The organism is Nonomuraea sp. NPDC052129, assembly GCF_040680095.1.
GTDB lineage: Bacteria > Actinomycetota > Actinomycetes > Streptosporangiales > Streptosporangiaceae > Nonomuraea.
On record NZ_JBFAVX010000022.1, the window covers coordinates 1 to 191,880 of the forward strand.

A 191,880-nucleotide genomic window follows, 5' to 3' on the forward strand; every position below is an offset into this window, starting at 1 on the left:
GGACCTTCGACAAGCCCTATTCTCCCAGTTCAAAGGCACTTTTCTCATTTAAACGATCAGCTCTGGCCAAATTCGTCGTGAAAGCCCGAGGCTAGGGAGTAACAAGGCGGAAGGTCAGGCAGACGATCGTCGACGAGTCGGTCACCTCGCGTCCGAGGCCAGCCCAGTACCGCCCGTGAACCTCACGCCAGTGCTCGACAGAGCGGAACCCCTCCCCCTCTGCCTGCGCGAACTCCCAGCTCACCGCCCCGAACGGCACCTGCTCCACCCCCACCACCTCAAGCAGAGCCGCCCGTGAGCCCGCATCGTCCACGAGCACCAGGCGCTCGCCGACGTATTCCAGTGGCTCGTCCTCGGCCTCGTAGTCGAGTTCCAGCAGGCCCGCCGTGGCCGTCTTGGCGCCGGACAGGACCAGATCGGTCAGCCAGGTGCGTTGCTCGCCGGGCATACCGAGTTGGACCACACGGAACCCATCGATGCGACCCCACATGGAACGGATCGTAACGGTCGCCGCAACCCGCGCCGATGATCCGGTCGACGTCGGCTGCGGTGGCGTCGTCTCCTCAGAAGACCGGGATGATCTCCTCGGGATCGATGAAGTCGACCTGTACGCCTTCCAGGTCGAGTTCGGGGATGGCGGGGAAGGCGATGCCCCAGCGTTCGACGATGGCGCGGATGCGGGCCATGGCGAGCCGCCAGTTCTCCGCCTGCTCCTCGAAGGAGAGGACGCCCAGCCCGGCCTGCCTGGCGTGGTCCATCAGGACGCGGTGATTGGCCAGGAAGTACGGCGGCAGCTCCCAGAAGCCCTCCGGCGGCTCCCAGAGGATCATGGACAGGAAGACGAAGCCGGCTCGGAGTTGGCGGGTGATGAGAGAGCGGGTCTCGTCGGTCAGGCCGGGCCACTCGTTCTCCAGAATGACCATGCAAATCTGGAGATGTCGGGACTCGTCGCGGCCGATGCGCTGGAACATCTCGCCGAAGACGGGATGCTCGGTGCCCGAGGCCATGCCCCTGAACAGGGTCGAGGCGGCCATCTCGCCCATCATGAAGCTGGTGAAGAGCACGGGCAGCGTGTACTTGCCCACGGCCACGTTGTAGCCGGTCCAGTAGCGACCGCCGTTGTGATAGAGCCAGCCGATGTTGTTGTGGGCGGCCTTCTCCAGGTCGTCGGACGGGGTCCAGTCGAGGGGGCCGCCGGGCCAGAGCTTGGCGATGGTCCGCTGGCAGCACTCCTCGTGGTTCATCTCGTCGCGGGTGATCGAGAAGAAGCACTTCCGGACCGGATCCTCCTCGTGCTTCTCGAACGCCTGGATGGTGGCGCGGGCGAACACCGCCGGCCCCGAGGCATCGAAGTTGGCCAGCACGGCGAACCAGTACATGATCCCGAGACGCTGCTCACGGGTGAAGTCATCCGGGTTCAGCCCGTCCCAGGGCAGGTCGGCCGGGTTCCAGACTGTCCGTTTGGATTTCTCGTAGATCGCCGCGAGCTTGGCCGTCTCGACCCGCCACTCCATCGGGTAGATATTCGGCTGCGGGATCTCCGGGGCCGGCCAGAAGCCGCCTTCGGGAATGGTGAGGTCTGCCATGTGTGACACCTCCGCCTCCTATCCTGCGGGGCGGCGTCACGTCTTTCAAGTACGCCTCCCGCCTCCTGTCCCGCGGGGCGGCGTCATGTCTTTCAAGCCTCCCGCCTCCTGCTCTCGGAGCCGCGTCATGTCTTTCAAGCCTCCCGCCTCCTGCCCCGCGGGTGGCACCATGCCTCTCAAGTACGGGCGCATCGCGCCGACGGTGCCCGCGCGCGCCCGGCCATACGCACGTCACCCGCCGTCAACTATTGGCGCGTCATGGCGACGGCCGGACACACAGCACCGCTCTCAAGTACGCGTGCGTTGAGTAACAGCCACACACACGAGTACGGCCACCGCGGCCGCCACAGTCGCCGGACCGTACCTCTCCCCCAGCAGCACCCAAGCCCAGGTGAGCGTCAACAGTGGCTGCGTGAGCTGCGTCTGCCCCGTCCTGGCGATGCCGCCCCTGGCCAGACCGGCGTACCAAGGGACGAACCCGAGGAACATCGAGATCACCCCCACATACGCGAACCCGGCGAGCGCCTGGGGCGAGGGGTGGACGGGGGTGGTGAGGGAGAGTACGGCCGTCACCGGGACCGTGAGCGGCAGGGAGAGGACGAGGGCGTAGGAGATGACCTGCCAGCCGGGCGTCTCACGGGAGAGCCGGGCACCTTCGGTGTAGCCGACGGCCGCCGAGACCAGGGCGCCGAGCAGGAGGACGTCGGGCCAGGCGGCCGTGCCCTGCCCACGGGTGAGGGTGAAGGCGGTGATAGCGATGGCGCCTGCCGTACAGGCCGCCCAGAAGAGGGGGCGCGGGCGCTCGCCGGCGCGCACGACCGCGCAGACGGCGGTGGCGGCCGGGAGCAGGCCGATGACCACGGCGGAGTGGGCGGTGGTGGCGCCGAGGTCCAGCGCCAGGCTGCTGAAGATGGGAAACCCGAAGACCACACCGAGCGAGATCGCCGCGTAGGAGCGCCACTGGTGGCGGGGCGGGAGCAGGGGAAGACGGGCGGCTTTGAGGCAGATGAGCGCTATGACACCGGCGATCACGGCGCGGCCGATGGCGACCAGCCACGGGTCGAAGCCGCGCATCGCGTAGGCGGTGGCGGGAAAGGAGCCGGAAAAGGCGAGTACGCCGAGGAAGGCGAGGAGAGTGCCCTGGCCTCGTGGAGACCCCGGGGAAGCGACCACCGCTACTCTGTCGCCAACGATAGCGCTATTCTTATCCTTCATGGAACAGGATAGCAGTATCGCCCAAATCACCGCGATCCTGCGCCAAGAGCTCAGCCGTCTGCGGCCGGGAGACCGCCTCCCCTCCTCCAGAGAGCTCATGCGCCGCCACAACGTCAGCCCCGTGACGGTCTCGCGGGCCATCGGGCAGCTGGCGGCCGAGGGCCGGGTGGTCACCAAGCCGGGCATCGGGGCGTTCATCGCACAGCTGCCCGCGAGGCCCAACGAGCCGCCGGACTTCTCCTGGCAGACCGTCGCCCTGGGCGATCGGGTGGTCGATGAGAGCCCGGTGACCGCGCTGCTGACCCCGCCGCCCGAAGGCGTCATCCCGCTCACCGGCGGCTATCTCAACCCCGACCTCAGGCCCGACAAGCAGCTGGCCGCCGCGGCGGGGCGGGCGGTGCGCAGGCCGGGGGCGTGGGCGATGCCGCCGCTGAGCGGGCTGGCCGAGCTGCGCAGGTGGTTCGCGACGCAGGCCGGAGGCGACGTGACCGCGGCCGACGCGCTGATCGTCAGCGGCGGGCAGGCCGCGCTCACGCACGCCTTCAGGGCGCTGGCCGCCCCTGGGACGCCGGTCCTGGTCGAGACGCCGACCTACCCGGGCGCCCTGGCCGCGGCCAGGGCGGCGGGCCTGCGGGCGACGGCCGTGCCGATGGACCGGGACGGCGTACGGCCCGATCTGCTGGCCGAGGCGTTCGCCGTCACCGGCGCGCGGGTGTTCCTCTGCCAGCCCACCCTGCAGAATCCGACCGGCGCCACCCTCACCCACGAGCGCCGGGAACAGGTGCTCCAGGTGGCCAGAGCGGCGGGCGCGTTCGTGATCGAGGACGACTACGCCCGCTACCTCAGCGACCGGACGCCGCCGCCGATGGTGTCGATGGACGCGCACGGCACGGTCGTCTACATCTGCTCGCTCACCAAGATCCTCTCCCCGAGCGCGCGGGTCGCGGCCGTCATCGCGCGCGGTCCGGCCTCTCATCGGCTGCGGGCCAGTCAGCTGGTGGAGTCGTTCTTCGTGGCGCGTCCGCTGCAGGAGACCGTGCTGGAGTTCGTCGAGTCCCCCGGCTGGCGCCGGCACCTGGCGAACGTACGGAGCGAGATCCTGGTCCGCCGCGACACGCTCGCCGCCGAGCTGGCCGCGCGGCTGCCCGAGGCCGAGCTGCATCTGCTGCCGAAGGGCGGCATGCACCTGTGGGTCCGACTGCCAGCGGAAACCGATGAGAACGCCCTGGTCGAGGCCGCGAAACGCAACGGCGTGCTGGTGAGCCCCGGCAGGATCCACTACCCGTCGGAGCCGCCGGGACCCCGCCTGCGCGTCACGCACATCGCGGCCGCCCATCTGGCGGAGCTGGCCGAAGGGGTGCGGCGGCTGGCGCAGGCGCTGGCGAACACCTCGTAGTGCTCCATTGGCTCAGGCGCTGGCGAACACCTCGTAGTGCTCCACGGTCCGCTCCCTGTCGACCAGGAACGCGTCGTCCTCCGGATAGAAGACCGCCGCGCCCAGATCCTCGCCGGCGAACGCCCTGATCGCCTCCCACGACTCCCACATCGAGATCAGGAAGAACTCGGTCATGTCCCCGCTGGCGCGCCTGGTGAAGTAGGCGCCGCGGTTGCCCGGCGTCTCGGTGTAGCCGGGAAATCCGGTGCGCAGGAGGTAGTCCTCGTAGGCCGCGGCATCGGACTCCCGGGTCCAGCCCCGCCAGGTGCGAACGATCATGCGACCCATGATGGCGCAACCTGCTATTGCCGTACAGTGGTGACATGCTGGCGCCCGCGGAGCTCGTGCGCGACTTCGTGAACACCTACGCTCTCGATTCCGATGCCGACGAGCTGGCCTCACCCGCCGAGCTGGCCATCTGGCTCCGGGAGCGGGGTCTGATCGGCACGCGCGACCGCGCGACCGACGAGGACCTCACCGCCGCGCTCACCCTGCGGGAAGTCCTGCGGATGGGGTTAAGACGCGAAACTCCGGAGATGCCCGGACTGCTGGCCTTTCCGCTGCTGGTACGCGTCGGCGCCACCCCGGATCTGATCCCCGTCGAGGACGGTGTTCGGGGCGGTCTGGCCAGGATCGCCGCCGCCGTGACGGATCAGTCGTGGCACCGGCTGAAGGTCTGCGCCGAGAGCATGTGCCAGTGGGCGTTCATCGACTCCTCGAAGAACCGATCACGCTCGTGGTGTTCCATGCGGGTATGCGGCAACCGCACCAAAACGCGCGCCTACCGGGCGAGGAAGCAGGGTTCGCGTCATCTCCAAGGCTCAAACACCGATACGGTGTAACTCGTGCCTTGTGGCACGGACGGCAGGCGAAGGAGCGGGCCGAGATGGCAGACGTAGGCGTCCGGGCGGCCCGGCGCGAGGATGTGCTCCAGGTTGCGAACACTCAGATCCGCGCCTGGCGCTACGGCTATCGGGAGTTCCTCCCCGAGGGGCCGCTCGAGCAGATGACGGGGGCCGCGGCGGAGAAGATGTGGCTGCGGCAGTGGGACGAGGCGATCGTCGCCCCGCCCACACCCATGCACCGGGTGCTGGTGGCGGTGGAAACCATCCTCGACACCGAGGGCTTCCCGGCTCTAGGCGTGGGCGGCAGCGCCGCCCTGGCCACGCCGCGCGGCGGTGAGCGGGTGGTCGGCCTGGCCTCACACGCCCCCGCCGAAGACCCCGACCTCGATCCGACCATCGTCGCCGAGATGCTGACCCTGCTGGTCGATCCCGACTTCGTCCGGCGCGGGCATGGCAGCCGGCTGCTCAACGCCACCGTCGACCACCTGCGGGAGGACGGTTTCCGGCAGATCGTCACCTGGGTGTTCGCCGACAACTACGCGGTGCTGGGCTTCCTGGAGTCGGCCGGCTGGGGCGAGGACATGGCCGAGCGCGTGCTCGACATGGGGCGTCCCATCCGCATGGTCAGGCTCACCACCGACATCAGCTAGAGGATTCGTCGATATGGCAACCCCCGGCCAGTGGATCGCCGGCGCACGTCCCCGCACCCTGCCCAACGCCATCGTGCCCGTCATGGTCGGCACCGGCGTGGCGATCGGCGAGGACGGCTTCGTCTGGTGGCGCGCGATCGTCGCGCTGCTCGTGGCCCTGTCGCTGCAGATCGGCGTCAACTATGCCAACGACTACAGCGATGGCATCCGCGGCACCGATGACCAGCGGGTCGGCCCGATGCGCCTGGTCGGCTCGCGGGTGGCGACGCCGCCGCAGGTGCTCGCGGCCGCGCTCGGCTGCTTCGGCGTCGCCGCGGTGCTCGGGCTGATCCTGGTCCTGGCCACCCGCGCGTGGTGGGTCCTGCTCGTGGGCGCCGCCGCGATCGCCGCCGCCTGGTTCTACACCGGCGGCAAGTCTCCGTACGGCTACCGCGCGCTCGGCGAGGTGGCGGTGTTCACCTTCTTCGGCATCGTGCCCGTGGTCGGCACCGCGTACGTGCAGACCGAGCACCTGTCCTGGGCCGCTCTGGTGGCCTCGATCCCCGTCGGGCTCCTGTCGTGCTCCATGCTCGTCGTGAACAACCTGCGCGACGTGGCGACCGACGGCGAGTCCGGCAAGCGGACGCTGGCGGTCGTCTTGGGCGCGGCGCGCACTCGTACGCTGTACGCGACGTGCTTGATCGTGCCGTTCGTGATCGCCCTGGCCATGATCCTGGTCGCCCCCCTGGCCGCGGCGGCCGTACTCGCCGCGCCGCTGGCGATCGCGCCGGTCAAGACGGTCCTGAACGGCGCCGTCGGCCCGGCGCTGATCGGCGTCCTGCAGCAGACCGGCAAGCTGCAGCTGGCGTACGGCCTGCTGTTCACCCTCGGCCTCGCGATCACCCTGTAGCTCTGTAGTCGGTCACCGCGGTAAGCGGTCACCCTGTAGGCGGTTACCCGACGTGCGGGGGCCAGCGAGGGCCCCCGCACGCGCCATCAGCCTCAGCTCGCGGTGAGTCTCAGCCGCCGGTTGTCATGGTCGACCTCGGCGATCCGTACCGAAACACTCGACCCGACCTGTCGCTGCTCCGGCCCGACGAGCAGCCCGTGGATGCCGTCGGCGACCTCTATGAAGGCGCCGAACGGAAAGACACTGGCCACTCGCCCGTCGAGCACGTCACCGACGGCGTGCTGCGCGGTGAAGCCTTCCCAAGCACTGGACATGCGATCACCTCCTTCCTCTGCGATCTCCGCTTGGGGTACGCGAGAGGCGGCGGGCCACGGGCCCGCTCGGTGATCAAGGCGTGACCGGGCGCCCCGTCTCGTCATGGCACTTGGCCGACCCGGCAGTCACGGCTGCCACCCTACTCCGCTAGGGGACGGCCGTGAACAGCTCGTAGCTGTGACCGTTGGGATCACGAACGTAGACGCCACGGCCGCCGCCGAGGTGGTTGATCCTGCTGTCCCAGCCGTGGCCCGGGCCGGAGCCGTACGAGATCGACGGAGACTCCTGGAGGCGGCACAGCACCGCGTCGAAGGTGTCGTCGTCGATCAGGAACGCGTAGTGGCCCGGCTGGACCTGGTGCCGGTCGTCGAAGTCGAACGCCAGGTCGTCGTTGACCCTGACGGGCACGAACGGACCGGACGGCTCGGAGACCGGCAGCCCAAGCAGGTCGGCGAGGAACGTGGCGGCGGCCGTCTTGTCGGCCGCCGGAACGATCAGGTGGTTCAGAACGATGGACATGTCGCCTTCCCTCACGAGAGACAATATATGCGATTCGCACACACTATATGTGCATATCGCATCCATCCGGGGGTACAGTGTGGACATGAACGCGCACGGCGTTACCCCCGCTGACGGCGACGGCGGTCCCGCGCTCTTCCGGCTGGTGCGCTTCTGGTCGCGCCGGTGGATCAACAGCGCCTCGGAGGAGCAGACCGGGGAGACTCGCCACGTGCAGCACATCCTGGCCGTGGAGGCCGTCGACACCGGCAACGACGCCACCGAGGAGGCCACCGTCGGCACCGTGGCCCATCAGCTCGGTCTCGACCACTCCGGGGCCAGCCGCATCGTCAAGGACGCCACCAAGGCGGGCTACCTGGCCCGCGCGTCGTCGGAATACGACCGCCGGCGCGCGTCACTGCAGCTCACCGCGCATGGTGAGAATCTCCTGGCGGGCTCGCGCCAGTGGCAGCGCCGCGCCTTCGACGAGCTCACCGTGGGGTGGGACGACTACGACCGCCGGCAGTTCGCCTCATACCTGAAGCGACTGGCCGACGAGCTCGGGGTCTGACCCGCCATCATTCGACCTGCCACGACCGTCCGCATGACCACGCGCGGCGCCACCTCGATACCCAGCTCGCGTTCGTGCTCGACCAGCGCCCGCAGCTCCGGCCCCCACTCCGCCTCGGGCAGCACGGAGAAGCCGTGCCGCGCGTACCAGGGCGCGTTCCACGGCACGTCCCGGTAGGTCGTCAGTGTCACCGCGGCCGCGCCGCTCGCGGTCGCGTGGTCGCGCACCGCCGCGACGAGCCGCCCGCCGATCCCCTGCCGCATCCGCGACGGGTGTACGGCCAGCTGGTCCAGGTGCAGGTTGCCGTCGACCCAGCCGACCAGCGCGAACCCGGCAGGTGGCTCCCCTTCGACCAGCACGGCGGACGGATCCGTAACCTCTTCGATCATGGTCGTCCCCGGCGGGAAGACGATCCCCACCTGCTCGAACAGCCCGTCGGCCGCCAGCTCCACATCGACCAGTCCGGGCAGCTCCCCCGGCTCGACCCATCGCGCCATGCCGACACGGTCTCATGTTCGGCCTGCTCGCGCCCCTGGATATTAATGTGGTGAGCACAGGCTCGGCTGTGCGGAGCCGGGATCCCCTCCTCACGTCGTGCCCATGACCCGGGTCAGGTCGTGGGCATGACGTGTGTTCAGAGGTCGAGCAGCGGCTCCAGGCCGACGGTCAGACCGGGCAGCTCACGCACCCGGCGCACACCGAGCAGCACGCCCGGGGTGAACGACGAGCGGCTCATGGTGTCGTGCCTGATCGTGAGGATCTCCCCGTCACCGCCCAGCAGGACCTCCTGGTGGGCGATCAGCCCGCTCAGGCGTACGGCGTGGACATGGACTCCGCCGACGTCGGCGCCGCGCGCTCCGTCGAGCTCGGCGGAGGTGGCGTCGGGCATCGAGCCCATCCCGGCCTTGGCGCGCGCCTCCGCGACCAGCTCGGCCGTGCGGCGGGCGGTGCCGGACGGCGCGTCGGCCTTGTTGGGGTGGTGCAGCTCGACGATCTCAACGGAGTCGAAGTGCTTGGCCGCCATCTGGGCGAAGTGCATCATGAGCACGGCGGCGATGCCGAAGTTGGGGGCGATCAGGCAGTTGGTGCCGGGGAACTTGGCCAGCCACCCACGCACGGTGTCGAGCCGCTCGGCGCCGAAGCCGGTGGTGCCGACCACCGGGTGGATCCCGTGGGCAATCGCCCATTCGAGGTTGCCCATGACGACGTCGGGATGGGTGAAGTCGACGACCACCTCGGCGCCTTGGAGCCCTTCGATGGCGTCGTCCTTGTCGAGCGCCGCCACCAGCTCCAGGTCGGGGGCCGCCTCTACCGCCTTGCACACCTCGACGCCCACGCGACCGCGCGCGCCCAGCACACCTACCTTAATCACAGGTCAACCCTATACCTGCCGAAGCGCGCGGACCCTCCGGGAGGAAGGCCCCGCGCGCCTCGACAAGACGGTGGGGCAACATCAGGCGATGGCGCTGGAGAAGTCCTTGTCGCCGTACGGACCGATCACGGCGAGCGTGAGCGGCCGGTTGAGGACGTCGGCCGCGACCTCGGCGATCTCGTCCGGAGTGACGGCCTCGATTCTGGCCAGCACCTCGTCCACGGACAGCAGCTCGTCGTAGACCAGCTCGTTCTTCCCGATCCGCGACATGCGTGAGCCGGTGTCCTCCAGGCCGAGCACCAGCCCGCCCCGCATCTGCCCCTTGCCGCGCATGATCTCGTCGGCGTCGAGGCCGTCGTCGACCACCCTGACGACCTCGTCACGGCAGATCTTGAGCACGTCGTCGATCTTCGACGGCAGGCAGCCCACGTAGATACCGAACTGGCCGGTGTCGGCGTAGGCCGAGGTGTAGCTGTAGGCGGAGTAGGCCAGCCCGCGCTTCTCCCTGATCTCCTGGAAGAGGCGGGACGACATGCCGCCACCGAGCGCCGCGTTGAGCACGCCGAGGGCGAAGCGCCGGTCGTCCGTACGGGACATGCCGGTCGTACCGAGCACCAGGTTGGCCTGTTCGGTAGGACGGTCGAGCACCTTGACCCCCGACCGAGTCCGGGCGCCCGGCCCGCTCGTGCGGGGCGGGTCGGCCTCCAGCGGTCCGCCGAGCGCGCCCGCCCGCTCGTAGGCGCGCACGACCAGCTCGACGACGTCCTCGTGCCGGATGTTGCCGGCGACGGAGACGACCGTGCGGCGCGGCTCGTAGTGGTGCTGGTAGTAGTCGGCGATCCGGTCGCGGGGGAGCTCGTTGATCGACTCGACCGTGCCGAGGATGGGCCGCCCGATCGGCGAGTCTCCGTAGAGCGCCGCCGCGAACTGCTCGTGCACGACATCGGACGGGTCGTCGTCGTGCATGGCGATCTCTTCGAGGATCACCCCGCGTTCGGACTCGACGTCGTCGGGGGTGATCAGCGAGCTGGTCACCACGTCGGCGAGCACGTCCACCGCGACCGGCAGGTCCTCGTCGAGCACCCGGGCGTAGTAGCAGGTGTATTCCTTGGCGGTGAAGGCGTTGATCTCCCCGCCGATGCCCTCGATGGACGCCGAGATCTCCATGGTGTCGCGCGTGGGCGTGCCCTTGAAGAGCAGGTGTTCGAGGAAGTGGGTGGCCCCCATGTGCTGGGAGTCCTCATCACGCGAGCCGATGCCGACCCACATGCCGACCGCGACACTACGCACGGTCGGCATGGTCTCGGTCACCACGCGCAGCCCACCGGGAAGGACGGTGCGCCTTACCACCCCGGCCCCGTCACGGCCGGGGTGCAGCGTGGTGGTTCTCACGAGTTGCGGTCGTCTCCATCGGAACCGTCGGCGCGGGGCGCGCGCACCCGGGTGCGGGTACGGCGGGGACGGTCGTCGCGCGGCTTGTCGTCCGAGGCGGCGGCCGGCGCCTCGGCACCTTCGGAGGAGTCGGCCTCGCCCTTGGCCTCCTTCTCGGCGGCCTCCTTCTCGATGACCTCGACCGGGACCAGGGACAGCTTGCCCCGGCCGTCGATCTCGGCGATCTCGACCTGGACCTTCTCGCCGACGCTCATGACGTCTTCCACGTTCTCGATGCGCTTGCCGCCGTGCAGCTTGCGGATCTGGGAGACGTGGAGCAGGCCGTCCTTGCCGGGCATCAGCGAGACGAACGCGCCGAAGGCGGCGATCTTCACGACCGTGCCCAGGTAGCGCTCGCCGACCTCCGGCATGTGCGGGTTGGCGATGCCGTTGATCACCGTGCGAGCGGCCTCGGCCGACGGGCCGTCGGTGGCACCGATGTAGATGGTGCCGTCGTCCTCGATCGTGATCTCGGCGCCCGTGTCGTCCTGGATCTGGTTGATCATCTTGCCCTTCGGGCCGATGACTTCGCCGATCTTGTCCACGGGGACCTTGATGGTGATGATGCGCGGCGCGGTCGGGTTCATCTCCGCCGGAGAGTCGATCGCCTCCTGCATCACGTCGAGGATGGCCAGGCGGGCGCCCTTGGCCTGCTTCAGCGCGGCGGCCAGCACGGAGGCGGGGATGCCGTCGAGCTTGGTGTCGAGCTGGAGCGCGGTGATGACGTCCTTGGTGCCGGCGACCTTGAAGTCCATGTCGCCCATGGCGTCCTCGGCGCCGAGGATGTCGGTCAGCGTGACGTACTGGTCACCCTCGCCGATCAGGCCCATCGCGATGCCCGCGACCATCTCGCGCAGCGGCACACCGGCGTCGAGCAGCGCCATCGTGGAGGCGCAGACCGAGCCCATCGAGGTGGAGCCGTTGGAGCTCAGCGCCTCGGAGACCTGGCGGATGGCGTACGGGAACTCCTCGCGCGAGGGCAGGACCGGGATCAGCGCCCGCTCGGCCAGCGCGCCGTGACCGATCTCCCGGCGCTTGGGCGAGCCCACGCGGCCGGTCTCACCGGTGGAGTAGGGCGGGAAGTTGTAGTTGTGCATGTAGCGCTTGGTCCGCTCGGGGTTGAGCGTGTCGATGACCTGCTCCATGCGCAGCATGTTGAGGGTCGTGATGCCCAGGATCTGGGTCTCACCACGCTCGAACAGCGCCGAACCGTGCACCCGCGGCACCACGTGGACCTCGGCGGACAGCGCGCGGATGTCCTTGGTGCCGCGGCCGTCGATGCGCAGGCCCTCCTTGATGACCCGCTCGCGCATGAGCTTCTTCATCACCGAGCGGAAGGCGGCCGAGATCTCCTTCTCGCGGCCCTCGAACTCGGGGAGCAGCTTCTCGACGGCCAGCGCCTTGACCTTGTCGAGCTCGGTCTCGCGCTCCTTCTTGCCGGCGATGGTCAGCGCGGCGGCGAGCTCGGTCTTGACCGCGCTCTCCAGGGCGGCGTAGACGTCCTCCTGGTAGTCGAGGAAGACGGCGTATTCGGCGGTCTCCTTCGCCGCGACCTGCGCGACCCGCGACTGCGCCTCGCACAGCACCTTGATGAACGGCTTGGCGGCCTCAAGGCCCTGCGCGATCGTCTCCTCGTTGGGCGCGACGGCGCCCTCGGCGATCAGCTTCAGCGTGTCCTTGGTGGACTCGGCCTCGACCATCATGATCGCGACGTCGCCGTCGGCGAGCACCCGCCCGGCCACGACCATGTCGAACGTGGCGCGCTCGAGCTCGTGGTGCGTCGGGAAGGCGACCCACTGGCCGTCGATCAGCGCGACGCGGACGCCGCCGATCGGGCCGGAGAACGGCAGCCCGGCGAGCTGCGTCGACAGCGAGGCCGCGTTGATGGCGACCACGTCGTAGAGGTGGTCGGGGTTGAGGGACATGACCGTGGCGACGACCTGGACCTCGTTGCGCAGCCCCTTGACGAACGACGGGCGCAGCGGCCGGTCGATCAGGCGGCAGGTGAGGATGGCGTCCTCGGAGGGACGGCCCTCACGGCGGAAGAACGAGCCGGGGATGCGGCCTGCGGCGTACATGCGCTCCTCGACGTCCACCGTCAGCGGGAAGAAGTCGAGGTTTTCCTTGGGCGACTTCGAGGCGGTGGTCGCGGACAGGACCATCGTGTCGTTGTCGAGATAGGCGACGGCGGAACCCGCCGCCTGGCGCGCCAGACGACCGGTCTCGAACCGGATCGTGCGTGTGCCGAATGAGCCGTTGTCTATGACGGCTTCAGCGGTGTGGACACCCTCCACGGGGGACCTCCTTGGTCAGTCGGTCTCCCGCGCCCTCTTTCTCACCGGCACCCTCGTTAGGTGCAGCGCCGGTCTTCGATCGAAGCGCCCGGTCAGAACTGTCACTGTTACCGGAAGCCACTACCGAGGACCGGCCCGCATGCGTCGCGGGTCGCTTGGTGCTTGTGCGGACGCGGGGGCTCTTAAGTGTGTCTCGGATATTCAGTTGTACGGCGCTCGACGCGCCGGTCTTGCATTGAGACCGCTGGTCTCAATGAGAAGGGAGCGACGCGTACGCCGCTCCCTCTCACTCTATCGGCGCAGGCCGAGGCGCTCGATGAGCGCACGGTAACGCGCGATGTCGACCTTCTGCAGGTACTTCAGCAGGCGGCGCCGGCGCCCGACGAGCAGGAGCAGGCCACGACGGCTGTGGTGGTCGTGCTTGTGCGTCTTCAGGTGCTCGGTCAGCTCGCTGATGCGCTTGCTGAGCAGCGCGATCTGCACCTCGGGCGACCCGGTGTCGCCGTCGGCCGTCGCGTATTCAGCGATGATGGTCTTCTTGGCAGCGGTGTCGAGGGACACGGCTCTCCTTTGAGCTACAGGCACGCGCGAATAGATAAATGATGCGAGCGACCGTGCGTGCCTACAGTCGCCGCGGCGAAGGCCGTCAGAGCAGCGCGCAGCGCCGCCGTCACTGGACCGACATGCAAGGTTACCATCGCGGTCAAGCGCCGCGTCATCAATCCTCAGCCCGAGGTCAGCCGCCGGGCCTGGTCGACGTCGGTGTGGATCTGGGCGATGAGCTCCTCGATCGAGTCGAACCGGGTGTTTCCCCGCAGTCTCGCGGCGAAGTCTACCGCCACGTGCACGCCGTACAGCTCCAGGTCATCGCGGTCCAGCGCGTACGCCTCGACCGTGCGCGGGACCCCTTCGAAGGTGGGGTTGGTGCCGACGGAGATGGCGGCGGGCCAGCGCTCGCCCGCGTAGAGGGCGGGCAGGTTGGCGACGGGCACGCACTCCAGCCAGCCCGCGTAGACCCCGTCGGCGGGGATGGCCGTGTGAGGCGGCGTCTCGACGTTGGCGGTGGGGAAGCCGAGCTGGCGACCGCGCTGGTAGCCGCGCACGACCACGCCCTCCACCCGGTGCGGGCGGCCCAGGCCGGCCGTGGCGCCCTCGACGTCACCGGCCGTCAGCCGGCCGCGGATCTCGGTTGAGGAGACCCCGTCGAGCAGCGGGACCACCTCGACGGCGAAGTCGTACTTCTCGCCGAGCGCGACCAGGGTCTCGGTGGTGCCGGCCGCACGGTGGCCGAAGGTGAAGTTCGCCCCCACCACGACCACGGCGGCCCGCAGCCGGTCGGCCAGGATCGACTGGGCGAACTCGCCGGGGCTCATCCTGGACAGCTCCAGCGTGAACTCCTCGACGCACACCTCGCCCACGCCGAGCCCGGTCAGCAGCTCCGACCTGCGCCTCGGAGTGGTCAGGCGGGCCGGGTGGGACCCGGGCCGGACGACCTCGGCGGGGTGCGGCTCGAAGACGACCGCGACGCCGCGCAGACCGCGCTCCCGGGCGGCGGCCACGGCCCGCTCGACCACCTGTTGGTGCCCGCGGTGCACGCCGTCGAACACGCCGATCGTGACGGCGGACCTTTCCGAACCCTGCACGCCCGGCCCCATTCGCTTGTGGCGGATCAATCCTCCACCAGCCTGCCATGCGGCGCCGCGTCACCTCCAATCGAGGGGGTACGATCGGCCGCACCATGCCTCGATACGCACTTCTCATCCTGCCTGCCTTCAACCGTGTCTACGGTGAGAGCTCGGTCCGCCTGACCCTCGCCGAGCTGGCCTTCTTCGGCCGGCGGGCCCTGGAGACCGAGGTGTCGGACCTCGGGGAGAGCGTGATCGGCGGCCTGCCGTACGTGAGCTTCGAGACGGCCGCGCCGCTCGGCGCCGGTGACGTCGCGCTGCTGTCCAACCTCTCCTCGGTCTACGCGCTCTACGGGATCGAGGGCGAGCTGCTGCGGCCGCTCACCGTGGCGCCGCTCGACCGGCTCAGCAGCGATCTGATCACGATCCAGAAATACGCCGGCAAGACGAACGAGCACTTCACCAAGCTGCTGCTGAACGTCACGGTGCTGGCGAGCGACCGGCGGCTGGACGAGCGGTTGTCGGTGTTCGACCCGCTGTGCGGGCGTGGCACCACGCTCAACCAGGCCCTCATGTACGGATATGACGCCTATGGGGCTGATGTCGACAGCAAGGACTTCGAGGCGTACACCGGCTTCCTCAAGACCTGGCTGAAGAACAAGCGGTTCAAGCACACCGCCGAGACCGTGCCCGTACGCCGCGAGCGGGCGCTGGTCGGCCGGCGACTGAACATCTCCTTCAGCCGGTCGAAGGAGGAGTTCAAGTCCGGCGACACGCAGCGCGTCTCCGTGGTCAACGCCGACACCCTGCGCAGCCGTGAGTTCTTCAAGCCGCGTTCCTTCGACGTCGTGGTGACCGACGCCCCCTATGGCGTGCAGCACGGCAGCAGGGGCGGCGGCGGTGGGCTGTCGCGCAGCCCCCTGGAGCTCATCAGGAAGGCCGCGCCCGTCTGGGCGGAGCTGCTGCGGCCCGGCGGCGCCCTCGGCATCTCGTGGAACACCTATGGCGGCACTCGCGACGACCTGGCCGAGATTCTCGCCAAGGCGGGGCTCGACGTGGTCGATCTGCCCGACTTCGAGCACTGGGTCGACCAGGCGATCGTCCGCGACATCATGGTGGCCCGCAAGCCATAAGAGGTCGGACCTCTCCCCCGCTTCCGACAGCTCACATCACAACTCTTGACGAGAAGTGTGACAAGTGATCCTATGAATCCTGATAGGAAAGTTTCCTAATCGGGAGGAACGATGCGATTAGTCACCACGGGCGCGCTAGCGATCGGATTACTCGTCCCAGCCCTGCCCGCCGCGGCCGACCCTGTGGAGTCGGGACCTTGGACCTCATACGAGCCGACGTTCACCGTCCAGGAGCGGGGTTGCGGTGACGTCAACGACCTGACCTTCAAGCTGAGCTGCTCCACCGGCAGCGGCGACCAGCGGGCCGAGCGGCGCTACGCCACCTACTCCAGCGGCACCCGCCAGTTCGAGGGCTACTTCAAGATCACCAGTCTGGAAGGCACCCGCATCAGCCTGAAGCAGACCTTCAAGACGACCGGCCCGTTCTTCATGCTCGCCGTCGAACGCGGCGGCCGGCTCTACTCCGTGCACGGCGGCGACACCATCGCCACCGGCGCCACGATCGGCACGACGGTCCGCGTCAACACCGTTCACGTGGTCGGCAGCACCCATCGGACCTACATCAACGGGTCGCTGAAGCACACCGTGTCGAGTGAGAGCGGCAGCTTCTACGACAAGTTCGGCGCCTACCGGACGGGCAGCGGCAAGGGGCCCGCCACGGTCGAGTGGAGCGGCGTCCAGTTCTGGCGCAAGTAGCGGCGATGAGAGCAGCGGCGATAGGAGCAGCTCTGGTGGTCTTGCTCCTGCTGACGGCCGCCTGCTCGGCGCCCCGGCAGACGCCGGTCCGCCTGACGGCCACCCTCGTGTCGCCGACCGACATCACGCTGAACTGGGAGGGCCGCGAGCCGGACGCCTCCGGGCACGTCCTGGAGTTCGCCACCGAGCCACAGGGGCCGTACACGATCCTGGGGTTCCTGCCGCCGGAGCAGAGCACGTACACGCATCCCGATCTGATCCCGCGCACGTCGTTCTACTACCGGTTGCGGCCCTACTACGGCCAGGCCTCCGCGCCGGTGGACGTGGCGCTGGGCGGCGGCCCGTACGCCAAGCCGCAGCCCGGCTGGTCGGCGCCACGGACGATCCCCGGCGGCCCGAAAGGGGCGCGGCCGGTCAGGAGCGAGGGGGCGGCGCCGTCGGATCTGCGGGCCATCGTGACGCAGGCCGACGGCGTGGCGTTCCGGTGGACCGACCGGACCTCCGACGAGGAGGGCTTCCTGCTGGAGGACCGCCCGTCGGGCCGGCCGGACTTCCGGGTCGTCGCCGCCCTCGATCCGGACGTCAACGCCTTCGGCCTGGTCACGCTGCCCGAGGAGAGCCGCGCGTCCTACCGGGTGCGCGCCTTCCGCTACGGGCCGCCGTCGAACCTCGCCCATCAGACCACTGGTGGGTCCTAGGAAATGAAGACGGCCAGGGGCTTGGCGATGCGGCCCTGCTCCTCCACCAGCGCGAGCAGCTCGCCCTCCGGCCCGAACACGCCGATCGGACCCTTGCCGTGCCCCGCGGCGGGCAACCGTCCGCCGTGGCTGACGACCCTGGCCTCCTCGGCGGTGAGGTCCCAGCGCGGGAATGCCGCCGACACCGCCTCCCCGATGGGCAGGACCACGCATTCCTCGGCCAGCCGGTCGATGGTCCTGGCCCGCGACAGGTCGTACGGGCCGACCCGGGTGCGGCGCAGCGCCGTCAGGTGCCCGCCGACGCCGAGCCCGGCCCCCAGGTCACGGGCCAGGGCCCGGATGTAGGTGCCGCTGGAGCAGGTCACCACCGCGTCGATGTCCATCACGTCGTCGTGCGCCCTGATGTCCAGCACGGAGAACTCCCGCACGGTCACCGGCCGCGCGGCCAGCTCGACCTCCTCGCCCGCCCGAGCCAGCTTGTACGCCCGCTGCCCCCCGACCTTGATGGCGCTGACCTGCGGCGGGGTCTGCATGATCTCGCCGGTGAGCGCCGCGATGCCCTTCTCGACCTCGGCGGGGCGCACCTCGGTCGCCGGGGCCGTCGAAATGACCTCGCCCTCGGCGTCATCGGTGTTGGTGGTCACGCCGAGCCGGATCGTGGCCTCGTAGACCTTCTCCGTCAGCGCCAGGTGCCCGAGCAGCCGGGTCGCCTTCTCCACGCCGACCACGAGCACGCCCGTCGCCATGGGGTCGAGAGTGCCCGCGTGGCCCACCCGCCGGGTGCCGGCCAGCCGCCGCATCTTGGCCACCACGTCGTGGGACGTCCACTCGGCCGGCTTGTCCACGATGATCAAGCCGCTCTCGGCCATCAAGTCTCTCCGTCTCGACTCGGCAGCAGCGCGCGGAACGCCGCGATGGTGTCCTCGACGCTGAGGTGCGAGGTGAATCCGGCCGCGTTGTGATGACCGCCGCCGCCCAGCACGGCGCAGATCGCGCCGACGTCGACCGTGCCCTTGGACCGGCTCGACACCTGCCAGGCTCCCTGGTCGTCCTCCTTGAGCACCACCGCCACCTCGGCCTCGTCCGTGCGCCGCACGATGTCGATGAGGCCCTCCAGCTCGGTGTACGGCAGGCCGTACGCGGCCCGGTCGACCCGGGGCACGTACGTCCAGACCAGGCCGTCCTCCAGTGACACCCGCTCAAGCGCGGCGGCCAGCACCTTGAGGTAGCCGAACGGAGACCGGTCCCACAGCTCGCGGGCGATCTCGTCGGTACGCAGCCCGGTGGCGACCAGCCGGGCGGCCATCTGGTGCACCTCTGGCGTGGTCGAAGCGTGGCGGAACGAACCGGTGTCGGTCACCAGCCCGGCGTACAGGCAGGTGGCGATGTCACGGTCCAGGCTGCCGCCGAGCCGGTAGATCAGCTGCTCGGCCAGCACGGCCGTCGCGGCGACGTGCGGGTCGATGAGGCTGAGCGTGCCGAACCCGGTGTTGGACAGGTGATGATCGACCACGATGACCTCGTGGGCCTTGGCCGTGTTGGGGCCCAGCAGGCCCAGCCGGTCGGGGGTCGAGGAGTCGAAGGTGATCATCAGCTCCGGCTCCGCCGGAAAGTCCGCCGGCGGCACGAGCAGGTCCTGGCCGGGCAGGAAGCGCAGCAGGCGCGGCACGTCGAACTGCCGGTCGCCGAAGGAGGCGACGACCCGCTTGCCCTGGGCCCGCAGGACGGAGCCGGTGGCCAGCATCGAGCCGAGCGCGTCGCCGTCGGGTGACACGTGGCAGGCCAGCGCGATCTCGTCGGCCTTGCCGATCAGGTCGAGCGCGCGCCGCCAGGCGGGCTCGGGGATCACCGAGCCGGACGGCGGCAGCGCGCCGTCCGCGCCGGTGAGCGGCGGAGCCTGAAGACGACCCTGCCCCCCAGCGCCCGAACCTGAGGCGTCGGGATTCGACGAGCCCGGATCTGCAGCGTCGGAACCCGACGCGCCCGCACCCATTCGGGGCGGGCGATCGGTTCTGTCGCGCACGTCGGGCGTCACGTCGCCGGCTGCCCGTCCTCGTCAGGCTTGCCGAGGAGGTCCGGCTCGTCGTCCTCCTCCGGCTTGCGGTAGGGGTCGGGGTCGCCGGCGTAGGTCGCGCCCTCGGCCTTGCGCGCCACCTCGGCGTCCCTGGCCTTGGCGGCGTTGATCAGATCGTCGAGTTGGCGCGCGCTGTCGGGCAGCGGGTCGTGCTTGAACTCCAGCGTCGGAGTGAAGCGGACACCGGTCTGGCGGCCCACCTCGGAGCGGATGATGCCTCTCGCGCTGTCGAGGGCGGCCGCAGTGTCGGCCCGCTCGGCATCGGAGCCGAACACCGTGTAGAAGACCGTGGCCTCACGCAGGTCGGCGGTGATGCGCGTGTCGGTCACGGTGACGAAGCCCAGGCGCGGGTCCTTGATCCGGCGCTCCAGCATCTCGGCGACGATCTGCTGGATGCGGTCGGCGAGCTTGCGCGCTCGTGCTGCATCCACCATGTTCGCTCCCCCTCACGCACGACCCGGAGGCCGTGCAGTCGTTCAGTCTTCGTCGTTGTAGAGCCGATGTCTCGCCGACAGCAGCTCGATCTCAGGGCGGAAAGCCACCATGCGCTCGCAGGCGTCCAATACCTCTTGGCAGTTGCCCGCCGAGCCCGAGACTACGGCGATGCCGACCTCCGCCCGGCGGTGCAGGTCGAGGTGACCGGTCTCGGCCACCGCGACACCGGGAAAACGCCTGTGCAGCTCGGCGACCAGCGGTCGCACGACGGAACGCTTCTGCTTCAGCGAATGTACGTCGCCGAGCAGGATGTCCAGGGTCAGAGCACCCACATACATCGTTGGCAACCACCGCTTGTCCTGGTGTGTGAAGCGCACCCCGGCCCCGCTGCGGTGGAAAGCGGGCCCGGGCGTGCGAGAGGCGCCCGGCGGATGGTCCGCCGGGCGCCCGGCCGCGTGTTACGCGCGCGGCTTCTCCCGCATCTCGAACGTCTCGATGACGTCGTCGATCCGGATGTCGTTGTAGCCGACCCCGATGCCACACTCGAAGCCCTCGCGGACCTCGGTCGCGTCGTCCTTGAAGCGACGCAGCGACGAAACGGTCAGGTTGTCGGCGATGACGACGCCATCGCGGATGATCCGGGCCTTGCTGTTGCGCACGATCGTGCCGGAGCGGACCAGCGAACCGGCGACGTTGCCGATCCTCGGCACCTTGAAGACCTCGCGGACTTCGGCGGTGCCCATCTGGACCTCTTCGAACTCGGGCTTGAGCATGCCCTTGAGCGCCGCTTCGATCTCCTCGATCGCCTGGTAGATGACCGAGTAGTAGCGGATGTCGACGCCCTCGCGCTCGGCCAGGTCGCGCGCCCGGGGCTCAGGCCGGACGTTGAAGCCGATGATGACCGCGTTGTCGTCGGCGACGGCCAGGTTGACGTCGTACTCGGTGATCGCACCGACGGCGCGGTGCAGGACACGGAGCCTGACCTCGTCGCCGACATCGATCTTGAGCAGAGCGTCTTCCAGGGCCTCCACCGAACCGGACACGTCACCCTTGATGATGAGCTTGAGCTCGTCGACGCGACCCTTCTCGAGGTTGCTGAACAGCTCCTCAAGGGTCAGGCGGCGGCTCGACCTCGCCATGTCGGCGCTGCGCTTGCGCGCCGCGCGCTGCTGGGCGATCTGACGGGCCATCCGGTCGTCGGTGACGACGATGAAGTTGTCACCCGCGCCCGGCACCGCCGTCAGACCCATGACCAGGACCGGACGGGACGGCGTGGCCTCTTCGACCAGGTCGCCGTTGTCGTCGAGCATCGCCCGGACGCGGCCGTAGGCCTCGCCACAGACGATGGAGTCGCCGACGCGCAGCGTGCCGCGCTGGACCAGGACGGTCGCGGTCGGGCCGCGGCCCTTGTCGAGGTGAGCCTCGATCGCGATGCCCTGAGCGTCCATCGCCGGGTTGGCGCGCAGGTCGAGCTCGGCGTCCGCGGTGAGCAGGATGGCCTCGAGCAGCTGCTCGATGCCGGTCCCGTTCTTGGCGGAGATGTCGACGAACAGCGTCGAGCCACCGAACTCCTCCGCCACCAGGCCGTACTCGGTGAGCTGGGCACGGACCTTGTTGGGGTCGGCGCCCTCCTTGTCGACCTTGTTGACCGCGACCACGATCGGCACGTCGGCCGCCTGGGCGTGGTTGAGCGCCTCGATCGTCTGCGGCTTCACGCCGTCGTCGGCCGCGACCACCAGCACCGCGATGTCGGTCGCCTTGGCACCACGGGCACGCATGGCGGTGAACGCCTCGTGACCCGGGGTGTCGATGAAGGTGACCTTGCGCTCTTCGCCCTCGTGCTCGGTGGCGACCTGGTAAGCGCCGATGTGCTGGGTGATGCCACCCGCCTCGCGCGCCACCACGTTGGTCTTGCGGATGGCGTCGAGCAGCTTGGTCTTACCGTGGTCGACGTGACCCATGACGGTCACGACCGGCGGACGCGCGGCCAGGTCGGCCTCGTCGCCCTCGTCCTCGCCGAACTCGATGTCGAAGGCCTCGAGAAGCTCGCGGTCCTCCTCCTCCGGGCTGACGACCTGGATGTTGTAGTCGAGCTCGGAGCCGAGCAGCTGCAGCGTCTCCTCGTTGACCGACTGGGTGGCGGTCACCATCTCGCCGAGGTGCAGCATGATCTGCACCAGCGAGGCGGGATTGGCACCGATCCGGTCGGCGAAGTCGGACAGCGACGCACCGCGCGGAAGGCGGATCGTCGCACCGTTGCCGCGAGCGACCTGCACGCCGCCGATCGCCGGGGCCGACATGTTGTCGAACTCCTGGCGTCTCTGGCGCTTGGACTTGCGGCCACGCGTAGGACGGCCACCGGGACGCCCGAACGCGCCCGCCGTGCCACCACCGCGGCCACGGCCGCCGCCACCGGGACGACCGGCGAAACCGCCGCCACCACCGGGACCACCGGTGCTCGTGCCCGGACGACCGGCGCCACCGCCGCCACCGGGGCGACCGGCGAAACCGCCGCCACCACCGGGACGACCGCCGCCGCCACCGCCGCCAGGACGGCCACCGCCGCCACCGCCGCCGGGACGACCGCCGCCACCACCGGGACGGCCACCTCCGCCGCCACCGCCGGGACCGGCGGGACGACCCTGAGGCATCATCATCGGGTTGGGACGCGGACCGCCGGGACGGGGACCGCCCGCACCGGGACCGGGACGCGGGCCGGCCGCACCGGGCGGACCAGGACGCGGACCGGCCGCACCGGGCCTGCCGTCGCCGCCACGACCCTGCGGGGGACGCGGGGCCGCGCCGTCGCGCGGCGGACCGTCACGACGCTCGCGCTGGCCGGGACCGGTGCCGCCACCATCGCGGTTGGCACCGGGACGCGGCGGCCGGGACTGGCCCATGCCGCTGGCGTTGGACGAGAACGGGTTGTTGCCCGGACGCGGGCCGCGCGGACCCGGCTTGGGACCGGGACCCGGACGAGGACCGCCACCGGAGGGGGAACGGTCGGACGGGCCACGATCGGACGGACCACGGTCGGAACGCGGAGCCGCCGGGCCACCGCCACCGGAGGGCGCGCCGGAACGCGCCGCGGGGCCGGGCTTGGGACCCGGACGGGCGGCGGGACCGGGACGCGGACCCGGCGTGGGGGCGCCCGGAGCGGGCGCGGGACGGGTGCCGCTGTCGAAACGCGCCTGCGGAGCGCCGGAGGTGTCGGCACGCTCGGGCTCAGGCTGCGGCTGGTGCGGCATCGGCACCGGCGGGCGCGGCTGACCGCCGCCCGCGGGACCTGCCGGACCCGGACGCGGACCAGGCCTGGGACCCGGACCCGGACGCGGAGCTGATGTTGGGGTCGGCGCCTCCGCGACGCCGTTACCGGCCAGGCTGTCCGCCGGCCGGGGAGCAGCCCTTGGCGGCTGCGGCTTGGACGACGAACCGCCGCCCCTCGAGGACCCACCCTTGGATGCGCCCAATGCTTCGGTGAGCCTGCGGACCACCGGCGCCTCGATGGTGGAGGACGCCGAACGGACGAACTCCCCCATCTCCTGGAGCTTGGCCATGACGACCTTGCTCTCTACGCCGAACTCCTTAGCGAGCTCGTATACCCGGACCTTCGCCACTGCACTCCCTTACTCGGCCCGGGAGGCTGGCTGTGCCGTCCGGACCGTCGCTACCTTGACATCTTCATCGCCGCGTGCTCATCAGGCGCTCATAGCAATCTGACTCCGCCCATCAACTCGGCGTCCTACATGACATTTCTTGGTTCCCCTTCTCCAGGTGCACCCGCACGCGCGAGACGTCAAGCGGCCCCGGCACGCGGAACGCGCGCGGAAACGCTCGGCGACGCTCGGCAAGCTCCAGACACTTCTCGGACGGATGCAGTGACGCACCTCGACCAGGAAGCCGTCCTCGCAGGTCAGGGATCACGTGATCCTCGACCCGCACCAAGCGGAGCAGGTCGGACTTAGCCGTACGGACCCTGCAGCCCACACAGGTGCGCTGTGGAGCCGCGTAGCCACCATATTCCAGCTTACCGTGTTGACGCATCTACGGAACCGGCAGCATCCTCGGCCTGGGTGTCAGGCCTGATGTCAATCCGCCATCCAGTGAGCCTCGCGGCAAGCCGGGCGTTCTGTCCCTCTTTGCCGATGGCCAGGGAGAGCTGGTAGTCGGGCACGGTCACCCGCGCGACCCGGCCTTCGAGATCGAGGACCTCAACGTGAGAAACGCGGGCCGGCGACAGGGCATTCCCCACGAACTCGCCGGGGTCCTCGGACCAGTCGATGATGTCGATCTTCTCGCCGTGCAGCTCGGTCATCACGTTGCGCACGCGCGAGCCCATCGGGCCGATGCACGCGCCCTTGGCGTTGACGCCCTGCCTGCGCGACCTGACCGCGATCTTCGTGCGGTGACCGGCCTCGCGGGCCACGGCGGCGATCTCCACCGTGCCGTCGGCGATCTCCGGCACCTCCAGCGCGAAGAGCTTCTTGACCAGGCCCGGATGGGTACGCGACAGCGTGACCGAGGGGCCCTTGTGGCCCTTCTTCACCTGCACCACGTAGGCGCGGATGCGCTCGCCGTGCACGTAGTCCTCGCCGGGCACCTGCTCGTTGTGCGGCAGGACGGCCTCGATCTTGCCGAGGTCGACCAGCACCACGCGCGGGTCCTTGCCCTGCTGGATCACACCGGAGACCAGCTCGCCCTCGCGGCTGGCGAACTCGCCGAAGTTGATCTCGTCCTCGGCGTCGCGCAGCTGCTGCAGGATGACCTGCTTGGCGGTGGTCGCCGCGATTCTGCTGAAGTTGCCCGGCGTATCGTCGAACTCCCTGACGATCTCGCCCTCGTCGTCGATCTCGGCGGCGAAGATGGTCACGTGCCCGCTCGTCCTGTCGAGCTCCGCGCGCGCCTTGGGCGCGGCACCCTCGGTGCGGAAGTAGGCGATCAGCAACGCGTCTTCGATCGCCTTGACGACCAGGTCGAAGGAGATGTCCTTCTCCCGCTCCAGGCTGCGCAGGACGCTCATGTCGATGTCCACGAGGCTTTCCCCTTAGCCTTCGTCGCCGTCGACGTCTTCGTCGTCGAACCGGCGGAACTCCACCTGCACCCGTCCGCGGGCCAGGTCCTGATAGTCGAATCGGCGCCCGGCGCCGTCGACGTCGAGCTCGACGCCGCTCTCGTCCGCGGAGCGCACGCGGCCCTCCACCACGGAACCATCTCTCATCTCGGCCTTCACCAGCCGCTTGGCCGCGCGCCGCCAGTGACGCGGCTCGGTCAGCGGGCGGTCGACGCCCGGCGAGGAGACCTCCAGCGTGTAGGCCGACTGGCCCATCGCGTCGGCGTCGTCGAGCGCCGCGGAGACGGCCTGGCTGACGTCGGCCACGTCGTCGAGGCTCACGCCGCCGTCGCGGTCGACGATCACACGCAGCAGCCGGCGCTTGCCGGCCTGGGTGACCGTGACGTCCTCCAGATCGAGGCCCTCCGCGCCGACGACGGGCTCAAGGAGCTTCATCAGGTGGTCGCGGGGTGATGCGCTGCCCATATCGACCTCCCTATTGTCATGTCTCAGCCGGGCGGACCTCGCCTCTGGCTCTCAAGTCGCCTGGCCGCTCAGCCAGCTACGACAGTTGACACCCTATCTGTACGAGGGCACGAAGAGAGCGCCACTCGGCACGTGCGAATGGCGAGCGTCGCCTGACACGGGGAGCGAGCGCAAGACCGTACGATGCTATCTGCGTTCCGTTTACAGGAGGTCCCTGCCCGTGCGCCCGCGTTCTCTGTCACGGCGAGCCGTGCTGGCGGGCGGAGCGGCCGCCGCGGCCCTGTCGGGATGCGACGCGTCCGACACCCCCCAGCCGTCGCCCACCCCGTCGGATGATCCTGAGCGAGTGCTGCTGCGGCAGCTGATCGCCGACAAGGAACACACGATCGCCCTCTACTCCGCGCTGATCACGGGCGGCGCGACCAAGCTGACGCCGTTCCGTGACCGCCATCAAGCTCACCTCGACGAGTTGCGCAAACGCCTGCCCGGCGGGCCCGCCCCATCCTCTTCCGCCCCCGCGCCCAAGACGCCCGCTCCCGTGCCCAAGACGTCGGTGTCGCGGCTGCGCGAGGCCGAGCGCCGGTCGGCGGCGCTGCGCGTCCGCCAGCTCGCCGGCGTCTCGCCGCAGCTGGCCCAGCTCATCGCCGCCATCGGCGCCTGCGAGGCCGCCCACGCCCTGGCCCTGCCGAGGTCGACGTGACACCGGCCGATGTGGAGAAGCTGCGCAAGGCGCTGTCGGCCGAGCATGCCGCCGTCTTCGCGTACGGGCTGATCGGCGCGCGCACCACGGGCTCGCTGCGGTCACGGGTCACGACCGCCTTCGACGCCCATCGAGCCAGACGCGACCAGTTGCGCACCGCCATCACCACCCGGGGCGGCACGCCGACCGAGCCGGAGGGCGGCTACGCCCTGCCGATCGTGCCGTCCACGGCGGCGCAGGCGGTCCAGCTCGCGGTCCAGGTGGAGGCCGGCATCACGGCCGCCTACCTGGAGCTGGTGGCGTCGGACGACGCGTCGCTGCGCCGGTACGCGGCGCTGGCCATGCAGGAGTCGGTGGCCCGCTCCTACTCCTTCCGTCCTGCGATCACCACGGCCTTTCCCGGCATGTCGGGGCCTACCGGCTGAGAGCGCCCACCGTCCACACGACCGTCTCGATCCCTGTGACGGTCCGTGGTGACTGAGGTCCTTTGGGAGGAGCCCCCTGCGGGGGCGAGGAAGCGGATGCGAGCGGTTCAGCGGTAGAGCACCGTCAGTAGGTCGCTGCCCAGGCGTTCGATCGCCTCGGCGTCGAGTTGGTAGTAGACGACCGAGCCCCTCCGGTGCACGTGCACCAGCGCCGCCTCCCTCAGGTGGCGTAGGTGTCTTGAGACCTGGGGGGCGGTCATGCCCAGTTGGTTGGCGAGTTCCGAGGTGGCCACCGGGTTGCGCAGGATGGCGTAGCAGAGCTTGAGGCGGGTCGGGTGCTGGAGGACGGCCAGTCGTTGCCGGGCGGTCTCCAGGGAGACCCCGGCGGAGGTGCCCACGCCGTACTGGATGACCACGGGGTAGCCCGGGTAGTGCTTGACCACGAAGTGCGGGCGGCCGTACAGGCTGGGTACGAGCAGGCAGGGCCGGTCGGCGCCGATGCGGGCGGTGGCGTTGTAGAGCTTGTCCAGGACGATTCGACGCCCGCCCTCGACGGCCGTGGCGGTGGGGAAGTCGGCCAGCGCCATGGGGCCGTGCACCGCGATCGCCCGCTCGCGCACCGCGGCCTCGGCGGCCAGCGCCGTACGCAGGCCCGGCCAGTCCGCCTCGAAGGCCGCGGCGGCGAAGTCGGCCAGGAAGCCGGTCAGTTCGCGCCTGAAGCCCCAGGGGTCGTTCTGCACTCGGGTGCCCAGCTCCACCCGGCTGGAGGAGATCAGTCTGAGGCGCTGGAGCACGTCGCCGCCGACGCCGGCGCTGTTCTTGCCGATGAGCGCCTGGAGGGTCATGGAGGTGAAGTCGCCGATCGGCAGCGCCTCGATCTCGGCCAGCTCGTCTTCGAGCGTCCTGGACCGGCCGGCGGACAGTGGCAGCAGGTAGCGGGCCCGGAAGGCGCTCCACAGGGGCGCCCACGCCGTCGCCCTGGCCAGCAGGTCCTCGTCGGCCTCCGTATGGACCCTGGCCACCCAGCGGGCCGCCGCGGGGTGGTGTCCGGGCTCGTCGAGCGCGTGCAGGCAGGCGCAGAGCTCGGCCAGCGGGGAGACGCCCATGGTGATCGAGGCCGGGTCGGTGGAGGACAGGAGGAGCGTGACGGGCACGTTGCACATTACCGCGTTGGCGGCAATCTCCTTGTCCGAAACTGGATATATGTCCAGGCTGTGGCGCCATGGCCAAGGCACCACTACACGAAAACGGCGGCGCGGTTAAGCACCCTCGGGAGTACTACTTCAGCGGGTCCACCACCATCTTCGCCTCCCGATACGACCAGCGCTTCTCCTACTGCCTCTACGTGCCGACGGCCCACTCGCCCGACGGCCCGCCGGTGCCGATCGCCGTCATGCAGCACGGGACGGGACGGCGCGGGCCGCAGTACCGCGACAACCTCGCCGAATGGGGTGAGCAGCAGGGCTGCCTGGTCCTGGCGCCGCTGTTCCCCGCGGGCATCGAGGACGCGGACGACCTGCACGGCTTCAAGTTCATCAACTACCGCGGCATCCGCTTCGACCACGTGCTGCTGGCGATGGTCGAGGAGGTCGGCGAGCGCTTCAACGTCGACACCGAGCGGTTCCTCCTGCACGGCTTCTCCGGCGGCGGCCAGTTCGCCCATCGGTTCGCCTACCTGCATCCGGACCGTCTGGCCGGAGTGTCAATTGGTGCACCAGGGCGGATATCGTACATCGACTGGGACAGCCCGTGGTGGATCGGGCTCAAGGGGTTCGAGGAGGAGTTCGGCCAGCCGCCCAGGATCGAGGAGCTCGGGGCGGTGCCGGTGCAGATGGTCGTGGGTGCCGAGGACGTCGAGACCTGGGAGATCAACAACCAGGGCGACGCCAACTGGATGGACGGCGCCGACGCCTACGGGACCACCCGTGTCGAGCGGCTGGCGGCGCTGCGTGACAACTTCGCCGCGCACGGCATCAACGTCAGGTTCGACGTCGTGCCCGGCGTGGCGCACCAGCCGATGAGCGTGCTGGAGCCGGTCAAGGACTTCTTCACCTCGATTCTCACCCCCCGGGAGACCTCATGAAGATCATTTTTGCCGCCGCCGCCCTGACGGTCCTGGCCACCGGTTGCGCGGTCGGCGAGAGCGCCGAGGCGGGCGCCGAATACCCGAGCAAGCCTCTGACGATCATGGCGCCGGGCAGCCCCGGCGGCGGCTGGGACACCCGTGCCCGCGGCATCGCCGGCGCGCTCAGCCAGTGCAAGATCACCACCGCTAAGGCCACGGTCGTCAACGTCCCCGGCGCGGGCGGCACGATCGGGCTGGCCCAGTTCGCCAAGAGCAAGGGCGACCCCTACCAGCTCATGGTCATGGACAGCGCGACCATGCTCGGTGGCATCGTCAACAACCACTCCCCCGTCGACCTGACCACGCTCACCCCGATCGCCGGGCTGAGCAGGGGCCCGAGCGCGATCGTGGTGCCGAAGAACGCGCCGTACGCGGACCTGAAGTCGCTGCTGGCCGCGATGAAGAAGAACCCGCACGGCGTCAAGTGGACCGGCGGCTCGCTCGGCGGCCCCGGGCAGATGACGGTCGCGGGACTGGCCAAGGGCCAGGGCATCGACGCCAAGCAGGTCAACTACGTGCCCACGGCGGGCGGCGGCGAGTCGATGAACCTGCTGCTCAGCGGGGCCGCCACCGCCGGCATCGACACCGTCGCCGAGCTTCGCGCGCAACTGCAGGCCGGAGAGCTCAAGGCGCTCGCGGTGGACGGCGACAAGCGGATCGAGGGCATCGACGCCCCGACGCTGAAGGAACTGGGGCTGTCGGACCAGGCCATCTCCACGATGGCCGGCGTGCTCGCCCCGGCGGGGCTGTCGGCCGAGCAGCAGCAGGACGTCGTCAAGATGATCGACAAGATGCGGCAGACGTCATGCTGGCAGCAGGTCCTCAAGCAGAACAACTGGGTCGACGCCTGGACCCCGGGCGACTCCTTCAAGCAGGTGCTCACCGAGCAGCGCGGGCAGATCACCACAATCCTCGGCGAGTTGGGACTGGGCAAGTGAGCACCCGGCTCGTCTCGGCGGGGTTCCTGGCGGTCGCGCTGGTCGTACTGGCGCAGGCGTTCATGATCCCTGACAGCGGCGGCTACCAGGCCGTCGGGCCACGGGCCTTCCCGCTCCTGGTCGGCATCGGCATGGCGGTGGTGGCCGTGATCGGGGTGGTGCAGGCGTTCCGCGCTCCGGTGACCCGCGAGGGCGGCGAGGACGAGGGCGTGCACTGGCGTCCCGTGCTGCTCCTCATCGGCGCGCTCGCTCTGTACGCGGTCCTGCTCGCGCCCGTGGGCTACTGGCAGGCGACCACGCTGTTCTTCGTCGCGGTCGCCCGCGTGCTCGGCAGCCGCAAGCTGGTGCGCGACCTGGTCGTGGGCCTGCTGCTGGCGCTGGCCACGTATTTGCTGTTCGACCGGGTGCTGGGCATCACGCTGCCTCCGGGCCTGATCAGATTGGCGATCTGAGATGAGCGTACTGGGCCACCTGCTCGACGGCTTCGCGCACGCGCTCACCCTGCAGAACCTGCTGCTCGGCCTGCTCGGCGTCACCGTCGGCACGCTCGTCGGCGTGCTGCCGGGCCTCGGCCCGGCCACGACGATCGCGCTGCTGCTGCCCCTGACGATGGTGTTCGACCCGGTGGGCGCGTTCGTGATGTTCGCCGGGATCTACTACGGCGGCATGTACGGCGGCAGCACCACCGCGATCCTGCTCAACATCCCCGGTGAGACGGCGTCGATCCCCACCACGCTCGAGGGTTACCCGATGGCGCGGAAGGGCCGGGCCGGGGCCGCGCTGGCCACGGCGGCCATTGGCTCGTTCGTGGCGGGCACGATCTCCACCGTGGTGATCACGTTCCTGGCGCCCGGGATGTCGGCCATAGCCAAGTCGATCCAGCCCGCCGAGTACTTCTCGATCATGGTGCTCGCCTTCGTCACCGTCACCTCGCTCATGGGCGACTCGATCGTGCGCGGCCTGTCCAGCCTCTTCCTCGGGCTGGCGATCGGCATGGTGGGCATCGACCAGATGACCGGTCAGCCGCGCCTGGCCTTCGGCGTACCCGACCTGTACGAGGGGCTGCCGGTCGTGGCGCTGGCCGTCGGCCTGTTCGCCGTGGCCGAGGCGGTCGCCACGGCCGCCCAGCGGAACCGGCAGGAGCAGCCGCCGGTGAAGGTGACCGGGCGCATCGGCATGACCCGCGACGACTGGCGCAGGTCCTGGCGGCCGTGGCTGCGGGGCACCGCGTTCGGTCTGCCGATCGGCTCGCTGCCCGCGGGCGGCGCCGAGCTGCCCACCTTCCTCAGCTACAACGTCGAGAAGCGGCTGGCCAAGGACCCCGAGGAGTTCGGCCACGGCGCCATCGAGGGCGTGGCGGGGCCCGAGGCGGCCAACAACGCGGCCTTCTCCGGCGTGCTGGTGCCGCTGCTCACGCTCGGCATCCCCACCTCGGCCACGGCCAGCATGCTGCTGATCGCCTTCCAGATCTACAACGTGCAGCCGGGACCGCAGCTCTTCGACCAGCAGCCGGTGCTCGTGTGGACGCTGATCGCCAGCCTCTACATCGGCAACGTGATGCTGCTGGTGCTGAACCTGCCGCTGATCCGGCTGTGGGTGAAGCTGCTGAGCGTGCCGGCCGCGCTGCTGACGGCGGCGATCCTGACGTTCGCGACGCTGGGTGTCTACGCCACCTCGCAGAGCGTGTTCGAGATCCTGGTGGCGTACGGGTTCGGGCTGGTGGGGTTCGTCCTGCGGCGGGCCGGTTATCCGGTGGCGCCGCTGATCCTCGGGGCGGTGCTCGGGCCGCTGATGGAGGTGCAGTTCAGGCGGGCCCTGGCGTTCAGCGAGGGGGACCCGGCGGTGTTCTTCACCCGGCCCGTGTCGCTGGCCATCCTGGTGATCGCCGCCGCCTGCCTGATCGGGCCCGTGGTGCTCCGCCGCCGCGGCAAGATCTCCATACCCGCGGCCATGGACTGACGACTCCCCCTGGCAGAGCAGCACGGCTCCCCCTTGCACGAAGGGGGAGCCGTGCTTCGCGTTAGGAGCAGGCGGCCAGCACGCGATCGGCGGCCGTGTCGAGCGGGATCTCCTCCTTGACGCCCGTGACCCGGTCGCGGAGCTCGACCACACCCTGAGCCAGCCCGCGGCCCACGACCACGATCGTGGGCAGGCCGAGCAGCTCGGCGTCCTTGAACTTGACGCCGGGCGAGACCCCGGACCGGTCGTCGACGAGCACCCGCAGCCCGCGGGACTCCAGCTCGGCGGCCAGCTGGAGGGCCACCTCGATCTGGTTGTCCTTGCCCGTGCCCACGATGTGCACGTCGGCGGGCGCGATCTCGCGCGGCCACACCAGCCCGAGCTCGTCGTGGGCCTGCTCGGCGATGACCGCCACGGCGCGCGAGACGCCGATGCCGTAGGAACCCATCGTGATGCGGATCGGCTTGCCGTCGGGGCCCAGGGCCTCGAGCCCGGCCGCGTCGGCGTATTTACGGCCGAGCTGGAAGATGTGCCCGATCTCGATGCCGCGGTCGATGGACAGCGGCGAGCCGCAGCGGGGGCACGGGTCTCCGGCGCGCACCTCGGCGGCCTCGATCGTGCCGTCGGGGACGAAGTCACGGCCCGCGACCACGTGGGCGGCATGCTTGCCGCGCTCGTTGGCGCCGGTCACCCAGGAGGTGCCGGTGACCACGCGGGGGTCGACGAGGTAGCGGATGCCGAGGTCGCGCAGGACCTGCGGGCCGATGTAGCCGCGGATCAGACCGGGGTGCTTGGCGAAGTCCTCGGCCTCGAAGATGGCGGGCTCGCCGGGGGCCAGCGCGGCTTCCAGGCGCTTGAAGTCGACCTCGCGGTCGCCGGGCACGCCGACGATCAGCGTCTCGACCTTGTCGGAGCCGGGCGTGGTGACCTTGACGACGACGTTCTTCAGGGTCTCGGCGGCGGTGATCGACAGGCCGTGGTGCTCGTTGACGTAGGACACCAGCGACTCGATGGTCGGGGTGTCGGGAGTGTCGAGGACGCGCTGCGGCTCCAGCCCGTCGAGGGCGCGGGCCGGGGGCGCGGTCGTGGTGACGGCTTCGGCGTTGGCCGCGTAGCCACAGGAGCGGCAGGCCACGAAGGTGTCCTCGCCGGTGGGCGTGGGCGCCAGGAACTCCTCGGAGGCCGAGCCGCCCATCGCGCCCGACGTGGCGAACACGATCTTGTAATCGATGCCGAGCCGGTCGAACGTCCGGATGTAGGTCTCGCGGTGCTGCTCGTAGGAGTGCTTGAGTCCTTCGTCGTCGAGGTCGAAGGAGTAGGCGTCCTTCATCAGGAACTCGCGGCCGCGCAGGATGCCCGCGCGGGGCCGGGCCTCGTCGCGGTACTTCGTCTGGATCTGGTAGAGCGTGACCGGATAGTCCTTGTACGAGGAGTATTCGCCCTTGACCATGTCGGCGAAGAGCTCCTCGTGCGTGGGACCGAGCAGGTAGTCGACGCCCTTGCGGTCCTTGAGCCGGAAGAGCGTGTCACCGTATTCGGTCCAGCGACCGGTGGCCTCGTAATATTCGCGCGGCAGCAGGGCGGGGAAGAGCACCTCCTGGCCGCCCATCCGGTTCATCTCCTCGCGGACGACCTTGGCGACGTTTTCCAGCACCATCTTGCCGAGGGGCAGCCACGAGTAGATGCCGGGCGCCACCCGCCGGACGTAACCGGCGCGGACCAGGAGCTTGTGGCTCGGCACTTCCGCGTCTGCCGGGTCGTCCCGCAGGGTGCGAAGAAACAACGACGACATGCGCAGCGACACGACTACTCCTTGTTCGGCCTGGATATGAGGACTACAGGCTATCGACTCGGAGCGACTTGCCGCGCGGCCTTATCCCGCGATGGGGACCCAACCGCCCAGCGAACCGGCCACTCCGACCGCGAACAGGCCGACAAGGACCGCCGCCAGCGCCAGCGCGCGCACCCGGCCCGCCTTGCCGCGGCGCAGCACCAGCACCAGCACGACGGACAGGGCGCCGACCACGGGCGCGGGGCCGGGCCAGAACGCGGGGTCGCTGTGGATGAAACCGGGCGTCGCGCGGTCGATCACGTCGGCGAGCAGCAGGGCGCCGATGAGGCCCGCGGCCAGGTCGCCCCAGCCATCCGACCTCCTCGTCACGTAGGCGAGCAGGCCCAGCCCGACCAGCAGGCAGAGCGTCCAGTTCAGCCCGGCCGCGGAGCCGCCGACACCCACACCGCCGATGTCGGGGTCGCCGCGCAGCATGCTGCCGCCCAGGGTCACGACGATCATGGACAGGGAGGCCAGGAACGTGGTGAGCAACGCCCACCCGAAGCCCGCCGCGCTCGCCCCGACGAGCAGGGCCAGCCCCAGATACATGTACGGGTCATAGACCTGGCCGAGCCATTGGGGGCCGCGACCGTCGGCGAGTATGCCCACGAGCCCGACGACCAGCCCGCCGAGGAAGGCCCCCAGCACATGGCGTTCGATGCAGCGCTGGTCACGGTCGTACGCGGCGAACTCCGCGTAGTCGATCGTGCTCTCTTTTACGTCCATTGCCTGGTCAACCCTCCCTTCGAAGCTGGTCGCAATACCACAACCAGATTATGTGGCCGTCCAGAAAAGGCAAATTTCGGCCAACCAAATGCAACGAAGCAATCGCTTGGTTAAACTGACCCGGTGACCGTCACAGACGAGCTGCGCTCCGTCGTCCGCGCCTATCTCGCCGACCGCCCCGCCGCGCCCTGGGCGGCGTTCGCGCGCGAGCTGGGCACCGCAGGGCTCGCCGTCCCGGAGGAGTACGGCGGAGCGGGCTGCGGCCCGGCCGAGACCGCGGTCGTGGCGGGAGAGCTGGGCAGAACCCTGTCTCCGTACCCCTTCCTGCAGAGCGCCGTCCTGGCCGTCGAGGCGCTCAAGGCGGGCGGCGACGAGGCGGCGATGGGCCGGCTGCTGCCCGCGCTGGCCGACGGCTCGGTGACCGCGACCGTCGTCCTGCCGGGCGACGGCGACCTGACCCTCCGGGACGGCCTGCTCACGGGCGTCGTCCCGTACGCGCTGGAGGGCGACGTGGTGCTCGCCTACGCCGACGGGCTCCTGGTCGAGGCGGTGCCCACGCGGCGCGTGGCGTACGCGACGATGGACGAGAGCCGGCCGCTGACCGAGCTGTCCTTCGACCACGCCCCGGCGCGGCCGGCGGGCGACGGCGCGGCGTGGAGCCGGGTGCGCGACCTCGGCATCGCGGTGCTGGCGGCCGAGCAGGTGGGCGGGGCCGAGCGCTGCCTGGAGATGGCCACGGAGCACGCCAAGCTGCGCCACCAGTTCGGCAGGCCAATCGGCTCCTTCCAGGCGATCAAGCACAAGCTGGCCGACCTGCTGCTGCTCGTGGAGTCGGCCAGATCGGCGGCGCTGGCGGCGGCCGGGTCGGAGTCCCTCGCGGCGATCGCCGGGTCCTACTGCACCGAGGCGTATCTCACGGCGGCGGGCGAGAACATCCAGGTCCACGGCGGGATCGGTGTGACCTGGGAGCATCCGGCCCACCGCTACCTCAAGCGGGCCACCTCCGACGCCCAGCTCTTCGGCCCGCCGCAATCGCACCGCGAGCGGCTGAGCGCGCAGGTCTTCCAGGCCGAGCTAGCCGCCCAGTAGCGTTTCCCAGGGGCGCGGGGCGTTCGTGGCGCGGGTGGTGTCGAGCGCCTCGGCCAGCCGCCAGAAGCCCGGCTTGTCGCGTACGCGCTCGCGGCCCAGCGGATCGATGGCCCGCAGCTCGAAGCGGACACCCATCACGTCGAGCACCGCCGACCGGCTGTCGCCCGGACCGGCGGGCGCGCCGAGCTCGTCCTCGTACGCGGGAGCGCGCACCTGCTCGGCCAGCAGCGCCGCCACCTCGGAGGCATACGGGCCGTCGCGCCACTCGATGTGCCAGCTGTGGTCGGCGCCCCGCCACCAGGTCAGATCCCGGCAGGACTCGATGAACTCGGCCTCGCTGGCGAGGGCGGCCATCACCCGGCCGAACGCCTCGTAACCGCGCCCGCTCGTGAGCGAGAAGTCATCGGCCCCCATATCGGGGAGCGTGCCATCTTTCGGCCGCCTTAGCGCGTGCTTTCGCCTCACGTGCATCACTCTGATCGCGAACGCGCCCTTCCCGCAAGTCTTTGGTGCTGATAGTCTCTACCAAGCGAGCGCTTGGTTTACTACTTTCGCCGGAGGCGCGATGACGTCCCTACGGATCAGCCTGGGCTACGAGCTGGAGGTGCGCGGGCGCTCCCGCGAGGTCGAGCAACAGGCGTTCCAGAACGTGATCGACCAGGTCGTGCTCGGTGACCGGCTCGGCTTCGACACCGCCTGGTTCGTCGAACACCACTTCACGCGGGGGTTCTCCCACTCCTCCGCGCCCGATCTCGTGCTGGCCGCGATCTCCCAGCGGACCGAGCGCATCCATCTCGGACTGGGAGTGGTGCTGCTGCCGTTCCAGTCGCCGATCCGCACCGCGGAGCGCGTGGCCACCCTCGACGTGCTGAGCGGCGGCCGGGTGGAGTTCGGCACCGGGCGGGGAGCCTCGCCCCTGGAGTACCAGGCCTTCCAGCGGCCCTTCGAGAAGTCCCGGCAGATCTGGGAGGACTCGCTGGACGCGACGCTGGCCATCTGGCGGGCCGACGGGGAGCCGGTCAGCCGATCGAACGAGTTCTTCGAGATCCCGGACGTGGCGGTCTACCCGCGTCCCGTGCAACAACCGCATCCGCCGGTCTGGGTGGCCTCGACGTCGCTGGAGGGCTATCTGGCGGCGGCCGACCACGGCTACAACCTGCTCGGCATGACCATGGTCAAGGGCATCGACGACGTGGCGGACGACATCGCCCAATACCGCGAGCGTCTGGCCGCCGCCGGGTTCGACCCCGCCTCCCGCCGGGTCGCGCTGATGATCCCCTGGTTCGTCGCGCCCACCCGTGACCAGGCCAACGAGACGGCCGCCGACGCCGTCCTCTGGTACATCCGCCGCCAGGTCAACCTCGTCACCCCGCCGGACTACTACGACGCCCGGCACGCCACCCATCGCGTCCTCGGCCAGCTCGCCGCCGGGATGCCGCCGGAGGAGGCGATGGCGACGCTGCGGGAGCACCTGATGGTCGTGGTGGACGACGTGGCGGGTTCGCGCAAGGCCCTGGCCAGGATCGCGGAGGCCGGGGCGACGGATCTCATCATCCAGGCGCAGGTGGGTGGGCTGGCGCACGAACGGGTCTGCGAGGCGATGAAGCTGTTCATGACCGAGGTGACCAAGTGACCAGCCCGAACCCTCGCCCCTTGGGCGGCTCCGGGGCCGGGTCCGCCTCCGCGAGCGGTCGGGACGCGTCGGCGGAGGCCGCCGGCGCGCGCTGGCTGACTCGGGACGACCTCCGTACGGGCGCGCGGTCCGCGACAGGGCTGCTGCAGGTCGCCCCCGACGCCTCCAGCGCCTTCCCGCTGGCGCCCGGCGACCGCGCGGCGGCGCAGGAGCTGACCGGGGCGGCGCTGCGGCCGGCCGGAGTGGGTGACCGCGACCGGGTCGTGGTCGCGCTGGCCGAACCGGCGGGCGCGCTCTGGGCCGCCGCCGCGGCGGACGTGGCGTCGGCGGCGGCCTCGGTGGGCCCGCGAGGCCGCATGCGGTTGATCCACACGCTGTCCACCCTGGGCGCCACCACGTTGGTCGCCACTCCTACGGGCGCGATGGACCTGCTGGCCAGGCTGCACCTGGAGTTCCTGCTGGACCCCCTTGACCTGGGACTGCGGCACATCGTCCTGACCGGGGAGATCGCCTCGAAGCGGACACTCAGCTACCTGGCGGGCGAGTTCGACGCCCACGTGACCGAGGTGTACGCCGACCCGTTCAGCGGTGGCGCCCTGGCCTGGCGGGCGGCGGAAAGCGACCCGCTCACCCCGCTGACGGACGGCCTGCTGCACCTGGCCTCGCTGACCAAGGATGTGCTGCGGCCGTCGGAGCCGTCAGGGGTGGCCGAGCTGGTGATCACGCCCCACGGCCACTCGGCGCTCGGCGACGCCGTCCTGCGTACGGGCCAGGTGGTACGCACCGACTCGCCCGCGACCGACCCCCAATTGCCCGCTCCCGTCCACACGGTCGGCGAGCACGTGCTGGTGCGGGGCGTGTGGCTGTCGCTGCCGCGCGTCGAGAAGGCCCTGGCCAAGATCGACGGCGTGTCCAGGTGGGAGCTGGTCGTCAGCAGGCAGGGCACGCTCGACGCGGCGGTGCTCACCGTCACGTTCGGGAGGGAGAGCCTCGTGCGCAACCCGATGTGGCGCAATCGGATCCAGCAGGCGATCCAGGGGCTCACCCCGATCTCGCTCGGCGTGGAGATCGCGCCGGAGATCGCCGAGACGCCGAGCCCCGGCGTGCTGACCGACCTGCGTGGCCATCACCTGGGCCGCGACCGGGCGCTCATCGTGTAGCCGCCCGGCCCGCCCACCCGTCCAGAGTCCGTACGGAGCCAAGGTCCGTACGAGAGCCGAGGTCCATCCGGGAGCCGGGCGCTCGGCCTGTGGAGCGCTCATCGTGGAGCAGGAGGCGCGAACCGATGGGACCGATGCCGGACTGGGGAACGCTCCCCCGCATGCTCCGTGACCAGGCGGACCGCCATCCGGACGCGGTGGTGATCGTCGACGGCGACACGCGCGTCACCATGGCGGAGCTCCGCGCCGGAGCCGCCCGCGTGGCGTACGAGCTGATCGAGCTCGGCGTCCGGCCGGGCGACCGGGTGGCCCTGTGGGGCGTGAACGACCCGTACTGGGTGAGGCACGCCTTCGGCGTCTGGGACGCCGGCGCGGTGATCGTGCCGCTCTCCTCGCGCGCCAAGGGCCTGGAGGCGGCGGCGATGATCGAGAAGACCGGCGCCGAGGTGCTGATCACGGGCGAGGGCCCGCCCGGTGTGGTGCTCGCCGACCTCCTGCCGTCCGGCGCCGCCCCGCGCCACGTCCTGAGCCCCGGGCGGAGTCTCCGTATGGAGCCGTCTGACGTAGAGATGGAGCCGTCGGACGTCGAGGAGCGGGCGCTGGCCGTACGGCCCGGCGATCTGTGCGAGATCATGTCCACCTCCGGCACCACCGGCACCCCCAAGGGCGTGATGCTGGACCACGCCCAGGTCCTGCGCGGCTACTGGGACTGGTCCGAGATCGTCACCCTGGACGAGCACGACCGCTATCCGGTGATCGCCCCGTTCAGCCACGGCTTCGGCCTCAACGCCGGGTTGATCGCCTGCGTGCTCCGCCGGGCGACCATGATGCCGATCAGGGTCTTCACCCCCGACGCCCTGATGTCCCTGATCTCGGCCGGCCGGGTGAGCATCCTGGCGGGCCCGCCCACGCTGTTCCACCGGCTGCTCGACGAGCTGGACCGCGCCGACTGGGACGTCTCGTCGCTGCGCGTGGCCATCTGCGGGGCCGCCGCCGTGCCCGCCGCGCTGATCACCCGTCTGGTCGAACGGGTGGGGCTGGAGCGGATGATCAACGCTTACGGCCTGATGGAGGGCACGGTCGTCTCCATGACCAGGGCCGGCGACCCGATCGAGGTCATCGCCGCGACGACCGGCCGGGCGGTGCCGGGCATCGAGGTGCGGATCGTCGACGACGACGGCAAGGAGGTGGCCGCCGGGGAGCGCGGGGAGATTCTGCAGCGCGGGTACGGGGTCATGCGCGGCTACTGGGACGAACCCGGCAAGACCGCCGAGGTGGTCGATCGGGACGGCTGGCTGCACACGGGAGACATCGGTGTCCTCGACCCGGCGGGCAATCTGGCCATCGTGGACCGCAAGAAGGAGCTCTACATCGTCAACGGCTTCAACGTCTCGCCCGCCGAGGTGGAGTCGCTGCTGTTACGTGAGGGCTCGCTGGCGCAGGCGGCCGTGATCGGCGTGCCCGATCCGGTCTCCGGCGAGGCCGGCTGGGCGTACGTGGTGCCCAGAGCGGGGATGACGGTCGATCCGGGCACGCTGCTCACCTGGGCGAAGGACAATATGTCCAACTACAAGGTGCCGAAGCGGGTCATCGTGGTCGAAGCTCTGCCGGCCAACGCCAACGGCAAGATCGACAAGATGGCCCTCCGCGCCCGCGCGTCCGCCTCCTGACTGCCCCGCACTGACCCCATTCGCGAAAGATGGGTTCATTCGTACCGGCGATCGGGGATACATCGATCACAGTGCCGAGTTGTACTGGTGGGACGCATGCCCCGTGTAACAGAATCGCCCACATAGAGGAGGCAGCGTGACGTTGCGCGTGGCGGTCATCGGGTCGGGCCCTGCCGGTATCTACACGGCCGAGGCCCTGGTCAAACAGGCGCAGGAGGACGTCCAGGTCGACGTCATCGAGCGGTTGCCCACGCCCTACGGGCTCGTCCGATACGGCGTCGCGCCCGACCACACGTCGATCAAGTCGATCGCCAACTACCTGCGCCGGGTGCTCGAACTCCCCGAGGTCCGCTTCCTCGGCGGCGTCACGCTCGGCGAGCACCTGTCGGTCGAGGATCTGCTGGGCAGCTATGACGCGGTCGTCTACGCCACGGGCGCGATGGTCGACAGGAAGCTCGGCATCCCGGGCGAGGACCTGCCGGGCAGCGTGGCCGCCACCGACTTCGTCAACTGGTACTGCGGCCATCCCGACGTCTCCGCCTCCATGTTCACCCTCGACAGCCCCGAGGTCGCGGTCATCGGCGTCGGGAACGTGGCCGTCGACGTGGTCCGCGTCCTGGCCAAGACCGCCGAGGAGCTCAGCTCCACGGACGTACCGCACGACGTGCTCGAACGGCTCGGCGAAAGCCAGGTCAAGGCGATCCACATGATCGGCCGCCGGGGTCCCGAGCACGCCAAGTTCACGCTGAAGGAGCTGCGGGAGCTCGGCGAGCTGGCGAACGCCGACGTCTGCGTACGCGAGGACGAGGCCGTGGTGCTGGGCGGCGACTTCCCCCGGCAGATCCGCGGCAACATCGACGTCCTTCAGTCGTGGGCGGGCCGCAACCCCGTCGGCCGCCCGCGCCGCCTCGATGTGCGCTTCTGGCTGCGCCCGGTGGAGATCCTCGGCACCGACCGGGTGGAGGGACTCAGGCTCGAACGCACCCGGCTGTCCGAGGAGGGCCGGGTGGTCGGGACGGGTGAGTTCGAGACAATTCCGGTCGGCATGGTGCTGCGCTCGGTCGGATACCAGAGCGTCCCCCTGCCGGGGGTGCCGTTCGACGAGCGGTCGATGACCGTGCCCAACGAAGCCGGCCGGATCCGCGAGCGCGAGTACGTGGCGGGCTGGCTCAAGCGCGGTCCCACCGGCGTGATCGGCACCAACAAGTCGGACGCGGCGGAGACGGTCCGCACCCTGCTGTCCGACCTGGCCGGCCACGATCGACTACGGTCGGCGCCCATCGACGCGGTGCTGCGCGAAAGAGGCGTAAGGCCGGTGACGTACGACGAGTGGCTGGCCATCGAGGCGGCCGAAGGCGCTCTGGCCAAGTCCCTGGGCCGCGGCGAACGGGTCAAGCTCGCCGGCCTGGAGGCCATGCTGCGGGCCTGCCGGCCCTGACGGCATGCGTGTCACCGTGACGGACCAGTCCCTGCCAGGGTTCGCCGAGGCCCACCGGGTCCAACGGGCCCGCTACCCGGCCGCCGAGCCCGGTTGGCAGCCCGTGCACACCGTCTACGTCCCGGCCGACCGGGTGTCGCCGAGCACGGTCGCGGGGTGGGGCGCGCAGGCGCTCGACCTGGTCAAGGAGCATCTGAGCGGCCCGGCTGAGCTGGCCGACGTCTTCGGGCTGCCTGACGCGCCGGCACGGGACGTACACGAAAGGGTGCTGCGCAAGCTCACCCGCGAGCCGGTAGAGGACCTGCGGATCGATTTCGAGGACGGCTACGGCGGGCGGCCCGGCGACGAGGACGGCCACGTCGAGCAGGCCGTCGTGGCCGTGGCCGTGATGCACGCGGCCGGAGCACTGCCGCGCCGGTGGGGGCTGCGGGTCAAGTCGTTCGCCGACGGGGATCCCGGGCGGTCGGTGCGGACGCTGGACGGGTTCGTCACCGGGGTCGTCGAACGGGTGGGCGAGTTGCCGCCGGGATTCGTGGTCACCTTCCCGAAGGTGCTGATGGAGTCGTATCTGGGCCAGTTCTGCGGCTTCCTGGAGCGGCTCGAACGGGAGCTGGACGTCCGGCTGCGGTTCGAGATCCAGGTCGAGGCGCCGCAGACCGTGCTGTTCCTGCGCGGTGAGCTGGCCGAGTCGTTCGGGGGGCGGCTGGCGGCCGCGCACTTCGGGGTGTTCGACTACACGGCCGCTCTCGGGCTGCCGCCGCACGAGCAGCGGCTCGACCATCCGGCCTGTGACCACGCCCGGCACGTGATGCAGACGGCGTTCGCGGGCACGGGGGTCGAGCTCTCCGACGGCTCGCTGGCCGCCTCTCCCGCCTCAGGGTCGGCCGCGGACGTGCACGCGCTGTGGCGGCGGCACGCCGAGCTCGTCAGGCACTCGCTGGGACACGGCTTCTACCAGGGCTGGGACATGCACCCTTCACACCTGGTGAGCCGGTTCGCCACGGTCTATGCCTTCCACCTGGCGCGCTACGACTCCTACCGGGATCGGGTGCGGGCCTGGGAGGAGCGGCGCGCGGCCGGGGGCGGCGTCATGGACGAGCCCGCGACGATCAAGACCCTCGTAGCCGCACTCCGCCGCGCCGACGCGGCGCTGGCCCTCCCGGACTGAAGCCGCTCGACGACCTTGGGGTCAAATCACGGGCCGCTCGGTGGCCCTTGGGTCAGTCGCGGTCGACCAGGCTGCGCCACTGACGGACGCGCCGCTGGTCAACCGGCAGTGACCAGCTCTCCCGTACGGCCGAGCCCACGTGGAACGCCCGGATGCCGTAGTCCAGCAGCGACGGCACATAGGCCGGTTTGAGCCCGCCGCCCGCCAGGATGATCGAGCCGTCGCCCGCGTCGGCCCGGCTCTTGAGCATCGGCAGCCCGTAGCCCACGCCGGCGGGCGAGCCCGCCGTGAGCACCGTGGCCAGGTTGGGCAGCAGCCGCACCGCGCGCCACGACGCCTGTACGTCCGCCGCGTGGTCGACGGCCCGGTGGAAGGTCCACGGCAGCGGCGACACGGCGTGGATCAGCGCCTCGGTGGCCGCCAGGTCCACGACGCCCGCCTCATCGAGGAAGCCGAACACGAACCCCGCGGCGCCCGCCTGGGCCAGCGCCTTGACGTCGAGACGGAGCCGGTCGAGCACCTCGGGGTCGGCGGTGAAGTTCGCGGCGCAGCGCAGCATCACCATCTGGGGCAGCGGGCACTCCGCGGCGATCGCGGCGACCGTCTCCGGAGCGGGGGTGAGCCCGTCGGCGCCCATGTCGGCGACGACCTCCAGACGGTCGGCTCCGCCCTGCTCCGCGGCGACGGCGTCGCGCACGTTCAGCGCGATCACCTCAAGGAGGGATCCGGTCATGCTGGAGAGGTTATATGGTGCTGTGTCCCTTTGTGCCGGAAAGCGCCAGGTGACCTGGGCAGGAACCGGGGTGCGGGCCGTGCCCCACCGGGGAGCGGGGCACGGCCGTACCGGCCGGGGCCGATCAGGGCGTCAGACGCCGATCAGCTCGGCGACGGTGAGGTCGCGGAAGGCCGTCGTGGCGGCCTCCTCCGCGGGCCGCTCGAACAGGGCGCCCGAGGAGCGGTGCGGCAGATCGACCGTCCGCACGTGCCGGAAGCCGCGGCGCCGGTAGTACTCCTGCAGCCGCGGGTTGTTCTTGGCGCAGTCGAGCCGGAGCTTGCGCAGCCCGGAGGCGAGCGCCGCGGAGCCCGCCCAGTCCAGCAGGGCGTCTCCGAGACCGAAGCCCGCCCAGGGCCGGGCGACGGCGAGCTTGTGCACGTACAGGGCGGCGCCAGGGTCGTCGGACCGGCGCCAGAACTCCGGGTCGGCGTGATCGTCGAGAGCGATCGTGGCGACGGGCGGGGCCTCGTCATCCAGTTCGAGGTACCGGAGCTCGTCGTCCACGAGGTAGAGCACCCGCTCGGCGATGAGAGGCTCGATCCGCTCGGGCCCGAAGCCGCCGCGCGGCCACTGCCGCACGCCCTGGGAGTACAGCCATTCGGCCGTGTCGGCGAGCAGGGTCAGGACGCCCGGGAGATCGGAGGCGTCGGCCCGGCGGAGAGCGAGCGGGTGGAGCAGGGTGTTGGAAAGCACGGTTCAGCCCTTCATTACATCGGGTGTCCATGCAGCCACAGAACGTAATGATTGGAGCGCGCGCTGGGTCGCATGGGGGGGTTTGAGGCGACATCTATCGATAAATCGCGCATGAAGGGAGTGCGCAGGACTCCCTCTGCCCAGCGAGGCGGGAGGCTCGTCTTAGGCGGCCGGTGGGATCACCCCCAACCGAGCTCGCTCAGCGGCGATCGAGCTCGTATCTGATCAAGTGCTTGTCGGCGGGGAGCACCGACACCGCGACACGCACTGGCATGTCGCCGTTGTCGTAACCAACGCGGACGTAGACCACGACCGGTGTGCCGAGCTCCAACTGGAGACGCTCGACCTCTTCCTGGTTGGGCATCCGCGCCCAGATGTCATCCACCACCCGCACCTGCTCGTGACCGAGCTCTTCCAAGACCCGGTTCGCCCCCCGCGGAATGTCGCCCGGCCGGGCGATCTCCGTGCTGGCCACCAGGTCGCGTGGAAAATAGGAATCGTTGGTGTTGTACGGCTGCCCGTCGACGAACCGCAGACGCCGTCGTACGACGGCCAGTTCGCCTTCGGCCAGCTCGAGTCGGCTGGCGATCTCCTCGACCGGTGAGACGGTCAAGACCTCTATGTACTGGCTGGGGGCACGACCTTCCTCCGTCACGGCGAAGGCGAACGCCTCTCGCAGCTCGCCGGATGGTTGTGGCTCCAGCTCTCGCTGCGGGTAGATCAGCAGCGGCCGGCGGTCCCGGACGACCGTGCCACGCCGTGGGGTTCGCGTGACCAACCCTTCGTTGACCAGCTCCCCTAGGGCGAGTCGGACGGTGTTGCGGCTCACCCCATGGTCTTCCATGAGCTGCGCCTCGGTCGGCAGCTGCGCCCCGGGGCCGAGTACACCGGAGTAGATGGCTCTCCTCAGCTCTGAGGCCACCAGCTGGTACAGGACCGACCTTGCCACTTTCACCCCTTTTGTTCCAACAATTTAGACGATCTGGTTCTAACAGGCCACAACCCCTTGACCGATGGCCATTGACAGCCGCATCATCCAATCGTTGGTACAAATCCATCGAAAGGCCGGTGAGGGGGTGAGGGCCGGTGTTACCGGTCCACGCGGGTACGCCATACCTGCCCTGGCATGACCCTTGTGAAGCAACACGTTTACTGCGTTACGCGTTGCCTCGCCAGGGACTCAGCCACACCTACCAGAGCAACGGCAGTGGCATGTCCGTTTTATCCGTGTTGACCGAGGTAACTGTGTGGAGCAAAGACGGTTCCTTCATCTGGAATGAGGAGGGTGCCACCGTCTCACATCCCATCGACGACCCCCTCGGTGCGGCCCAACGCATCGCAGACCACTACCGACATCCGGAGTCCTCGAAAGAGGGTCGCTCCCCCATGAACTCCGTGTGCGAACAATCGACCTAGGACTCCATCCCTCGCCGGAGTCCTGGCGTCGCCGCACACGGGGCAGGAAGCGCGTCCTGGCGGGTCCCCCACGCCCGCCAGGGCGCGCGTTCCTCCTTTTTCTCATGATTTACGGCACTTCGCGCCTTTTACCACCATTCTTCGTGCCAAGTCATACCCGCGCCGTAGACCGTCCCCGGTCGAGCCCCGCCCAAGGGACCGGCGTCCGGCGGGCGTGACCGGCCGCAGGGATGAGGCGGCCGGACCGGGATTGGCCTTCAGGCCCATTGGTACCTATCGTTCCCGACTTGGTGCCGCCGCGAAGGATTTCACGGGGATGCGTGCCACTCAGTCGGCCGCCAATTGATGAGTGTCAGCTCATCGCCCATGTCCTCGTACACACCTTCGACCGCCTGACCGTACTCGGGCTCGCGATCGCCGTCCCACCCGCCGTGGATCAGGCAGCCGGGCACGGCGGCGAGCCGGACCAGCACCACGACGTACGGCTCGCTCGCTCCGGGCATGAACGGCCGGCGGTTGACGATCCAGCTCTCCACCGTGCCGGCCGGCTCGACGGCCTCCCAGTGCCAGTCCTCGGTACGGCAGGCCGGGCAGAAGGCCCTGGGCGGGAAGCGGGCCGTGTGGCAGGTGTCGCAGCGCTGGACCGCGAACTCGTGGCCGGCCAGCCGGGCCCACCAGTCCTTGGAGTCGCGATCAGGCGTCGGCCGCACGCTTTGGGGCGGCCTGCCGTACCGGTCGGGCATGGATCAGCCCCTTCTGAGGTCACGCATGGGTGGTCAGCCCCTTCTGAGCAGGAGAGCCGAAGTGGCGGGGAGGATGTAGCCGGGCTGGGCGGTGGACAGAGCCACCTCGGCGCCCGCGACCTGCCGGTCACCCGCGTCCCCGCGTAGCTGGGAGACGGCCTCCGCTATGTGGTTGACGCCGTGGACGTAGCCCTCCGACAGGAAGCCGCCGTGCGTGTTGACCGGAAGCGCTCCGTCGAGGGCCGTGGCGCCCGAGGCGACGTACGGGCCACCCTCGCCCTTGGCGCAGAAGCCGTAGTCCTCCAGCTGGACGATCACCGAGTAGGTGAAGCAGTCGTAGAGCTGCGCCACGTCGATGTCGGACGGGCCGATTCCGGCCTGGGCGTACAGGCGCGGGGCCAGCGCGGCGGCGGCCGTGGTGGTGGGGTCTGCCCGGCCGCCGGACAGGTGCGAGTCGCCACCGCCCCAGGCCGCGCCGGAGATCAGCACCGGCGGGCGGCGCAGGGAGCGGGCGCGCTCGGCGGTCGTGATGACCAGGGCGCAGGCGCCGTCGGTCTCCAGGCAGCAGTCGAGCAGGCGGAACGGCTCGGCGATCCACCTGCTGTCGAGGTAGTCGTCGAGGGTGATGGGCGTACGCATGAGAGCACGGGGGTTCTTGACGGCGTTCGCCCGCTGGGTGACGGCCAACTGCCCGAAATGCTCCGCCTTCGTGTCATATTTCTGCATGTGGGCGCGGGCGTACATCGCGTATTGCTGGGGCGGCGCGAAATAGCCATAGGGCGCTTGATACTGCACCTCGGGACTCACCGGAAGGCCACGGCCGGTGCCGCCCATGCGGAACTCCGACCGGGCGTTGATCGCGCGGTAGCAGACGACGGTCTCCGCCACGCCGGCCGCCACGGCCAGCGCCGCCTGCGCCACGACCGCGTGCGAGACGCTGCCGCCGCCGAACTGGTCGAGGTACCAGGTCGGGTCTGCCAGACCGAGCGCGGGCCCCACCAGGGACGGGGCCGCCGAGTCGCCCACGCGATGGGTCGCTATGCCCTCGACGTCGCCGGGGCCGAGGCCGGCGTCGTCGAGGGCGGCCAGGATGGCGCGGCAGGCCAAGGTGAGTGTGCTGACCCCCGAGTCCTTGGTGAAGGGCGTGTACCCGACGCCCACCACAGCCGTACGGTCCCGGAACTCAAGCAAGCGCTTGGCCATCCTGAAACGCTAGATCGGACCGTCCACATATGTCAACCGGGGGGTATGTCGCGGCATTTCGCTTGACACCTTTTCCGTCGCACGCCTACCGTCCAAGCAAGCGCTTGGTAAGATACGATGCAGACGGCGAGGAGGAGGAGACCATGAGCACACACGCTGCCCGGCTGATCACGCCGGACGGCTGTGGCGGCCCCCCGGTGCCGTACCAGCGCAGGACTCTCAACGGAGCCTCGATGCCGAACGGCCAGTCCCACGCGAGCGGCAACGGCCAGCTCGACAGCCGGAGGTTCAGGTCGGTGCTGGGCAGGTTCGCCACCGGCGTGGTGGCGATCACCGCCCTCGACCCGGCCAGCAGCGAGCCATGCGGCCTGGCGGCCAACTCCTTCACCTCGGTGTCGCTGGACCCGCCGCTGGTGGCGTTCTGCGTGGCGCACACGAGCACGAGCTGGCCCAAGGTGCGCGGCGCCAAGGTCATCACCGTGAACGTGCTCGCCGAGCACCAGCAGCACGTCTGCGCCCAGCTCGCGAGCCGGGGCGGCGACAAGTTCGCCGGGCTGCGGTGGACCGGCTCGCCCGGCGGCAACCCGGTGCTCGAAGGAACCCTGGCCTGGCTCGACTGCGCGGTCGAGGCCGAGCACATGGCGGGCGACCACGTGATCGTGGTGGCCCGGGTGCTCCAGCTCGACACGCACGCGGACGGCGGCCCGCTGCTGTTCTTCCGCGGCGGCTACGGCGGCTTCGTTGAGCCCCAGTGACGGTGTCCGCGTTGAGCCTGCGTGAGGAGGCGCGCGCCTGGCTGGCCGCGAACCTCACCGGAGACTTCGCGCACGCCCGCGGCCTGGGCGGCCCCGGGCGTGAACACGAAGGTCACGAGGTACGGCTGGCCTGGGAGCGCCATCTCGGCAAGGCGGGCTGGACCTGCCTGGGCTGGCCCGTCGAGTACGGCGGACGCGACGCTTCGCTCGCCGACCAGGTCGCCTTCCACGAGGAGTACGCCCTGGCCGACGCCCCCGCCCGTGTGGGCCACATCGGCGAGGGACTGATCGGGCCGACGATCCTGGAGTTCGGCACCGAGGCGCAGAAGGCCCGCTTCCTGCCCCCGATCCAGCGGGGCGACGAGCTGTGGTGCCAGGGCTACTCCGAGCCGGAGGCGGGCTCCGATCTGGCCAACGTCCAGACGAAGGCGCACCTGGCGGGCGACGAATGGGTCATCACCGGGCAGAAGGTGTGGACGTCGCTGGCCCACGTGTCCGACTGGTGCTTCGTGCTCTGCCGTACGGAAGCGGGCTCCCAGCGCCACCGTGGGCTGTCGTACCTGCTCGTGCCCATGGACCAGCCCGGCGTCGAGGTCCGGCCGATCGTGCAGATGACCGGAACGTCCGAGTTCAACGAGGTGTTCTTCGACGGGGCCAGGACCGCGGCCGAAAACGTGCTCGGCGCGCCCGGCGACGGGTGGCGCGTCGCGATGGCCACGCTCGGCTACGAGCGCGGCGTCTCCACGCTGGGCCAGCAGATCGGGTTCCGGCGGGAGCTGGCCCGGGTGATCGAGGTCGCCGAGCGTACGGGCGCGGCCGACGACCCGGTGCTGCGTGACCGGCTGGTGCGGTCGTGGCTGGAGCTGGAGATCATGCGGCTCAACGCGCTGCGGGCCGATCCGGGGCCGGTGACGTCGATCGCCAAACTGTACTGGTCGGAGTGGCATCGTCGGCTGGGCGAGCTGGCCCAGGCCGTACAGCTCAAGTCTGGACTTGTCGCCCGCGACGGCGAGCTCAACGACCTCCAGCGGCTGTATCTCTTCAGCCGGGCGGACACGATCTATGCCGGTTCCAGCGAAATCCAGCGGAACATCATCGCCGAGCGCACCCTGGGACTCCCCCGCTGACGGACCTCTCTGATCGGAGCACTATGGCACCGCCGTACCCCAGAGCGCACGGCCTGCTCGACGGCAAGGTCACGCTGGTCACAGCCGCGGCGGGGGCCGGGATCGGCTACGCGACGGCCAAGCGCTGCGCCGAGGAGGGGGCCACGATCGTCGTCTCCGACCGGCACGAGCGCCGCCTGTCCGCCGCCGCCGACTCGCTGACCGAGCTCACCGGCGTCAAACCGCTGGCGGTGCCGTGCGACGTGACGTCGGAGGCCCAGGTGCTGGCGCTGTTCGACGCGGTGGTGGAGGCACACGGGCGGCTGGACGTGGTGGTCAACAACGCCGGGCTCGGTGGTACGGCGTCACTGGCCGAGATGACCGACGAGCAGTGGCACACCGTCATCGACGTCACCCTGAACGGCACCATGCGCTGCACCAGGGCCGCCCTGAAGCAGATGATCGCCCAGGGCTCCGGGGTGATCGTGAACAACGCCTCGGTGATCGGCTGGCGGGCGCAGCGGGGGCAGTCGCACTACGCGGCGGCCAAGGCCGGGGTGATGGCGCTGACCAGGTGCGTCGCCCTGGAGGCCGCCGAGCATGGCGTCCGGGTGAACGCGGTGGCGCCTTCGCTGGCCGTCCACCCGTTCCTGGCGAAGGTGACCAGCGAGGAGCTGCTGGCGGAGCTGGCGGCCGCCGAGGCGTTCGGGCGTTCGGCGGAGCCCTGGGAGGTGGCGAACGTGATCGTCTTCCTGGCCAGCGACTACTCCTCGTACATGACGGGCGAGGTCGTCTCCGTCTCTTCTCAACACCCGTGACTATATCCTGAGCAACAGGATATAGTGGGCTGGTGAATATAACGGAGCCCATGTTCCTGGCGCTCACCGCGCTGGTGGACGAGCCGCGGCACGGCTACGGCATCGTCCAAGAGGTCGATCGACTGTCCGGGGGGCGGGTGCAGCTCAAGATCGGCTCCCTCTACGGCGTGCTGGACCGGCTTACCGGAGAGGGCCTGGTGGCGCTCGACCGGGAGGAAGTGGCACAGGGGCGGCTACGCCGCTACTACCGGCTGACCGACTCGGGGGCGGGGGCCCTGGAGGAGGAGGCGGCTCGGCTGGCGGCCAACGCCCGCGCGGCGACCACCCGCCTCCGGGACCGGACCGCCCGCCTGCTCCCCGGAACGGCCACCGCGCTCGCCGGAGGTGCCTGGTGAACGAGTTGCTCGAACGGCGCTACCGCACCGTCCTGTGGCTGCTCCCCCGCTCGTATCGGGCCGAGCGGGAGGAGGAGATGGTGGCCGCGTTCATGGAGTTCTCCGGCGACGTGCCGGATGAGGAGAACCCTCGGCCGCGCTGGGGCGAGATCGCCAGCGTGCTCGCCCTCTCGATGCGCGTACGGGTCGGCGGAGCGGGCGCGATGCCCCGGTTCGTCGCCTGGGGCGCGGCCGTCAGGCTGGTGGCGACACTGGGGCTCGCCTTCCACGCGGCGGCCGGCATCTTCACCCTCGTCTCCCTCATCTTCATGACGCCCGACTCCATGACGCGACCACTCGGTGAACTCGCGGCGGCCCTCTGGGTGACGGCGTTCGTCCTGCTGATGCGTGGTCACGTCCGAACGGCCAAGCCGGTGGCGCTCGCGGCCGGCGCGGCGGCCCTGGCCGAGCTCGCCGTCTGGCAGAACTTGGCCAGCCAGTTCGTGCCTCTGGACGCGGTGCCACCGGCACTGAACGTCGTGGTCCCGCTGGCGGCCCTGCTCATCGGCTTCCACGACGGCGTCGCGCCGGTGCGGCGAGCATGGCGGCTGACGGTCCTGCCGCTGGCCGCCGGGCTGCTGTTGCGGGCCGTCGTCCTTGCTCTGCTGACGCCGTTGGGGAAGGTGCCGGTGTTGTGGCCGTGGGTGGACGTGATGGGTCTGGCCACGGCGGTGCTCGTGGTGGCCGGGATCGTCTGCCTCGCGCGCGACCTGCCCGCGTACGTGCCGCTCGCGCTGGCGATCCTCGGGGCATTGCTGCTGCCGTCGCGACTGTCGGTGGTGGACAACAGCTACCTGAGCTTGGGAGCTTCAGCGCTGTGGGTGTCCAGCGTGGGCCAGTGCGTGGCGCTGGTCGTCATGGTGACGGTCCTCGCGGTCGCGGGCTTCCGCGGTTTGCCGTCCGTACGACAGGGGCGGGCCGCGGTCTAGCGTCAGGTCTCCTCCCAGTGGGGGGTGTGCGATTCGATGTCCTCCGGCAGGCCGATGCGTCCGTTCAGCAGAATGAGCGGGGTGATCTGAACGCTGGTGCTGAAGCGGATGTAGCCGATGAAGAACTCGATCCCGGCGGCCCGCGCGTTGACCGAGCGCGGGCCTAGCCACTCCAGCAGTGCCCGGACATGGTAGAACTCGTCGGGGCGGAGTTCTTGGCGTACCGTCAGCGCCCAGCCCTCCGCCTGCTTCCTCTCGATCAGCTCCGCGACGAGTGCCCCGCCCACGCGCATGGCGGGGATGCGCCGCGCGAACACGGGCTCCGGATCGACGGTCTCCCACCGGCGCACCCTATCGATCATCGGCCGGCCACCCTGACAGGGAAAGACCAGGGTAGGCGCGCGAGCTGGGACGACTTAAGGTCCGAGACATGGGCACACGCGCTTCCCACCTGCTAGATGTCCTCATGACGGAGTTCGGCGAGTCGATCAAGCGAGACCCCGCGGCATTCAGGCGGAAATTTCGGAAAATGGCGGCCTCCCCTTTTGCGTTCTACCGAGGCAGCGCCTGCCTGTTCTACGCGGACCTCACCGAAGGGTTCGCGGACTCCTCATACCTTGACGAACCGACCAGCCGGGTGTGGATCCACGGCGACCTGCACGCCGAGAACTTCGGCACCTACATGAACGCCTCGGGCGTGCTGGTCTTCAACGTCAACGACTTCGACGAGGCGTACGTGGGACCGTACGTCTGGGACCTCAAGCGGTTCGCCGCCAGCGTGGCGCTGATCGGGTACGCCAAGGCCCTGTCGGACGAGGCGATCAGCGGGCTCGTGAGCGACTTCGCCGGCGCGTACCTGGCCGAGCTGGGCGGCATCGCGCGCGGCGGGGACGACGCCATCGGGTCACTCACCCTCGACACCACCACCGGCGTGCTGCACCGGGTGCTCCAGACGGCCAGGCTGAGCACGCGCGTGGCGATGCTGGACGTCGAGACCCTGATCGACGACTACGACCGGCGGTTCGCGATCATGGACGGGCGCGAGCCCGTCGACGCGGCGACCCGTGACTCCGTGACGGCCGCCTTCGCGGACTACCTGACGACGCTGCCCACGCAGTCGAACCCGGTCGAGCACGTGATCAAGGACGTGGCGCTGCGCAAGGGCGTGGGGATCGGGTCGGCGGGGCTGCCGTCGTACAACCTGCTGCTGGAGGGGCGGTCGCAGGCGCTGGAGAACGACGTCATCCTCTACATGAAGCAGGCGCAGGTGCCGGCGGTGGCCCGGCACGTCCCCGACGAGAAGGTCGCCCGTTACTTCCGCCACCAGGGCCATCGGACCGCGGAGTCGCAGCGGGCGCTGCAGGCGTACGCCGATCCGTGGCTGGGCTACACGACGCTGAACGGCGTGGGGCAGTTGGTGGCGGAGGTCTCGCCCTACTCCGCCGACCTGGACTGGGACGACGTCAATGAGCCGGCGGAACTGCGGTCGATCATGCGGGATCTGGGGCGGGCGGTGGCGCGCATGCACTCGGTGGCGGACGACGAGTCCAGCCACGACCTGGTGAACTTCTCGACGGAGGAGTCCATCATGGCCGTGGTCAACGGCGACAGGCCCGGATTTATCGGGATGTTGGTGGATTTTGCGCACCGTTATGGGGCACAGGCCCGGGAAGACCACCAACGGTTCGTCGACCTCTTCCGCAACGGCCGCCTTCCGGGGGTGTGACCGCCCCGGCCCGTTCGGGTGTGGCCACCTCGTTTTGGTGCGGGTGTGGCCACCTCGCCCTGTGCGGGTGTGGGCGCCTCGCCCGTGCGGGTTGGCCGTCTCGCCCCGCGGGTCTGGCCGCCGACTCTCCCGGCACGGTCCTGAGCGCGTGGCCCGGTTGTTCGGACGTGGTTCGAGCAGAGACGTGGGCTGAGACGTGGGCAGGCACGTGAACAGGGACATGGAGGGAGCATCGTGAGGCGTCTGGTGGGGTTGCTGCTGGGGACGGAAGAGGACTGGCCGTCGGCGTTCGAGACGGTGCTGAGGCGGTTGGGGCCGGTCAAGGGGGTCGGCGAGTTCGACGTGGAGCGCATCACGATCGAGCCGTTCGACCTGCGCGACCGGCCTCGGCACGATCTGGTGATCGACCGGCTGGCGTACTGGTACTACCACCCGCGCGAGTGGCTCAAGAAGGTCGCCATGATGGACGACGTCTATCTGCTGAACAGCCCGTTCACCTTCCAGTCGATGGAGAAGCACGCCGCCTACTGCGCCATGATGCGCCTCGGGCTGAAGGTCCCGAAGACCGTGCTCGTGCCGTACAAGAACCCGCCCGACAACACCAAGTACGCCTACACGGCCTCCCGCTACAACCAGCCGTTCGACCTTGACGCGGTCGCGGAGGGGATCGGGTATCCGCTCTTCATGAAGCCGTACGACGGCGGCGCGTGGCGCGGGGTGTCGTTGGTACGGGACCCCGACGAGCTCCATCGGGCCTACGACCAGAGCGGCGAGATGCTCATGCATCTGCAGAAGGCGGTCGAGGGCTACGACGCGTTCGCCCGTTCGCTGTCGATCGGGGCGGAGACGATGGTGATGCGGTTCCGGCCCGAGGAGCCGATGCACGCCCGGTACGTCGTGGACCACGAGTTCCTCGCCCCGAGCGTGGGCGACGAGGTGGTCACGATCGGGCGGCTGGTGAACGCGTTTTTCCGGTGGGAGTTCAACTCCTGCGAAACCCTGGTCAAGGGTGCGGATGTGCACCCGATCGACTACGCCAACGCCTGCCCGGACGTGGCGCTGACGAGCCTGCACTACTACTTCCCCTGGGCGATCAAGGCGCTGGTCCGGTGGAGCGTGTTCTGTGTGGGCACCGGGCGGCGGCCGCGGCTCGATCTGGACACGCGGGAGTACTTCGCGGTCACCGGGTCGTACGAGGAGCGGCTGGCGGCCTATCGGCAGCTGGCCGACGCCTACTTCGAGACCGACCGTTACCAGGACTTCTGCGACAGTCGGCTGCGCCACCTCGACGAGATCGTCCTGGACTGGGTGGCCGGGCCGGACTTCGACCGGCTGCTGGTCGACACGGTGACGGCCACGTATCCCGCGCACGAGAGGGACCGCTTCGTGGAGCACTTCCGCGGCCTGCTGGGGATGTGGGTGAAGGACTCCGGCTGAGCACGCCGCGCCTTCGGGGGCTGGCTGGGAAGCCAGTCGGCCCGCGGCTTGCGAGGCCAGTCGGCCCGCGCCTTCGGGCGGGCTAGCAAGGCCGGCCAGCTGGCTACCGACCAGTCGGTATGGCATGCTTCCGGAACATGACGCTGTTCTCGGTGGAAGGCAAGACCGTCGTCGTCACTGGCGGCTCCCGTGGTATCGGACGCATGATCGCGACCGGGTTCGTCGAGGCCGGGGCGACCGTGTACATCTCCGCCCGCAAGGTCGCCGAAGTGGAGCAGACCGCCAAGGAGCTGGGCTGCGTGGCCGTGTCGGCCGATCTGTCCACACCCGAGGGGGTGGGCGCGTTGGTGGAAGCGGTGGACGGGCCGCTGGACGTGCTGGTGAACAACGCGGGCGCGGCGTGGGGCGCGCCGCTGGAGGACTATCCGGAGCATGCCTTCGACAAGCTCTGGAACATCAACGTCAAAGGGGTCTTCTTCCTGACCCAGCGCTTCCTGCCGCAACTGCGGGCGGCGGCCAGCGCGGAGGATCCGGCACGGGTGATCAACATCGGGTCCATCGACGGGATCCGGGTGCCGTCCGTGGAGAACTTCGCCTACTCCGCGTCGAAGTCCGGTGTGCACATGCTGACCCGGCACCTGGCCAGGCAGCTGGCGCCTGAGCACATCACCGTGAACGCCATCGCACCGGGGCCGTTCGACTCGAAGATGATGGCGTTCGCCCTGGATGATCCGGCCATTCGGGAGAGCATCGCGGCGAGCGTGCCGATGGGCCGGATCGGCCACCCCGACGACATGGCCGGGGCGGCGATCTACCTGTCCTCACGTGCCGGGGCCTACCTCACTGGCACGGTCATTCCGGTCGACGGCGGCATCTCCTGCTGATCCCCGATCCTGTCGGGCGCGGATCCTGTCAGGCGCGGATCTCAGAGGCGCTCGCGGAGCGCGGTGGCGAGATACGCGGCCGCGCGGGGCTCGTGGCGCAGGAACAGGTACGGCTCGGTGAGCTCGACCTCGATCACCATCGGGGTGCCGTCGGGGAGCCGGACCAGGTCGATCCTGGCGTACAGAAGGGCCTGGGGGATGGCGGCAAGCACCTTCTCAGCGAGTTCGACCTGGCCCGGGGCCGGTGTGCGCGGTTCGGCCCGAACCTGGTCCGCGCCCGTCTTTCCCGGAGACAGCTTGGGGGTGCGCCGGACGGCATGGCTGAACCGGCGATTGAAGTGCAGCAACCAGGTCTCGCCCTCCGACTCGACCATGTCGAGGTAGGGCTGGACCATGGGGAGTGCGACCGCTGCCACGATGGACCATCTTCTTCGCCTTCCCCCGAAGCGGGATTCCTCCGTCAGGGCCCCAGCCACGACAGACCGTCACATGGATCGAGACGGTCGCGTGACGGACCACCCGAGGAACCATGGTGGTCACCGCACTAGTCGGAAGTGGTGCTCACACCCACGCCACTACGGTGCGTGGCCGTCGCGGCGTTGCCATTGATGTTGTTGACGTTGGTGCTGGAGCCGGCGCCTCTGTTGCCGGCCTGGACGCTGCCGAAGGTGTTGCCCGACTGCGCGGACGCGGAGTTGGTGCTGGAGCTGCTGTTGCTGGTGTCGGTGTCGGCATGGGCCGGAGCGGCCAGCAGGGCCGCGCCCGCGGCAATGGCGACGATGGCCGTGATGCCAAGCTTCTTGATCATGTCGATGTCCTTCCAGAGGGTTTCTCATGGACTTCGGACTCCGCCGGACGGCGGCGACCGGGGTGCGAGGAAGGGGATCGGGGTCAGTAGAAGATGTAGGTCACCGTGGTGCTGCCGTTGGTAGCGGTGGCGGCTATGCCGTTGATGTTGTTGACATTGGTCGACCGACCGGCACCCTCGTTGACCGCTGCGATGTCGGCGAGACTGTTTCCGGACTGGGACGAGTAGGTGTTGCCGCTCCAGGCGTCGGTCCAGGTGTCAGCGTGAGCGGGTGTGGCCAGCAGGATGGCGCCGGCGGACGCTGCCACGACGGCACCGGTGACGCACAGCTTCTCGATCACTTCAGCTCCTTTGCCGGTGGGCGTCTCGCATGAGACAGCACCGGCCCAAGAGCACACCGCCATCCCCGTTGACCTTCTTTGACCTTTGAGGATCAAAGCCAAAGCGATCATATAACTAAGCGTAGTGATCGTGTGACTCTTAGCAATCAGAACATTCTTCTGGAGTCGCGCTACTGACAGGCGGTGTCAGTGGTCGGCTCGTAGCATCCGCGCATGATTTACGAGTTGCGAAACTACACTCTGCATCCCGGCCAGCGGGACACACTGATCGAGTTGTTCGAGCGTGAGTTCATCGAAGGGCAGGAGGAGGCCGGGATCGGAGTGGTCGGCCACTTCCGGGACCTGGACAATCACAACATGTATCCGTGGATGCGGAAATTTCCGGATATGGAGGCTCGGCGGGCGGCCCTCACGGCCTTCTACGGCGGCCCGATCTGGAAGGCCAACCGGGACGCGGCCAACGCGACGATGATCGACTCCGACAACGTACTGCTGCTGCGCCCAGTGCCCGTGGCCTCCGCCGACGTGCCGCACGGGTCCGCTCCCCGCCACTCCGACCTCCCGAGCGGATCTACTCCCGTCCTCTCCCCCGGGTCCAGCCCCGACCCCTCTCTTCAGTCCTTTTCCGGCTCCTCTCTCGATCCCTTTTCCAGGACGGCCCGGCCGCCCGTCGGCGCCACCGTTCTGCCCGAGTCGCTGTACGTCGCGATGATCTACCACGTCGACGACGGGTTCGCCGAGTTCTTCGCTCGGGAGGCCGTACCCGTGCTCAGAGAAGCCGGGGTGCCGCCGGTGGCGTGCTTCGAGACCGAGACCGCCGAGAACACCTTTCCCGCTCTGCCCGTACGTACAGGGGAGCAGGTGTTCGTGTGGTTCGCCCGGTTCGATCGGCCCTCGGACGAGCGTGAGGTGGCGCTGCCCGGACTGGAGTCCCGGTTGACCTCTCCCCCACAGCGCCTCCGTCTGGCTCCCACGGCTCGATCAGCGCTTCGCTGAGGCTCCGGGCCAACGGGTTGGTCCGGGGTGTTGGGTCAAGGCGCGGACAATGGTGGGCATGGAGGTAGTGATCGTGTCCGGGCCGCCGGGGGCGGGGAAGTCGACCGTGGCTCGGCTGCTGGCCGATGCTGTCACGCCTAGCGTGCATCTGCATACGGATGACTTCTGGGCCTTCATCCGGCGAGGGGCCATCGCGCCGTACCTGGCGGAGTCTCGCCATCAGAACGAGACCGTCATGAGCGTGCTGGCGGGCGCGGCGTTCGGGTACGCCGACGGCGGATATCACGTGATGGTGGATGGCGTCGTCGGGCCGTGGTTCGTCGGCGCCTTCGCCAAGGTACGGCGCGCTCCGCTGCACTATGTGGTGCTTCGGCCCGACCGGGAGACGACTCTGGTCAGGGCGACGGGGCGAGGGCTTGACGCGCTTACGGATCCCGAGCCGGTGCTGCAGATGTACCAGCAGTTCGTCGACCTGGGTGAGCTGGAGTCGCACGCCTTCGACTCCAGCGGCCTGACCGCCGAGCAGACGGCCGCCGAGATCCGCACCCGACTGTCCGAGGGCGCCTACCTGCTCAAGACGCCGTAGCAGCTTCCAGAGCCCGCCTCGGACCGTGAACGCGCCTCACGACAGAGGCGGCCCTCATGGCGGAGGCGGGCCGCACGCCGAGGACGGGCCTCACGACGGAGGCGGGCCTGCGCCATAGGCGGGCAGTGGGTCGGGGGCGTCTTTGAGGAGTTTCGCGACTGCGTCGCCCACCTCCCCGGGGGACCAGCGGGCGCCGCGGTCCGCGCGTGGGCCGTGGGTCCAGCCCGTGGCCAGGGAGATCACTCCGCCCTCCACCTCGAACACCCGGCCCGTCACCGCCTCCGATGCCGCCGAGCCGAGCCAGACGACCAGCGGTGACACGTTCGCCGGGTGCATCGTGTCGAAGCCGGAATCGGGCGCGGCCATGGTCTCGGCGAAGACCTCCTCGGTCATGCGGGTGCGGGCGGCGGGGGCGATGGCGTTCACCGTCACGCCGTACCGGCCCAGTTCGGCGGCGGCCACCTGGGTCAGCGCGACGATCCCGGCCTTGGCGGCGGAGTAGTTGGACTGGCCGACGCTGCCGAGCAGGCCCGCGCCCGACGAGGTGTTGATCACGCGGGCGGCCGCGGGTGCGCCGGACTTGGCTCGTTCGCGCCAGTACGCGGCGGCGTGCCGCATCGTCAGGAAGTGGCCCTTGAGGTGGACTCGGATGACCTCGTCCCAGTCGTCTTCGCCCATGGAGACCAGCATGCGGTCGCGGACGAATCCGGCGTTGTTCACCAGCACGTCGAGCCCGTCGTACGCGGTGACGGCGGTCTTCACCAGCCGGGCCGCGCCGTTCCAGTCGGCCACGTCGTCGCTGCTGGCCACCGCCTGACCGCCGAGTGCGCGGATCTCCTCGGCCACGGCCAGCGCGGGTCCGCCGGAGCTGCCGTCGCCGCCGAGGCCGGTGCCCAGGTCGTTGACCACGACGCGGGCGCCCTGCCTGGCGAACTCCAGCGCGTGCTCCCTCCCGATGCCCCGCCCGGCTCCGGTCACGATCACAACGCGGCCGTCACAGATTCCCACACGGACCTCCCAGGAAGATCAGGCAGAGATATCAGGAAATGTCGCTTGAAGCCAGGTTTTGCCAGGCGGGAATCTCGCCGCCCCCATGAACGTGTACCTGCGCCCCTGTCACATAACCGGGAGCGGCCAGCCACAGGCAGACCGAGGCCACGTCGGCGGGCGTCGCCATCCGCCCGGCCGGGATGGCGGTCCCCACGTCCTTACCGCCGTAGTGGTCGGCGGAGTCCTCCGTGGCGGCCAGTCCGACGACGACCGTGTTGACGCGTACGTCAGGAGCCCATTCGGCGGCCAGGCAGTTCGCCAGGTGATGCAGTCCCGCTTTGGCCGCACCGTACGCCGAGGTGCCCGGCGAGGGCCGTACGCCGCTGGAGCTGCCGATCATCACGACGGAGCCGCCCGAGGCGGCGAGCAGCGGGTGGGCGCGCTGCGCGACGAGCATGGGGGCGATCAGATTGAGCTCGACGACACGCGTGTGCAGGCGTGGTGAGGTGCCCTCCAGCAGCGCGTACGGCGAGCCGCCCGCGTTGTTGACGACCACGTCCAGCCGGTCGAGCCCTGAGAACAGCCGCTCGAGGTCGTCGGCGTCCCGCACATCGGCCCGGACGAACCGCACTCCAGCGACCGGCGGAGGTGGTGGGTCGTGGCGGGCGCAGACGATCACTTCGGCGCCGGCCGCGGCGAAGGCGGTGGCGATGCCCGCGCCGATCCCCCGCGTCCCACCGGTCACCAGGACGACCTTGCCCGTGTAGTCGTAAGTCACCGTCACGGGTGCTACCGTACCAAGCAAGCGTTAGGTGCAACCAGGGAGCGGGATGGGAATCACGCTGCGGGACGGCCCGATCGCCGAGGTCGTCGTCGACGTCCCACCGGTGAACGCGCTGCCGGCGCGAGCCTGGCACGAGCTGGCCGGCGCCGTTACGGCCGCCGGGCAGGACGAAGAGACCAGGGTCGTCGTATTACGAGCCGAGGGCCGGGGCTTCAACGCCGGCGTGGACATCAAGGAGATGCAGGCCACCGAGGGCCACACCGCCCTGATCAATGCGAACAGGGGATGCTTCGCGGCGTTCGCGGCCGTGTACGACTGCCCGGTGCCCGTGATCGTCGCCGTCCACGGGCACTGCGTCGGCGGCGGCGTCGGCCTGGTAGGCAACGCGGACATCGTGCTGGCCAGCGAGGACGCCTACTTCGGCCTGCCCGAGGTGGACAGGGGCGCGCTCGGCGCCGCCACCCACCTGTCCCGGCTGGTGCCGCAGCACCTCATGCGCGCCATGGTCTACACGTGCCGGAACGTGACGGCGGCCGAGCTGCACGCGTTCGGCTCGGTGCTGGAGGTGGTGCCGCGTGACAAGCTGCGGGACGCGGCGCTGGAGGTGGCGGGCCAGATCGCGGACAAGGACCCGTACGTGATCCGCTGCGCCAAGGAGTCGCTCAACGGCATCGACCCGGTGGACGTGAAGCGCTCCTACCGCTTCGAGCAGGGCTTCACGTTCGAGCTGAACCTGATGGGCGCGGGCGACAGGCACCGGGACCGCTTCGTGGAGGGCTCGTGAGCAAGGTCATGTCCGTCGAGGAGGTCGCGGCCGAGGTCGAGAGCGGCATGACGGTCGGCATCGGCGGCTGGGGATCGCGCCGCAAGCCGATGGCCCTGGTCGCCGGCCTGCTGCGGTCGAACGTCCGGGATCTCACCCTCATCTCCTACGGCGGCCCGGACGTCGGCATGCTCTGTGCCGCCGGGAAGGTACGCAGGGTGGTGGCCCCGTTCGTGACGCTGGACTCCATCCCGCTCGAACCGCACTTCAGGCGGGCCAGGCAGGGCGGCACGGTCGAGTTCACCGAGTATGACGAGGGCATGTTCATGTTCGGGCTGCTGGCGGCGGCGCACCGGCTGCCGTTCCTGCCCACTCGGGCCGGTCTCGGCTCCGACGTCATGCGGGTCAACCCCGGTCTGCGCACCGTCCACTCGCCGTACGAGGACGGGGAGGAGCTGGTCGCCGTGCCCGCGCTGACCATGGACGTCGCGCTGGTGCACCTCAACCGGGCGGACCGGCGCGGCAACGCGCAGTACCTGGGCCCCGATCCGTACTTCGACGACCTCTACGCCAAGGCGGCGGCTCGGTGCTTCGTGTCGTGCGAGCGACTGGTGGACACCGCCGACCTGCTGAAGGAGGGGCCGGTGCAGTCGCTGCTGATCAGCCGGTCGATGGTGAGCGGTGTGGTCGAGACGCCGGGCGGCGCGGGGTTCACCGCGTGCGAGCCCGATTACGGCCGCGACGAGCAGGAGCAGCGGCGCTATGTGGACACGCCGTGGGAGGAGTTCCATGACCAAGTCTGACGTGTCCGTGAGCAGGGCTGATGTGTGCGTGGTCGCCTGCGCGGAGGCGTTCAGAGGCGACGGGGAGATCCTCGCGGCCGGGATCGGCGGGGCGGTCACCGTGCTGGCTGCCCGGCTGGCCAGGCTGACGTTCGAGCCTGATCTGCTCACGCATGACGGCGTCTGCCTGCTGACGGGCGACGTGCCGGCGCTGGGGGAGCGGCCCGAGGTGGTGGAGGGCTGGCTGCCGTTCCGCGATCACCTGTGGCTGGTGCTGAACGGCCGGCGGCACGTGATGCTCGGCGCGAGCCAGATCGACCGCTTCGGCAACTCGAACATCTCCTGCATCGGCGACTGGGCGCGGCCCAAGGCGCAGCTCCTCGGCGTACGCGGCGCGCCGGGCAACACGCGCTGCGACCCGACGAGCTACTGGATCCCCCGGCACTCCCCCAAGGTGTTCGTGCCGCGAGTGGACGTGGTCAGCGGTCTCGGGACCGACAAGGGTGCCTTCGACCTGCGGCGGGTGGTGACGAACCTGGCCGTGCTCGACTTCCGCACGCCGGACGGGTCGATGCGGCTGGCCTCGGTGCATCCGGGGGTGAGTGTCGCGGAGGTGGTCGCGGCGACGGGGTTCGAGTTGACGGTCCCCGAGGACGTACCCGAGACCCGGGAGCCGACCGCCAAGGAGAGCAGGCTGCTGAAGGAGGTGCTCGACCCGCGCGGGTCCCGCGAGCGCGAGGTGGCCGCATGAGGAGAGCGCGGAGCGGCCCCGAGGCCGCCGCATGAGGAAAGCGTGCAACGGTCTGGAGGGGGCGGCGTGAGAACCGCGCTGACCGACCTCGTGGGGTGCCGGTATCCGATCGTGCAGACCGGGATGGGGTACGTCGCGGGCGCGCGGCTCGCCGCGGCCACCTCGGAGGCGGGCGGGCTCGGGATCATCGCGGCCGCCACGATGTCCGTCGGCGAGATGACCGAGGCGATCAATGGCGTGCGGGAGCGGACGGACGCCCCGTTCGGGGTGAACATCCGCTCCGACGCCGACGACGCGGCCGAACGGGTGGAGGTGATGATCCGCGAGGGCGTGCGCGTGGCGTCGTTCGCGCTGGCGCCGCGGCGGGAGCTGATCGAGCGGCTGAAGAGCGCGGGCGTGGTGACGATCCCGTCAGTGGGCGCGCGGCGGCACGCCGAGAAGGTGGCCGCCTGGGGCGTGGACGCGGTGATCGTGCAGGGCGGCGAGGGCGGCGGTCACACCGGGCCGGTCCCGACGACGCTGCTGCTCCCCCAGGTGGTGGACGCGGTCGACATCCCGGTGATCGCGGCGGGCGGCTTCTTCGACGGGCGCGGGCTGGTGGCGGCGCTGGCGTACGGGGCGTGCGGCATCGCGATGGGCACCCGGTTCCTGCTGACGAGCGACTCGTCGGTGCCGGACGAGGTGAAGAAGGTCTACCTGGCGGCGGCCGACACGCTGGTCACCACCCGGGTCGACGGTGTGCCGCATCGGGTGCTCAGGACGCCGTTCGTGGAGTCGCTTGAGCGCTCCCGGCTGCTCAGGGCGGTGGTCAACGGTGCCAGGTTCAAGCGGCTGTCGGGGCTGACGTGGGCCCAGATGATCCGCGAGGGGCGCCGGATGCGGCACGGCCGCGAGCTGACCTGGGCGCAGGTGCTGCAGGCGGCCAACACGCCGGTGCTGTTGCGGGCCGCGATGGTCGAGGGGCGGGCCGATCTGGGGGTGATGGCCTCCGGGCAGGTGGTCGGGGTGCTCGACGACCTGCCGTCCTGCCGGGAGCTGATCGAGCGAGTTATGTCCGAGGCGGAGACAGTGATGGAGCGGTTCAGAGCACCGTGATGCCGCGGGCGGCCAGGATGGCCGCCGCCTGGGCGGGGTTGATCGTCGCCCCCTGGAAGGCTCGCAGCTTGGTGTCGTCGGGCTCGCCCAGGTCGGCGCCGCGCAGGTCGGCCTTGGCGAACACGGTCTTGAGCAGCTTGGTCCCGCGCAACCGGCAGTCGCTGAACGTCGCCTCGGTGAAGTCGCAGCCCGACAGGTCGGCGTCGTCGAAGCGGACGCCCTCGATGAACTCCCCGCGCAGCGAGCAGCCCCCGAGGTTGGCCATGGTCAGGTTGGACCGGGAGACCTTGAAGCCGGTGCCGCGCGCCGCGGTGAGGGACGCGCCGATCATGCGGCACCCGGTGAAGGTCACGTCCGTCACCAGCGCGCCGCCGAACTGGGCGGAGGACAGGTCGACGTCGGTGAACGTCACGTCGATGAGCTCGGCGTCGTTGAACCTGATCCGCATCCCGCCGCCGCCCGTGAACACCGCGCCGTCGAGGTCGGCCCGCCGGAAGTCGGCCTGTTCGAGCACGCACGACTCGAAGCGGGCGCCGGCCAGCGGGGCCCGCCGGAGGTCGGCCTCGGTCAGGTCGCAGTCGCGGAAGACGTGGGTCTCGTCCGGCGCGAGCCGGTCGGTGAGCGTGGTCTGGGAGAGGTCCTCGCCGTCGAAGTTCACGGTGTCAAAGGGTACCGGTGATCAGTTCGGCGGCGGCCTGGCCGCAGACCCTGGCCGAGCCGTACGTGGCGATGTGCACGGCGCCCAGGTCGGACCGGGCGGGCAGGCCCATCTCGACCACCACGGCGTCGGGGCGGGCGCTGAGCAGGTGCCGCAGTGCCTCGCTCTGCCAGGGGTGGCGGTGCGCGTCGCGGACCGCGACGACGAGGGGGTGCCCGGCCGCGGCGGCGATGAGCCGTTCCAACACGGCCCCGGTCGCCTCGCCGGCCGCGAGCCGGGTCACGGTGGTGCCGGGCAGCAGCCTGCCCAGGGGCTCGCCGACGCCCCACGGCGTGTTCTTGTCGATGGCCAGGTTCATCTCGGGGGCCAGCTCCACCACGTGCGCCGCGGAGGTGAGCGGCAGGACGGGGTCGCTCGTGCGGCGGGTGATCCTGAGCGCGCGGCGGGCCGCGACCAGGCCGAGGTAGCCGTCCTCGGGGACCGGGGTGCCCGCGGCGGCGGTCCAGGCGGCCAGCTCGCCGACCCGGCGCGCGGCGTCGGCCAGGCGCTCCTCCGGCAGCAGGCCGTCGCGCACGGCTTCGGCTATCGCGTCGCGCACCTCGACGGCGGTCGCCTCGCCTGAGTGCTCGCCGCCGACGCAGATGGCGTCGGCCCCGGCGGCGATGGCGCGGGCGGCGGCGCCCCCGATCCCGTACGGCCCGGAGACGGCGGCCATCTCGATGCCGTCGGTGATGATCAGGCCGTCGAAGCCCAGTTCCTCGCGGAGCAGCCCGGTGAGCACCTTGGGGCTGAGCGTGGCGGGCAGGACGGCGTCATACGCGGGCACCAGCAGGTGGCCGGTCATGACGGCCTTGACGCCTTCCTGGATCGCGGCGCGGAAGGGGCGCAGCGCGTACTCGATCCCGTCGGTGGCGACCACGGGCACGCCGTGGTGGGAGTCGATCGAGGTGTCACCGTGGCCGGGGAAGTGCTTGGCGCAGGCGGCGACCCCTGCGGACTGCAGGCCGCGGACGAACGCCCTGGTGTGCCGGGAGACCAGCGCGGCGTCGGCGCCGAAGGAGCGCAGGCCGATGACCGGGTTGTCGGGGTTGGAGTTGACGTCGGCCGAGGGGGCGAAGTCGATCGTGATGCCCGCGGCCGCCAGGTCCGCCCCGAGGTTCCTGGCCACGGCCTCGGTCAGCGTCACGTCGTCCACGACGCCGAGCGCGTAGCCGCCGGGACGGCTGCTGCCGGTGGCGACCTCCAGCCGGGTCACCTCGCCCGACTCCTCGTCGATGCCGATCATGACGGCGGGGTTCTCCGCGCGCAGGGCGGCGGTCAGTTCGGCCACCTGGTCCGCTCCCGTGATGTTGCGGGTGAACAGCACCACCCCGGCCAGCCCCTCCCCCAGGCGGCGGCGGAGCCAGTCAGGCGGGGTCGTCCCCTCGAACCCGGGCAGGATCACGGCATCGGCAAGGCACAGCAGGTCACCGCTCTTGAGCATGAACCGCAATCTAATAGGAAAGTTTCCTATTTGCTAGTGGCATCGCCGGACGTCATAGGCGTTCGATGATGGTGACGTTCGCCTGGCCGCCTCCTTCGCACATCGTCTGCAGGCCGTACCGGCCGCCGGTCCGCTCCAGCTCGTGCAGCAGCTTCACGGCCAGGACCGCGCCGGTCGCGCCGAGCGGGTGGCCGAGCGCGATCGCGCCGCCGTTCGGGTTGACCCTGGCGGGGTCGGCGTCGCTCTCCTTCAGCCAGGCGAGCACGACCGAGGCGAACGCCTCGTTGATCTCCACGGCGTCGATGTCGCCGATCGTCATCCCGGCCTTGCGCAGCGCGTGCTCCGTGGCCTGGATCGGCGCCGCGAGCATCATGATGGGGTCGCCGCCGCGCACCGACAGGTGGTGCACGCGGGCGCGCGGGCGCAGCCCGTGCTCCTGTACGGCCCGTGGCGACGCGATGAGCAGGGCGGCGGCGCCGTCGGAGATCTGCGAGGCCAGGGCGGCTGTGAGGCGCCCGTCCTCGACCAGGGGCTGGAGCCCGGCCATCTTGGCCGGAGTGGTGTCGCGGCGCGGGCCCTCGTCAGTGGTGACGCCCTCATAGGGGGTGATCTGGTCGGCGAAGCGGCCGGTGTCGATGGCGGCGATGGCCCGGCGGTGCGACTCGTAGGCGAACGCCTCCATGTCCTCTCGGGAGATGTCCCACTTGACGGCGATCTGTTCGGCGCCGGTGAACTGGGAGACCTCCCGCGTGCCGTACCGGGAGAGCCAGCCCTTGGAGCCGCTGAAGGGGGTGTCGTGCCCGAGGGGACGGCCGGCGAGCATCGCCGAGGAGATGGGGATCATGCTCATGTTCTGTACGCCGCCGGCCACCACGAGGTCGCTGGTGCCCGAGAGCACGGCCTGGGCGGCGAAGTGCAGCGCCTGCTGGGAGGAGCCGCACTGGCGGTCGACTGTGACGCCGGGCACCTCCTCCGGCAGGCCCGCGGCCAGCCAGCAGGTGCGGGCGATGTCGCCGGCCTGCGGTCCGATGGTGTCCACGCAGCCGAACACCACGTCCTCCACGGCCGCCGGATCGGCGCCCGTGCGGGTCATCAGCTCTTGGAGTACGTGCGCGCCGAGGTCGGCGGGGTGGGCGCCGGTGAGGCCGCCGTTCCTGCGCCCGACCGGGGTCCTGACCGCGCCGACGATGTATGCCTCGTTCACTCCCGCATCGTAGCAAGCGCTTGGTCGCGCACGGAATGCCGGGTGAGCTGGGCGGGTTCGGTGAACAAGCGATTGTCTGAGGGCTCATAATGGGAGCGTGACAACGCGAAAGAACTCCGGGCAGAGCGCGGCCGCCCCGGCGAAGCGCCAGCGCGCGACCTCGTCAGGGCCGGCGTCGGAGCGCCGTGACCACCTCGTCAAGCTCGCCGCGGAGCTCTTCGCCCGCAAGGGCTTCCAGGCCACGACCGTACGCGAGATCGCCGACGAGGCGGGCATCCTCTCGGGAAGTCTCTATCACCATTTCGATTCCAAGGAGACCATCGTCGACGAGGTGCTCTCCACCTTCCTCGACGACCTGGTCGCCCGCTATCGCACGGCGATCGCCTCGGGCTCCGACCCGCGCACGATTCTGTCGGAGATGGTGCGCATCGGCTTCGGCACGCTGGAGCCGCACCGGGCCGCGATCACCGTGATGCAGAACGACTGGAACTATCTGCGGCAGTTCGAGCGGTTCAACTACCTGGTCAAGGCCGAGGACGAGGTCGAGCAGATCTGGGTCGCGCAGATCAAGGCGGGCCAGGCGGCCGGGCAGTTCCGCGCAGACGTGGACCCGAAGCTCACCTACCGGATGATCCGCGACACGATCTGGGTGGCGGTGCGCTGGTTCCGTCCCGGCGGGCGGCTCAACACGACGGGTCTGGCCGAGCACTACATCACCGTGCTCTTCGACGGCCTGGCCACGGGTGAGCGGACCAGCCAGCAGGCATGACGCTTGGTACGGCGGTGCGTCAGGCACTGCGGGAGGCGGCGGAGCCCGAGAAGGCCGCCACGATGCGCGCGTACATGAAGTCCGACATGCCCTTCCTCGGCGTCCAGGCGGTGCCGAGGCGGGCCGTGCTGCGGCGGGTCTTCTCGGCCCACCGCATCGGTACGGCGCCGGAGTGGCGCAGGGCGGTGCTCGGCCTGTGGCGCGAGGCCGAATACCGCGAGGAGCGCTACGCGGCGATCGATCTGACCGGCTATCACCACTACCGGGAGTTCCAGACTCTCTACACGGTGCCGATGTACGAGGAGATGATCGTCAGCGGGGCCTGGTGGGACCTGGTCGACGAGCTGGCCACGCACCGGATCGGCGGCCTGCTGACCGCCTTCCCCGACTCGATGCGCCCGCTCATGCTGGACTGGGCGCGCGACGGCGACCTGTGGAAGCGCCGCACCGCGATCCTGAGCCAGAACAGGTTCAAGGCTCGCACCGACACGGCCCTGCTCTACGCCTGCATCGAGCCGAGCCTGTCGGACAACGACTTCTTCGCCCGCAAGGCGATCGGCTGGGCGCTGCGCGAATACGCCAAGACCAACCCGGCCGAGGTCATCCGCTATGTACGCACCAAGGGCATCTCCGGTCTGAGCCGCCGCGAGGCACTGCGCAACTTACCGGCTACCTAGTCCACAAGGCATCCTGTACGGCCTGCACCAGGGCCATCAGCTCGGGCGTGACGCGCTCCCTCGCCCAGGCCAGCGCGTACGTGATGCGCAGGTCCCCCGCGTCGAGCGGGACGAACCTCAGGTCGTCGCGGCGGATGGTCCTGGCCAGCAGCTGCGGGATCGGCAGCACCCCGGCACCCGCCGCGACCAGGTCGAGCGCGGCGGCGAAGTCGTCGTCGGCCACCATGCGCGAGCGCCCCGGCAGCCCGGCCCACGCCCGGCTGCCGGGGGTCAGCAGCACCTGCCCGGCCAGGTCACCGGCGACGACCTTGGCTCTCGGCGCCAGCGCGTGCCCCAGCGGCACCGCGAGCTGGTCCACCGAGACGTGGAACCTGGCGGCGGTGACGAACCGCGCGGGCGCGGGGGTGGCCAGGATCGCCGCCGACACCTCGCCCCGCTCCAGCGCGTCGGCGGCCGCCCCGCGCCCGGCGACCGTGAGCTCCACGCCGATGGCCGGGGTGCGGGCCGCCAACCGGCGGGCGACCCGGGCCGCCAGCGCGCCGACGAGTGGTGGATAAGCAAGGTGAATGGTCGGCCGGGCCAGCCGGGCGGCTTCGGCCGCGAAAGCGGCGGCGGCGGTCAGCAGCTCGTCGGCGTGCGGAAGCAGCGCCCTGCCCTCGGCGGTCAGCCGTACCGCGCGGGCGGAGCGGTCGAACAGCCTGGTCCCGGCCGCGCGCTCCAGCCTGGTGATGGCCTGGCTCATGGCGGGCTGGGACATGCCCAGGTCCGCGGCGGCGAGCGAGAAGCTGAGCCGGGCCGCCACGCGGGCGAAGCACTGGACCTCCTTGAGCATAAGCAGCACGAATACAGGATGCATCAGGTAGGACCGGTGTGGTGAATTCTCGGCGTTCGATCAAGTCAACGCAGGGAGCAAGTCGATGTCGTCATTTCCCCGGTCCACCGTGCTCGGATATCCGCGGATCGGCCCGCGAAGGGAGCTGAAGCGGGCCCTGGAGTCCTACTGGGACGGCCGCTCGACCCGGGCGGAGCTGGAGGAGGCGGGCGCCGAGATCCGGGAGCGGACCTGGCGGCGGCTCGACGAGCTGGGCCTGGCCGGGCTGCCGTCCAACACCTTCTCGCTCTATGACCAGGTGCTCGACACGGCCGTGCTGCTCGGCGCGGTGCCCCGGCGCTATCAGGAGGCCGAGGACCCCTACTTCGCGATGGCCAGGGGCACCGCCGGGCTGGCGCCGCTGCGGATTACGAAGTGGTTCGACACGAACTACCACTACATCGTGCCGGAGATCGACGCCGAGACCGTGTTCAAGCTCGACCCGGCCAAGCCGCTCGCCGAGCTGCGGCAGGCTCGGGAGCTGGGCTTCGAGACGCGGCCCGTGGTGGTGGGGCCGGTGACGTTCCTGCTGCTGGCCGGGGCGCTGGAGCGGCTGGATGAGGTGCTCGGCTGCTACGAGGAGCTGCTGGCGATCCTGGCGGCCGAGGGCGTGGAGTGGGTGCAGCTCGACGAGCCCGCGCTGGTGGCCGACCGGACGCCCGCGGAGCTGGCCGCCGTCACGGCCGCCTACGAGCGGCTGGGGTCCGCGCCGTCGCGCCCCGGGCTGTTCGTCGCCTCCTACTTCGGTGATCTGGGCGAGGCGCTGCCCGTGCTGGCCGCGACGCCGGTGGAGGCGATCGGGGTGGATCTGGTGCGCGGCGGCCTGGACCGGCTGCCGGCGCTGGCGGGCAAGACCGTGGTGGCGGGCGTGGTGTCCGGGCGGGACGTGTGGCGTACCGCTCCCGGGCGGGCCCTGAGCCTGCTGCGGGCGGTGCGGGAGCACGCGGCGGACGTGGTGGTCAGCACCTCGTGCTCGCTCCTGCACGTGCCCTACGACGTGGCGGGGGAAGAAGGGCTCGATCCGGGGCTGCGGGCGCGGCTGGCCTTCGCCGAGCAGAAGGTGGCGGAGGTCGTCGAGCTGGCGCGTGCCGACTTCCGGGGCGCCGAGGCGCCGGCCGCGTCGGTGGCGCTGGCGGACCCGGTCGTGTTCGAGGGGCGCGGGCCGTACGCGGAGCGCGCCGCGGCCCAGGCCGCGCACCTGCGGCTGCCCGTACTGCCGAGCACCACGATCGGGTCGTTCCCGCAGACCGGCGAGCTGCGCGCGGCTCGCGCGGCCGTGGTGGCGGGCACACTGCCGGACGCCGACTACGAGCGTCGGGTCGAGGCGGAGATCGAGCGGGTCATCCGGCTGCAGGAGCGGCTCGGCCTCGACGTCCTCGTGCACGGCGAGCCGGAGCGCAACGACATGGTCCAGTACTTCGCCGAGCACCTCGACGGATTCGCGGTGACCGCCAACGGCTGGGTCCAGTCCTACGGCTCCCGGTGCACCAGGCCGCCGATCCTGCACGGCGACGTCGGGCGGGCCGCGCCGATCACCGTACGGTGGGCGCGCCACGCGCAATCACTGACGGACAAGCCGGTCAAGGGCATGCTCACCGGGCCCGTCACGATCGTCGCCTGGTCGTTCGTCCGCGACGACCTGCCGCTGCGCGACGTGGTGTTCCAGGTGGCCGACGCGGTCCGGGACGAGGTACGCGACCTGGAGGCGGCGGGTGTGTCGATCATCCAGGTGGACGAGCCGGCGCTGCGCGAGCTGCTGCCCCTCAGGCGGGCCTCGCAGGCCGACTACCTGGAGTGGGCCGTGGCCGCGTACCGGCGGGCCACCTCGGGGGCCAGCGACCGCATCCAGATCCACACGCACCTGTGCTATTCGGACGCCGACCAGATCCTCGCGGCGATCGACGGCCTGGACGCCGACGTCACCACGATCGAGTCGGCCCGCTCCGGGGCCCGGATCCTGGGGGCCGTGGGCTCCTTCGGGCGGGGGCTCGGGCCGGGGGTCTACGACATCCACTCGCCGAGGGTGCCGAGCCAGGCCGAGGTGGAGGAGTTGTTGCGGGAGACGCTGAAGGTGCTGCCCGCCGAGCGGGTCTGGGTGAATCCGGACTGCGGGCTGAAGACGCGTACGTACGAGCAGGTAGAGGCGGCGCTGGCCAATGTGGTCGGCGCGACCAGGCGCCTGCGCGACGAACTCGGCGCTACGTGATCAGCTCTACCGGCGGGCCCGCTCTACCGATGGTCAGCTGAAGGTCCATTCCAGGTGGGCCAGGGCGGCGTCGGCGTAGTGGCGTGGGCCGGTGCTCAGGCCGTAGGCGAGGTCCTCGATGAGCGCGCACCTGGCGTAGAAGACGACTCTGGCCCGGTCGAGCTCGTCGAAGTCGCGGTCGTAGTGCGCCAGGGTCCGTTCGAGGACCTCGGGGCCCAGGTCGCGGTAGATGAGCGCGAAGTCGTGCGCCGGGTCGGTGACGGCGGCGTCGGTCCAGTCGATGACGCCCGTCAGCGTGCTGGTCGCGGCGTCGGCCAGCAGGTGCTCGCTGCCCAGGTCGTTGTGGCAGAAGCGCAGGTCGCGCGGCTCGTCGGGCGGTGTGCCGCGTAAGAACCGCTCCACCAGCGGGCGCCGCTCCGCCGGCACGTGCCCCTCGACGTCGCGATAGTCGAGCCCGGCGTCCACCAGCAGGGTGGGCGCCGGGTAGAGGTCGGGCGGCGCCAGCGCGCGCAGGTCATCGACCGGGGCACTGTGCAGGGCGCTCAGCAGGCGGCCGAGCGGGGCGGCCAGCGCCGCGGGGTCAGGCACCGGGTGCTGGTTGAGCGGCTCGCCCGGCAGCTTGCGGTAGGCGATCACGCCCTGCTCGTAGTCGGCGAAGACCACCTCGGGCACCGCCACGGTGGCCAGCTCGCGGACCGCGGCCAGCAGCTCGACCTCGCGGCGGGTGGCCACCGGATCGGCGGTCTTGCCGCCTCGGACGATCAACTCCCCGTTGACCTCGTAGACCTCGTGGTCCAGGCCCTGCCCGGACTCGGTCAGAGAGCGCACCTCGACGTCGGGGAGGTGGCGGGCCAGCAACGCGCGGATGTCGCCGATCACACCAGCAGCCTAGGCCCGGCGGGTCGGGTGCGCGAGAGGATAATTACTTGAGCGCCCCCGCGGTCAGCCCCGACTGGATCTGGCGCTGGAAGACCGTGTAGACGACCAGCATGGGCAGGATGGCCAGCGTCAGGGCGGCGAACAGGGCCGACCAGTCCTGGTCATAGCCCGCGGCCGTCGAGATGTCGGCGATGCCCTGGGTGAGCACCCACTTGTCGCGCTCCTGCAGCAGCACCAGCGGCAGCTGGTACTGGTTCCACTGACCGAGGATGTTGAAGATCGTGATGCTGACCAGGCCCGGTCTGGCCATGGGCAGCATGATCTGGAAGAACACCCGGGTGTGCGAGGCGCCGTCGACCATGGCCGCCTCCGCCACCGCCGTGGGCAGCGTACGGAAGAAGGCCGACAGGAAGAACACGGTGAACGGCATCGAGTAGGCGATGTAGACCAGCACGAGGCCGGCGTGGGTGTTCAGGCCGATGAACGGGCCGATCAGCGGGACGTTGCCCATGTTCTGCACGACGAAGAACAGCGGCGACAGCGCCAGGTAGACCGGGAAGGCCAGGCCCGACACGAACAGCAGGTAGACGGCCCGGTTGCCGCGGAAGGGGTAGCGCGACAGCACGTACGCGGCCATCGAGCCGAGCAGCATCGTGCCGGACACGCTGAAGGCGACCACGATGACGCTGTTGAGCATGTACTGGCCGATGTGCGCCTGCTCCCAGGCCCTGGCGAAGTTGTCCCAGCGCAGGCTGGCCGGCAGGGACCAGGCGTCGCCGAAGATCTCGTCCTCGCTCTTGACCGACGCCAGGAACGTCCACAGGATCGGCACCACCGTGAGCACGGTCCACAGCAGCAGCGCGACGTGCGACAGGATCGCCATCGGCCCGAGCCGCTTCCGGCTCTCCTGGCGGGCCAGCTTGCGGGAGTTCGCCACCGTCCACGAGGTCGTCGTCGTCATCAGTACTCGATTCGTTCGCGCCGCGTCAGACGCAGCGAAAGGATCGCGAACCCGACGGTGAAGAAGAACATCACGACGCCCAGGGCCGAGGCGTATCCGAAGCGGAAGTATTGGAAGGCGTTGCGGTAGACCTCGGCCGCCATGACCGTGGTCGACCAGTCGGGCCCGCCGTGCTGGTCGGTCATCACCCACACGATCGCGAACACGTCGAGGGCGATGATGCCGAGGTAGACCCAGGCCACCTGGATGGTGTCCCAGAGCAGCGGCAGGGTGATGCGGAAGAACAGGCTCAGCCGCCCGGCGCCGTCGATCTGCGCCGCCTCGAACATGTCCTTCGGGATGGAAGCTAGGCCGGCGGAGAAGAGCACCACGTAGAACCCGACCGCCTGCCAGACCATGACGCCGAGCACCGACCAGAACGCGACGCCCGGGTCCGACAGGAAGCCGATCGGCTTGCCACCCAGCGCCATTAGCGGCGCGTTCAGCATCCCGCTGCCGTCCGGCCGGAACACCTGCTGGAACAGCACCGCCACCACCGCGACGGCCAGCACCTGCGGGAAGAAGAACACCACGCGGTAGAACTTGGAGCCGGTGATCCCGCCCACGGCCCGCCCGCCGCCGCCCACGTTGAGGAGGAAGGAGAAGAACAGGGCGATGATGATCGTGACCAGGGGCAGCAGGACGAGCAGCCCGGCGTTGTGCGTGACCGCTTTCCAGAACGTCCCGTCTCCGAGAAGCCGGCGGAAGTTCTCCAGCCCGATGAAGGCCGGCGTGGCCGAGACGCCGCGCCAGTCCGTCATCGAGATGTAGAACGCCTGGATGTATGGAGAGATCACATAGACCAGGTAAAGGGTCACCGGGGCTGCCAGGAACGCGGTGATGAACAGCCCTCGGCGATACCTGTTGAACAGCATCAGCGCTTGTACTTCTTGATCGAGGAGTCCTTCTTGATCTCGTCGGCCTTCTTCTGGATGCGCTCCAGATACTTGTCCGGCGTGAGGCCGCCGGTCATGAGCTCACCGGTGGCGGCGACGGCCTCGTCCTTGAGCTGGAGATACCAGGTCTGCCAGCGGTAGTAGACGATGTTCGCGCCGGCCTCGGCGTAGGCCTTGGTCGCGCTCGCGGCGCCCGGGGAGAGCTGGCGGCCCTCGCCCGCGCCCTTGACCGTCGAGACGGTTTTGACCATCTCGCTGAACTCGCCGGCCGCCTTCTTCGACAGCATGGCCCGCAGGTACTCCATGCCGCCCTGCGGGTTGGCGCCCTTGGCGGGGACGATGAAGTTCTCGCTCGGCTGGCTGTGCAGCGTGCCGTAGGGCATCTTGTCGGAGCTGGTGAAGTCGGGGACGGGGAACATGCCGTACTCGAAGTCGGCCGGGGTGGTGGTCTTCTGCTCGTTCTCCAGCCAGGAGCCGGAGGGCAGCATGGCCACCTTGTACTTGTTCTGGGCGGTCTGGGTCTGCACGTGGTCGAGGCCGGCGGTGCCCTCCAGGAGGTACTTGGCGCCGATCTCGGCCCAGGCCGTGGCGGAGGTCTTCATGGCCTCCGTGGTCCAGGCGCCGTCCTCGAGGTTGTCGATGTTGACGAGGACCTCGGGGCCGCCGATCTTCGCGGCCATGGTGAGCAGCACTTCGTACAGGTATTGCGGGAATTTTCCGGCGTAGGTGAAGGGGGCCATCTTGCCGGACTTTTTGATCGTTTCGTTGAGCTTGAGGAACTCGTCCCACGTCTTGGGGGGCACCCAGCCGTTGTCCTTGAACGCCTTCTGCGAATACCAGATGCCGAAGATGTAGTTGACGTAGCCGAGCACGCTGAACGTGCCGTCCATGGTGCCGATGTCGATGACGGCCGGGTCGAGGGTGTCCCTGACCTTGGTGCCCGGGTCGTCCCAGCTCGGCGCGTCAAGCAGCGGGGTGAGGTCCTGGAGCTGGCCGTCCTGGGCGAGCGCGCCGAAGTCCATGGCATTGGCGCCCGAGTTGTCGATCACGTCAGGCGGGTTACCACCGGCGAACCTCGGCTGGAGGACCTTGGTGATCTCCTTGGTGGCGTTGTGCTTGATCTCCACCTTCGGATACTTCGACTTGAACAGCGGCTGGTGGATGTTCTTGGCGTAGTCCTGGCCGAAACCGCCGTCGAAGATCCACACCTCGAGCGGCTTGCTGTCCGAGACCCCGAAGGGGTTGGCCGCGCTGGTCGCGACCGGGGCGGCCGACGACGAGGCTGACGGCTTCGCGGCCGGGGTCGCGCACGCGGCGAGCGCGCCCGCCACGGGGACCAGCGCGGCGCTCCGAAGAAGCTCGCGCCTGGTGAAACGGGGGGTGTTCGGCATATTTCTACTCCTGACTAGTCATGCTCCACGTCGGATCCGCCCGGCGTAGCGGCTCTCCAGGGCCTTGTTGTGCTCGTCGCCGCCGGCCACGTTGACCGACAGGTAGATGGGCGGCGTCTCGCCGAGCGCCACGAGCTCGGCCACCGCCTCGGTGACCACCATCTGCGCGAGCAACGCCGAGGTGACGGTCGAGATCGCGCCGTAACCGCCGCCGCCCGGCAGTTCGAGGATCGCGTCCCCGTAGGGCGCGCCGTTGTCCAGCACGACGTCGGCCAGGTCGAGCAGCTTGCGGCCCGACGGGTGGCGCGAGGTCATCTGGCTGCTGTGCTGGAGCGAGGTCAGCGCGATCAGGGGATGGCCGCGGTCCTTGACGATCGTGGCCAGCTCGACCACGGCTCCGTTGATGCCCGAGCTGGAGATCAGCACGAACACGTCCTGCGGCGCGACGGGCGCCAGCTCGTAGATCCGGTGGGCGATCTCCGGATCGCGTTCGAGCTCGGGGGTGAGCACGCTCGGCGGCTGACCGCCGTACAGGACGAGGTCGCGTGGGGTGAGCCGGTTGCTGGGGACCAGTCCCCCGGCCCGTCCGGCGATCTCCATCGCGATCGCCTCGGAATGTCCGGATCCGAACGCGTTGACCACGCCGCCCGCTCGCAGCGACGCGACGAGCAGCGCGGCGGCGCGGCGTACCGGCTCCGCCTGTGTCTCCACGACCTGGTGTGCCAGCTCCAGGGCCTTCGTTGCGAACGTCATTCAGCCTCTCTCCACCCGATGGCTCTCCACGGCGCTGATCGTGAGCCCGAACGCCTGGTTGGTGCGCTCGTAAGTGCGCTGGGCCACCGCCACATAGACGGCGTCGAGCACGAACAGCTGCGAGTGGACGGCCGCCAGCCCGCCGAGCCGGAAGGTGGTCTCCCTGCTGGCGGTGGTGAGCACCAGGTCGGCCAACTCGGCGAGCGGCGAGCGGGCGAACGAGGTGACCGCGACCGTGGTGGCCTCGTGACTGCCGGCCTCTGCCAGGGCCTCCATGACCTCGCGGGTCCGGCCCCGGTGGCTGATGCCGATCGCGACGTCGCCCGCGCCGAGCAGCGCGGCGTCCGACAGCGCGACGTGCGCGTCGCCCGCGCTCCAGCCCGGGATGCCGATGCGGCGCAGCCGGCCCTCGAACATGGTGGCGACGTTCCCGCTGGTGGAGACGCCTACGAGCAGGACCCGCCGCGCGGCGACGATGGCCTCGGCCACCTGGGCGACGATCTCCGAGTCGAGCTGGGCGGCGGTGTCCTGGATGAGCCGGGCGTCGGCCGCGGCCATCACCTCGATCGCCGAGTCGAGCGGGTCGTCGGGCCCGATCTCGTGCCCCACGCCCGCGCCCCAGCCCGCCTGCGCGGCGCGGCCGGTCTCGGTGGCCAGCGCCACGCGCAGCTCGGCGTAACCGGAGAAGCCGAAGGCCCGGCAGAACCTGGTCACGGTCGCGGGCGAGCTGCCCGCGCGCTCGGCCAGCGCGATGATGGTCGACCGGGCCGCCTCGGCCGGATCACCGAGGATCACCTCGCCGACTCTGCGCAACGCCTCCGGCAAACCGGGTAGTTCTGTTTCCACACGCCCGAGGGCCCCTGAAGTCACGAATATTCCTTCCGGATACCCGGTCTTCCGCCGAAAATTATTCTTGCTTCTCCGCGGAGTCAAGTCCCACAATCGGACCGTGACCATTTCGCTCACCATTGGGGTGGATGCTGGCGCCACCTCAACCCGTGTCGCCGTGCACGCGCTCGACGGCACCCGCGTCGGGTACGCCAGGGCGGGCGCGGGCAATCCGAGCGCCCACGGCCTGGCGAACGCGGTGGCGGCGATCGAGACCGCGCTAAGCGGGGCTCTGGCCGGGCTGGACGCCTCGTCGGTCGTCGCCTCGCTGGCCGGGATCTCGGGGTTCGTCGACGAGATGGAGCCGGCGCTGGCCAAGGTGTGGGCGGGGCATGGCATCGCCTCGGGGCCGCGGCTCATGGGCGACACGGTGATCGCGTACGTCGCGGGGTCGCCCGAGCCGGACGGCTCGCTGCTGCTCTCGGGGACGGGGGCGGTGGCGGCCCGGATCACCGGCTACGAGCTGGACGTGATCGCCGACGGGCTGGGCTGGCTGCTGGGCGACGCGGGGTCGGGCTTCTGGATCGGGCGCGCGGGCGCCAAGGCCGTCGTCGCCGAGCTGGATCGCGGCGCCTCGGCGGGTCCGCTGGTCGAGCTGGTCGTCGAGCACTTCCTCGGGGCCGAGCGCGGCCCCACGCCGCGCAAGGTGGCCGATCGGATCGTCCGGCTGGCGCAGGCCGACCACATGCGCCTGGCCGCCCTGTCGGCGCTGGTGACTCAGGCCGCCGAAGCGGGCGACCCACTCGCGCTCGGCATCGCCCGCCAGGCCGCCGAGCACCTGGCCGCCACGGTGCGGCGGGTGCACCGGTCGGGGCCGGTGGTGCTCGCCGGGAGCGTGCTGACGAGCGACGGTCCGGTACGGCAGGCCGTACGCGAGCTGCTGGCCGGTGAGACCGTGGCCACGGCGCGCGACGCGGCGGGGGCGGCGGCCTGGCTGGCGGCGCGCGACCTGCTGCCGGAGGCCGACCGGCGGGCCTCGCACGGGGCGTTCACGGCCGGTCCTTGACGGCCTGGGCACCCCTCCAACCCACGGCCGGACCTTGATGGCCTGGGCACCCTTCTACCCCACCAGTAGCGCCGCGCTTCCGTAACTGCCGCCGAAGCCCGTCGCCAGCGCCACCTCACGGCCGCCGCGCACTTCCCGGACCGCCTGGGCCACGTTGTTCAGGCCGTGCACGTAGCCCTCCGACAGCAGGCCGCCGTGCGGGTTGATCCAGGCGTGGCGACGCTCCAGCAGGTACGGGCCCAGGTTCTCGCGAGGGACCAGGCCGAAGTCCGCCAGTTGCCGTGGGACCAGCCAGGAGTAGGCGTCGTACAGGAGTGCCGCCCCCACGTCCGACGGCCGCATGCCCGATGCCTCCCACAGCATGGGGGCCACGTACTCGGAGAAGACGGCGCTCACGTCCGGCGCGCGGTCCATCGCGGAGCAGCCGGGGCCGCCGCCGCGCACCACGGCCTGGATGCGCGGGCCGCCGAGCACGCCGCTGACCAGCAGCGCGCACGCGCCGTCGGTCTCCTGGCAGCAGTCGACGGTACGGAGTGGGGTGCAGACGTACGGTCTGGCCAGGTATTCCTCGAACGACAGCGGCTCCCGGCGCAGAGCGCGGGGGTTGGTCTTGGCGTTGTCCCTGGACTGGGCGACGACGGCGTGCAGGTGTTCCGGGCCGAGGCCGGTGTCGTGCAGGTAGCGGGTCGCGGCCAGGGCGAAGAGCGGGATCGGGCCGGCCATGCCGTAGGTGAACTGCTCCTGGGGACCGGTGGAGACGGTGTTCATGCGCTTGCCGGAGCGCCCGTTAAGCGCCCGATAGATCAGGATATTTCGCGCTAAACCGGCGTGTATGAGCATGGCCGCGTCGCCCAGGATCGAGGCGGCCTGGGTGCCGCCTCCAGCTATGTCGTTGTGCCAGCCCAGCCGGTCGATGCGCAGCGCGCGGGCGACCTGGGTGACGGGGGCCGAGTCGTTCATGTGGTAGCTCAGGACCGCGTCCACCTCCGTGGGCGCGATGCCCGCGTCGGCGCACGCCGTACGGCAGGCCTCGACCGCCAGGTCCAGCTCGGTGCGGCCGGACTCGCGCGTCAGCGCGGTCATGCCGACACCGGCCACGGCCGCCCGGCCGGCGAAGGGCTGCATGCCCACCTCCTGCCCGGCTGACGGGCGTCGGGTCACTCGCCGGGGCGGGGCGCGATCCACCCCGGCGGGTGACGCATGTGGTGCTCGCCCGTCACGCTAACGCGGCGGCGGTTTCCGCACAAGCGCTTGCTCGGCATGTTACCTCCGGGCGACCGCGAGGGGCACTCACCGGCTGGCGGCGGAAACAGTCACCCCACGGCAACCTTCACAGCGGGTAGTCCGTTCTGTAATACGGAGGTGCGACGATAGCCCATCCCCATCACCTCGAGGTGAGCGATGGATCTACGCCACGTACGCTACGCGATCACCATCGCCCGTGCGGGCAGCCTGCGCCGTGCGTCCACCGTGCTCCACATCGCCCAGCCCACCCTTTCCGAGCAGCTCAGGGCGCTGGAGAAGGAGATCGGCGTCGAGCTGTTCACCCGCTCGTCCAGCGGCGTGCGGCTCACCGAGGCGGGTGAGGTGTTCCTGGCCCAGGCCACGGTGGCGGTCGACGCCTTCGAACGGGCTGTGGCGGCCGCTCGGGGCAAGGGGCAGACGGTCCGCCTGGGGGTCGCCGACGGGCTGGGGGATGTGGTGGCCCGGCTTTTGTCGCAGGTTCAGGAGTCGCGGCTGCGGGTCGCGCCCATGTGCACGGCCGAGCAGATCATCTCCCTCATGGACGGAACCCTTCAGGCCGGGCTCGGCTACGCCCCCGGCTCGCTGCCCAGGGGCGTGGCCCGAATGCTCGTCCAGCGAGCCCAGGTACTCGCCCTGCTCCCCCGCGATCACCGGCTGGCCTCGGTCGAGCGGCTGCGGCTCGCCGATCTGGCGACGGAGCCGCTCGTCATGCCGGAGTCCGACGCGGTGGCGGGTGCGCGCCGGTTCCTCGAAGGGTTCGTCCGGCTCGGCCTGCATCCCCGGCTCGGCCCCGGGGCGCCCACCCATGACGCGGCCGTCTCCATGGTCGAGTCGGGCGCCGGCTACACGCTCTGCGTACGCGGCGGCCTGCCGGTGCCGGAACGCCTCACCTTCATCCCCGTCGCCGAGGAGATTCCGCCACTCGAGGTGGTGTTCCTCTGGAACCGGCAGGCCGACGTGGACGATCTCGTGCACGCGGCCCGGCACCTCGCGCGCTCTGGATAGCGCTATTATCTAGCGATGCGCGTTTCGGAGCTGAGTGTCGAGTCCGGTGTGGCGATCGCGACGATCAAGTACTACCTCCGCGAGGGCCTGCTGCACCAGGGCCGGCAACTCGCGGCCACCAGAGCCGACTACGACGACTCCCACCTGCGCAGGCTCCGCCTGATCAGGGCGCTGCTCGAAGTGGGCCGGCTGCCCGTCGCCGCCATCAAGCAGGTCATCGAGGCGGTGGAGGATGAGTCGCTCTCGGTGCACCGCATGCTCGGCACCGCCCAGTACGCCCTGGGCCCCACCATCGAACCGGAGCCCGGCGACGAATGGGACGCGGCGCGTGGCCAGGTCGACCGCCTCGTCGAGGAGCTGGGCTGGGACGTCACCCCCACCGCTCCCACGCGGGACGAACTGGCCCAGACCATCGTCAGGTTGGGCCAGCTGGGCCTGTCGACCGACCTGACGGTTTACGCCCAGACGGCTCAGCGACTCGTGGCCGAGGTGGAAATGGACACGGTGCCGTTCGACGGGCCGCGCGAGGCCGCCGTCGAGGCGCTGGTGCTGGGCACGGTCCTGTACGGGAGGGCTTTCGACGCCCTGCGCCGCCTGGCCCACGAGTCGGAGTCGGCGCGCCGGGTCGGCGGTGTTCCGGAAAGCCTGAGCGGCCCGGAAGATCTGCGCGTCACGGACGATCTGAGCGGGCGCGTGGATGGAAGCGGTCAACCGGGGTAGGCGCGGGCGGATGTTCGACGACTTCGTGACCGACCGGATCGACGTGGGCCAGGCCGAGCTGTTCGTCCGCCACGGCGGCTCCGGCCCGCCGGTCCTGCTGCTGCACGGCCACCCGCGCACCCACGCCACCTGGCACCGGGTGGCTCCCCTGCTCGCCCCGGACCACACCGTGGTCTGCCCCGACCTCAGAGGGTACGGTCGCTCGTCCAAGCCGCCGACGACCGCCGATCACGAGCCGTACTCCAAGCGCGCGATGGCCGGGGACATGGTCGCGCTGATGCGCTCGCTCGGCCACGAGCGGTTCGCCGTCGTCGGTCACGACCGCGGGGCGTACGTGGCCCAGCGGCTGGCGTTCGACCATGCCAACGCGGTCACGCGGCTCATCGTGCTCGACAGTGTGCCCATCGGTGCGGCCCTCGCCCGTTGCGACGCCGGCTTCGCCGCCAGGTGGTGGCACTGGTTCTTCCTCGGCCAGACCGCCAAACCGGCGGAACGCGTGATCAACGCCGACCCCGACGCCTGGTACGGCACGGGGCCCGAGCAGATGGGCGCGGAGGCGTACGAGGACTTCCGCCGGGCGATCCACGACCCCGAGACCGTACACGCGATGTGCGAGGACTACCGGGCGGGCCTGGGCGTCGACCGGGCGGCCGACGACGCGGACCGGGCCGCCGGGCGGCGCGTCGCCTGCCCGGTGCTCTTCCTCTGGGCGACAAGGGATGACATGGAGGATCTGTACGGCGACCCGCTGGCGGTCTGGGGCGAGTGGGCGTCCGACGTGCGCGGGCACGCCCTGGACAGCGGCCACCACCTGGCCGAGGACGTACCGGACGAACTGGCCAAGGCCATCCGCTGCTTCGTGGCCGGCGCGTAAGCGCTCCTCAGTCGGTCACGGCCACCGGGCGTTTCAGCAGCCACAGGGCGGCCCGTTGCAGCAGTGTGCGGTGGATCTCGTTCTCGTAGGACCTGACGTCGTGCCCCAGCGCGTCGTACACGACCCGCCCCCGCCGCACCGGCCGCGCCCACACCAGGGGCTGCCCACTGGCCGACGACGCGAGCGGTTGCACGTCCGGCAGCACGTCGAGGTCGCTGTAGACCTCGTCCACCAGGTCGAAGTCGCGCAGTCCCTCGACGATCTCGTGGCCGCCGTGCACGCGTACCCCAGTCCAGCCCAGCGGCGGGTGGTGGGACTTGGGCCAGGTCCAGCAGCCGCCCAGCACGCGCGGCCACCCCTGCCAGTCGTCGAAGCAGATGGACGCCGAGTGCATGCACAGCAGGCCGCCACCTCGGTCGAGGTGGTCGAGCAGGGTGGTGCGGGCCTCGGCGGGCAGTTCGAAGCGCCACTCGTCACGCAGGTCGGCGAAGCGGTCGAGGCCCATCTGCCAGCGCAGCGCGTTGACGGTGATGAGCTGGACCTCCGACGGCTCGCTCAGCGCGCCCGCGATGTCCTCGGTGATGTCGGATTCGATTCCCACCCCGGCGAGTACTTCGGCGAGGGCCGCCGACGTGGCCTCGAAGTCATGGAACAGGCCTCCCGAGAGAATCAGATTTCTCGCCACGTCCCAACCTCATCATGCTTGCCGCGGCATTTCTACCCGCGGACGCGGCGACCGTCCTTCTCGTCGCGATCGAGATCCGCGACGGCCGCATCCACAGCCTCTACGGTCTGCTCAACCCGGACAAGCTCTCACGGGTACGGACCGCTTGACGACCTATAGTCACCCTCATGGATCTGGGCATCAAGGGCAAGGTCGCGTTGGTCACCGGAGGCAGCGCGGGCATCGGTCTCGCGGCGGCCAAGAGCCTGGCGCGAGAGGGCTGTGCCGTCTGCGTCAGCGCGCGCAATCCGGAACGGCTGGCCGACGCGGTGGTCGAGCTGCAGGAGTTCGGCGGCGTGGTGCACGCCGTGCTCGCGGACGTGGAGGACCACGACGCCGCGGTGCGGGTGGTCGCCGAGACGCGTGACGTGCTCGGCCCCGTGGACATCCTGGTGGCCAACGCGGGCGGACCGCCCCCGGGCCGGTTCGTCGACGCCGGCCTGGGCGACTGGGACGTCGCGGTGCAGCGCAACCTGCTCGGCACGGTACGCCTGATGTACGCCGTGCTGCCGGAGATGCGCGCCCGCGGCTGGGGCCGCATCATCACGATCACCAGCGGGTCGGTGCGCCAGGCGATCGACGGCCTGGCCCTGTCGAACGCGACCCGCTCCGCCGTGGCCGGGATCGTACGCACGCTGGCCCGCGAGGTCGGCGGCGACGGGGTGCTGGTCAACAACGTGCTGCCCGGCCCGATCGACACCGAGCGGCTGCGTGAGCTGGCGGGCGGCGACGAGGGCCTGGCCGCGCGGGGCGGCGGGGTGCCGGTGGGGCGCGTCGGGCGTCCCGAGGAGGTGGGGGACGTGGTGGCGTTCCTGGCCAGCGAGCGGGCCTCGTTCGTGAACGGGGTCTCGATGCTGGTCGACGGCGGGGAGAGCCGCGTCATCGCCTGACGAGCGTCGCGACGATCGCGGCGGCCCACGCGTCGGCCGGCTGCCGCGGGTCGGCGAAGAAGGCCAGGTGAGCGCGGTGGAAGCAGGCGCCCATCAGCAGCGAGGCGGCGGCCCCGGCGTCGATCGCGCCCTCCAGCCTGCCGAGCTCCTGCTCGGCCCGCAGGATCTCGGCGAGCACCTCGATCGGCAGGTGCGGGCCGGTGCCCGTCGTGGCGAGCATGCGCCTGAACCCGGCCAGCAGCGACGGATCGGACATCATTCCTGAGCCGATGGCGGCCGCCCGGCCGTAGAAGTCGAGGGCCGCCAGCGCGAACTCGGTGAGGTGGGCCGCCAGGTCGCCCTGCCCGACGCGCTCGCGCAGCGTGGCCAGCGCCGGGGCGAGCGCGGGCAGCCGTTCGAGCAGAACCGCCAGGATCAGCGCCTCCTTGCCCGGAAAGTGCTTGTAGAGCAGCGCCTCGGAGCAGCCCGCCTGCGACGCGATGCGCTTCGTGGTCGCCCCGGCCATGCCGAATTCGTGAATGGCCTGCTCAGCGGCATCGATGATGCGATCACGCGTGTTCATGGGCGCATCTTAGTAGTGAGCGCTCACTGACTTGGCGGAACATGACATCCTTCCCTTAGGGACATAAGTGGGGAAGGCAGGGCCATGGACAAGCCGGTCATCGTGACGGTGGACGACGACCCGGGCGTATCGCGGGCGGTCGCGCGCGACCTGAGACGCCGCTACGGCCAGCAGTACAGAATCGTCCGGGCGGAGGCCGCCGACCAGGGCATGGAGGCGGTGAAGGAGATGCGGCTGCGCGGCGACGACGTGGCCGCGATCTTGGCGGACTACCGGATGCCGCAGATGAACGGGGTGCAGTTCCTCGAGGCGGCGATGGACATGTATCCATATGCGCGCCGGGTGCTGCTGACCGCCTACGCGGACACCGACGCCGCGATCCAGGCGATCAACGTGGTCGACCTCGACCACTATCTGCTCAAGCCGTGGGATCCGCCGGAGGAGAAGTTCTATCCGGTGATCGACGGCCAGCTGGACGCCTGGCACCGTACCGAGCGCATTGAGGTGGCCGAGCTGCGCGTGGTGGGCGACCGCTGGTCGGCGCCGTCGTACAAGGTGCGGGAGTTCCTGGCCCGCAGCCACGTGCCGTACCAGTGGCTGCTGGCCGAGGACCCGGAAGGCGCGGAGCTCGTCGCGGCGGTCGGCGCGGACTGCCGGCTGCCGCTGGTGGTCACCGCCGACGGCGTGTCGATGCAGTCGCCCGACCAGGCGTCGCTCGCCTCGGCCGTGGGCCTGTCGACCACGCCGGCGACCGACTTCTACGACCTGATCGTGATCGGCGGGGGCCCGGCCGGGCTGGGCGCGGCGGTCTACGGCGCCTCCGAGGGGCTCAACACCGTGCTCATCGAGGCGCACGCCTCCGGCGGGCAGGCGGGTCAGAGCTCCAGGATCGAGAACTACCTGGGCTTCCCCGACGGCGTCTCCGGCCAGCAGCTGACCGATCGGGCGCGCAGGCAGGCGCTGAAGTTCGGGGCCGAGCTGCTGAGCGCGCAGAAGGTCAGCCATCTGGAGCCGCGCGGCCAGGCCAGGGTGGTCGGGTTCAAGGAGGGCGGCGAGATCGCCGCGCACGCGGTGATCCTGGCGACCGGTGTCACCTATCGCCGTCTGGAAGCGCCCGGCCTGGACGACTTCGTCGGCCGGGGCGTCTTCTACGGCGCGGCGCTGACCGAGGCGCCCTCCTGCAAGGACAGCGAGGTCTACATCGTCGGCGCGGCCAACTCGGCCGGTCAGGCGGCGGTCTACCTGGCGGGATTTGCGAGCAAGGTCCATTTGTTGGTGAGAGGTGACGGTTTGGAGAAGTCCATGTCGCACTACCTCATCGAGCAGATCAACGCGCTCCCGAACATCGAGGTGCACTTCCAGACGCAGATCACCAGCGCCGCCGGTGACGGGCACCTGGAGCGCCTCACGCTCTCGACGAAGGGCGAGGAGTCGGTGGCCGAGACGCAGTGGCTGTTCGTGTTCATCGGCGCCGAGCCCTTCACCTCCTGGCTGGGCGAGACGATCGAACGCGACGACAAGGGGTTCGTGCTGACCGGGCCGGACCTGGTGCAGGGCGGCAAGCGGCCACGCAACTGGACGCTCAGGCGCGAGCCGTACTTCCTGGAGACGAACGTGCCGGGAGTGCTCGCGGCGGGTGACGTTCGGGCCGAGTCGATCAAGCGGGTGGCCTCCGCCGTCGGTGAAGGCGCGATGGCAGTCGCGCTCGTGCATCGTTACCTGGAGAAGCAATGACGATCGACATCGACGAACTCCGCAAGCTCTTCCTGTTCGAGCGCCTGACGGACCACCAGCTCACCAAGCTGGCTCTCAGCGGCCAGATGCGCAACTACGCCCAGGACGAGATCATCATCCAGCAGGGCGACCCGGCGGAGTGCTTCGCCGTGCTGGTCGAGGGCGAGATCCAGATGATCCAGGAGACGGTCACGGCCGGGACGGTCGCCATGCCGCGCAGCTCCCAGCCGGGTGTCTACGGCGGGGCCACCAGCGCCTATCTCGGCGCCCGGGCCCCGGAGCGCTACCAGCACAGCCTGCGCGCCACGGCGCCCTCCCGGATGTTCCTGCTGCCGGCCAGGAAGTTCGCGCACATCGTGGCCGAGTGGTTCCCGATGGCGATGCACCTACTCGACGGCATGATGTCGGGCGGTCGCATGCAGCGGGAGGTCATCGACCGGCGTCAGCGGCTGACCGCGCTCGGCACGATCACCGCCGGGCTCACCCACGAGCTGAACAACCCGGCGGCGGCGGCCGTACGGGCGGTGAGCGAGCTGCGCACGCTCATCAGGACCTCCCGCGTGCAACTGGCCCAGCTCGCCGAGGACGGCATACCGCCGGAGCGGCTGCGGGCCCTGATCGACATGCAGGAGCAGTGCACCGCCGCCGTCGGCAACCTGCCGCCGCGCTCGCCGATGGAGATCTCCGACGCGGAGGACGACCTGGGCGAGGCTCTGGAGGAGCTCGGCGTTGACGACGCGTGGGAGCTGGCCCCGGCGCTGGTCAACGCCGGATTCAGCCGCGCGCACCTGGAGAAGGTGCACAAGAAGGTGGGCCAGGAGCACGCGGGCGCCGCGGTGCACTGGCTGGCCGAGGCCGTCGAGATCTCGCAGATGCTCGGTGAGGTGACCGAGGCGACCGAGCGGATCACCTCGCTGCTCGCCTCGGCCAAGCAGTACTCCCAGATGGACCGCGCGCCGTTCCAGGTCTGCGATGTGCACGACCTGCTCGACAGTACGATCGCCATCTTCCGCGGCAAGATCCCGCCCGGCATCAGCGTGGTCACCGACTACGACCGGACGCTGCCGGCGATCCCGGCCTACGCCGGCGAGCTCAACCAGGTGTGGACGAACCTCATCCACAACGCGCTCGACGCCATGGGCGAGGAGGGCACGCTGACCATCCGCACCGCGCACGACGAGGACGAGGCGATCATCGAGATCGGCGACACCGGCCCCGGTGTACCGGACGCTATCAAGGACCGGATCTTCGAGCCGTTCTTCACCACGAAGACCGTCGGCCAGGGCACCGGTCTCGGGCTCGACATCTCCTACCGGATCGTGGCGGGCCGGCACGGCGGCGAGCTCAAGGCGCGGTCGACGCCCGGCGACACGTGGTTCGAGGTACGACTGCCGCTGCGCGAGGCCTCGGCGGCCGCGTCTCCGGCCGCGTAAGGAAACCGCACAAGGTGCCACAGGCTTGGCACCAAAGGCGTGGGAACTGTCACATTCGCGTCTCGTGTCAGGGTCATGTGTCCTGGAAAAGGGATTCATGTGCCCATCACACGCTGGACCAGCCAAGTCCTGCCCGCGATGCTCGACGACCTCAGGACGCTCGTCGAGCTGGAGACCCACAGCTACGACAAGGCCATGCTCACCCGAGGGCTGAGCACCGTCCGCGCCCTGGTGGAGGAGCGGCTCGGCGTGCCGGACCAGGCGGTCGTGCGCGACGGCGGCCAGTACGGCGACGTCCTGGAGCTGACCTATCGGGGCACCGCCCCCGGCACCGTGCTCATGCTCGCCCACTACGACACCGTCTGGCCGACCGGGACGCTCGCGGATTGGCCGTTCACCATGGCGGACGGAAGGATCACCGGGCCGGGCGTGTTCGACATGAAGACCGGGCTCGTGCAGTCGGTCTGGGCGCTCAGGGGCCTGCGCGAGCTCGGTCTGCCGCACCCGAGCCTGACCTACCTGTTCAACGGTGATGAGGAGATCGGCAGCCTGTTCTCCCGGCGGCACATCGAGGCCGCCAGTGCGGACGCGCTGGCCAGCCTGGTCTTCGAGGCGTCGCTGGACGGCCTGCTCAAGACGGCCCGCAAGGGCGTCGGGAAGTTCGAGGTGGCGGTCAAGGGCGTCGAGGCGCATGCCGGGCTCGACCCCGACTCGGGCGCGAGCGCCATCCACGCGCTGGCCGAGCTCGTCACCCGCCTCGCCGGATCCGACGCGCGGGAGCTCGGGACCACCCTGAACGTCGGGCTGATCAGCGGCGGCACCGGGTGCAACGTCGCGGCGGGCCGCGCCACCTGTGGCATCGACGTCCGGGTCGCGCAGGCGCCGGAGATGGAGCGCATGAACGAGGTGTTCGCCGGCCTGCGCGCCTCCGACCCGCGCGTGACGGTCACGGTCACCGGCGACTGGAACCGGCCGCCCATGACGCCCAACCCGCCGTCGCGCCGGCTGTTCAAGGAGGCGCGGGCGGTCGCGGCCGGGTTCGGCTGGGAGCTGGAGGAGGCGGCGGTCGGCGGGGCCAGTGACGGCAACTTCGTCTCCGCGCTGGGCCGCCCGGTGCTCGACGGCATGGGCGCGGTCGGCGCCGGCGCGCACGCGCGGCACGAGCACGTGTTGATCGAGCACATTCCCGAGCGCACCGCCCTGACAATGGGGCTGCTCACCGCCCTCGCCTAGGAAACGGGGCCCGTGGTACGCTCCCAAGCGAGCGCTTGGTTTACCACTGAGGGGCCGCCGCATGAAGTTCTCGACCTTCCACCTCTTCCACCGGTTCGACGGGCAGAGCTTCAAGGACGTCTACGACTACCACCTGGAGCTCATCGAGCTGGCCGAGGAACTGGGGTTCGACGGGGTACGGCTGGCCGAGCACCACTTCCGCGACTACGGGGTCGCGCCGAACCTGTTCACCATGCTCGCCCACGCGGCCGCCCGCACCTCGCGCATCCGCCTGGGCACGGGCATCGTGGTGCTGCCCCTGCACAACCCGATCCACGTGGCCGAGGAGGCCGCTCTGGTGGACGTGCTGTCGGGCGGCCGGCTGGATCTCGGGATCGGGCGCGGCTACCAGAGCTTCGAGTTCGAGGGCTTCGGCATCGACCTGGCCGAGGCCCGTGACCGGTTCAACGAGGCGCTGGAGGTGATCCTGGGCCTGTGGACCCAGGAGACGTTCCAGCACGAGGGCAAGTTCTACAAGACCGGCGCCGAGGTGTCCCTGACGCCGCGTCCTCTCCAGGCGCCGCACCCGCCGATCCACGTGGCCGCCGTCTCCCCCGAGACCGTCACCATGTACGGCGAGCGCGGGCTGCCCATCCTGGCCGACCCGGCGGCGACGTTCCGCAAGGTCGTCAAGGCGGCCGAGACCTGGCAGGAGACGGCCGCCCAGGCGGGGCACGCGAACGGGAACGAGCTGGTGGTGGCGCGCAGCGTCTACGTGGCGCCGACGGTCGAACAGGCCCGCGAGGACCAGGCCAGGTTCGAGGCGTCGTTCGACCGCTCCCGGATCTTCAACGAGCGCAGCGCGCCGATCGACCCGAAGACCGGCAAGGCCGCGCAGGGCTTCGAGTACTACCAGGACCGCTACCTCAAGGGCGGCTCCGTGTCGGCCGACTTCCGCTGGGAGCAGCTGGAGGTGATCGGCGATCCGGCGCGGGTCATCGACCAGATCTCGCTGCTGCGGGACGCCGGGTTCGCCAACCTCCTGTGCGACTTCGGCAGCACCCGGCCGATGCCGCTGGAGGAGATGAAGAAGGTCATGCGGTTCTTCGCCGCCGAGGTCATGCCCGCGTTCCACTGACGTTCCCAGGAGCTGCGATGATCCACAGCCTGTCGCTGTCCGACGTACTCGCCGAGCACGCGCGCAGCCGCCCCCAGGTGACGGCGGTGGTGGACGGGGAGGTGCGGCTCACCTACCCCGAGCTGGACGAGCGGGTCGGCCGCCTCGCGGACGCCCTCGCCGGGGCGGGCGTGACGGCCGGCGAACGCGTGCTCTGGCTCGGCCAGAACTCGCACGCGGTGCTGGAGCTGCTGCTGGCGTGCTCACGACTGGGGGCGATCTTCTGCCCGGCCAACTGGCGGCAGTCGGCGGACGAGCTGCGCTTCGTGGTCGAGGACCTGACGCCGCGCGTGGTCGTACGGGAGCCGTCCGACTCCACCATGGCCCTGAGCGAGGGCACGGCGCTCTGGGTGGAGGCCGGGCCCGGCTACGAGCGGCTGGTCGAGAGCGGCACCGCCAGGGACTTCCCGCCTGTCGAGGACGCCGAGCCGGCGCTGGCCCTCTATACCGCCGCCTTCGACGGCCGTCCCAACGCGGCACTCCTCAGCGGCGCGGCCCTGCTGGCCCACGGCGCGTCCCTGCTCGTGGTGCGCCAGATGGAGCCCGGCTTCACCTTCCTCAACAACGGGCCGCTCTTCCACGTCGGCACGATGATGTTCTGCCTGGCCACCCTCCAGATCGGCGGCACGAACGTCTTCACCCCCGCCTTCGACGCCGAGGAGGTCTGCCGCCTGATCGACGCCGAGCGGGTCACGCAGGCGTTCCTGTTCGGCCCGATGATCGACGCCGTGACGAAGGCGAACACCGGCGGCAAGTACGACCTGTCGTCCCTGAGGTTCGTCTCGCACTCCGCGGAGTGGGACGCGATGATCACCGTGGACGACTCCCCCTGGTGCCGGTCCAAGATGGGCGGATACGGGCAGACGGAGGTCGGCGGCATGCTCACCTTCCTGGGCCTGGCGCCGGGCGCCGCCGGGTTCGCCGGTCGGCCGTCGCCGCTGGTCCAGGTCCGCATCCTGGCCCCCGACGGGGCCGAGTTGCCGGCGGGCGAGGTGGGCGAGATCTGCGCCCGCGGCAAGACCCTCTTTTCCGGATATTTCGCCCGTCCCGACTTAAATGCGGCTAAGTCGGCGTACGGCTGGCATCACACCGGCGACCTCGGCCGTCGCGAGCCCGACGGCACGATCACCTTCATCGGCCCCCGGCTGCGCATGATCAAGTCCGGCGCCGAGAACGTCTACCCGGCCGAGGTCGAACGCGCGCTCAAAGCCCACCCGGCCGTCGCCGACGCCGCCGTGATCGGCGTGCCCGACGCCACCTGGCACCAGGCGGTCAAGGCGGTGGTGGCGCTCAAGGAGGGTGCCGCGGCCACGGCCGACGACCTCATCGAGCACGTCAAGAGCGCTCTCGCCTCCTACAAGAAGCCGCGCGAGGTGGAGTTCGTCGACGCGATCCCCAAGCGCGGCTTCACCCCGGACTACGACGCCCTGGACGCCGCTCACGGCGGCGGCAACTATCCGGGCACCTGACGGTTCATAGGCACAGGAGGGCCCGCGCCTGACGGTTTCACCGGCGCAGGAGGGCTCGCACCTGACGGTTCAGAGGCGCAGGCCCTCCTCCAGATGGGCGAGGGCCTTGTCGATCTCGGCCGGCCCGTCCACCTCGGGGTCCTTCACCCAGTCGAACCAGACCGCGAACATCACGCCGGTGATCGCCCCCGTGATGTTGCGGATCTCCGGATCGGACATGTCCCGCCCCACCCGCCTGGCCAAGATCTCCTGCATGGACCTGAGCGTCCCGGAGACGTTCGTCAGACTCGCCGCCCACAGCTCGGGCACCGTGAACATGAGCTTCTCCCGCTCCACCCCTTCGGCGAGCTCCTCGGGCGTCTGGGCCGCCGTCACCTCCCGCAGGGCGACGCGGACCGCGCGTATCGGGTGCAGATCGGCCGGAGCGGCGTTCAGGGCCTCGGCGAAGGCCGGGAAGTGGTCGACGAACACCAACTCCTCCTTCGAGGCGAAATAGCGGAACACCGTACTGGGCGCGACCTCGGCCGCCTCGGCGATCTGCTCGACCGTGGTCTCGGTATAGCCCTGCTCGCGGAACAGCCGCAGCGCCTCCTTCTGGATCAGCGCCCGCGTCTTGGCCTTCTTCCGCTCGCGCAGTCCCTGGGCCGGTCGATCGCTCATGTCTCCGATTGTCGGGGTTGCGACACAGAGCCGTCCACTCACAAGATCCCAAATTTCGCTATACAACTCTCAAATCGGAGTCTACTCTCAAAATATGCGACTTCCCATGGAGAGAACTCCCGGCTGCCCCTTCGACCCACCTCCCGAGCTGGCGAAGCTGCCGCCGATGACGCGTCTGGACTACCCGGACGGGCACACGGGCTGGCTCGCGACGGGCTACGAGGCCGCGCGGGCCGTGCTGAGCGACCCTCGATTCAGCAACCGCCAGGAGCTCAAGCACAGTGCGGTACGCATGACCTCGCAGTTCGGCCAGGATCAGCCCGCTCCGCCCGGCATGTTCGTGACGACCGACCCGCCCGTGCACACCCGCTACCGCCGCCTGCTCACCGGCCAGTTCACGGTCCGCAGGATGCGGCTGCTCGAACCGCGCGTCGAGCAGATCACCGCCGACCACCTCGACGCCATGGCCGCGGCGGGGCCGCCCGTGGACCTGGTGCGGGCGTACGCGCTGCCGATCCCGTCCCTGGTCATCTGCGAGCTGCTCGGCGTGCCGTACGAGGACCACGAGTTCTTCCAGGAGCAGACCGCGCGGCTGGTCGCGATCGACGAGGAGGGCGTGCCGGAGCTGGCGGCGCTGGTCGGCTATCTGGGCGAGCTCGTACGACGCAAGCGCGTCGAGCCGGGTGACGACCTGATCAGCGGCCTGACCGGCGACCTCGACGACGAGGAGCTGGCGAACCTCGCGCTCATCCTGCTCGTCGCCGGCCACGAGACCACCGCGAACATGCTGGCCCTGGGCGTGTTCGCACTGCTGGAGCATCCGGAGCAGCGGGCCCTGTTCAGCGGCGAGAGCACAGGCGCAGGCTCGGCCGGCGCCGGAGTTGAGGACCAGAGCACGGACGCCGTTGAGGGTGCGGTCGAGGAGCTGATGCGGTGGCTGTCGATCCTGCACGCGGGCGCGCCGACCCGTGTCGCGCTGGAGGACGTGGAGGTGGCGGGCGAGTCGGTCAGGAAGGGCGAGACGGTCGCGCTGTCGCTGCCGGCGATCAACCGGGACCCGAGCCTGTTCACCGATCCGGCCGAACTGCGGCTCGGCCGGGCCGAGGCGCGGCGGCACCTGGGCTTCGGGCACGGCGTGCACCAGTGCCTGGGGCAGCAGCTGGCCAGGATCGAGATGCGGATCGGCTACCGCAGGCTCTTCGAACGCTTCCCCGGCCTGCGGCTGGCCGTGCCCGCCGCCGAGGTGCCGCTGAAGGAGCGCGCGGCGGTCTACGGCGTCGAGTCCCTGCCTGTCACGTGGTGACCGGGCTCAGAGGATCGCCAGTGGGTTGAGCGGGCTCCCGGTCCCGCCCTCGATTCTGAGCGGGGCCGCGACGAACACGAACTCCGTACGACCGGCCGCACTCAGCTCCTCCAGCCAGAGCAGCTCGATCAGGTGGATGCCGTGGCGGTGGAGCAGGATGAGGTGGAGATCGTCGTCGAGCGGCTCGTCGGCGAGCTGGTGGGCGTTCAGGCCGCCGATCGCGGCGTTGTCGGCGGCCACCACCGAGACATCCCGCTCGGCCAGCCAGCGCCCCGCCTCGGCCGACAGCCCCGGCTGTCCCGACCAGTACTCCTCACGCGAGCGCTCCCACACGGCGGGCCAGCCGGTACGGATCACCGCGACGTCACCCGCGCGCGGCACGGCGATCTCCGCCAGCAGCTCCGCCGGGATACGGAAGTCGGCGGGCAGGTGGTCGAGCCCGAGGTGGCGGGGTACGTCGAACAGGACTCCCCGCGCGACGACCCCGCCCACCTGCTCGATGCCGCACCGGGTGGCGCCGTAGGAGCGTACGCGCGCGGCGGGGTGGCCGTTGTAGAGCTCCTCGCCCGACCACATGTGGCAGAGCGCGTCCATGTGCGTGGTCGTGCCGTGGTGGGTGACGATCAGCGCGTCATCGGCCATCCGCAGCCCCGCGCCCACCGGCCGGGCGCCGGCCGCGTAGTCACCGCCGTCGACCGACATGAAGTGCTGCGGCAGCGGGCGCCCCTTCAAATGGGGCACGGTGCCGGGCGCGGGCGAGGAGGTGGCACCCCTGATCGGCATGGACAGGCTGAGAACCTGGCCGGTCCGCGCGGTGGCCAATCCGGCCAGTACCAAGTTGCCAGTGAGCAGATTGAGCGTGCCCCGTTGATCCTCTGGGCCGAAACGTCCCCAATTGTTAGGCTCGGCAGCCAAGTACGTGCTCCCTTCCTGTCGGAGGTCTTGATGCACTGCGATCCCCGGTTCTCCCGCGTGCGCGAGGTGTTCGAACGCCATTTCGCCGACGGCCTCGAACTGGGGGCCGCGTTCGCCGTCTACCTCGACGGCGAACTGGTCGTGGACCTGTGGGACGGCGTGGCCGACCGCCGCACGGAACGGCCGTGGGAGGCGGACACCCCCGTCTTCGCCTACTCCTGCACCAAGGCGATCGCCGCGACCGTGCTGCTCCAGTTGGCCGAGCGGGGACTGGTGGACGTGACCGCGCCGGTGGCGGAGGTCTGGCCGGAGTTCGGGGTGCGGGCCAAGCAGCGCGTCACCGTCGAGCACCTGCTCAGTCACCAGGCGGGACTGCCCGCGCTGGACGAGCGGGTGCCGGTGGCGGAGTTCGAGGACCAGCCCGCCATCGCCGCGCGCCTGGCCGGGCAGCGCCCGATCTGGCGGCCCGGGTCGGCGCACGGGTATCACGCTCTCACGTACGGGTTCCTGGTGGGCGAGGTCGTACGCCGGGTGACGGGCAAGTCGGTGGGCGAACTGGTGGCGGCGGAGATCACCGGGCCGCTCGGCCTCGACCTGTGGGTCGGCGCGCCCGACGACGTGATCGCCAGAGCCGCCCGGCTGACGGCCGAGCCCTCGCCCGGCAGCGAGAGCGACCGGCGCCTGCCTGCGCCCGAGACGGGGAGCGGCCAGGCCCGCCGCGCCCCCGGTGCCCTGCCTCGCACGCCCATCGGGCCGCCGAAGGATCCGATCGCCGCGATCGCCATGGCCGCCAAGGACCCGGACAGCCTGATGAACCGCACCATGGGCAACCCGCGCATCCAGGACCTTCAGGGCGGGGCCAACAACCCGGTGATGCTGCGTGCCGGGTGGCCCGCCGTGGGCCTCGTCACGACGGCCAGATCCCTGGCGGCGTTCTACCGCTCGCTGCTCGCCGGCGACCTGCTGCGGCCGGAGACGCTGGTGGACGCCATCCGGCCCCGGGCGTCGGGGCCCGATCAGGTACTGCTGTTGGAGAGCGCGTTCGGGCTCGGCTTCATGCGGCCCGGCATGTCGTTCTTCGTGCCGTCCGTGACCGCGTTCGGACACACCGGTGTGGGCGGGTCCATCGGCCTGGCCGACCCCAAGTACGGCGTGGCCGCCGGATATGTCATGAACAAGATGGCCGACGTCTTCGCCGGCAACCAGCGGGCGATCCGCCTCATGGAGGCCGTCTACCGATCCCTGTGATCGCGTCGTCACTGCATCGTCACGCCGCCGCTGACCGACAGCGTCTGGCCGGTGATGTAGGCGGCGCGTTCCGTACAGAGAAAGGCGACCAGGCCCGCCACGTCGGCGGGCGTGCCGAGGCGGCGCAGCGGGACGGTCCTGACGATCTTGTCGACCAGTCCGGGCTCGGCCGCCGAGACGCGCCGGAGCATCGGTGTGTCGGTGGGTCCCGGGCAGACCACGTTGGCGGTGACGTGCGCCCTGGCTGCTTCGCGAGCGAGCGTCTTGGCCAGGCCGAACAGCCCGGCCTTGGTGGCCGCGTAGGCGCCCTCGCCGCCGGAGCCCGCCCTGGCGCCGTCCGACGAGATGAACACCAGCCGCCCCCACCCCCGCTCGATCATGCCCGGCAGCATCAGCTTGGTCAGCAGCATCGGGCCGCGCAGGTTGACCTGCCACATGAGATCCCAGTTCGCCGGGTCGCCGGCGACGAACGGCTCGACGATCGACACCCCGGCGTTGTTCACGAGGATGTCGACCGGCCCGGCCGCGTCACAGAACCGCTCGATGGAGGAGGGCGAGGCGAGGTCGACGGCCAAGGCAGTGGCCCCCGGCAGCCCCGCAGTCACTTCCTCGGCTCCGGGCAGCCCCGCAGCCACCTCCTCGGCCCCCCGCAGCCTCGCGGCCACTTTCTCGGCCCCCGGCAGGTCCACGTCGGCGATCACCACCCGGGCGCCCAGTGCGGCGAGGTCCGCGGCGATCGCCGCGCCGATCGCGCCCGCGCCCCCGGTCACGACGGCCGCGCGCCCGTCGAGCCGCATCCCCTCCATCACCGCTCGCCGCCCGCCTTCCACTCTTCGACCAGCTCGGCCGCGGTGGTGCGGGCGGCCAGGAGGGGGATCGTGTGCTTCAGTACGGCCAGCGCGTACCCGTCCGGTACGCCCGCGACGGCGTCGGTCACCACGGTGACCCGGTAGCCGAGATTCACCGCCTCCAGGGCCAGGCCGGGGATGCCCAGGTTGAGCGAGAGCCCGACGGCGACCACGTGCGCGACGTCCAGAGAGCGCAGTGTCATGTCGAGCGAGGTCCCGGTGAACGGGGAGAACCCGTGGTGGCGCCGACTCTCCAGATCTGTGCCGGCCAGCAACTCGGGCAGCACCTCCACAGCGGGCGTGCCCTCCAGCATGTGGCCGGGGTCCTTGAGCAGGGCGGTGATGAACGGGCTGTTGTGGGTGTGGGAGCCGGCCCGGTCGGCGCGGAAGGCGGCGGTGCAGTGGATCACGGGGAGGCCGGCCGCCCTGGCCGCCTGGAGTACGGAGACGGCGTTGCGTACGACGCCACGCTGTTGGCACGCGACCACCAGGTCCGGAAATTTCGTTAGATCGCCGACGACGCCCCGCTGCATCTCCATGACCAGCACGGCCGTACGATCCATGCGAAGCCTCCACTTAGCCGAGCGCTTGCTTGGCTTCGAACATATCACCCGGGCCTCGGGGCCATAATCCCCTGACATCTGGCGAAATATCTGGAGTCGTGACAACCGGAACCCCGGATGAGACCGTCGAATGAGAGACGGCTGCGCTATGGGGGTTCGCCTTGGTCCCTGGTTACCGAGAAGTACGCCAGCTCGGCGCGGGGCACACGGGCCGCGTGTTCCTCGCCACCTACCAGGCCACCGGAGCCTACGTCGCGATCAAATACCTGAACGCGACCCTGCGCCGGGACACCGAGTTCATGGACCGCTTCCGGGTGGACGCCCCCTCACTCGTCGAGCTCGACGACCCGAACGTGGTCCAGCTCTACGAGTTTGTGGAGACCCCGACCAGGGCCGCGGTGGTCATGGAGCTGGTCGACGGGGTGTCGCTGCGGACGATCCTGTCCGAGCACGGCAGGACCAGCCCGGAGGCGGCGCTGGCGGTGTTGAAGAGCACGCTCCTGGCCCTGGCCGTCGCCCACGACAAGGGCGTGGCCCACCGAGACGTCAAACCGGAGAACGTGCTGGTCCAGGCCGACGGCACGAGCAAGCTGAGCGACTTCGGGGTGGTGGTGCACGCCGAAGAGCCGGGGGTGCCGGCGGGCAGCCCGCCGTACATGTCGCCCGAGCTGTGGACGCAGGGGGACGCGGGGCCGCCCGCTGACATTTACGCGGCGGCGTGCCTGCTGTTCGAGACCGTCAAGGGGCGCCCGCCGTACAAGGCTGAAGACGTCGCGTCGCTGCGGGACAAGCACCTGGTCGAGCCGGTGCCGCTGGAGGTCGCCCCCGACTCGCTGCGCGACCTGCTCCGGCGTGGGCTGGCCAAGGACCCCGCGGTCAGGTACGCCTCGGCCCGGCAGTTCGCGGCGGAGCTGGAGGAGGACGCGGTCGCCGGCTACGGCCCCGACTGGGAGAAGCGCGGGCGCCGCCACCTCGGCGAGCTGGCGACGCTGCTCGCGCTCCGCTTCCCCCTGGCCAAGACCGACACGCCGACCGCCACCCTGGGGGCGGTCCGTGGGCGGCGGATCACCGTGCCCAAGCTGCCGCCGCACCTGTGGATCGCGGGCGCGACGGCCGTCGCCGTGCTGATCGCGGTGGTGCTCTCGGACGGGCGGCTGGCCCCCGGCCCGGCGGGCACCGTGCTCATGCCGCAGCCGAAGACGTCCGAGCAGCTGGATCCCACCCCGGTCGACGGCAAGACCCCGGTCCGCCGGACCTCGGAGACCAGCCGTCCCACGGCCAGGACGTCGACGGCCGTTCCCGTACCGTCGGCCACGTCCTCTCCCCCCTTACCCCCTCCCACCGCCTCCCGGCAGCCCTCCCGGGCGCTGCCCAGTCCGGTCGTGCGGTCGGCCGACATCGTCCAGTGGACCGGCTCGGCGGGCGCGGTGCGCGTGGCCGCCGATGGGCGTGGACCGGTGCGGCTGCGCATCACGTACACGCGGCGCGACGGCGACGGTCAGGCCCGTACGGTGCACCAGGAGACCCGCACGCTGACCGGCCGGACCGCCTACACCGACCCCGTGGCCCGCGACCTGGGCGCCGTCGGGTGCGGCAAGCAGGCGCACTTCGGCCTCCTGTTGTCGACCGAGCCGGCGGCGGCCAACGGCCCGCAGGTCAGTGAGGTGACCGTGGACGGGCCGCCCTGCCCGGCACCCAGCCCCTCGCCCTCGACGTCGTCCACTCCCACCCAGGAGCACGCCACTCCGACGCCGACGCCGTCCCAGCCGCCCTTCGCACTGCCCTCCGACCCGCCGCGCACCGCCGACGCCCCGGCCTTCGCCTCGCCGAGCGCTGATTCGGCTTCGCCGAACGATTCGCTGACCTCGGAGGAGCCCGTGGCCTCGCTCGCCGAGGAACCCGCCGGCTAGGGTTGTCGAGCAACCAAGCGTGCGCTAGCTTGGCTAGCGATGACCTGTGACACCTCCGCCTACTGGGCCGCCTGCAGGCGCGGCGAGCTGGTCGTTCAGCGCTGTACGGCCTGCGATCGGCGGGTCCACCTCCCCGAGGCCGACTGTCCCCGGTGCGGTGGCGACCTCGTCTTCGAGCCGGTCTCCGGCGCGGGCGTGGTGCACACGTACACCGTCGTGCACCGCTCGTTCGCGCCCGGCTACCGGGGCCGCGAGCCGTACGTGCTGGCCTGGGTCGACCTGCCCGAAGGCGCGCGCGTGTTCGGTCAGGTCGTGGAGTGCGCACCGGAGGAGGTCCGCATCGGGATGCCGGTGCGGGTGACGTTCGTGGACGACCTACCGCATTGGAGGCCGGCGTGATCGTTGGCAACGTGCTCATACCCGTGGCCGACCTGGACGAGGCGATCGCCTTCTACGGGCTGCCGGTGAAGTTCCGTGACGGTGACAGGTTCGCCGCGCTGAACGGCGGTGGCGTCACCGTGGCGCTGGCCGGCCCCGCCGAGCATGTCACCGCCTCGGCCGCGCCGTCGTTCAAGGTGGACAGCGTACGGCAGGCCGTACCCGATCTGGTGGCGCGCGGCGCCGAAGTAGTGCGCGAGCCCGAGGACGGGCCGCACGAGACGCGCGCCGTGCTGCGCGATCCCTCAGGAAACGTCTTCGTCCTCTATTCACCCCTCTGAAACCTCTCTGACGGAGGCACCCCCGATGGCGCGATCACCGTACGGCAACTATGGCCACGCGATCCTGACCGCCGCGGCGATGAGCACCCCCGACCGGGTGGCGCTCACCTACTGCGGCGAGCGGAGCTTCACCTATGACGAGCTGAACAGGACCGTCAACCGGCGCGCGCACGCGCTGCTCGCGGCGGGCGTCACCCCGGGCCGGCGGGTGGCCGCGCTGCTGAACGAGACGCTGCACGTGGCGGAGGTGTACCTGGCGCAGGCCAAGATCGGCGCGGTGACGGCGGCGCTGAATCCGTACTGGCCGGTCGACACGCTGCGCGCGGTGGTGGAGCAGTCGGGGTGCACGGCGTTCGTGTACGACTCGACCGTGGAGGGGGTGGTCGCGGAGATCAGGCCGTCGCTGCCCGCCATCACCACCTGGATCAACGCATCTGACCTCTCGCACGGATCAGAGGAGGAGCCGCCACTCGGCGGCTTCCACGACGATCCGCTCGCGCTCTACTACACCTCGGGGACGACCGGGCTGCCCAAGCCCGTCGTCCACACGCACGCCTCGTCGCTGGCGACCGCGCAGATCTGGCTCGACGTGCCGCGCGGGCCAGAGGCGGTGTTCGGCACGGGCGCGATCATCTGGGGTATCGGCTTCCCGGCCATCGTCGGGCCCGCCCTGTACGCCGGGATGCGGCTGGTGCTGGAGCAGGACTGGGGCCCGGCGAACTTCCTGCGCGTCGTGCCGCGCGAACGGGTCACGCACGTGTCGCAGATCCCGTCGTTCTACGCGGCGCTGCTGGGCTCGTCGGAGCACGAGACGGTGGACCTGTCCTCCATCCGGGTGATCATGCTGGGCGGCGAGCCGCTGACGGCCACCATGCTCGGCCGGATCAAGGACCGGCTGCCCGACGCGGGCGTCTACTCCTACTACGGCCAGACCGAGGCCCCCTACACCTGCATGGGCCGGGTGGACGACGGCTCCACGCCGCTCGGCTCGTCCGGCCGGGCGCGCACCGGCAACGCCGTCCGGGTGACCGACCCGTCGGGCCGTCGCGTGGTGGACGAGGTCGGCGAGATCAACCTGTCCGGGCCGCACCGGATGTCCGGCTACGACGGCCTGCCGGACAAGACGGCGGAGGTGCTGCGCGGCGAATGGTACGTCGGCGGCGACCTCGGCTCCGTCTCCCCCGACGGCGTGCTGCGCGTTCTAGGGCGGCGCGAGGACGCGATTCTCAAAGGCGGCGTCTGGACCCAGCCGGTCGCGGTCGAGGAGGCCGCGGCCGCGCTCGACGGCGTGGCGGAGGCCGGGGCGGTCGGGGTGCCCGCGCACGTCGACGGGCGGGACGCGGCCGAGCAGCGGATCCTGCTGGCCGTCGTGGCGCGTTCCGGGCACTCGCTCGACGCGGCCAAGCTCGCGCGGGCCCTGGACGACATCCTGGCGCCGCACCAGCGGCCGGACCACATCCTGGTGGCCGACGCGCTGCCGCACTTCGAGGACGCCTCCGGCGGGCCCGGCAAGCTCTTACGCAGGGAGATCAGAGAACGGCACGGCCACCTGCTGGAGACCTGAGCCGTGGTCGCCGAACACGAGGCCAAGGAACTGCTGCGCGAGGCCGGGGTACCGGTGCCGCGAGGCGTGGTGGTGCGCGACATGGACTTCGCCCCGGTCGCGGAGTTGCGCGAGCCGCTGGTGCTGAAGGCGTACGGGCCCGAGATCGTGCACAAGTCCGAGGCCGGAGCCGTGGTGCTCGGGCTGAGCCGGGTCGACGTCCCGATCGAGGCCGCCAGGATGCTGGCCTCGGGCGTGGCGGCCGAGGGGTTTCTCGTCGAAGAGCAGGCCCCCGGCGGGGTGGAGCTGATCGTCGGGCTGGTCCACGATCCGGGCTTCGGGCCCGTGCTGCTCGCCGGGCTGGGCGGAGTGTGGACCGAGACGCTGCGGGACACGGCGCTGGGTCTCTGCCCGATCTCGGAGGGGGACGCGCGGCGGATGCTGGGCTCGCTGCGCGGGTCTCCGGTGCTGTACGGGCTGCGCGGGCGTCCAGGGGTAGACGTGGACGCGGTGGTGAAGCTGCTCATGACGGTCGGCGGGTCTGGCGGGCTGTGGGAGCGGCTGGAACTGGGCGAGTTCGAGATCAATCCGGTGATCGCTACCGAGTCGGGCGTTGTGGCGGTGGACGCGCGGTATCTCCCGGCGGCCCACGCCTCGAACGGCGGTCAGGACGGAGTGATCGACGAGCCCGCGGACCTCGGGCCGCACTCCGAGCCCACGGATCTCGGACCACACTCCGAGCCCACGGACTTCGGGCCGCTCTTCGAGCCCAGGGCGGTGGCCGTGGTCGGGGCCTCCACCACGCGGCCGAACTTCGGGAACATGTTCCTCGAGTTCTACAAGGCCGCCGGCATCCCCCTGGTCGCGGTGCATCCCGAGGCGCGGGAAGTGGGCGGCGTGCCCGCCGTGCCGTCCCTGGCCGTGGCGGACGTGGACTACGCGCTGGTGGCGGTGCCCGCGGAGCGGTGTGCCCAGGTCGTACGTGAGGCGTCCGGCGTGCCGTACGTACAGGTCATGAGCGGCGGCTTCGGCGAGGCGGGACAGCCGGAGCTGGAGCGGGAGCTCGTCGCGGCGGCGCGGGCGGCGGGGACGCGGCTGCTCGGCCCCAACTGCATGGGCGTGTACTGCCCGCGCGGGCGGCAGACGTTCGTCGGCGGCGGGCTCGGTCCGGCGGGGACGGTCGCGCTGATCTCGCAGAGCGGCGGGCTGGCCGGCGAGGTGATCAAGGTCGGCGAGCGCCGTGGGCTGGCCTTCAGCCGGGTGGTCACCGTGGGGAACGCGGCCGACGTCACCCCGGCCGAGTTGCTCCGCTGGCTGTCGGCCGACTCCGAGACGCGGGCCGTCGGGCTCTATCTGGAGGACCCGCGTGACGGGCGGGCGCTGTACGAGGCGCTGGCGGCCGCTCCCGTGCCTGTGGTGCTGCTGGTCGGCGGGCGCAGCGCGCAGGGGCAGCGGGCCGCGGCCTCGCACACCGGCGGGCTGGTGAGTGATGGGCGGATCTGGCAGGCGCTCGCCGACCAGACCGGGGCGACGCTGGTGACCTCCCAGGACGACCTGATCGGCGTCCTCGCCTTCTTCCAGGCGCACGGCGCCCGCATCCCCCGGACGACAGGTCCGGACGGCGGAGTCGTGGTCTCGGGTGGCCGGGCGGGCTCCTTGGGCGCGGCATTGGCGGGCGAGGGGATTCCCCGAGGCACGACGGCGGACTTCCGGAGCATGGGGGCGCTGGTGATCGGGCCGAGTGGCGGGGCGAGTGTGCTGGCCGCCGACGCCTTCGACCGGGCCGGGGTGTCGCTCGGGCCGCTGCCGGACTCGGTGCTCGGGGAGTTGCGCGGGCTGGGGCTGGGGGCCGGGTCCTCGCTGGCCAACCCGCTGGAGGTGCCCGTCGGCCCTCGGAGCGGGCCGGACCTGGTCCAGCGGGCCGTCGAGGCGATCGTGCGGCACCGGTCGTATCCGGATGTGGTGGCGCATGTGAACGTACAGAGTTTCTTCACCTATGGGACGCGGGCCGAGCCGCTGTTCGAGTACGCGCGGGCGCTGGCGGCCGCGCAGGACGCCCTCCCGGAGACCAGGGTCACCCTGGTCACCAGGAACGGCGAGTGCGCGCCCCCCGGTGTCGAGGACGAGGTCAGGGCGATCGTGGCGGCGGCCGGGATCCCCGTCTACCGAACTATGGAGGCGGCCGCGGTGGCCGTCGCGGCGGGAGGTCGCAATGGGACTGCTTGACGGCAAGGTGGCACTGATCACCGGCGGGGCGCGCGGCATGGGCGAGGCGCATGTACGGCTGTTCCTGGCGGAGGGGGCGCGCGTGGTGTTCGGTGACGTACTGGATGAAGAGGGCAAGGCGCTGGCTGAGGAGACTGGCGCGACCTTCGTCCATCACGACGTCACCGCCCCAGAGGACTGGGACCGCGCGATCGCGACCGTGACGGATCTGCACGAGAGGCTAGACATCCTGGTCAACAACGCCGGGATCCTGAAATTTCGGCGTATCAGCGATATGGCGGTCGAGGAGTTCGACCGCGTGATCAACGTGAATCTCAGGGGCACCTGGCTCGGCGTCAAGTCCGCCATCGCGCCGATGCGGGCCGCCGGGCGCGGCTCGATCGTGAACATCTCCTCGATCGAGGGCTTCGTCGGCGCCGAGGGGCTGTCGGCGTACGCGGCCTCGAAGTTCGCCATCCGGGGCGTCACCAAGTCGGCCGCCCGTGAACTGGCCCGCTACAAGATCCGCGTCAACTCGGTACATCCCGGGGCGATCAACACCTCGATGGCCATGGATCCCGAGATCATGAGCGAGGTGGACGCGGACGCGTTCCTCCGCAGCATGGTCATCAAGCGCTTCGCCAAGCCGGTGGAGGTGTCGCACGTGGTGGCGTTCCTGGCCTCGGACCGGTCCAGCTACTGCACGGGCAGCGAGTTCACGGTGGACGGCGGACTGCTGACCGGCGCGGGCTACTGACCGGCGCTGTCGGGGGCCGTCGGTATCGGGGGGCCGTTCAGCCAGGCGGTCGGGGTGATGAAGATGCCTGTCGCCTCGGCCAGCAGCGTGCCGTCCGGCAGCATCACGCGGGCGTCCGCCCATGCCTTGCGCCCCTCCGTACGCGTGTGCTCCGCCGTCACGACCACCGGCCGGTCGTACGGCACGGGCGCCCGGTAGCGGATGGTCAGCGTGCCCGTCATGCCCGCCAGCCCGGCAACGGCCACCGCCTGCCCCAGCAGGTGGTCGAGGGCCATCGCGGTGATCCCGCCGTGCACGGCGCCGGGCGGCCCCTCGTGCAGCGGCCGGAACGACACCTCCGCCCGCACCCCGCCACTCGCCAGCCGCTCCACGACCAGCGGCACGGCGAACGGGTTCGCGGCGCCGATGGCGGCGTTGCCCAGGTGGCGTACGGTGCCGTCGGACGCGATGTCGTAGGACCGCCGTGACACGCGGACGGTCGCTTCGAGCCGTTCGGTCAGGGCGGTGAGCTCGGCGGCCACGGCCACCAGCTCGTCTTCCTCAACGCCAGTGCCTATCACCGCGTCCATCAGTTCTCTGGTCTGCTGCGCCAGGGCGCACAGGGCGGCGGTGCGGGACTCGCCGGCGGCGACGTCGATCGTCATGGCCGCATCTTAGAACAGGTTCTACCAAAACACGTTCTAGACACCCAAAGGTAGATCTTTTACTATCAACCAGTCTTCTTTGGGACATTTCTGGCAAGCTTTTGACCTGCGGTTTAGGGTCGCATGACCTCTTGGAGCTCCGTTGACCCGTACCTGACCTGCCCTTACGTCACGGTAGCCTCCTTCAGCACGGAAGATGACAGGCCGCCGGTTTTGCCACATGTGTCCCCTACCCAGGGCTGTGTGGGTAAACCCGGTCTTGCCCGGAAGGTTCCCTCGCACGTCAATGACGCCTGAGATGAAGAAGTACATCGACCTGCTCGAGAGCCAGCTCGGCTACTCCGAGAAGGCCGACGCGTACACCAAGTTCGGCCACTGGTACGGCAAGAACGTCGAGTTCGACGCCGACTACAGCTCCGCACCTTGGTGTGACATGTACCTGTCGTGGGCCGCTCACAAGCTCGGCTACCAGGACTGGATCGGCCAGTTCGCCTGGACGGTGAGCCATGCCGAGTGGTTCAAGGAGCAGGGCGCCTGGGGCCACAAGCCCAAGCCCGGCGCCTTGGTCTTCTACGACTGGAGCGGCTCGAACGACATCGACGCCATCGACCATGTCGGCCTGGTGACCAAGGTCGAGGGCGACAAGATCTTCACGATCGAGGGCAACATCGACGGCGGCGTCGCCAAGCGCAAGGAACGTGACACCAGCAAGGTCGTCGGCTACGGCTACCCGGAGAAGATCAAGACCCGCCTGGAGAGCGAGGCCGCCAAGAACCAGGTCGAGGGCGAGTGGGACGCGCAGCACCGGGCTGACGACCAGGCGTCCACCTCCACGACCGACGTGGGCCAGCTCCAACTCCCCGACGGCACCCCGCTCATCGGCATGATCCCCCGTACCGGGCAGGGAGGGGCCCCGCTGGTCGCCCGTCCCAAGCAGGCCGCTCCCCAGCAGGCCGCCGCCCCCACCCCCACGGCCACCCGCAAGTCGTCGCCCGCAGCCACCACGAAGGCCGCCGAGCAGGCACCCAAGAAGGGCAAGCACGCCAAGCCGGCCACCGCCGACACCAACGCGGTCACCAGCAACCCCGCGCCCCTTCCCACCATCGTCGACGCGTCGTCCAGCGCACCGGTGCCCACTCTCTCGTCTCCCGCGCTGATCGGCTCCGCGCTGGTGGCCGCCCTCGCGGTCCTCGCCGTCGCCAAGACCCGGCAACTGCGCGTACGCCCGGTCCGCGCGGCCGCTGTCGCCGCCCCGGCCGCACGCTCCACGGGCCCGGCCACCCGCCATCGCCACCGTCGCAAGCCCCGCACCGACGCGGCCCCTGTGCTGGTAGGCGCCGGTACGTCCACGGACGTCACCATCCCGGCGACGACTCCTCTGGAGCTGGTGGGATCACCCGCCCCGGCCGAGCTTTCGGTGCCGGCAGCGGTCCACCTGGAACCGGCCGAGCTTTTGGTACCGACGGCGGTCCACCTGGAGCCGGCCGAGCCGATCGCCGCGTTGTTGTCCCTCGCTTCGATCCCCATCCCAGAGGCGACAACGGCCTTCGACGCCTTCTCCCCCGTTCGGGAGACGACGCCGGCGTTCGACGCCTTCACCCCTTCCGCCCGCCGTGCCGCCACCCCACACCACCTCGGGTCCCGCTCCGGGGCTCGTTCCAGTGCCACCGCACGACGTGTCAGTGCCGCGTCGCAGCACCTCGGCGGGCGCACGCCGTACACGAGGGCGACCGAACCCTGGCCCGCCCCCGGCGAGACGCACAGCTCTCAGACGGGCGGCTACTACGGCCGGCGTCGCCGCAGCGGGCACCCGATCGAGGAACCGGCCCCCTTCACGTCCGAGGGCCCGCTGCGCGGCCGTCGCCACCGCTCCCCCGCTCCTCACCCCACGGAGGGGTTCACCCAGGACTCCTCACCGCATGGCCGCCGTCACCGCTCTCCGCTGGCCGCCCCCTCCCATCTCGAGCTGTTCGGCACGGAGCCTTTCGACCCCACCCTCCATGGCCGCCGCCACCGAAGCCACGAGAGCTTGGCGCCCGCCTCCCTGGCTGTGGGAGGTGACGACGAGCGCGCGGCGAACGACCTCCTACGTGCGGCCAGGCGTACCGGGGACGACCGTCTGCAACCGGCGGCCGCACACACGCAAGCCGTCGCCGTCGCCGAGGCGCGAGAACCCCGCAAGCCGGGCTCCCGCAGGGGCCGCCACCGCGCCTGAGATGCCCGTCAGGTCCACACTTCCGGGGGATGGGCCGTGAGAAGCTGGGCGACGAACTCGCGTCGGCTACGGACACCCGCCTTGGTGAAGATCGATTTGAGATGGTCCTGCACGGTCAGGGGCGTGGTGCACAGGGCCTGCGCGATGTCATCGGTAGCCCGGCCCTGGACGACGCGCACGGCGACCTCGCGCTCGCGGGGGGTGAGTCCGTAGGAGGCGAACACCACCGGCATGATGTCGGCGGGCGAGGCCGGGGCGATCACCACCGCCGAGGCGCCGTCCGCCTTGCCGCCCATCAGCGAGGCGTGCAGCACGAACCAGGTGCCGTCGCGGCCACGTACCCGAAGCGGAGGCGGAGTCCGGCCGCCTGCCGCCGCTCCCCTGGCCTGCTCGGCCACCATGACGAACGACGTCGGCACGGTGAAGATCGAGGCCGAGTCATCGGTGAACTCACCCAGCAGCCGTTCAGCCCGCTCGTCGGCGCTGACCAGGTCATTGTCCGGCCCGAGCAGCACCACGGCGGGCGGCATCGGCGCCGGCGGAGCAGGCGACCGCAACAGCTGGCTGCGCTGCAGGGCGACACCCAGGTACCGGGCCGCGCGCTGGGCCAACGCCAGCTCTCCGGGCCGGTACGGACCCCGGTCAGGAGCGCGCATGAACGCCGCGCAGCCCCACATCCCGCCTCCGGCGTCGAAAACGGCGCGGAGCTCGTCGCCAAAGCCCGCGGGCGCGATCTGCTCCCGGAAGCGCAGGCTGCGCCGCAGGACCCCGCCGGTGGCGCGGCTGAGCGTGTCGGCGCCTCGGCCGCTGAGCCGGATCTCGGGGAAGCGCGCGGTGTCGTCGCCCCAGATCTCCAGCTGCACCGCCTGGTGGAAATCGTCCAGCCTCAGGTCCTCGGTGAGCACCGAGTTGACCAGGCCCGTCGCGGGATCGGTCGTGTGCCAGCACACGGCGTCGAATCCGAGCGCGTCCCGCAGCACCGGATCGGCCTGCCGGAACACCTGCGCCGCGGTCAATTCCGCCCCGGCCAGGTCCCGTAAATCGGAGATCACCTGGCGCTCCACTGCCCTGCGCGAGATCACGGCGGCAGCCTAACCGGACGCCCGAAATATCCCAGATTTCTGGGATATTCACGAACTCCACCGCGCTGTGATCATGAGCTGGTCACCCCCCGCCCGGACCAGGAGGTCTCATGACCCCTCGCAGAGCTCCGCGCCGACAACTCCTCGCGACCGTACTCGCCACCACCTCCCTTCTCCTCTCCACCCTCACCACGATCACGGTCGCCGCGGCCCCCGCCTTCGCCGACGGTCCCTGCTCCACCAGCGCCGGTGGCGGCCCCGGCGGCAGCGGCCCCGGCGGCATCCCGGACGACCCCGACCAGGATCCGAGCCAGGAGCCGCAGCTGACGCCCGAGCAGATGGAGGCGTACGTAGCGGAGAACGAGAGCCGAAACGGACTGTACGGAGACACGCACGTCTACATGGACAGCGCCGTCCCCCCGCACCCCACGGTGGGTGTGGGCTTCAACCTCGACCGCTCCGACGCGGAAGCCCTGCTGACGGCCGTCGGCGCCAACTACGCCGCGGTGCGTGCCGGAACCCAGGACCTGACCCCGCTGCAGATCATCACCCTGTTCAAGGGCGACTACCGCGCCGCCGTCGCGAACGTCGGCCGGGTGATCGACAACTTCAACACGCTGTCGTCGGCCAGGCAGGTCGTACTGATCGACATGATGTACAACCTCGGCCCCACACGCTTCGGGCAGTTCACGGGAGTGATCAATGCCGTGAAGTCCGGCAACTTCCTCGGCGCCTCGATACAAATGCAGAACTCGAAATGGGCGAAGCAGGTCGGCAACCGCGCCAAGAAGGGCATGAGGCTGATGTCGCAGGGCGCGGTGTGCGACCCAAGGGACATGCCGCGCTATGTCCCCGTCCCCAACGGGGGTGGCGGCGGCTGGACCTCATATCCCGGAGGCGTCGAAGCCATGCCGTGGAGTGGCGGGAACGGTGATTCCGATTTCTGGATGAGGCTCAAGAGCCTCGCCAGCGAGGTTGTCTGCTACACCACGACCGTCACGGTGACCGGTCCAAACGGAACATATACCGCCTCGACGGTCCACTGCGACTGACCTAGCGAGCGGCGGCGGCCGGAACTCCTGCCGCCGCCGCCCGCAAATGGCCCCGCCAGCCAGACTCCCGAAGAGGCCGCCACCCCGCCGACCGCTCCTGATGTCGATGAACCTGGCGTGCCGGATGGGAGCCAGAGGTTATACCCTCCTACCTTACGCGCACCTTGACGCGCTTCTCCGCATCATTGAGCATCAAGTGCATTCGGCTTCGATTCTCCCGAGAGGCGCGATCGTGAGGCTCAGACTCCTCGGCACGTCCAGCGGTAAGACCGGCTGCCCGGCTCTCTACGAGACCGACCGTGGCACCTACGTCGTCCAGGGCAAGCTCCTGAATGATCCAGAAGCGATAGCCGACCTCGTCGACGTACGCGACGACGAGTTCTATGTCGAGGTCCCGCCGGAGGTGCTGAAGCTCGCGCGAGGACCGCAGGAGTGAGCGGAAGGTTCCTGACGCGATCCGAGTGGGTCGAGACCCTTCACGCCTTCCAGCACACCGCGTTCCGGCTCGAAACCCGCGAGAACTACAGCGAGCCCGAAGAGGAACCCATCATCCATCGCTTCCTCGACAGCGGAGAGATCGATGAGTCCTACATGGACGACTGGATCGCCGAACTGGCACCCCGGCTCTCGGCCGGCCAGCGCATGGAGCGGGTTCGCGTCGTATCGGAGCCACACTCGGACTACACCCGCTTCGGCCTGGCCCTCGCCCGCTTCAACATCCAGGCGGGCGAGGACATCCGATATCTGTCTCGTCCGCGGGCGGCTCGACTCGACTTGCCGGACCACGACTTCTGGTTGATCGACTCCACTACGCTGCTCATCCTGAGATTCGGGAACGATGACGCTCTCCTGGGCGCCGACCTTGTCACCGATCCCGCTGTAGTCGTGAAGCACTGCTACTACCGGGACGTGGCCCAGCAGTACGCCATCCCGTGGCAGGAGTACACCAAGCAGAATGTCCACCTACGAGAGGGCCCGTGATGCTCTCGGCATCCGCCTACGTGAGCTGCGGCGAGACGCTCGCCTGACCGGCCAGCAGCTCGCCGAGGCTCACGGCTGGCACCGCACGAAGATCTACAAGATCGAAGGGGGAAAGCAGACGCCCTCGGACGCCGACCTGGAGGCGTGGGCGGCGACCTGCCACGTCCCCGAGCAGACTCCCGAGCTGATCGCCGCGCTGCGCTCCCTTGAAGGCCAGTACGTCGAGTTCCGCCGCATGTTCCGACGTGGCATGGCAGCCCAGCAGCAGACATTCGCCGAAGCCGAGGCAGAAGCCGCCATCATCCGCAATTTCGAGTCCTGCTTCGTACCTGGCCTGCTCCAGACACCCGAGTACGCCCGTTACCGCCTCCAGGAGGCGATCACCTCCGACGGGGCCCACGATGACCTTGATGAGTCGGTCGCCGCCAGGATGGCGCGCCAGCAGATCCTCTACGCGCCAGGCCGCCGCTTCCACTTCGTCATCACCGAATCCGTGCTTCGGCTGCAGCTGTGTCCACCCGAGGTCCTGGCCGGCCAACTCGACAAGCTGGCCGTCGCCTCCACGCTGCGCACTGTGCGATTCGGCGTCATTCCCTTCACGGCGGCCTTCCCGGTCGCCCCGGTGCATGGTTTTTGGATCTTCGACGATCGGTGGGTGTCGGTCGAGACCGTCACCGCGGCGCTCACTGTCACCCAGGCCCCCGAAGTCGGCACGTATCTGCGCACCTTCGCCCGCCTGGCCGACGTGGCGATCTACGGCCGGGAAGCTCGCGCCCTGATCGAGAACATTGCCGACGGGCTGGAGCCTCGTCAGTAAGGCTGATGCTCCAAGGTGCGCGCCGCGACCCACCTTCTGAATAGTGAAGCATCTTGGCGCACAATGCTTCAGGGTGCGTATGCCGTAGTCGTAGCGTCCTGGGCATGGACAGTCACGGGTCCACACCCCCACGCGACCGCCCGGCAGATCCGGCGTCGGCAACACGAGCAGGTCTGCCGACGGGCGAGGCCGGTCGACGCGTGGGAGGCGGTATGACCACGGTTGCCGCCCGGGTGCCGTACGTCGTCGCCTACGAGGTCGAGACCGTCGCGCTCGACCTGGCCGTCATCCACGACGTGTGGGCGCTGAGCGGGCGGCGGCTGTCCTACGCCGACCCCAGGGCAGACGATTGGCACCTGTCCGTGCTGTGGGCCCGGCAGAAGTGCGATCGGCGTGGCAAGGTCAACTACAAGGAGATGCACACCCTCCGGCAGCGGGCATGCATGCTGCACCGGCTGTGCCAGGTGTGCGAAGGTCCCGCGCTGGATCCCGGTACCGGACGCCTCTCCTGGGTTTTCCACAACAAGACGCACGCCGCGTCCGGCCACCTCAGCAAGCCACCGACATGCGTCCGGTGCATCCCCGAGGCGCTGGACGCGTGCCCGCATCTCCAGCACCAGGCCCACGTCTACACCTCACCCGACTACAAACCATGGGGAGTGAAAGGAATCGTCGTCCCCCCTTCCGGTCCGCCGACTCTCCAGGACGTCTCACTGACCGACCGCCACACGCTGGAATACACCCTCGCCAGGGCCCTGATCGTGCACGTATCAGATCTGCGGCCCGAGCGATCCCCATAGACGGCCTGGCTCTTGCCCCTCTGCCGATGCGACGGCAAGGGCCGGGCTGCGACATCCGGCGCGTCCGTCAAACCACCGGGCGGGCGGCCCGCTCTCTGCTGGAGGGCCTTGAGCGGGCCGCCTCACACCCGAAGCCCCAGGACCCCCATCCGAAAGTGGCGCGTTGCCTGACGTCTGGTGATCCGTGATCTGACGATGAGCCACAGGACGTCGAACTGGGCCATCGCGGCCACCACCGCCACCGTGATCACCCCTGGGGTACGCCACCAGGGCCGGTAGTCAGTGAAGCCGGTCGTTTCGTCCATCGGTTCCGACAGGTCGTACTGCCAGGCCAGCAGGAGGATCAGGCAATAAAGCAAAGTCAGCGCGACGGCTAGCGAAAGCAGCGTTTTGTATGCCTTGGCCCTGCCCCGCAGGAGCGAGAGGTCGATGGCGGTCAGGACTGTGCCGAGGACGCCGAACATGAGCGCTATCCGCGAGGTCCATATCCAGGCGGCCGCGATCGTCGAGTCGGTGCCATCACCTGGCCCTACTGACAGGTCGGCCAGCCAGATGCCGGTGAAGTTGATCGCCGCATACGCCGCCGCGCACGCGGGCCCGGTGAGCGCCAGAATCCTGCCGCGCCACATGCCGCCCTCCGCCGGATTCCGTCTCAGCGCCCGCGACCAGATCAGCAGCGCCAGAGCCGACAGCTGGGCGGCGGCCGCCGCCAGGAGTGTCACGGTCAGGGTGGGCTGGTACCAGCCGGGGAGCAACGTATCGCTGGTGAGGGGAAGGGCGGGGTCGAGTTCCTGGATCTTCCACAGGACGTCGTCGGCAACGGGGTTGCTCATGTGGACGTGCCACACCCAGAACACATAGGTCAGGCTCAACGGCCCTACGAGCAGAGCAACCAGGTTGAATCGCCGCTGTCGCCGAATCAGCCAGGCGATAGCCCCAATGGCGAGCGCGGCCAGGACAAAGAAGACCGCGATCCCTTGCGTTCTGCCCCACGCGACGGTGTCGAAGTGGGCCATGCCGTAGTCGAGGTAGTCCCGGCTCTGGGACAGGGCCTTTCTGGCGACCGCTTCCACGCTGGCGCAGACGGCGATGTTCAGGGCCGTGACGATGGCTCCGAACGGGAGTATCGACCACATCAGCGCCGTGGCCGCCCGCACGCTTCGATCCATGGCGATCATGTTCGGTTAGACGCCACGCGACGTGATCGGTTCCTTACGCCCTGAGACATGCACGGCTAACGCGACGTGACGCCGTACTCGGCCGCGAACGTGGCCAGGCTGGCGACGGCGTCGCGGCTGCGTTTCCACGGGCGGACGATCAGCCGGTCCACCCCCAGCTCCGCCCAGTCCGCCACCTCCTCCGGCGACGCCAGCGAGTACGCGTGCGCCGTTACCGAGCAACGCCGCTCCCCCCGCAGTGCCGCCAGCCGGGACAGTTGCGGCCTGATCGACTCCAGCGTGTGCGGCATGCTGATCCAGCCGTCACACAGGGTCGCCGCCCGGCGCAGGGCGGCGGGTGATTCGCCGCCGCACAGGATCGGCAGCTGGTGCTGTACGGGCTTGGGCTCGAACGCCACCTCGGGAAAGGAGTAGAACCGCCCCGAATGCGTGACCACAGGCTCACTCCACAGCCGTCTGGCCACCTCGATCGCCTCGTCCAGCCGAGCCCCGCGCGAGGCGAAGGGGATGTCGGCCGCGTCCCACTCCCCCCGGTACCAGCCCGCGCCCACTCCGCAGATCGCCCGGCCCGACGACACCACATCGAGCGTGGCGAAGGCGCGGGCCGAGACGAACGGGTGGCGCAGCGCGAAGAGGTGTACGGCCGTGCCGAGCCTGATCCGGGAGGTCAGCGCGGCCAGCCAGCACAGGTACGCGGGCGCGTCGAACAGCGGCGTGGCCGGCTTGATGCCCGGCTCCGAGGTGCCCGGGTAGAGGGCCAGCGACAGGTCGGTGCTGAAGACGAGGTGCTCGGGCAGCCACACGGACTCGAAGCCCAACTCGTCGGCGGCCACCGCGACGTCCTTCCACGCGGCCGGGTGGATGAGGCCGAGCGGGACGCCGTACCTCACGGGTACCGCCTCAGATCGCCGCCGATTACCGACTCCCGCACACGGGCCCGGTGTACGGCGGAGCCACCGTACGCGGCCGACAGCGACCAGGCCCGCGCCAGCCAGAACCGCAGGTCCAGCTCGTCGGTGTAGCCGATCGCGCCGTGCACCTGCAGCGCCACCCGAGCCGCCAGCGCGGCCGCCTCGCCCGCTGCGGCCTTGGCGGCACTGACGTCCCGATCCACGCTCGGCACCGGACGATCAGCCTCGCGTCCCGGCCGCGCCGCCAACGGAGCGTCCGCCGGCCGGTCCGGCGAGAGCACCGGCTGGTCTGTGGCGGGCTCTGGCCGGTCCACCGACAGCGCCGCGCGGTGGACGAGCGGGGCGGCGAAGTCCAGTGCGATGGCCACGTCGGCCAGCTGGTGCTTGACCGCCTGAAACGACCCGATGGCCGCCCCGAACTGGGTCCTGACCTGGGCATGCACCACGGCGGTCGCCAGCAGCTGCCTACCCACCCCGATGAGCTGCGCCGCCGTCGCCACGGTGGCCCGCCACAGGGCAGGGACGTACGAGCGGTCCAGCAGTACGGAGTCGTCGAAGGAGACGTCGAACAGCTTCCGGCACGGGTCGACACCGGGCCGGGGCGCCAGCCGTACGGACTCCTTGGTGACCAGGTGCAGGCCGTCCGCGCGCGCGACCACGAGCAGGTCGGCCAGGTCGGCGTCAGGGGCGTACGTCTGGCCGGGCAGCAGCACGCTGACGCAGACCGACCCGGAGGCGAGCTTCGAAACGTCGTCCAGCAGGTACGGCGCCGCCACGGCGGTCTCCACGACCGGTCCGGGCAGGCAGGCCCGACCGGTCTCCTCCAGCGCGGGCACCGCGTCCACCAGCCTGAGCCCGAGCCCGTCGGCGTCCGGTGGTAATAGCAGCCCGAAGAATCCGATTTCGGCCAGCTGCTCCCAGGCCGGGCGGCGCTCGGAGCGCAGCGCGGCGGGCGGGCAGTGGGCGCGCAGCACATCCCGTACCGTCGCCCCCAGGGCCAGTTGCTCGTCGGTGAACACGAACTTCATCGGGGCAGCCCCAGGACTCGTTCGGCGATGATGTTGCGCTGGATCTCGTTCGTGCCCGCGTAGATGGGCCCCGCCAGCGCGAACAGGAACCCGTCGAGCCACGGCGTCTCCCCCGCCCGCTCGCCGAGCAGCTCCATGGCCAGGGTGTGCATCCGCAGGTCCAGCTCGGACCAGAAGACCTTGCCCATGCTGGACGCGGACCCGATCTCGGCACCCGACATGAGCCTGCGGGCGGTGGCGAAGGTGTGCAGGCGGTACGCCTCGGCATCGGTCCAGCAGCGAACTGCCCGGTCGGCGAGTTCGGGACCCGCGTCACGGGCCAGGTGGACGAGCCGATCGGCGGTGGCCAGGAAGCGGCCGGGGCTGCGCAGGGCCAGACCGCGTTCGGACGAGGTGGTGGCCATCGCGATCCGCCAGCCCTCCCCAGGCGCGCCGAGCACCATCGAGTCGGGCACGAAGGCCCCGTCGAAGAACAGCTCGGCGAATCCGGGCAGCCCGTCGAGCTGCGCGATCGGCCGGACCGTCACCTCGTCGAGGTCGAGCGGGAACATGAAGTACGTCAGTCCCCGATGCCGACCATCCTCCGAGGTACGGAAGAGGCCGAACCCATGTGAGGCGTAGGCGGCGCGGGAGCTCCACGTCTTCTGCCCGTACAGCCGCCAGCCACCGTCCACCCGCGTCGCGCGGGACTTCAGCGCGGCCAGGTCGCTGCCCGCCTCCGGCTCGGACCACGCCTGTGCCCAGACCTCGTCGGCCTTGGTCATCCCGGGGAGCCAGCGCCGTCGCTGTTCCTCGGTGCCGTACGCCATCAGGGTCGGTGCCAGCAGGAAGATCCCGTTCTGGGTGACCCGGCCGGGGGCGCCCGCGGCCCAGTACTCCTCCTCGAAGATCAGCCACTCGATCAGCGAGGCGTTCCGCCCGCCGTACTCCTCCGGCCAGGAGACGGCGGACAGCCGGGCGGAGGCGAGCAGCGCCTCCCACGCGCGGTGCGCCTCGAAACCCTCGGGAGTGTCCATCGACGGCAGCCCATCGGGTACGTGACGGGCCAGCCAGTCGCGAACCTCGGCACGGAAATCCTGCTCGGCCGCGGAGAAGTCGAGATCCACAGACACCAACCTAGCGCACGCTTGGTCGCGTCGCCAGATAGCGGTATCCGGACATACCCTGAAGCGGTGCAAGGACTGCTGCTCCGCCTGTCGACACTGGACACCGACGCGGAGAGCGCCGTGCGCGTCATCGCCTATTTCGACTCGCTGGTACGCGACCACGTGAGCGTCCCGGTGCTGCTCTCGGCGACCGCCCACCTGACCCAGTGCCCGGTGGGCCTGCTCGACGCGGCCACCGGCAGGGCCACCCGCAGGCACCCCGGCGGTCAGGTCGACCACGACGACCACATCGACCAGCCCGGCACGGTAAGGGAACTGGCCGCCGGTCTCGGCACGGTTTGGGTGGAGCGCGAGGGCACCCCGCACGGACTGGACGAGATCGTCCTCGAACGGTTCGCGGCCGCGGCCGAGGTCACGCTGGAGCGCGCTGCCGCGCTGGCCCGGGAGGGCAGGGACCCGGCGCTGGTGGAGCTGGCCCTGTCGGCGGAGACCGGCGAGGCGGAGCGGGCACGGGCGCTGCGACTGCTGGGGTTCGATCCCGCGACGCCGCTGCAGGCGCTGGCCATCGCGGTCCCCGCGGACGAGGGCTTCGCCCTGGTGCCCGGCCTGCGAACAATGGGGCACCACATCCGCGCGGCCCGGATCGGCGACACGGAGGCGGTGCTGGTGGCCTCCGCGCTGCCGCGGCTGCCCGACTCGGCGCGGGTCGGCATCGGTCCCGAGCTGCCCGGTTCGCGGGTGGCCGAGTCGTGGGCGGGCGCGCGCACGGCGCTGCGCTTCACCGGGCCGCAGGACCGCGTGGTGCGCTGGACCGAGCTGGGCGCGCTGGCCCTCTACGCCGACGTGCCGGACGCGGCGATCGCCGAGCTGGCCGATGTGCGGGCGATGGAACGACTCGGCGGCGAGGGTCGCACGGCCGTGCGGGCGCTCTGCGCCGAGGGCTCGGTACGCCGGGCCGCCACCGTCCTGCACCTGCACCACAGCTCGATGGCCGTACGGATCGCACGGGCGGAGTCGGCCCTGGGCTTCTCCCTCGCCGACTCCGCCGGACGGCTCCGCGCCCACCTGGCTCTGGCCCTTGTACGGCTGCGCGCCAACGGCGAAACAGGATGATCTTCAAAAGCGGGAACGGGTAACTCTCAGGAGCGGGAACGGGTGACCGAGAACCAGAACGGCCGGCCAGGACACTGGATCCCGCCCGGCAAACCCACCGACGTCCCGCCGGGCGTGCAACCGGAGTCCGAAGGCAAGCTCCTCTGCCTGGAATGCGGCTTGTGGTTTAAGCAACTCGGCCAGCATGTCGTGGCGAAACACGACATATCAGCCGATGACTACCGGCGCGTCCATGAGCTGCCGCGCGGCTTCGGCCTGCACTCCACCCCGGTCAAGGCGGTCCGCAGGCAGGCGCAGCGCGCCAAGTGGGACACCGACCCGGAGTTCCGGGCCCGGCTGCGCCCCAAACGCTCCCGGGAAGAGCTGGCCGAGCTGTCGAAGGCGGCCGGGCGGGACTCTCTGAGCCGCGCGGGCGTACGGGCCGCGCGCCGCACCGGCGGAACCGTGGTCAAATACGGTCATCTAGGGACCGCGGCCCGCAAGGCCAAGCTCGCGGCCGAGGTCGCCGAGCGGTGCCGGGCGGCGGGGTTCGTCAGCATCGAGCAGGTCTTCACCCGCCACCCGGAGCTGACCAACCAGCAGATCGCCGCGCTGCTGGGCATGTCGAAGGGCCGGGTCGACAAGATGCGACGGCGGCTGGGATTCGAGGCGCCCGGCCGCTGGGCCAAAGACTATGTCGTGAAAAATCCGGCGCTGCTCCCGGCGATCCCGGCCGACGAGCTCGCGGCCGTGCCGCACGGCACGCAGCCCACCCGCAATGGTCACCTGTTGTGCCTGGAGTGCGGGCGCTGGTTCAAGACCCTGGTCCAGCACGTGTCGGTGATGCACGGCGTCAAGGTGGCCGACTACCTGGCCCGGCACGGCATCGACCCGCACGAGACACGGGCGCGCGAGCTCGGGTACGCCTCGCTGGCCGACCTGCTCGCCGCCACCGCCGACTGGAACGGCACCGACCTGGCCGAACTGCTGGGCGTCACCCAGCGCAAGACCCGTGAGCTGCGCCACCGGCACGGCTTCACCCCGCCCCGGGGAGCGCGGCCGGTCGGCTTCGTGCCCCGGACGCCGCGCCCCCATCCGCCGCTGTCAGCGGCCGAGCTGGCAGCGGTGCCGTACGGCCGGCAACCCGAACGCGACGGCCAGCTCGTGTGCCTGGAGTGCGGTACGTGGACCCGCGGCCTGGCCGCCCACGCCGTCGCCAAGCACCAGATCGGCGCGGAGGACTACCGTGCCCGCCACGGCCTGCCCTCCGACCTGAAACTCCACCGACGCCCGACCTCGACTCCCTAGTAGCCCAGCGGTCAGCTGCTCTGCGAGCCGTCCAGCCGGTACGCCCGCTGAAGCGCCGCCAGCCGAGCCGCCCGCGCCCGCCTGCTCAACTCCGTGTCCGGGATCAGCCCGTCAGACCCATGGAAGGCACCCGGATAGAGGTGGAACTCCGTTGACACCCCGGCCTGAACCAGCCGCTGCACATAGTCGATGCACTCGTCCCTGAACACCTCCAGCTCGCCCACGTCCACGAACGTCGGCGGCAGCCCGGACAGGTCCGTGGCCCGGGCCGGAGCGGCGTAGGGAGAGACGTCCTCGGTCCCGGCCTTGTCACCGAGCAGGGCCTTCCACCCGAACAGGTTCGCGGCCCGGTTCCAGACCACCGCCTCGGCGAACTCGTGGCTGGACGGCGTGATGTTGCGGTCGTCGAGCATCGGGCAGACCAGCAGCTGGAACGAGATGTCAGGACCACCCCTGTCACGGGCCAGCAGCACGGTGGCCCCGGCGAGCCCGCCACCCGCGCTCGCCCCGCCCACGGCCAGCCGGGCCGGGTCGATGCCGAGGTCGCCGGTGTTCTTGGCGGTCCACACCAGTCCGGCGTAGCAGTCCTCGACCGGCGCCGGGTGCGGGTGGTCGGGCGCGAGCCGGTAGTCCACGGAGACGATCACGGCGCCGAGCTGCTCGACGAACCCAATCATCATGAGGTCGTCCATGTCCGGTGTGCCGACGATCATGCCGCCGCCGTGGATCCAGTACAGGCCGGGCCGGCCGGTGTCCGTCCCCGGCTTCCGGTAGATCCGCACCCGCACGTCGGGCGCGCCTTCGGGCCCCGGCACGTACCGGTCCTCGATGACGACCTCGGTCTCCGGCCTGGGGGCGGCCGCGAGCATGGCGTTGATCTGCGCCCGGTGCCCGCTGAGATCGAGGGCCGGGTCGCTGAGATCCGTCGACGGCATGACCAACTGGTCGAGTGCCGCCCTCAGCTCCGGGTCGAGATTGGGATGAACTGCCATGTAGCTTCCCTCCACGAGACCTCACCGTACGTCTCGATGATGGAAGGGCGGCGACAGGGGGACAACCGCCAAGCGGCGGCGTTTCCCCCTCCTCTGCCCGCCAACCGGTCAGCTCAGCTCCGGGGATCGTCATCGACGACGGAGCCGGGTCCCTGCGGGACATCTCGGGGCGGGTCGTCGTCGGTGTGCTTACTCGACATTCCCGAATGACCGCTCCGCTCGGGCGTACAGCTCCAATGCGCTCATTAGGTCCGGCTTGCGGAAATCCGGCCACAGCACGTCGGTGAATACCAGCTCCGCGTACGCGGTCTGCCAGAGAAAGAAGTTCGACAGGCGGAAATGTCCGCCAGTCCTGATGAAGAGATCCACGTCGGGAGTATCCGGCCAGTAGAGGTGCCTGCGGAACGTCTCCTCGTCGAACTCTTCAGGGCGTATCTCTCCTGCCATCGCGGCTCTCGCCAGGCCGACCGCGGCATCGACCAATTCCTTGCGGCCGCCGTAATTGAGCCCGAACTGCAGCGTGACGTGGCCGTTCGCGGAGGTGGTCTTCTCGATCGCTTCCACTGTCCGACGCAGGTCAGCGGGAACCTCCAGCCTGCTCCCGGTGAGCCGGAATCGCACGCCAAGCTCGTTGAAGTCGTGCAGTGACAACTCAAGCACTCGGCTGAACAGTTCTATGAGCTTGCGGACCTCCGGCTCGGGGCGCCCCCAATTCTCGGACGAGAACACATGAATCGAGAGATAAGGTATGTTCAGCTCGACGCAGGCGGAAAGGACTGACGCGAAGGCTTCCCTGCTGGCATCGTGTCCCGCGGATCTGGGCAGTCCGCGACTCGTCGCCCATCTGCCGTTACCGTCGGCCGATATGGCGATGTGCCGGACGGGCCGAACTACGGGTACCATTGCTGTACCTTTCTCATCGCTTTGGGGGCGCCGCGGTTTTCGAACGCGACGCGATCACGTGGAAATACTGGACCTCCCCCGCTCGGTACGCACTTAGCATGGCGGAATGAAAGTGCGCCGTTTCCCGCCGACGAATCTCGGTACGGTCCTTCTCGGCAAGGGATGAATAGGCGAGACTGAGCTTCCAGTAGGGGAGCTGACTCTCGGATGCGTCGACAACCAATCTGATCCGGTAGCCCGCCTGTTCGATCGCTGACAGACAGGTTCGCAGGTCCCCGATCGCGCTCACCCAGTAGGTGTTGTAATAGCGCGCGATCGAGCTATTACAACTGCTGACGAAGTGGTCTGCGATCGCGAGTACGCCGCCTGCCGGTTGCATGGCCGCAAGCGAAGGGAAGAGGGTCGCCGGGTCGCCTATCTGACAGACCGCGTCCAGCGCGATGACGAGGTCATATGCCGTGCCGTTCCACCAGGTGTCAGAGTGCGCGTCGCCGACTACAGGGACGACCTTGCCCTGGAGAGCTAGCTTCGCGGTCTGTGCCGCGATGAAGTCCACCTGCTCCGGCACTATGGTGAGCGACGTCACGTCGATTCCGTACTGGTCCGCCAGGAGAAACGACGTTCCGCCGAGCCCGGCTCCACAGTCAAGCGCCTTGGATATGTTTCCATGCCATCGGCGAGCCCTTCTCAACAGCACGTGAACGTTACGCTCCTGCCCATCGTGCATCGTTGCCCGTAATCGGTCGGCACCTATTTCCGGGCGGATCCAACCCGGGACGAAGAGGTTCTGCTCGGTTTCCGAATCATGGCATCCGACATGCGCGTGGACCCGGCCGTTCACTCCGTACTTGCCGAGGTATTCTGCCTGTTTCCAACGATAGTACTCGATGATCTCTTCATGGCTCGGCAATGTTTTCTCCTTGGGTCAAGGATCTGCTCATCGACAGTGGTGCCGTCTTTGCGGCATCCGCCCATCTGTGGTCGAACCAATCGCGAACCAGCCCGACGAAAACCGCATCGGTGAATTTTATCGCGGTGTAGGTGGTGAGTGTCGGGAAAGCTATGACGACCTCTCTTCTCGACAGCCCCTGCAAGCGCAGGCGATTGTCGCGCAACCCGGCCACGGAAGCCGACGCGATATTTTTGAACAAGGCGATGAACTCGGGGACCGCCGGATGATCCAGCGTGACCAGATAGCGGAACGTCACGCCACGGGACGCCGCCGTCATGATCCGATCGTGCACCTGGCCTGGAAAGTTCTGCAGGCCGACGGTCTGCGCCCATATATCATCGCCGTCGTCGGCGCGCTTGTACTGCTCGAGGAGTGAGTCGATCATGTCTTCCCGGCTCCAGAACACGACCACCGATCGATCGGAGTTCTTGGAGACGGACTTCCGTTCAAGGTGGTAAGTTCTACGCGCATAATGCACTGCGGCTATTGATGTCAAGACGCTTATAATGCCGAAAATGATAGTCAGGATATTAGCGCCGGTGAAGAGGTCTCGCAAATGACGCCCCTCCTCCTAGGGAAGGATTGGGTTTGTGAGCCAGTATGTGGGCGTATGGCCCGGCGGGCAAGCGGCCTACGGGTACAGAGTTGTTTGAGTGCCGGAAGTGAGCGTTGGGCCCGCGAAGAACGCCCGATGGCGGCGCCTGGAATCCCATAAAGGCCGTTTTCCTCGAAAGTACTAATCAGAGCCATTAAGGTTTCCTCGCCCCGCAGAATCCGCTGATAGAGGACCTCCGCGCGGCAGTGCCCAGCGACACGCTCTCGTGGACGACTGGACTGCCGAGCCCCGTACAACCTCAGGGGCCTCGCGCATGTAGTAACCATCAAAATATTGATATGTCCCTCTCACTCGACCTGCTCAGGACCTTTCTCACGGTCCACAGGACCGGCTCCATCACGGCCGCCGCGCAGACGCTCGGACTGTCTCAGCCAGCGGTGACCGCGCAGGTCAAGGCGCTGGAGACGGCGCTGGACCGGCCGCTGTTCGACCGGCTGCCGCGTGGCGTCGCGCCCACGGCCGCCGCCGACGAGCTGGCCCGCCGGGTGGCCGCCTCGCTGGACGCGCTGGACACGGTCGTGGATAGCGAGCTGCCGTCCGGCGGGGCGGTCCATCTGGGAGGTCCTGCCGAGTTCCTCTCGGAGGTGGTGATCCCGCTGCTCGCGCCATTGGTGCGGGAGGGTCTGCGGCTGCGGACGACGTTCGGATTGTCCGACGGCCTGCTCGCCGATCTGGCGGCCGGGCGGCTCGACCTGGTGGTGTCCACGATCCGGCCGCGCGTCCGGGGCGTCCAGGCGGAGCCCGCGTACGACGAGGAGTTCCTGCTGGTGGCCAGTCCCGAACTGGCCGGGGCGGAGGATTGCGGGACCAGGCCGCTGATCGCCTACGCGGAGGACCTGCCCATCGTGCGCCGCTACTGGCGGACGGTCTTCGGCAAGCGGCCGTCGATGGCCGCGCAGGTGGTGATCCCCGACTTGCGGGGCGTGCTGAACGCGGTACGGGCCGGAATGGGCGTCTCCGTTCTGCCCGCGTACCTGTGCCGGGCCGATCTGGCGGCGGGCCGGCTGGTCACGCTCGCGGAGCCGGAGCTGGCGCCGATCAACACCGGTTATCTCGCGGTCCGCTCGGGCGGACTGGCCAGGGCCGCCGTCGCCAGAGTGCACGCGCATCTGCTGGCGGCACTCAAATCAGCCCCCGCTTACTGACACGAGGCCTCATAGCCAGCGATAGTTGAAAGGCGTACGGTCAATGTATGGCTGAAAACCCCGAAACGGTGCATTGGCGGGGTGTGCACCACCTCGCCCTGGTCACTGCGGACATGGACGCCACTGTGCGCTTCTGGCACGGCGTGCTCGACGCCCGCCTCGTCACCACGCTGGCGATCCCCGCCTTCAAGCACTACTTCTTCGAGGTGGCGCCGGGTAACACCGTCGCCTTCTTCGAATACACCGGCCAGGAGCTCGACAGCTTCGCCAAGCCCGCCGGCGTCCCCTACGCCAAGGCCGCCCAGTTCGACCACCTGTCGCTGCACCTGCCCGACGAGGACGCCCTGGTCCGGCTGCGTGACCGGCTCAAGGCGCACGCCTGCGAGGTCACCGACGTGATCGACCACGGCTTCCTGCGGTCGATCTACTTCAGCGACCCCAACGGCATCGCGCTGGAAGCCTCCTGGTGGACGATCGACCCCACCGGCCGGCCGGTCGACTACGCGGACGAGCGCCTGTTCGCCGACCCTGACCCGGTGCCGGCCGTACGGGAGCTGCGCGAGAACGGGCGGCTGGACCACACGGTCAGCACCCGACTGGTGGACGGGATCATCGAGGACCTCCGGCGTGAGGGGATCACCCTGGAGCCTTGACCTTGGCGGAGAGACCCGGCCGACCGCGACGGCCTTGGGGCTCTCGCCCTGGGCGAGAAGCACGCTCGTGATCAGCGTCTGGTGGCCCGCCCCCACACCCAGCTCAGCCAGTCCCAGCCGAGCAGGCCGCACACGATGATCACAGCGCCGAGGCCGACGGATAGACCGAGGGCGGACAGCATCTGCAGGTCCATTCGAAGCTCCTAAGAGGGGTTGTGAGAGGAGGCCTTCGCCACCGTCCCTCCAGATCCGGACGGAGACCCCGCGACCCCGGCGAGACCGTCGTAGTGACGTAGGGCGGGCTCGCAGGGGGCATGAAGACCCGGCTCTTGCCGTCGAGCAAGGGCCGGGCGGTCTATGGGACCCGCTCGGGCAGCAGGTTCGATACGTGCACGATCAGAGCCCTGGCCAGCGTGAATTCCAGCGTGCAGAGATCGGTCAGTGGAACGTCCTGGAGAGTCGGCCAGCCGGAGGCGGAGAAGACGGTTCCCTTCACGCCCCACGGTTCATAGTCGGGCGAGGTGTAGACGTGGGCTTCGCACTGGAGATACGGGCACGTGATCCGCGCCTTCGGGATGCACCGCAGACACGTCGGCGGCTTGCTGAGCCGATCGGACGCGGCGGGTACCTCCTCGTGGAACACCCAGGACAGACGCCCGGTGCCCGGATTTATCGCAGGACCCTCGCACACCTGGCAGAGCCGGTACAGCATGCACTCCCGCTGCCGGAGCGTGTGCATCTCCTCGTAGTTGACCTTCCCGCGCCGATCGCACTTCTGCCGAGCCCACAGCACGCCCATAACCCAGTCACTCCCCACCGGGTCGGCGTATGACAGCCGACGCCCGCTCAGCGCCCAGACGTCGTGGATGACGGCAAGGTTGAGCGCGACGGTTTCGACCTCGTAGGCGACGACGTACGGCACTCGGATGGCGGTCGTGGTCATGCTGCGATCCGCGGTACCGACGATGAGCGCCTGGCGGTAGGTGGCGACTGCTCGTGTGCGGCCGGAAGCCAGGTGCGTGAGCAGCCCAGTGCCGTCGTCTCGCCACTCGTGGTCGCGTTCGGGAACGTACGGCGGGGCTAGCGTGCCCGTAGGCTGTGTCATGGGTCGCACCTCCAGTGTGCGATCAAGGGCCCGTCCTGGCGCGCGAACGCCGGTGGTCGGGCCCGACTCATGTCAAGCCGATGACGGCATGACCTTGCCCTCACTATAGGACCTCTTAAGACCTCTTGGGAGGTAGTCAATCGTTCGGGCAGGTCACAGCCCCAATAACGTCTGATCATGGCGTTGGAAGACCGAAGCGACCGGATCCGTCACCACGGGCCGAAACTCGTCTGGCAGCAGGTCGCCGATGACATCGAGGGCGACATCACGTCTGGCCATCTCGCTCCAGGCGCCAAGCTGCCGAATGAGCGGGAAATGGCGGAGGCTCAGTACCGCGTCGCACGGGTGACGGTCCGTCGTGCTGTGAAGGAGCTGGCGGAGCGCGGCCTGCTGGTGGTCGTCCATGGTCGGGGCACGTTCGTCGCCGAGAAGCTCAACCGGCAGGACGAGCAGGACGACGAGTAGAGGGCGGCGGACAGATTCCCGCCCCCGCGGCCGACGATGTGGCCGGCCGGGAAGCCCGATATTGCCGACGAATTTCAGGCGCAGGACACTGGCAAACGATCGGCAGGGCCAACTATCGCCTCAGCTAGGCCAAGGGCTCAGCTGAGCGCCTAGCGGCCGACCTAGGATAACAACCAAGATCGAAGAGCAGACGCGGAGCCAGGCCTGGTACTCATCACCGCCACGGGTTACCATCGAGTGCATATACTATTGATGGTATGCCTCAGTGGGAGATCGACCTAGAGCCGGAGGTGGAGTCTTGGCTGGACGGACTTTCTTTTCCGCTCTACCAGCGGGTTATGCGAAACGTGGACGACTACCTCGCCACCGGTGGCATCCCTGATGGGGATCACGTAAAGAAGCTGAAGGATGCGGAAGGTGTGCACGAGTTGCGTGTTGCTCTTGACCGCACGACCTGGCGGTTGACCTTCTGGAAGCCATCTAACAAGGTGATCCTGACGGTCTTCCGCAAGACCCAGGATGGGACGCAGGCCCCCGACATCGACCGAGCGATCGCTGCCAAGAAGCGGTGTGAGGCAGAGCACGACCTAACCATCACGCACGTGTTCGAGAGGAGCGCATGATGGGTCACAGCCGTTGGGAAACCTACAAGGCGAAGCGTCTGCGCGAGATGGAAGCCGATGCGCAGTCCCACTCCGAATACGAGCAGGCGGGCCGTGACCTGGAGCTCGGCGACCAGCTGCGTGAGATCCGTAAGCGCCGAGGCTTGTCTCAGAAGATCGTAGCGGAGCGCTCTGGGATGTCCCAGCCCGCCCTGTCTCGCATCGAGGGCGGTGGCGGCATTCCGGATATAGCGACACTGCTGCGCCTCGGTGCGGCAATGGGGGTTCGGTTCCGCGTCGAGCTCGTCGTCGACGACGACACCACCACTGAAATCGAGCCTCTAACGGTGCATCACCGACAGCTCGCGAACGCATAAGTTGCAGGCGGCCACTTCGAGGCTCAGCCCGTTGGCGTCCGCTACTCCTTCCGAGGAGCGGTCTTCAGCCGCGACAGGCTTGTTCGAGGGCCAGCGCCAGGGGAACGAAGAGGAGCCCAGTTCTAGATCACATTCTTGAGCTGGGCCTTCGACGTTGGAGCAGGTGACGGGACCGTCACCGGGCAGATGCACCGCCGGCACCGCGCTGCCGAGTTCAAGAAGTTCCTGATCACGATCGACAAGACCGTGCCGGCCGAGCTGGACATCCACCTGATCTGTGACAACCACGGCACGCATAAGACTCCCGCGATCAAGGGGCGGCTCGCTCGTCACCCGCGTTTCCACATGCATTTCAGCCCAGGTAGGCGGCCCGCACTACGGGGTCGTCGCGTACTTGCGCCGGAGTGCCGGCGGCGATGACCCGGCCGAGGTCCAGGACGACGAGCCGGTCACAGGTGTCCATGACGAAGCCCATGTCGTGCTCGACCAGCAGCACCGTGGTGTCCAGCGCGGCGACGACCGCGCGCAGCCGTACCGTCTGGTCCGCGTCCAGGCCCGAGGTCGGCTCGTCGAGCAGCAGCAGACGCGGCCGATCGGCGATGGCGCGGGCCAGCTCGACCAGCCTGCGCTGCCCGACGGGCAGCGCAGCGGCGTAGGCGTCGCGCAGCGCGGCCAGCCCGCACAGCTCCAGCACCTCGGCCACGCGCGCCCGCCGCTCGCGTTCGAGCCGCCGCCGCGCGGGCAGGCCGGTCAGGTCGGCCATCAGGCCGCCCCCGCCGCCGTGCCAGTCGAGCGCCGCCAGCACGTTGTCGGCCACGGTGAGCCGCCCGAAGACCTGCGTCCGCTGGAAGGTACGGCGAACGCCCGCGCGAGCCCGCCTGACCGGCGGCATCACGGTCACGTCATCGCCCGCCACGCGAACCCTGCCGCCGCTCGGCCGGCGCAGGCCCGACACCACGTCGAACAATGTCGTCTTGCCCGCCCCGTTCGGCCCGATCACCCCGCAGACCTGCCCCTCGGGCACCTCGAACGACACCGCGTCCAGCGCCGTGACCCCGCCGAACGCCACCGACACGTCCCGCACGGCCAGCATCACGTCGGCACGCTCGGCGTCCCGCACGACGGACATCACGTCACCCCCAAGTAAACGGACATCACGTCACTCCCAGGTAGGCGGCGGTCAGGCGGTCGCCGTCCACCTCGGCGCGCGGCCCGGCCCACACGACGCGGCCGAGACGCATGAAGGCGACCCGGTCGGCGATCGCCAGCGCCTCGGTGGCCTTCTCCTCGACCAGCAGCAGCGCCACCCCGCGCTCACGCAGCTCGGCGAACACCTCGAACACCTGCCGCACGATCAGCGGCGCCAGACCCAGCGACGGCTCGTCGGCGATCAGCACCCTGGGCGGCCGGGCCAGCGCGGGGGCGAGCGTGAGCAGCTGCTGCTCGCCGCCGGACAGCGCGCCGGCGAGCACCGTACGACGGGCCGCGAGCTGCGGCATCCGCTCGTAGACGGCGTCGGGCTCGGCCAGCCAGGTACGCAGGTTCTCCTCCACGGTGAGACCGGGGAACACCCCCCGCCCCTCGGGAGCCAGCAGCACGCCCGCCCGGGCCCGTCGATGGGCCGGCCAGGCGGTGACGTCGACGCCGTCGAGCAGTACCCGCCCGGCGGACACCGGCCGATCGCCGGCCGCGACGGCGCAGGTGGTCGACTTGCCCGCGCCGTTGGCGCCCAGCAGCGCCACCACCTCGCCGGGCCGCACGTCGAGATCCACGCCCCGCAGGACCGTACAGTCGGCGTACCCCGCCACCACCCCGTCGAGCCGGAACAACACCTCCGCGACGGGCGCACCGGACACGCTCGGGGCGACGGGCACGGCGGAGGTGGCGGGCGCGCTCGGAGTGATGGGCACGCTTGGGGTGACGGGCACGCTCGGAGTGACGGGCACGGCGGACGTGGCCCGTACCGGGGTGGCGGCGGCCACGGGTTGTGTCGGGACGGCGGACCGAGCTCGTCCCTGACGCCTCCGGTGGCGAGACTCGGCGAGCTGGGCCAGCACCCCGTCCGGATGTTTGGCCAGGATCATCCCCCCGGCCCCGAACAGAATGGCCCCCACCTGCGCCGACACCCCCCACGTGGCCAGCAGCTCGGGCACCGCCACGGCCACCAGCCCGCCCAGCACGGCCCCGCCGATCCGCCGTACCCCCTGCAGCACCACCACGGCCAGCCAGACGAACCCGGAGAAGGCCGGCAGATCGGTGGCGGTGATGGACCCCTTGGACACGGCGAACAGCACCCCGCCCAGCCCCGCGATGGCCGAGGCCAGCGCGAACAGCACGATCTTGGCCCGCGGCCCCGACAGCCCCGAGGTGGTCGCCGCGGCCGGAGCCGAGCGGACCGCCAGGATCGCTCGCCCGGACGCCGATCGTTCGAGGTTGCGCACCAGCAGCCCGACCAGGCCGATCAGCGCGAGCAGCAGCACCACCCGCACCCGTGGATCCGAGGTGTCGGCGAATCCGAAGCCGAGCGCCGGCAGCGCCCAGCCGATCGTCCCGTTGCTGAAGGCGTCCACCTGGAACAGCACCTGGTCGGCCAGCAGGGCCAGCGCCAGCGTGGCCAGCGTGAGGACCCGCCCGCCGAGCCGGAGCGCGGGCAGCGCCACCAGCATGCCCACCGCGCTGGCCGCCAGCACCCCGACCACGATCGCCGCGAACAGCGGCCACCCGGCCGAGAACGCCCACCCGCAGGTCAGCGCCGCCATGGAGGCGAAGGCGGCCTGGGCCAGGTTCACCATGCCGCCGATCCCGGTCACCACCACGAACGAGCAGAAGATCAGCGCCAGCACGAGGCCCTGGGCGGCCAGGCCCACGTAGTACTCGGAACCGGCGAAGGTGAAGGCGAGCAGCGCCACCAGCCCGGCCGCCCACGGCAGCCGTCGTCGCCACGGCGGCACGCCCGCCAGGTGGTCGGGCGGCGGCGCGTCCTCGGCCGCGCTCCCGGCCACCCGTTCGCGCGACCTGTTCAGCAGCACCAGCCCGGCGAACAGCAGGATGACGGGCACCGCCGTCCGCAGCCCGGTGATCTCCTGGAGGAAGTCGGTGTATCCGGCGACCAGGTTCTGCACCACGCCGAGTGCCAGCCCGGCGGCGAACGTCCACGGGATCGACCGCAGCCGCCCGAACACCGCGGCCGTCGCCGAGGCGAACAGCAGCACGGTGTAGGCGGTGGCATCGAGCCCGAGCACCGGTACGGCCAGCACCCCGGCAAGTCCCGCCAGCCCCGACCCGAGCATCCAGGCCAGGGCCGAGGTGCCGTCCACGTCGATGCCGCGCAGCGTGGCCAACCGCCGCCGGTCGACGGAGGCCCGCATGCGCAACCCGTACGGCGTGTGCCGCATGAACGCCCACAGCCCGAGAGCCGCCACCGCCGAGAAGCAGAACGTGATGAGCTGGTCGGTGTCGAGCCGCGCGCCGAGCACCTCGAAGCCGAGCGCCGGATGCGGCCCGAGTCCGCGCGGCAGCGTCGTGCCGTCAGCGCTCGGCAGCCCGAGCAGGTCCACGACGAGCAGGCCGAACGCGGGCAGCGCGATCGTCAGGCCGATCGTGCCGACGATCTGCGCGGTCTCCCCCGCCTGGGCCAGCCCCCTGAACATGGCCAGGTGCAGCAGGTAACCCAGCGCGGGCGCGAACACCCCGGCGGCCAGCAGCGCAGCCAGCCACGCGGGCAGCCCCGCTGCCAGGTTGAGCTGGTAGAACAGCAGCGCGGTCAGGAACCCGACGGCGCCGTGGGCGAAGTTGAACACCCCGGTCGCCGCGTACGACAGCGTCAGGCCGGACCCCATGACGGCGAAGATCGCCCCGGTGACCAGGCCGCTGAGCAGGTAGCCAAGGATCATTTGAGCGGCACGTTGTCGAAGCACTTCATGCTCTTGGCCACCTGGAAGGCGCCGCCCTCCAGCCGGACCAGGGCACCACAGCCGTTCGGCTCACTGTGGTCCTTGGGGTACTGAACCCGGCCGAAGCCGGCGTTCTCGTAGGTGTACGAGCCGTTGCCGATGGCTAAGAACTTCTCCCTGGTCAGGTCCTTGCCGGTCTTCTTCAGCATGTCGAGGAAGATGTCGGCCGCCCAGTAGCCGATGGCCATGTGCTGGGTCAGCGTGGCGCCGGGCGAGACCTTCTCGACGTCGGCCTTGAACGCGGCGATCTCCGGCGCGGTCGACTCGAACGGCTCGAACATCGGCGCGGCCACCACGCCCTCCAGCGCCTGCGCGCTGGCCGGGTCCTTCAGGATGGCCGGGTCGTAGCTGGTGGCGTCGGTCAGCACGCCCTTGTAGCCGGCCCGTTTCAGCGCCGAGTAGAGGCCCACGTTGAACTTGGTGCCCGCGATGATCGACACCAGGACGTCGGGCGCCTTGCCGCCGTTGGACGTCATGATCTTGTTGACGTACGGCAGCCAGTCCGGCGGCGGCGCCGCGGCGGGCAGGCCGGTGTTGAGCCCGACCAGCTTGAACCCCGCCGCCTGGAACGACTGCGAGATCGTGGTGCCGCCGTACTTGCTCCCGCTGGAGTCGGTGGTCTGCACGTACACGGTCTTGCCGCTCGCGCCGCCGAGCAGGTCGGCCATCTGGCTGCCCCACCAGGTCTGCGAGCCAGCGCCCTTCTTGGGCGCCAGGCAGCCGCTGTAGCCGAACCCGGTCTTCGTGCCGCACCACTGCGGCCCGGTCGCCCAGCCGAACCACGGCACGCCCTGCTGTTCCAGGAAGGCGGCCCCGCCGAAGTTGGGCGCGTGCACCGGCACCAGCGCGAACACCTGGTCCTTCTGTACGAGCTTCTTGGCCGCGGCGTCGCCCTTGGCCGCGTCCTGCCCATCGTCCTCCGCGCCGACGAACTCGATCTTCCGCCCGTTGACGCCGCCTTCGGCGTTGGCCCGTTCGAACCTGGCCTTCGCCCCGATCTCGGCGTCCTTGGTGGAGTAGCCGCTGGCGCTGGTCTTCGTGAGCACCCCGCCGACCTTCACGCTCGTGTCGGTCACACCCGCTGTGCCACCGCCGGCGCTCTTCTGCTGGGCCGCGCACCCTGCCAGCAGCGCTACCGCCAGCATCACCGCCGCGGCCCGCCGTTGATGTCGTCGCACCATCGTTCTCACCTTTGTACGGCAAGGCGCGCAGCCGCTTTGGCCTAGCGCTCGCTTGGTTTTTGGTCAGCGTAAATTTGCCCGCGAGGGGTGTCAACGGTGCCGAGCAATCGCTTGCTCACAATCGACCGCCCGGCTAGCGTGAGCCCCATGCTGATGCGCGCGGCCGTACTGACCGATTTCCACCAGCCCATGGAGATCCGCGAGGTGGAGATCGCCGACCCCGGCCCCGGAGAGGTACGCGTACAGATCAAGGCGTCCGGCGTCTGCGGCTCCGACCTCAAGGCCATCGACGGCAAGAGCCCGGTCGTCCACAAGCTGCCGCTCGTCCTCGGCCACGAGAGCGCCGGCGTCGTCGAGAGCGTCGGCACCGGCGTGACCGCCGTCAAGCCGGGCGACCACGTGATCATCTCCATGAGCGGACCCTGCGGCAAGTGCCGAAACTGCGGCGCCGGCCGCTTCCCCCTGTGCTCCGGCCCGGCCAGGATGACCGCGATCATGGGCGGCGAGCCGCGGATCACCCTCGACGGCCAGGAGACCCGGCGGTTCATCGGCATCGGCTCGTTCGCCGAGTACGCCGTGGTCCGCGAGGCCACCTGCGTGAAGATCCCCAAGGACGCGCCCTTCGACGCCATGTGCCTGCTGGCCTGCGGCGTGGTCACGGGCGTCGGCGCCGTCATGAACGTCGCCCAGGTCGCGCCCGGCTCCAGCGTCCTCGTGGTGGGCTGCGGCGGCGTCGGGCTCAACGTCATCCAGGGCGCGGTGCTGGCCGGCGCGACCACGATCGTCGCCGCCGACGTGGCCGACCAGAAGCTCAAGCTGGCCGAGCGGTTCGGCGCCACCCACACCCTGGTGCCCGGCGACCTCCCCGCCCAGGTCGGCGAGCTGGTCAGGGGCGGCGTCGACTACGCCTTCGACGTCACCGGCGTTCCCGGCGTGCTGGCCAGCGCCTTCGCGGCGACCGCGCCGGGCGGCACCACGGTCATGGTCGGCAGCCCGCCCGCCGGTCAGCCCGTAGAGATCGACCCGGCTCTGCTGTTCTCCTCGCGCCGCCTGATGGGCACCCAGGGCGGCGACGCCGCCCCGCACCGGGACCTGCCGATGCTGGCCGGTCAGTTCCTGCGCGGCCGGCTCGACCTCAACGGGCTGATCACCGAACGGGTGGCGTTGGAGCAGATCAACGAGGCCGTCGAGCAGGTACGGCGGGGCGCGGTGGCCAGAACGGTGGTCGTCTTCTAACCTCGCATTCCATAAGGAACAGCGAGGAGTCACGACATGTCATACCCTGACGCGCGATACCTGGCCGACACCGGTGAGGCCAGCGGCGTTCTGCGCCCGGCCGACACGCCACCCGACCTCCGCATGTACGCCCCCGGTGCCGACCCCCGGGGCACCGACGTCCACTACCTGGGCACCGGCGCGTCGACCAACGGCGCCTTCGGCCTGTACCGCTGGGAGATGGGCCCGCGCCCCGGCGGCGCCGGGGCGCACTTCCACCGGACGATCACCGAGTCGTTCTACGTCCTGTCCGGCACCGTCAAGCTCTACAACGGCAAGCAGTGGGCGGAGGGCAACACCGGCGACTTCCTGCATGTTCCGGAGGGCGGCATCCACGGGTTCCGCAACGAGTCCGGTGCGCCCGCCTCGATGCTGATCCTGTTCACGCCGGGGGCGCCGCGCGAGGCGTACTTCGAGGAGCTGGCCGACATCGTCAGCACCGGCAGGCAGCTGACCGACGAGGAGTGGACGGACCTGTACCTGCGCCACGACCAGTACATGGTCCCGTGACGCCACATTTCACCCTCTCGGCCACCGTGCTGGAGTCCAGGGACGCCAAAGCCCTGGCGATCTTCTACCAGCGCCTCCTCGGCTGGCGCATCGGAGAGGACGAACCCGGCTGGGTGACCCTCCGCCCACCGCACGGCGGCGGTGCCGGGCTGTCGTTCAGCACCGACGAGGCACACGTGCCACCCGTCTGGCCGGCCGGCCCCGGCGACCAGCAGATGATGATGCACCTCGACCTCGAGGTGGACGACCTCGACGAGGCCGGCGCCCACGCGGTGGCGGCAGGCGCGACGTTGGCCGACTACCAGCCACAGGAGGACGTCCGCGTCTACCTCGACCCCGCCGGCCACCCCTTCTGCCTGTGGATCCGTTAGCCCTCTCCCAAAAGGACCCCAGCCACCACGAACGCTCTAACCGGCGGTGACGAGATCCTTGGCCGGCGCCTCGGCGGCAGCCTCTTCCTCATGCCCCTCGACCGACAGGTTCGGCAGAAGACGGTCCAGCCACCGCGGGCACCACCAGTTCAGCCGCCCGAGCAGCACCATGGTGGCCGGGACGAGGAACCCCCGGATGATCGTGGCGTCCACCGCGACGGCCACGGCCAGCCCCACACCGAACGTCTTGACCATCGGATCGGGATAGGCGATGAACGCGACGAACACCGCCACCATGATCAGCGCCGCCGAAGTGATCACCCGTCCCGTCGCACCCAGCCCCTCGGCGACCGCGCGACTGTTGTCACCATGCTTGAGGTACGCCTGCCGTACAGACGTCAACAAAAAGACCTCATAGTCCATCGAGAGCCCGAACAGCACCGCGAACAGCATCAACGGCACATAACTCTCGATCGGCACGCTGAAGAAGATTGTCTGGAGGTACGAGGCGTTGGACGGCGCGTCCATGCCGACCAGCCCGCTCCCCAGGCCGAAGGAGAAGACCAGCGCCAGCGCGCCGAAGGCGGCCCCCAGGGAGACCAGGTTCATCAGCGCCGCCTTGATCGCGACCACCGGCGCACGGAAGGCCAGCAGCAGCAACAGCGCGCTGAACAGCACGACCACACCGATGACCAGCGGCGTCCGCTCGGCCATGAGGTCGCCCGCGTCCACCATGGCGGCCACCTTCCCACCCACGTGCAGCTCGACGCCGGGCACGGAGATGGCCCGGACGTCCCGCACCACCTGGGCGGATCGGGTGTCGCTCGGCGAGTAGTCGGGGATGGCCTGGATCATCACCGAGCGGCCGGAGGTGTTCACCTTGGCCGGGGCCACGTGCGCGACGCCGTCCACCGCGTCGATCTCCCGCGAGATCCGGTCCACGACGGGATCGGTGGCCTGCGCGACCTTGCCGGGCAGCGTGGCGATGACGATCAGCGGGCCGTTGCCGCCGGGGCCGAACCCGGTGGCCATGAGCTCGTACGCGCGCCGCGAGTCCGTCCCCTGCGCGCCGTACCCCGCGTCGAGAGGTCCGAGCTTGAGTGCCAGGGCGGGCGCGGCGAGGGCGCCCAGCACGAGCACGCTCGACAGCAGCGCCCGCCACGGCCGCCGCGCCACCCACGACCCCAGACCGGCCCACCCGGACCCCTCGGGCCGCTTCCTGCCGAGGAACGGGATCCGCAGCGAGTTGACGCGGTGCCCGAGCAGTCCCAGCAGGGCGGGCACCAGCGTGACGGAGGTGAGCACGGCGCTCACCACGGAGACACCGGTGATCCACCCGAGCGTGCTGAGCAGCGGGAAGCCGCCGAACATCAGCGCGCTCAGCGCGATGATCACCGTGCCGCCCGCGAACACGACCGCCCCGCCCGAGCTCGCCACGGTACGCCGGACCGACTCCGCCACGCCCACGCCGGTCTCCAGCAGCCGGCGATGCCGCGACAGCAGGAACAGCGCGTAGTCGATGCCCACGCCCAGCCCGATCATCGTGGCCATGATGCCCGCCTGCTTGGGCACGTCCACGACGTACCCGAGCAGGCCGATCACGCCCAGTCCCGCCGTCACGCTGACCAGCGCGGTGAAGATCGGCACCAGCGCCGCCGTCAGCGTCCCGAACGCGAACACCAGCACCAGCAGCGCGCACACCACGCCGATGATCTCGCTGGGCCCGGTCTTGATCTCCTTGTCGGCCGGAGTCGAGGCATCCGCGGGCACGACCTCCAGCCCGGCGGCCCGAGCCGGGTCCGCGGCCTTGGACAGCGCCTGCGTGGTCTCGGCGAGCTTGGTGTTGTCGTGCCCCTCCATGCGTACGGTGATGAGGCCGATGCGCAGGTTCGGGGCGAGGCCGCCGCTCCGGCCCGGCGTATCGACCGCCACCACGTGCGGCATCGTGCGGATGCGGTCCGCCGCCTGCTCCACGGCCCGCTTCCTGGGCTGGTCGATGAGCGTGCCCTTGTCCGAATAGAGGACGAGCTGTACGGTCCCGCCCGGCGCGAGGCCGGGGCCGAAGCCCGTGAGCATCAGGTCGTGCGCCCGCTGCGCGTCGGTGCCGGGGATCGTCACGTCGCTGCTCACCGGACGGCCGAGCGCCAGGCTGCCGCCCATCAGTCCGACCGCCGCGATCACCCATAACGCCAGCACGATCCGCCCGTGCCGCGCGCACCAGCCACCCAGTCGTCCAAGAAAGCGCGTCATCGCCAGATCCCCCAACTCGACGGCCGTCCTGTACGGTCGTACAGAGCTACGTTAAACACGAAATATCCGGAAGGCTGTAGATCACGGGGAAATGAGATGATGAACACACCCGACGACACGCGTTCCCGGATTCTGGCCGCCGCCAGGGAGCTGTTCGCGACCCATGGCTACGCGGCCACCTCGCTGGCCGACATCGCCGCCGCCGTGGGCCTGACCAAGACGGCCGTGGCCTACCACTTCCATCCCAAGGACCGGCTGGCCGCCGAGCTCACCGCACCCGCCGGCGACGATGTCCTGGTCCTGCTGGACACCGACTTCGCGGGCGACAGGCAGGCGTTCGTCGAGGCGCTGGCGACCTTCGTGGTACGGCACCGCACGGTGATCCGCCTGCTGATGGAGGACATCGTCGGCGCCGACGACGCGCTGCCGGGCTCGCGGGGCGAGGCCATCAGGCCGTTCAGGGACGAGATCTTCGCCCGGCTCGCCGGTCCTGACCCCGACGCCGCTGCCAGGATCCGTGGCTGGGCCGTGATCGGCGCCCTGCAGTGGGGCGTCGTGCAGACGATGGACCTGCCCGAGGAGACGGTACGCGACCTGCTGGTCCGCACCGCACTCATCATCTAAAGGACTCGCCATTTAGAGACCCAGCACCTCGCGTTCGACGTGATCGAGTGCCAGCCGTACCCCGCCAAGAGCGACGGACTCGTCGCCGAACGTCGAGGCGACCACCTCCGGCGCGCTCAGGCAGAGCTCGGCCAGGTGACGGCGGAGCGGGCCGAGCAGCACGTCTCCCGCCCGCGAGTAACCGCCGCCGATCACCAGCAGATCGGGGTCCACGGTCAGCACGAGCGCCGAGGCGCCGATCGCCAGGTTCTCGGCGTAGCGGTCCACCCGGCGCGCCGCGAGCGCGTCACCCGCGCCCGCCGCCGCGAACACCTCCGCCGCGCCGCCCTCCTTGCCCAGCTCCTTCGCGCCCAGCTCCTTCGCGCCCACGTCCTTCGCGCCCACGTCCTTCGCGCCCAGCTCCTTCGCCACCAGCTCCATCGCGGCGTCCTCCCAGCCGACCTGACGCAGCGTGCCGATCTCGCCCGCGGCTCCCGACCGGCCGCGGTGCAGGCGCCCACCGATGAGAATGCCCGCACCCGGCCGGTGGCCGACCAGGATGTAGACGACGTCGGAGGCGTGCTGGGCGCTGCCCCGCCAGTGCTCGGCGAGCGCCGCCAGGTTCGCGTCGTTGGCGGCCAGCGCCGGGCAGCCGAACCACCGCCCGGCCACCCCCGCCAGGTCCACGCCCGTCCACCCCGGCAGCGTGATCGACAGCGACACCCGCCCGGACCGGTCGACGATGCCCGAAGTGCCCACCGACACGGCCAGCACCCGCGCCCGCGAGACGCCCGCGCCGTCGACGCAGGCCAGCGCGGCGCGGCGGGCCGCCGCCAGCCGCTCGGGCGCGGCGGCCTCCTCGGAGACGGCGGCCCGCTCACAGGCGACGACCTCGCCGTTGAGGTCGGCCACCGAGACGACGATCCGCTCGCCGCCCACCTCGACGCCCACCACATAGCCGGCGTCCGCCCGGAACTCGAACCGGCGGGCGGGCCGCCCCATGACCCCCTCGTCGGGCGGCACCTCCCTGACCCAGCCCCGATCCTTCAGCTCGTCGAGCACCGTCTCGACGGTCTGCCTGGACAGCCCGGTGATCCGGCCGAGCCGGGTCAGCGTGGACACGCCCTCGCGCCGCAGGGCGCTGAGCGTCGCCTGGGTGTTGACCTTGCGCAACAGCGAAGCGTCTCCCGGCCGGAGCTCGGTCAACTTTCGTGACCCTCTCTCATAACTTCCCTATTGACGACCGACTCCGCGGATCCTAGCATCGGCCGACATACGGAAACTGGTTACATAAGTGGAGGCGTACATGGTGACTCTCGCCATCGTCGGCGCGGGTTCTCGGGGCACCTCCTACGCTCGCCATGCCGTCGAGTCCGGCGGGGCGCGGGTGGTCGCGGTGGCCGACCCGGTCGAGAGCCGCCGGGCCAGGCACCCCGGCGCGACGCCGTACGCGGACTGGCGTGAGCTGGCGGCGCTCCCCCGGCAGGCGGACGCCGTGATCATCGCGACGCAGGACGCCGATCATGTCGAGCCCGCGGTGCGGTTCGCCGAGCTGGGCTACGACATCCTGCTGGAGAAGCCGATGGCCGTCTCCGAGGAGGACTGCCGGGCGATCGTGGCCGCCGCGGAGCGTTCCGACGCGATCTTCGCGGTCTGCCACGTGCTGCGCTACACGCCGTACACCCGCGCGCTGAAGGCGCTGCTCGACGCCGGCCGGATCGGCGAGATCGTCAGCATCCAGCACCTGGAGCCGGTCGGGTGGTGGCACCAGGCGCACTCGTACGTACGCGGCAACTGGCGCAGGTCCGACGAGTCGACGTTCATGCTGCTCGCCAAGTCCTGCCACGACCTCGACTGGCTCGTACACCTCACCGGCAGGCAGGTCGCCAAGGTGTCGTCGTTCGGCGGCCTCAAGCACTTCCGGCCGGAGCACCGGCCCGAGGGCGCGGCCGACCGCTGCCTCGACTGCGCCGTCGAGGACGCCTGCCCCTACTCGGCCAAGCGCATCTACCTGCCCCTGGCGGGCAAGGAGGCGTGGCCGCTGAACGTGGTCACCGACGACGTCTCCGAGCGCGGCGTCCTCGAAGCGCTCAGGACCGGCCCGTACGGCAGGTGCGTTTACGCCTGCGACAACGACGTGGTCGACCACCAGGTGGTGAACCTGGAGTTCGAGGGCGGCGTCACCGTCGCGTTCACCATGACCGCCTTCACCCCCGCCGCGCACCGGCAGACCCGGATCTTCGGCACCCGCGGCTCGATCGAGGGCGACGGCGACCGCCTCACCGTCACCGACTTCCTCACCGGCGGGACCGACACGGTCGACACCCGCCCCACGGGCGACGGCACCGCCGGCGGTGGGCACGGCGGCGGTGACGAGGGGCTGGTAGAGGCGTTCCTGACGGCGGTACGAACCCGCGACCGCGCCCAGATCCTCTCCTCGCCGAGCGAGAGCCTGCACAGCCATCTCATCGCCTGGGCGGCCGAGCGGTCCCGTCTTCGGGGCGAGATCGCGGAAGTCACGCCCGGGGCTGTCAGTCCGGCGGCGGGGTCTCCACGGTGACCGTCGGCGTGGGCTCGGTCGGATCGGGACCGCCCTGGCCCGCGACGCCGACGGTCACCACCACGGCGGCCCCCGCCTTGGCGCAGCTCCCGGCCGCGACGCTCTGCGAGAGTGCCACGTCCATCTGAGCGTCGTCCGTGACCACCTGCGTCTTGAAGCTCACGGCGAACCCAGCCCCCCGCAACGCCGCCCGAGCCGCCGCCTTGGACTGCCCGACGACGGACGGCACCGTAGCCCCGTTGCGGGCGACGACCAGCGACACCTTCGTACCGCTCGAGACCCGGCTCCCGGCTCCCGGCTCGCTGGACAGCACCTGCCCCTCCGGCCGATCGGAGCAGGTGCTCTTCGTCCCGCCCACCACCAGCCCGGCCTTGACCAGCGCCGCCTCAGCCTGCTCGCGCTCCACCCCGACGACCGCCGGCACCGCCAGCCCCGCCGACACCTGAAGCGAGACCGTGCTCCCCCGCGCCACCGTGGCCCCACCGCTGGGACTGCTGCCCAGCACCTGGCCGATCTTCCGCCGCGAGTCGACCTGCGTGACCTCCCCCACCACGAACCCGGCCCGCTTGATCGCCGCGACCGCCGCCGAGCGCTCCATCCCGGCCACCACCGGCACCCGAACCCCGGCGACGCCGGCGGACGGTCCCTGGGTGGAGGGCACATGGCTCTCCCCCGCCTGCTCTCCCCGCTTGGTCGCCGCCCGGGTGGGCGGGGACGTGGTCGCGGGCGGCTCGGTCGTCACGACCGACGGTTGGACGGCCGCCGCCTGCGGACGGGCCTCCTTCTCGTCCCTGAACGTCGGCACCAGCACGCTGACCAGCACGGCGCCACTCACCAGGAGCGCGGCGGTGACCGCGAGCGCCGCCCGGCCCACCGCCTGACGGGTGCCCCTCCCCGGCTCACCCGACAGCCCCGCGGGACCGCCACCGGAAGAGACGGCGCCGCCGTGGGGCGGACCGGCTTCCCCGGCACCATTCCGCCGGGCGTCCGGCTCCCCGACACCATTCCGCCAGACGTCCGACTCCCCGACGCCGTGCGGTCGGACGTCCGGTTCCTCGGCACCGTTCGGCTGGGCGTCCGGTTCACCGGCGCCCTGCCGCGGGACCGTCGGCGACCAGGACGCGGCACCCTCCGCCGAGGCGCCCGGCCACCGGTAACCACCGGCCGCCCCCGTCGCCTCCGGCTCGGCCATCGGGTAGAGCGGCGGCAGCCGGTCCGGCACCCCGTTCGCCACCGACGGGGCGGGCGTCACCCGCAGGATGTGCGACGGCGGCGAGCGCAGCACCTCCGGCGGCGCGGAGCCGGCGTCACCCAGCAGCGCCAGCAGCAACTCCCGGCTGGTCGGCCGGTTCTTGGCGTCCTTGTCCAGGCACGCCACCACCAGCTCCCGCAACGACCCGTCCAGCCGTCCGAGCTCCGGCGGCGCGGTCAGGATGCGGTGCAGCACCGGCGCCACCGAGTCCTGCCCGAACGGCGCCGACGCGTTGGCCGCGAAGCACATCGTGGCGGCCCACGAGAACACGTCCGCCGCTCCCGTGAGCGCCGACGCGGTGATCTGCTCCGGCGCCATGTACGCGGGCGTGCCCACTCCCCGCCCGCTCACCGTGGCCGCCGCGTCCAGCGCCCTGGCCAGCCCGAAATCGATCACCCGTGGCCCGTCCGGACCGAGCAGCACGTTCTGCGGCTTGAAGTCACGGTGCACGATGCCCGCCCGGTGGATCGCCGCCAGCGCGGTGACCGTGCCCACGGCGAGCCGTTCGAGCGCCGCGCCACGGCGCGGCCCGGTGAGCGCGACCTCACGCTGCAGCGACGGCCCGTCCACGTACTCGCTCACGATGTACGGCCGGCCGTCGTCGAACCCGGCGTCCATCACCTGGGCCGTACAGAACCGGGCCACGTGCTTGGCCAGCTCCACCTCCCGCAGGAACGCCACCTTCTCGTCCCCCACGGGCCCGTGCAGCAGCTTGACCGCGTAGACGTCCTCGGCCCTCGTCCCGAGGTACACCACGCCCTGGCCGCCCTCGCCCAGACGCCCGGACAGCTCGTAGGCGCCGAGCCGCCGCGGATCCCCCGTTCTGAGTGGCTGTGCCGTTGGCACGGGGTTGCCTCCCCTCGCCGCCACCCACCTTCTGCATCCACTCTGCATCCAACTGAAGGCAACGGACGCCGGACAGTCAACGGTGATCGACGCAATGCCGCCTGACCGTGACACAGCCGGTCAAGAATGTCGTGAGAGCGTGCCTGAATAGGTAATGTCCGTGTCACCCTGACGTGTCATCTTGATGACCACCTGGTCGGGCTCCGGCGTCGGGAACACCCGCAGTATCCCCGGAACACACCCCTCGCCCTTGACCCGATCGAGCGCGAACACGAGCCGGCTCCTGGTCGGACTGAGCAGCCCCGAACAACGCAGCCCCACACCCCAACGCAGGGCCGAGCCATCGTCCGCCAGCTCCATCGCCACCGGGAAGACCGGCCCCGTCCCGGCCGTCCCCGCGCGGACTGACGCCGTGCCGGCCGACCCGGTCCACTCTCCCACCAGCCCTGGGCTCTGCGCCCCCCGCAGCCAGAGCACGAACCCGGCCACCCCCATGACCAGCCCGGCACCGGCCACGGCCACCTGCCACACCCGCCGCATCGCCTCGACCTTGTCTGGGAGCCCCTGAGATTACGGCAGTCTCCGATCAACTGCCACCGGCTGAAGCCGGTGGTTTGCCCGACGAATCCCGGGCGCGAGGTGCGGTGGAGCTGTGGGATCGTGGAGGCTTTGACGCCACGTCCTGCCCGCCGTACCCGGGGATTTGTCATGGAATTTCGGATTATGGGGGCATTGTCGGTACGCGACGGCGCCGAGGATCGCACCCCCACCGCTCCGAAGCACCGTGACCTGCTGGCGATGTTCGTGCTCAACGCCCGCCGCCCGCTCACCGTCGAGCGGCTGCGAAAGCTGCTGTGGCCGCTGGAGGAGGGCGACCGGTCAGACTCGTTGATCCGCGGCTACATCGGCCAGCTCCGGCAGCTGATCGGCAAGGACGTCATCACCACCGTGTCCGGCACGTACACGCTGGCCATCAACGACGATCAGCTCGACGTCGGTCGCTTCCGCCGGCTCATACAGGAGGGGCTGGCCGGGCGTGACCACGGGAAGCTGCGAGAGGCGCTGGGCCTGTGGCGCGGGCCGGTTCTGGCGGACGTGGATCCTGACGCGAGGCGCTGGGCCGAGACCGGGCGGCTGCGCGAGGAGCTCGAAGAGCTTCGCCTGCTCGCCCTGGAGCGCCGGATCGAGCTCGACCTGGACGCGGGCCGGCACCGCGAGCTGCTGTCCGAGGTGCGGAGGCTGGTCGCGCAGCACCCGCTCTGGCAGCGTTTCCGCGGCCAGTTCATGCTGGCGCTCTATCGCAGCGGGCGGCGCGTGGAGGCGCTGGCCGCGTACACGGCGCTGCGCGACGAGCTCGACAGCGGGCACGCCATCGAGCCCGACCCCGAGCTGCAGCTGCTCTATCACCGCATGCTGCACGACGACGTCATGCTGCACGTCTCCGCGGGCCCGCCGGTGCTGCTGCCGCGGGACGTCGCCCACTTCACCGGCCGCGCCAACCTGCTAGACCAGGTGTTCTCCGGCCTGGTGGTCGTGCACGGCCCGGCCGGGGTGGGCAAGTCGGCGCTCGCCGTACGCGCCGCCTGGCGGCACAGGGAGCGCTTCCCCGACGGGATCCTGTACGCGGACCTGCGCGAGTCCACCCGGCCCGGCGCGATCCTGGAGGACTTCCTGCGCTGGCTCGGCTGCCCGGCCCAGGCGATACCGGCATCGGAGGGCCAGCGGCAGCGGCTGCTGCGCACGTACACCGCCAACCGCCGCATGCTCGTCGTGCTGGACGACGCCGCCGACGAGTCCCAGGTACGGCCGCTGCTCACCTCATGCCCCACCGTGATCACCAGCCGGTCGGCGCTCGGCGGGCTGACCGGCGCCGTACGGCTTCCGCTGGGCATCCTGGACGACGACGAGGCCCGTGACCTGCTCGTCAAGCTCATCGGCGAGGAACGGGCGGACGACGGCGGGGTGCGGGAGCTGATGCGGTTCTGCGGCGGGCTGCCCATCGCGCTGCGCATCGCCGGATCCCGCCTGGCCACCAGACCAGGCTGGACTCCTGGCTACCTCGCGGGCCTGCTGGAGGACGAGTGCGAGCGACTGGACCGCCTTCACTCGGGCGACCAGACGGTCCGCAGCGTGTACGCGGTCGGCTACGAGGGCCTGCCCACGCCGGCGCGCCGCATGGTGCGACTGCTGGGCGCGCTGTCGGCCCCCGACGTCGGCGACTGGGCCGCCCAGGTCTTCGGCGACCAGGCCGACACGCTCGTGGACGCCGGCCTGCTGGAGGCGCACACCGTGGACGTGGCGGGCCAGGTCCGCTACCGCATGCACGACCTCACCCGGCTCTACGCCCGCGAGCGGCTGGTGGAGGAGGAGGGCGTGCATGCGGTACGGGACGCGCTCGCGCGGCTCCAGGCCGTGGTGATCGCCCGGGCGCAGGCGTCCCGGTTCTCGCTGGTCTCCGGTGAGCCGACCATGCGCAGCTTCGTGACCAGGGACATCAAGGAGTCGGTCGAGTGGCTCGTCGCCGAGCGCGCGTTCCTCGCCGCCCTGGTCGGGGACTTGTACGGGGCCGGGCTCGACGAGGGCGCATGGCGGCTCGCGCATCTGCTGGGCCCGTTCTTGGAACGGCGGCGCTTCCTGGACGACTGGCGGCCGGTCACCGAGACCGGCCTCGCGGCGGCGCGGCGCATGGGTGACGCTCGCGCCGAGGCCCTGCTCTTGCGCGACCAGGGCGACCTGTGCCGGGCCGAAGGCCGGTGGCCGGAGGCGCTGGATCTGCTCACTCAGGCGCTCGGGGCGTTCACGAGCCTCGGTACGTCCAGCGGCAAGGAGGCCGCGCAGGTCCGGCGCAGGATCGGCCAGGTGTACCTGGAACAGGGCCGTCTGGACGAGGCAGAACGCCAGCTGACCTCCTCTCTGCACGCCTTCAGCGGCGGGAGGGCCGGCGCCGAGGCGCAGCAGGCGCTTGGCGCGGTGCTGCGGCGGGCCGACCGCCCCGACGAGGCAGCCGACCGGCTCGCCGCCGCCGCGGCCTTCTTCGATGCTCTGGGCGACCGGCACCGGCACGCCGACACCCTGCTGGAGCTGGCCGCGGCACGGCTGGCGCAGCGGCGGGTGCCCGACGCCAGGGACTGCGCGCAGCGGGCCAGGTCCATCGCCGTACGGCTCGGCGACCGGCTGCTGGACGCGCAGGCGCTGCTGGCGCTGGCCCGGGTCAACCGGGCTGAGGGCGACCGCGACGCGGCGCGCAAGCTGGCCGAGGACGCGTTCAAGATCTTCGACGGCATCGCCGACGAACCCGGCAGGGCGACCGCGCTGGACCTACTCGCCGCCCTGGTGCGAGGACCTGGTGTGACGCCCTGATGTGACGGCCTGCTCTGGCGGCTCAACATCACCCGCACCAGACGTCTCACACTTGGTTGAGCGGATCAGTACCGTATGGGGCATGGTTGCCCCTCTGGCCCCTGAGGATCCTCCGCGTCTGGGTGAGTTCGAGCTGCTGGGCCGGCTCGGTGAGGGCGGCCAGGGGATCGTCTACCTGGCCCGCGATCCAGTTGGGCAGCGGGTGGCGGTGAAGGTGCTGATCAGGGCCGACGCCGAGGCCCGCGCCCGTCTGGCCCGCGAGCTGGCCGCGGTGGAGAGCGTGGCGCCTTTCTGCACCGCACGCGTGCTCACGGCCGTGCCGGACGGGCCGCGGCCGTACGTGGTGAGCGAGTTCGTTGACGGGCCGACGCTGGCGGAACGGGTGCACGAGCACGGCCCCCTGCACGGCGGCGAGCTGGAACGGCTGGCCGTCGGCACCACGACGGCCCTGGCCGCCATCCACGCGGCCGACGTCGTGCACCGCGACTTCAAACCGAGCAACGTGCTGCTCGGCCCGGACGGTCCCCGGGTGGTCGACTTCGGCATCGCCCGCGCGGACGGTGTCACGACCATGACCAGCGGACTCATCGGCACCCCTGCCTACCTCGCGCCCGAACAGTTGAGCGGCGCCCCCGCCGCACCCGCCTCGGACGTCTTCGCCTGGGCGGGCACCATGGTCTTCGCCGCCACCGGCACCTCCCCGTTCGCCGCCGCGAGCATCGCGGACGTGCTGAACCGCATCGTCACCCACGAACCGGATCTGTCAGCGGTCCCGCCGCCGTTGCGCGACTCGATCGCCGCCGCCTTGGAGAAGGACCCTTCGCACCGGCCGGCGGCGGGCGAGCTGCTGTCCCGCCTGATCGACCCGGTCTCCGGTGGCCGCGGCCGGTCGATCGTGGAGCTCACCAGCCTGGGCAGCCGCCTCGCCGCCGAACCGGCCCACGATCGGGGAACGTCGGCCGCGACCGGCGGTCGGGATCTTGCCGGGGCGGCCGCTCATGGGGGCACCGCGGAACCCACCGGTCGTGGGGGCACCGCGGGACCGGTCGGGGAGCCGACGGCCCCACCCTCCTCGCGGGCTCCGGTGCTCATGGGGTGGACCACTGGGCGGGGCCGCCGTGCCGCGCTCGCCGTGGCGGCGGCGCTGGTCGTGGTCGTGGTGGGGACGCTCGCCTGGTTGCGGCCGGTCGGCGGGACGGGGTCTCAGGCGTCTTCGGGTACAGGTGAGCCGCGCTCCTCGGCCGCCTCACATCCCGACGCTTCCGCCCCCACCTCCGCCGAGCCCTCATCGGCCGCACCGTCGGGCTCACGGGAGGTCTCGCCCAGCGGGTCGGCGAGTCCGGGTGTGTCGGCGGTCCCGGGCCGGGGGCTGCGGGTGTCCGACACATTCGGGCGCACAGTCAGCACCGGATTCGGTACGACGGACGACGGGAAGCGTCACTGGTCGGTCGGCGTTCCGGCGAGCGGCTACTCGGTGGACGGCAAGAAGGGCCGGATCACGATGCCCCCCGGAGCCGGCTCCAGCGCGTACCTGGACGGGGTGAAGGAGACCAGAACCGACCTCGGCTTCACCTTCGCCGGCGACAAGCCCCCCACCGGCGGCGGGATCTACGTGTCCGCCGTGGGACGCAGGGTCCCGACAGTCGGGGGGTACCGGGCGCATGTGAGCCTGCGGCCCACCGGCAATGTCCTGTTCCAGCTGATCCGCTCCGAGGCGGGCCGCAGTGAGATCGACCTCGCACAGCCGCTGCGGGTCCCCGGGCTGACCGCGGGCGCGGGCATCGCGATGCGGGTACGCGTCCAGGTCACCGGCACGTCGCCGACCACGATCCGCGGCAAGGTCTGGGCCATCGGCGCGCCCGAGCCGGACTGGCTGCTCTCCGTCACGGACGCGACCTCCGGACTCCAGGTCCCGGGTGGGGCCGGCGTCCTGACCTACTTGTCCCGTACGGCCACCGACACCCCCGTCACGGTGACCGTGGACGACCTCGCCCTGACCGCAACCTCGGGGTGACATGCCCGTCTCCCGCCCCTGAAAAAGGATCGGGTCTCCGCGCCACAATTCAGATGAGCCGGGCGTACTGGTCGAGCAGCGGCAGGATCTCGTCGGCCGGACCGCTGGGCAGGCTCGCCACCGACTCCTCGATGCCCAGCTCGGCGTAGTAGTCGAGCTTCTCCCTGGTCGGCAACGTCCCGAAGGGGATGACCTTGGCCATCGGCCGCCCGGCCTTCTCGCAGGCTTCGCGCAGGGCGGGCAGCGCGGCCTTGATCCCCTTGCCGCCGATCGGGATCCAGCCGTCGGCGTACTCGGCGACGTGCGCGAACAGCTTCGGGCCCGCCGCGCCGCCGATGTAGACGGGCGGCTCGGAGATCGGCTTGGGCCACGACCACGACGGCTCGAACCCCTCGAACTCGGCCACCTCGTCCCGCCACAGCTTCCGCATCGCCAGCACGTTGGCCCGCGCGACCTCGCGCCGCTGGTCGTACGGCACGCCGTGGTTCTCGATCTCCTCCACGTTCCAGCCGAAGCCGACGCCGACCACCACGCGCCCGCCGGAGAGCTGGTCGAGAGTGGCGATCGCCTTGGCGGTCACGATGGGGTCGCGCTGGGCGGCGAGCAGGATGCCGGTGCCGACGACCAGCCGCTCGGTGGCGGCGGCGGCGAACGACAGCGCGACGAGCGGGTCCAGCGTCCGCTTGTACTCGTCGGGCAGCTCGTCCAGCCCCATCGGATGCGGTGTGCGCCGCGAGACCGGGATATGGGTGTGCTCCGGTACGTAGAGCGAGTGGAACCCGCGCTCCTCGGCAGCCTTGGCCAGATCCACGACCGGCATGCCCAGATCCGTGGTGAACATCGTGACACCAAGCCGCATGCGTCTCTCCTTGACGTCAACCAAGCGATTGCTCGGCTAAGATTTCTAGAGTAGCTTGCCGGACAGAGAAGCGCCCCGCGGAAAGAGGTCTCCCGGTGAAGTTTTCCATCTTCCTGAATCCGCAGATTCCGGGCTCCGGATATGCGGCCGAGGAGAACGCCAAGGCCAAGCGGCCCATCGGACGTGACACGGAGTCGTACCAGAAGCTGCTGCACGAGGTACGGGAGATAGCCGTCCACGCCGACCAGATCGGCTTCGACGCGCTGATGATGACCGAGCACCACTTCCACTCGGAAGGCATGGAGTTCTCGGTCAACCCGCTGATGTTCCTCACCGACCTCGCGGCCAGGACCGAACGCATCCTGCTCGCCCCGCTCGGCATGGTGCTGCCGGCCTGGGACCCCATCCGGGCGGCGGAGGACGTGGCGCTGCTCGACCAGTTCTGCAAAGGACGACTCCGGCTGGGCGTGGCCAGGGGCTACCAGAACCGGTGGATGAACGTACTGGGCCAGCGCTGGCACGCGGCGGCCGCCCGCTCCGACGGCTCGGCCTCCGACACGCGGAACTTCGACGTTTTCGGCGAGGTGCTGAAGATCATGAAGATGGCCTGGACCCAGGAGACACTCCGCTACAAGTCCGACGTACTTGACTACGAGGTGCCCTATCCGTTCGACGGCATCGAGGGCTGGCCCGCCTTGGAGTGGACCAAGACGTTCGGCGCCCCGGGCGAGATCTCGGACGACGACAAGGTGCAGGCCATCTCGGTCTGCCCGCGGCCGTACCAGAACCCGCATCCCGAGCTGTGGCAGCCGTTCACGATCTCCGACCGCTCGGTCATCAGGGCCGCGCAGGAGAACATCCTGCCGTGGATGTTCACCCCGAACCCCGACGACCACGCCGCCAAGGCCAAGCTCTACCAGGAGGAGTCCGCCCGGCAGGGCCGCGACTACAAGCTGGGCGAGCACACCGGCATTCTCAAGATCGTCGGCATCGCGGACACGACCGAGGAGGCGATCAACACCTTCGGCCGGAGCATCCCCAAGGACTTCGCCGCCTTCTTCGGCCCGTTCGGCTACCTGGAGGTGCTGCGGAAGAAGGAGGACGAGAAACACAAGCCCATCTCCCCCGAGAAGGGCGACGCCAAGCGCATGAACGACGTCGAGATGGCACTGTTCGGCACCCCCGACGACGTCAAGCGCGGCATCCAGCGGATGCTCGACCGGATGCCCGACCTGGAATGGTTCGGCCTCTACATGCAGGGACAGCAGGGCGTGCTGCCGCTCGACACGGTCAAGCGGAACCTGGAGATGTTCGCCACCAAGGTCATTCCGGAGTTTCAGTGAGATTCTGGCTGGGAGCCTCGTTCGCGGACACCGACCAGTTCCTGGAGCTGGCCAGGACGGCTGAAAGGTGCGGGTTCGACACGCTCACCCTGTCGGACCACCTCTTCTACGCCGACTTCGCGACCCCGTACCCCTATTCCAAGTCCGGCCGGCCGCGCTGGACCGCCGAGACGCACTGGCCGGACGTGTGGGTGACGATCGGCGCGATGTCCGCGGTGACCACCACGCTGCGCTTCGCCCCCAACGTCTACATCGCCCCGGCCCGCGACCTGTTCACCGTGGCCAAGCAGGTGTCCACGGCGGCGGTGCTGTCGCGGGACCGCGTCACGTTCGGGGTGGGCGTCGGGTGGTGCGCGGAGGAGTTCGCCGCCACCGGCCAGGACTTCCACACGCGTGGGCGGCGGTTCAACGAGATGATCCCGGTGCTCCGGAACCTCTGGACCGGCGATACGGTCACGATCGACGGTCTGCCCGAGCTGTCCATCTCGCCCACCCCCGCCGAGCCGATCCCGGTCATGGTGGGCGGCGACAGCGAGGCGGCGCTGCGCCGGGCGGCCAAGCTGGGTGATGGCTGGATCGGCAACCGCATCTACACGGAGGAGCAGCTCGACACCGTGCTCGACTCCTTACGACGGTTGCTGGACGAGAACGGCAGGACCGGACCGTTCGAGATCATCGCCCCGCTGGCGGTGCTGCCGGACGCCGACACGTACCGGCACTTCGCCGCCAAGGGCGTCACCGGGACGATGGCCGCTCCGTGGTGGCTGGCCACCCCTGAGGAGAAGCAGCGGTACGGCGAGGGCACCCTGGAACTCAAGATCGCCACCATGGAACGCTTCGCGGAGGAGGTCATCGCGAAGATGTGACCCCTGCCGCGGCCGGCTCTGTGAAAGCAAGGCCCGGCCTGCTGGAGATCTCCGAAACGGGTGAGTCGCGGTGGGGGCATCAGGGGTGAACGAGAGGGCCGCGAGGTCGAGGTCACGACCCTCTCCGGTGGTCTGCCGGCTTAGCCGACCGTCGTCTGTGCTGCTCGAAGGAGTGCCGGATCCACGTCGGGAACGGCGAGCCTCGGGTTGTGACCCGCCGCGACGACCCTCATGACGAATCCGGCGGCCTCCTCCAACTGCCGGGCGCAGTTGAGTCCACCGACCACCGCGGGCCGGGCACCAAGATCTTGGATAAGCGCCGCAGCGCGATCGAGAGCACTTGGCTCGTCGCCGCAGATCGCCACGACCGGCGCCGACTCCTGCGGACCCACGTACGGCCACGAGGCTCCGGCGAACAGGTGGAGCCCCTTGACCACGTGTGCGTCGGGAGCCGTATCCGCCACGAGTGTTGCCGCCGAGCCGGCCACTGGCTTCAGCTCACCGGTTGTGTAGTCGACGGGGTTGGTGCAGTCGATCACGGCCTTGCCGGCCAGTGACCCCTCGGGAGCGCCGACGAGAGACAATGCCGCCCGCAGCCCCTCCCAAGCGACCGCGACCACGAGCACGTCGACCTGACTCGCGAGGTCTGCGGGGTCGACAGCCTTTGCCACCGGACCGATCTGGTCGGCGGTCGCTTTGGCGTGCAGGGGGTCGCGCCCTGTCACCAGCAGTGAGTGACCTGCCGAAGCCCAGGCTCGGCCAAGCGTCACGGCGAGGTTTCCAGTGCCCAAGATTCCTATGTTCACAGCGATCTCCTCTGTCTCGAAGCTGTGTTCTTGGGACGCTACGAATGGTGCTCCTACCGTTTGGTAGGAGAGCGAGGCGATACTTGGTTTCGTGCTCGAAGGGTCCTGCCAGACATTCATCTCCGACTGCCAGGTGCGCGCGGCGGCCGAACTCATCAGCCACGCTTGGGATCCTGTCGTACTCTCGGCGCTGCGCCTGGGGCCAACGCGACGCAAGGACCTGGTCACGAGGATCGCGGGAGTCAGCGACAAGGTGCTGACTCAGGCGCTAGATCGTCTCCAGGCACGCGGGCTCGTCGTGAGAGGCGGCAGCGCCGACCCAGTGTCAGCGCACACAGGCGCGGTCTACCGGCTCTCCACGCTGGGGGAATCGTTCACCAACGGGCCCCTCGCGCACCTCGCACAGTGGGCCGCCGACAACCAAGACGACCTCGTCGGCCGATCACCAACGTCATGACCATGGTGGCGTTCCACCTGGTCACATCCACCCGGGGAACAGCCACGGGGTCGGGCCGGGAGCAGTCCGATCGACGGTGCCGGGAGCCCGGCTTGAGCGGTTTTGTGAGGGGCGTCGTCGTCAGGAGGGGGCGGCCTGGGGCAGGCCCAGTTCGGCCATGGCCAGGTCGACCAGGGAGCCCGGCACCTCGTCGACCGCCCCGATGCGCACGAGGGCGGCCAGTCCGAGGTAGCCGCCGTAGGCCGCCAGCACTCGCCTGCGCGCCTCCTCCTCCGGCTGGCCGAGCTCCCGCAGTACCTCCTGCATGAAGTCCAGGCGGCGCCGGCTCACCCGCCGCACCACCTCGCCGACCAGCGGATCGTCCACCTCGCTGATCAGCCGGAACGAGATCGCCGCGTTCTCCGCGTCACCGAAAGCCAGGTCCAGCAGGGTCCGCATACGCGCCACCGGCTCGTCGAGCGACTCCAGCCGGGCGATGACGCGCTCGGTCCCGGCCTCCCAGTGCGCCAGGGCCGCCTCGACCAGGGCTCGGCGGTTGGCGAAGTGCCAGTAGAAGCTGCCCTTCGAGACGCCGAGCCGTACCGCGACAGGCTCCACCGCCACCGCGCCCAGGCCACCCTCCGCGAGCGCCGCCAGCGCGGCCCTCGCCCAGTCGTCCGGCCCCAACCGCTCCGCCACTCCGCGTTTTCCTCGCTCAGCCACCCCACGCCTCCCCTCGCTCGACCGCACCCCGCCGACGGACACCGTCCCCGCTCCGACAGCCTTCCATACGGTGGCGTATAGTCGCCTCCATACGCAACCGTATGGAGGCCGCGAGCAGGCCCCGAGCGTGAGGAGCCCCCCATGCCGACGCTGGTAGACGACTTCATCCCCCGCCCGGACGCGGCGGAGCGGCACTCGATCGTGATCAACGCCTCCCGCGACCGCGTCTGGCAGGCGATCACGCACCCGGACCCGAAGGACGTCCGCCTGGCCAAGCCGCTGATCGCCCTCCGGCGGCTGATCGACCGCTCCCCCACTGACCAGCCGAAGCGGAACCTGCCCAACTTCACCCCGCTGGCCGAGGACCCGATGCGGGAGCTCGTCGTCGGGACGGTCGGCCAGTGGTGGCGTCTGGGGCGCGCCGAGCGCACCCCGGCGATCGGCGACGTGACCGCGTTCCGCGCCTTCGACCAGCCCGGGTACGCGAAGGCGACGTTCAGCTTCCTGCTGGACGACGCGGGGCCGGGGCGCGTCCGCCTGATCACCGAGACCAGGGTCCTGGCCACCAGCCCCGACGCCCGCCGCGCCTTCCGCCGCTACTGGATCGTCATCCGCCTCGGCAGCGGCCTGATCCGCCGCGTCATGCTCTCCGCCATCCGAGCCCGCGTCTGACCAGCCGCGCGAGGACACGCACACGACCATGGCCGTGCGCGCCGGTCGGTCAGGTAGCGGGGCGGAAGTGCTCACACAGGGCGATAGCCTCGTGTCGTGCTGGATAAGATCGCGGCGACCCGTTATGTGACGCCGTTGCGCGAGGGCGGATCGCTGCCGGGCGTGGTCGAGGCGGATGATCTCGGCACCTACGTGGTGAAGTTCCGGGGAGCGGGCCAGGGCCGCCGCGTGCTCGTGGCGGAGATCATCTCGGGTGAGCTGGCCAGGCGGCTCGAACTCCGTACTCCCGAGATCAAGCTGATCGACCTCGACCCGCAGATCGCCATCCGGGAGCCCGACGAGGAGGTGCAGGACCTGCTCAAGGCGAGCACCGGCCTCAACCTGGCGATCGACTTCCTGCCCGGCTCCCTCGGGTTCGAGCCGCTGACGTGGACGCCCGACCGGATGTTCGCCTCGCGGGTGGTCTGGTTCGACGGCCTGATCCACAACGTCGACCGCAGCTGGCGCAACCCCAACCTGCTCCTCTGGCACCGCGACATCTGGCTGATCGACCATGGCGCGGCGCTCTGGTTCCACCACAACTGGCGGACGGCCGACCCGCGACGGCCGTTCGATGTGGGAGACCATGTGCTGGCGCCGTTCGCGACTCACCTTGAGACCGCGGCGGCCGAGCTGTCCGCGAAGATCACTCCCGAGCTCCTGGAGACCGTCACCGCGCTGGTGCCCGACGAATGGCTCGACGACGAACCCGGCTTCGACTCGGCGCAGGCCGTCCGCGACGCCTATGTCGACCACCTGCTCCAGCGCGCGCGGGCACCGTACGAGTGGCTGAGACCACCCGAGACCCCGGTCGGCGAACCCACGGGCCCGGCCTCCGTCGGCGAGTTCTGGCGGGGAGGCGACCGATGAGCAGGGACGTCTACGAGTACGCGGTGATCCGCGTGATGCCGCGCGTCGAGCGCGGCGAGCTGATCAACGCGGGTGTGCTGCTCTACTGCCAGCCACGCGACTACCTCTGCGCGCGGGTCGATCTCGACGCGACCCGGCTGCGCGCCCTCGACCCGGCTGTGGACATCGACGGTGTACGGCAGGCGCTCAGTGCCTATGAACTGGCCTGCGGCGAGGAGGCCGGACCGCTGGCCAAGGAGTCACTCGGCGGAAGGTTCCGCTGGCTGACAGCACCGCGCAGCACCATCGTGCAGACCGGCCCGGTCCACGCCGGTCTCACCACCGACCCGGACACCGAGCTGGCCAGACTCTTCGACAAACTGGTCCGGCCCTGACCCCAGACGGCCCTGACCCCAGACGGCCCTGACCCCAGACGGCCGCGCCAGCAAGGTACACCGGACCGATATCCGCGCCTCACCGGATTTCGGGAGTGCGGCGTCGAGGACGCCGAGAATGGGCTCCGGCCGCGGTCAGGCTGAGTCGGGGGCGCAGGCGGTTTCGTGTGGCCGTCCGTCCTCAACCCTCGCGATGGGCTCGCCGACGAGATGTTGTAGCGCGCTCTGCAGAGAGTTCCGCGCCGAGGGGGCGAGGTCGGCCAAGAGCCGGTCCTCGATCGCCTCTATGGCGGCGCGGGCGGCTTTGAGGGCGTGGCTGCCTTCAGTGGTGACCTCGATGATGCGGGCCCTGCGGTCGGCGGGGTCCGGCCGGCGGCGCACCAGGCCAGCGCTTTCCAGTTCGTCGAGGATGAGGACCAGCTTGCTCTTGTCGACCGATACGGCCTGGGCGAGAGCGAGCTGGGAGCTGGCAGGGGCTTCAACGATGGCCATCAAGACCGTGTAGCCCCACAGGGTCATGCCGTGCTCACGTACGGCCGCGCTCTCGGCTGTGGCCAGGCCCTGCTTCAGCCGCGCGAACAGCCAGTGCAGGTCCTGGTGCAACCAGCTGCCGGGCGAGCCTTCCGGGTGGGGAGCGTTGGCCATGCCCAGCATGATACCAAACTCATATGTTCTTGACTTGAAACTATCTTGCTCTATATTGATTGCGATTCCAGACCATCTTGAATGTGAGGCAATCTTGTGACGCATCTCCTGCATCTGGACGCCAGCGGACGCAGCGACTCGTTCTCGCGCAGGCTCGGAAGGACCTTCGTGACCGGCTGGCGGGCCACCCATCCCGACGGCATCTACACCTACCGCGACCTCGTGGCGGACCCGGTGCCACCCATCGACGAGAACCGGGTCCACCTCGCCACCCAGTCATCCGTGAACGGGGTGCGCGACATCGAGGCCATGGACAAGGTGGCCGCGACCGCCCCCGAACTGGCCAGGAGCTGGGCGGCCACCCGTCCGCTGGTGGAACAGCTCCTCGCGGCCGACGTCCTGCTCCTGGGCGTGCCGATGTACAACTTCACGGTGCCCGCCGCGCTCAAGGCGTGGATCGACCGCGTGACCCTGCCCTGGCTGCCGCTCAAGGGCAAGTCGGCCGTGGTGCTGAGCGCGCGCGGCGGGGGCTACGGCCCGGGCATGCCCCGCGAGCAGTTCGACTTCCAGGAGCCCTACCTGCGCGCCTACTTCTCCGTGCTCGGGCTGGACGACGTGGAGTTCGTCCATGCCGAGCTCACGCATGCCACGGTCATGCCCTTCCTCGCCCAGTTCCGCGACCAGCACGAGGCCTCCCATACCGCGGCGCTCGACGCGGTGCACGCCCTGGCGACCCGAGCCCGCGCCGAGATCCCGTCCGCAACCTGACTCGAGAGGAAATCGCATCATGAACACAGATCTCAACGGCCGCGTGGTCCTGATCACCGGCGCGTCGACCGGCATAGGAGCCGCGACCGCCCGCGCCTTCGGGCGCGAAGGCGCCCGGGTGGCGATCACCTACCGCAACAACCCCAGCAGCGCCGAGAAGGTGGCCGCCGACGTGGAGTCCTCCGGCGGGCAGGCGCACATCGTCCGACTCGACCTCGAAGACCTGCCCACCATCGACCAAGCTGTCGCGAGCGTCATAGAGCGCTGGGGAGGTATCGACGTCCTCATCGCCAATGCCGTGCGCTGGGGCGGCGACGGCCCGCCCGACCCCAGCCTCCGCTTCGAGGACGTCCCGCTGCAGGAGTGGGACGCGATGATCGGCGCCAACCTGATCGGAACCGCGGCCACGGTCCGCGCGGTCCTGTCCGGCATGCGCGCCAAGGGCTGGGGCCGTATCGTGCTGATCTCCTCGAGCGTCGCGGAGGAGGGCCTGCCCGGCCCGGGCCCCTACGGCACCGCCAAATCGGGCCTGTACGGGCTCGCCCGTAGCCTGGCCTGGAACGGCGGCCCGGACGGGATCCTGGTCAACGTCGTGGCACCGGGCTTCACCCTGACCGACAGCCGCCCCGACATCCCGGCTTTCGTCACCGACGCCCTCGCCGCCGCCACCCCCACCCGCAGGCTCTCCCACTCCGACGACGTGGCCAACCTCATCGTCTTCCTGGGCTCGGGAGCCAACGGCAACCTCACCGGCGAGGTGATCCGGGACGGCTCCGCCGCCGCACGCGCACCGCACATCGGCGGATAGCAGCCCCAACCCGCACCACACGAACGTGCTCCCCGCCCGGCCGGGCGGGCGGGGACCACCAGACGGCGGGCGAGCTGGTTGGCCACATGCGCGCCAAGGTCACGGCGGACCAGGTGCAGGCACAGGTCGAGCCCGCCGCTGAGCCCCGCGCTGGCCGTCGAGGAGTCCCGCGGCGGCAAGGGCGCACGCGCCATTGCACTGACAGAGTCACCGTCACCCGCGGTCACACCTTGACCAGCGACTCCCAGATCCCCATCACCAAGATCATGGCTAGAACAGGACGGACATGAACGTGTCCACCTCGTGGAAGCCCACCTTCCGGTAGACCGCCCGCGCCGAGTGGTTGAAGTCGTTGACGTACAGCGAGACCACCGGAGCGAAGCAATCCAGGGCGGCGTCCACCACCGCGGCCATCCCGGCCACCGCGTGTCCCTGGCCGCGCAGCGCGGGGTCGACCCACACCCCCTGGATCTGGCAGGCATGGGGAGTGACCGCGCCGACCTCGGCCTTGAACACCACGCGGCCGTCGTCGATGCGCGCATAGGACCTGCCGATGCGGATCAGCTCGGCCACCCTGGTCCGGTAGAGGGCGCCGCCGTCGCCGAGGTTGGGCGAGACGCCCACTTCCTCGGTGAACATCGACACGCAGGCCGGCAGCAGGGTCTCGAACTGGTCCGGGCGGACCCGCCGGACCAGCGGGTCGGCGGGCACGGGCGACCTGCGCGAGGTGGCCATGACCGGCTGTGCCCAGCGGATCGTGCGGGCCCGGCCCCAGTACGGCTCCAGGCGCTCCCACAGCAGTGAGACCGCATCGGCGGGGCCCACGATGGACGAGCAGCGGCGGCCCTGCTTGCGGGCGCGGTCGGCGAAGGCGTGCACGGCTTCGGGACCGGCGTTGACCGGCACCATGTTTGCCCCCGCGTAGCAGAGCGAGACAAGCCCGCCGCGCGGCCCGAACCCCCACATCTGCCCGCCCAGCCGCGCCGGATTGAGTCCGACGGTCCGCACCCGGGAGGAGACGAAGACGTTGGCGACCGGATCGAAGTCGAGCAAGGCAAGGGCTTCGTCCCGGTCGCTGTCATCGAGCACACGCGACGCCGATGTACGCAGCATCACATGGTCAGACTACGCGAACGACCACCGAATAGCTCATCTGGCGAGGAGCTCGGTGCGCCTTTCGTGACCTAGAGGGCTAACGGCCGCCATATGGGCCGTTGGCTTGGGCGTCGGCAGTTTGTCACAGTTGGCGGTGCGCCGCGGCACCGTGCCGTCGACCAGGTACGTGACCAGGTGGCGGTCCACGCACTGGTTCCCCGAAAGCGAGGACCCGTGGTTGCCGCCCGCGTCAACGACCATGCGGGCGCTCGGGAACAGCTTGCGCATGTTCAGGGCGCCCTGGTACGGCGTCGCGGCGTCGTCCTTCGACTGGATCATCAGGATCGGGGGCAGCCGCTTGGACGCGTTGATCTTGACCGGAGTGCCGCCCGGCACGGACCAGAACGCGCACGGGGCGTTGTACCAGGCGTTGGACCAGGTGAGGAACGGCGCCTGCCGGTACACCCGGGTCATGTCCGTCCGCCACTTGTCCCAGGACTTGGGCCACTGGACGTCGCGGCACTGCACGCTCAGGTAGATGGCGTAGCCGTTCTCCTCGTCGGCGTCCGGCTTGCCGTACTTGTTGTAGACGTCGACCAGTGCCTTCCCGTCGCCCTGCCGCACGTACCTGGACCAGGCGGCGGCCAGGTCGGGCCAGATCCTGTCGGAGTAGCCGGCCACGGTGAACGTGTCATCGAGTTCGCTCGGGCCGACCACCCCGGCGGCCGGGCGGTCGTGCAGCCTGGAGCGCATCGCGTACCAGGCGAACGAGGTCTGGGTGAGCGAGCCGCCGAGCTTGTAGACGGCGTTGTTCTTGGCGGTCCAGGCCAGGAAGGCGCGGTGCCTGCGCTCGAAGGCGCGGTCCTGGGACAGGTTGGCCTTGTACCAGACGCCGTCCGGGTCGACCGTGCTGTCCAGGACGAGGTGCTTGACCCGGTCGGGGAACAGCGTGGCGTAGATGGCGCCGATATAGGTGCCGTAGGAGTAGCCGAGGAAGCTGATCTGCGACTCGCCGAGGGCCGCGCGGATGCTGTCCATGTCGCGGGCGGTGTTCTCGGTGGTCAGGTGGGGCAGCAGCCACGCGTACAGGTCGCCGCAGCGGCTGGCGTATTCGCTGGCCCTGCCGAGCAGCACCTTCTCGTCTTCCTCATCGCGCGGCACCGCGTCGGGCCTGGGTGGGGCGTAGTAGACGGCGGGGTCGACGCAGTGCATGGCGGGCTCGCTGTTGCCCACGCCGCGCGGGTCGAAGCCGATGATGTCGTAACGGTCGGCGGCCTTCTGCGAGAGCGTCGCCGACACGTACTCGGCCAGCGACCGGCCCGAGGCGCCCGGCCCGCCGGGGTTGACCAGCAGCGGGCCCAGGTAGTCGCCGTCGCGCGGCACCTTGGCCTTGATCCGGTTGAGGGCCAGCGTGATCGACTGCCCCGCCGGCTCGTTGTAGTCGAGCGGCACCCGTACGGAGGCGCACTCGACACCGCTCACCGGGGGCGCGGACCGACTGATGACCGTCCCGGAATCGGCCGTCTCCGATGACGACGCCGGAGACGCCGCCGGGCAGGGCCCCCAGTCCAATCCTGAACTCACGGCGCTCCCGGCGGCCACGGCGCTACTCGCTCCCCCGACCACCGGCACCAGCATCGCCATCCCGACGACCACTCTTACGACCCGCTTCACACGGCCTCCCATTCGATTGGCAGACCGATGGTCTCTGAGTAACCGAGTCATGACGCTGGGTATGGAAGAACGCTTACCATTCTGTAATCGCCCAATTGCACGCCGTAACGCACTCGTGGACAGCCGGGGTGCCCGGTTTGCCCCGCCACTGGCCAAGAGTGCGCACGTCACGGCGGCGCGCCGTCTCCACCGGAGGAGCGTGTCCCTGGACAGGGCTCAGCCCGGTCGGCGTCTGGGGCCAACCGGGCTGAGCCGTAAAAAAAATATGGGTCTAAATCAGCCGACGACAACCTCAGGCTCGCCATCGAGGGCGATGCCCATCGAGTCGGCGATGCGCAGGGCCTCGTCGATCAGGGTCTCGACGATCTGCGACTCGGGGACCGTCTTCACGACCTCGCCCTTGACGAAGATCTGCCCCTTGCCGTTGCCCGAGGCCACGCCCAGGTCGGCCTCGCGGGCCTCCCCCGGCCCGTTGACGACGCAGCCCATCACGGCCACCCGCAGCGGCACCTTCAGCCCCTCGAGCCCCGCCTGCACCTGCTCCGCCAGCGTGTAGACGTCGACCTGGGCCCGCCCGCACGACGGGCACGAGACGATCTCCAGCCCGCGCTCCCGCAGCCCGAGCGACTCCAGGATCTGCGTGCCGACCTTGACCTCCTCGACCGGCGGCGCCGACAGCGAGACGCGGATGGTGTCGCCGATGCCCTCCGCCAGCAGCGCGCCGAACGCGACCGCCGACTTGATCGTGCCCTGGAAGGCCGGACCGGCCTCGGTCACGCCCAGGTGCAGCGGGTAGTCGCACTGGGCGGCCAGCAGCCGGTACGCGTTGATCATGACGACGGGGTCGTTGTGCTTGACCGAGATCTTGATGTCGCGGAACCCGTGCTCCTCGAACAGCGAGCACTCCCACAGCGCCGACTCGGTCAGCGCCTCCGGGGTCGCCTTGCCGTACTTCTGCAGCAACCGGGGGTCGAGCGAGCCGGCGTTGACGCCGATGCGGATCGGCACGCCATGATCGGCCGCGGCCCGCGCAATCTCGCCCACCTTGTCATCAAATTTCTTGATGTTGCCGGGGTTGACGCGCACCGCCGCGCAGCCCGCCTCGATGGCCGCGAACACGTACTTCGGCTGGAAGTGAATGTCGGCGATGACCGGGATCTGCGACTTGCGGGCGATGACGGGCAGCGCGTCAGCGTCGTCCTGCGACGGCACGGCCACCCGCACGATCTGGCAGCCCGAAGCGGTCAGCTCGGCGATCTGCTGCAAGGTGGCGTTGATGTCGGCGGTCACCGTGGTGGTCATCGACTGCACGGAGACCGGCGCGTCGCCACCGACCGGGACGCCGCCGACCATGATCTGGCGGGAGTGCCGGCGTTGGGCGAGCGGCTTGGGACGGACCGTGGGGATGCCGAGTGCTACAGAAGACATTTCAACCCTTGAGTTTCGGTAACGGTATCCAGTGTAGGTAGCCCGTGGGACTGCCGGGCTGTGAGCTCCGTCCCAGGTCTCATCCGCCGGCCGCGCCCCGTACGAGCTCGCTCGCGCGGGTGCGAGCCCAGGCGTCGGCGGCGAGCACCTCCTCGACCGAGTCCGCGGGGGTCACCCGGTGCTCTTCGACGACCTTGGCGACCGTGTCGACGATAGCCGGGAACCGCAGCCCGCCGCCGATGAACGCCTCCAGGCACGCCTCATTGGCCGCGTTGTAGACCGCGGGCGCGGTGCCGCCCTCGGTGCCGACGTGCCTGGCCAGCGCGACGGCGGGGAAGGCATCGTCGTCGAGCGGCTCGAAGGTCCATTCCTGGGCCCGGGTCCAGTCGATGGGGGCCGCGGCGCCCGCGATCCGCTCGGGGTGGCCGAGCGCGAGCGCGATGGGCAGCCGCATGTCGGGCGGGCTGGCCTGGGCGATGGTGGAGCCGTCGATGTACTCGACCATGGAGTGGATGATCGACTGAGGGTGCACCACGACCTCGATCCGGTCGAAGCCGATGTCGAACAGCAGGTGCGCCTCAATAACCTCCAGCCCCTTGTTGACCAGGGTGGCCGAGTTGATGGTGATCATGGGGCCCATGGACCAGGTGGGGTGCGCCAGGGCCATCTCGGGCGTGACGTCGAACAGGTCCGCGCGCTTGCGCCCCCTGAACGGCCCGCCGCTCGCGGTGATGACCAGCCGCTTGACCGCCTCGGGCCGGTGACCGTCGGGACCACTGGCCCACAGGCACTGCTGCACGGCCGAGTGCTCTGAGTCGACGGGCAGGATCTGCCCCGGCGCGGCCAGCCGCTTGACCAGCGGCCCGCCGATGATCAGCGACTCCTTGTTGGCCAGGGCGAGTGTCCGGCCCGCCTTCAGCGCGACCAGCGTGGAGGTCAGGCCGAGCGCGCCGGTGATGCCGTTGAGCACCGTGTCGCACGGCCACGCCGCCGCCTCCGCGACCCCTTCGGGGCCCGCGAGCACCACCGGGCTCGCGCCGCGCGCCGCGAGCGCCTCCTTCAGCGCCGGCACGGCGGCGGCGTCGGCCACGGCCACCACCTCGGCGCCGTGCTCGGCCGCCTGCTCGGCGAGCAGCTCGACCTTCCCGCCACCGGCCGCGAGCCCGGCGACCCTGAACCTGCCCGGATCGGTGCCGATGACATCTAGTGCCTGGGTGCCGATCGAGCCGGTGGAGCCGAGGACGACGACGGAGCGGAGGGTGTCTGCGTGCACCCGTCCATTGTCCCCGCTGCCGGAAGCGACCCGGCACGCGGCTCCCCCGTCCCTGAATATGGCAACGCCTGTGACTCCAGATATTCCAGTACATTAACGCCCAAATATCCCCATATCCGTATGCGCAAATCCTGAGAAATCGGGATATTGGGGCCGCTACCTTCCAATCTCAGATCCGGGATTTCGGGAGGTACGTAATGCGCCGCAGAGTCGCTCTGCTTTCCATCCTCACCCTCACCGCCGGGGGCGCCCTGCTCCCGGCAGGGCTCGCGCAGGCCCGGTCGGGGCCCAAGCCCGCCCAGAAGGCGGCCGCCGACTCCATCTCCGAGCAGCAGACCGTCCTGCGCTACTGGACCCCGCAGAAGATGGAGGCGGCCCAGCCGCTCGACGCCCCCGCGCCCAAGAAGCAGGCCAAACCGGCCATGGGCGCCCCTGGCGAGCCCACCACGGTCCCGCCCACCAGCGCGCCAGGCAACGCGGCGCAGGCCGCCAACAGCGGCGGCTCCGCCTGGACCCGCGGCGGCGCGATCACCAAGACGACCGGCCGCGTCTTCTTCACCTACCAGGGACGCAACGCCTCCTGCTCCGGCTCGGCCGTGACCAGCGCCAACAAGAGCGTGGTGCTCACCGCGGGCCACTGCGTCAAGATGGGCGGCGCCTTCCACACCAACTGGGTGTTCGTCCCCGGATACGACAAGGGCAACCGCCCGAACGGCACCTGGGCGGCCACCAAGCTGCTGACCACCCCGCAGTGGAACGCCGGCGAGGACATCGACTTCGACGTCGCCGCCGCCGTGGTGGCGCCGCTGCAGGGCAAGGCGCTGACCGACGTCGTGGGCGGCCAGGGCGTGGCGTTCAACCAGGCGCGGCGCCAGCAGATGTACGCCTTCGGCTACCCGGCGGCGGCCCCGTACGACGGCTCGAAGCTGACCTACTGCAGCGGCCGCGCGTTCGACGATTTCCTGATGTCCAAGGATCAGGGTTTGACTTGCGACATGACCGGTGGTTCGAGCGGCGGTCCATGGTTCCAGAATTTTAATGAAACGACCGGCCTCGGCACTCAAAACTCCGTCAACAGCTTCAAATACAACTTCGCCGCTAAATGGATGTTCGGCCCTTATTTCGGGTCAGAGGCCCAAGCCGTCTACCAAGCCGCCCAGAGCACCAACGTCCTCTGAAGCCATTCACCGAAAGTAGTCACAAGAACACATCTTGTGGTGCACACTCGGGGGTCATGAGCCTGAGCACCTCCTTGCTGACAGCCGTACCGCTCGTCACGGGGCTGATGGGCCCCGCGCTCATCGGCGCCATGCCCGTCCAGCACCATGACCCCGCCCATCGCGTCGCCAAGCAGGTCGTGCACACGGCCAAGCGGACGGAGGTGGTCGAGCACGTGGCCGCCCGCAGCCCCGCCGAGCAGCGGCGCGTGCTCGACTACTGGACACCGGCCCGGATGGCCGACGCCCTGCCGATCGACATGCTCGGCATCGTGACCAAGCGTGACGGCCTGCTGGGCGGCCTCGCCAAGAAGACGGGGATCGCCGCGGCACCCGGCCTGACCGGCGAGAAAGTGACCCGCGAGAGCGAGAAGGCCCGGCTCCCCGTCCCCCGCCTCCAGTCGGCCCGGCCCCTGACCACCACGTCCGGCTCCCGCTGGCTGACCGGCGGCGCGGTGACCCGCACCACCGGCCGCGTCTTCCTGACCGTCAGCGGGATCGACTTCGTGTGCTCCGCGAGCACGGTCAAGAGCGCGAGCAGGGACCTCGTGGTCACCGCCGGCCACTGCGTCAAGGACGGCACCGGCGAGTGGGCGGCCAACTGGCAGTTCGTGCCCGGCTACCGCGACGGCGGCGGCCACCCCTACGGCCAGTACGCCGCCCGCCGCATGTTCGTCACCGGCCCGTGGGCGCACTCCGCCGACGACAGCTACGACGTGGGCATGGTGGCCCTGACGACCGCGGAGAGCCAGCACGTCACCGACGTGGTCGGCGGCCAGCAGATCGCCTTCAACGGCGCGCGCGGCGGCCAGACGTTCGGCTTCGGCTTCCCGGCCGACCCGCCCTATGACGGCGAGCACTTGGTCTACTGCGCGGGCCGCCTGCACGGCGACCCCTACAAGCAGACCCGCGACCAGGGCCTGGGCTGCGACATGACGGCGGGCTCCAGCGGCGGCCCGTGGCTGTCCGGCTTCGACCCCGCCACGGGCACCGGCGAGATCACGTCGCTGAGCAGCTTCAAGTACAGCGACGACCAGCGCACCATGTACGGCCCGTACTTCGGCGACGCCGCCAAGGCCCTGTTCGACACGGCCCAGCGGGCATAGCTAGAGCGACAGGCCGGTCAGCACCATGACCTTCTCGTAGGTGTAGTCCGTCATCGCCGAGTGCAGGCCCTCGCGGCCGACGCCGGAGTCCTTCACGCCGCCGTACGGCATCTGGTCGGCCCGGTACGACGGCACGTCGCCGATGATCACTCCACCCACCTCCAGCTCCCGGTTGGCCCGGAAGGCCGCGTCCAGCGACCGCGTGAACACGCCGGCCTGAAGGCCGTACCTGGAGTCGTTGACCATCGCGTACGCCTCGTCGATGTTCGCGGCCGGCTGCAGGACCATGACCGGCCCGAAGACCTCCTCGCGCAGGACCTTGGCGTCGCCGGGCACGTCGGCCAGGACGGTGGGCGCGTACGTGGCGCCCTCGCGGGTGCCGCCCGCGAGCACGCGGGCGCCCCCGTCGACCGCCTCCTGGACCCACTGCTCGACGCGTTCGGCGGCGTGGACCGAGACCAGCGGTCCGACCTGCGTCTTCTCGTCGGCCGGATCGCCGGTGACGAGCCCGGCGACGGCCGGGAGCAGGCGCTCGACGAAGGCGTCGTAGACGGGCTGCTCGACGATCACCCGCTGCACGGCGATGCAGCTCTGACCGGCCTGGTAGTTGGAGAACAGGGCGACGCGCTGCGCCGCCCAGTCGAGGTCGGCGTCGCTCAGCACGACGGCCGCGGCGTTGCCGCCGAGTTCGAGCGTCACGTGCTTGCGCGGGATCTGGTCGGCGATCGCGTAGCCGACCGGCGCGGAGCCGGTGAACGACACCACCGGCAGCCTGGGATCCTCCACCAGGACGGAGGCGCGCTCGTTCTCGACCGGCAGCACGGAGAACATCCCGGCCGGCAGGTCGGTCTCGGCCAGGAGCTCGCCGAGCAGGAGCGAGGTCAGCGGCGTGGCGGGCGCCGGCTTGACGATGATGGGCGCGCCGACGGCGATGGCGGGCGCGACCTTGTGGGCGACCAGGTTCAGCGGGAAGTTGAACGGCGTGATCGCGAGCACCGGCCCGTACGGCAGACGGGAGACGTACGCCAGGCGCCCGGCGGCGGCGGGCTCGGTGTCGAGCCGCTGCACACCGCCCGACCAGCGGCGGGTCTCCTCGGCGGCGAAGCGAAAGGTGGCGATCGCGCGGGTGACCTCGCCCCGGGCCCAGAAGATCGGCTTGCCGTTCTCAGCGGTGATCAGGTGCGCGATCTCGTCGGCCCGCTCCGCGATGCGGCGCGAGAGGTGGGCCAGCGCTTCGGCGCGTACGTGCGCGGGGAGCGCGGCGGCCTGCCCGGCGACCGCGTGAGCGGCCGCGACGGCCTCCTCGACCTGGGCGTCGGTCGGCACGGAATAGCGGCCGACGTCGCGACCGTCGTGGGGATTGGTCACGGTGAGCTGGGAGTCGCCGGTGGCTGGCCGGCCCGCGAGCCAGAAGGTACGCACGTCCATGTTCTCGACGTTATGCCAAGGCGACGATCGGGGACGTACACCACCGTGCACAAGACCCCCACCAGACCTCACCGTTAAGTACAACCTCCCTTGCCTACCCAGGATGTAACAGAAGTAGACCTAATTCGGGATGTTTACCATGCAGGGCGGTTTGAACTTTCTCCCGGCTGGCTAAGTCATCGTGTGCGGGTCCTCAGCGCGGCGGGCCCCCGACGCAGAAAGGCGTGGCCCCATGACCTCCTCGGCGCCTCTCGGGCTCCAAGGCGCCTACTTGCTCGGTGAGCGGGCCACCCATGACGAACTGCGTTCCCGGCTTCTCGACGTCGCGGTCAACCTGCTGCTCAGCGACGGCCCCGAGAGCTTGACCATGCGCAGGATCGCCACGGAGGCCGGCTGCACGACGACGGTCATCTACACGATGTTCGGCAACAGGGAAGGGCTGGCGGAGGCCCTCTACCTGGAGGGGTTCGAGCGCTTCCGGCGCTTTCTGGACGCGGTCCCGCAGCGGCGGGACGCCCTCGAGAACCTCACCGCGCTCGGCCCCGCCTACCGTCAGGCGTGTCTGGCCGAGCCCGGTTACTACAGCTTGATGTTCGAGCGGGCGATCCCCGGTTTCGAACCCAGCGAGCGGGCCAGGACATTGGCCCGCGCGGCGCTCAACATCCTCGACCGGGTGATCGCCGACTGCATCTCCGCCGGGTACCTCGTCCCGACCCAGCCCCGCAAGATCGCCGACGCGCTGTGGGCCGCCGCCCAGGGCGCGATCAGCCTGGAGCGGGCCGGTCACCTGCGTGACGGCCGCACCTACGAGGCGGTCACGACGGCGACGATCTGCTGCTATCTGGTGGACAGGCAGAAGAAGTAGCCGCCAGCGCGATCCAGAGCTCGGCACGCACTCCGGGATCGTCCAGGTCCCGGCCCAGCAGTTCGGTGACCCGCTTCATGCGGTAGCGGAGCGTGTGGCGGTGGATGCCGAGCCGCTGGGCCGCCGCGTCCCAGTGGCCGTTGCTGCCGATGTAGGCGCGCAGCGACTCGATCAGGTCGGCCCGCGAGCCGTACCTGGTGAGGGGCGCGAGCAGCGCCGCCGCGAACGCCTGGGCGGCGGCGGGGTCGAGCAGGGTCAGCAGCCCCTGGCCGGCCAGGTCGGCGAACCTGACGAGGCCGTCACGGCCGCTCTCGAACGCCCGCCGGGCCTGGTCGAGCGCGCCGGGCAGCTCACCGTACGCGCTGGGCGCGCTCATCCCGACGGTCCCCTCGGCGAGCGCGGCCACTTTCTCGGCCTCCGCCGCGGCCACGAGCACCACGACCGGCGACCCGAGCGAAGCGGCATCAGGGAGGCGGACGGCTTCGGGGACGCGGGCGGTATCAGGGAGGCGAGCGGCTTCAGGGAGGCGGGCGGTGAAGGCATGCGGCTCCACCGCGTCGAGCGCGTCGCCCGCCACCGCCAGCACCACCACCGGCTCCTCCGGCAGCCGCCCACCGAGCGGCGCCAGCACCGCACGCGCCCGCTCCACACAGGCCGCCCCCGCGCGCCCCTCCCCCTTACCTCCGTCCAGCAGGAGCCCCAGTACGGCCGAGCGCACCCGGCGCTCGGCCTCCCGCTGGGCGCCGCCCTGCTCGACGGCCAGCGTGAGCAGCGATCCGGCCGCGTTGATGACCGTCTGCGTGACGGGCGAGAACGCCCGGGACGCCCCGACCACGAAGAACCCGCGCGGCCTCGGCCCCCCGCCCAGCGGCTGCAGGACGACGTGCTCGTCCGGCCCGGACAGCGCCAGGCTCGCGGGCGGCCGCCCGTTCGCCGCGCCGCCCCGCCAGACGCCGTGCTCGCCGCGCAGCCGGGCCAGTTCGCGGGCCGCCGCCTCGGCCTTGGCGGCGCGGGTGGAGTGGCGTACCTCGCCGTGCTCGTCCAGCAGCGCGGCCCAGCCGCCGACCTCCTTGGCCAGCCGGTCGATGACCGCGTACGGGCCCTCGGTCCGCAGGGCGGCCCGCGTGAGGCGGCCCTGGGCGGCGAAGGCACGGGTGATCTCGTCGTACTGCTCGGCGGCGAGCAGGTCGCTGACCGCCTTGCCGATCGCGATGAACGGCGTCTCGCGCGGCACCTCCAGCAGCGGCAGCCCGGCCGCGGTGGCCGCCTCCAGGAGGGCGGGCGGCACCTCCTGGTGCGAGAGCCCGACACCGAGGGCGAGCCCGGCCACGCCCCGTGCCACGAGGCGGGCGACATATTGCGAAAAGTCGCCTTCCAGGCGCATGCCCGTGGTCAGGAGGAGTTCGTCGCCCTCCAGGTAGGGCGTGGGATCCTCCAGCTCGCTGACGGCCACCCAGCGCACGACCGAGTCCAAGGTGCCGACCAGCGGCCGCAACCCGGTCCGTCGCACCACGGTCCGCAGTGAAGGCGCCATACGAGTTGTCCATTCCGGCAAAGACGGGCACTCCAGTGTGACATATCGACGCATCGGACCAGGTGAGCGCCCGGCGTAGCGTCGGGCGCATGAGCATTCCGCAGGAGCGTCGTCTCGTCACCGCGATCCCAGGCCCGAAATCGCAGGAGTTGCTGGCCCGCAAGCAGGCCGCCGTGCCCCCGGGCATCGGCACCGCGCTGCCGGTCTTCGTGACGCGCGCCGGCGGCGGCGTCGTCCAGGACGCCGACGGCAACTCGCTGATCGACTTCGGCTCCGGCATCGCCGTGACCAGCGTCGGCAACGCCGCGCCCAAGGTGGTCGAGCGGGTCCAGGAGCAGGTCGCCGACTTCACCCACACCTGTTTCATGGTCACCCCGTACGAGTCGTACGTGGAGGTCTGCGAGAAGCTCAACGAGCTGACCCCCGGCGACCACGAGAAGCGAACGGTCCTGCTGAACACCGGCGCCGAGGCCGTCGAGAACGCCGTCAAGATCGCCAGGCACGCCACGGGCCGCCCGGCGGTCGTCGTGTTCGACCACGGCTACCACGGCCGCACGCTGCTGACCATGACGCTGACGGCCAAGAACCTGCCCTACAAGCAGGGCTTCGGCCCGTTCGCGCCGGAGGTGTACCGGGTGCCGCTGGCCTACCCGTTCCGCTGGCCGACGGGCCCGGAGAACTGCGCGGAGGAGGCCGCCGCGCAGGCCATCGACATGATCGTCAAGCAGATCGGCGCCGAGAACGTCGCCGCCGTGGTGATTGAGCCGATCGCCGGCGAAGGCGGGTTCATCGAACCGGCCAAGGGCTTCCTACCGAGGATCGCCGAGTTCTGCCGGGACAACGGCATCGTGTTCGTCGCCGACGAGGTGCAGACCGGCTTCGCCCGTACCGGGCAGATGTTCGCCTGCGAGGACGAGGGCATCGTGCCCGACCTCATCACCACCGCCAAGGGCATCGCGGGCGGCCTCCCGCTCGCCGCCGTCACCGGCCGTGCGGAGATCATGGACAAGGTGCACTCCGGCGGCCTCGGCGGCACGTACGGCGGCAACCCGGTCGCCTGCGCCGCCGCGCTGGGCGTGCTGGAGACCATCGCCGAGGAGGACCTGGTCGCCAAGGCCCGCCGCATCGGCGAGATCATGCTCCCCCGCCTCCACGCGCTGCGCGAGCGCTTCGACGTGATCGGCGACGTGCGCGGCCGCGGCGCGATGATCGCCGTCGAGCTGGTCCAGCCGGGCACGAAGGAGCCGAACCCGGCCGCGCTCGCCGAGGTCGTCCGGCGCTGCCACGCGGAGGGCCTGCTGGTGCTCACCGCGGGCACGTACGGCAACGTGCTGCGCTTCCTGCCGCCGCTGGTCATGCCCGAGCACCTCCTTGAGGAGGGTCTCGGCATCCTGGAGAAAGCTTTCGCTGAACTGTAGGAAACGCGCGAAACGGGCATCCAGCTTGTGGCTGGATGCCCGTTTTTGTAGGTGTAAGGCGTGTGAGCCGGGTAGAGAATTCACCCGGGCTTGACGCTGCCCTAGACGATCAGGAGCGCGCCCGGGCTTATAACGGATCCGGTATACGAGTGGCCTACCGCTGCTGGGAGCATGATGAACTGGGGTCCGACAGGAACGGCACAGAGAATGTTGACGTTCGACCCTGATGGTTTGAGCCGAGCGCAGCTCGAGGGCGAAGCCTGCGTGGTCTGCCACAAGAGATGGCCCAGGCCGCGCGTCCGCGTCGGGCGCTTCCCCGACGACTCTCCCGTGCTGGCCTGCGCCGACTGCGCCGAAGCGCTCATCCCGGCGCCGATGGCCACGGTGGTCGCCTTCCCCGCGCGCTGAGCCTTTCCCGCGCGCCAGAGCTTTTCCGCGCGCCAGAGACGGCGTCAGGCGGCCTCCTCGCGGATCCGCCAGGGCGAGCCGTACTCGGTCAGCAGGTCGAGGAACGGCACCGCGTCGAACGCCTCCGGCCCCAGCACGCCCGTGCCCTTCCAGGCACCGCGAGCCAGCAGCTCCAGCGCGACCACGGGGTGGACGGCGGTCTGCCAGACAACGGCCTGCGAGCCGTACTCGCGCATCGACCAGGCGTTGTCGACCACGTGATAGAGGTACACCTCGCGGGGCCCGCCGTCCTTGCCGGTGCCCTTCACCCAGGTGCCCGCGCACGTCTTGCCGTGCATCCGGTCACCGAGGGTGGCCGGGTCGGGCAGGCTCGCCGCCACCAGATCACGCGGCGCCACGTCGGCACCGCCCACCCTGATCTTGTCGGCGCTGTCCAGCCCGAGCTTGCGCAGGGTCTTGAGCACACCGATGAACTCCTCGCCCAGCCCGTACTTGAACGTCACCCGCTTCACCGGGATCCAGCGGGGCACGAGCAGCACCTCCTCGTGCTCGACGTTCACGCACTCCACGGGACCGATGCCCTCGGGGAAGTCGAACACCTCGGGCTCGCTGAACGGTTCGGTCGTGTGCCACCGCCCGTCCTCCCAGACGATGGGCGGGTTGAGACACTCCTCGATCGTCGTCCAGATGGAGAACGTCGGCGCGAAGTCGTAGCCGTCCACGACCAGGTTCGAGCCGTCCCTGACGCCGATCTCGTCGATGCCGTCGAACAGGTGGTCGGCGGCGTAGCGGGCGAACACGTCGGCCAGCCCCGGCTCCACGCCCATCCCGACGAGCGCGAGCCGGTCCCGCGCCCGCCACTCGTCGTCGCGCGCGAACTGCTCGTCGCCCAGCTTCACCCCCGGCATCTCGTACGGCCGGCTGGAGTGCGGCCTGGACAGCGACATCGCCATGTCCAGGTAGTCCGCCCCGGCCGCCAGCGCCGCCTCGAACAGCGGCATCGTGAACCGCGGATCGACGGCGTTGAACAGCACGTCGCACCGGTGCTCCCGGAGCGCCGCCGCCACCGCCGCCCGATCAGCGGCGTCGAGGCTGATCGGGCTGAAGCGCGGATCGTCCACGCCGGCGACGGCTCGCGCCGCCCGGCTCTGTTGGGAGTCGGCAACCACGATGTGTTCGAAGAAATCTCGGCGCGCGGCGATGGGCACGACGGCGGAGCCGACGCCGCCGGCGCCGACCAGAAGGATTCTCATGAGCAGAACATACTCACTGACTGGTCATTCAGTCGAATTTTCGGCCAGTCCTCCGGAAAAGCGAGACGCCCCGGAGCGGGGGGGAGGCCCGGGGCGTCTCTGCAGGCACGGCCCCAGCGGGGGGACGGGGCGAGCCTGCGGCGAAAGTCATGTGTGGGTAAAGCAGCCCCCGCTCAATTCACCAGTGTGCCCCACTGTTCGGTCCATGTGTCGTAATCAGTGCATTCCCCCTCAGATCCCCGGCAACCCCCCGGCGGCCGAGCGGCGAAGGCAACCCGGTCGAGCCACTTCGGCTTGTCGGCCCCGTACGCGTCGCACATCTGCTTGGCCCGCCCTTTGCATGCCTTGGGGTTGGCCGGCGCCAGCCCGACCCAGGCGGCCGCGTCACGCTGCGCCGACGCCGCCGCCATCCAGCTCAGCCAGCGGTAGGCGCAGTCGGTGTTGGGGATGTTCGCGCCGAGCATCCAGGAGTCGAGCCAGCCGGTCGTCTTGCGCGCGCTGACCGCCTTGATCGGCTTGCCGGCCTTCTGCAGGAGCAGGCGGTAGTACGGCGTGGCCTGGGCGTAGTCGAGCGAGCCCGTGGCGAAGCCCTTGACCAGGTCGAGCGGGTTCTTCCAGTAGGTGCGGCCCTTGTGCTCGCCCAGCAGCGACATCGCCCGGTCCAGCTGGCTCTTGGTCAGCTCGAAGGGGTCGTCCACGCTGCCGTCGGTGAGCGCCGCGTCGGCGATGGTCAGCGGGCCCTCCTTGAGCGAGACCCGGTCGGACTGGAAGACCTGCTTGAGGCCGCCGTCCTTGACCCTGGTCGAGTCGTAGAGGAACTCGTGGAACCCCCACAGGTACGGCACGCCGTAGACCTTGCCCGACACCTTGGTCATGTCGCGAAAGCGCTTGGTCAGGTCGTCGTAACCGGTGACCTTGGCCGGCTCGATGGGCTGCACCTGCTTGGCCTCGATCATCGAGGCGGCCAGCACCGGGCCCGCCGAGATCACGTCGTATGAGCGCTGGTCGACGGCCCTCTTCATGTCGTCGGCGGTCTGCACGGTGTCGAGGCGGGCGATGCGGCAGCCGGTCGTCTTCTCGAAGTCGCCCACCCAGTTGACCCTGGGGCTGGTGCCGCCGTATTCGGCGTAGCCACGGTAGGTGAGGATCTGCAGCGTGCCGTCGCCCTGCGTCGGACTCGCCGACGGGGTGGGGGTCGGGGACGGGGTCTTCTTCGGCGATGGGACCGCCGCCCCCATGCTGGCGATCAGAGCTGTCATGGCCAGCGCCATGGCAGGTATGCGGCGATCCACGTTCCTCCCTCGTCCGTGTGCTGGAGTTTATCGGGCACACGACGGGGAGGGACGCCTGGCGCGTCCCTCCCCGGTGGAGATCGATCACCCGTTGGTGGGGAAGCCCAGGTTCACGCCGCCGTGCGACGGGTCGAGCCAGCGCGAGGTGACGACCTTGCCGCGGGTGTAGAAGTGGACGCCCTCGGTGCCGTGCACGTGCGTGTCGCCGAACAGCGACGCCTTCCAGCCGCCGAAGCTGTAGAACGCCATCGGCACCGGGATCGGCACGTTGATGCCGATCATGCCGACCTCGACCTCGTTCTGGAAGCGCCGGGCCGCGCCGCCGTCGTTGGTGAAGATCGCGGTGCCGTTGCCGTAGGCGCCGCCGTTGATGAGCTGCAGGCCCTCCTCGTACGAGCCGATGCGGACGATCGTCAGGACCGGGCCGAAGATCTCCTCGGTGTGCACCCGCGAGCCGGCCGGCACGTGGTCGAGCACGGTCGGGCCGAGCCAGAAGCCGGGCGTCTCCGACGCCTTGCCGCCGCCTTCGACGCGCGTGTCCCGGCCGTCCACGACCAGCTTGGCGCCCTCCTCGACACCCAGGTCGAGGTAGGAGGCGACCTTGTCGCGGTGCGCCTCGGTGACCAGCGGCCCCATCTCGGACCTGGGGTCGGAGCCGGGGCCGATCACCAGCTTGTCGACGCGCTCGACGATCTTCTGGACGAGTTCGTCGCCCACCGGGTCGACGGCGAGCACGACGGAGATCGCCATGCACCGCTCGCCGGCCGAGCCGAAGCCCGCCGACACGGCCGAGTCGGCGACCAGGTCGAGGTCGGCGTCGGGCAGCACGAGCATGTGGTTCTTGGCCCCGCCGAGCGCCTGCACCCGCTTGCCGTGGCTGGTGCCGCTCTCGTAGACGTACTTGGCGATGGGGGTCGAGCCGACGAAGGAGACACCGCGCACGTCGGGGTGCTCCAGCAGCCGGTCGACGGCGACCTTGTCCCCTTGTACGACGTTGAAGACGCCGTCGGGCAGCCCGGCCTCCTGCCAGAGCCGCGCCATGAGCAGCGACGCGGACGGGTCCTTCTCCGACGGCTTGAGCACGAAGGTGTTACCGCAGGCGATCGCGATCGGGTACATCCACATCGGCACCATGGCCGGGAAGTTGAACGGCGTGATGCCGGCCACCACCCCGAGCGGCTGACGCAGCGAATAGGAGTCGACCCGCGTCGAGACACCCTCGGAGAAGCCGCCCTTGAGCAGGTGCGGGATCCCGCAGGCGAACTCCACGACCTCCAGGCCGCGGGCGACCTCGCCGAGCGCGTCGGAGTGCACCTTTCCGTGCTCGGCCGAGATGAGCGCGGCCAGTTCGTCGCGGTGGGCGTACATCAGCTCGCGGAAGCGGAACAGCACCTGCGCCCGCTTGGTCAGCGAGGCGTCACGCCAGGCGGGGAAGGCCGCCACGGCGGCGGCCACGGCCGCGTCGACGTCGGCGGCCGAGGCCAGCGCGACGTGCCCGCTGACCTCGCCGGTCGACGGGTCGAAGATCTCCTGGGTACGGCTGTCGCCGTCCGCCAGAGCTCCGTTGATCCAGTGCTTGACGAACTTCACTGCGTCGCTGCCTCTGCGTTGATGACTTCCATGTTGAGGCCTTCCAGGACGTGGACGATGATGCTCAGACCCTCCGTGGCCTCGTCGACCGTGAGGGTGAGTGGCGGGGCCATGCGGATGGCGGTGCCGTACAGGCCGCCCTTGCCCGCGAGCAGCCCCGACTTCTTGGTCTCCTCCATGAACCGCGCGGCCTGCGCGGGGCTCTCCAGCTCGACGGCGAACATCAAGCCCTTGCCGCGCACGGCCTTGATGATCGGCAGCCGCTCGGCCGCCGCGCGCAGGCCATCGGCGATGATCTTGCCGGTCCTGGCGGCGTTGGCCTGGAGATCGTGGTCGAGCACGTAGTCGAGCGTGGCGTTGGCGGCGGCCATGGAGATCGGGTTGCCGCCGAACGTGGCCAGGCCCACGGCGGGCAGGCTGTCCATCAGGTCGCCGCGGGCCACGACGCCGCCGACCGCGAACCCGTTGCCCAGGCCCTTGGCGAAGGTCATCATGTCGGGCGTCACGCCGTGGTTCTGGATGCCGAAGAACGCGCTGCCGGTGCGCCCCCAGCCCGTCTGCACCTCGTCGGAGATGAACAGGATGCCCTGCTCGTCCAGGACCTCCTTGTAGGCGGCGAACAGCCCGTCGGGGGCCATCGTGAACCCGCCCACACCCTGGATGGGCTCGGCGATCAGCGCCGCCACGTCGTTGGAGACGGCCGTGGCCAGCACGTGGCGCAGGTCGTCGACGCAGGCCGCGATGTAGTCGGCGTCCGACAGCCCCTTGAACTGGGTCAGGTGCCGGTCGGCGCCGTGCAGGAAGTGCACGTTCAGCGGGGAGAGCGAGTTGTTCTTCCACGTCCGGTTGGAGGTGACGCTGATCGCGCCGAAACTGCGGCCGTGGTAGCTCTGCCGCATGGCGAGCACCTGGTCGCTCTTGCGCGCGTAGGTGGCCAGCAGCAGCGCGGTCTCGTTCGCCTCGGTGCCGGAGTTGGTGAAGAAGACCTTGGCATCGGGGATGCCGGAGAGCCTGGCGATCTTCTCCGCCAGCTCGATCTGGCCGCGCAGCAGGTAGACCGTACTGGTGTGGACGACTCCCGTGGCGAGCTGACGCTCGACGGCCTCGCGCACCTCGGGCACGTCGTACCCGATCATGTTGGTGAGGATGCCGGCGAAGAAGTCGAGGTAGCTCTTGCCATCGGCGTCGACGACGCGATTGCCCTTGCCACTGACGATCTCGATCGGCTCGTTGTAGTTGAGTGCCACCCAGTTGGGGATCACTGCCCGGTGGCGGGCGAGAAGCTCCGACATGCTTCGAGTATCCCGGCTCGTCATCGCCACACCCACCTCCAACATGTCCACACGACACCAAATCCCCTTACATGATGTCATGCAGACTCCTGCGCCAACTTCGACCATATGTCAGGACATAAGGACTTACAACTCCCGAGAACTCATATCCCGCTATCGGGTGAAAGGGGCTGACGGCATCGGCGACGGGAGTACCGGGTGGTTGTGGAAACAGAGTCGGCCGACGGCGGCGCAGTGTTGAGCGGCATGGACGACGCCGAGGTGATCCGGCGCTCCCGCAGCGATCCGGGCGCTTTCGCCGCGCTGTTCGACCGGCACGCGCCCGCCTTACATCGCTACGTCACCCGCCGCCTCGGGGACTCGCTGGCCGACGACATCGTCGCGGAGACGTTCCTGGCCGCGTTCAGGCGGCGCGAACACTACGACCCGGGGCGCGCCGACGCCCGCCCCTGGCTGTACGGCATGGCCGCCAACCTCATCGGCCACCATCGCCGCCGGGAGGTCAGGTCCTACCTGGCGCTGGCCAGGACCGGGATCGACGAGGTGGCGGAGGGCTACACGGACCGGGTGGAGGCCCGGGTGTCGGCCTCGGCCGTGCACCGGGAGCTGGCCGAGGCGCTGGCCGCGCTCTCCGCCGACGACCGGGAGGTGCTCCTGCTGGTCGCCTGGGCGCAGCTCAGCTACGAGGAGGTCGCCAGGGCGCTCGACATCCCCCTAGGAACCGTCCGCTCCCGGCTCCACCGGGCCAGGAAACGCACCCGCGCCGCGCTGGGCGGCGTCGACCCCACCGCGATCACCGACGAGGAGGCCGACCGTGGATGACCTGAACCTGCTCCAGGGGCTACGCGCGGACGCGCCGGAGCCCGACGCGGCCCGGCTCGCGGCCCTGCGCGACCGCCTCACCTCGGCCACGGCCGCGACAGTCACGCCTCCAGAGCGGCGACGGCTGTGGCAGCCTCTCGCCAAGCGCGTGCTGCTCGCCGGGACCGTGGCGGCCGGGCTGGCGGTCGCGCTGCCGTTCACCAGACCCGCGGACCAGACCCGTCCCGTACCCGCGGTGCACACCACGCGACCGGCCGGCGTCCAGCTCCTGGAGGAGGCGGCCCTGGTCGCCGAGCGGCGGTCCTTCCGGAAGCCGCGGCCCGACCAGTGGGTCTACACCAAGACCAAGGACGTCCAACCCGTCAACGGCAAGACCACGATCAGCGAGCAGTGGACGAGGTTCGACGGCAAGCAAGCCGCCTCGATCGGCGAGAACGGCGAGTTGCACGTCAGCGACCTCCCGCCACTCGACCCGGGCGACGACGACCTGACGCCGCAGCAGTACTACGACAAGCTGGCGGCCCTGCCGACCGACCCCTACAAGCTGCTGGCCCACGTCGCGGACGACAAGCACTGGCTCAAGCCGCTCATGGAGGACGGGGTGCCGATCCCGCGCGGCCCCGTGCCCCGCGACGCCCAGGCATTCAGAGTGCTGACCCTCTATCTGGGTCAAGGGGCCATCATGCCACCCAAGCTGGAGGCGACCATCTACCGGGCACTGGCGAAGATCCCCGCCGTCAAGGTGGAGGTGGGGGTCCTCGCCGCGGACGACCGCCCCGGCATCGGCGTGTACTACGAGCCGAAGGGCCAGCAGATCACCACCCGCTACTTCGTGCTCGATCCCCAGACCTACCGCCTGCTCGGCGAGCGGACCGTCTGGAACCGTGACGAGTATCTCTTCGGCAACCCGAAGCCGAGCGCCCGCAAGGGGAGCACGTGGCTGAGAGCCGATCTGGCCGGCGGAGTCGTGGACCGGCCGGGCCAGATCCCCTAGGGGATCCCCCGTCCGCCTGCGGGCGTACGACCGCCTTGATCGCTACGCCCGCGGGGGCACCACGATTGCCCACCGGGGGCCGACGACCGGCCACCCCCCGCTCCCCCACCATCGAGTCATCACCAGAGAAGACTCAGGGAGAGCGGACATGACCATCACCGTGGACCACCGGCCCGACGTGCACCCCGGCCCGCCGAAGCTCGACCGCGAGCAGTTGCTCCGCGCCGAGCGGGACACGCTCGACACCCCGCGCATGAAGTACAGCCTGCTGGCCAAGATGATGTTCAAGCCCGTCGACCTCATGTACGGCAAGCAGGGCTCGTTCACCAAGTTCGCCATGCTGGAGATCATCGCCCGCGTGCCGTACCAGGCGTGGGAGCGTATGGGCTACTGGGCGGTGCACCGCCACGCGGGCCGCTCGGGCCTGGCCAGGCGGGTCTTCGAGCGCATCGTGGAGGCCCGTACCGATCAGGACAACGAGCAGTGGCACCTGCTGATCATGCAGGACCTCGTCCAGCGGCACGGTCTCAAGCAGAACCGGCTGCTGCACAAGGCGGCGCCGTGGCTGATCTCGTTCTTCTACTATCACGTGTCGTGGGTGCTGTTCCTGGTCCGGCCGGACTGGAGTTACCGGCTGAACGCGGAGTTCGAGGACCACGCGGAGCACGAGTACATGACGTTCGTGGCGGACAACCCCGGCCTGGACTTCGTCCCCGATCCGGGCACCTACGCCGCCGAGTACGGCCGCTACCGCTCGGTGGCCGACCTGCTGCGGCAGGTCGGCCACGATGAGCGGACGCACAAGCTGGACAGCCTGGAGGCCATGCGTGAGCCTCGCATCCGCTAGACCGGGGCGGACTCGGTGGTGTCGGCGGTGACGGCGGGAGCGGCCGGCCGCAGCACCGCGAGGGCGAGCAGCGCGGCCGCCACGCAGAACCCGGCGCCGACCCATGAGCCGAAGTGCATCGCGTCGGTGAAGGCCGCGCGGGCGGGCTCCACGATGCCCAGGTTGAAGGCGCCGCCGATCGACTCCCTGGCTGCCTCGGGCGCGTCGGCGGGCATCGCCGAGGTGAACACCCCGGCCAGCACGCTGCCCAGGATGGCGATGCTCATGGCCATGCCGACCTGCTGCACGGTGTCGTTCAGCGCGGAGCCGACCCCCGCGTGCTCCATGGGGATGGCCCCCATCAGCGACGCGTAGGCCGCGGGCCCGGCGAGGCCGCCACCGACGCCCATGATCAGCAGCGCGGTGAGCACCGCGACGTAGCCGGTGGTCGTGGCGAGCACCACGAAACCGCCGCACATGACCACCAGCCCTGTGGAGATCAGCACCCGGTTGCTGGCCTTCTTGCCCAGTCCGGCGCCGACCACGTTGAAGACGGTCGCGGCGATGGCGTACGGCAGCAACGCCAGACCGGCCTGCATGGGCCCATAGCCGAGCACGAACTGCAGATACTGCGTGAGCATCAGCATCACGGCGCCGGCCCCGAACGACATCAGCAGGATCGAGAACGACGCCCCGCTGAAGTTGCGGTTCCTGAACAGTTCGAGCGGCAGCATCGGGTGGTCCGACCGCCGCTCCCAGATCACGAACGCGCCGAGCGCGACCACGGCGATGGCGATGCCGACCGGGTTCCACTCGCGCTCGATGATGACGTAGACGGCCGAGGTCAGGCCGATGATCGACAGCACCACGCCCACCGGGTCGATCTTCCGGCCCGCGCTGCGGGTCTCCGGCATCAGCGTCACGGCGGCGACGACCGCGATCAGCGCGATGGGGATGTTCAGCAGGAAGACCGAGCCCCACCAGTAGTGGTCGAGCAGGAAGCCGCCCAGCGTGGGGCCCGCGATCACCCCCACCATGGCGACGGCGCTCCACGCGGCCATGGCCTTGCGCCGCTCCTCCTCATCGAAGACGGTCATCAGGATGGACAGCGTCGAGGGCATCAGCAGCGACCCGCCGATGCCCATGAGGGCCCGCGACCCGATCACCTGCCATGGCTCGGACGACAGCACCGCCAGCAGCGACGCGCCACCGAAGAACAGCAGGCCGATGATCAGGAACCGCCGGCGCCCGAACCGGTCGGACAGGCTGCCCGCGGTTAACAGCAGACCGGCGTAGGCCAGCACGTAGGCGTCAATGATCCATTGGATGTCGCCGGGGCTCGCGCCCAGATCCTTGATCAGTTTGGGGATGGCCAGGTTGAGGACGGTGTTGTCGACGACCAGGACCAGGAGTGACAGACAGAGGACGCCGAGAATCCACCAACGACGGGGATCTCGCACAGTGTTCGATTCCACTCGCACACTGTACGACAAACCTCGTACAGTGTGCGAGTGGAATTATCCTGGAGGGGTGACCAGCAAGCAGTTCAACTCCGTGTGGTTCCGCGAGCAGCGCAAGCCGGCCAGCCCCGGCCCCGGTCGCAGCCGCGCAGAGATCGTCGCGGCCGCCATAGAGCTGCTCGACGACGAGGGCCTGGTCGGGCTGAGCATGCGCAAGCTCGGGGCGAAGCTCGGCGCGGGGGCGACCAGCCTCTACTGGTACGTGGCCAACAAGGACGAGTTGCTGGAGCTGGTCTACGACGAGATCTGGGGCGAGATGATGGCCCCCGACCCCGAGGAGGTCGGCTGGCGGGACGCCGCCTCGGTCATGGCCCACAGCATGCGCCAGGTGATCCTGCGGCATCGCTGGTCGGCCGACCTTCTCGGCCGGCTGCCGGCGCTGGGGCCCAACGCGCTCATGATCTCCGACCAGACGCGCAAGACGTTCAAGCTGGCCGGGTTCGCCGGGGCGGACATCGACTACGCCAACTCGACGCTCACCGCCTTCGTGTTCGGCATGACGATCCCCGAGGTCGCCTGGGACACCGCGATGGCGGGCTACGACTACGACGGGGACGAGCTCCGCCAGACCGTCGCCAAGGCCGCGGCCGACTACCCCGACCTCTCGGAGGCGATCAACACCACCGACTACGAGGATCCACGCGCGATGCGCGAGCTGTGCTTCGACTTCGGCCTCGTGTCGGTGCTCGACGGCCTTGAGAGGCGGCTGGCGACGTAGCAGTATCCCGAACATGAGCGATTTCCGTGCCGCACGTGACCTCCTCCTCGAAGCCGACTATCCGACGGCTCGCCGCGAGTTCCGCTGGCCGGAGCTGACGGACTTCAACTGGGCGCTCGACTGGTTCGACGGCGTCCTGGCCGCCGAGACTCCCGACGCGGTCGCGCTGAAGATCGTCGGCAAGGTCACCTACACCTTCGCCGAGTTGTCCGCCCGCTCCAATCAGGTGGCCAACTGGCTGCGCGAGCAGGGCGTACGACGTGGCGACCGGATCCTGCTCATGCTGGGCAACCAGGCCGAGCTGTGGGAGTCGCTGCTGGCGGCCATGAAGCTGGGCGCGGTGATCATCCCGGCCACGACGCTGCTGACCGCCAAGGACATCGTCGAGCGCGTCGAACGCGGCGGCGTCTCCCACGTGATCGCCAACGCCTCCGACGCGGGCAAGTTCGGCGACGGCGGCTACACCAGGATCGCGGTCGGCGACGCCTACGGCTGGCTGCCCTACGCCGAGACCCGCGAGGCGGCCGCGGACTTCACCCCCGACGGGCAGACCCGGGCCGGCGACACGTTGCTGCTCTACTTCACCTCGGGCACGACCTCGCAGCCCAAGCTGGTCGAGCACACGCACGCCTCCTATCCGGCGGGCCACCTGTCGACCATGTTCTGGATCGGGCTCCAGCCCGGCGACGTGCACCTCAATGTGTCCTCGCCCGGCTGGGCCAAGCACGCGTGGAGCAACGTGTTCGCGCCGTGGAACGCGGGCGCCACCGTGCTGATCCACGACTACCAGCGTTTCTCCGCCGTCGCCCTGCTGGAGGTGCTGCGCGACGAGCGGGTCACCACGTTCTGCGCGCCGCCGACCGTGTGGCGGATGCTCATCCAGGAGGACCTGGCTTCCTGGCGGCTGCCACTGCGTACGGCCGTCGCGGCGGGCGAGCCGCTCAACCCGGAGATCATCGACCAGGTCGCCAAGGCGTGGGGGCTGACGATCAGGGACGGCTACGGCCAGACCGAGACCACCGCCCAGGTGGGCAACGTGCCCGGAGAGCCGGTCAAGCCGGGGTCGATGGGCCGGCCGCTGCCCGGCTACGACGTCGTGCTGCTCGACCCGATCACCGGCGAGGTGGGCGATGACGGCGAGATCTGCCTGCCGCTGACCGACCGCCCCCTCGGCCTCATGTCCGGATATGTCGGTGGATCTAGTGAAGCGATGCGGGGCGGTTACTACCACACGGGCGATGTCGCGACCCGTGACGGCGACGGCTACATCACCTACGTCGGCAGGACCGACGACGTCTTCAAAGCCTCCGACTACCGCATCTCGCCCTTCGAGCTGGAGAGCGTACTCCTGGAGCATGAGGCCGTCGCGGAGGCGGCCGTGGTGCCCGCGCCCGATCCGGTGCGCCTGGCCGTACCCAAGGCTTATGTGACCTTGGCGCCCGGATTCGAGGCGGACGAGGCGACGGCCCGCTCCATCTTCGAGCACTCGCGGCGCGAACTGGCGCCGTACAAGCGCGTGCGCAGGCTGGAGTTCGGTGAGTTGCCCAAGACCATCTCCGGCAAGATCCGGCGAGTGGAGTTGCGGGAGCGGGAGGCCACCCAGGAGTTCAGAGAGGACGAACTGGGCTCGTGACCGGCACTCTGTAAATGGGTGCCTATCCGATCTTACAGGCTGATCGGCTAGGCTCGGGCGCGTGCTGCCCACCATCGCCGACGTCCTCGCCCTGGACACCGTCCGCCGCGGTAACCCGCGCGTGGTCGCGGGCGGCGACCGGCTGGACACCAAGGTGCGGTGGGTGCACGTCGGCGAGATCGCCGACATCGCCCACCTGCTCCGCGGCGGGGAGCTGGTGCTCACCACGGGAGTGGCGCTGCCCGAGGACCCGGAGAAGCTCGCCGACTACATCGGTGAGCTGTCCGCCGTCGGCGCCTCCGGGCTGATCGTCGAGCTGGGCCGCCGGTTCGTCCGCGAGCTCCCCCGTGCGGTGGTCAAGACGGCGGAGGAGCACGGGCTGCCGCTGATCGTGCTGACCCGCGAGACGCCGTTCGTGCAGATCACCGAATCCGTGCACGAGCGGATCATCGACATCCAGCTGGAGGAGCTGCGCGCCTCCGAGCAACTGCACGAGGTCTTCACCGAGCTGTCCGTGGAGGGCGCCTCACCCGCCGAGGTGCTCGTCCAGGTGGCCCGGCTGTCCAGCCGCCCGGTCTTGCTGGAGAACCTCGCCCACCAGGTGCTGGCCTGCGAGTCCGCGGGCCGCGACGCCGGCGCGCTGCTGGCCGGCTGGGAGAGCAGGTCACGCGCGGTCGCACCGGCCGAGCGGACCGCCTACGACGCCGCCTCCGGCTGGCTGGTCACCACGGTCGGCGCGCGCGGGCAAGACTGGGGCCGGCTGATCCTGCTCTGCGAGAGCCCCCCGTCGCCCCGCGACCTGGTGCTCGCCGAGCGCGCCGCCACCACGCTCGCCCTGGGCCGCCTGCTCGAACGCCACCAGGAGTCCCTCGAACGCCAGGCGCACGGCACGATCATCACCGGCATCCTCACCCACGCCTACGCCGATCCGGACGAGGCCGCCGCCCGCGCCCGCGCCGTGGGCGTGCCACTCACCGGACGCAAGCTGGTCAGCGTCGTCATCCGGCCGACCGAGCCCGTCGAGCAGGCGCTCGACGGGCAGGCGCAGCTCGGCGAGCTGGCCGAGGCCACCGCCGCCGCCTGCCGCGACGCCCGGCTGCCCGCCCTCGTGGGCGCGCTCGACCAGGACCGCGTCGGCGTCCTGCTCCCCCTACCCCCGCGCTCGGGCGCCGAGCCCGCGCTGACGGCGCTCGCCGATCGGCTGCGCGTCCTGTGGAAGCCCGGCGCCGCGTTCGTCCTGGCCTCGGGCTCGGTGGTGGAGTCGATCAGGGACGTACGCCGCAGCTTCCTCGAAGCCGAGCAGGTGGCCGACGTGGCCGTCCGGCAGCCCGACGGCCGGGCCTTCTACCGGCTGCCCGACCTGCGCCTGCGCGGGCTGCTCCACCTGCTGCGCGACGACGCCAGGCTGCAGACGTTCGCCGAGCGGGAGCTCGGACCGCTGCTGGCGCACGACGCGCAGCGGGGCGGCGACCTGGCCCGCATCCTGCGCATCTACCTGGACGCGGGACGCAACAAGGCGGTGGCCGCCCAGAAGGCCCACCTGTCCAGGCCCGCCTTCTACGACCGGCTGCGCCGCCTCGAACGCATCCTCGACACCGACCTGGACGACGTCGAGTCGTGCCTGTCCCTGCACGTGGCGCTGCTGGCGCTGGAGTCGTTCCGCCGGGACAGCAGATAACATTTCTCTGTCTCGCGGCTTACCGTCGCGATATGCCCTTATTCGGCAATCCCCTGGAAGCGGCGGCGCACCGCCTGTCAATCCTGCCCCCGATGCTCGACTACTTCGGCGTCATGGGCCTGCACGCGCTGATCGCGGGGATGCGGCTCGGCCTCTTCGACGCCCTGCGCGGCGGCCCCGCGACCGCCGCCGACCTCGCGCGATCACTCGGCCTGGACCCGCACGCGACGGACGTGCTGCTGCGCGGGCTGACCGGGCTCGGCTACCTGCGCGCCAGACGCGGCCGCTACCGGCTGACCCGCACGGCGCGCGTCTGGCTCACCGCCGACTCCCCCGCCTGCCTGGCCGAGGGCCTGTACTTCTGGGAGCGCACCGCCTGCGTGCTCTGGCCCCAGCTCGAACGGACCGTACGTGACGGGTCGCCCATCACCTCGCTGTACGCGCTGACGGAGAGCGAGCCCGAGCTGTCGCGCTCGTTCCAGGCGTGGACCGCCGCCGTGGCCGGCCGCCAGGCTCCCGCCACCGCGGCCGCCATCCCGGTCCCCGCGGGCGCCACGCGGATGCTGGACGTGGGCGGCGGCCATGCCCTTTACAGCGTAGAGCTGCTGCGGCGGCACCCGGGACTGCGGGGCACCGTGATCGACCTGCCCGAGGCCCTCGCCTCGGCGGCGGCCCACCCCCGGCTGACGCTGCGGGCAGGCTCGTTCCTCGACGAGGACCTGGGCGGCGGGTACGACGTGATCCTGCTGTTCAACGTCATGCACTGTCTCGACGACCAGGAGGTGGTCACCCTGCTGGGGCGGCTGGCCAAGGCGCTCAACCCCGGCGGCACGATCGCGATCGGCGACCAGTTCGGTGACAGCCTCATGCCGGGCCGGGCCAGCCGCACCCTGCTCGACCTGCTCCACCTCAACTATCTGGTGGCGGGCGGCGGCCGGATACGTGATTACAAGGAAGTGGCCCGCCTGCTCAGGGAGGCCGGCTTCACCAGACCGCGGCACCGCCGCCCCCTGAGATCCCCGGCCACCGAACTGGCCATCGCCAAAGCCCCGCGCTTCGTACCTACCCGCTAGAAGCACAACGCCGCTCGTACCTGCCCGCTAGAAGCACAACGCCGCTCGTACCTGCCCGCTAGAAGCACAACGCCGCTCGTACCTGCCCGCTAGAAGCCGGTCGCCCTTGCCCGTCAGAAGCCCATCGCCGCCCGTACCTCCCCGAGGGTGGCGATCGCCCGCTCACGGGCGCGCTCATTGCCGTCCGCCAGCACCTGCCTGGCATCGGCCGCCGAGTACTCAAGGCGGCGCTTCCTCATCGGGCGCAGGAACTCGTTGACCGCCTCCGTGACCAGCCGTTTCAGCGTGGCGGCCCCGCCGTTCCCGATCTCGTCGGCGATGGTCTCGGGCGAGCGGCCGAGGCAGAGACCGGCCAAGGTGAGCAGGTTCGCCACCTCCGGCCGGTTCGCCTCGTCGAAGGTGATGAGCCGCTCGGAGTCGGTACGGGCCGCGCGGATCAGCACCGCCGTCTCATCCTCGGTGGCGGACAGGGCTATCGCATTGCCCCGGCTCTTGCTCATCTTGCCGCCGTCGAGGCCCTTGAGCAGCGGCCGCGCGCCCATCATGGCCTCCGGCACCGGGAAGACCGGCCCGTAGCGCTCGTTGAAGCGCCGCGCCACCAACCGTGTCACCTCAACGTGCGGCAGCTGGTCCTTGCCGACCGGCACCAGCGTGCCCTTGCAGAACAGGATGTCGGCCGCCTGATGCACCGGATAGGTGAACATCAGGCCGTTGACCGCCTGCTGCGTACTGTGTGCGATCTCGTCCTTGACGGTCGGGTTGCGGCTCAACTCGGCCACGGACACCAGGCTGAGGAAGGGCAGCAGCAGCTGGTTCAGCTCAGGGATCGCGCTGTGCTGGAAGATCGTCACCTTCGCGGGGTCGAGCCCGATAGCGAGATAGTCGAGGACCAAGCTGGTGATGTTCTGCTGGATCGCGCCGGGAAGATCCCGATCAGTGATCACCTGATAGTCGGCGACCAGCACGTACATCGGGTGGACGTTCTGCAGGGCGACGCGGTTGGCCAGCGTGCCGAAGTAGTGGCCCAGGTGAAGCGGCCCTGTCGGGCGGTCTCCGGTGAGCACGACGTGGTCCATCATGGGTTCCTTTCTTCAGGTCATGCCGTCCTGAAGGAGAACCCACACACCGGGCCCGTCCTGAGGACGGCCCGAGCATGCGGAGATCAGCGGCCGTCTGTCGGCCGCCACCACATGCTGATGCGTGTCATGCGCCCCATTGTATGGGTCGGCGCACTTGTAGTTGTAGGGGTAGGCGCAAGCCGCACAGAACCCAGAAGCTGTGCGGCTTGCGCCGGCTCGTAGTCACTCGTGAGGATCGCGCGTCACGACGGGGCGGGTCCGGTCGTCGGGATACATCACCCATCCGCGCGGACGGGTGACGAACGCGCCCAGGATGAACCCCAGAACCACGCTCGCGATGATCACAAGGAGGATGCTCAGCCCCATCACGGCTGCCTCTCGGACTGGTATGCCGCTCGGTCGCGGCCTACCGCACGGTAACGCCGCGCCCACAGTGCGCGCAGGAAAATCCCCCGAGGGATGTCAATCTTGTAACCTCTCAGACCGTTTAGCGTGTTTCCCTGCCTCCGTCACCATGATCTCGCCAGGATGGGTCGGTTCCTTTGCCCGCCCTCTGGAGTTTTCATGTCTCGACGCACCCTCGCCGTCGGCTTCTCGCTAGCCACGGTCCTCACGGCGACGGCTGTCCCCAGCGCAGCCGCCGAGCAGGTTTCGGTCTCGTTCCCCTCGGCCAAGTTCCCGCTGGGCGTGCCGGCCGTACCGGCCAAGACGATGACCAGCGTGGCGCCGGGCATCGACCTCTGGAACGTGAAGGCGGGCAAGGCGACCGACGGCTTCACCGTCACGGTCCTGATGCCGAGCGGCCGCGACTATGGCATGCAGCAGACGGCCGAGGCCAAGGTCGCCGAGGTCGAGGCCACGGGCGAGACGGCCAGCCTGCAGAAGGTCGTCCGGCCGAAGGTCGCCGACGCCGACGCCCAGACCGTCTACATGGTGCGGGTCGGCCTCTGGAAGTTTGAGGAGAAGGACAAGGCCGCCGAGACGGCCAAGAAGCTCAAGGACGCCGGTCTGAAGGTCAGGGTCGACTACGTCGGCGACGACGGCATGAAGACCACCGGGCCCTGGGACGTCAAGGTGGTCATGATCGACGCCAGGAAGTTCCGCGGCTCGTACACCTCCACGCTCGGCACCAGCGTCGCCGCCCGCGAGACCGTCTCCTCGATGGCCAAGGCCAACAAGGCGCTCGCGGCCGTGAACGGCGGCTTCTTCAACATCCACACCGCCAAGAACCTGCGCGGCGAGCCGGTCGGCATCTCGGTGGTCGGCGGCAGGCTGCTCAGCGAGGCCGTACCGGGCCGCTCCGCCGTCGTACTCAAGGGCCGCACGGCCCGCATCACCGAGCTCAAGTCGACCGTGACCGCGATCGCGCAGGACGGCCAGAAGCTGGTGGTCAACGGCGTCAACCGCGCCGCGGCGGCGGACGAGCTGATCCTCTACACCGCGGAGTACGGCGCCAAGACGCCCACGGACAACGGCGCCGACGCCGTGCTCGACGCCAACGACAAGGTCGTGGCACTACGCGCGCCGGGCGCCGAGGTACCGGCCGGGTCCCGGGTCCTGCACGGCTCCGCCGGAATCGCCGCCGAATGGCTGAACGCGCACGCGGCGGAAGGCGGAACCGTCAAGATCGACACCAAAGTCGTGGACGTACGGGCGGGCAAGGCACTCAAGCTGACCCCCGACCTCAGCGTGATCGGCGGCAACGTCGGCCTGGTCAGGAACGGCCAGGTCAAGATCACCGCCAAGCGCGACGGCCACGACTCCGTGAACATGATCCTCCGCCGCCACCCGCGCACACTGCTGGGCACCACCCGCAACGGCAGCCTGATCCTGGCGACCATCGACGGCCGGCAGCCCGGCGTGTCGGTGGGGGCCAACTTCATCGAGGCGGCCCAGTTCATGCGCTGGCTGGGCGCCAAGCAGGCAGTCAACCTGGACGGCGGCGGCTCCACCGCGATGGTGGTGGGCAACAAGCTGGTCAACCGCCCGTCCGACGGGGTGGAGCGCGGCGTCGGCGACGCCCTACTGGTCCTGCCGAAGTAACCACCCACCCGTCTTACGAAGAGACCCCGACCATGACGGTCCGTCCCCTTCCACCCCCGGAAGGGGACGGCCCACCCAGGACCCCAACCACCACGGACCGCGCCCCCGCTACCCCGAAGCGGGTATGACCCCAGCCACCACGGACCGCCTTCTTTCGCTCCCCGAAGGGGGAATCCCTCCTCGGAGACCCCGGCCACGACGGACTGTTTCCTTCCACCCCTCGGAAGGGGGGAATCCCTCCTCAGGGACACCAACCATCACGGACCGTCCCCTTCCTTCCTTTGGAAGGGGATATCCCGCCCAGGACCCCAACCATCACGGACCGCCCCCTTCCGCCCCTCGGAAGGGGGGAATCCCTCCTCAGGGACACCAACCACGACGGACCGTCTCTTCCACCCCCCCGAAGGGGGTATTCCTTCAAGGGACCCCAGCCACCACGAACGTTCACAGGGCTAGAGACGGTCGTGTGACGGACCACCCGGGGATCCAGCGGTCACCGCACCAGCCAGGCGAGCACGGCCAGGCAGGCGAGCACGGCCCAGCCGCGCCCACCCAGACCACCGGCGCACCAGACAACGGCCCTTCAGGGTCCTGCGACCCATCAACCCGCCGCACGCTCCACCAGCGGCCGCCGACGCCGGGCGGGGTCCGACAGCGCCGGCGGGGTCCAGGCGCCGTCCGGGTGGTAGACGTTGGTCCCCGGCGGCACAATCTCGTCGATCCGCTCAAGAACCGCGTCGTCGAGCGTGAGCGAGGCCCCCTTCAGCAACGACTCCAACTGCTCCATGGTCCTCGGCCCAGTGATCACCGACGTGACCCCAGGATGCGCCGCACAGAAGGCCACGGCAAGCTCAGGCAGCGAGCATCCGAGACCGTCCGCGACCTCGGCCAACTCCTCCACCGCGTCGAACTTGGCCACGTTCCCAGGGATCGAGGGGTCGAACCGGGCCGGCGTGAGCGAGGCACGGCCGGTGGTGAGATCGATGGCCTGCCCCTTCCTGTACTTGCCGCTCAGGAAGCCGGCCGCGAGCGGGCTCCAGGTCAGCACCCCCATCCCGAGCCGCTGGCAGACCGGCAGCACCGAGGCCTCGATCCCCCGGGCGAGCAGCGAATAGGGCGGCTGCTCGGTCCTGAACCTCTGGAGGCCCCGGCGCTCGGCGACGTGATACGCCTCGACGATCTCGTCGGCCGGAAAGGTCGAGCAGCCGAAGGCGCGGATCTTCCCCGCGCGTACCAGGTCGGTCAGCGCGGAGAGCGTCTCTTCGATGTCGGTCGTGTGGTCGGGACGATGCACCTGGTAGAGGTCGATCCAGTCGGTCCGCAGACGCCGCAGGCTCTCCTCCACCTCCTTGACGATCCAGCGCCGCGAATTGCCGCTCCGGTTGCGGCCCTCCCCCATGGGAAAGTGCACCTTGGTGGCGAGCACGACGTCGTCGCGGCGTCCCTCGAGCGCCTTGCCGACGATCTCCTCGGACTCACCCGCGGAGTACATGTCCGCGGTGTCGATGAAGTTGATCCCCCGGTCGAGCGCGGTGTGAATGATGCGGACACAGTCATCGTGGTCCTTGTTGCCGACAGCCCCGAACATCATCGCGCCGAGACAGTGGACGCTTACTTCTATGCCGGTGCCGCCGAGAGTGCGGTAACGCATGGTCATGCGCGGCATCCTAGGATCTGGAGTCGACTCTAGATCAAGCCCTAACCTGTACGACATGCCGGATATTTTGAGCATTGGGCAGGTCGCGGAGCGGACCGGGTTGAGCGTTCACACGCTGCGCTTCTACGAGCGCGAGGGCATCCTGCACAGTCCGGTGCGCCGCGGGGCCGGCGGGAACCGCGTCTACAGCGAGCAGGACATCGAGTGGCTGACCTTGTGCATGGTCCTGCGCGCCTCCGACATGCCGCTGGCGGCGATCCGCCGCTACACCGAGCTCGTCAGGGAGGGCGCGGGGAACGAGACGGAACGGCTCACCCTGCTGAGACGGCACCGCGAGTATCTGACCACCCAGATGGCGAACCTCAGCGAGTGCATGGACCTGATCAACTACAAGGTCGGCGTGTACGAGGACCTCATCGACGAGGGCGCGGCCGACCACTCGTGCAACAGGGAAGCTCTCCCGGCGGACGAAGGGCCAGGCTAGGGCACTATTGAGGAATCTCGGCACCCGACGGCAGACCGTCCGCGACATGGGCGTCGTAGTGCTCACGCCACGACTCGGCGCTCTTGCCGTGCGGCCCGTCGGCCGGCTGCCCGGCCACGACCTTGTCCAGCTCGGCCAGGCAGACCGCCCATCCTGCCGCGTTGCGCGCCGCCGCGTCCTGCGCCTGGATCACGTTGACCAGCGTGAACGTACACCCACCAGCACCGTCGGGCGCCAGCTCCAGCCGCAGCTCGTCACCGCCCCACGTGAAGGCGAAGCACCGCGGCGGATCCCAGACCAGGATGGTGCCGGTGATGCTGTCCATATGCGGGTCGCCGGAGAACTCGATCTTCCCGCCTTCCCGCGCGTCCATCGTCACGTTCTGCGGGAACCAGTGAGTCAGCTCGCCCGGCTCGGTCACCGCCCGCCACACCCGCTCGATCGGGTGGGGGTACGTGCGCTGGAAGCGTACGGCCGGCCGTCCGTCGATCTCGACGTATGTTCCGCGGTCCATCATGACTCCTTGCCTATGTCTGCGCCTGTGCCCATCTCATCGAGGTGGCGCCCGAGGGTGTCGAGCCGGTCGTTCCAGAGCCGCCGGTACGGGGCCAGCCACTGATCGAGCTCGGCGATCGGCTCCAAATCGATCGCGTAGATGCGACGCTGCGCGTCCTTGCGCACCCGGACCAGCCCCGCCGCCCGGAGCACCCGGAGATGCTTGGACGCGGTCGGCTGGGTGACACCGAGCTCGTCGACCAGCTCCGTGACCGACCGATCACGCTCACGCAGCAGATCGAGCACCGCTCGCCGATGGGGATCCACGAGAGCCGCCCAGATCACATCGCTCATACCAGCAAACATACCTCATGGCGTATGTACGCATCAAGGCATGTAACATTAACGCGGGCCGGGGAGGCTCTCCCTACCTACGTCCAGAAACCGAGCAACCAGCGGATTCGCATCATCCCGCCGCCAGCACATGGCCACCGTGGTGCGCGCGCTGTCCGGCTCGATCCGGCGATAGGCCACCCCCTTGAGCCTGATCCGCCGCACGCTCGCCGGGGCAAGGGACACCCCGAGCCCCGCCTCGACCAGCGCGGAGACCGTCGCCCACTCCACCGCGTACTGACCGATGCGCGGCTCGAACCCCACCGACCGGCACAGACCCACGATCCGATCGTGAACCGTCGGCCCCGCGTCCCGGTTCAGCAGCACGAACGGCTCCTCCGCCAGCGCCGCGACAGGAACCACCCGTCGGCTGGCGAGAACATGGCCAACCGGCAGAACCACCACGAACTCCTCCGAAAGCACAACCTCAGCGGCCAGCCCCGGATCGTCAGGCGGCTCCCGCAGGAGCCCGACGTCGATCGAACGCTCAAGGAGTGCGGCCACCTGCGGCGCCGTCGTCATCTCCGTGATCTCCATCTCGACCCCGGGATAGCGATCCCGGTAGGCCCGCAGCATCCCCGGCAGGATCGTCAACGCCAGCGACGCCGCGAACCCGACCCGAATGCGCCCGGCCTCTCCCCCACCGACGCGCCGCGCCGCCTCCAGGCCGTCCGCGATCTCGCCGAGCGCACGCCGAGCGGCAGGCAGCAGTTCGTGCCCCGCCGACGTCAGAACGACCCCACCGGCCCTTCGCTCGAACAGCGGATGCCCCACCCTCTCCTCCAGCCGCCTGATCTGCTGACTCAAGGGCGGCTGCGCGACACCCAGCCGTACGGCGGCCCGCCCGAAGTGCAGTTCCTCGGCCAGAACGGCGAACGCGTAGAGCTGATGCAGCGCGAGTTGAGGGCGTTCCATACGCGCAGAGATATCACATCATTCACTGAAACGTCTTAGACGTATCACGGCAGTTCGCCTACGGTTCGGCGTATGACAGAAGCACGACGCGCGATCTTCAGCGGCTCCACCTTCGAGGAGCAGATCGGATATGCCCGAGCCGTGGTGGACGGCGACTGGGTCCACGTCTCGGGGACCACCGGGTTCGACTACGCGACCATGACGATCTCCGACGACGTGGTCGAACAGGCCGAGCAGTGCCTGCGCAACATCGGGACCGCGTTGATGGAAGCAGGCTGTACCTTCGCCGACGTCGTCCGGGTCCGCTACCTGCTGCCCGACCGGGAGGACTTCGAGCCGTGCTGGCCGACCCTCCGCCGCTACTTCGGCGAGATCCGCCCGGCGGCGACGATGCTCGTGTGCGGCCTCTCCGATCCCCGCATGCGCTTCGAGATCGAGGTGTACGCACGACTCCACGGAGCGCTTGCGGTGTGAACGCACACTGCTCCGCGCAGGGGCACCCGCATGGGCAATGCGGTTGCGTCAGTTCGTGTGCACGGCCAGGTACTTCTCCAGGTGGGCGGACAGCATGATCCAGGCGGGCGGCCTTGAGATTTCCAGGCGGACGGTCATGCGGCGTCTGGGTGGGCGGACAGGTCAGGATGGTGATGGACGTGCCGCGCCGCTGCCGGATCCTGGCCGACGCCTACGGATGTCAGACGTCGACCGTTCCCGGCTCGTCGAGGTGTTCGCGCTGCGGACCCGGTGGGCGTGGTTTCTGATGAAGCAGAGAGCCGAGGAACGGGGTGGTCGCTGGGCATGGATGTGGGATGAGGGCATCGGCGATGAGATCGAGCGGTGCGAGGCCTGGCTGGATCGGCCATGGCGCGGTCATCGAGGCGGCGCTGAGCGCACCGTAACCCCCTGTTTCATCTGGTCGGGCCTCATTCCGGATGAATCATCACTACGTTTCAGCGTGCTGGCATGCCGTCGCCATGGCACTCCACCGCGGTCGCTGACCTGAAGCAATCAGCATGCCGCCATAAGGGACGAGCTCTATGATCAGTTCGTCCTGATCGTTGAGATTCGGAGAAGATGTCAATCTCATGCGCCGCGCCATGGTCCTTCTGGGTGGCGTCGCCCTCGCCATCGGCGCGTTCACCCTCTTCTACCGGGGCCCGGGACAACCGTTCATCCGCGGTTACGTGAGCGACGTCGGCGCCACCATGCTGGTCTACGCGTTCTTGGGGCTGCTGTGGCGCACCACCGCCGCACGCCGCACCCTGGCCACGGCCGCGATCGCCGCCGCCGTCGAGTTCTACCAAATAGTCGGCATGACCCCGCCGGGCATCGGCGGTGTCCTGGTCGGCGCGTTCCCCGACCCATGGGACCTGGTCGCCTATGCCATCGGCGTGGTCGCGGCCCTGGCCTGGGAACGCCGATTGGTCCGATCCAATGATCAGACCGGCTGACTCTCGGACGCCACCCCACCGGCACGCTGACGGTACGGATGCCCCCACAGCCGCGCAGCTCACAGCACGGCGCACCCCATCCGGGCGGGGACGCAACCCGAGTAGCGCCCCGGCATCGTGTCGTACGCATAGGCGTAGGAGTTGGCCGGCTTGCCGGGTCGGAACAATCGAACCTGCCGGCCTTGTAGCCGAAGCTGCCACCCGCGTAGCCGCTGTTGGACTTGGCGGTCACGCTGCCGTTCCCAGTACACCGCGTCAACGCAGAAAAGGGCCCCCACGCGCCACGCGCAAGGCCCCGCAACGCGAAAAAGGGCCCCACGCGTATGCGTGGAGCCCTTTCCCGTGTTCAACGATTGTCCGGCGGTGACCTACTCTCCCACACCCTCCCGAGTGCAGTACCATCGGCGCTGGGAAGCTTAACTTCCGGGTTCGGAATGTAACCGGGT

General features: G+C 70.1%; 193 protein-coding genes, 1 rRNA gene and 1 pseudogene. 100 read left to right on the forward strand and 95 right to left on the reverse strand.

Features of this window, described 5'->3' with window-relative positions:
* Positions 1 to 91: 91 nt before the first annotated feature.
* From AB0L53_RS36865 to AB0L53_RS36875, 3 genes are all read right to left on the reverse strand, one after another.
* The gene (locus AB0L53_RS36865) at positions 92 to 490 is read right to left on the reverse strand and encodes an ASCH domain-containing protein (RefSeq protein WP_364004249.1); all 399 of its coding nucleotides are present in this window, start codon (positions 488 to 490) and stop codon (positions 92 to 94) included.
* 73 nt (positions 491 to 563) lie between these two features.
* Positions 564 to 1,586 carry a hypothetical protein gene (locus AB0L53_RS36870; RefSeq protein WP_358535274.1) on the reverse strand — a complete coding sequence of 341 codons (1,023 nt, stop codon included), beginning with the start codon at positions 1,584 to 1,586 and terminating at the stop codon, positions 564 to 566.
* Between the two features lie 288 nt (positions 1,587 to 1,874).
* Complete coding sequence (locus AB0L53_RS36875) at positions 1,875 to 2,759, reverse strand: DMT family transporter (protein WP_364004253.1); 885 nt, start codon at positions 2,757 to 2,759, stop codon at positions 1,875 to 1,877.
* 40 nt (positions 2,760 to 2,799) lie between these two features.
* On the opposite strand from AB0L53_RS36875, the gene AB0L53_RS36880 reads away from it, so the two are divergent.
* Positions 2,800 to 4,197, forward strand: a complete 1,398-nt coding sequence (locus AB0L53_RS36880; RefSeq protein WP_364004256.1) for a PLP-dependent aminotransferase family protein — start codon at positions 2,800 to 2,802, stop codon at positions 4,195 to 4,197.
* Between the two features lie 12 nt (positions 4,198 to 4,209).
* Here the strand turns inward: AB0L53_RS36880 and AB0L53_RS36885 are convergent, their stop codons facing one another.
* Positions 4,210 to 4,515: a hypothetical protein gene (locus tag AB0L53_RS36885; protein WP_364004259.1), complete on the reverse strand. Its 306-nt coding sequence runs from the start codon at positions 4,513 to 4,515 to the stop codon at positions 4,210 to 4,212.
* Between the two features lie 44 nt (positions 4,516 to 4,559).
* On the opposite strand from AB0L53_RS36885, the gene AB0L53_RS36890 reads away from it, so the two are divergent.
* Genes AB0L53_RS36890 through AB0L53_RS36900 form a run of 3 tightly spaced genes read left to right on the forward strand, consistent with a single transcriptional unit; the run spans position 4,560 to position 6,620 of the window.
* Positions 4,560 to 5,078, forward strand: coding sequence for a CGNR zinc finger domain-containing protein (locus AB0L53_RS36890; protein ID WP_358535190.1), 519 nt, complete (start codon positions 4,560 to 4,562; stop codon positions 5,076 to 5,078).
* Between the two features lie 44 nt (positions 5,079 to 5,122).
* A complete protein-coding gene (locus AB0L53_RS36895) occupies positions 5,123 to 5,731 on the forward strand; it encodes a GNAT family N-acetyltransferase (protein ID WP_357946807.1) in 609 nt (202 codons plus the stop codon).
* A gap of 13 nt (positions 5,732 to 5,744) precedes the next feature.
* On the forward strand, positions 5,745 to 6,620 hold the full coding sequence (locus AB0L53_RS36900; protein ID WP_364004263.1) for a 1,4-dihydroxy-2-naphthoate polyprenyltransferase: 876 nt from the start codon (positions 5,745 to 5,747) through the stop codon (positions 6,618 to 6,620).
* Positions 6,621 to 6,712: 92 nt separating this feature from the next.
* On the opposite strand, the gene AB0L53_RS36905 is transcribed toward AB0L53_RS36900, so the two are convergent.
* Positions 6,713 to 6,934, reverse strand: a complete 222-nt coding sequence (locus AB0L53_RS36905; RefSeq protein WP_364004266.1) for a S1 RNA-binding domain-containing protein — start codon at positions 6,932 to 6,934, stop codon at positions 6,713 to 6,715.
* Between the two features lie 148 nt (positions 6,935 to 7,082).
* The gene (locus AB0L53_RS36910; RefSeq protein ID WP_364004269.1) at positions 7,083 to 7,454 is read right to left on the reverse strand and encodes a VOC family protein; all 372 of its coding nucleotides are present in this window, start codon (positions 7,452 to 7,454) and stop codon (positions 7,083 to 7,085) included.
* Positions 7,455 to 7,539: 85 nt separating this feature from the next.
* On the opposite strand from AB0L53_RS36910, the gene AB0L53_RS36915 reads away from it, so the two are divergent.
* Entirely contained in the window at positions 7,540 to 8,004 is a 465-nt protein-coding gene (locus tag AB0L53_RS36915; protein WP_357946797.1) for a MarR family winged helix-turn-helix transcriptional regulator, read from the forward strand.
* Here AB0L53_RS36915 and AB0L53_RS36920 read toward each other — a convergent pair.
* The 6 genes from AB0L53_RS36920 to AB0L53_RS36945 all read right to left on the reverse strand — a co-directional run bounded on the left by AB0L53_RS36920 (position 7,944) and on the right by AB0L53_RS36945 (position 14,756).
* Positions 7,944 to 8,501, reverse strand: coding sequence for a GNAT family N-acetyltransferase (locus AB0L53_RS36920; protein WP_364004273.1), 558 nt, complete (start codon positions 8,499 to 8,501; stop codon positions 7,944 to 7,946). The genes AB0L53_RS36915 and AB0L53_RS36920 overlap by 61 nt on opposite strands.
* A gap of 137 nt (positions 8,502 to 8,638) precedes the next feature.
* Positions 8,639 to 9,376 (reverse strand): 4-hydroxy-tetrahydrodipicolinate reductase, encoded by a 738-nt coding sequence (gene dapB, locus AB0L53_RS36925; protein WP_364004275.1) that lies wholly within the window; start codon positions 9,374 to 9,376, stop codon positions 8,639 to 8,641.
* An 81-nt stretch (positions 9,377 to 9,457) separates the two neighbouring features.
* Positions 9,458 to 10,768, reverse strand: a complete 1,311-nt coding sequence (locus tag AB0L53_RS36930; RefSeq protein WP_357946789.1) for a pitrilysin family protein — start codon at positions 10,766 to 10,768, stop codon at positions 9,458 to 9,460.
* Complete coding sequence (locus tag AB0L53_RS36935) at positions 10,765 to 13,101, reverse strand: polyribonucleotide nucleotidyltransferase (protein ID WP_364004280.1); 2,337 nt, start codon at positions 13,099 to 13,101, stop codon at positions 10,765 to 10,767. Before AB0L53_RS36935 ends, AB0L53_RS36930 begins: the two co-directional genes overlap by 4 nt.
* A 291-nt stretch (positions 13,102 to 13,392) precedes the next feature.
* Positions 13,393 to 13,662, reverse strand: a complete 270-nt coding sequence (gene rpsO / locus AB0L53_RS36940; RefSeq protein ID WP_214642971.1) for a 30S ribosomal protein S15 — start codon at positions 13,660 to 13,662, stop codon at positions 13,393 to 13,395.
* A gap of 164 nt (positions 13,663 to 13,826) precedes the next feature.
* A complete protein-coding gene (locus AB0L53_RS36945; RefSeq protein WP_357948116.1) occupies positions 13,827 to 14,756 on the reverse strand; it encodes a bifunctional riboflavin kinase/FAD synthetase in 930 nt (309 codons plus the stop codon).
* 83 nt (positions 14,757 to 14,839) lie between these two features.
* Between AB0L53_RS36945 and AB0L53_RS36950 the strand changes: the two genes are divergently transcribed.
* From AB0L53_RS36950 to AB0L53_RS36960, 3 genes are all read left to right on the forward strand, one after another.
* Positions 14,840 to 15,859 carry an SAM-dependent methyltransferase gene (locus AB0L53_RS36950; protein WP_364004284.1) on the forward strand — a complete coding sequence of 340 codons (1,020 nt, stop codon included), beginning with the start codon at positions 14,840 to 14,842 and terminating at the stop codon, positions 15,857 to 15,859.
* Positions 15,860 to 15,970: 111 nt separating this feature from the next.
* A complete protein-coding gene (locus AB0L53_RS36955; RefSeq protein WP_364004287.1) occupies positions 15,971 to 16,555 on the forward strand; it encodes a hypothetical protein in 585 nt (194 codons plus the stop codon).
* Between the two features lie 35 nt (positions 16,556 to 16,590).
* Complete coding sequence (locus tag AB0L53_RS36960) at positions 16,591 to 17,253, forward strand: fibronectin type III domain-containing protein (RefSeq protein WP_364004290.1); 663 nt, start codon at positions 16,591 to 16,593, stop codon at positions 17,251 to 17,253.
* Here the strand turns inward: AB0L53_RS36960 and truB are convergent.
* The 8 genes from truB to rimP form a co-directional block, all read right to left on the reverse strand.
* Positions 17,250 to 18,122 (reverse strand): tRNA pseudouridine(55) synthase TruB, encoded by an 873-nt coding sequence (gene truB, locus AB0L53_RS36965; RefSeq protein WP_364004293.1) that lies wholly within the window; start codon positions 18,120 to 18,122, stop codon positions 17,250 to 17,252. The genes AB0L53_RS36960 and truB overlap by 4 nt on opposite strands.
* Positions 18,122 to 19,276, reverse strand: coding sequence for a bifunctional oligoribonuclease/PAP phosphatase NrnA (locus AB0L53_RS36970; RefSeq protein ID WP_364004296.1), 1,155 nt, complete (start codon positions 19,274 to 19,276; stop codon positions 18,122 to 18,124). Before AB0L53_RS36970 ends, truB begins: the two co-directional genes overlap by 1 nt.
* An 8-nt stretch (positions 19,277 to 19,284) precedes the next feature.
* The gene (gene rbfA, locus AB0L53_RS36975) at positions 19,285 to 19,761 is read right to left on the reverse strand and encodes a 30S ribosome-binding factor RbfA (protein WP_357946772.1); all 477 of its coding nucleotides are present in this window, start codon (positions 19,759 to 19,761) and stop codon (positions 19,285 to 19,287) included.
* 42 nt (positions 19,762 to 19,803) lie between these two features.
* Entirely contained in the window at positions 19,804 to 20,100 is a 297-nt protein-coding gene (locus tag AB0L53_RS36980) for a DUF503 domain-containing protein (RefSeq protein WP_225299410.1), read from the reverse strand.
* Positions 20,101 to 20,220: 120 nt separating this feature from the next.
* Positions 20,221 to 23,379, reverse strand: coding sequence for a translation initiation factor IF-2 (gene infB, locus AB0L53_RS36985; protein WP_364004300.1), 3,159 nt, complete (start codon positions 23,377 to 23,379; stop codon positions 20,221 to 20,223).
* A 112-nt stretch (positions 23,380 to 23,491) separates the two neighbouring features.
* Positions 23,492 to 23,806 carry a YlxR family protein gene (locus tag AB0L53_RS36990; protein ID WP_364004303.1) on the reverse strand — a complete coding sequence of 105 codons (315 nt, stop codon included), beginning with the start codon at positions 23,804 to 23,806 and terminating at the stop codon, positions 23,492 to 23,494.
* Positions 23,790 to 24,794 (reverse strand): transcription termination factor NusA, encoded by a 1,005-nt coding sequence (gene nusA, locus AB0L53_RS36995; protein WP_357654416.1) that lies wholly within the window; start codon positions 24,792 to 24,794, stop codon positions 23,790 to 23,792. The genes AB0L53_RS36990 and nusA overlap by 17 nt, the downstream gene beginning before the upstream one ends.
* A 12-nt stretch (positions 24,795 to 24,806) precedes the next feature.
* A complete protein-coding gene (gene rimP / locus AB0L53_RS37000) occupies positions 24,807 to 25,298 on the reverse strand; it encodes a ribosome maturation factor RimP (protein WP_225299403.1) in 492 nt (163 codons plus the stop codon).
* Positions 25,299 to 25,518: 220 nt separating this feature from the next.
* Between rimP and AB0L53_RS37005 the strand changes: the two genes are divergently transcribed.
* Both AB0L53_RS37005 and AB0L53_RS37010 read left to right on the forward strand, forming a co-directional pair.
* Entirely contained in the window at positions 25,519 to 25,998 is a 480-nt protein-coding gene (locus AB0L53_RS37005; RefSeq protein ID WP_364004307.1) for a hypothetical protein, read from the forward strand.
* Positions 25,995 to 26,423 carry a ferritin-like domain-containing protein gene (locus tag AB0L53_RS37010; RefSeq protein WP_364004310.1) on the forward strand — a complete coding sequence of 143 codons (429 nt, stop codon included), beginning with the start codon at positions 25,995 to 25,997 and terminating at the stop codon, positions 26,421 to 26,423. Before AB0L53_RS37005 ends, AB0L53_RS37010 begins: the two co-directional genes overlap by 4 nt.
* Before the next feature lie 107 nt (positions 26,424 to 26,530).
* On the opposite strand, the gene AB0L53_RS37015 is transcribed toward AB0L53_RS37010, so the two are convergent.
* On the reverse strand, positions 26,531 to 27,577 hold the full coding sequence (locus AB0L53_RS37015; protein ID WP_364004312.1) for a DUF5937 family protein: 1,047 nt from the start codon (positions 27,575 to 27,577) through the stop codon (positions 26,531 to 26,533).
* Between the two features lie 68 nt (positions 27,578 to 27,645).
* Between AB0L53_RS37015 and AB0L53_RS37020 the strand changes: the two genes are divergently transcribed.
* Genes AB0L53_RS37020 through AB0L53_RS37035 form a run of 4 tightly spaced genes read left to right on the forward strand, consistent with a single transcriptional unit; the run spans position 27,646 to position 31,445 of the window.
* On the forward strand, positions 27,646 to 28,506 hold the full coding sequence (locus AB0L53_RS37020; RefSeq protein ID WP_357946755.1) for a PHB depolymerase family esterase: 861 nt from the start codon (positions 27,646 to 27,648) through the stop codon (positions 28,504 to 28,506).
* Entirely contained in the window at positions 28,503 to 29,486 is a 984-nt protein-coding gene (locus AB0L53_RS37025) for a tripartite tricarboxylate transporter substrate binding protein (RefSeq protein WP_364004316.1), read from the forward strand. The genes AB0L53_RS37020 and AB0L53_RS37025 overlap by 4 nt, the downstream gene beginning before the upstream one ends.
* Entirely contained in the window at positions 29,483 to 29,938 is a 456-nt protein-coding gene (locus tag AB0L53_RS37030) for a tripartite tricarboxylate transporter TctB family protein (RefSeq protein ID WP_364004319.1), read from the forward strand. Before AB0L53_RS37025 ends, AB0L53_RS37030 begins: the two co-directional genes overlap by 4 nt.
* 1 nt (position 29,939) lies before the next feature.
* Complete coding sequence (locus AB0L53_RS37035) at positions 29,940 to 31,445, forward strand: tripartite tricarboxylate transporter permease (protein WP_364004322.1); 1,506 nt, start codon at positions 29,940 to 29,942, stop codon at positions 31,443 to 31,445.
* A 61-nt stretch (positions 31,446 to 31,506) separates the two neighbouring features.
* On the opposite strand, the gene AB0L53_RS37040 is transcribed toward AB0L53_RS37035, so the two are convergent.
* Both AB0L53_RS37040 and AB0L53_RS37045 read right to left on the reverse strand, forming a co-directional pair.
* The gene (locus tag AB0L53_RS37040; RefSeq protein WP_364004325.1) at positions 31,507 to 33,249 is read right to left on the reverse strand and encodes a proline--tRNA ligase; all 1,743 of its coding nucleotides are present in this window, start codon (positions 33,247 to 33,249) and stop codon (positions 31,507 to 31,509) included.
* Between the two features lie 69 nt (positions 33,250 to 33,318).
* On the reverse strand, positions 33,319 to 34,002 hold the full coding sequence (locus tag AB0L53_RS37045) for a hypothetical protein (protein WP_364004328.1): 684 nt from the start codon (positions 34,000 to 34,002) through the stop codon (positions 33,319 to 33,321).
* Positions 34,003 to 34,125: 123 nt separating this feature from the next.
* On the opposite strand from AB0L53_RS37045, the gene AB0L53_RS37050 reads away from it, so the two are divergent.
* On the forward strand, positions 34,126 to 35,091 hold the full coding sequence (locus AB0L53_RS37050) for an acyl-CoA dehydrogenase family protein (protein WP_364004331.1): 966 nt from the start codon (positions 34,126 to 34,128) through the stop codon (positions 35,089 to 35,091).
* Here the strand turns inward: AB0L53_RS37050 and AB0L53_RS37055 are convergent.
* Positions 35,077 to 35,505, reverse strand: coding sequence for a hypothetical protein (locus AB0L53_RS37055; protein WP_364004334.1), 429 nt, complete (start codon positions 35,503 to 35,505; stop codon positions 35,077 to 35,079). The genes AB0L53_RS37050 and AB0L53_RS37055 overlap by 15 nt on opposite strands.
* A gap of 151 nt (positions 35,506 to 35,656) precedes the next feature.
* On the opposite strand from AB0L53_RS37055, the gene AB0L53_RS37060 reads away from it, so the two are divergent.
* The 5 genes from AB0L53_RS37060 to AB0L53_RS37080 all read left to right on the forward strand — a co-directional run bounded on the left by AB0L53_RS37060 (position 35,657) and on the right by AB0L53_RS37080 (position 42,160).
* Positions 35,657 to 36,724: an LLM class flavin-dependent oxidoreductase gene (locus AB0L53_RS37060; RefSeq protein ID WP_364004337.1), complete on the forward strand. Its 1,068-nt coding sequence runs from the start codon at positions 35,657 to 35,659 to the stop codon at positions 36,722 to 36,724.
* A complete protein-coding gene (locus AB0L53_RS37065) occupies positions 36,721 to 37,884 on the forward strand; it encodes a hypothetical protein (RefSeq protein ID WP_364004340.1) in 1,164 nt (387 codons plus the stop codon). Before AB0L53_RS37060 ends, AB0L53_RS37065 begins: the two co-directional genes overlap by 4 nt.
* A gap of 161 nt (positions 37,885 to 38,045) precedes the next feature.
* A complete protein-coding gene (locus tag AB0L53_RS37070) occupies positions 38,046 to 39,554 on the forward strand; it encodes an AMP-binding protein (RefSeq protein WP_364004343.1) in 1,509 nt (502 codons plus the stop codon).
* 136 nt (positions 39,555 to 39,690) lie between these two features.
* On the forward strand, positions 39,691 to 40,992 hold the full coding sequence (locus AB0L53_RS37075; protein ID WP_364004346.1) for an FAD-dependent oxidoreductase: 1,302 nt from the start codon (positions 39,691 to 39,693) through the stop codon (positions 40,990 to 40,992).
* A gap of 4 nt (positions 40,993 to 40,996) precedes the next feature.
* The gene (locus tag AB0L53_RS37080) at positions 40,997 to 42,160 is read left to right on the forward strand and encodes an aldolase (protein ID WP_364004349.1); all 1,164 of its coding nucleotides are present in this window, start codon (positions 40,997 to 40,999) and stop codon (positions 42,158 to 42,160) included.
* A 52-nt stretch (positions 42,161 to 42,212) separates the two neighbouring features.
* Here AB0L53_RS37080 and AB0L53_RS37085 read toward each other — a convergent pair whose 3' ends face one another.
* The 5 genes from AB0L53_RS37085 to AB0L53_RS37105 all read right to left on the reverse strand — a co-directional run bounded on the left by AB0L53_RS37085 (position 42,213) and on the right by AB0L53_RS37105 (position 46,990).
* On the reverse strand, positions 42,213 to 42,893 hold the full coding sequence (locus AB0L53_RS37085; RefSeq protein ID WP_364004352.1) for a copper homeostasis protein CutC: 681 nt from the start codon (positions 42,891 to 42,893) through the stop codon (positions 42,213 to 42,215).
* 132 nt (positions 42,894 to 43,025) lie between these two features.
* Positions 43,026 to 43,628: a GNAT family N-acetyltransferase gene (locus AB0L53_RS37090; RefSeq protein ID WP_364004355.1), complete on the reverse strand. Its 603-nt coding sequence runs from the start codon at positions 43,626 to 43,628 to the stop codon at positions 43,026 to 43,028.
* A 199-nt stretch (positions 43,629 to 43,827) separates the two neighbouring features.
* On the reverse strand, positions 43,828 to 44,577 hold the full coding sequence (locus AB0L53_RS37095) for a GntR family transcriptional regulator (protein WP_358442764.1): 750 nt from the start codon (positions 44,575 to 44,577) through the stop codon (positions 43,828 to 43,830).
* Positions 44,578 to 45,352: 775 nt separating this feature from the next.
* Entirely contained in the window at positions 45,353 to 45,787 is a 435-nt protein-coding gene (locus tag AB0L53_RS37100) for an OB-fold domain-containing protein (protein ID WP_364004359.1), read from the reverse strand.
* Between the two features lie 33 nt (positions 45,788 to 45,820).
* Complete coding sequence (locus AB0L53_RS37105; RefSeq protein WP_364004361.1) at positions 45,821 to 46,990, reverse strand: acetyl-CoA acetyltransferase; 1,170 nt, start codon at positions 46,988 to 46,990, stop codon at positions 45,821 to 45,823.
* A 233-nt stretch (positions 46,991 to 47,223) separates the two neighbouring features.
* Between AB0L53_RS37105 and AB0L53_RS37110 the strand changes: the two genes are divergently transcribed.
* From AB0L53_RS37110 to AB0L53_RS37130, 5 genes are read left to right on the forward strand one after another with little or no spacing between them, the layout of a single operon-like run.
* Positions 47,224 to 47,745, forward strand: coding sequence for a flavin reductase family protein (locus tag AB0L53_RS37110; protein WP_364004724.1), 522 nt, complete (start codon positions 47,224 to 47,226; stop codon positions 47,743 to 47,745).
* Between the two features lie 11 nt (positions 47,746 to 47,756).
* On the forward strand, positions 47,757 to 48,872 hold the full coding sequence (locus AB0L53_RS37115) for an acyl-CoA dehydrogenase family protein (RefSeq protein WP_364004364.1): 1,116 nt from the start codon (positions 47,757 to 47,759) through the stop codon (positions 48,870 to 48,872).
* Positions 48,873 to 48,895: 23 nt separating this feature from the next.
* Complete coding sequence (locus tag AB0L53_RS37120) at positions 48,896 to 49,669, forward strand: SDR family oxidoreductase (RefSeq protein ID WP_225299357.1); 774 nt, start codon at positions 48,896 to 48,898, stop codon at positions 49,667 to 49,669.
* A 32-nt stretch (positions 49,670 to 49,701) separates the two neighbouring features.
* Positions 49,702 to 50,064 carry a PadR family transcriptional regulator gene (locus AB0L53_RS37125; RefSeq protein ID WP_364004368.1) on the forward strand — a complete coding sequence of 121 codons (363 nt, stop codon included), beginning with the start codon at positions 49,702 to 49,704 and terminating at the stop codon, positions 50,062 to 50,064.
* The gene (locus AB0L53_RS37130) at positions 50,061 to 51,032 is read left to right on the forward strand and encodes a hypothetical protein (protein WP_364004371.1); all 972 of its coding nucleotides are present in this window, start codon (positions 50,061 to 50,063) and stop codon (positions 51,030 to 51,032) included. The genes AB0L53_RS37125 and AB0L53_RS37130 overlap by 4 nt, the downstream gene beginning before the upstream one ends.
* A gap of 2 nt (positions 51,033 to 51,034) precedes the next feature.
* On the opposite strand, the gene AB0L53_RS37135 is transcribed toward AB0L53_RS37130, so the two are convergent.
* Positions 51,035 to 51,394 (reverse strand): hypothetical protein, encoded by a 360-nt coding sequence (locus AB0L53_RS37135; RefSeq protein WP_364004374.1) that lies wholly within the window; start codon positions 51,392 to 51,394, stop codon positions 51,035 to 51,037.
* Between the two features lie 68 nt (positions 51,395 to 51,462).
* Here AB0L53_RS37135 and AB0L53_RS37140 point away from each other — a divergent pair, with 68 nt between their 5' ends.
* From AB0L53_RS37140 to AB0L53_RS37150, 3 genes are all read left to right on the forward strand, one after another.
* Positions 51,463 to 52,758, forward strand: coding sequence for a DUF2252 domain-containing protein (locus AB0L53_RS37140; RefSeq protein WP_357946702.1), 1,296 nt, complete (start codon positions 51,463 to 51,465; stop codon positions 52,756 to 52,758).
* A gap of 234 nt (positions 52,759 to 52,992) precedes the next feature.
* Positions 52,993 to 54,195: a hypothetical protein gene (locus tag AB0L53_RS37145; protein ID WP_357946699.1), complete on the forward strand. Its 1,203-nt coding sequence runs from the start codon at positions 52,993 to 52,995 to the stop codon at positions 54,193 to 54,195.
* A 137-nt stretch (positions 54,196 to 54,332) separates the two neighbouring features.
* The gene (locus tag AB0L53_RS37150) at positions 54,333 to 55,079 is read left to right on the forward strand and encodes an SDR family oxidoreductase (protein ID WP_364004378.1); all 747 of its coding nucleotides are present in this window, start codon (positions 54,333 to 54,335) and stop codon (positions 55,077 to 55,079) included.
* Positions 55,080 to 55,120: 41 nt separating this feature from the next.
* Here AB0L53_RS37150 and AB0L53_RS37155 read toward each other — a convergent pair whose 3' ends face one another.
* From AB0L53_RS37155 to AB0L53_RS37165, 3 genes are all read right to left on the reverse strand, one after another.
* Positions 55,121 to 55,495, reverse strand: coding sequence for a hypothetical protein (locus AB0L53_RS37155; protein ID WP_364004381.1), 375 nt, complete (start codon positions 55,493 to 55,495; stop codon positions 55,121 to 55,123).
* A gap of 128 nt (positions 55,496 to 55,623) precedes the next feature.
* The gene (locus tag AB0L53_RS37160) at positions 55,624 to 55,887 is read right to left on the reverse strand and encodes a hypothetical protein (protein ID WP_364004384.1); all 264 of its coding nucleotides are present in this window, start codon (positions 55,885 to 55,887) and stop codon (positions 55,624 to 55,626) included.
* A gap of 83 nt (positions 55,888 to 55,970) precedes the next feature.
* Positions 55,971 to 56,228: a hypothetical protein gene (locus tag AB0L53_RS37165; RefSeq protein ID WP_357946688.1), complete on the reverse strand. Its 258-nt coding sequence runs from the start codon at positions 56,226 to 56,228 to the stop codon at positions 55,971 to 55,973.
* 213 nt (positions 56,229 to 56,441) lie between these two features.
* On the opposite strand from AB0L53_RS37165, the gene AB0L53_RS37170 reads away from it, so the two are divergent.
* Together AB0L53_RS37170 and AB0L53_RS37175 are read left to right on the forward strand one after the other, a co-directional pair.
* The gene (locus AB0L53_RS37170) at positions 56,442 to 57,224 is read left to right on the forward strand and encodes an NIPSNAP family protein (RefSeq protein WP_364004388.1); all 783 of its coding nucleotides are present in this window, start codon (positions 56,442 to 56,444) and stop codon (positions 57,222 to 57,224) included.
* Positions 57,225 to 57,282: 58 nt separating this feature from the next.
* On the forward strand, positions 57,283 to 57,810 hold the full coding sequence (locus AB0L53_RS37175; RefSeq protein WP_364004391.1) for an AAA family ATPase: 528 nt from the start codon (positions 57,283 to 57,285) through the stop codon (positions 57,808 to 57,810).
* Between the two features lie 90 nt (positions 57,811 to 57,900).
* Here the strand turns inward: AB0L53_RS37175 and AB0L53_RS37180 are convergent, their stop codons facing one another.
* Positions 57,901 to 58,818 carry an SDR family oxidoreductase gene (locus AB0L53_RS37180; RefSeq protein WP_357946681.1) on the reverse strand — a complete coding sequence of 306 codons (918 nt, stop codon included), beginning with the start codon at positions 58,816 to 58,818 and terminating at the stop codon, positions 57,901 to 57,903.
* A 31-nt stretch (positions 58,819 to 58,849) separates the two neighbouring features.
* Entirely contained in the window at positions 58,850 to 59,584 is a 735-nt protein-coding gene (locus AB0L53_RS37185; protein WP_364004395.1) for an SDR family oxidoreductase, read from the reverse strand.
* 46 nt (positions 59,585 to 59,630) lie between these two features.
* On the opposite strand from AB0L53_RS37185, the gene AB0L53_RS37190 reads away from it, so the two are divergent.
* The 4 genes from AB0L53_RS37190 to AB0L53_RS37205 all read left to right on the forward strand — a co-directional run bounded on the left by AB0L53_RS37190 (position 59,631) and on the right by AB0L53_RS37205 (position 62,975).
* Complete coding sequence (locus AB0L53_RS37190; RefSeq protein WP_364004398.1) at positions 59,631 to 60,368, forward strand: enoyl-CoA hydratase family protein; 738 nt, start codon at positions 59,631 to 59,633, stop codon at positions 60,366 to 60,368.
* Positions 60,369 to 60,376: 8 nt separating this feature from the next.
* Entirely contained in the window at positions 60,377 to 61,150 is a 774-nt protein-coding gene (locus AB0L53_RS37195; RefSeq protein WP_364004727.1) for a CoA-transferase, read from the forward strand.
* A complete protein-coding gene (locus AB0L53_RS37200; RefSeq protein ID WP_364004400.1) occupies positions 61,137 to 61,880 on the forward strand; it encodes a CoA-transferase in 744 nt (247 codons plus the stop codon). Before AB0L53_RS37195 ends, AB0L53_RS37200 begins: the two co-directional genes overlap by 14 nt.
* A gap of 66 nt (positions 61,881 to 61,946) precedes the next feature.
* The gene (locus tag AB0L53_RS37205; RefSeq protein ID WP_364004403.1) at positions 61,947 to 62,975 is read left to right on the forward strand and encodes a nitronate monooxygenase; all 1,029 of its coding nucleotides are present in this window, start codon (positions 61,947 to 61,949) and stop codon (positions 62,973 to 62,975) included.
* Here AB0L53_RS37205 and AB0L53_RS37210 read toward each other — a convergent pair.
* The 3 genes from AB0L53_RS37210 to AB0L53_RS37220 are packed head-to-tail and all read right to left on the reverse strand — an operon-like array spanning position 62,962 to position 66,320.
* Positions 62,962 to 63,633 carry a pentapeptide repeat-containing protein gene (locus tag AB0L53_RS37210; RefSeq protein WP_364004406.1) on the reverse strand — a complete coding sequence of 224 codons (672 nt, stop codon included), beginning with the start codon at positions 63,631 to 63,633 and terminating at the stop codon, positions 62,962 to 62,964. The two genes, AB0L53_RS37205 and AB0L53_RS37210, sit on opposite strands and share 14 nt — an antisense overlap.
* A 4-nt stretch (positions 63,634 to 63,637) precedes the next feature.
* Positions 63,638 to 65,116, reverse strand: a complete 1,479-nt coding sequence (locus AB0L53_RS37215; RefSeq protein ID WP_364004409.1) for a glycoside hydrolase family 3 N-terminal domain-containing protein — start codon at positions 65,114 to 65,116, stop codon at positions 63,638 to 63,640.
* Between the two features lie 52 nt (positions 65,117 to 65,168).
* On the reverse strand, positions 65,169 to 66,320 hold the full coding sequence (locus tag AB0L53_RS37220) for an acetyl-CoA C-acetyltransferase (RefSeq protein WP_364004412.1): 1,152 nt from the start codon (positions 66,318 to 66,320) through the stop codon (positions 65,169 to 65,171).
* A 97-nt stretch (positions 66,321 to 66,417) separates the two neighbouring features.
* Between AB0L53_RS37220 and AB0L53_RS37225 the strand changes: the two genes are divergently transcribed.
* Both AB0L53_RS37225 and AB0L53_RS37230 read left to right on the forward strand, forming a co-directional pair.
* On the forward strand, positions 66,418 to 67,089 hold the full coding sequence (locus AB0L53_RS37225; protein ID WP_225299318.1) for a TetR/AcrR family transcriptional regulator: 672 nt from the start codon (positions 66,418 to 66,420) through the stop codon (positions 67,087 to 67,089).
* On the forward strand, positions 67,086 to 67,766 hold the full coding sequence (locus AB0L53_RS37230; RefSeq protein ID WP_358535075.1) for a DNA alkylation repair protein: 681 nt from the start codon (positions 67,086 to 67,088) through the stop codon (positions 67,764 to 67,766). Before AB0L53_RS37225 ends, AB0L53_RS37230 begins: the two co-directional genes overlap by 4 nt.
* Here AB0L53_RS37230 and AB0L53_RS37235 read toward each other — a convergent pair.
* Positions 67,759 to 68,598 (reverse strand): LysR family transcriptional regulator, encoded by an 840-nt coding sequence (locus AB0L53_RS37235; RefSeq protein ID WP_364004730.1) that lies wholly within the window; start codon positions 68,596 to 68,598, stop codon positions 67,759 to 67,761. The two genes, AB0L53_RS37230 and AB0L53_RS37235, sit on opposite strands and share 8 nt — an antisense overlap.
* Before the next feature lie 85 nt (positions 68,599 to 68,683).
* Between AB0L53_RS37235 and metE the strand changes: the two genes are divergently transcribed.
* The gene (metE, locus tag AB0L53_RS37240) at positions 68,684 to 70,843 is read left to right on the forward strand and encodes a 5-methyltetrahydropteroyltriglutamate--homocysteine S-methyltransferase (RefSeq protein ID WP_364004416.1); all 2,160 of its coding nucleotides are present in this window, start codon (positions 68,684 to 68,686) and stop codon (positions 70,841 to 70,843) included.
* A gap of 33 nt (positions 70,844 to 70,876) precedes the next feature.
* Here the strand turns inward: metE and AB0L53_RS37245 are convergent, their stop codons facing one another.
* Genes AB0L53_RS37245 through AB0L53_RS37270 form a run of 6 tightly spaced genes read right to left on the reverse strand, consistent with a single transcriptional unit; the run spans position 70,877 to position 76,632 of the window.
* A complete protein-coding gene (locus AB0L53_RS37245) occupies positions 70,877 to 71,722 on the reverse strand; it encodes a phosphotransferase (RefSeq protein ID WP_364004419.1) in 846 nt (281 codons plus the stop codon).
* Between the two features lie 43 nt (positions 71,723 to 71,765).
* Positions 71,766 to 72,683 carry a carbohydrate ABC transporter permease gene (locus AB0L53_RS37250; RefSeq protein ID WP_364004422.1) on the reverse strand — a complete coding sequence of 306 codons (918 nt, stop codon included), beginning with the start codon at positions 72,681 to 72,683 and terminating at the stop codon, positions 71,766 to 71,768.
* Positions 72,683 to 73,597: a sugar ABC transporter permease gene (locus AB0L53_RS37255; protein ID WP_364004425.1), complete on the reverse strand. Its 915-nt coding sequence runs from the start codon at positions 73,595 to 73,597 to the stop codon at positions 72,683 to 72,685. The genes AB0L53_RS37250 and AB0L53_RS37255 overlap by 1 nt, the downstream gene beginning before the upstream one ends.
* Positions 73,597 to 75,009, reverse strand: a complete 1,413-nt coding sequence (ngcE, locus tag AB0L53_RS37260; protein ID WP_364004428.1) for an N-acetylglucosamine/diacetylchitobiose ABC transporter substrate-binding protein — start codon at positions 75,007 to 75,009, stop codon at positions 73,597 to 73,599. Before ngcE ends, AB0L53_RS37255 begins: the two co-directional genes overlap by 1 nt.
* An 18-nt stretch (positions 75,010 to 75,027) precedes the next feature.
* Positions 75,028 to 75,762, reverse strand: a complete 735-nt coding sequence (locus AB0L53_RS37265) for an SIS domain-containing protein (RefSeq protein WP_364004431.1) — start codon at positions 75,760 to 75,762, stop codon at positions 75,028 to 75,030.
* On the reverse strand, positions 75,763 to 76,632 hold the full coding sequence (locus AB0L53_RS37270) for a MurR/RpiR family transcriptional regulator (RefSeq protein ID WP_364004434.1): 870 nt from the start codon (positions 76,630 to 76,632) through the stop codon (positions 75,763 to 75,765).
* A 79-nt stretch (positions 76,633 to 76,711) separates the two neighbouring features.
* Here AB0L53_RS37270 and AB0L53_RS37275 point away from each other — a divergent pair, with 79 nt between their 5' ends.
* A complete protein-coding gene (locus tag AB0L53_RS37275; RefSeq protein ID WP_364004437.1) occupies positions 76,712 to 77,656 on the forward strand; it encodes a BadF/BadG/BcrA/BcrD ATPase family protein in 945 nt (314 codons plus the stop codon).
* Between the two features lie 54 nt (positions 77,657 to 77,710).
* On the opposite strand, the gene AB0L53_RS37280 is transcribed toward AB0L53_RS37275, so the two are convergent.
* Positions 77,711 to 78,781, reverse strand: coding sequence for an acetyl-CoA acetyltransferase (locus AB0L53_RS37280; protein ID WP_364004439.1), 1,071 nt, complete (start codon positions 78,779 to 78,781; stop codon positions 77,711 to 77,713).
* Between the two features lie 276 nt (positions 78,782 to 79,057).
* On the opposite strand from AB0L53_RS37280, the gene AB0L53_RS37285 reads away from it, so the two are divergent.
* The 3 genes from AB0L53_RS37285 to AB0L53_RS37295 are packed head-to-tail and all read left to right on the forward strand — an operon-like array spanning position 79,058 to position 81,500.
* Complete coding sequence (locus tag AB0L53_RS37285; protein ID WP_364004442.1) at positions 79,058 to 79,906, forward strand: LysR family transcriptional regulator; 849 nt, start codon at positions 79,058 to 79,060, stop codon at positions 79,904 to 79,906.
* Between the two features lie 15 nt (positions 79,907 to 79,921).
* Positions 79,922 to 80,626, forward strand: coding sequence for a MerR family transcriptional regulator (locus AB0L53_RS37290; RefSeq protein ID WP_364004445.1), 705 nt, complete (start codon positions 79,922 to 79,924; stop codon positions 80,624 to 80,626).
* Positions 80,627 to 80,636: 10 nt separating this feature from the next.
* A complete protein-coding gene (locus AB0L53_RS37295; protein WP_364004448.1) occupies positions 80,637 to 81,500 on the forward strand; it encodes an alpha/beta hydrolase in 864 nt (287 codons plus the stop codon).
* A gap of 7 nt (positions 81,501 to 81,507) precedes the next feature.
* Here AB0L53_RS37295 and AB0L53_RS37300 read toward each other — a convergent pair whose 3' ends face one another.
* Positions 81,508 to 82,185 (reverse strand): ThuA domain-containing protein, encoded by a 678-nt coding sequence (locus AB0L53_RS37300; RefSeq protein ID WP_364004451.1) that lies wholly within the window; start codon positions 82,183 to 82,185, stop codon positions 81,508 to 81,510.
* Positions 82,186 to 82,199: 14 nt separating this feature from the next.
* Here AB0L53_RS37300 and AB0L53_RS37305 point away from each other — a divergent pair, with 14 nt between their 5' ends.
* Complete coding sequence (locus AB0L53_RS37305) at positions 82,200 to 82,334, forward strand: hypothetical protein (protein WP_364004454.1); 135 nt, start codon at positions 82,200 to 82,202, stop codon at positions 82,332 to 82,334.
* Between the two features lie 18 nt (positions 82,335 to 82,352).
* Positions 82,353 to 83,114 (forward strand): SDR family oxidoreductase, encoded by a 762-nt coding sequence (locus AB0L53_RS37310; protein ID WP_358535040.1) that lies wholly within the window; start codon positions 82,353 to 82,355, stop codon positions 83,112 to 83,114.
* Here the strand turns inward: AB0L53_RS37310 and AB0L53_RS37315 are convergent.
* Entirely contained in the window at positions 83,104 to 83,676 is a 573-nt protein-coding gene (locus tag AB0L53_RS37315; protein WP_364004457.1) for a TetR/AcrR family transcriptional regulator, read from the reverse strand. The two genes, AB0L53_RS37310 and AB0L53_RS37315, sit on opposite strands and share 11 nt — an antisense overlap.
* Positions 83,677 to 83,760: 84 nt before the next feature.
* Between AB0L53_RS37315 and AB0L53_RS37320 the strand changes: the two genes are divergently transcribed.
* From AB0L53_RS37320 to AB0L53_RS37340, 5 genes are all read left to right on the forward strand, one after another.
* Positions 83,761 to 85,410 (forward strand): FAD-dependent oxidoreductase, encoded by a 1,650-nt coding sequence (locus tag AB0L53_RS37320; protein WP_364004460.1) that lies wholly within the window; start codon positions 83,761 to 83,763, stop codon positions 85,408 to 85,410.
* Positions 85,407 to 86,843 carry an ATP-binding protein gene (locus AB0L53_RS37325; RefSeq protein ID WP_364004463.1) on the forward strand — a complete coding sequence of 479 codons (1,437 nt, stop codon included), beginning with the start codon at positions 85,407 to 85,409 and terminating at the stop codon, positions 86,841 to 86,843. The genes AB0L53_RS37320 and AB0L53_RS37325 overlap by 4 nt, the downstream gene beginning before the upstream one ends.
* Positions 86,844 to 86,942: 99 nt before the next feature.
* The gene (locus tag AB0L53_RS37330) at positions 86,943 to 88,076 is read left to right on the forward strand and encodes a M20 family metallopeptidase (protein WP_364004466.1); all 1,134 of its coding nucleotides are present in this window, start codon (positions 86,943 to 86,945) and stop codon (positions 88,074 to 88,076) included.
* Between the two features lie 61 nt (positions 88,077 to 88,137).
* Complete coding sequence (locus AB0L53_RS37335) at positions 88,138 to 89,193, forward strand: LLM class flavin-dependent oxidoreductase (protein WP_225299277.1); 1,056 nt, start codon at positions 88,138 to 88,140, stop codon at positions 89,191 to 89,193.
* A 17-nt stretch (positions 89,194 to 89,210) separates the two neighbouring features.
* The gene (locus AB0L53_RS37340) at positions 89,211 to 90,701 is read left to right on the forward strand and encodes an AMP-binding protein (protein WP_364004469.1); all 1,491 of its coding nucleotides are present in this window, start codon (positions 89,211 to 89,213) and stop codon (positions 90,699 to 90,701) included.
* Positions 90,702 to 90,770: 69 nt separating this feature from the next.
* Here the strand turns inward: AB0L53_RS37340 and AB0L53_RS37345 are convergent, their stop codons facing one another.
* The gene (locus AB0L53_RS37345; RefSeq protein ID WP_364004471.1) at positions 90,771 to 91,361 is read right to left on the reverse strand and encodes a TetR family transcriptional regulator; all 591 of its coding nucleotides are present in this window, start codon (positions 91,359 to 91,361) and stop codon (positions 90,771 to 90,773) included.
* 106 nt (positions 91,362 to 91,467) lie between these two features.
* On the opposite strand from AB0L53_RS37345, the gene AB0L53_RS37350 reads away from it, so the two are divergent.
* Complete coding sequence (locus AB0L53_RS37350; RefSeq protein WP_364004473.1) at positions 91,468 to 92,664, forward strand: cytochrome P450; 1,197 nt, start codon at positions 91,468 to 91,470, stop codon at positions 92,662 to 92,664.
* A gap of 6 nt (positions 92,665 to 92,670) precedes the next feature.
* On the opposite strand, the gene AB0L53_RS37355 is transcribed toward AB0L53_RS37350, so the two are convergent.
* Positions 92,671 to 93,579: a cyclase family protein gene (locus AB0L53_RS37355; RefSeq protein ID WP_358535019.1), complete on the reverse strand. Its 909-nt coding sequence runs from the start codon at positions 93,577 to 93,579 to the stop codon at positions 92,671 to 92,673.
* A gap of 30 nt (positions 93,580 to 93,609) precedes the next feature.
* Between AB0L53_RS37355 and AB0L53_RS37360 the strand changes: the two genes are divergently transcribed.
* Entirely contained in the window at positions 93,610 to 94,827 is a 1,218-nt protein-coding gene (locus AB0L53_RS37360; protein ID WP_364004476.1) for a serine hydrolase domain-containing protein, read from the forward strand.
* Positions 94,828 to 94,835: 8 nt separating this feature from the next.
* On the opposite strand, the gene AB0L53_RS37365 is transcribed toward AB0L53_RS37360, so the two are convergent.
* Positions 94,836 to 95,633: an SDR family NAD(P)-dependent oxidoreductase gene (locus AB0L53_RS37365; protein ID WP_364004733.1), complete on the reverse strand. Its 798-nt coding sequence runs from the start codon at positions 95,631 to 95,633 to the stop codon at positions 94,836 to 94,838.
* On the reverse strand, positions 95,633 to 96,238 hold the full coding sequence (locus tag AB0L53_RS37370; protein ID WP_364004479.1) for a cysteine hydrolase family protein: 606 nt from the start codon (positions 96,236 to 96,238) through the stop codon (positions 95,633 to 95,635). Before AB0L53_RS37370 ends, AB0L53_RS37365 begins: the two co-directional genes overlap by 1 nt.
* Positions 96,239 to 96,399: 161 nt before the next feature.
* Between AB0L53_RS37370 and AB0L53_RS37375 the strand changes: the two genes are divergently transcribed.
* From AB0L53_RS37375 to AB0L53_RS37400, 6 genes are read left to right on the forward strand one after another with little or no spacing between them, the layout of a single operon-like run.
* Entirely contained in the window at positions 96,400 to 98,148 is a 1,749-nt protein-coding gene (locus AB0L53_RS37375) for a serine/threonine-protein kinase (RefSeq protein ID WP_364004482.1), read from the forward strand.
* Positions 98,149 to 98,187: 39 nt separating this feature from the next.
* On the forward strand, positions 98,188 to 98,547 hold the full coding sequence (locus AB0L53_RS37380) for a Zn-ribbon domain-containing OB-fold protein (protein WP_225299262.1): 360 nt from the start codon (positions 98,188 to 98,190) through the stop codon (positions 98,545 to 98,547).
* Positions 98,544 to 98,867, forward strand: a complete 324-nt coding sequence (locus AB0L53_RS37385) for a VOC family protein (RefSeq protein ID WP_225299260.1) — start codon at positions 98,544 to 98,546, stop codon at positions 98,865 to 98,867. Before AB0L53_RS37380 ends, AB0L53_RS37385 begins: the two co-directional genes overlap by 4 nt.
* Before the next feature lie 25 nt (positions 98,868 to 98,892).
* Positions 98,893 to 100,431 carry a class I adenylate-forming enzyme family protein gene (locus AB0L53_RS37390; RefSeq protein ID WP_364004486.1) on the forward strand — a complete coding sequence of 513 codons (1,539 nt, stop codon included), beginning with the start codon at positions 98,893 to 98,895 and terminating at the stop codon, positions 100,429 to 100,431.
* Positions 100,432 to 100,434: 3 nt separating this feature from the next.
* A complete protein-coding gene (locus AB0L53_RS37395; protein WP_364004489.1) occupies positions 100,435 to 102,636 on the forward strand; it encodes an acetate--CoA ligase family protein in 2,202 nt (733 codons plus the stop codon).
* Complete coding sequence (locus AB0L53_RS37400) at positions 102,623 to 103,372, forward strand: glucose 1-dehydrogenase (protein ID WP_364004492.1); 750 nt, start codon at positions 102,623 to 102,625, stop codon at positions 103,370 to 103,372. The genes AB0L53_RS37395 and AB0L53_RS37400 overlap by 14 nt, the downstream gene beginning before the upstream one ends.
* Here the strand turns inward: AB0L53_RS37400 and AB0L53_RS37405 are convergent.
* Positions 103,366 to 104,016: a PaaI family thioesterase gene (locus AB0L53_RS37405; RefSeq protein ID WP_364004495.1), complete on the reverse strand. Its 651-nt coding sequence runs from the start codon at positions 104,014 to 104,016 to the stop codon at positions 103,366 to 103,368. The two genes, AB0L53_RS37400 and AB0L53_RS37405, sit on opposite strands and share 7 nt — an antisense overlap.
* Positions 104,017 to 104,302: 286 nt before the next feature.
* Here AB0L53_RS37405 and AB0L53_RS37410 point away from each other — a divergent pair, with 286 nt between their 5' ends.
* The gene (locus AB0L53_RS37410; protein ID WP_364004498.1) at positions 104,303 to 106,231 is read left to right on the forward strand and encodes a CHAP domain-containing protein; all 1,929 of its coding nucleotides are present in this window, start codon (positions 104,303 to 104,305) and stop codon (positions 106,229 to 106,231) included.
* Positions 106,232 to 106,239: 8 nt separating this feature from the next.
* Here AB0L53_RS37410 and AB0L53_RS37415 read toward each other — a convergent pair whose 3' ends face one another.
* On the reverse strand, positions 106,240 to 107,313 hold the full coding sequence (locus AB0L53_RS37415; RefSeq protein ID WP_364004501.1) for a helix-turn-helix transcriptional regulator: 1,074 nt from the start codon (positions 107,311 to 107,313) through the stop codon (positions 106,240 to 106,242).
* A 110-nt stretch (positions 107,314 to 107,423) separates the two neighbouring features.
* On the opposite strand from AB0L53_RS37415, the gene AB0L53_RS37420 reads away from it, so the two are divergent.
* From AB0L53_RS37420 to AB0L53_RS37440, 5 genes are all read left to right on the forward strand, one after another.
* Complete coding sequence (locus tag AB0L53_RS37420; RefSeq protein WP_364004504.1) at positions 107,424 to 108,365, forward strand: hypothetical protein; 942 nt, start codon at positions 107,424 to 107,426, stop codon at positions 108,363 to 108,365.
* Between the two features lie 232 nt (positions 108,366 to 108,597).
* Positions 108,598 to 108,801, forward strand: a complete 204-nt coding sequence (locus AB0L53_RS37425) for a hypothetical protein (protein WP_358442605.1) — start codon at positions 108,598 to 108,600, stop codon at positions 108,799 to 108,801.
* Complete coding sequence (locus AB0L53_RS37430) at positions 108,798 to 109,346, forward strand: DUF6879 family protein (RefSeq protein WP_364004507.1); 549 nt, start codon at positions 108,798 to 108,800, stop codon at positions 109,344 to 109,346. The genes AB0L53_RS37425 and AB0L53_RS37430 overlap by 4 nt, the downstream gene beginning before the upstream one ends.
* Entirely contained in the window at positions 109,321 to 110,163 is an 843-nt protein-coding gene (locus AB0L53_RS37435; protein WP_364004510.1) for a helix-turn-helix transcriptional regulator, read from the forward strand. The genes AB0L53_RS37430 and AB0L53_RS37435 overlap by 26 nt, the downstream gene beginning before the upstream one ends.
* A gap of 212 nt (positions 110,164 to 110,375) precedes the next feature.
* On the forward strand, positions 110,376 to 110,963 hold the full coding sequence (locus AB0L53_RS37440; protein WP_364004513.1) for a hypothetical protein: 588 nt from the start codon (positions 110,376 to 110,378) through the stop codon (positions 110,961 to 110,963).
* A 122-nt stretch (positions 110,964 to 111,085) separates the two neighbouring features.
* Here the strand turns inward: AB0L53_RS37440 and AB0L53_RS37445 are convergent, their stop codons facing one another.
* From AB0L53_RS37445 to AB0L53_RS37460, 4 genes are all read right to left on the reverse strand, one after another.
* Positions 111,086 to 112,132, reverse strand: coding sequence for a hypothetical protein (locus tag AB0L53_RS37445; RefSeq protein WP_364004516.1), 1,047 nt, complete (start codon positions 112,130 to 112,132; stop codon positions 111,086 to 111,088).
* A 65-nt stretch (positions 112,133 to 112,197) separates the two neighbouring features.
* Entirely contained in the window at positions 112,198 to 113,031 is an 834-nt protein-coding gene (locus AB0L53_RS37450) for a TIGR03619 family F420-dependent LLM class oxidoreductase (RefSeq protein WP_364004519.1), read from the reverse strand.
* Positions 113,028 to 114,080 (reverse strand): acyl-CoA dehydrogenase family protein, encoded by a 1,053-nt coding sequence (locus tag AB0L53_RS37455; RefSeq protein ID WP_364004522.1) that lies wholly within the window; start codon positions 114,078 to 114,080, stop codon positions 113,028 to 113,030. Before AB0L53_RS37455 ends, AB0L53_RS37450 begins: the two co-directional genes overlap by 4 nt.
* Positions 114,077 to 115,186, reverse strand: coding sequence for an acyl-CoA dehydrogenase family protein (locus AB0L53_RS37460; protein WP_364004525.1), 1,110 nt, complete (start codon positions 115,184 to 115,186; stop codon positions 114,077 to 114,079). Before AB0L53_RS37460 ends, AB0L53_RS37455 begins: the two co-directional genes overlap by 4 nt.
* Positions 115,187 to 115,252: 66 nt before the next feature.
* On the opposite strand from AB0L53_RS37460, the gene AB0L53_RS37465 reads away from it, so the two are divergent.
* Positions 115,253 to 116,299 carry a helix-turn-helix domain-containing protein gene (locus tag AB0L53_RS37465; RefSeq protein WP_364004528.1) on the forward strand — a complete coding sequence of 349 codons (1,047 nt, stop codon included), beginning with the start codon at positions 115,253 to 115,255 and terminating at the stop codon, positions 116,297 to 116,299.
* A 42-nt stretch (positions 116,300 to 116,341) separates the two neighbouring features.
* Complete coding sequence (locus tag AB0L53_RS37470) at positions 116,342 to 117,586, forward strand: MucR family transcriptional regulator (RefSeq protein WP_364004531.1); 1,245 nt, start codon at positions 116,342 to 116,344, stop codon at positions 117,584 to 117,586.
* Positions 117,587 to 117,597: 11 nt separating this feature from the next.
* On the opposite strand, the gene AB0L53_RS37475 is transcribed toward AB0L53_RS37470, so the two are convergent.
* From AB0L53_RS37475 to AB0L53_RS37490, 4 genes are all read right to left on the reverse strand, one after another.
* Positions 117,598 to 118,578, reverse strand: a complete 981-nt coding sequence (locus tag AB0L53_RS37475; RefSeq protein WP_364004534.1) for an alpha/beta hydrolase — start codon at positions 118,576 to 118,578, stop codon at positions 117,598 to 117,600.
* Positions 118,579 to 118,767: 189 nt separating this feature from the next.
* Entirely contained in the window at positions 118,768 to 119,481 is a 714-nt protein-coding gene (gene uppS, locus AB0L53_RS37480; RefSeq protein WP_357654551.1) for a polyprenyl diphosphate synthase, read from the reverse strand.
* A gap of 13 nt (positions 119,482 to 119,494) precedes the next feature.
* Complete coding sequence (locus AB0L53_RS37485; protein WP_364004538.1) at positions 119,495 to 120,391, reverse strand: class I SAM-dependent methyltransferase; 897 nt, start codon at positions 120,389 to 120,391, stop codon at positions 119,495 to 119,497.
* Entirely contained in the window at positions 120,378 to 120,845 is a 468-nt protein-coding gene (locus tag AB0L53_RS37490) for a hypothetical protein (RefSeq protein WP_364004541.1), read from the reverse strand. The genes AB0L53_RS37485 and AB0L53_RS37490 overlap by 14 nt, the downstream gene beginning before the upstream one ends.
* 482 nt (positions 120,846 to 121,327) lie before the next feature.
* Here AB0L53_RS37490 and AB0L53_RS37495 point away from each other — a divergent pair, with 482 nt between their 5' ends.
* Positions 121,328 to 122,194 (forward strand): LysR family transcriptional regulator, encoded by an 867-nt coding sequence (locus AB0L53_RS37495; RefSeq protein ID WP_364004544.1) that lies wholly within the window; start codon positions 121,328 to 121,330, stop codon positions 122,192 to 122,194.
* Between the two features lie 47 nt (positions 122,195 to 122,241).
* A complete protein-coding gene (locus tag AB0L53_RS37500; protein ID WP_357946531.1) occupies positions 122,242 to 122,847 on the forward strand; it encodes a VOC family protein in 606 nt (201 codons plus the stop codon).
* A gap of 71 nt (positions 122,848 to 122,918) precedes the next feature.
* On the opposite strand, the gene AB0L53_RS37505 is transcribed toward AB0L53_RS37500, so the two are convergent.
* Both AB0L53_RS37505 and AB0L53_RS37510 read right to left on the reverse strand, forming a co-directional pair.
* Complete coding sequence (locus AB0L53_RS37505) at positions 122,919 to 123,041, reverse strand: hypothetical protein (protein WP_364004548.1); 123 nt, start codon at positions 123,039 to 123,041, stop codon at positions 122,919 to 122,921.
* Positions 123,042 to 123,202: 161 nt separating this feature from the next.
* The gene (locus AB0L53_RS37510) at positions 123,203 to 123,952 is read right to left on the reverse strand and encodes a hypothetical protein (RefSeq protein ID WP_364004551.1); all 750 of its coding nucleotides are present in this window, start codon (positions 123,950 to 123,952) and stop codon (positions 123,203 to 123,205) included.
* Between the two features lie 177 nt (positions 123,953 to 124,129).
* Between AB0L53_RS37510 and AB0L53_RS37515 the strand changes: the two genes are divergently transcribed.
* The 3 genes from AB0L53_RS37515 (at position 124,130) to AB0L53_RS37525 (ending at position 125,396) form a co-directional block, all read left to right on the forward strand.
* A complete protein-coding gene (locus AB0L53_RS37515) occupies positions 124,130 to 124,417 on the forward strand; it encodes a GntR family transcriptional regulator (protein ID WP_364004554.1) in 288 nt (95 codons plus the stop codon).
* Positions 124,418 to 124,674: 257 nt separating this feature from the next.
* The gene (locus tag AB0L53_RS37520; protein WP_364004557.1) at positions 124,675 to 125,040 is read left to right on the forward strand and encodes a type II toxin-antitoxin system RelE/ParE family toxin; all 366 of its coding nucleotides are present in this window, start codon (positions 124,675 to 124,677) and stop codon (positions 125,038 to 125,040) included.
* Positions 125,037 to 125,396 (forward strand): helix-turn-helix transcriptional regulator, encoded by a 360-nt coding sequence (locus AB0L53_RS37525; RefSeq protein WP_357654562.1) that lies wholly within the window; start codon positions 125,037 to 125,039, stop codon positions 125,394 to 125,396. The genes AB0L53_RS37520 and AB0L53_RS37525 overlap by 4 nt, the downstream gene beginning before the upstream one ends.
* Here AB0L53_RS37525 and AB0L53_RS37530 read toward each other — a convergent pair.
* The 4 genes from AB0L53_RS37530 to AB0L53_RS37545 are packed head-to-tail and all read right to left on the reverse strand — an operon-like array spanning position 125,361 to position 130,530.
* Entirely contained in the window at positions 125,361 to 125,693 is a 333-nt protein-coding gene (locus AB0L53_RS37530; RefSeq protein WP_364004560.1) for a hypothetical protein, read from the reverse strand. The two genes, AB0L53_RS37525 and AB0L53_RS37530, sit on opposite strands and share 36 nt — an antisense overlap.
* A 55-nt stretch (positions 125,694 to 125,748) precedes the next feature.
* On the reverse strand, positions 125,749 to 126,525 hold the full coding sequence (locus AB0L53_RS37535) for an ATP-binding cassette domain-containing protein (RefSeq protein WP_364004563.1): 777 nt from the start codon (positions 126,523 to 126,525) through the stop codon (positions 125,749 to 125,751).
* Positions 126,526 to 126,550: 25 nt separating this feature from the next.
* The gene (locus tag AB0L53_RS37540; protein ID WP_364004566.1) at positions 126,551 to 129,289 is read right to left on the reverse strand and encodes an ATP-binding cassette domain-containing protein; all 2,739 of its coding nucleotides are present in this window, start codon (positions 129,287 to 129,289) and stop codon (positions 126,551 to 126,553) included.
* Positions 129,286 to 130,530, reverse strand: a complete 1,245-nt coding sequence (locus AB0L53_RS37545) for an ABC transporter substrate-binding protein (protein ID WP_364004569.1) — start codon at positions 130,528 to 130,530, stop codon at positions 129,286 to 129,288. The genes AB0L53_RS37540 and AB0L53_RS37545 overlap by 4 nt, the downstream gene beginning before the upstream one ends.
* Before the next feature lie 147 nt (positions 130,531 to 130,677).
* Here AB0L53_RS37545 and AB0L53_RS37550 point away from each other — a divergent pair, with 147 nt between their 5' ends.
* Genes AB0L53_RS37550 through AB0L53_RS37560 form a run of 3 tightly spaced genes read left to right on the forward strand, consistent with a single transcriptional unit; the run spans position 130,678 to position 132,686 of the window.
* Positions 130,678 to 131,766, forward strand: coding sequence for an alcohol dehydrogenase catalytic domain-containing protein (locus tag AB0L53_RS37550; protein WP_364004572.1), 1,089 nt, complete (start codon positions 130,678 to 130,680; stop codon positions 131,764 to 131,766).
* A gap of 36 nt (positions 131,767 to 131,802) precedes the next feature.
* Positions 131,803 to 132,315, forward strand: a complete 513-nt coding sequence (locus AB0L53_RS37555; protein ID WP_364004575.1) for a cupin domain-containing protein — start codon at positions 131,803 to 131,805, stop codon at positions 132,313 to 132,315.
* Positions 132,312 to 132,686, forward strand: a complete 375-nt coding sequence (locus AB0L53_RS37560; RefSeq protein WP_364004578.1) for a VOC family protein — start codon at positions 132,312 to 132,314, stop codon at positions 132,684 to 132,686. The genes AB0L53_RS37555 and AB0L53_RS37560 overlap by 4 nt, the downstream gene beginning before the upstream one ends.
* 36 nt (positions 132,687 to 132,722) lie before the next feature.
* Here AB0L53_RS37560 and AB0L53_RS37565 read toward each other — a convergent pair whose 3' ends face one another.
* On the reverse strand, positions 132,723 to 134,936 hold the full coding sequence (locus AB0L53_RS37565) for an MMPL family transporter (RefSeq protein ID WP_364004581.1): 2,214 nt from the start codon (positions 134,934 to 134,936) through the stop codon (positions 132,723 to 132,725).
* Positions 134,937 to 135,032: 96 nt separating this feature from the next.
* On the opposite strand from AB0L53_RS37565, the gene AB0L53_RS37570 reads away from it, so the two are divergent.
* Positions 135,033 to 135,560: a helix-turn-helix domain-containing protein gene (locus tag AB0L53_RS37570; protein WP_364004584.1), complete on the forward strand. Its 528-nt coding sequence runs from the start codon at positions 135,033 to 135,035 to the stop codon at positions 135,558 to 135,560.
* Positions 135,561 to 135,572: 12 nt separating this feature from the next.
* Here the strand turns inward: AB0L53_RS37570 and AB0L53_RS37575 are convergent, their stop codons facing one another.
* Positions 135,573 to 136,745 (reverse strand): ROK family transcriptional regulator, encoded by a 1,173-nt coding sequence (locus AB0L53_RS37575; RefSeq protein WP_364004587.1) that lies wholly within the window; start codon positions 136,743 to 136,745, stop codon positions 135,573 to 135,575.
* A 100-nt stretch (positions 136,746 to 136,845) separates the two neighbouring features.
* On the opposite strand from AB0L53_RS37575, the gene AB0L53_RS37580 reads away from it, so the two are divergent.
* Positions 136,846 to 138,099: a Gfo/Idh/MocA family oxidoreductase gene (locus AB0L53_RS37580; protein WP_364004590.1), complete on the forward strand. Its 1,254-nt coding sequence runs from the start codon at positions 136,846 to 136,848 to the stop codon at positions 138,097 to 138,099.
* Here AB0L53_RS37580 and AB0L53_RS37585 read toward each other — a convergent pair.
* Entirely contained in the window at positions 138,071 to 140,197 is a 2,127-nt protein-coding gene (locus tag AB0L53_RS37585; RefSeq protein ID WP_364004593.1) for a PASTA domain-containing protein, read from the reverse strand. The genes AB0L53_RS37580 and AB0L53_RS37585 overlap by 29 nt on opposite strands.
* Before the next feature lie 120 nt (positions 140,198 to 140,317).
* Positions 140,318 to 140,737, reverse strand: coding sequence for a hypothetical protein (locus tag AB0L53_RS37590; protein ID WP_364004596.1), 420 nt, complete (start codon positions 140,735 to 140,737; stop codon positions 140,318 to 140,320).
* A gap of 168 nt (positions 140,738 to 140,905) precedes the next feature.
* Here AB0L53_RS37590 and AB0L53_RS37595 point away from each other — a divergent pair, with 168 nt between their 5' ends.
* Together AB0L53_RS37595 and AB0L53_RS37600 are read left to right on the forward strand one after the other, a co-directional pair.
* On the forward strand, positions 140,906 to 143,557 hold the full coding sequence (locus AB0L53_RS37595) for a BTAD domain-containing putative transcriptional regulator (RefSeq protein WP_364004599.1): 2,652 nt from the start codon (positions 140,906 to 140,908) through the stop codon (positions 143,555 to 143,557).
* A gap of 82 nt (positions 143,558 to 143,639) precedes the next feature.
* Positions 143,640 to 145,571 carry a protein kinase gene (locus tag AB0L53_RS37600; RefSeq protein WP_364004602.1) on the forward strand — a complete coding sequence of 644 codons (1,932 nt, stop codon included), beginning with the start codon at positions 143,640 to 143,642 and terminating at the stop codon, positions 145,569 to 145,571.
* 49 nt (positions 145,572 to 145,620) lie between these two features.
* On the opposite strand, the gene AB0L53_RS37605 is transcribed toward AB0L53_RS37600, so the two are convergent.
* The gene (locus AB0L53_RS37605) at positions 145,621 to 146,430 is read right to left on the reverse strand and encodes a TIGR03619 family F420-dependent LLM class oxidoreductase (RefSeq protein WP_364004605.1); all 810 of its coding nucleotides are present in this window, start codon (positions 146,428 to 146,430) and stop codon (positions 145,621 to 145,623) included.
* A 95-nt stretch (positions 146,431 to 146,525) separates the two neighbouring features.
* Here AB0L53_RS37605 and AB0L53_RS37610 point away from each other — a divergent pair, with 95 nt between their 5' ends.
* Together AB0L53_RS37610 and AB0L53_RS37615 are read left to right on the forward strand one after the other, a co-directional pair.
* The gene (locus AB0L53_RS37610; RefSeq protein ID WP_364004608.1) at positions 146,526 to 147,773 is read left to right on the forward strand and encodes an LLM class flavin-dependent oxidoreductase; all 1,248 of its coding nucleotides are present in this window, start codon (positions 146,526 to 146,528) and stop codon (positions 147,771 to 147,773) included.
* The gene (locus AB0L53_RS37615) at positions 147,770 to 148,639 is read left to right on the forward strand and encodes a TIGR03619 family F420-dependent LLM class oxidoreductase (RefSeq protein ID WP_364004611.1); all 870 of its coding nucleotides are present in this window, start codon (positions 147,770 to 147,772) and stop codon (positions 148,637 to 148,639) included. Before AB0L53_RS37610 ends, AB0L53_RS37615 begins: the two co-directional genes overlap by 4 nt.
* A 140-nt stretch (positions 148,640 to 148,779) precedes the next feature.
* Here AB0L53_RS37615 and AB0L53_RS37620 read toward each other — a convergent pair whose 3' ends face one another.
* Positions 148,780 to 149,445, reverse strand: a complete 666-nt coding sequence (locus tag AB0L53_RS37620) for an NAD(P)-binding domain-containing protein (RefSeq protein WP_364004613.1) — start codon at positions 149,443 to 149,445, stop codon at positions 148,780 to 148,782.
* 91 nt (positions 149,446 to 149,536) lie between these two features.
* Between AB0L53_RS37620 and AB0L53_RS37625 the strand changes: the two genes are divergently transcribed.
* Positions 149,537 to 149,902 carry a helix-turn-helix domain-containing protein gene (locus AB0L53_RS37625; RefSeq protein ID WP_364004616.1) on the forward strand — a complete coding sequence of 122 codons (366 nt, stop codon included), beginning with the start codon at positions 149,537 to 149,539 and terminating at the stop codon, positions 149,900 to 149,902.
* A gap of 120 nt (positions 149,903 to 150,022) precedes the next feature.
* Here the strand turns inward: AB0L53_RS37625 and AB0L53_RS37630 are convergent, their stop codons facing one another.
* Positions 150,023 to 150,604 carry a TetR/AcrR family transcriptional regulator gene (locus AB0L53_RS37630; RefSeq protein WP_364004619.1) on the reverse strand — a complete coding sequence of 194 codons (582 nt, stop codon included), beginning with the start codon at positions 150,602 to 150,604 and terminating at the stop codon, positions 150,023 to 150,025.
* Positions 150,605 to 150,745: 141 nt separating this feature from the next.
* On the opposite strand from AB0L53_RS37630, the gene AB0L53_RS37635 reads away from it, so the two are divergent.
* The 3 genes from AB0L53_RS37635 to AB0L53_RS37645 all read left to right on the forward strand — a co-directional run bounded on the left by AB0L53_RS37635 (position 150,746) and on the right by AB0L53_RS37645 (position 152,559).
* Positions 150,746 to 151,276, forward strand: a complete 531-nt coding sequence (locus tag AB0L53_RS37635) for a hypothetical protein (RefSeq protein WP_364004622.1) — start codon at positions 150,746 to 150,748, stop codon at positions 151,274 to 151,276.
* 96 nt (positions 151,277 to 151,372) lie between these two features.
* A complete protein-coding gene (locus AB0L53_RS37640) occupies positions 151,373 to 152,185 on the forward strand; it encodes a HipA family kinase (RefSeq protein ID WP_364004625.1) in 813 nt (270 codons plus the stop codon).
* Positions 152,182 to 152,559: a DUF3037 domain-containing protein gene (locus tag AB0L53_RS37645; RefSeq protein ID WP_364004628.1), complete on the forward strand. Its 378-nt coding sequence runs from the start codon at positions 152,182 to 152,184 to the stop codon at positions 152,557 to 152,559. Before AB0L53_RS37640 ends, AB0L53_RS37645 begins: the two co-directional genes overlap by 4 nt.
* A gap of 135 nt (positions 152,560 to 152,694) precedes the next feature.
* Here AB0L53_RS37645 and AB0L53_RS37650 read toward each other — a convergent pair whose 3' ends face one another.
* A complete protein-coding gene (locus AB0L53_RS37650; RefSeq protein ID WP_364004631.1) occupies positions 152,695 to 153,204 on the reverse strand; it encodes a MarR family winged helix-turn-helix transcriptional regulator in 510 nt (169 codons plus the stop codon).
* Between the two features lie 96 nt (positions 153,205 to 153,300).
* On the opposite strand from AB0L53_RS37650, the gene AB0L53_RS37655 reads away from it, so the two are divergent.
* Positions 153,301 to 153,972, forward strand: a complete 672-nt coding sequence (locus tag AB0L53_RS37655; RefSeq protein ID WP_364004634.1) for an NAD(P)H-dependent oxidoreductase — start codon at positions 153,301 to 153,303, stop codon at positions 153,970 to 153,972.
* Between the two features lie 19 nt (positions 153,973 to 153,991).
* Entirely contained in the window at positions 153,992 to 154,780 is a 789-nt protein-coding gene (locus tag AB0L53_RS37660; RefSeq protein WP_364004637.1) for an SDR family oxidoreductase, read from the forward strand.
* 50 nt (positions 154,781 to 154,830) lie between these two features.
* Here AB0L53_RS37660 and AB0L53_RS37665 read toward each other — a convergent pair.
* The 5 genes and pseudogenes from AB0L53_RS37665 to dxr form a co-directional block, all read right to left on the reverse strand.
* Positions 154,831 to 154,932, reverse strand: a pseudogene (locus tag AB0L53_RS37665) (AraC family transcriptional regulator); the annotation flags it as partial.
* A gap of 118 nt (positions 154,933 to 155,050) precedes the next feature.
* The gene (locus AB0L53_RS37670) at positions 155,051 to 155,893 is read right to left on the reverse strand and encodes a GNAT family N-acetyltransferase (RefSeq protein ID WP_357948106.1); all 843 of its coding nucleotides are present in this window, start codon (positions 155,891 to 155,893) and stop codon (positions 155,051 to 155,053) included.
* 36 nt (positions 155,894 to 155,929) lie between these two features.
* Positions 155,930 to 157,357 carry an alpha/beta hydrolase gene (locus AB0L53_RS37675; RefSeq protein WP_364004640.1) on the reverse strand — a complete coding sequence of 476 codons (1,428 nt, stop codon included), beginning with the start codon at positions 157,355 to 157,357 and terminating at the stop codon, positions 155,930 to 155,932.
* A gap of 468 nt (positions 157,358 to 157,825) precedes the next feature.
* Positions 157,826 to 158,977, reverse strand: coding sequence for a flavodoxin-dependent (E)-4-hydroxy-3-methylbut-2-enyl-diphosphate synthase (ispG, locus tag AB0L53_RS37680; RefSeq protein ID WP_357946451.1), 1,152 nt, complete (start codon positions 158,975 to 158,977; stop codon positions 157,826 to 157,828).
* Positions 158,978 to 159,056: 79 nt separating this feature from the next.
* Positions 159,057 to 160,250: a 1-deoxy-D-xylulose-5-phosphate reductoisomerase gene (dxr, locus tag AB0L53_RS37685; protein ID WP_364004644.1), complete on the reverse strand. Its 1,194-nt coding sequence runs from the start codon at positions 160,248 to 160,250 to the stop codon at positions 159,057 to 159,059.
* A gap of 197 nt (positions 160,251 to 160,447) precedes the next feature.
* On the opposite strand from dxr, the gene AB0L53_RS37690 reads away from it, so the two are divergent.
* Together AB0L53_RS37690 and AB0L53_RS37695 are read left to right on the forward strand one after the other, a co-directional pair.
* Positions 160,448 to 161,428: a trypsin-like peptidase domain-containing protein gene (locus AB0L53_RS37690; RefSeq protein ID WP_364004647.1), complete on the forward strand. Its 981-nt coding sequence runs from the start codon at positions 160,448 to 160,450 to the stop codon at positions 161,426 to 161,428.
* 56 nt (positions 161,429 to 161,484) lie between these two features.
* Entirely contained in the window at positions 161,485 to 162,573 is a 1,089-nt protein-coding gene (locus AB0L53_RS37695) for a hypothetical protein (RefSeq protein ID WP_364004650.1), read from the forward strand.
* Here AB0L53_RS37695 and AB0L53_RS37700 read toward each other — a convergent pair whose 3' ends face one another.
* Positions 162,574 to 164,001, reverse strand: a complete 1,428-nt coding sequence (locus AB0L53_RS37700; protein ID WP_364004653.1) for an aldehyde dehydrogenase family protein — start codon at positions 163,999 to 164,001, stop codon at positions 162,574 to 162,576.
* Positions 164,002 to 164,233: 232 nt separating this feature from the next.
* Between AB0L53_RS37700 and AB0L53_RS37705 the strand changes: the two genes are divergently transcribed.
* Positions 164,234 to 164,866: a TetR/AcrR family transcriptional regulator gene (locus AB0L53_RS37705; RefSeq protein ID WP_357946438.1), complete on the forward strand. Its 633-nt coding sequence runs from the start codon at positions 164,234 to 164,236 to the stop codon at positions 164,864 to 164,866.
* Here AB0L53_RS37705 and AB0L53_RS37710 read toward each other — a convergent pair.
* On the reverse strand, positions 164,817 to 166,400 hold the full coding sequence (locus tag AB0L53_RS37710; RefSeq protein WP_364004656.1) for a PucR family transcriptional regulator: 1,584 nt from the start codon (positions 166,398 to 166,400) through the stop codon (positions 164,817 to 164,819). The genes AB0L53_RS37705 and AB0L53_RS37710 overlap by 50 nt on opposite strands.
* An 89-nt stretch (positions 166,401 to 166,489) precedes the next feature.
* On the opposite strand from AB0L53_RS37710, the gene gabT reads away from it, so the two are divergent.
* Positions 166,490 to 167,818, forward strand: a complete 1,329-nt coding sequence (gene gabT, locus AB0L53_RS37715; protein ID WP_364004659.1) for a 4-aminobutyrate--2-oxoglutarate transaminase — start codon at positions 166,490 to 166,492, stop codon at positions 167,816 to 167,818.
* A 231-nt stretch (positions 167,819 to 168,049) separates the two neighbouring features.
* The gene (locus tag AB0L53_RS37720) at positions 168,050 to 168,226 is read left to right on the forward strand and encodes a hypothetical protein (protein ID WP_358534906.1); all 177 of its coding nucleotides are present in this window, start codon (positions 168,050 to 168,052) and stop codon (positions 168,224 to 168,226) included.
* 44 nt (positions 168,227 to 168,270) lie between these two features.
* Here AB0L53_RS37720 and AB0L53_RS37725 read toward each other — a convergent pair whose 3' ends face one another.
* The 4 genes from AB0L53_RS37725 to AB0L53_RS37740 all read right to left on the reverse strand — a co-directional run bounded on the left by AB0L53_RS37725 (position 168,271) and on the right by AB0L53_RS37740 (position 173,653).
* The gene (locus AB0L53_RS37725) at positions 168,271 to 169,479 is read right to left on the reverse strand and encodes a saccharopine dehydrogenase C-terminal domain-containing protein (RefSeq protein ID WP_364004663.1); all 1,209 of its coding nucleotides are present in this window, start codon (positions 169,477 to 169,479) and stop codon (positions 168,271 to 168,273) included.
* Between the two features lie 173 nt (positions 169,480 to 169,652).
* The gene (locus AB0L53_RS37730; protein ID WP_364004666.1) at positions 169,653 to 170,738 is read right to left on the reverse strand and encodes an extracellular solute-binding protein; all 1,086 of its coding nucleotides are present in this window, start codon (positions 170,736 to 170,738) and stop codon (positions 169,653 to 169,655) included.
* 117 nt (positions 170,739 to 170,855) lie between these two features.
* Positions 170,856 to 172,361, reverse strand: a complete 1,506-nt coding sequence (locus tag AB0L53_RS37735; RefSeq protein WP_364004669.1) for a CoA-acylating methylmalonate-semialdehyde dehydrogenase — start codon at positions 172,359 to 172,361, stop codon at positions 170,856 to 170,858.
* Complete coding sequence (locus AB0L53_RS37740) at positions 172,358 to 173,653, reverse strand: aspartate aminotransferase family protein (RefSeq protein WP_364004672.1); 1,296 nt, start codon at positions 173,651 to 173,653, stop codon at positions 172,358 to 172,360. Before AB0L53_RS37740 ends, AB0L53_RS37735 begins: the two co-directional genes overlap by 4 nt.
* Before the next feature lie 198 nt (positions 173,654 to 173,851).
* On the opposite strand from AB0L53_RS37740, the gene AB0L53_RS37745 reads away from it, so the two are divergent.
* From AB0L53_RS37745 to AB0L53_RS37755, 3 genes are all read left to right on the forward strand, one after another.
* Positions 173,852 to 174,475 carry an RNA polymerase sigma factor gene (locus tag AB0L53_RS37745; protein ID WP_364004675.1) on the forward strand — a complete coding sequence of 208 codons (624 nt, stop codon included), beginning with the start codon at positions 173,852 to 173,854 and terminating at the stop codon, positions 174,473 to 174,475.
* Positions 174,468 to 175,469 (forward strand): CU044_5270 family protein, encoded by a 1,002-nt coding sequence (locus AB0L53_RS37750; protein ID WP_364004678.1) that lies wholly within the window; start codon positions 174,468 to 174,470, stop codon positions 175,467 to 175,469. Before AB0L53_RS37745 ends, AB0L53_RS37750 begins: the two co-directional genes overlap by 8 nt.
* 148 nt (positions 175,470 to 175,617) lie before the next feature.
* Positions 175,618 to 176,316: an alternative oxidase gene (locus tag AB0L53_RS37755; protein WP_364004681.1), complete on the forward strand. Its 699-nt coding sequence runs from the start codon at positions 175,618 to 175,620 to the stop codon at positions 176,314 to 176,316.
* On the opposite strand, the gene AB0L53_RS37760 is transcribed toward AB0L53_RS37755, so the two are convergent.
* Positions 176,313 to 177,770, reverse strand: a complete 1,458-nt coding sequence (locus tag AB0L53_RS37760) for an MFS transporter (protein ID WP_364004684.1) — start codon at positions 177,768 to 177,770, stop codon at positions 176,313 to 176,315. The genes AB0L53_RS37755 and AB0L53_RS37760 overlap by 4 nt on opposite strands.
* Positions 177,771 to 177,825: 55 nt before the next feature.
* Between AB0L53_RS37760 and AB0L53_RS37765 the strand changes: the two genes are divergently transcribed.
* The 4 genes from AB0L53_RS37765 (at position 177,826) to AB0L53_RS37780 (ending at position 182,917) form a co-directional block, all read left to right on the forward strand.
* The gene (locus tag AB0L53_RS37765; protein ID WP_364004687.1) at positions 177,826 to 178,533 is read left to right on the forward strand and encodes a TetR/AcrR family transcriptional regulator C-terminal domain-containing protein; all 708 of its coding nucleotides are present in this window, start codon (positions 177,826 to 177,828) and stop codon (positions 178,531 to 178,533) included.
* Positions 178,534 to 178,546: 13 nt separating this feature from the next.
* Positions 178,547 to 180,166, forward strand: a complete 1,620-nt coding sequence (locus AB0L53_RS37770) for an AMP-binding protein (RefSeq protein ID WP_364004690.1) — start codon at positions 178,547 to 178,549, stop codon at positions 180,164 to 180,166.
* A 61-nt stretch (positions 180,167 to 180,227) separates the two neighbouring features.
* Complete coding sequence (locus tag AB0L53_RS37775; RefSeq protein WP_364004693.1) at positions 180,228 to 181,844, forward strand: PucR family transcriptional regulator ligand-binding domain-containing protein; 1,617 nt, start codon at positions 180,228 to 180,230, stop codon at positions 181,842 to 181,844.
* A gap of 32 nt (positions 181,845 to 181,876) precedes the next feature.
* The gene (locus AB0L53_RS37780) at positions 181,877 to 182,917 is read left to right on the forward strand and encodes a methyltransferase (RefSeq protein WP_364004696.1); all 1,041 of its coding nucleotides are present in this window, start codon (positions 181,877 to 181,879) and stop codon (positions 182,915 to 182,917) included.
* Positions 182,918 to 183,030: 113 nt separating this feature from the next.
* Here AB0L53_RS37780 and trpS read toward each other — a convergent pair whose 3' ends face one another.
* Positions 183,031 to 183,993, reverse strand: coding sequence for a tryptophan--tRNA ligase (trpS, locus tag AB0L53_RS37785; RefSeq protein ID WP_364004737.1), 963 nt, complete (start codon positions 183,991 to 183,993; stop codon positions 183,031 to 183,033).
* Between the two features lie 225 nt (positions 183,994 to 184,218).
* A complete protein-coding gene (locus tag AB0L53_RS37790) occupies positions 184,219 to 184,341 on the reverse strand; it encodes a hypothetical protein (protein ID WP_364004699.1) in 123 nt (40 codons plus the stop codon).
* Between the two features lie 219 nt (positions 184,342 to 184,560).
* On the opposite strand from AB0L53_RS37790, the gene AB0L53_RS37795 reads away from it, so the two are divergent.
* On the forward strand, positions 184,561 to 186,039 hold the full coding sequence (locus AB0L53_RS37795) for a phosphodiester glycosidase family protein (RefSeq protein ID WP_364004702.1): 1,479 nt from the start codon (positions 184,561 to 184,563) through the stop codon (positions 186,037 to 186,039).
* A 601-nt stretch (positions 186,040 to 186,640) separates the two neighbouring features.
* On the opposite strand, the gene AB0L53_RS37800 is transcribed toward AB0L53_RS37795, so the two are convergent.
* Entirely contained in the window at positions 186,641 to 187,696 is a 1,056-nt protein-coding gene (locus AB0L53_RS37800) for an aldo/keto reductase (RefSeq protein WP_364004705.1), read from the reverse strand.
* 55 nt (positions 187,697 to 187,751) lie between these two features.
* Between AB0L53_RS37800 and AB0L53_RS37805 the strand changes: the two genes are divergently transcribed.
* Positions 187,752 to 188,180, forward strand: a complete 429-nt coding sequence (locus AB0L53_RS37805; protein WP_364004708.1) for a MerR family transcriptional regulator — start codon at positions 187,752 to 187,754, stop codon at positions 188,178 to 188,180.
* 4 nt (positions 188,181 to 188,184) lie between these two features.
* On the opposite strand, the gene AB0L53_RS37810 is transcribed toward AB0L53_RS37805, so the two are convergent.
* From AB0L53_RS37810 to AB0L53_RS37820, 3 genes are read right to left on the reverse strand one after another with little or no spacing between them, the layout of a single operon-like run.
* Entirely contained in the window at positions 188,185 to 188,697 is a 513-nt protein-coding gene (locus tag AB0L53_RS37810; protein ID WP_364004711.1) for an SRPBCC family protein, read from the reverse strand.
* The gene (locus tag AB0L53_RS37815) at positions 188,694 to 189,029 is read right to left on the reverse strand and encodes a metalloregulator ArsR/SmtB family transcription factor (RefSeq protein ID WP_357946386.1); all 336 of its coding nucleotides are present in this window, start codon (positions 189,027 to 189,029) and stop codon (positions 188,694 to 188,696) included. The genes AB0L53_RS37810 and AB0L53_RS37815 overlap by 4 nt, the downstream gene beginning before the upstream one ends.
* Positions 189,030 to 189,077: 48 nt before the next feature.
* A complete protein-coding gene (locus AB0L53_RS37820; RefSeq protein ID WP_364004714.1) occupies positions 189,078 to 189,983 on the reverse strand; it encodes a LysR family transcriptional regulator in 906 nt (301 codons plus the stop codon).
* Positions 189,984 to 190,055: 72 nt separating this feature from the next.
* Between AB0L53_RS37820 and AB0L53_RS37825 the strand changes: the two genes are divergently transcribed.
* Both AB0L53_RS37825 and AB0L53_RS37830 read left to right on the forward strand, forming a co-directional pair.
* Positions 190,056 to 190,457: a RidA family protein gene (locus AB0L53_RS37825; protein WP_364004717.1), complete on the forward strand. Its 402-nt coding sequence runs from the start codon at positions 190,056 to 190,058 to the stop codon at positions 190,455 to 190,457.
* Positions 190,458 to 191,068: 611 nt separating this feature from the next.
* A complete protein-coding gene (locus AB0L53_RS37830; RefSeq protein ID WP_364004720.1) occupies positions 191,069 to 191,434 on the forward strand; it encodes a DUF2809 domain-containing protein in 366 nt (121 codons plus the stop codon).
* Between the two features lie 355 nt (positions 191,435 to 191,789).
* On the opposite strand, the gene rrf is transcribed toward AB0L53_RS37830, so the two are convergent.
* Positions 191,790 to 191,880: ribosomal RNA gene (gene rrf, locus AB0L53_RS37835) — 5S ribosomal RNA — on the reverse strand; the annotation flags it as partial.

What these genes read in the sequence shown, in the direction of transcription:
- AB0L53_RS37400 (WP_364004492.1), top strand. Translation starts at nt 102,623, where the DNA reads ATGGGACTGCTTGACGGCAAGGTGGCACTGATCACCGGCGGGGCGCGC.
- AB0L53_RS37150 (WP_364004378.1), top strand. Translation starts at nt 54,333, where the DNA reads ATGACGCTGTTCTCGGTGGAAGGCAAGACCGTCGTCGTCACTGGCGGC.
- AB0L53_RS37500 (WP_357946531.1), top strand. Translation starts at nt 122,242, where the DNA reads ATGGCTGAAAACCCCGAAACGGTGCATTGGCGGGGTGTGCACCACCTC.
- AB0L53_RS37290 (WP_364004445.1), top strand. Translation starts at nt 79,922, where the DNA reads ATGCGCGTTTCGGAGCTGAGTGTCGAGTCCGGTGTGGCGATCGCGACG.
- AB0L53_RS37555 (WP_364004575.1), top strand. Translation starts at nt 131,803, where the DNA reads ATGTCATACCCTGACGCGCGATACCTGGCCGACACCGGTGAGGCCAGC.
- AB0L53_RS37830 (WP_364004720.1), top strand. Translation starts at nt 191,069, where the DNA reads ATGCGCCGCGCCATGGTCCTTCTGGGTGGCGTCGCCCTCGCCATCGGC.
- AB0L53_RS37085 (WP_364004352.1), bottom strand. Translation starts at nt 42,893, where the DNA reads ATGACCGGATCCCTCCTTGAGGTGATCGCGCTGAACGTGCGCGACGCC.
- truB (WP_364004293.1), bottom strand. Translation starts at nt 18,122, where the DNA reads ATGGCCGAGAGCGGCTTGATCATCGTGGACAAGCCGGCCGAGTGGACG.
- AB0L53_RS37250 (WP_364004422.1), bottom strand. Translation starts at nt 72,683, where the DNA reads ATGACGACGACGACCTCGTGGACGGTGGCGAACTCCCGCAAGCTGGCC.
- AB0L53_RS37520 (WP_364004557.1), top strand. Translation starts at nt 124,675, where the DNA reads ATGCCTCAGTGGGAGATCGACCTAGAGCCGGAGGTGGAGTCTTGGCTG.
- AB0L53_RS37160 (WP_364004384.1), bottom strand. Translation starts at nt 55,887, where the DNA reads ATGATCAAGAAGCTTGGCATCACGGCCATCGTCGCCATTGCCGCGGGC.
- uppS (WP_357654551.1), bottom strand. Translation starts at nt 119,481, where the DNA reads ATGGTACCCGTAGTTCGGCCCGTCCGGCACATCGCCATATCGGCCGAC.
- AB0L53_RS37360 (WP_364004476.1), top strand. Translation starts at nt 93,610, where the DNA reads ATGCACTGCGATCCCCGGTTCTCCCGCGTGCGCGAGGTGTTCGAACGC.
- AB0L53_RS37540 (WP_364004566.1), bottom strand. Translation starts at nt 129,289, where the DNA reads ATGATCCTTGGCTACCTGCTCAGCGGCCTGGTCACCGGGGCGATCTTC.
- AB0L53_RS37350 (WP_364004473.1), top strand. Translation starts at nt 91,468, where the DNA reads ATGGAGAGAACTCCCGGCTGCCCCTTCGACCCACCTCCCGAGCTGGCG.
- AB0L53_RS37100 (WP_364004359.1), bottom strand. Translation starts at nt 45,787, where the DNA reads ATGCCCGACCGGTACGGCAGGCCGCCCCAAAGCGTGCGGCCGACGCCT.
- AB0L53_RS36950 (WP_364004284.1), top strand. Translation starts at nt 14,840, where the DNA reads ATGCCTCGATACGCACTTCTCATCCTGCCTGCCTTCAACCGTGTCTAC.
- AB0L53_RS37345 (WP_364004471.1), bottom strand. Translation starts at nt 91,361, where the DNA reads ATGAGCGATCGACCGGCCCAGGGACTGCGCGAGCGGAAGAAGGCCAAG.
- AB0L53_RS37120 (WP_225299357.1), top strand. Translation starts at nt 48,896, where the DNA reads ATGGCACCGCCGTACCCCAGAGCGCACGGCCTGCTCGACGGCAAGGTC.
- AB0L53_RS37725 (WP_364004663.1), bottom strand. Translation starts at nt 169,479, where the DNA reads ATGAGAATCCTTCTGGTCGGCGCCGGCGGCGTCGGCTCCGCCGTCGTG.
- AB0L53_RS37380 (WP_225299262.1), top strand. Translation starts at nt 98,188, where the DNA reads ATGACCTGTGACACCTCCGCCTACTGGGCCGCCTGCAGGCGCGGCGAG.
- ispG (WP_357946451.1), bottom strand. Translation starts at nt 158,977, where the DNA reads ATGTCTTCTGTAGCACTCGGCATCCCCACGGTCCGTCCCAAGCCGCTC.
- AB0L53_RS37265 (WP_364004431.1), bottom strand. Translation starts at nt 75,762, where the DNA reads ATGACGTTCGCAACGAAGGCCCTGGAGCTGGCACACCAGGTCGTGGAG.
- AB0L53_RS37805 (WP_364004708.1), top strand. Translation starts at nt 187,752, where the DNA reads ATGCCGGATATTTTGAGCATTGGGCAGGTCGCGGAGCGGACCGGGTTG.
- AB0L53_RS37410 (WP_364004498.1), top strand. Translation starts at nt 104,303, where the DNA reads ATGACGCCTGAGATGAAGAAGTACATCGACCTGCTCGAGAGCCAGCTC.
- AB0L53_RS37820 (WP_364004714.1), bottom strand. Translation starts at nt 189,983, where the DNA reads ATGGAACGCCCTCAACTCGCGCTGCATCAGCTCTACGCGTTCGCCGTT.
- AB0L53_RS37730 (WP_364004666.1), bottom strand. Translation starts at nt 170,738, where the DNA reads ATGACAGCTCTGATCGCCAGCATGGGGGCGGCGGTCCCATCGCCGAAG.
- AB0L53_RS37190 (WP_364004398.1), top strand. Translation starts at nt 59,631, where the DNA reads ATGGGAATCACGCTGCGGGACGGCCCGATCGCCGAGGTCGTCGTCGAC.
- AB0L53_RS37705 (WP_357946438.1), top strand. Translation starts at nt 164,234, where the DNA reads ATGACCTCCTCGGCGCCTCTCGGGCTCCAAGGCGCCTACTTGCTCGGT.
- AB0L53_RS36945 (WP_357948116.1), bottom strand. Translation starts at nt 14,756, where the DNA reads ATGGGGCCGGGCGTGCAGGGTTCGGAAAGGTCCGCCGTCACGATCGGC.
- AB0L53_RS37825 (WP_364004717.1), top strand. Translation starts at nt 190,056, where the DNA reads ATGACAGAAGCACGACGCGCGATCTTCAGCGGCTCCACCTTCGAGGAG.
- AB0L53_RS37475 (WP_364004534.1), bottom strand. Translation starts at nt 118,578, where the DNA reads ATGGCAGTTCATCCCAATCTCGACCCGGAGCTGAGGGCGGCACTCGAC.
- AB0L53_RS37025 (WP_364004316.1), top strand. Translation starts at nt 28,503, where the DNA reads ATGAAGATCATTTTTGCCGCCGCCGCCCTGACGGTCCTGGCCACCGGT.
- AB0L53_RS37020 (WP_357946755.1), top strand. Translation starts at nt 27,646, where the DNA reads ATGGCCAAGGCACCACTACACGAAAACGGCGGCGCGGTTAAGCACCCT.
- AB0L53_RS36915 (WP_357946797.1), top strand. Translation starts at nt 7,540, where the DNA reads ATGAACGCGCACGGCGTTACCCCCGCTGACGGCGACGGCGGTCCCGCG.
- rbfA (WP_357946772.1), bottom strand. Translation starts at nt 19,761, where the DNA reads ATGGTGGATGCAGCACGAGCGCGCAAGCTCGCCGACCGCATCCAGCAG.
- AB0L53_RS37195 (WP_364004727.1), top strand. Translation starts at nt 60,377, where the DNA reads ATGTCCGTCGAGGAGGTCGCGGCCGAGGTCGAGAGCGGCATGACGGTC.
- AB0L53_RS37660 (WP_364004637.1), top strand. Translation starts at nt 153,992, where the DNA reads ATGAACACAGATCTCAACGGCCGCGTGGTCCTGATCACCGGCGCGTCG.
- AB0L53_RS37235 (WP_364004730.1), bottom strand. Translation starts at nt 68,598, where the DNA reads ATGCTCAAGGAGGTCCAGTGCTTCGCCCGCGTGGCGGCCCGGCTCAGC.
- AB0L53_RS37645 (WP_364004628.1), top strand. Translation starts at nt 152,182, where the DNA reads ATGAGCAGGGACGTCTACGAGTACGCGGTGATCCGCGTGATGCCGCGC.
- AB0L53_RS37595 (WP_364004599.1), top strand. Translation starts at nt 140,906, where the DNA reads ATGGAATTTCGGATTATGGGGGCATTGTCGGTACGCGACGGCGCCGAG.
- AB0L53_RS37545 (WP_364004569.1), bottom strand. Translation starts at nt 130,530, where the DNA reads ATGGTGCGACGACATCAACGGCGGGCCGCGGCGGTGATGCTGGCGGTA.
- AB0L53_RS37565 (WP_364004581.1), bottom strand. Translation starts at nt 134,936, where the DNA reads ATGACGCGCTTTCTTGGACGACTGGGTGGCTGGTGCGCGCGGCACGGG.
- AB0L53_RS36980 (WP_225299410.1), bottom strand. Translation starts at nt 20,100, where the DNA reads ATGTATGTGGGTGCTCTGACCCTGGACATCCTGCTCGGCGACGTACAT.
- AB0L53_RS37255 (WP_364004425.1), bottom strand. Translation starts at nt 73,597, where the DNA reads ATGCTGTTCAACAGGTATCGCCGAGGGCTGTTCATCACCGCGTTCCTG.
- AB0L53_RS37135 (WP_364004374.1), bottom strand. Translation starts at nt 51,394, where the DNA reads ATGATCGATAGGGTGCGCCGGTGGGAGACCGTCGATCCGGAGCCCGTG.
- AB0L53_RS37795 (WP_364004702.1), top strand. Translation starts at nt 184,561, where the DNA reads ATGTCTCGACGCACCCTCGCCGTCGGCTTCTCGCTAGCCACGGTCCTC.
- AB0L53_RS37060 (WP_364004337.1), top strand. Translation starts at nt 35,657, where the DNA reads ATGACGTCCCTACGGATCAGCCTGGGCTACGAGCTGGAGGTGCGCGGG.
- AB0L53_RS37200 (WP_364004400.1), top strand. Translation starts at nt 61,137, where the DNA reads ATGACCAAGTCTGACGTGTCCGTGAGCAGGGCTGATGTGTGCGTGGTC.
- AB0L53_RS37080 (WP_364004349.1), top strand. Translation starts at nt 40,997, where the DNA reads ATGCGTGTCACCGTGACGGACCAGTCCCTGCCAGGGTTCGCCGAGGCC.
- gabT (WP_364004659.1), top strand. Translation starts at nt 166,490, where the DNA reads ATGAGCATTCCGCAGGAGCGTCGTCTCGTCACCGCGATCCCAGGCCCG.
- AB0L53_RS37710 (WP_364004656.1), bottom strand. Translation starts at nt 166,400, where the DNA reads ATGGCGCCTTCACTGCGGACCGTGGTGCGACGGACCGGGTTGCGGCCG.
- AB0L53_RS37140 (WP_357946702.1), top strand. Translation starts at nt 51,463, where the DNA reads ATGGGCACACGCGCTTCCCACCTGCTAGATGTCCTCATGACGGAGTTC.
- AB0L53_RS37515 (WP_364004554.1), top strand. Translation starts at nt 124,130, where the DNA reads ATGGCGTTGGAAGACCGAAGCGACCGGATCCGTCACCACGGGCCGAAA.
- AB0L53_RS37510 (WP_364004551.1), bottom strand. Translation starts at nt 123,952, where the DNA reads ATGACACAGCCTACGGGCACGCTAGCCCCGCCGTACGTTCCCGAACGC.
- AB0L53_RS37755 (WP_364004681.1), top strand. Translation starts at nt 175,618, where the DNA reads ATGACCATCACCGTGGACCACCGGCCCGACGTGCACCCCGGCCCGCCG.
- AB0L53_RS37810 (WP_364004711.1), bottom strand. Translation starts at nt 188,697, where the DNA reads ATGATGGACCGCGGAACATACGTCGAGATCGACGGACGGCCGGCCGTA.
- ngcE (WP_364004428.1), bottom strand. Translation starts at nt 75,009, where the DNA reads ATGCCGAACACCCCCCGTTTCACCAGGCGCGAGCTTCTTCGGAGCGCC.
- AB0L53_RS37505 (WP_364004548.1), bottom strand. Translation starts at nt 123,041, where the DNA reads ATGGACCTGCAGATGCTGTCCGCCCTCGGTCTATCCGTCGGCCTCGGC.
- AB0L53_RS37035 (WP_364004322.1), top strand. Translation starts at nt 29,940, where the DNA reads ATGAGCGTACTGGGCCACCTGCTCGACGGCTTCGCGCACGCGCTCACC.
- AB0L53_RS37310 (WP_358535040.1), top strand. Translation starts at nt 82,353, where the DNA reads ATGGATCTGGGCATCAAGGGCAAGGTCGCGTTGGTCACCGGAGGCAGC.
- AB0L53_RS37435 (WP_364004510.1), top strand. Translation starts at nt 109,321, where the DNA reads ATGTCCACCTACGAGAGGGCCCGTGATGCTCTCGGCATCCGCCTACGT.
- rimP (WP_225299403.1), bottom strand. Translation starts at nt 25,298, where the DNA reads ATGGGCAGCGCATCACCCCGCGACCACCTGATGAAGCTCCTTGAGCCC.
- AB0L53_RS37045 (WP_364004328.1), bottom strand. Translation starts at nt 34,002, where the DNA reads ATGGACGTAAAAGAGAGCACGATCGACTACGCGGAGTTCGCCGCGTAC.
- AB0L53_RS37280 (WP_364004439.1), bottom strand. Translation starts at nt 78,781, where the DNA reads ATGCAGCCCTTCGCCGGCCGGGCGGCCGTGGCCGGTGTCGGCATGACC.
- AB0L53_RS37495 (WP_364004544.1), top strand. Translation starts at nt 121,328, where the DNA reads ATGTCCCTCTCACTCGACCTGCTCAGGACCTTTCTCACGGTCCACAGG.
- AB0L53_RS37295 (WP_364004448.1), top strand. Translation starts at nt 80,637, where the DNA reads ATGTTCGACGACTTCGTGACCGACCGGATCGACGTGGGCCAGGCCGAG.
- AB0L53_RS37365 (WP_364004733.1), bottom strand. Translation starts at nt 95,633, where the DNA reads ATGGAGGGGATGCGGCTCGACGGGCGCGCGGCCGTCGTGACCGGGGGC.
- AB0L53_RS37690 (WP_364004647.1), top strand. Translation starts at nt 160,448, where the DNA reads ATGCGCCGCAGAGTCGCTCTGCTTTCCATCCTCACCCTCACCGCCGGG.
- AB0L53_RS37780 (WP_364004696.1), top strand. Translation starts at nt 181,877, where the DNA reads ATGCCCTTATTCGGCAATCCCCTGGAAGCGGCGGCGCACCGCCTGTCA.
- AB0L53_RS37305 (WP_364004454.1), top strand. Translation starts at nt 82,200, where the DNA reads ATGCTTGCCGCGGCATTTCTACCCGCGGACGCGGCGACCGTCCTTCTC.
- metE (WP_364004416.1), top strand. Translation starts at nt 68,684, where the DNA reads ATGTCGTCATTTCCCCGGTCCACCGTGCTCGGATATCCGCGGATCGGC.
- AB0L53_RS37420 (WP_364004504.1), top strand. Translation starts at nt 107,424, where the DNA reads ATGACCCCTCGCAGAGCTCCGCGCCGACAACTCCTCGCGACCGTACTC.
- AB0L53_RS37670 (WP_357948106.1), bottom strand. Translation starts at nt 155,893, where the DNA reads ATGCTGCGTACATCGGCGTCGCGTGTGCTCGATGACAGCGACCGGGAC.
- AB0L53_RS37175 (WP_364004391.1), top strand. Translation starts at nt 57,283, where the DNA reads ATGGAGGTAGTGATCGTGTCCGGGCCGCCGGGGGCGGGGAAGTCGACC.
- AB0L53_RS36920 (WP_364004273.1), bottom strand. Translation starts at nt 8,501, where the DNA reads ATGGCGCGATGGGTCGAGCCGGGGGAGCTGCCCGGACTGGTCGATGTG.
- AB0L53_RS37335 (WP_225299277.1), top strand. Translation starts at nt 88,138, where the DNA reads ATGAAGTTCTCGACCTTCCACCTCTTCCACCGGTTCGACGGGCAGAGC.
- AB0L53_RS37635 (WP_364004622.1), top strand. Translation starts at nt 150,746, where the DNA reads ATGCCGACGCTGGTAGACGACTTCATCCCCCGCCCGGACGCGGCGGAG.
- AB0L53_RS36890 (WP_358535190.1), top strand. Translation starts at nt 4,560, where the DNA reads ATGCTGGCGCCCGCGGAGCTCGTGCGCGACTTCGTGAACACCTACGCT.
- AB0L53_RS37445 (WP_364004516.1), bottom strand. Translation starts at nt 112,132, where the DNA reads ATGGATCGAAGCGTGCGGGCGGCCACGGCGCTGATGTGGTCGATACTC.
- AB0L53_RS37230 (WP_358535075.1), top strand. Translation starts at nt 67,086, where the DNA reads ATGACGCTTGGTACGGCGGTGCGTCAGGCACTGCGGGAGGCGGCGGAG.
- AB0L53_RS37815 (WP_357946386.1), bottom strand. Translation starts at nt 189,029, where the DNA reads ATGAGCGATGTGATCTGGGCGGCTCTCGTGGATCCCCATCGGCGAGCG.
- AB0L53_RS37455 (WP_364004522.1), bottom strand. Translation starts at nt 114,080, where the DNA reads ATGAAGTTCGTGTTCACCGACGAGCAACTGGCCCTGGGGGCGACGGTA.
- AB0L53_RS37440 (WP_364004513.1), top strand. Translation starts at nt 110,376, where the DNA reads ATGACCACGGTTGCCGCCCGGGTGCCGTACGTCGTCGCCTACGAGGTC.
- AB0L53_RS36865 (WP_364004249.1), bottom strand. Translation starts at nt 490, where the DNA reads ATGTGGGGTCGCATCGATGGGTTCCGTGTGGTCCAACTCGGTATGCCC.
- AB0L53_RS37055 (WP_364004334.1), bottom strand. Translation starts at nt 35,505, where the DNA reads ATGGGGGCCGATGACTTCTCGCTCACGAGCGGGCGCGGTTACGAGGCG.
- AB0L53_RS36895 (WP_357946807.1), top strand. Translation starts at nt 5,123, where the DNA reads ATGGCAGACGTAGGCGTCCGGGCGGCCCGGCGCGAGGATGTGCTCCAG.
- AB0L53_RS37325 (WP_364004463.1), top strand. Translation starts at nt 85,407, where the DNA reads ATGACGATCGACATCGACGAACTCCGCAAGCTCTTCCTGTTCGAGCGC.
- AB0L53_RS37695 (WP_364004650.1), top strand. Translation starts at nt 161,485, where the DNA reads ATGAGCCTGAGCACCTCCTTGCTGACAGCCGTACCGCTCGTCACGGGG.
- AB0L53_RS37600 (WP_364004602.1), top strand. Translation starts at nt 143,640, where the DNA reads ATGGTTGCCCCTCTGGCCCCTGAGGATCCTCCGCGTCTGGGTGAGTTC.
- AB0L53_RS37800 (WP_364004705.1), bottom strand. Translation starts at nt 187,696, where the DNA reads ATGACCATGCGTTACCGCACTCTCGGCGGCACCGGCATAGAAGTAAGC.
- AB0L53_RS37390 (WP_364004486.1), top strand. Translation starts at nt 98,893, where the DNA reads ATGGCGCGATCACCGTACGGCAACTATGGCCACGCGATCCTGACCGCC.
- AB0L53_RS37405 (WP_364004495.1), bottom strand. Translation starts at nt 104,016, where the DNA reads ATGACGATCGACGTCGCCGCCGGCGAGTCCCGCACCGCCGCCCTGTGC.
- AB0L53_RS37285 (WP_364004442.1), top strand. Translation starts at nt 79,058, where the DNA reads ATGGATCTACGCCACGTACGCTACGCGATCACCATCGCCCGTGCGGGC.
- AB0L53_RS37605 (WP_364004605.1), bottom strand. Translation starts at nt 146,430, where the DNA reads ATGCGGCTTGGTGTCACGATGTTCACCACGGATCTGGGCATGCCGGTC.
- AB0L53_RS37535 (WP_364004563.1), bottom strand. Translation starts at nt 126,525, where the DNA reads ATGTCCGTCGTGCGGGACGCCGAGCGTGCCGACGTGATGCTGGCCGTG.
- AB0L53_RS37580 (WP_364004590.1), top strand. Translation starts at nt 136,846, where the DNA reads ATGGTGACTCTCGCCATCGTCGGCGCGGGTTCTCGGGGCACCTCCTAC.
- AB0L53_RS36885 (WP_364004259.1), bottom strand. Translation starts at nt 4,515, where the DNA reads ATGATCGTTCGCACCTGGCGGGGCTGGACCCGGGAGTCCGATGCCGCG.
- AB0L53_RS37590 (WP_364004596.1), bottom strand. Translation starts at nt 140,737, where the DNA reads ATGCGGCGGGTGTGGCAGGTGGCCGTGGCCGGTGCCGGGCTGGTCATG.
- AB0L53_RS37170 (WP_364004388.1), top strand. Translation starts at nt 56,442, where the DNA reads ATGATTTACGAGTTGCGAAACTACACTCTGCATCCCGGCCAGCGGGAC.
- AB0L53_RS37570 (WP_364004584.1), top strand. Translation starts at nt 135,033, where the DNA reads ATGATGAACACACCCGACGACACGCGTTCCCGGATTCTGGCCGCCGCC.
- AB0L53_RS36900 (WP_364004263.1), top strand. Translation starts at nt 5,745, where the DNA reads ATGGCAACCCCCGGCCAGTGGATCGCCGGCGCACGTCCCCGCACCCTG.
- AB0L53_RS37340 (WP_364004469.1), top strand. Translation starts at nt 89,211, where the DNA reads ATGATCCACAGCCTGTCGCTGTCCGACGTACTCGCCGAGCACGCGCGC.
- AB0L53_RS37070 (WP_364004343.1), top strand. Translation starts at nt 38,046, where the DNA reads ATGCTCCGTGACCAGGCGGACCGCCATCCGGACGCGGTGGTGATCGTC.
- AB0L53_RS37770 (WP_364004690.1), top strand. Translation starts at nt 178,547, where the DNA reads ATGAGCGATTTCCGTGCCGCACGTGACCTCCTCCTCGAAGCCGACTAT.
- AB0L53_RS37320 (WP_364004460.1), top strand. Translation starts at nt 83,761, where the DNA reads ATGGACAAGCCGGTCATCGTGACGGTGGACGACGACCCGGGCGTATCG.
- AB0L53_RS37105 (WP_364004361.1), bottom strand. Translation starts at nt 46,990, where the DNA reads ATGGCCAAGCGCTTGCTTGAGTTCCGGGACCGTACGGCTGTGGTGGGC.
- AB0L53_RS36955 (WP_364004287.1), top strand. Translation starts at nt 15,971, where the DNA reads ATGCGATTAGTCACCACGGGCGCGCTAGCGATCGGATTACTCGTCCCA.
- AB0L53_RS36990 (WP_364004303.1), bottom strand. Translation starts at nt 23,806, where the DNA reads ATGCGTCAACACGGTAAGCTGGAATATGGTGGCTACGCGGCTCCACAG.
- trpS (WP_364004737.1), bottom strand. Translation starts at nt 183,993, where the DNA reads ATGGACCACGTCGTGCTCACCGGAGACCGCCCGACAGGGCCGCTTCAC.
- AB0L53_RS37525 (WP_357654562.1), top strand. Translation starts at nt 125,037, where the DNA reads ATGATGGGTCACAGCCGTTGGGAAACCTACAAGGCGAAGCGTCTGCGC.
- AB0L53_RS36905 (WP_364004266.1), bottom strand. Translation starts at nt 6,934, where the DNA reads ATGTCCAGTGCTTGGGAAGGCTTCACCGCGCAGCACGCCGTCGGTGAC.
- AB0L53_RS36910 (WP_364004269.1), bottom strand. Translation starts at nt 7,454, where the DNA reads ATGTCCATCGTTCTGAACCACCTGATCGTTCCGGCGGCCGACAAGACG.
- AB0L53_RS37315 (WP_364004457.1), bottom strand. Translation starts at nt 83,676, where the DNA reads ATGAACACGCGTGATCGCATCATCGATGCCGCTGAGCAGGCCATTCAC.
- AB0L53_RS37700 (WP_364004653.1), bottom strand. Translation starts at nt 164,001, where the DNA reads ATGGACGTGCGTACCTTCTGGCTCGCGGGCCGGCCAGCCACCGGCGAC.
- AB0L53_RS37740 (WP_364004672.1), bottom strand. Translation starts at nt 173,653, where the DNA reads ATGTCGGAGCTTCTCGCCCGCCACCGGGCAGTGATCCCCAACTGGGTG.
- AB0L53_RS37215 (WP_364004409.1), bottom strand. Translation starts at nt 65,116, where the DNA reads ATGCTCAAGAGCGGTGACCTGCTGTGCCTTGCCGATGCCGTGATCCTG.
- AB0L53_RS36870 (WP_358535274.1), bottom strand. Translation starts at nt 1,586, where the DNA reads ATGGCAGACCTCACCATTCCCGAAGGCGGCTTCTGGCCGGCCCCGGAG.
- AB0L53_RS36880 (WP_364004256.1), top strand. Translation starts at nt 2,800, where the DNA reads ATGGAACAGGATAGCAGTATCGCCCAAATCACCGCGATCCTGCGCCAA.
- AB0L53_RS37650 (WP_364004631.1), bottom strand. Translation starts at nt 153,204, where the DNA reads ATGGCCAACGCTCCCCACCCGGAAGGCTCGCCCGGCAGCTGGTTGCAC.
- AB0L53_RS37530 (WP_364004560.1), bottom strand. Translation starts at nt 125,693, where the DNA reads ATGCGTGCCGTGGTTGTCACAGATCAGGTGGATGTCCAGCTCGGCCGG.
- AB0L53_RS37550 (WP_364004572.1), top strand. Translation starts at nt 130,678, where the DNA reads ATGCTGATGCGCGCGGCCGTACTGACCGATTTCCACCAGCCCATGGAG.
- AB0L53_RS37370 (WP_364004479.1), bottom strand. Translation starts at nt 96,238, where the DNA reads ATGGATCGTACGGCCGTGCTGGTCATGGAGATGCAGCGGGGCGTCGTC.
- AB0L53_RS37110 (WP_364004724.1), top strand. Translation starts at nt 47,224, where the DNA reads ATGCCGAACGGCCAGTCCCACGCGAGCGGCAACGGCCAGCTCGACAGC.